At 46.3% G+C, this 230,686-nt stretch carries 212 protein-coding genes, 3 tRNA genes and 6 pseudogenes (2 of these 221 cut by a window edge); 108 read left to right on the top strand and 113 right to left on the bottom strand.

All coding sequences use genetic code 11. The annotated features are described in order from the left end of the window. From AM1_RS23720 to AM1_RS23750, 7 genes are all read left to right on the top strand, one after another. Window positions 1-258, top strand: partial view of a PfkB family carbohydrate kinase gene (locus tag AM1_RS23720; RefSeq protein ID WP_012165457.1) — the 3' end only. 636 nt of this gene lie to the left of the window's left edge; 258 of the gene's 894 nt are visible here — the last part of the coding sequence; its start codon lies beyond the left edge, outside the window; the stop codon is at window positions 256-258. A 64-nt stretch (window positions 259-322) separates the two neighbouring features. Continuing rightward, on the top strand, window positions 323-1,222 hold the full coding sequence (locus AM1_RS23725) for an N-acetylmuramoyl-L-alanine amidase-like domain-containing protein (RefSeq protein WP_238549053.1): 900 nt from the start codon (window positions 323-325) through the stop codon (window positions 1,220-1,222). A 108-nt stretch (window positions 1,223-1,330) separates the two neighbouring features. Continuing rightward, window positions 1,331-1,930, top strand: coding sequence for a superoxide dismutase family protein (locus AM1_RS23730; RefSeq protein ID WP_238549054.1), 600 nt, complete (start codon window positions 1,331-1,333; stop codon window positions 1,928-1,930). 80 nt (window positions 1,931-2,010) lie between these two features. Beyond that, complete coding sequence (locus AM1_RS23735) at window positions 2,011-2,388, top strand: GNAT family N-acetyltransferase (protein WP_012165461.1); 378 nt, start codon at window positions 2,011-2,013, stop codon at window positions 2,386-2,388. A 680-nt stretch (window positions 2,389-3,068) separates the two neighbouring features. Then, a complete protein-coding gene (locus AM1_RS23740) occupies window positions 3,069-3,803 on the top strand; it encodes an HPP family protein (protein WP_083776738.1) in 735 nt (244 codons plus the stop codon). A 44-nt stretch (window positions 3,804-3,847) separates the two neighbouring features. Continuing rightward, window positions 3,848-4,267 carry a hypothetical protein gene (locus AM1_RS23745; RefSeq protein ID WP_238549055.1) on the top strand — a complete coding sequence of 140 codons (420 nt, stop codon included), beginning with the start codon at window positions 3,848-3,850 and terminating at the stop codon, window positions 4,265-4,267. A gap of 317 nt (window positions 4,268-4,584) precedes the next feature. Further along, the gene (locus tag AM1_RS23750) at window positions 4,585-5,508 is read left to right on the top strand and encodes an alpha/beta fold hydrolase (protein WP_012165464.1); all 924 of its coding nucleotides are present in this window, start codon (window positions 4,585-4,587) and stop codon (window positions 5,506-5,508) included. 276 nt (window positions 5,509-5,784) lie between these two features. Here the strand turns inward: AM1_RS23750 and AM1_RS23760 are convergent, their stop codons facing one another. The 5 genes from AM1_RS23760 to AM1_RS37745 form a co-directional block, all read right to left on the bottom strand. Beyond that, entirely contained in the window at window positions 5,785-6,087 is a 303-nt protein-coding gene (locus AM1_RS23760; RefSeq protein WP_012165465.1) for a hypothetical protein, read from the bottom strand. A gap of 103 nt (window positions 6,088-6,190) precedes the next feature. Next, window positions 6,191-7,882, bottom strand: coding sequence for a sodium:solute symporter family protein (locus tag AM1_RS23765; protein WP_012165466.1), 1,692 nt, complete (start codon window positions 7,880-7,882; stop codon window positions 6,191-6,193). Window positions 7,883-7,886: 4 nt separating this feature from the next. After that, complete coding sequence (locus tag AM1_RS23770) at window positions 7,887-8,150, bottom strand: DUF4212 domain-containing protein (RefSeq protein WP_012165467.1); 264 nt, start codon at window positions 8,148-8,150, stop codon at window positions 7,887-7,889. 497 nt (window positions 8,151-8,647) lie between these two features. Next, entirely contained in the window at window positions 8,648-10,663 is a 2,016-nt protein-coding gene (locus AM1_RS23775) for an iron uptake porin (RefSeq protein ID WP_012165468.1), read from the bottom strand. 727 nt (window positions 10,664-11,390) lie between these two features. Next, window positions 11,391-13,076 carry a DUF2808 domain-containing protein gene (locus tag AM1_RS37745; RefSeq protein ID WP_012165469.1) on the bottom strand — a complete coding sequence of 562 codons (1,686 nt, stop codon included), beginning with the start codon at window positions 13,074-13,076 and terminating at the stop codon, window positions 11,391-11,393. Between the two features lie 424 nt (window positions 13,077-13,500). On the opposite strand from AM1_RS37745, the gene AM1_RS23785 reads away from it, so the two are divergent. After that, entirely contained in the window at window positions 13,501-14,952 is a 1,452-nt protein-coding gene (locus tag AM1_RS23785; protein ID WP_012165470.1) for a tetratricopeptide repeat protein, read from the top strand. 186 nt (window positions 14,953-15,138) lie between these two features. Beyond that, window positions 15,139-16,605 carry a TIGR04222 domain-containing membrane protein gene (locus AM1_RS23790; protein ID WP_012165471.1) on the top strand — a complete coding sequence of 489 codons (1,467 nt, stop codon included), beginning with the start codon at window positions 15,139-15,141 and terminating at the stop codon, window positions 16,603-16,605. An 8-nt stretch (window positions 16,606-16,613) separates the two neighbouring features. Here AM1_RS23790 and AM1_RS42295 read toward each other — a convergent pair whose 3' ends face one another. The 3 genes from AM1_RS42295 to AM1_RS23800 all read right to left on the bottom strand — a co-directional run bounded on the left by AM1_RS42295 (window position 16,614) and on the right by AM1_RS23800 (window position 19,275). Next, window positions 16,614-16,772: a hypothetical protein gene (locus AM1_RS42295; RefSeq protein ID WP_012165472.1), complete on the bottom strand. Its 159-nt coding sequence runs from the start codon at window positions 16,770-16,772 to the stop codon at window positions 16,614-16,616. Window positions 16,773-16,831: 59 nt separating this feature from the next. Beyond that, window positions 16,832-18,724, bottom strand: a complete 1,893-nt coding sequence (locus AM1_RS23795; protein ID WP_187152902.1) for a M48 family metallopeptidase — start codon at window positions 18,722-18,724, stop codon at window positions 16,832-16,834. 215 nt (window positions 18,725-18,939) lie between these two features. After that, entirely contained in the window at window positions 18,940-19,275 is a 336-nt protein-coding gene (locus tag AM1_RS23800; protein WP_012165474.1) for a hypothetical protein, read from the bottom strand. 568 nt (window positions 19,276-19,843) lie between these two features. Here AM1_RS23800 and lepA point away from each other — a divergent pair. Then, window positions 19,844-21,655, top strand: a complete 1,812-nt coding sequence (lepA, locus tag AM1_RS23805; RefSeq protein WP_012165475.1) for a translation elongation factor 4 — start codon at window positions 19,844-19,846, stop codon at window positions 21,653-21,655. 215 nt (window positions 21,656-21,870) lie between these two features. On the opposite strand, the gene ruvC is transcribed toward lepA, so the two are convergent. After that, window positions 21,871-22,341 carry a crossover junction endodeoxyribonuclease RuvC gene (ruvC, locus tag AM1_RS23810; protein ID WP_012165476.1) on the bottom strand — a complete coding sequence of 157 codons (471 nt, stop codon included), beginning with the start codon at window positions 22,339-22,341 and terminating at the stop codon, window positions 21,871-21,873. A gap of 219 nt (window positions 22,342-22,560) precedes the next feature. Here ruvC and AM1_RS23815 point away from each other — a divergent pair, with 219 nt between their 5' ends. The 3 genes from AM1_RS23815 (at window position 22,561) to xth (ending at window position 25,756) form a co-directional block, all read left to right on the top strand. After that, window positions 22,561-23,151 (top strand): VOC family protein, encoded by a 591-nt coding sequence (locus AM1_RS23815; protein ID WP_012165477.1) that lies wholly within the window; start codon window positions 22,561-22,563, stop codon window positions 23,149-23,151. A gap of 8 nt (window positions 23,152-23,159) precedes the next feature. Further along, window positions 23,160-23,993 carry a 1,4-dihydroxy-2-naphthoyl-CoA synthase gene (gene menB / locus AM1_RS23820; protein WP_010477705.1) on the top strand — a complete coding sequence of 278 codons (834 nt, stop codon included), beginning with the start codon at window positions 23,160-23,162 and terminating at the stop codon, window positions 23,991-23,993. A 956-nt stretch (window positions 23,994-24,949) separates the two neighbouring features. Next, on the top strand, window positions 24,950-25,756 hold the full coding sequence (xth, locus tag AM1_RS23825) for an exodeoxyribonuclease III (RefSeq protein ID WP_012165479.1): 807 nt from the start codon (window positions 24,950-24,952) through the stop codon (window positions 25,754-25,756). Window positions 25,757-25,765: 9 nt separating this feature from the next. Here the strand turns inward: xth and AM1_RS23830 are convergent, their stop codons facing one another. The 5 genes from AM1_RS23830 to rlmD all read right to left on the bottom strand — a co-directional run bounded on the left by AM1_RS23830 (window position 25,766) and on the right by rlmD (window position 31,854). Further along, on the bottom strand, window positions 25,766-27,157 hold the full coding sequence (locus AM1_RS23830) for a sensor histidine kinase (RefSeq protein WP_012165480.1): 1,392 nt from the start codon (window positions 27,155-27,157) through the stop codon (window positions 25,766-25,768). Window positions 27,158-27,200: 43 nt separating this feature from the next. Beyond that, entirely contained in the window at window positions 27,201-27,959 is a 759-nt protein-coding gene (locus AM1_RS23835; RefSeq protein ID WP_010477699.1) for a response regulator transcription factor, read from the bottom strand. Window positions 27,960-28,076: 117 nt separating this feature from the next. Continuing rightward, on the bottom strand, window positions 28,077-29,099 hold the full coding sequence (locus AM1_RS23840; protein WP_012165482.1) for a DMT family transporter: 1,023 nt from the start codon (window positions 29,097-29,099) through the stop codon (window positions 28,077-28,079). Between the two features lie 131 nt (window positions 29,100-29,230). Beyond that, window positions 29,231-30,421, bottom strand: coding sequence for a sodium/glutamate symporter (gene gltS, locus AM1_RS23845; protein ID WP_012165483.1), 1,191 nt, complete (start codon window positions 30,419-30,421; stop codon window positions 29,231-29,233). Then, the gene (rlmD, locus tag AM1_RS23850) at window positions 30,418-31,854 is read right to left on the bottom strand and encodes a 23S rRNA (uracil(1939)-C(5))-methyltransferase RlmD (RefSeq protein WP_012165484.1); all 1,437 of its coding nucleotides are present in this window, start codon (window positions 31,852-31,854) and stop codon (window positions 30,418-30,420) included. Before rlmD ends, gltS begins: the two co-directional genes overlap by 4 nt. 899 nt (window positions 31,855-32,753) lie before the next feature. Here rlmD and AM1_RS42300 point away from each other — a divergent pair. Continuing rightward, complete coding sequence (locus AM1_RS42300; protein WP_012165485.1) at window positions 32,754-32,918, top strand: hypothetical protein; 165 nt, start codon at window positions 32,754-32,756, stop codon at window positions 32,916-32,918. Window positions 32,919-33,178: 260 nt separating this feature from the next. Here AM1_RS42300 and AM1_RS23855 read toward each other — a convergent pair. Further along, window positions 33,179-34,008, bottom strand: a protein-coding gene (locus AM1_RS23855) for an IS5 family transposase (RefSeq protein ID WP_148215810.1) whose coding sequence is annotated in 2 segments (ribosomal slippage) — window positions 33,179-33,588 and window positions 33,588-34,008 — 831 coding nt in all. Because the reading frame shifts where the segments join, the coding sequence is not laid out codon by codon here. 532 nt (window positions 34,009-34,540) lie between these two features. On the opposite strand from AM1_RS23855, the gene AM1_RS23860 reads away from it, so the two are divergent. Then, a complete protein-coding gene (locus AM1_RS23860; RefSeq protein ID WP_012165487.1) occupies window positions 34,541-34,726 on the top strand; it encodes a hypothetical protein in 186 nt (61 codons plus the stop codon). Between the two features lie 566 nt (window positions 34,727-35,292). Here AM1_RS23860 and AM1_RS37750 read toward each other — a convergent pair. Continuing rightward, window positions 35,293-36,075, bottom strand: coding sequence for a DUF4253 domain-containing protein (locus AM1_RS37750; RefSeq protein ID WP_012165488.1), 783 nt, complete (start codon window positions 36,073-36,075; stop codon window positions 35,293-35,295). A 99-nt stretch (window positions 36,076-36,174) separates the two neighbouring features. Next, window positions 36,175-36,483, bottom strand: coding sequence for a hypothetical protein (locus tag AM1_RS23870; RefSeq protein WP_041660316.1), 309 nt, complete (start codon window positions 36,481-36,483; stop codon window positions 36,175-36,177). 87 nt (window positions 36,484-36,570) lie between these two features. Here AM1_RS23870 and AM1_RS39950 point away from each other — a divergent pair. The 5 genes from AM1_RS39950 to AM1_RS23900 all read left to right on the top strand — a co-directional run bounded on the left by AM1_RS39950 (window position 36,571) and on the right by AM1_RS23900 (window position 43,905). Continuing rightward, a protein-coding gene (locus AM1_RS39950) for an IS630-like element ISAcma32 family transposase (RefSeq protein WP_076611697.1) occupies window positions 36,571-37,669 on the top strand; the annotation gives its coding sequence in 2 pieces (ribosomal slippage) (window positions 36,571-37,074 and window positions 37,076-37,669; 1,098 coding nt in all). A gap of 231 nt (window positions 37,670-37,900) precedes the next feature. Beyond that, on the top strand, window positions 37,901-38,842 hold the full coding sequence (locus AM1_RS23885) for an AAA family ATPase (RefSeq protein ID WP_012165491.1): 942 nt from the start codon (window positions 37,901-37,903) through the stop codon (window positions 38,840-38,842). A 3-nt stretch (window positions 38,843-38,845) separates the two neighbouring features. Further along, window positions 38,846-39,808: an AAA family ATPase gene (locus tag AM1_RS23890; RefSeq protein ID WP_012165492.1), complete on the top strand. Its 963-nt coding sequence runs from the start codon at window positions 38,846-38,848 to the stop codon at window positions 39,806-39,808. Between the two features lie 3 nt (window positions 39,809-39,811). Further along, window positions 39,812-41,143 (top strand): DUF58 domain-containing protein, encoded by a 1,332-nt coding sequence (locus AM1_RS23895; protein ID WP_012165493.1) that lies wholly within the window; start codon window positions 39,812-39,814, stop codon window positions 41,141-41,143. Continuing rightward, complete coding sequence (locus tag AM1_RS23900) at window positions 41,140-43,905, top strand: transglutaminase domain-containing protein (protein ID WP_012165494.1); 2,766 nt, start codon at window positions 41,140-41,142, stop codon at window positions 43,903-43,905. Before AM1_RS23895 ends, AM1_RS23900 begins: the two co-directional genes overlap by 4 nt. A gap of 45 nt (window positions 43,906-43,950) precedes the next feature. Here the strand turns inward: AM1_RS23900 and AM1_RS23905 are convergent, their stop codons facing one another. Next, complete coding sequence (locus AM1_RS23905; protein ID WP_012162310.1) at window positions 43,951-45,369, bottom strand: IS4-like element ISAcma16 family transposase; 1,419 nt, start codon at window positions 45,367-45,369, stop codon at window positions 43,951-43,953. A 220-nt stretch (window positions 45,370-45,589) separates the two neighbouring features. Between AM1_RS23905 and AM1_RS37755 the strand changes: the two genes are divergently transcribed. From AM1_RS37755 to AM1_RS43295, 5 genes and pseudogenes are all read left to right on the top strand, one after another. Beyond that, complete coding sequence (locus AM1_RS37755; protein WP_049783776.1) at window positions 45,590-45,970, top strand: hypothetical protein; 381 nt, start codon at window positions 45,590-45,592, stop codon at window positions 45,968-45,970. A 69-nt stretch (window positions 45,971-46,039) separates the two neighbouring features. Next, window positions 46,040-47,203, top strand: coding sequence for an IS701-like element ISAcma37 family transposase (locus tag AM1_RS23915; protein WP_012165498.1), 1,164 nt, complete (start codon window positions 46,040-46,042; stop codon window positions 47,201-47,203). Between the two features lie 3 nt (window positions 47,204-47,206). Then, a pseudogene (locus AM1_RS23920) lies at window positions 47,207-47,655 on the top strand (IS1 family transposase); the annotation flags it as partial. Between the two features lie 61 nt (window positions 47,656-47,716). Beyond that, entirely contained in the window at window positions 47,717-49,027 is a 1,311-nt protein-coding gene (locus tag AM1_RS23925; protein WP_012160919.1) for an IS701-like element ISAcma8 family transposase, read from the top strand. Window positions 49,028-49,156: 129 nt separating this feature from the next. Continuing rightward, window positions 49,157-49,276 (top strand): annotated as a pseudogene (locus AM1_RS43295) (IS1 family transposase); the annotation flags it as partial. 49 nt (window positions 49,277-49,325) lie between these two features. Here AM1_RS43295 and AM1_RS23930 read toward each other — a convergent pair. The 4 genes from AM1_RS23930 to AM1_RS23950 form a co-directional block, all read right to left on the bottom strand. Next, a protein-coding gene (locus tag AM1_RS23930; RefSeq protein WP_315875420.1) for an IS5 family transposase occupies window positions 49,326-50,155 on the bottom strand; the annotation gives its coding sequence in 2 pieces (ribosomal slippage) (window positions 49,326-49,738 and window positions 49,738-50,155; 831 coding nt in all). A gap of 663 nt (window positions 50,156-50,818) precedes the next feature. Next, window positions 50,819-51,667, bottom strand: coding sequence for a prohibitin family protein (locus AM1_RS23940; protein ID WP_012165502.1), 849 nt, complete (start codon window positions 51,665-51,667; stop codon window positions 50,819-50,821). A gap of 136 nt (window positions 51,668-51,803) precedes the next feature. Continuing rightward, on the bottom strand, window positions 51,804-52,547 hold the full coding sequence (locus AM1_RS23945) for a LemA family protein (RefSeq protein ID WP_041660324.1): 744 nt from the start codon (window positions 52,545-52,547) through the stop codon (window positions 51,804-51,806). A 27-nt stretch (window positions 52,548-52,574) separates the two neighbouring features. Further along, window positions 52,575-53,120 carry a hypothetical protein gene (locus tag AM1_RS23950; RefSeq protein ID WP_148215811.1) on the bottom strand — a complete coding sequence of 182 codons (546 nt, stop codon included), beginning with the start codon at window positions 53,118-53,120 and terminating at the stop codon, window positions 52,575-52,577. Window positions 53,121-53,245: 125 nt separating this feature from the next. Here AM1_RS23950 and AM1_RS23955 point away from each other — a divergent pair, with 125 nt between their 5' ends. Beyond that, a complete protein-coding gene (locus tag AM1_RS23955) occupies window positions 53,246-53,782 on the top strand; it encodes a helix-turn-helix domain-containing protein (RefSeq protein WP_049783712.1) in 537 nt (178 codons plus the stop codon). 109 nt (window positions 53,783-53,891) lie between these two features. Next, a complete protein-coding gene (locus AM1_RS43300; RefSeq protein ID WP_049783824.1) occupies window positions 53,892-54,494 on the top strand; it encodes a transposase in 603 nt (200 codons plus the stop codon). Here the strand turns inward: AM1_RS43300 and AM1_RS23965 are convergent. Both AM1_RS23965 and AM1_RS23970 read right to left on the bottom strand, forming a co-directional pair. Then, window positions 54,469-55,152, bottom strand: a complete 684-nt coding sequence (locus AM1_RS23965; protein WP_012165505.1) for a TPM domain-containing protein — start codon at window positions 55,150-55,152, stop codon at window positions 54,469-54,471. The two genes, AM1_RS43300 and AM1_RS23965, sit on opposite strands and share 26 nt — an antisense overlap. A gap of 335 nt (window positions 55,153-55,487) precedes the next feature. After that, on the bottom strand, window positions 55,488-56,759 hold the full coding sequence (locus tag AM1_RS23970) for a TPM domain-containing protein (protein ID WP_012165506.1): 1,272 nt from the start codon (window positions 56,757-56,759) through the stop codon (window positions 55,488-55,490). Window positions 56,760-57,205: 446 nt separating this feature from the next. Here AM1_RS23970 and AM1_RS42305 point away from each other — a divergent pair, with 446 nt between their 5' ends. Then, complete coding sequence (locus tag AM1_RS42305; RefSeq protein WP_187152903.1) at window positions 57,206-57,376, top strand: hypothetical protein; 171 nt, start codon at window positions 57,206-57,208, stop codon at window positions 57,374-57,376. 99 nt (window positions 57,377-57,475) lie between these two features. On the opposite strand, the gene AM1_RS23975 is transcribed toward AM1_RS42305, so the two are convergent. Together AM1_RS23975 and AM1_RS23980 are read right to left on the bottom strand one after the other, a co-directional pair. After that, the gene (locus tag AM1_RS23975; protein WP_012165509.1) at window positions 57,476-57,937 is read right to left on the bottom strand and encodes a hypothetical protein; all 462 of its coding nucleotides are present in this window, start codon (window positions 57,935-57,937) and stop codon (window positions 57,476-57,478) included. A gap of 154 nt (window positions 57,938-58,091) precedes the next feature. Beyond that, window positions 58,092-58,835 (bottom strand): glycosyltransferase, encoded by a 744-nt coding sequence (locus AM1_RS23980; RefSeq protein WP_148215812.1) that lies wholly within the window; start codon window positions 58,833-58,835, stop codon window positions 58,092-58,094. Between the two features lie 424 nt (window positions 58,836-59,259). On the opposite strand from AM1_RS23980, the gene AM1_RS23985 reads away from it, so the two are divergent. Together AM1_RS23985 and AM1_RS23990 are read left to right on the top strand one after the other, a co-directional pair. Next, window positions 59,260-60,540 (top strand): NB-ARC domain-containing protein, encoded by a 1,281-nt coding sequence (locus AM1_RS23985; protein WP_012165512.1) that lies wholly within the window; start codon window positions 59,260-59,262, stop codon window positions 60,538-60,540. A gap of 7 nt (window positions 60,541-60,547) precedes the next feature. Beyond that, entirely contained in the window at window positions 60,548-61,684 is a 1,137-nt protein-coding gene (locus AM1_RS23990) for a serine/threonine-protein kinase (protein WP_012165513.1), read from the top strand. Here the strand turns inward: AM1_RS23990 and AM1_RS23995 are convergent. After that, entirely contained in the window at window positions 61,679-62,911 is a 1,233-nt protein-coding gene (locus AM1_RS23995; RefSeq protein ID WP_012165514.1) for an extracellular solute-binding protein, read from the bottom strand. The genes AM1_RS23990 and AM1_RS23995 overlap by 6 nt on opposite strands. Before the next feature lie 197 nt (window positions 62,912-63,108). Here AM1_RS23995 and AM1_RS24000 point away from each other — a divergent pair, with 197 nt between their 5' ends. Beyond that, a complete protein-coding gene (locus tag AM1_RS24000; RefSeq protein WP_012165515.1) occupies window positions 63,109-64,275 on the top strand; it encodes a Na/Pi symporter in 1,167 nt (388 codons plus the stop codon). A gap of 36 nt (window positions 64,276-64,311) precedes the next feature. Further along, window positions 64,312-64,584, top strand: coding sequence for a sll1863 family stress response protein (locus tag AM1_RS24005; RefSeq protein WP_010477369.1), 273 nt, complete (start codon window positions 64,312-64,314; stop codon window positions 64,582-64,584). Here AM1_RS24005 and AM1_RS24010 read toward each other — a convergent pair. The 3 genes from AM1_RS24010 to AM1_RS24020 form a co-directional block, all read right to left on the bottom strand. Beyond that, on the bottom strand, window positions 64,581-64,919 hold the full coding sequence (locus AM1_RS24010) for a DUF4258 domain-containing protein (RefSeq protein WP_010477371.1): 339 nt from the start codon (window positions 64,917-64,919) through the stop codon (window positions 64,581-64,583). The two genes, AM1_RS24005 and AM1_RS24010, sit on opposite strands and share 4 nt — an antisense overlap. A 344-nt stretch (window positions 64,920-65,263) precedes the next feature. Continuing rightward, entirely contained in the window at window positions 65,264-68,494 is a 3,231-nt protein-coding gene (locus AM1_RS24015) for a DAHL domain-containing protein (protein ID WP_012165516.1), read from the bottom strand. After that, window positions 68,494-68,772 carry a hypothetical protein gene (locus AM1_RS24020; protein WP_012165517.1) on the bottom strand — a complete coding sequence of 93 codons (279 nt, stop codon included), beginning with the start codon at window positions 68,770-68,772 and terminating at the stop codon, window positions 68,494-68,496. Before AM1_RS24020 ends, AM1_RS24015 begins: the two co-directional genes overlap by 1 nt. An 878-nt stretch (window positions 68,773-69,650) precedes the next feature. On the opposite strand from AM1_RS24020, the gene AM1_RS24025 reads away from it, so the two are divergent. Further along, complete coding sequence (locus tag AM1_RS24025) at window positions 69,651-69,902, top strand: DUF1830 domain-containing protein (protein WP_012165518.1); 252 nt, start codon at window positions 69,651-69,653, stop codon at window positions 69,900-69,902. A 200-nt stretch (window positions 69,903-70,102) separates the two neighbouring features. On the opposite strand, the gene AM1_RS24030 is transcribed toward AM1_RS24025, so the two are convergent. Next, window positions 70,103-70,816 (bottom strand): phycocyanobilin:ferredoxin oxidoreductase, encoded by a 714-nt coding sequence (locus AM1_RS24030; protein WP_041660328.1) that lies wholly within the window; start codon window positions 70,814-70,816, stop codon window positions 70,103-70,105. A gap of 65 nt (window positions 70,817-70,881) precedes the next feature. On the opposite strand from AM1_RS24030, the gene AM1_RS24035 reads away from it, so the two are divergent. Together AM1_RS24035 and AM1_RS24040 are read left to right on the top strand one after the other, a co-directional pair. Then, on the top strand, window positions 70,882-72,069 hold the full coding sequence (locus AM1_RS24035) for a DNA double-strand break repair nuclease NurA (RefSeq protein ID WP_012165520.1): 1,188 nt from the start codon (window positions 70,882-70,884) through the stop codon (window positions 72,067-72,069). 149 nt (window positions 72,070-72,218) lie between these two features. Next, a complete protein-coding gene (locus AM1_RS24040; protein WP_012165521.1) occupies window positions 72,219-73,961 on the top strand; it encodes an N-acetylmuramoyl-L-alanine amidase in 1,743 nt (580 codons plus the stop codon). 61 nt (window positions 73,962-74,022) lie between these two features. Here the strand turns inward: AM1_RS24040 and AM1_RS24045 are convergent, their stop codons facing one another. The 3 genes from AM1_RS24045 to AM1_RS24055 all read right to left on the bottom strand — a co-directional run bounded on the left by AM1_RS24045 (window position 74,023) and on the right by AM1_RS24055 (window position 77,897). Next, complete coding sequence (locus AM1_RS24045) at window positions 74,023-74,415, bottom strand: AbrB family transcriptional regulator (protein ID WP_010479290.1); 393 nt, start codon at window positions 74,413-74,415, stop codon at window positions 74,023-74,025. 770 nt (window positions 74,416-75,185) lie between these two features. Beyond that, window positions 75,186-76,775, bottom strand: coding sequence for a mechanosensitive ion channel family protein (locus AM1_RS24050; protein ID WP_012165522.1), 1,590 nt, complete (start codon window positions 76,773-76,775; stop codon window positions 75,186-75,188). 66 nt (window positions 76,776-76,841) lie between these two features. Next, entirely contained in the window at window positions 76,842-77,897 is a 1,056-nt protein-coding gene (locus AM1_RS24055) for an adenosine deaminase (protein WP_012165523.1), read from the bottom strand. 231 nt (window positions 77,898-78,128) lie between these two features. On the opposite strand from AM1_RS24055, the gene AM1_RS24060 reads away from it, so the two are divergent. Together AM1_RS24060 and AM1_RS24065 are read left to right on the top strand one after the other, a co-directional pair. Beyond that, window positions 78,129-78,596, top strand: a complete 468-nt coding sequence (locus AM1_RS24060; RefSeq protein WP_012165524.1) for a hypothetical protein — start codon at window positions 78,129-78,131, stop codon at window positions 78,594-78,596. Between the two features lie 73 nt (window positions 78,597-78,669). Next, window positions 78,670-78,954, top strand: a complete 285-nt coding sequence (locus AM1_RS24065; RefSeq protein WP_148215813.1) for a hypothetical protein — start codon at window positions 78,670-78,672, stop codon at window positions 78,952-78,954. A 28-nt stretch (window positions 78,955-78,982) separates the two neighbouring features. Here AM1_RS24065 and AM1_RS24070 read toward each other — a convergent pair whose 3' ends face one another. Then, window positions 78,983-79,861, bottom strand: coding sequence for a phosphodiester glycosidase family protein (locus tag AM1_RS24070; protein WP_049783778.1), 879 nt, complete (start codon window positions 79,859-79,861; stop codon window positions 78,983-78,985). A 9-nt stretch (window positions 79,862-79,870) separates the two neighbouring features. Beyond that, complete coding sequence (locus AM1_RS24075; protein WP_012165527.1) at window positions 79,871-81,589, bottom strand: Rieske (2Fe-2S) protein; 1,719 nt, start codon at window positions 81,587-81,589, stop codon at window positions 79,871-79,873. A gap of 155 nt (window positions 81,590-81,744) precedes the next feature. Between AM1_RS24075 and AM1_RS24080 the strand changes: the two genes are divergently transcribed. Next, entirely contained in the window at window positions 81,745-83,331 is a 1,587-nt protein-coding gene (locus AM1_RS24080) for a mucoidy inhibitor MuiA family protein (protein ID WP_012165528.1), read from the top strand. Between the two features lie 21 nt (window positions 83,332-83,352). On the opposite strand, the gene AM1_RS24085 is transcribed toward AM1_RS24080, so the two are convergent. The 8 genes and pseudogenes from AM1_RS24085 to AM1_RS24115 all read right to left on the bottom strand — a co-directional run bounded on the left by AM1_RS24085 (window position 83,353) and on the right by AM1_RS24115 (window position 90,189). Then, window positions 83,353-84,072, bottom strand: coding sequence for a DUF928 domain-containing protein (locus AM1_RS24085; protein ID WP_238549056.1), 720 nt, complete (start codon window positions 84,070-84,072; stop codon window positions 83,353-83,355). Between the two features lie 336 nt (window positions 84,073-84,408). Next, window positions 84,409-85,449 (bottom strand): WD40 repeat domain-containing protein, encoded by a 1,041-nt coding sequence (locus tag AM1_RS24090; protein WP_012165531.1) that lies wholly within the window; start codon window positions 85,447-85,449, stop codon window positions 84,409-84,411. Window positions 85,450-85,505: 56 nt separating this feature from the next. After that, on the bottom strand, window positions 85,506-86,078 hold the full coding sequence (locus tag AM1_RS24095) for a ferric reductase-like transmembrane domain-containing protein (protein WP_012165532.1): 573 nt from the start codon (window positions 86,076-86,078) through the stop codon (window positions 85,506-85,508). A gap of 544 nt (window positions 86,079-86,622) precedes the next feature. Then, window positions 86,623-86,706: pseudogene (locus tag AM1_RS41195) on the bottom strand (IS5/IS1182 family transposase); the annotation flags it as partial. A gap of 235 nt (window positions 86,707-86,941) precedes the next feature. Further along, window positions 86,942-87,343 (bottom strand): type II toxin-antitoxin system PemK/MazF family toxin, encoded by a 402-nt coding sequence (locus AM1_RS24100; RefSeq protein WP_315875421.1) that lies wholly within the window; start codon window positions 87,341-87,343, stop codon window positions 86,942-86,944. Then, a complete protein-coding gene (atpC, locus tag AM1_RS24105) occupies window positions 87,273-87,689 on the bottom strand; it encodes an ATP synthase F1 subunit epsilon (RefSeq protein ID WP_012165534.1) in 417 nt (138 codons plus the stop codon). Before atpC ends, AM1_RS24100 begins: the two co-directional genes overlap by 71 nt. A 9-nt stretch (window positions 87,690-87,698) precedes the next feature. Further along, the gene (gene atpD, locus AM1_RS24110; RefSeq protein WP_012165535.1) at window positions 87,699-89,153 is read right to left on the bottom strand and encodes a F0F1 ATP synthase subunit beta; all 1,455 of its coding nucleotides are present in this window, start codon (window positions 89,151-89,153) and stop codon (window positions 87,699-87,701) included. A gap of 208 nt (window positions 89,154-89,361) precedes the next feature. After that, a complete protein-coding gene (locus tag AM1_RS24115) occupies window positions 89,362-90,189 on the bottom strand; it encodes a TrmB family transcriptional regulator (RefSeq protein ID WP_012165536.1) in 828 nt (275 codons plus the stop codon). A 67-nt stretch (window positions 90,190-90,256) separates the two neighbouring features. Between AM1_RS24115 and AM1_RS24120 the strand changes: the two genes are divergently transcribed. Further along, window positions 90,257-91,216, top strand: a complete 960-nt coding sequence (locus AM1_RS24120; protein ID WP_012165537.1) for a branched-chain amino acid transaminase — start codon at window positions 90,257-90,259, stop codon at window positions 91,214-91,216. A 368-nt stretch (window positions 91,217-91,584) separates the two neighbouring features. Here AM1_RS24120 and AM1_RS24125 read toward each other — a convergent pair whose 3' ends face one another. Then, window positions 91,585-92,196, bottom strand: coding sequence for a pentapeptide repeat-containing protein (locus AM1_RS24125; RefSeq protein WP_238549058.1), 612 nt, complete (start codon window positions 92,194-92,196; stop codon window positions 91,585-91,587). Window positions 92,197-92,518: 322 nt separating this feature from the next. Here AM1_RS24125 and AM1_RS24130 point away from each other — a divergent pair, with 322 nt between their 5' ends. Beyond that, a complete protein-coding gene (locus tag AM1_RS24130) occupies window positions 92,519-93,205 on the top strand; it encodes an HAD family hydrolase (protein ID WP_041660331.1) in 687 nt (228 codons plus the stop codon). Here the strand turns inward: AM1_RS24130 and AM1_RS24135 are convergent. Then, window positions 93,202-94,077: a LysR family transcriptional regulator gene (locus tag AM1_RS24135; protein ID WP_012165542.1), complete on the bottom strand. Its 876-nt coding sequence runs from the start codon at window positions 94,075-94,077 to the stop codon at window positions 93,202-93,204. The genes AM1_RS24130 and AM1_RS24135 overlap by 4 nt on opposite strands. Window positions 94,078-94,196: 119 nt before the next feature. Between AM1_RS24135 and AM1_RS24140 the strand changes: the two genes are divergently transcribed. Both AM1_RS24140 and AM1_RS24145 read left to right on the top strand, forming a co-directional pair. Continuing rightward, window positions 94,197-94,736, top strand: coding sequence for a peroxiredoxin-like family protein (locus AM1_RS24140; RefSeq protein ID WP_012165543.1), 540 nt, complete (start codon window positions 94,197-94,199; stop codon window positions 94,734-94,736). Window positions 94,737-94,790: 54 nt separating this feature from the next. After that, window positions 94,791-95,198, top strand: coding sequence for an MAPEG family protein (locus tag AM1_RS24145; RefSeq protein ID WP_012165544.1), 408 nt, complete (start codon window positions 94,791-94,793; stop codon window positions 95,196-95,198). Window positions 95,199-95,331: 133 nt separating this feature from the next. On the opposite strand, the gene AM1_RS24150 is transcribed toward AM1_RS24145, so the two are convergent. From AM1_RS24150 to AM1_RS24160, 3 genes are all read right to left on the bottom strand, one after another. Beyond that, window positions 95,332-95,544, bottom strand: coding sequence for a hypothetical protein (locus AM1_RS24150; RefSeq protein ID WP_039779398.1), 213 nt, complete (start codon window positions 95,542-95,544; stop codon window positions 95,332-95,334). Between the two features lie 526 nt (window positions 95,545-96,070). Then, on the bottom strand, window positions 96,071-97,123 hold the full coding sequence (locus tag AM1_RS24155; RefSeq protein WP_238549059.1) for a molybdopterin-dependent oxidoreductase: 1,053 nt from the start codon (window positions 97,121-97,123) through the stop codon (window positions 96,071-96,073). A gap of 137 nt (window positions 97,124-97,260) precedes the next feature. Continuing rightward, entirely contained in the window at window positions 97,261-97,701 is a 441-nt protein-coding gene (locus AM1_RS24160; protein WP_012165547.1) for a DUF29 domain-containing protein, read from the bottom strand. Window positions 97,702-98,158: 457 nt separating this feature from the next. On the opposite strand from AM1_RS24160, the gene AM1_RS24165 reads away from it, so the two are divergent. The 4 genes from AM1_RS24165 (at window position 98,159) to AM1_RS24180 (ending at window position 101,090) form a co-directional block, all read left to right on the top strand. Then, entirely contained in the window at window positions 98,159-98,977 is an 819-nt protein-coding gene (locus AM1_RS24165; protein ID WP_012165549.1) for a S1 family peptidase, read from the top strand. 125 nt (window positions 98,978-99,102) lie between these two features. After that, on the top strand, window positions 99,103-99,708 hold the full coding sequence (locus AM1_RS24170) for a metal-dependent hydrolase (protein WP_148215814.1): 606 nt from the start codon (window positions 99,103-99,105) through the stop codon (window positions 99,706-99,708). Window positions 99,709-99,804: 96 nt separating this feature from the next. Next, entirely contained in the window at window positions 99,805-100,317 is a 513-nt protein-coding gene (locus tag AM1_RS24175; RefSeq protein WP_012165551.1) for a macro domain-containing protein, read from the top strand. 188 nt (window positions 100,318-100,505) lie between these two features. Next, window positions 100,506-101,090 carry a glutathione S-transferase family protein gene (locus tag AM1_RS24180; RefSeq protein ID WP_041661035.1) on the top strand — a complete coding sequence of 195 codons (585 nt, stop codon included), beginning with the start codon at window positions 100,506-100,508 and terminating at the stop codon, window positions 101,088-101,090. A gap of 43 nt (window positions 101,091-101,133) precedes the next feature. On the opposite strand, the gene AM1_RS24185 is transcribed toward AM1_RS24180, so the two are convergent. Beyond that, on the bottom strand, window positions 101,134-101,847 hold the full coding sequence (locus tag AM1_RS24185) for an HAD family hydrolase (protein ID WP_012165553.1): 714 nt from the start codon (window positions 101,845-101,847) through the stop codon (window positions 101,134-101,136). Window positions 101,848-101,935: 88 nt separating this feature from the next. On the opposite strand from AM1_RS24185, the gene AM1_RS24190 reads away from it, so the two are divergent. Then, the gene (locus AM1_RS24190; RefSeq protein WP_012165554.1) at window positions 101,936-102,403 is read left to right on the top strand and encodes a DUF4079 domain-containing protein; all 468 of its coding nucleotides are present in this window, start codon (window positions 101,936-101,938) and stop codon (window positions 102,401-102,403) included. A gap of 55 nt (window positions 102,404-102,458) precedes the next feature. After that, window positions 102,459-102,932, top strand: coding sequence for a DoxX family protein (locus AM1_RS24195; protein ID WP_012165555.1), 474 nt, complete (start codon window positions 102,459-102,461; stop codon window positions 102,930-102,932). Between the two features lie 67 nt (window positions 102,933-102,999). On the opposite strand, the gene dnaB is transcribed toward AM1_RS24195, so the two are convergent. Next, window positions 103,000-104,361: a replicative DNA helicase gene (dnaB, locus tag AM1_RS24200; protein ID WP_010473005.1), complete on the bottom strand. Its 1,362-nt coding sequence runs from the start codon at window positions 104,359-104,361 to the stop codon at window positions 103,000-103,002. A gap of 70 nt (window positions 104,362-104,431) precedes the next feature. Then, window positions 104,432-104,890 carry a 50S ribosomal protein L9 gene (gene rplI, locus AM1_RS24205; RefSeq protein ID WP_010473006.1) on the bottom strand — a complete coding sequence of 153 codons (459 nt, stop codon included), beginning with the start codon at window positions 104,888-104,890 and terminating at the stop codon, window positions 104,432-104,434. Window positions 104,891-105,082: 192 nt separating this feature from the next. Between rplI and AM1_RS24210 the strand changes: the two genes are divergently transcribed. The 3 genes from AM1_RS24210 (at window position 105,083) to AM1_RS24220 (ending at window position 106,371) form a co-directional block, all read left to right on the top strand. Next, a tRNA-Tyr gene (locus tag AM1_RS24210) sits at window positions 105,083-105,164 on the top strand. A 13-nt stretch (window positions 105,165-105,177) separates the two neighbouring features. Further along, window positions 105,178-105,249, top strand: a tRNA-Thr gene (locus AM1_RS24215). 384 nt (window positions 105,250-105,633) lie between these two features. Further along, window positions 105,634-106,371 (top strand): DUF7873 family protein, encoded by a 738-nt coding sequence (locus AM1_RS24220; protein ID WP_012165556.1) that lies wholly within the window; start codon window positions 105,634-105,636, stop codon window positions 106,369-106,371. An 859-nt stretch (window positions 106,372-107,230) separates the two neighbouring features. On the opposite strand, the gene AM1_RS24225 is transcribed toward AM1_RS24220, so the two are convergent. Both AM1_RS24225 and AM1_RS24230 read right to left on the bottom strand, forming a co-directional pair. Continuing rightward, on the bottom strand, window positions 107,231-107,683 hold the full coding sequence (locus tag AM1_RS24225) for an FHA domain-containing protein (RefSeq protein ID WP_012165557.1): 453 nt from the start codon (window positions 107,681-107,683) through the stop codon (window positions 107,231-107,233). A 440-nt stretch (window positions 107,684-108,123) separates the two neighbouring features. Continuing rightward, entirely contained in the window at window positions 108,124-108,453 is a 330-nt protein-coding gene (locus AM1_RS24230) for a hypothetical protein (protein ID WP_238549061.1), read from the bottom strand. Window positions 108,454-108,623: 170 nt separating this feature from the next. Between AM1_RS24230 and msrA the strand changes: the two genes are divergently transcribed. Continuing rightward, window positions 108,624-109,235, top strand: a complete 612-nt coding sequence (msrA, locus tag AM1_RS24235) for a peptide-methionine (S)-S-oxide reductase MsrA (RefSeq protein ID WP_012165559.1) — start codon at window positions 108,624-108,626, stop codon at window positions 109,233-109,235. 24 nt (window positions 109,236-109,259) lie between these two features. On the opposite strand, the gene AM1_RS24240 is transcribed toward msrA, so the two are convergent. The 5 genes from AM1_RS24240 to AM1_RS24260 all read right to left on the bottom strand — a co-directional run bounded on the left by AM1_RS24240 (window position 109,260) and on the right by AM1_RS24260 (window position 115,632). Then, the gene (locus AM1_RS24240) at window positions 109,260-109,859 is read right to left on the bottom strand and encodes a hypothetical protein (protein WP_041660362.1); all 600 of its coding nucleotides are present in this window, start codon (window positions 109,857-109,859) and stop codon (window positions 109,260-109,262) included. 88 nt (window positions 109,860-109,947) lie between these two features. Further along, window positions 109,948-111,327 (bottom strand): glycoside hydrolase 100 family protein, encoded by a 1,380-nt coding sequence (locus tag AM1_RS24245; protein ID WP_012165561.1) that lies wholly within the window; start codon window positions 111,325-111,327, stop codon window positions 109,948-109,950. A gap of 111 nt (window positions 111,328-111,438) precedes the next feature. Further along, window positions 111,439-112,665, bottom strand: a complete 1,227-nt coding sequence (locus tag AM1_RS24250) for an FHA domain-containing serine/threonine-protein kinase (protein WP_012165562.1) — start codon at window positions 112,663-112,665, stop codon at window positions 111,439-111,441. A gap of 41 nt (window positions 112,666-112,706) precedes the next feature. Beyond that, the gene (locus tag AM1_RS24255) at window positions 112,707-114,806 is read right to left on the bottom strand and encodes a serine/threonine phosphatase (RefSeq protein ID WP_012165563.1); all 2,100 of its coding nucleotides are present in this window, start codon (window positions 114,804-114,806) and stop codon (window positions 112,707-112,709) included. 229 nt (window positions 114,807-115,035) lie between these two features. After that, complete coding sequence (locus tag AM1_RS24260) at window positions 115,036-115,632, bottom strand: pseudouridine synthase (protein WP_012165564.1); 597 nt, start codon at window positions 115,630-115,632, stop codon at window positions 115,036-115,038. Between the two features lie 242 nt (window positions 115,633-115,874). Between AM1_RS24260 and AM1_RS24265 the strand changes: the two genes are divergently transcribed. From AM1_RS24265 to proC, 6 genes are all read left to right on the top strand, one after another. Beyond that, complete coding sequence (locus AM1_RS24265; protein ID WP_012165565.1) at window positions 115,875-116,849, top strand: energy-coupling factor transporter transmembrane component T family protein; 975 nt, start codon at window positions 115,875-115,877, stop codon at window positions 116,847-116,849. A gap of 22 nt (window positions 116,850-116,871) precedes the next feature. Further along, a complete protein-coding gene (locus AM1_RS24270; protein ID WP_012165566.1) occupies window positions 116,872-118,284 on the top strand; it encodes an anthranilate synthase component I in 1,413 nt (470 codons plus the stop codon). A gap of 379 nt (window positions 118,285-118,663) precedes the next feature. Further along, window positions 118,664-118,933, top strand: a complete 270-nt coding sequence (gene pipX / locus AM1_RS24275) for a transcriptional coactivator PipX (protein ID WP_012165567.1) — start codon at window positions 118,664-118,666, stop codon at window positions 118,931-118,933. Next, a complete protein-coding gene (locus tag AM1_RS24280) occupies window positions 118,933-119,619 on the top strand; it encodes a YggS family pyridoxal phosphate-dependent enzyme (RefSeq protein ID WP_012165568.1) in 687 nt (228 codons plus the stop codon). The genes pipX and AM1_RS24280 overlap by 1 nt, the downstream gene beginning before the upstream one ends. Window positions 119,620-120,117: 498 nt before the next feature. Further along, complete coding sequence (locus AM1_RS24285; protein ID WP_012165569.1) at window positions 120,118-120,714, top strand: cell division protein SepF; 597 nt, start codon at window positions 120,118-120,120, stop codon at window positions 120,712-120,714. Between the two features lie 113 nt (window positions 120,715-120,827). Then, window positions 120,828-121,643 (top strand): pyrroline-5-carboxylate reductase, encoded by an 816-nt coding sequence (proC, locus tag AM1_RS24290; RefSeq protein WP_012165570.1) that lies wholly within the window; start codon window positions 120,828-120,830, stop codon window positions 121,641-121,643. A 3-nt stretch (window positions 121,644-121,646) separates the two neighbouring features. Here the strand turns inward: proC and AM1_RS24295 are convergent, their stop codons facing one another. Next, entirely contained in the window at window positions 121,647-123,122 is a 1,476-nt protein-coding gene (locus tag AM1_RS24295) for a TM0106 family RecB-like putative nuclease (protein ID WP_012165571.1), read from the bottom strand. A gap of 108 nt (window positions 123,123-123,230) precedes the next feature. Here AM1_RS24295 and AM1_RS24300 point away from each other — a divergent pair, with 108 nt between their 5' ends. The 4 genes from AM1_RS24300 to AM1_RS24315 all read left to right on the top strand — a co-directional run bounded on the left by AM1_RS24300 (window position 123,231) and on the right by AM1_RS24315 (window position 126,619). Beyond that, a complete protein-coding gene (locus AM1_RS24300; RefSeq protein WP_012165572.1) occupies window positions 123,231-124,589 on the top strand; it encodes an ABC transporter ATP-binding protein in 1,359 nt (452 codons plus the stop codon). A gap of 260 nt (window positions 124,590-124,849) precedes the next feature. Next, the gene (locus tag AM1_RS24305) at window positions 124,850-125,191 is read left to right on the top strand and encodes a DUF1815 family protein (RefSeq protein WP_010471865.1); all 342 of its coding nucleotides are present in this window, start codon (window positions 124,850-124,852) and stop codon (window positions 125,189-125,191) included. A gap of 207 nt (window positions 125,192-125,398) precedes the next feature. Further along, window positions 125,399-126,292, top strand: a complete 894-nt coding sequence (locus tag AM1_RS24310; RefSeq protein ID WP_010471864.1) for an alpha/beta fold hydrolase — start codon at window positions 125,399-125,401, stop codon at window positions 126,290-126,292. A gap of 51 nt (window positions 126,293-126,343) precedes the next feature. Beyond that, window positions 126,344-126,619: a hypothetical protein gene (locus tag AM1_RS24315; RefSeq protein WP_012165573.1), complete on the top strand. Its 276-nt coding sequence runs from the start codon at window positions 126,344-126,346 to the stop codon at window positions 126,617-126,619. Window positions 126,620-126,736: 117 nt separating this feature from the next. On the opposite strand, the gene aroB is transcribed toward AM1_RS24315, so the two are convergent. Continuing rightward, the gene (gene aroB, locus AM1_RS24320) at window positions 126,737-127,855 is read right to left on the bottom strand and encodes a 3-dehydroquinate synthase (protein ID WP_012165574.1); all 1,119 of its coding nucleotides are present in this window, start codon (window positions 127,853-127,855) and stop codon (window positions 126,737-126,739) included. Between the two features lie 375 nt (window positions 127,856-128,230). Here aroB and AM1_RS24325 point away from each other — a divergent pair, with 375 nt between their 5' ends. Next, window positions 128,231-129,391, top strand: a complete 1,161-nt coding sequence (locus tag AM1_RS24325) for a murein hydrolase activator EnvC family protein (RefSeq protein WP_041660383.1) — start codon at window positions 128,231-128,233, stop codon at window positions 129,389-129,391. A gap of 3 nt (window positions 129,392-129,394) precedes the next feature. On the opposite strand, the gene AM1_RS24330 is transcribed toward AM1_RS24325, so the two are convergent. Next, on the bottom strand, window positions 129,395-130,684 hold the full coding sequence (locus AM1_RS24330) for a hypothetical protein (protein ID WP_012165576.1): 1,290 nt from the start codon (window positions 130,682-130,684) through the stop codon (window positions 129,395-129,397). Between the two features lie 198 nt (window positions 130,685-130,882). On the opposite strand from AM1_RS24330, the gene AM1_RS24335 reads away from it, so the two are divergent. Further along, window positions 130,883-131,140 (top strand): DUF3146 family protein, encoded by a 258-nt coding sequence (locus AM1_RS24335; RefSeq protein ID WP_012165577.1) that lies wholly within the window; start codon window positions 130,883-130,885, stop codon window positions 131,138-131,140. A 143-nt stretch (window positions 131,141-131,283) separates the two neighbouring features. Here AM1_RS24335 and AM1_RS24340 read toward each other — a convergent pair whose 3' ends face one another. Genes AM1_RS24340 through AM1_RS24350 form a run of 3 tightly spaced genes read right to left on the bottom strand, consistent with a single transcriptional unit; the run spans window position 131,284 to window position 136,003 of the window. Next, complete coding sequence (locus tag AM1_RS24340) at window positions 131,284-132,417, bottom strand: CO2 hydration protein (RefSeq protein WP_012165578.1); 1,134 nt, start codon at window positions 132,415-132,417, stop codon at window positions 131,284-131,286. A gap of 49 nt (window positions 132,418-132,466) precedes the next feature. After that, window positions 132,467-134,056 (bottom strand): NADH-quinone oxidoreductase subunit M, encoded by a 1,590-nt coding sequence (locus AM1_RS24345; protein ID WP_012165579.1) that lies wholly within the window; start codon window positions 134,054-134,056, stop codon window positions 132,467-132,469. A gap of 48 nt (window positions 134,057-134,104) precedes the next feature. Continuing rightward, window positions 134,105-136,003 (bottom strand): NAD(P)H-quinone oxidoreductase subunit F, encoded by a 1,899-nt coding sequence (locus AM1_RS24350; RefSeq protein ID WP_063710568.1) that lies wholly within the window; start codon window positions 136,001-136,003, stop codon window positions 134,105-134,107. 734 nt (window positions 136,004-136,737) lie between these two features. Between AM1_RS24350 and AM1_RS24360 the strand changes: the two genes are divergently transcribed. From AM1_RS24360 to AM1_RS24395, 8 genes are all read left to right on the top strand, one after another. Beyond that, window positions 136,738-137,046 carry a carbon dioxide-concentrating mechanism protein CcmK gene (locus AM1_RS24360; protein WP_010469380.1) on the top strand — a complete coding sequence of 103 codons (309 nt, stop codon included), beginning with the start codon at window positions 136,738-136,740 and terminating at the stop codon, window positions 137,044-137,046. 108 nt (window positions 137,047-137,154) lie between these two features. Next, complete coding sequence (locus AM1_RS24365; protein WP_010469378.1) at window positions 137,155-137,502, top strand: carbon dioxide-concentrating mechanism protein CcmK; 348 nt, start codon at window positions 137,155-137,157, stop codon at window positions 137,500-137,502. 12 nt (window positions 137,503-137,514) lie between these two features. Further along, window positions 137,515-137,802 (top strand): EutN/CcmL family microcompartment protein, encoded by a 288-nt coding sequence (locus AM1_RS24370; protein ID WP_010469376.1) that lies wholly within the window; start codon window positions 137,515-137,517, stop codon window positions 137,800-137,802. A 221-nt stretch (window positions 137,803-138,023) separates the two neighbouring features. Further along, window positions 138,024-140,435, top strand: coding sequence for a ribulose bisphosphate carboxylase small subunit (locus tag AM1_RS24375; protein ID WP_012165581.1), 2,412 nt, complete (start codon window positions 138,024-138,026; stop codon window positions 140,433-140,435). 72 nt (window positions 140,436-140,507) lie between these two features. Then, window positions 140,508-141,068: an acyltransferase gene (locus tag AM1_RS24380; RefSeq protein WP_012165582.1), complete on the top strand. Its 561-nt coding sequence runs from the start codon at window positions 140,508-140,510 to the stop codon at window positions 141,066-141,068. A gap of 91 nt (window positions 141,069-141,159) precedes the next feature. Further along, the gene (locus AM1_RS24385) at window positions 141,160-141,912 is read left to right on the top strand and encodes a BMC domain-containing protein (protein ID WP_012165583.1); all 753 of its coding nucleotides are present in this window, start codon (window positions 141,160-141,162) and stop codon (window positions 141,910-141,912) included. 169 nt (window positions 141,913-142,081) lie between these two features. After that, on the top strand, window positions 142,082-143,422 hold the full coding sequence (locus AM1_RS24390) for an adenylosuccinate synthase (RefSeq protein WP_012165584.1): 1,341 nt from the start codon (window positions 142,082-142,084) through the stop codon (window positions 143,420-143,422). A 129-nt stretch (window positions 143,423-143,551) separates the two neighbouring features. Next, entirely contained in the window at window positions 143,552-144,283 is a 732-nt protein-coding gene (locus AM1_RS24395; RefSeq protein WP_012165585.1) for a class I SAM-dependent DNA methyltransferase, read from the top strand. 4 nt (window positions 144,284-144,287) lie between these two features. Here AM1_RS24395 and AM1_RS24400 read toward each other — a convergent pair whose 3' ends face one another. The 4 genes from AM1_RS24400 to AM1_RS24415 all read right to left on the bottom strand — a co-directional run bounded on the left by AM1_RS24400 (window position 144,288) and on the right by AM1_RS24415 (window position 148,906). Then, a complete protein-coding gene (locus AM1_RS24400; protein WP_238549064.1) occupies window positions 144,288-146,000 on the bottom strand; it encodes a tetratricopeptide repeat protein in 1,713 nt (570 codons plus the stop codon). Next, entirely contained in the window at window positions 145,975-147,417 is a 1,443-nt protein-coding gene (locus AM1_RS24405; RefSeq protein WP_238549065.1) for a pentapeptide repeat-containing protein, read from the bottom strand. The genes AM1_RS24400 and AM1_RS24405 overlap by 26 nt, the downstream gene beginning before the upstream one ends. Window positions 147,418-147,526: 109 nt before the next feature. Next, complete coding sequence (locus tag AM1_RS24410; protein ID WP_012165588.1) at window positions 147,527-148,174, bottom strand: GNAT family N-acetyltransferase; 648 nt, start codon at window positions 148,172-148,174, stop codon at window positions 147,527-147,529. A 66-nt stretch (window positions 148,175-148,240) separates the two neighbouring features. Beyond that, entirely contained in the window at window positions 148,241-148,906 is a 666-nt protein-coding gene (locus AM1_RS24415) for a GNAT family N-acetyltransferase (RefSeq protein ID WP_012165589.1), read from the bottom strand. A gap of 254 nt (window positions 148,907-149,160) precedes the next feature. Here AM1_RS24415 and mgsA point away from each other — a divergent pair, with 254 nt between their 5' ends. Then, on the top strand, window positions 149,161-150,468 hold the full coding sequence (mgsA, locus tag AM1_RS24420; protein ID WP_012165590.1) for a methylglyoxal synthase: 1,308 nt from the start codon (window positions 149,161-149,163) through the stop codon (window positions 150,466-150,468). Window positions 150,469-150,489: 21 nt separating this feature from the next. On the opposite strand, the gene AM1_RS41205 is transcribed toward mgsA, so the two are convergent. Beyond that, window positions 150,490-150,828 carry a hypothetical protein gene (locus tag AM1_RS41205; RefSeq protein ID WP_148215817.1) on the bottom strand — a complete coding sequence of 113 codons (339 nt, stop codon included), beginning with the start codon at window positions 150,826-150,828 and terminating at the stop codon, window positions 150,490-150,492. 204 nt (window positions 150,829-151,032) lie between these two features. On the opposite strand from AM1_RS41205, the gene AM1_RS24430 reads away from it, so the two are divergent. Continuing rightward, window positions 151,033-152,439 (top strand): MFS transporter, encoded by a 1,407-nt coding sequence (locus AM1_RS24430; protein ID WP_148215818.1) that lies wholly within the window; start codon window positions 151,033-151,035, stop codon window positions 152,437-152,439. A 152-nt stretch (window positions 152,440-152,591) separates the two neighbouring features. On the opposite strand, the gene AM1_RS24435 is transcribed toward AM1_RS24430, so the two are convergent. From AM1_RS24435 to AM1_RS24450, 4 genes are all read right to left on the bottom strand, one after another. After that, a complete protein-coding gene (locus AM1_RS24435; RefSeq protein ID WP_012165593.1) occupies window positions 152,592-153,302 on the bottom strand; it encodes a hypothetical protein in 711 nt (236 codons plus the stop codon). Between the two features lie 40 nt (window positions 153,303-153,342). Further along, window positions 153,343-153,876: a DUF4333 domain-containing protein gene (locus AM1_RS24440; RefSeq protein WP_041660439.1), complete on the bottom strand. Its 534-nt coding sequence runs from the start codon at window positions 153,874-153,876 to the stop codon at window positions 153,343-153,345. Between the two features lie 644 nt (window positions 153,877-154,520). Beyond that, on the bottom strand, window positions 154,521-154,820 hold the full coding sequence (locus AM1_RS39955; protein ID WP_012165595.1) for a Tudor-knot domain-containing protein: 300 nt from the start codon (window positions 154,818-154,820) through the stop codon (window positions 154,521-154,523). Window positions 154,821-155,224: 404 nt separating this feature from the next. Beyond that, window positions 155,225-155,563 (bottom strand): DUF952 domain-containing protein, encoded by a 339-nt coding sequence (locus AM1_RS24450; protein WP_041661037.1) that lies wholly within the window; start codon window positions 155,561-155,563, stop codon window positions 155,225-155,227. Window positions 155,564-155,828: 265 nt separating this feature from the next. On the opposite strand from AM1_RS24450, the gene AM1_RS42310 reads away from it, so the two are divergent. Beyond that, window positions 155,829-156,389 carry a hypothetical protein gene (locus AM1_RS42310; RefSeq protein ID WP_238549066.1) on the top strand — a complete coding sequence of 187 codons (561 nt, stop codon included), beginning with the start codon at window positions 155,829-155,831 and terminating at the stop codon, window positions 156,387-156,389. Window positions 156,390-156,441: 52 nt separating this feature from the next. On the opposite strand, the gene AM1_RS24460 is transcribed toward AM1_RS42310, so the two are convergent. Next, window positions 156,442-156,915, bottom strand: coding sequence for an NUDIX hydrolase (locus AM1_RS24460; protein ID WP_012165599.1), 474 nt, complete (start codon window positions 156,913-156,915; stop codon window positions 156,442-156,444). 229 nt (window positions 156,916-157,144) lie between these two features. Between AM1_RS24460 and AM1_RS24465 the strand changes: the two genes are divergently transcribed. The 3 genes from AM1_RS24465 to AM1_RS24475 all read left to right on the top strand — a co-directional run bounded on the left by AM1_RS24465 (window position 157,145) and on the right by AM1_RS24475 (window position 159,587). Then, on the top strand, window positions 157,145-158,146 hold the full coding sequence (locus AM1_RS24465) for a glycerophosphodiester phosphodiesterase family protein (RefSeq protein ID WP_012165600.1): 1,002 nt from the start codon (window positions 157,145-157,147) through the stop codon (window positions 158,144-158,146). Window positions 158,147-158,223: 77 nt separating this feature from the next. Beyond that, entirely contained in the window at window positions 158,224-159,036 is an 813-nt protein-coding gene (locus AM1_RS24470) for an ATP-grasp domain-containing protein (RefSeq protein WP_012165601.1), read from the top strand. Window positions 159,037-159,062: 26 nt separating this feature from the next. Then, the gene (locus AM1_RS24475) at window positions 159,063-159,587 is read left to right on the top strand and encodes a GNAT family N-acetyltransferase (RefSeq protein ID WP_012165602.1); all 525 of its coding nucleotides are present in this window, start codon (window positions 159,063-159,065) and stop codon (window positions 159,585-159,587) included. Window positions 159,588-159,697: 110 nt separating this feature from the next. Here the strand turns inward: AM1_RS24475 and infC are convergent, their stop codons facing one another. Together infC and AM1_RS24485 are read right to left on the bottom strand one after the other, a co-directional pair. Further along, window positions 159,698-160,267, bottom strand: coding sequence for a translation initiation factor IF-3 (gene infC / locus AM1_RS24480; RefSeq protein ID WP_315875434.1), 570 nt, complete (start codon window positions 160,265-160,267; stop codon window positions 159,698-159,700). Window positions 160,268-160,472: 205 nt separating this feature from the next. Next, window positions 160,473-161,075 (bottom strand): TetR/AcrR family transcriptional regulator, encoded by a 603-nt coding sequence (locus AM1_RS24485; protein WP_012165604.1) that lies wholly within the window; start codon window positions 161,073-161,075, stop codon window positions 160,473-160,475. 179 nt (window positions 161,076-161,254) lie between these two features. Between AM1_RS24485 and AM1_RS24490 the strand changes: the two genes are divergently transcribed. From AM1_RS24490 to AM1_RS24505, 4 genes are all read left to right on the top strand, one after another. Beyond that, window positions 161,255-161,719: an ester cyclase gene (locus AM1_RS24490; protein ID WP_012165605.1), complete on the top strand. Its 465-nt coding sequence runs from the start codon at window positions 161,255-161,257 to the stop codon at window positions 161,717-161,719. Between the two features lie 98 nt (window positions 161,720-161,817). Continuing rightward, window positions 161,818-162,444 carry a GNAT family N-acetyltransferase gene (locus AM1_RS24495; protein WP_012165606.1) on the top strand — a complete coding sequence of 209 codons (627 nt, stop codon included), beginning with the start codon at window positions 161,818-161,820 and terminating at the stop codon, window positions 162,442-162,444. 620 nt (window positions 162,445-163,064) lie between these two features. After that, window positions 163,065-163,409, top strand: coding sequence for a hypothetical protein (locus AM1_RS41215; protein ID WP_148215821.1), 345 nt, complete (start codon window positions 163,065-163,067; stop codon window positions 163,407-163,409). A gap of 455 nt (window positions 163,410-163,864) precedes the next feature. Then, window positions 163,865-164,776, top strand: a complete 912-nt coding sequence (locus AM1_RS24505) for an MBL fold metallo-hydrolase (protein WP_012165610.1) — start codon at window positions 163,865-163,867, stop codon at window positions 164,774-164,776. Window positions 164,777-164,791: 15 nt separating this feature from the next. On the opposite strand, the gene carB is transcribed toward AM1_RS24505, so the two are convergent. Both carB and AM1_RS24515 read right to left on the bottom strand, forming a co-directional pair. Next, window positions 164,792-168,034 (bottom strand): carbamoyl-phosphate synthase large subunit, encoded by a 3,243-nt coding sequence (gene carB / locus AM1_RS24510; protein WP_012165611.1) that lies wholly within the window; start codon window positions 168,032-168,034, stop codon window positions 164,792-164,794. A gap of 357 nt (window positions 168,035-168,391) precedes the next feature. Continuing rightward, entirely contained in the window at window positions 168,392-169,318 is a 927-nt protein-coding gene (locus AM1_RS24515; protein ID WP_010478703.1) for a branched-chain amino acid ABC transporter permease, read from the bottom strand. A gap of 184 nt (window positions 169,319-169,502) precedes the next feature. On the opposite strand from AM1_RS24515, the gene AM1_RS24520 reads away from it, so the two are divergent. Continuing rightward, a complete protein-coding gene (locus tag AM1_RS24520) occupies window positions 169,503-169,733 on the top strand; it encodes a hypothetical protein (protein ID WP_012165612.1) in 231 nt (76 codons plus the stop codon). Between the two features lie 41 nt (window positions 169,734-169,774). On the opposite strand, the gene tnpA is transcribed toward AM1_RS24520, so the two are convergent. Further along, window positions 169,775-170,203 (bottom strand): IS200/IS605-like element ISAcma39 family transposase, encoded by a 429-nt coding sequence (tnpA, locus tag AM1_RS24525; RefSeq protein WP_012164419.1) that lies wholly within the window; start codon window positions 170,201-170,203, stop codon window positions 169,775-169,777. A gap of 48 nt (window positions 170,204-170,251) precedes the next feature. On the opposite strand from tnpA, the gene AM1_RS24530 reads away from it, so the two are divergent. After that, window positions 170,252-170,899, top strand: a complete 648-nt coding sequence (locus AM1_RS24530) for a hypothetical protein (protein ID WP_041660449.1) — start codon at window positions 170,252-170,254, stop codon at window positions 170,897-170,899. A gap of 173 nt (window positions 170,900-171,072) precedes the next feature. On the opposite strand, the gene AM1_RS24535 is transcribed toward AM1_RS24530, so the two are convergent. Beyond that, the gene (locus AM1_RS24535; RefSeq protein WP_041660451.1) at window positions 171,073-171,591 is read right to left on the bottom strand and encodes a hypothetical protein; all 519 of its coding nucleotides are present in this window, start codon (window positions 171,589-171,591) and stop codon (window positions 171,073-171,075) included. Window positions 171,592-171,824: 233 nt separating this feature from the next. Next, complete coding sequence (larE, locus tag AM1_RS24540) at window positions 171,825-172,649, bottom strand: ATP-dependent sacrificial sulfur transferase LarE (protein ID WP_012165615.1); 825 nt, start codon at window positions 172,647-172,649, stop codon at window positions 171,825-171,827. Between the two features lie 132 nt (window positions 172,650-172,781). Here larE and rpsO point away from each other — a divergent pair, with 132 nt between their 5' ends. From rpsO to AM1_RS24560, 4 genes are read left to right on the top strand one after another with little or no spacing between them, the layout of a single operon-like run. Beyond that, window positions 172,782-173,051, top strand: a complete 270-nt coding sequence (gene rpsO, locus AM1_RS24545) for a 30S ribosomal protein S15 (RefSeq protein ID WP_012165616.1) — start codon at window positions 172,782-172,784, stop codon at window positions 173,049-173,051. Window positions 173,052-173,069: 18 nt separating this feature from the next. Beyond that, window positions 173,070-173,690: a PAM68 family protein gene (locus tag AM1_RS24550; protein ID WP_012165617.1), complete on the top strand. Its 621-nt coding sequence runs from the start codon at window positions 173,070-173,072 to the stop codon at window positions 173,688-173,690. Between the two features lie 10 nt (window positions 173,691-173,700). Then, window positions 173,701-174,762, top strand: a complete 1,062-nt coding sequence (aroF, locus tag AM1_RS24555) for a 3-deoxy-7-phosphoheptulonate synthase (RefSeq protein WP_012165618.1) — start codon at window positions 173,701-173,703, stop codon at window positions 174,760-174,762. A gap of 21 nt (window positions 174,763-174,783) precedes the next feature. Further along, a complete protein-coding gene (locus AM1_RS24560) occupies window positions 174,784-175,383 on the top strand; it encodes a DUF924 family protein (protein ID WP_012165619.1) in 600 nt (199 codons plus the stop codon). Between the two features lie 29 nt (window positions 175,384-175,412). Here the strand turns inward: AM1_RS24560 and AM1_RS24565 are convergent, their stop codons facing one another. Next, the gene (locus AM1_RS24565) at window positions 175,413-176,501 is read right to left on the bottom strand and encodes a class I SAM-dependent methyltransferase (protein WP_012165620.1); all 1,089 of its coding nucleotides are present in this window, start codon (window positions 176,499-176,501) and stop codon (window positions 175,413-175,415) included. Window positions 176,502-176,765: 264 nt separating this feature from the next. Here AM1_RS24565 and AM1_RS24570 point away from each other — a divergent pair, with 264 nt between their 5' ends. Further along, window positions 176,766-178,802, top strand: a complete 2,037-nt coding sequence (locus tag AM1_RS24570; protein WP_012165621.1) for an NAD(P)/FAD-dependent oxidoreductase — start codon at window positions 176,766-176,768, stop codon at window positions 178,800-178,802. Window positions 178,803-178,929: 127 nt separating this feature from the next. Here the strand turns inward: AM1_RS24570 and AM1_RS24575 are convergent, their stop codons facing one another. The 12 genes and pseudogenes from AM1_RS24575 to AM1_RS24625 form a co-directional block, all read right to left on the bottom strand. Then, entirely contained in the window at window positions 178,930-179,127 is a 198-nt protein-coding gene (locus AM1_RS24575) for a hypothetical protein (RefSeq protein WP_012165622.1), read from the bottom strand. Between the two features lie 963 nt (window positions 179,128-180,090). Continuing rightward, window positions 180,091-180,645: a hypothetical protein gene (locus AM1_RS24580; protein WP_012165623.1), complete on the bottom strand. Its 555-nt coding sequence runs from the start codon at window positions 180,643-180,645 to the stop codon at window positions 180,091-180,093. 239 nt (window positions 180,646-180,884) lie between these two features. After that, entirely contained in the window at window positions 180,885-181,802 is a 918-nt protein-coding gene (locus tag AM1_RS24585) for a histone deacetylase family protein (RefSeq protein WP_041660453.1), read from the bottom strand. A gap of 262 nt (window positions 181,803-182,064) precedes the next feature. Then, window positions 182,065-182,699: pseudogene (locus AM1_RS44675) on the bottom strand (DDE-type integrase/transposase/recombinase). A gap of 286 nt (window positions 182,700-182,985) precedes the next feature. Next, complete coding sequence (locus AM1_RS24595; RefSeq protein WP_012165627.1) at window positions 182,986-183,909, bottom strand: hypothetical protein; 924 nt, start codon at window positions 183,907-183,909, stop codon at window positions 182,986-182,988. A 10-nt stretch (window positions 183,910-183,919) separates the two neighbouring features. Beyond that, window positions 183,920-184,306, bottom strand: a complete 387-nt coding sequence (locus AM1_RS41225; protein ID WP_148215822.1) for a hypothetical protein — start codon at window positions 184,304-184,306, stop codon at window positions 183,920-183,922. Between the two features lie 232 nt (window positions 184,307-184,538). Then, entirely contained in the window at window positions 184,539-185,867 is a 1,329-nt protein-coding gene (locus tag AM1_RS24600) for a hypothetical protein (protein ID WP_012165629.1), read from the bottom strand. 109 nt (window positions 185,868-185,976) lie between these two features. Further along, the gene (locus tag AM1_RS24605) at window positions 185,977-189,018 is read right to left on the bottom strand and encodes an nSTAND1 domain-containing NTPase (RefSeq protein WP_012165630.1); all 3,042 of its coding nucleotides are present in this window, start codon (window positions 189,016-189,018) and stop codon (window positions 185,977-185,979) included. 292 nt (window positions 189,019-189,310) lie between these two features. Then, window positions 189,311-189,945: pseudogene (locus tag AM1_RS44680) on the bottom strand (DDE-type integrase/transposase/recombinase). Between the two features lie 255 nt (window positions 189,946-190,200). Beyond that, window positions 190,201-190,638: a peroxiredoxin gene (locus AM1_RS24615; RefSeq protein ID WP_010481058.1), complete on the bottom strand. Its 438-nt coding sequence runs from the start codon at window positions 190,636-190,638 to the stop codon at window positions 190,201-190,203. Between the two features lie 95 nt (window positions 190,639-190,733). Continuing rightward, window positions 190,734-193,076 (bottom strand): HD family phosphohydrolase, encoded by a 2,343-nt coding sequence (locus tag AM1_RS24620; protein WP_238549067.1) that lies wholly within the window; start codon window positions 193,074-193,076, stop codon window positions 190,734-190,736. Between the two features lie 223 nt (window positions 193,077-193,299). After that, a complete protein-coding gene (locus AM1_RS24625) occupies window positions 193,300-194,226 on the bottom strand; it encodes a hypothetical protein (protein WP_012165633.1) in 927 nt (308 codons plus the stop codon). 86 nt (window positions 194,227-194,312) lie between these two features. Between AM1_RS24625 and AM1_RS24630 the strand changes: the two genes are divergently transcribed. After that, window positions 194,313-194,696 (top strand): GFA family protein, encoded by a 384-nt coding sequence (locus AM1_RS24630; RefSeq protein WP_012165634.1) that lies wholly within the window; start codon window positions 194,313-194,315, stop codon window positions 194,694-194,696. A gap of 16 nt (window positions 194,697-194,712) precedes the next feature. Here the strand turns inward: AM1_RS24630 and AM1_RS24635 are convergent, their stop codons facing one another. Continuing rightward, window positions 194,713-195,687 carry a CBS domain-containing protein gene (locus AM1_RS24635; RefSeq protein ID WP_012165635.1) on the bottom strand — a complete coding sequence of 325 codons (975 nt, stop codon included), beginning with the start codon at window positions 195,685-195,687 and terminating at the stop codon, window positions 194,713-194,715. A gap of 56 nt (window positions 195,688-195,743) precedes the next feature. Next, window positions 195,744-196,097 carry a recombinase family protein gene (locus tag AM1_RS24640; RefSeq protein ID WP_012165636.1) on the bottom strand — a complete coding sequence of 118 codons (354 nt, stop codon included), beginning with the start codon at window positions 196,095-196,097 and terminating at the stop codon, window positions 195,744-195,746. 385 nt (window positions 196,098-196,482) lie between these two features. Between AM1_RS24640 and AM1_RS24645 the strand changes: the two genes are divergently transcribed. The 4 genes from AM1_RS24645 (at window position 196,483) to AM1_RS24660 (ending at window position 197,949) form a co-directional block, all read left to right on the top strand. After that, a complete protein-coding gene (locus AM1_RS24645) occupies window positions 196,483-196,782 on the top strand; it encodes a 2Fe-2S iron-sulfur cluster-binding protein (protein ID WP_012165637.1) in 300 nt (99 codons plus the stop codon). A gap of 14 nt (window positions 196,783-196,796) precedes the next feature. Next, window positions 196,797-197,117, top strand: coding sequence for a thioredoxin (gene trxA, locus AM1_RS24650; RefSeq protein ID WP_012165638.1), 321 nt, complete (start codon window positions 196,797-196,799; stop codon window positions 197,115-197,117). A gap of 35 nt (window positions 197,118-197,152) precedes the next feature. After that, window positions 197,153-197,425: a hypothetical protein gene (locus AM1_RS24655; protein ID WP_041660475.1), complete on the top strand. Its 273-nt coding sequence runs from the start codon at window positions 197,153-197,155 to the stop codon at window positions 197,423-197,425. Window positions 197,426-197,493: 68 nt separating this feature from the next. After that, on the top strand, window positions 197,494-197,949 hold the full coding sequence (locus AM1_RS24660; protein WP_012165640.1) for a CBS domain-containing protein: 456 nt from the start codon (window positions 197,494-197,496) through the stop codon (window positions 197,947-197,949). Window positions 197,950-197,966: 17 nt separating this feature from the next. Here the strand turns inward: AM1_RS24660 and AM1_RS24665 are convergent, their stop codons facing one another. Together AM1_RS24665 and AM1_RS24670 are read right to left on the bottom strand one after the other, a co-directional pair. After that, on the bottom strand, window positions 197,967-199,433 hold the full coding sequence (locus tag AM1_RS24665) for a tetratricopeptide repeat-containing S1 family peptidase (protein ID WP_012165641.1): 1,467 nt from the start codon (window positions 199,431-199,433) through the stop codon (window positions 197,967-197,969). Between the two features lie 77 nt (window positions 199,434-199,510). Next, window positions 199,511-201,049 (bottom strand): AAA family ATPase, encoded by a 1,539-nt coding sequence (locus AM1_RS24670; protein ID WP_012165642.1) that lies wholly within the window; start codon window positions 201,047-201,049, stop codon window positions 199,511-199,513. A 177-nt stretch (window positions 201,050-201,226) separates the two neighbouring features. Between AM1_RS24670 and AM1_RS24675 the strand changes: the two genes are divergently transcribed. Then, a complete protein-coding gene (locus AM1_RS24675) occupies window positions 201,227-202,903 on the top strand; it encodes a TolC family protein (protein WP_012165643.1) in 1,677 nt (558 codons plus the stop codon). Window positions 202,904-203,015: 112 nt separating this feature from the next. Further along, on the top strand, window positions 203,016-204,002 hold the full coding sequence (locus tag AM1_RS24680; RefSeq protein WP_012165644.1) for a CHAT domain-containing protein: 987 nt from the start codon (window positions 203,016-203,018) through the stop codon (window positions 204,000-204,002). A gap of 54 nt (window positions 204,003-204,056) precedes the next feature. Here AM1_RS24680 and AM1_RS39965 read toward each other — a convergent pair. Both AM1_RS39965 and AM1_RS24695 read right to left on the bottom strand, forming a co-directional pair. Continuing rightward, window positions 204,057-204,901, bottom strand: a protein-coding gene (locus tag AM1_RS39965) for an IS1-like element ISAcma3 family transposase (RefSeq protein ID WP_076611323.1) whose coding sequence is annotated in 2 segments (ribosomal slippage) — window positions 204,057-204,542 and window positions 204,545-204,901 — 843 coding nt in all. Because the reading frame shifts where the segments join, the coding sequence is not laid out codon by codon here. Window positions 204,902-204,910: 9 nt separating this feature from the next. Then, on the bottom strand, window positions 204,911-206,182 hold the full coding sequence (locus AM1_RS24695) for an ISL3-like element ISAcma10 family transposase (protein ID WP_012165645.1): 1,272 nt from the start codon (window positions 206,180-206,182) through the stop codon (window positions 204,911-204,913). Between the two features lie 106 nt (window positions 206,183-206,288). Here AM1_RS24695 and AM1_RS42910 point away from each other — a divergent pair, with 106 nt between their 5' ends. From AM1_RS42910 to AM1_RS24705, 3 genes are read left to right on the top strand one after another with little or no spacing between them, the layout of a single operon-like run. Next, a complete protein-coding gene (locus AM1_RS42910) occupies window positions 206,289-207,260 on the top strand; it encodes an ATP-binding protein (RefSeq protein WP_012165646.1) in 972 nt (323 codons plus the stop codon). After that, window positions 207,233-208,495, top strand: coding sequence for a tetratricopeptide repeat protein (locus AM1_RS42915; RefSeq protein ID WP_012165647.1), 1,263 nt, complete (start codon window positions 207,233-207,235; stop codon window positions 208,493-208,495). The genes AM1_RS42910 and AM1_RS42915 overlap by 28 nt, the downstream gene beginning before the upstream one ends. Window positions 208,496-208,547: 52 nt before the next feature. Then, window positions 208,548-208,979: a hypothetical protein gene (locus tag AM1_RS24705; protein ID WP_012165648.1), complete on the top strand. Its 432-nt coding sequence runs from the start codon at window positions 208,548-208,550 to the stop codon at window positions 208,977-208,979. Between the two features lie 301 nt (window positions 208,980-209,280). On the opposite strand, the gene AM1_RS24710 is transcribed toward AM1_RS24705, so the two are convergent. From AM1_RS24710 to AM1_RS24725, 4 genes are all read right to left on the bottom strand, one after another. After that, window positions 209,281-209,958, bottom strand: a complete 678-nt coding sequence (locus AM1_RS24710) for a Uma2 family endonuclease (RefSeq protein WP_012165650.1) — start codon at window positions 209,956-209,958, stop codon at window positions 209,281-209,283. Window positions 209,959-210,033: 75 nt separating this feature from the next. After that, window positions 210,034-211,587 (bottom strand): lysine--tRNA ligase, encoded by a 1,554-nt coding sequence (gene lysS, locus AM1_RS24715; protein WP_012165651.1) that lies wholly within the window; start codon window positions 211,585-211,587, stop codon window positions 210,034-210,036. A 194-nt stretch (window positions 211,588-211,781) separates the two neighbouring features. Continuing rightward, window positions 211,782-212,117 (bottom strand): hypothetical protein, encoded by a 336-nt coding sequence (locus tag AM1_RS24720; protein ID WP_041660480.1) that lies wholly within the window; start codon window positions 212,115-212,117, stop codon window positions 211,782-211,784. Window positions 212,118-212,442: 325 nt separating this feature from the next. Next, window positions 212,443-213,837, bottom strand: a complete 1,395-nt coding sequence (locus AM1_RS24725; RefSeq protein WP_012165653.1) for a DUF6745 domain-containing protein — start codon at window positions 213,835-213,837, stop codon at window positions 212,443-212,445. Between the two features lie 409 nt (window positions 213,838-214,246). Here AM1_RS24725 and AM1_RS24730 point away from each other — a divergent pair, with 409 nt between their 5' ends. Further along, a complete protein-coding gene (locus AM1_RS24730; protein ID WP_148215823.1) occupies window positions 214,247-215,344 on the top strand; it encodes a hypothetical protein in 1,098 nt (365 codons plus the stop codon). Here the strand turns inward: AM1_RS24730 and AM1_RS24735 are convergent. From AM1_RS24735 to AM1_RS24765, 7 genes and pseudogenes are all read right to left on the bottom strand, one after another. After that, window positions 215,310-216,638, bottom strand: coding sequence for a tRNA nucleotidyltransferase/poly(A) polymerase family protein (locus tag AM1_RS24735; protein WP_012165655.1), 1,329 nt, complete (start codon window positions 216,636-216,638; stop codon window positions 215,310-215,312). The two genes, AM1_RS24730 and AM1_RS24735, sit on opposite strands and share 35 nt — an antisense overlap. 85 nt (window positions 216,639-216,723) lie before the next feature. Continuing rightward, window positions 216,724-216,804, bottom strand: a tRNA-Leu gene (locus AM1_RS24740). A 145-nt stretch (window positions 216,805-216,949) separates the two neighbouring features. After that, window positions 216,950-217,797 (bottom strand): annotated as a pseudogene (locus AM1_RS24745) (IS1 family transposase). Window positions 217,798-217,854: 57 nt separating this feature from the next. Continuing rightward, window positions 217,855-218,787 (bottom strand): pentapeptide repeat-containing protein, encoded by a 933-nt coding sequence (locus tag AM1_RS24750; protein WP_012165658.1) that lies wholly within the window; start codon window positions 218,785-218,787, stop codon window positions 217,855-217,857. 207 nt (window positions 218,788-218,994) lie between these two features. Beyond that, window positions 218,995-220,131 (bottom strand): tetratricopeptide repeat protein, encoded by a 1,137-nt coding sequence (locus AM1_RS24755; protein ID WP_012165659.1) that lies wholly within the window; start codon window positions 220,129-220,131, stop codon window positions 218,995-218,997. Between the two features lie 314 nt (window positions 220,132-220,445). Then, the gene (locus AM1_RS24760; RefSeq protein WP_012165660.1) at window positions 220,446-221,294 is read right to left on the bottom strand and encodes an AraC family transcriptional regulator; all 849 of its coding nucleotides are present in this window, start codon (window positions 221,292-221,294) and stop codon (window positions 220,446-220,448) included. Between the two features lie 26 nt (window positions 221,295-221,320). Next, on the bottom strand, window positions 221,321-224,947 hold the full coding sequence (locus AM1_RS24765; protein ID WP_012165661.1) for a WD40 domain-containing protein: 3,627 nt from the start codon (window positions 224,945-224,947) through the stop codon (window positions 221,321-221,323). Window positions 224,948-224,957: 10 nt separating this feature from the next. Here AM1_RS24765 and AM1_RS42325 point away from each other — a divergent pair, with 10 nt between their 5' ends. From AM1_RS42325 to AM1_RS24775, 3 genes are all read left to right on the top strand, one after another. Continuing rightward, window positions 224,958-225,113 (top strand): hypothetical protein, encoded by a 156-nt coding sequence (locus AM1_RS42325; RefSeq protein WP_012165662.1) that lies wholly within the window; start codon window positions 224,958-224,960, stop codon window positions 225,111-225,113. 149 nt (window positions 225,114-225,262) lie between these two features. Next, complete coding sequence (locus tag AM1_RS24770; protein WP_012165664.1) at window positions 225,263-226,099, top strand: alpha/beta fold hydrolase; 837 nt, start codon at window positions 225,263-225,265, stop codon at window positions 226,097-226,099. Between the two features lie 121 nt (window positions 226,100-226,220). Then, entirely contained in the window at window positions 226,221-226,994 is a 774-nt protein-coding gene (locus tag AM1_RS24775) for a class I SAM-dependent methyltransferase (protein ID WP_012165665.1), read from the top strand. 29 nt (window positions 226,995-227,023) lie between these two features. On the opposite strand, the gene AM1_RS24780 is transcribed toward AM1_RS24775, so the two are convergent. Continuing rightward, on the bottom strand, window positions 227,024-227,647 hold the full coding sequence (locus tag AM1_RS24780; RefSeq protein WP_012165666.1) for a class I SAM-dependent methyltransferase: 624 nt from the start codon (window positions 227,645-227,647) through the stop codon (window positions 227,024-227,026). A 30-nt stretch (window positions 227,648-227,677) separates the two neighbouring features. Between AM1_RS24780 and AM1_RS42330 the strand changes: the two genes are divergently transcribed. The 5 genes from AM1_RS42330 to AM1_RS24800 all read left to right on the top strand — a co-directional run. After that, on the top strand, window positions 227,678-227,830 hold the full coding sequence (locus AM1_RS42330; RefSeq protein WP_012165667.1) for a hypothetical protein: 153 nt from the start codon (window positions 227,678-227,680) through the stop codon (window positions 227,828-227,830). Between the two features lie 96 nt (window positions 227,831-227,926). Next, entirely contained in the window at window positions 227,927-228,124 is a 198-nt protein-coding gene (gene pgr5 / locus AM1_RS24785) for a cyclic electron transport protein PGR5 (RefSeq protein WP_012165668.1), read from the top strand. 135 nt (window positions 228,125-228,259) lie between these two features. After that, window positions 228,260-228,445: a DUF2949 domain-containing protein gene (locus tag AM1_RS24790; protein ID WP_010472536.1), complete on the top strand. Its 186-nt coding sequence runs from the start codon at window positions 228,260-228,262 to the stop codon at window positions 228,443-228,445. Between the two features lie 415 nt (window positions 228,446-228,860). Next, the gene (locus tag AM1_RS24795) at window positions 228,861-230,276 is read left to right on the top strand and encodes an undecaprenyl-phosphate glucose phosphotransferase (RefSeq protein WP_012165669.1); all 1,416 of its coding nucleotides are present in this window, start codon (window positions 228,861-228,863) and stop codon (window positions 230,274-230,276) included. A 181-nt stretch (window positions 230,277-230,457) separates the two neighbouring features. Then, window positions 230,458-230,686 carry the start of a serine/threonine-protein kinase gene (locus AM1_RS24800; RefSeq protein ID WP_012165670.1) on the top strand. It continues 1,070 nt past the right edge of the window, so only the first 229 of its 1,299 coding nucleotides appear in the window; the start codon lies at window positions 230,458-230,460; the stop codon falls past the right edge of the window.

Consider the following 230,686-nt stretch of genomic DNA (forward strand, 5'->3'; position numbering starts at 1 on the left):
ACCTTACCAGACCCCGCTCATATTGCTATTACCCAGGGCGATCAGCCCATTCTCTACTGGGATGATACCGAAGGAGGGTCCGTACCCCTCCCGCAAATTACCCCCGTTGATACCTTAGGGGCAGGCGATATCTTTCACGGTGCTTTTTGCCACTTTATCTTGGGCAGCGATTTCCCCCAGGCTTTAGCCCAGGCTGCTCATGTCGCATCAACCGCTTGTCAGTTCTTTGGCACTCGGGCTTGGATGCAATCCTATTAAACTGGGCACCCTTTGGGCATAACTCCGGTCTATAGGATTAGACATTCTCCTCCCCCTACAAAGCATGAAGCAGATAACGTTTAGACTTGGGCAACTTCTTTTGATGGGGGTGGTTTCCCTTAGCTTTGATCTGCCGATAGCTTCGGTGCGATCGCAACCTGCATCCCAAACCGCAACCGTCCAGTTTCCCCAAGCCGACAAAAACCAGCTCACTCAGCTTCTCCAGCAAGCTCCTCAACTCCAACAACAGCCTTGGCCGCAACTCCTCCAAACCCTGGCCGCCAAATTCGAAGGAGCCACCTACAAAGGGGGACTACTGGATCAAAGCCCCAAAGAAGAACTAGTCCTCTCCCTCAGCCAGTTCGACTGTGTCCTCTTTGTCGAAACTGTCCTCGCCATTGCCCGCACCCTAACCGTAGAGAACCCGTCTCCCCAAGTCTTTAGCAATGCCGTTCAGACTCAACGCTATCGCCAAGGACAAATGCAAGGCTATTGTAGTCGCCTCCATTATTTCTCTGATTGGATTGCCGATAATCAGCGACGCGGATTAGTCGAAAATATTACCCCCGCCCTGGGGGGCATCCCCCTCAACAAATCCCTCAACTTTATGAGCCAGCATCGCCAGAGCTACCCACAACTCCAGAACCAAGCCAACTGGCAATGCATCCAGGCCGTGGAGACTCGGTTGCAGGCCTTGCCCTTGCACTATATTCCCCAAGCCCAAATCAGAAAGATTGAATCGTCTCTAAAGCCGGGAGATATTATTGCCGTGGCTACAGCAGTTCCAGGTTTAGATGTCACCCATACGGGCCTGGTTTACCAAACGCCTAATCAAACCAAAGGACTGATTCATGCCTCTCCTGGCGGTAGCGTCCGTATTGCCTCGGATTTAGCCACCTACGTTGCCAATGTCGATCAATCCATTGGGATTATTGTGGCTCGCCCTCAAAATCCCCAGCAATAAATGAAATTAGGGTAAATCTCTGAAAACGCTAGTGAGCGTGGGATTAGGTCTGTGATCCGAAAGGTTGTGATTTTTCAGCGGGAGTGAGATTGTAAAAAAGTCCGCTCAATGTTCGCTATGTTACCTAAGAAGTTTATCCCTCTGTTTTGTGCTGCGATCGCACTCGTCTTTTTTGCCAGTTGTTCCACCTCAACCCCCACGAGTACAGCCCCTAGCTCTGCTCCCCAAGACGAGACTGTCGCTGCAGCGGAACCCTTAACCGTCGCCCTCGCGATTCTTGCTCCTACAGAAGGCAATCAGGTCAGTGGATCGGTTAAATTTCGGCAAATAGAGGATAAAGTCACCATAGCTGTGAACCTGAAAGGATTGCAGCCTGACTCAGTCCATGCTTGGCATATCCACGAGTTCGGCGATGCTTCTAGTCTAGATGGCAAAGCCATGGGCGGTCACTACAACCCGGAAGGAAAGCCCCACGGACTCCCCAATAATCCTGAACGTCATGCAGGGGATTTAGGGAACCTCAAGGCCGATAGTCGAGGGGAAGTGATAAGAGAAATTAACGTCAATAACATCACTATCAATGGTCCCAAGAATCCTATCCTAGGACGGGGGATGATTATCCATGCTGAGACGGATGATGGTGGTCAACCCACAGGCAATGCTGGCAGCCGAATTGCCCAAGGTGTGATTGGCCTACCCAAAGCCTAACAGTGTCCCCTGTCTCCATTCAACAAAGCGATCCAACCCATCCATCAGCCCTTCGCCTGATTTAGCAACTGGACGCTTACTTGAACCGGATCTATCCACCGGAAAGTAATTACCTCATGTCTGCAGAAGCCCTCAGGCAGCCCCATATCCAGTTTCTCACCGTGCAGAAAGGCGAAACGGTGGTTGGTTGTGGAGCCTTGGTGAATCATGGCGATTATGGAGAAATCAAACGCTTCTTTATCCAACCTGAATTTCGAGGAATGCAGCTCGGCGTTCAACTGCTTCATGCTCTGGAAACACGAGCTACTGCGCTGCACTTACCCTGCCTCCGCTTAGAAAGCGGAATATTTCAGCCTGAGGCGCTGGGGCTATTTACCAAATTGGGCTATCACCAACGAGAACCTTTCGGCCAGTATCAGGCAAATCCCTACAGTGTGTTTATGGAGAAGTCTTTGTAGCGGTTCCATCTCCCTTCATGATCCCAAAGATTTTCTATCGAAAACCCCAGTAAGGTCCATTTTGGTTGTTTTTGTATCAAACGCTACAGTGGTTAACACCTTTTAACGTAAATACTGTATTACTCGTGACAGTGGACCTAATCTATTAACTTATTGAGAGTTATAGGTGATGGGGCTAGATCGAAACCAATTGATATAATGCCGACCCGCTATCAGCACTAAGGGCATAGAAGGCTATCATTACAGCTCATATTTCTAGATGAGTCGTGGTTTCTGCGCGGGTTAAACACTTATTACGGAGAGGGGGAAGACGAATTTTTTACTTTAAAAAGTTCCTGGCTACTCACTCCCACCGATCCTTTTAGATGAGTGAAGCCTTAATCTTTATTAAATTCTGAACTTGTTCCTTATTTAATAATGAATTGAAATTACAGATTGTCGCGAATTACACATTGAGGAATAAAAAAGTTTAGTGTACGGAATTCATGACAAACTCGATCGTTATAATTAGTCAAAGTGACTGATATAAAGTAATAATCAAAAAGCAGCCTTTGTTAGAATCTACTTTCCTTACTCTAAAGCGAAATAGTTATTTCTTACTACTGATTGAGCATTAAAACAAGGATTAAGTTCAAGGCTCATCATCCTACTAAACAACACTATGAGGGGGAACAAGTCATATGGATCATCAACCGAGCGAAAGTTCCGCCTCAAGCGAGCTCTTGATGTCACCCCAACAGTCTTTTCTAGAATTTTCTCCGTCTAAACAAATGCAAGAAATCCTTCAGCAATATGAACGGATGCTGGAGCAACAACAAAGCCAAATCGAATATTTGAATTTTGAATTGCAATTATTGCAATCTGAAAGACCTTTGCCTTTTAAAGGCAATCAGATTTGGTTGAAATTCAAGAAATTCATATCAAGTATCCACGGTAGTTCAAAGGTTCAACCACGTTTTTCTCTAAGCCAAATTCTGTTTACGTATATCGGGAGTTTCTTGGGAATTGCAGCGTTGGCCTATCTAAGTACGGTATCCGACTACCCTCTGATTGCGGCTCCCTTTGGTGCCGCTGCAGTGCTCGTATTTGCGGTGCCGAATAGCCCCCTAGCTCAACCCCGAAATTTAATTTTTGGCAATTTATTAGGGGCAATTGTCAGTGTGGTGATGGTTTATCTGTTTGGTTCTGAACCCTGGGTAATGGCGTTATCCGTTGCGACAGCCATTAAAGTGATGCAGCTAACCAAAACCCTCCACCCTCCTGGAGGCGCTGTGGCTCTAGTGGGGGTCATGAGTCAAGCAACCTGGAATTTTGTACTCACACCTGTTGTCGCCGGATCAATTGTTTTACTCTTCTGCACGTTTGCGTTTAATAATCTAATGCCAGAACGGTCTTATCCTCGTCACTGGTTATAAAGCCTTTAGTGTTGAACATTATTTAGATCTCGGATAGGTATCGATTGGCACATCAATTAAGAAGAATAAGAAAAAGGGTTCGTGTTGATATTTTAGGGGTAGTGGTTACCAACGCTATTATTATGGCAACCCCTTCCTCCAATATAGAATTTGTTAAAAATATTACTCTGACCTTTGCGAATATCGTCATGTTTATCCTGATTTGGGATGCTTATTTTGACGATAAATTATCGAGAAAAAGCCCCTGGGGAATTATCAAAGATCTATTGACCGTCACAGCAGTCAGCACTATCACTACTTTTATTACCTATCAAATTCTGATCAAAAAGATCACTCCCTTAATTATTACCTGGGGGGATCTAGGATGGATCGTAGGAGGAGGGGTTTCTGGTATTGCCACAACCATTTTGGGAGTAATATGGGCATTATACTGTGACGATCTTTATCGCAATTCTACTGCTTGAAGAGATAAAAAATCTCTAATAAATATATAGAAGAAACAGCCATCTTGCTGATTATTTCCTTTAACCTTGATTGGTTCACAAACAGACTGAATTCAGATTAAACCTCTAGATATTGGGTTCCCCAATGGAGATCAGCATAGTCAAAAGATGAGGATAGGCAGTGCTGAACCTCATCTACTTGCGGTCTCTTCACGCCCAGCATGGCATGAATTCTCTATACTTCTATAATGCAACCCCACATAATTGCCATCCAAACAAGGTGATCTTTTCATCTTGTCCGGCCCTGGGGAAAACCATTATCCTGATTCTCGTCCTGCATGCTTCCATCTTTTTTACCCCCCGGCGTTGCTCACCTGACTGAAGACACCTCCATTGCGCTGGCACAACAGATCCAGCAAGCAGCCATTACCACCCCCCTTCTTCCTGACCCGATCCTGACCACCTATGTGCAGCAAGGAGAAGGAGAGACTCCTCTCGTGCTGCTGAATGGTTTCGATAGCTCCCTCTTAGAGTTTCGACGACTGATTCCCAAACTGGCACCCCACACGGAAGCTTGGGCCTTGGATTTGCTGGGGTTTGGCTTTACGGAGCGACCCGAGGGGGTTGAGTTTAGCCCCACGGACATGAAGACTCACCTCTATAGCTTTTGGCAACAGATGATTCAACGGCCCATGATCATTGCCGGGGCGTCGATGGGCGGGGCAACGGCCCTAGATTTTGCCCTTACCTATCCCGATGCTGTGGAAAAGCTGGTGCTGTTGGATAGTTCCGGCTATGCTCCCTCTCCCAAAGCCACCAAATTCATCATGCCGCCCTTTGATCGCTGGCTGACCAATTTTTTGCGTAGTCCTCGGGTCCGACGTTGGGTCAGTGTGCAAGCCTATTGCGATCGCAGCTTCGTTACCCCCGATGCTGAATGCTGTGCATCTTTACATCTAGAGGATCCAAGTTGGCACCGCGCCTTGGTTGGCTTTACCAAAAGTGGTGGCTACAACTTCCTCTATGACACCATCAAAGACATCCCCCATCCCACCCTGATCCTCTGGGGTAAAGCGGACAAAATTATGGGGGTCAAAGATGCTGACAAGTTTGATCAAACCATTGCCAACAGTCAGCTGATTTGGATTCCAGACTGCGGTCACGTCCCCCATTTAGAACAATCTCAACTTACCGCTGACTATATTTTGGAGTTCTTGGTAACGCCTGCAAATACCCCAATATATGCAGAGAACGGAATTTGAGGGCCCATAGAGCACGAGCAGCTAGCTTGAGATCAGCTGTGATGATTGTCTTTGTTCTAGCCCTTGCTGCTGTCTTCTTTTCTCAAAATAGATGTTGACTGGATTCTGTTTATTCTCAGTTTCCAATTGGGCACTCAATTGATCTAGGACAGCAATTTGCTCATCAAATTGAGCACAAACCTCACGCATTCTGGCAACTGAACGCGCTCTCCTTTCAGGATCAGGAATTCTGGGTTGGTTGTTCATCATAGATTCCAATTTCTCTTGATTTCCTGATTACTGGCCTCTCCTGCATCTGTAATAGCCTGAGCTTGAGATATTGATCGGAGAAGTAAATCTAGAAGTAGCTGCTGGTTGAGATTCAGCAATCTGAAGCGAGAGCCGATAAAGCTTAATGTAATAAGAAGTTGCCCGTTCTCTCACATTTTGAAGTTCATCTAGCTCTGGTATGGTCGCTTCTGTCTCTCCAAATTGGGTAAAGATTACAAATGAAAATTTTGTCGCCTCATTAATAATTTTTAGTAATCGCTGCTGCAAGTTGAAGATGATATTTAGTGTTTCTGCTGATAAATCGGCCATTGGTTCTATTAGGTGAGTTGAAGCCTCAGTCAATCTTCCATGAGAAATAGATCTGTCAAAGTTTAGAACAATGGCAGGGGCTTCACATCAAAGTGCTACATCCTTAATCCAACTGTTCTTCCCCAATATCGGCTAGGGCCAAAGGCGCATCTCCAGGGGTACGTAGGTTTTCCACGAGAGCCTGAATCTCAGGGGGTGGGGGTGGGGTTAACCGAGACACCACCAGGGTAACCACTAGGTTGATAAGCATGCCCAAGGTGCCGATCCCCTCTGCTGAAACCCCAAAGAACCAGGGAGACATACCGTAGAATTTCACACCTAAAATATAAACGGTGGTAAATAACAGGCCTGATACCATGCCTGCGATCGCACCTTCTCGATTGGTTCGTTTATCAAAAATCCCCAGCAAAATCACCGGAAAGAAGCTTGCCGCCGCCAAACCAAAAGCAAAGGCCACCACCTGAGCCACAAATCCTGGTGGATTGATTCCAAAATACCCGGCAATCAAAATGGCAAGCCCGACCATTATTCGGCCCACCATCACCCGCTCTCCTTCAGACGCATCTGGCTTGAGGAGCTTGTAATAAACGTCATGGGCAATGGAGCTAGAAATCACGAGGAGCAAACCGGATGCCGTCGATAGAGCTGCCGCTAAGCCGCCCGCAGCCACCAACGCTACCACCCAAGGTGCAAGCTTGGCCACCTCTGGAGTGGACAGGACAATAATGTCGGGGCTAATTTTGACATCGCTCGTCTCTTCCGTAGGCGTCCATTCAATGGTGCCGTTCCCATTTTTATCTTCTAGGGTCAGCAACTTGGTCGTTTGCCATTTTTGTACCCAATCCAACTGTTGTACCTCTGCAATCGGCTGATTATGCAAGGTCCCAATCAGGTTATAGCGGGCAAAAGATGCGATCGCAGGGGCAGAGGTATATAGCAAAGCAATAAACAGCAAGGCCCAACCTGCAGAGTAACGAGCCGCCCGCACATTTGGCACCGTATAAAACCGGACAATCACATGGGGAAGCCCCGCCGTCCCCACCATCAAAGCAATGGTGATAAACAACACATCCAGCATGGATTTGGAGGCAAACGGTTGGGTATAGGCGTCAAACCCCAAATCTATCTGTACCTGGTTGAGTTTATCCACGACATCCCCAAAGGTGAAAGCCAATTGGGGAATGGGATTGCCTGTGAGTTGCCATGCGATCGCAACGGCGGGAATCAAGTAAGCCACAATCAACACAGTATATTGGGCCACTTGAGTCCAGGTAATCCCCTTCATCCCGCCCAAAATGGCAAAGAAACCAACAATTACCATGCCAATAACCACGCCAATATTGACATCCACCTGCAAAAATCGGCTAAAGACAATGCCGACGCCCCGCATTTGTCCCGCCACATAGGTGAGAGAGACAAAAATAGCTGCTACAACAGCTACGAGCCGAGCCACCGTGGAATAGTATCTATCGCCCACAAAATCAGGCACGGTATACTTACCAAATTTGCGCAAATAGGGAGCCAACAGCAGGGCCAATAACACATAGCCCCCGGTCCATCCCATCAAATAAATCGACCCATCATACCCCAAAGATGAAATAAGTCCCGCCATCCCCATAAAGGAAGCTGCCGACATCCAATCCGCTGCCGTTGCTGCACCATTGGCAATCGCTGGAACCCCCTGATCAGCGACAAAAAAGCCCTTGCTATCTTTCACCCGAGCCCGCCAGCCAATGTAGAGATACACCATAAAGGTGAGAATGACGAACATCGTTGTCCAAACTTCAACAGTCATAGGATCACTTCTGCTTAGGGTTAGCGTTGTACTGACGATCGAGCTTATCCATCTGTTTGGCATAGATAAAGATCAAAGCCACAAACACAAAGATGGAGCCCTGCTGGGCCATCCAAAATCCCAGGGGTAAATTCCCAATGGGAATTTTATTCAGGGGCTGAACCAGCAAAATGCTGAATACAAGAGAGACTAAGCCCCATACCATCAGCAAGGTGCGAATCAGGGCAGTATTTTGCCGCCAGTAGTTGGGCAAGCGGGGAGAGGTCATGGAAGGCACTCACAAAAAATTTACCCGCTAGTCTACTACTAGAGCTGTCCCCTATTGATGTAGCGATGGGGAACGTAACATTACCTATTACATTTTTGACTTCAAAACAGAAGCCCAATTTACTACGCTAATCCTCACAGAACAACGATCAGCTCAGTGCTTAGAAATATCAATTTATCTTAGTTGTTTCGCCTTCTCAACAGGACTCTTCTCCTTTTCAAAGAATGAGCCCAGCTACCATAAGTAACAAAAGTAACGATCCAAAAACAAACTGTAAACCCTATGAGACTCCATCCCACAGGGTTTACAATCAATCTGACAATCGGGAGAGGTTAACGAAAACCTAACCAGTATCTCAGGCAGGTCTTCCCTAAACACAGGTTTGAATCTTTGATATTAAAGGTGTCTTAGCTTCTCAAGAAAGAACCGTAAAGAACGCCCGTTCCATATGTTCTAATTCCAATGAAAGGCTTACTCCTCAAACCCATGGGTCTTTCTTAAAAAGAGAACGTTGCCCGAAGTAGCCCCTGAATGACATCGTTATTGCCACTTAAATTAAAGGGGTTTGAAATAAACATCACAGTTGGTGTCAGAGTAATATTGTCGTTAATCGAAAATCGATAAAACGCTTCAAAGTTAGTTTGAGAAGGTTGACCATCACCAGCAACGACAAAGGGTTGACCTATAGCAACGGCAAGTAAAGAACCCGGTGCGCCAAGATCCCGAATGCCTAAACCACCCATCCAGGTTAGGATGTAGTTACTAATACCAGTATTTCCTATACCAGTACCGAATGCATTATTGGGATCAGGGTTAAATAGATCGCCTCGTTGTCCAGTGACTGTGTTAACTACAATCTGTGGATCAATCGAATAGCCGATCCGACCAAAGATCCCAAATCGGCGGTTAAAAGTTGCCTCAACATTAGCACCAAGGGCATTCTGTCGAACGTTATTCGTCTCTGAATGGGTATATTGCAATCGAACCGCAAAATTATTCTGAGCTTCCTCTCCCCAAGTATCGGCATACTCTAATTCAGCGGAAGCCTGATAAGGATCGCCAAATAATCCACCAGTACACGGAAAAGCAGGATCACATAAAGCGCTACCAGGATTTCGTCCGGCAATCTTTCCATCTCTAGCAATATAGAGAGCCCGGAAACTAACTGGTCCACCGTTAACATTCCAATCAACAGCCGCACCAGCACCACCTGGGACCCAGTTTCCAGCAGAAAATCCCGTAGAGTTGGCAATGATTAAAGGGTTATTGATGAAAAATCCAGAGTTGAAATCCTGGGCAGAATTATTGGCATAACTATTGCTATCGATAAAATCGCTCGGGAACATGTTTGTCCCCACCGTAAGAGTTACATCCTGACCAATGGGTTTAAAGCTATATGCTAATCGACGCAAGACTACACCATTTCTCAGTCCGGCGTAGTCAACAGCCCCTAAGTCAACCAGTGAAACCCCAAGATTATTGCCTGGTGAAGTACCACCCACAACACGTGGAACGGGGAACGGGTTTGGATCCCCTCCTACAAATGGTCCAGGATTGCCCAAGGGACCCCCGATTCCATTAGATACGGGAGAGTTAAGCCCTGCTGCTGAGAAAAAGTCTAACCCCCCATTCCCAAATTCGAACTGAGTTTGGAGCAAATCATCGCCGTAAAAACTGGTGTTAAAGTTAAGCCGAACTCGGGCAATTGCCGATGGCCGAGAGTCACTAATCGTAGTTAGATTCGTGGGTTGTAAAGGGTTCAGGGAATTGGTTGCGACTAGCCCAGGAGCATTCCCATTAGGGATTGCCCTTGGAACAGGAAATGTATTTTGAGCGTTACTAACAAAGTCCCCAAATTGAGCGGCCATAACCACCTCACCCTGTAGTTTGGTGGTTGTTGAAAATTGCTGGGCTTCAACCGTTGCTACCCGTGCTTCCAATCCATCAACACGTCCTCTTAATGTGGCGAGTTCTGCAGCAAACTCATCTTGAAGTGCTTTGAGCGCATCTAAATCTTCCTTAGTGGCAAAACGATTGCTGAGATTATCTAAACACGCATTAACCAAAGCAGCAGCTTCACGGCGGGAAATAGCGCGGCTGGGCCTAAATGTTCCATTCGGATATCCGGCAACACAGCCGTATCGCTCAACTAAGGATTGAATCGCTTGAAAAGCCCAGTCTGTTGGATCTACATCGCTCAGTTGGCCTACAGCAGTAACCTGAGCTTGTGAATTATCTTCCAGATCATGAAGACTACGATCACCTTGGTAAGTCTTGTTTGACCCTGATCCCAGCAGCTCATTAATGGTTAATTCTTCTGCATTAGCAATTTGGATAGGTTGAAAAAATTTCGACTTAGGAAAATTCCCAGACTCAGCAACAATAGGAGAATTCTGTTGACCGCTATTTAGTGATGTTATTGGAGTTGCGTTTACGCTTAATTCTCCTGCCGCAATCGCAAGCCCCAAAAAGAATGTTCTAGCATAAACCTTTTTGTGGATATTTTTCTGCATAATTTTACTTTCTCACACCATTAATTTTTAACTAACTTATTTTGTCAGTATTTTGTATGCTTTGAAGCTAAGCTCCTCGCATGGGGTGAGGAGCTTAGCCTGGAATCACGAATTAATAACAGTTTCGCGATGTTTAAGTTGTGTAAAAGGATGGATTGACTTAGTGCTAGGCTTGGAAATAATTATTTTGAAGATGAACGAGATTCAAGGAGTAATTAGGAGAATAATTAAGGTAAACTTGGATTTATGCTGCTTTTTAGGTAAACAAAAATAGAGCTATTCTGAGAGAAGAATTTATATTTATCAAATATTTTGATATCCCTGATAACCACCAAAACGACATTTGTTGAAAAAACATAAAAGTATTCTTAAGAACTTACTCTATTGCAACCTAATTTAATCTCAGCTAGGATTACGCTCTTCTTTAAAGCATTTTCTTGAAAGAATGCATGGTGCAGCTTACGCAAGAATAAGGTTTTCAGCTTATACCGAACTCAGTTTGATTACACTCATAATGAAGGCTCTGACAGGCTTCGAAATTCACTTGCCTGACATTGAGTGTTAGAAGTTCTATCTTGAGCAGATGTTGTAATTCTGGATGTCATGCTCAGATTTGGCCATTTATTTCACCTGAGAATCGATTCCTTTGGTAGGTGAATCCAACACCTATTAAAGAACTCGGATTCAGCATAGATAGATGTGCCAGGGAGCCATTGGGATCCCTTAATTACTTGGAACTTCTGTAAAAATCGAATCTTCCAATGCCTGCAAACTGCCCTTTAGCAGTTTCTCCTTCTGGGAAAGCAGTTGCCTCAAATTGATAAGTACCAACTGAAGGATTTCTAACGGGTCGAACGGCGATAGTAACTCCTTTCCCAGGTACTACTGGTGAATTAAAAACAACAGTGAGAGTTCTGGTGGGAGGGTCTGTAACGATAAGTCCTAGAGGTAATTTTGTGCCTTTATTTCTTGGTGTTCCTTCAAAAGCATTTACTGCTTTAGCTTTAAATCTTGGATATTCAACGCCCTGCTTAAGAGTTAAGTTAATTTGCTGAAGTGGTAATTTGGCTGATGCTGGAACATCAATTGTGAAGTAATAAGTTGCACCTAATTCTTTGGCATTTTTACTTGTTGATTGCGAGCTAACTAATCTAGGTGCTTGGGCAAACGAAAGTTGTGGACCGCGCGTTTTAGGTGGAATCTGGGGAGCATCCAGTAATTCAGCTAACTTAGTTGTTGGATTCGGTTGAATCTTTGGACTTATGGAAGTGGTGGGGAGCTGAGCTGGCTTAGCTGTAGTTTGCAGAGGAGCAGGTGGTGCTTGTGGTGTGGTGGGGAGTTGAGCTGGCTTAGCTGTAGTTTGCAGAGGAGCAGGTGGTGCTTGTGGTGTGGTGGGGAGTTGAGCTGGCTTAGCTGTAGTTTGCAGAGGAGCAGGTGGTGCTTGTGGTGTGGTGGGGAGTTGAGCTGGCTTAGCTGTATTTTGCAGAGGAGCAGGTGGTGCTTGTGGTGTGGTGGGGAGCTGAGCTGGCTTAGCTGTATTTTGCAGAGGAGCAGGTGGTGCTTGTGGTGTGGTGGGGAGCTGAGCTGGCTTAGCCGTAGTTTGCAGAGGAGCAGGTGGCGTTTGAGAAGCGGTAGAAGGAGATATTTGAGCTGGTTGAGTCGTAACTTTTGGACGTACTGATACCGAATTAGGAGAATTAGGCAATTGAGCAATATTGGTATCTATTCGTTTAGCTGCTCTAGAAAATGTGTTGATCGGAATACCAAGATTAAATCCAGTTTTAATGGGGTATTCTTCATATCCTGACTGGTATACCTCTCTGCCCTCAGCCAACCCGTGGATACCGATGACTTCACCGCTCTCATTAAAAATAGGTCCACCACTCATCCCGGCACGAGTGACATTTGTATAGATTAACCGATAGCCTCTAGCAACGGGTCTAGGGCAAATACCTGAGATTTCTCCACTGGTTATTTGATAAACGTGAGGTAGAGCTTTTCCTGGTGCAGGCCAACCAGCAATGAATACTTTATCCCCTTCTGTGACATTATCGGAATTTCCCATTTTCGCTTGGGAATAACTTTTATCACTTGTGAATGACACAATAGCAAGATCAACATTGGGTAACTTTTTAACAGTGTTGTAATCCAAGCGATATCTTGCACCATCAGGTGTCACTATCTCATATTCATCTTCTGTTTCGATAACGTGCTCAGCAGTCAGAACAAAGTAGATATTTCCTTGTTTACCAATAATGACGCCGGAACCAGGATTTTGCCCATCGATCAGAATTGTGCTTTGTTTAGCTAAACGATAAACATCTGCTTGTTTATTTGCCGCAATTACATAAGGTTGAGTCGCTGCAATCACTATGCCCAAAAGTGTTGTCGGTAGAATGGATAAACACATCATTAAATTAGTTAGTGCTAGAGTTGGGCATTTTTCAAATGCAGTTTATAGTTTACCTTGCATCACTTTAAGATAATTCCCAGCATAGCCAATAGATATTAAAGATATCAATGGATAGTGACGAAAGTACATTATCCAAAATTTAATTATAGAGACTATTTAGTGCTAATCGTGTAAGATTTAATCTTATTTAATTCAAATTCAACAAAACAACAACTACTTCCTTGCCTACGGAAGAAAGCACATGATCAAATAAATATTTTAGTATTTTAAATGCCTTAAATATAGAATTTTCCCATTGTTACTGTTAACACATATCAGTGATCGCTACCGAAGATCCTTTATCCAGTTAAGGTCAACCAGACTCACCTAATAGTAAAGATAAATTAGAAGAATAAAATACAATTGCTTTAGGAGAACAGTAGAAATGAGCTATGTTCCTAGACTACTCTACAGAACACCATCAGCATTTTTACTTGGATTGATTGCATGCAACATCGTTGCTATTGAACCAGCAACAGCTGAACCCCTTTTATCGCAATCAATTCTTTCAGGAGAACAAAATTCAAATGCTAATTACCTTTTTCAGCAAGGTATTAAGCAGTTTGAAGTTCGCCAATACCAAGCTGCCTTAGAATCATGGTTAAAAGCACTAAAAATTTACCAAGCTCTCAAGAGTGATGACGGTGAACTAAAGACTCGGAACAATCTAGGGCTTACCTACTCTAATTTAGGCCAGCACAACAAGGCTATTGAGTTCTATGGACAGTCACTAGCAATTGCACAAAAAATTGGAGACCATAATTCTGAAGCTAATTTACTCAACAATTTGGGTTTAGCTTATTACTCACAAAAGCAATATCTCAAGGCCATTAGCTATCACAAGAAATCATTAATCACTGCCAATCAAGGTAGTATTGAAAATATTAAAGCTGACATATTAAATAACCTGGGCAATGCTTCATATGCAAATCAAGGATATAGAGAAGCTTTTAGGTATTATCTCAAATCTTTAGAACTCCAGAAAAAGACCGGTAATCGTGAGGCTGAAGCAAAAGCCCTTAACAATCTAGGAAATTCAGCATATGCATTGGGTGAGTATCAGAAATCGATAGATTTTTATGAAAAATTTATTGCTATTAGAAATAGTGCGAAGCAAGACACAACCCTATTTTCTAACTTAGGAAATGCTTATACTTCAGTCGGTCAATACTCTAAAGCAATTGAACAGTACCAGCAACTGTTAGCACTCATTGGCAAGACAGATAATGAAGCTAAGGCTAAAGTTTTAAACGACATCGGCAATGTCTTTTTTTCGTTAGGCGAATTCGAAAAATCAACGGCATACTATCAAAAGCTTTTAGAAGTTACACGTAAACTCGGTAACAAAGAAAGTGAAGCAAAGGCTTTCAATAATCTGGGGCTTGCATCATATTCTCTGGAAAAATACCAAAAAGCTTTGGAATACTATCAACAAGCTTTGGCTATCACTCGCCAACTTAGCAATACAAAAAGTGAAGTAAAAACTCTCAATAATCTGGGGCTTGTGTCATATTCTTTAAAAAAATACCCAAAGGCAATTGAATATTACTTACAGTCCTTGACCATTGCTCGTCAAACGGGTGAACAAGCAATCGAGGTAAATTCTTTGCATAATTTAGGCAATGCTACCTATGCATTAGGTCAATATGCAAAAGCACTTGAATACTATCAGCAGTCCTTATCAGTTGCTCGGCAGCTTGGCGATTATAAAGTTGAAGTTTCTTCATTGAACAGCTTGGGTAACACGTATGATTCTCTTGGTCAGTATCAAAAAGCTATTGAATTCTATCGCCAAGCTTCAGAATTAAAACAGACAAAATTAGGAGAAAAACAATAGACACTTGTTTCGATATGCTTATTGTTTGTAGTTCGATTCGGTCATAAACATCAATCTAATACTGTGAACGTAAAACTATCCAATTAAGGTGTTGTGGGAATCTCAGAATCCTTTTTTAGCTGGTATTAAAGTCATTTCTAGAAGTGTGGGTTAGCCTGGGATTGTAAAATTATTCCGGGAGGGGGTATGAATACTGATCAGAAAGCCCTCTATAAAAGGATTAAAGCCTTTTCAGTCGATCACTCTAATAGTGAATTTCCATTTAGTCAGCGCTTGGCCCAGGAAAATGGTTGGTCGATTGACCAAACTCAACAAGCCATCAGCGAGTACAAAAAGTTCACTTTTTTAGCAGTTGTGGCTGATCATCCCGTTGCCCCTTCTGATCCTGTTGATCAAGTCTGGCATCTACACCTGCTTTACACCCACTCTTATTGGGATGAGTTTTGCCCCAACATTTTGCAGCAATCCCTCCATCATGGTCCGACCCAAGGAGGGAGAACAGAACAGGCAAAATTTCAGGATTGGTATGCAAAAACCCTTAGCAGCTATGTAACCTTCTTTGGCGAACCTCCCAGCAACATCTGGCCATCCCCTGAAGAGCGATTTAAAACCCACACTGCCTTCGTCCGAGTCGATACCAATTCTTCATGGATTCTGCCAAAACTCTGGTCGACTCTCAACCTGAGTTGGCTTATTCCTTGTGCGATTGTACTGCTGGGGTTAACGGCTTATACGCCTCTGTCGTCCATAAATACGTGGAATCCTCTTAACTTTAATGGCCCTGAGTTTCTTCGCTTTTACCTTGTGGTCATAGCAGTGGGTATCGCCACTGCACTGAGCCTGCGTTTCCATCTGCAACAACCTGAACCCATTGGCTCTGCTTCACCAAAACTTGATATCTATGAGGCCGCATATCTAGCGGAGGGGAGTTATCGAGCTGTTAATACTGCAATTGTAAATCTTGTGCAGCGGGGGCAAGTACAGCTAGACAAGCAGTCTCGATCTTTAGAGTTACTAGCAAACTCCCATGAAAGCAATCATGCTTTGGAACAGGCGATTCAGCAAGCGATTGCAACGGATAACAACATCGAGCATGTTCAAACATCTGTTCTACCGATCGCCATGGAAATTTCTCAAGATCTTGAAGGCCGGGGCATTCTTTTAAATGAGAGACAATCCAAACAGTTTCGACTCTATCCTGCAAGTGTAATCTTTACAGTTCTGTTACTGGGAGCCGGTAAATGTTTCATTGGGATTGAACGTCATAAACCGATTGGCTACCTTATGCTGTTATGTTTGGCGTTGCTGTATATAGGCTTTATGTTTCTAGCCGAGCGATTCCTTTATCGCAGCCGATTGGGTAACCGTCTTCTCAATGCCTTACGGACACAATACTCACACTTTAGACGGAATACAAAAGCTGAAGAATCATCCCAAAGCTTACCGGAACATGTAATGGCTTTTGCTTTATTTGGTTCGAGCGTATTGGCTGGAAGTTCGTTGGCAGATATAGGCAAAGTCTTAGTACCTAAACCCAGATTTAGCAATTCTATTGGAGGCGGTGGCAACTGTGGGGGAGGGTGTGGTAGTGGATGTGGGGGAGGCTGTGGAGGCGGTTGTGGAGGCGGTTGTGGGGGCTGCGGGGGAGGTTAAGTTTTTAGCTATTCTCCAAACAGCCAGGCAAAAAGACCAAGAACTAGACCCGCCGTTAACAGCTTGGGAATGCTCAGAGCGTGAAAGGCATCAATGGGCCAAAACAGCATCATTTTGGTGATTTGAATGCTAATTGCTAAAAGGACAATAAAAACAACAGCAGGCATACTTCCCCTCGGTTACTGCAGGTTTGCAACTTCAATGTAAGTGAGTTCAAGTCGGTTCTTTATTTTGGCTCTGATGGCTCAGTCGTTGCTGGTTGATTTGTTAAAACCGGATCAGAGGTTGGATCTTCTACAGATGACTTAGGTGTATTCTCCTTAGGGTTAGTTTGTGGTTCTTCGACTGATGGAACCCCTTTTGGTGGGGAAGTAGCAGGGGATTTCGATTCCGTATCAGAGTTGGTATCGTTTTTGGTATCGCTATCGGTTGGAGGGGTATCACTCTCAGATTGATCCGAAGATTCTGCTGATTGTTCCTCCTCCTTGGCTTTTTTTAGTTCGGCTCGCACCAACGCTTGAATCCGCTGATGCTCCTCAATACCTTCATAGGCATAGCGATTATAGCCATTATCCGTAATTAAAGTTTCGAGGTACTGAACCCGCTCCAGACTACCCGGATGAGTCGAGAACCACGGGGCAACAAAGGGTTTATCTTCCTTACTTAAGGTCACCATCAAATTGCGAAGACCATCTGCTGCATAGTTCGCAGATGCTAACAAGCGAGTTCCTAAAACATCTGCCTGTCGTTCCATCTCCCGGCTATAGTCAGCCACTACTACGCTAGTAAATAATCCACCGACATAAGGGATTAATCGAGTCAGTCCACCAGCTTCAGCGCTCTCCGTGGCAATTTGAAATCCATGGGAGAGGACTGCATGGGACAGTTCATGGGCAATTAATCCCGCTAACTCAGCTTCCGAGTTGCTTTTGAGGATGGCGCCGCCATTAATAAAGATTTTCCCTCCTGGTAATGCGAAGGCATTGAGCTTCTCATTGTTGACGACATAAAACTGATAATTGAATTCCCGTCCGGCTATTGGCGTTAGTTTTTGGGCAATTCGATCCACATAGGCTTGAACTTCTGGGTTTTCAATCAGAGGGAGTTGGCGTTTGGCACGATCTGCGATCGCATCTCCCACTGCCGACTCTCCCCTCAACAACAGAATAGAAGTCTGCAAAGCGGACAAACCAGGTATCGGGCTCCCTGTAATCGCAATCCCCAAAGCCCCTGTGATAAAACTACCAATCGTATTATTCGTAATCTGTGTACGCAGACGGGCCCGGAACCGATCCTGATACTCTTCCGATAAGCGTACAAACTCCGAGGCTTCTGTATGATCTGGATTCAATAGCGAAAACTGGCGGGCCGTGATCGAAGCCTCTAGCCATTGTTTAGCCCGAGTTTGCTGTTGCATGAGTCCTTTTTGCAACTCAGGTTGATTGGGATAAAGCGCAGCAGCCCGCGCCATTACCCCTAAAGCCTCATCATCTTTGCCATCCGCAACCAGTTCCTCTGCCAGTCGTAAATGCCCAGGTACAAATTCGGGATACTCCTTCACCAGCAGTCTCAGGGGCACAAAAATTCTTGTTTTTAGCTGGAGTTCCGAACCGGCTTGGGCTTCTCGCCAATACACCCGCCCACCAGGTGGCAATTGGGCTGGATCCTGTATCGGCTCAGCTGGAGGTTCAGCCATTGCACGATCTGAGAATGGGCGTTTCACCTGCTGATAGAGAGCTGTAGCAGCTTCGATTTGACCCGATTGATACAGCCGATCAGCCTCGATCAACACCTTTAGCCTAGCTTCTTCCTCCGGAGACTTTAATGTTTGATCATCTGCCTCACCTTTATCAAACCCCGTATCTATCTGATCAGATGCTTCACCAGGTTCAGCTAAGGATGGTTCGGAGGGAGCATCGGCTGTCTCTTCAGGCTGAGATAGATTACGATTGGCCTGAGCTACAGCTAAAGTCGAGGTTGAACTATCAGGCTGACTCCAGGGTGGAGAAGATAAATGGATATGTTTGGATGGTTGGCGCGAACTGATCTCTGAAGCTTCTGATAAGACAGGCAATAATTTAACCTGCTCAATCGCTACCCCATTCGTAGCTCCACTCACAAGGGAACTAACAACGGTCAGAAACAGACAGGATCTAAAAGCAACGAAGGCCATACTGCCTATAATATTAACGGCAACGAATGCTCTCTTCTAAAGCGCGATCTACACCAGCATTGGGTCAAGACAGTCAACAGAGATAGAGAGATCATCACAACCCCATCCAATGGGCCACTCAGATTTCCTAAGTATATGCTCTTAAATGGATGAAAATTATTTTATACCTGGCTATATCCAAAGTTTAGAGTCAGCTTTCGTAAGGTAGCCATCCACATATCGGGTGGATCGCAATAACGCTCTAGCTGAATAATCTGGTAGTGACTAGCGCTGCCCAAACCAGAGATCTCAATATAGTCTCCAGGCTTGACACCGTCTCTTTGGGTCGTCATGTAATAAAGACTTTGATCCGGCGAGGCCTCTAACACAAACTGATTATTGACATCTCGCCAAAGATATTGGTGCCACTTGCGTCCCGCTGCAAGGCATTGATAAGGATATGAGCGACTTCGATTCGTCAATTTACTCAATTTGACTTGAAGGGCATGAAGGCTCATGTAATATCTCCACTGAAAAATTGCTCAAAGCAAACCATATTTGTATTCTAGAGAACCATCGTGAAAAAGCTGTGAACGGGTATAGCGTTATTTTCTATTGATAAGCAAAAAATATTTCCTCCTAATCTACATACCATAGAATCTACCTACAGATAGGATTTATTTCTGAAGAGAGGTTGAATAATCTGGTAAGTTTTCTTACACAGAAATTGTCTCTAGCCTTTATATACAAAGCACATAAGTACATTAATTGACCATCCAGTTCTAAAAAACAGCTAATATTGATTCTTTACAAATAACGTTAATCAATCAAGCATTGTTAGTCTTGACCAAACAAGATTGCATAACTCTAAAAATTCGATCAGATCCTCTTTCTCTTAAGATTTATTTAATCTAAATGTTACGATTTCATTATTTTTAAGAAAAAATGGGTTTTTGAAGAATGTGGTGAATTGCTTGAAAAATTCCCACGTCCTTAGCCCGCTCCATTCGGTGGACTGGATTAAGAAGGATTACAATTCATTCATAAGATGCCGCGATTATTCTGCTAAGGACTGGCCAAATTTCCATGACTGATGTTCCTGTCTCTCGTATTCGAAATTTTTCCATCATTGCCCACATTGACCACGGGAAGTCGACCCTAGCGGATCGCCTGTTGCAAACCACCGGCACTGTGGCAGATCGAGAGATGAAAGAACAGTTTCTCGACAATATGGAACTAGAGCGAGAGCGAGGAATTACGATTAAGCTCCAAGCGGCTCGTATGGCCTACCAAGCATCTGACAAGGAAGATTACGTCCTTAATTTGATTGATACTCCTGGGCATGTTGATTTCTCCTATGAAGTCTCCCGATCTCTGGCCGCCTGTGAAGGTGCTTTGTTGGTGGTAGATGCGTCTCAAGGGGTAGAAGCACAAACGTTAGCCAATGTTTATCTCGCCATCGAACATGACTTAGAAATCATTCCCGTCCTCAACAAAATTGATTTACCCGGCGCTGAACCGGATCGGGTCAAGCAAGAGATTGAAGAGATTGTTGGCTTGGACTGTAGCGGAGCCATTCTGGCATCTGCCAAAACCGGAATCGGCATTGCAGAAATTCTGGAATCCATCGTCCATTTGGTCCCCCCACCGGAAGATACAACTCAAGAGCCTTTGCGAGCCTTGATTTTTGATAGCTATTACGATCTATATCGAGGAGTCGTGGTTTATTTCCGCGTGATGGATGGCACCGTCAAAAAAGGCGATCGCGTTCGCCTAATGGCATCCGGCAAGGAATACGACGTTGATGAATTAGGGGTACTGTCCCCCACCCAAGTTCAAGTGGACGAATTGCATGCTGGGGAAGTGGGTTACTTTGCTGCTGCGATTAAAGCCGTTGAAGATGCCCGAGTCGGTGACACAATTACCCTAGCCAAAGCCCAAGCAGCTGAACCACTACCTGGCTATGTAGAAGCTAAACCCATGGTATTTTGCGGCATGTTTCCCACCGATGCCGATCAATTCCCAGATTTACGAGATGCTTTAGAACGTCTCAAACTCAATGATGCGGCGTTGAATTATGAACCAGAAACCTCTAGTGCCATGGGATTTGGGTTTCGGTGCGGGTTCTTAGGCCTCCTACATATGGAGATCGTGCAAGAACGCTTGGAGCGAGAATATAACTTGGATTTGATCATTACGGCTCCCTCGGTGGTTTATCGGATCACAACCCTAAAAGGCGAAACCTTGCTGATCGATAACCCTAGTTCCCTCCCAGACCCTCAACATCGCGAAAAAATCGAGGAACCGTTTGTTCAGGTCGATATGATTACCCCTGAAGAATATGTCGGCACTCTGATGGAGCTAGGGCAGAGCCGTCGCGGTACCTTCAAGGATATGAAATATCTCACCCCAGGGCGAACGACCCTGGTGTACGAGTTGCCCTTAGCTGAAGTGGTCACTGACTTCTTTGATCAGATGAAGTCTCGTTCTCGCGGATATGCCAGCATGGAATACCATTTGATTGGCTATCGTGAAAATCCCCTGGTCAAGCTAGATATATTGATTAACGCCGATCCCGTTGACTCCCTAGCGGCGATTGTCCATCGAGATAAGGCTTATTATACAGGGCGCGCTTTGGTGAGTAAGCTACGAGAGTTGATTCCCAGACATCAATTTAAGATTCCGATACAAGCTGCGATTGGAGCTAAGGTGATTGCCAGTGAAAGCATTCCAGCGCTTAGGAAAGACGTATTAGCGAAATGCTATGGTGGCGACGTTTCTCGAAAGCGCAAGCTCCTAGAAAAGCAAAAGGCAGGTAAAAAGCGAATGAAGTCCGTAGGAAGAGTTGATGTTCCTCAAGAAGCCTTTATGGCTGTTCTGAGGATTACGGATGAATAAATTCAATTTCCTCCCAGAACAGGAAAGCCCCTAGCAAATAATTTCTAGGGGCAGCTATGGCTTATCAACCTACTCAGGATGCCCATTTTTAGGTAGCTTTGGCGCTTTACAAACAAAAAAAGTTTGGAGTCAGTATCAATTTTTTTTGATGCTTTGGCTATAATCCAGTTAGTTTGATGGGGGACGTCAGCCCATATTTTGATGCATATTAGCGCTTATCGTTGAAACCATGCGGTCAGGGCAACTGCTAGAGCATCTGCCGCGTCATCTGGCCGAGGCAAGCAATCTAAGCAGAGTTCTCTGGCAACGGCTTCTTGCACAGCAACTTTATCTGCTGCGCCATATCCAGTTAGAGCCAACTTAATCTGGGCCGGCGTGTATTCAATAATGGGAAGCTGATGCTGTGCTAAGACCAGCAAGACAACCCCACGAGCTTGAGCCACCAAAATCGTATTGCCCATACGATAGAAGAAAAGTTTTTCTATCGCCACCACATCAGGCTGATGGGTGTTGAGAACTTGATGTAAGTCCTCATAAATAATCTGCAATCGTTTCCCAATATCTGTTTTGGCTGGTGTTTGAATAATTCCGAAGTCAAGGAGTTCAAGGTTATCAGACTCTGTACAAATCACCCCGAAGCCTAAGGACGCTAATCCCGGATCTAAACCCAAAATCTTTTTTGTCACTATTGATAGAGCAGCCTTTAAGCACAACGTATGACAATAGGCTACAGTCATGAGGGCTTCAGAATAGGTTTACGCCCCACATTGGCCTCGATTCTCTATCCTAGGATTCTTATAATAGTAAGGCGTTATGTCATTAACTGACCTTCAACTTGTATAGGAGCAGTCTGTACTGTTTCAGCTTGATTTTTACCTTCCTTATAGAAACCCATAGAAACCGGAATGACTTTCCCTATCTATCTCAGCCTTATCCCTTTACAGACTCCTTTGATTGCGGGCTTTTTTTTACCCATTGATGGCCTCTTCTCCACCCAAGGGGTAATGGTGATGCTTTTAGCTGCCTATGCTGGGGCCATGTGGATGTTCCTGTCGAGTGCGCCCAAGGTGCATACTCTGATGGTGTCAGATCTAGAATTAGCCCGCCAGTTTTTTGAAGGAGAGCTGCAGTTACGAACGGCAGAAGTCCCCCTTCACTACTACTACAACTATGAGCAAACCTTAGGCCTATCAGGGATAGATCCTCTCTATATGTCTACGGACTTTGGCCGACCAGCTATGCAGCAATTAAGCGGAACGGATGGCTTTTGGTATCAACTCAAAAAAAATGTCCAGTTGCATGTGATTGGTGGTGCAAGTATTGGGGACAAAAATAGACAGCGTCATGTTTGCTTTGACCATGACTGCCTAGAGCAGATTTTGATGAAGGTGCAAACCCGCTATGTGAAATATAAGATTCGGCGTGAAAAACCACTAAACTTCTTAGTTAAGACCTACGAAGGTGCTGTAATAGAATTTGCAGAAGTTTCTAATTAGCGCAAGTCATGTCTTTCTCTTGGCAATCCGTCAAATCCTATCAAGATATCCTGTATCACAAAGCTGACGGCATTGCCAAAATCACCATTAATCGGCCCCATAAACGGAACGCCTTTCGGCCCCAAACAATTTTTGAACTTTATGATGCCTTTATCGACGCTCGAGAAGACCCGAGCCTTGGGGTTATTTTGCTCACTGGGGCCGGTCCCCATACAGATGGTAAATATGCGTTTTGCTCTGGTGGGGATCAAAGTATTCGAGGGGAAGCGGGCTATGTCGGCGATGATGGCGTTCCCCGTCTGAATGTTCTCGATCTTCAACGGTTAATTCGGTCGATCCCTAAAGTCGTAATTGCTCTTGTCGCAGGATATGCCATTGGTGGCGGACATGTCTTGCACTTGATCTGCGATCTATCCATTGCGGCAGACAATGCCATTTTTGGCCAAACAGGCCCCAAAGTGGGCAGCTTTGATGGCGGTTTTGGGGCGAGCTATCTAGCCCGGGTGGTGGGCCAAAAGAAGGCCCGAGAAATATGGTTTCTCTGCCGCCAATACGATGCCCAAGCAGCCTTGTCGATGGGCTTAGTGAATACAGTCGTTCCAGTCGCAGAACTCGAAGCGGAAGGGATTCAGTGGGCTCAAGAGATTTTACAGAAAAGTCCGTTGGCCATCCGCTGTCTTAAAGCTGCTTTTAACGCAGATTGTGATGGGCAGGCCGGTATTCAAGAATTGGCTGGGAATGCCACGTTGTTGTTTTACATGAATGAAGAAAGTGCAGAGGGGAAAAATGCCTTTCTCGAAAAACGCGATCCGAATTTTCGGCAATTTCCTTGGCGGCCTTGATGAGCCATGGGATGATCCTAAGCTGAAGAGCGGCATCCCATGTCAGCATTGGCTAATTACAGTTCAGGGAGCAAGTTTGACTTGCTCCCTGACGTTTAAATGGTTTTTGAATTGATCTGAAGACTCAGACTGGGTTTAAAGGTTTTGATAAATCGCATCAATGGTTATAGATGCCGTCTAAAGTGTTGGGGTTAGAACTCGGCGAGCAGATACAGTCTCTAATTGATAGGGTTCAATGGATTTCTGTTGATGACTAACGGAGAGAACCTCTATGGTAGAAGAAAAACTTGGGATCATTAGAGAACACGCTTTCCACTCCCCACGAACTGGAGCCCCAAGCCGCTGACACTGTCCGCCTCGTCTTCCCTCTGGTGAGTAATGTTGACAATAGCGGCAGGCAAAGGTGGGAGAACTCAAATTTTTCATAGAGTGAGTTGAAAATCAGTAGTTTAATAAACAGAAAAACTTCGTAATATTTGTTAATGCTTTCGAAGCATTTCCTTAGTTTTGCTAAGGATTTCTGTAGTGGGTTATTAGCCTTCTTTATATTAGGTTTCCCAAATTTCGGGTTTGTACCATTGGATGGCCGATAAAACCTTTAATAGCAAGCTGTTAGGTGATCCCCTGCCATTAAAGCTGCATTCATCTTTTCTTTATGTTTGACATAAGCAATCCTATAAAAAACTTTAAAACAGGTCTTCGGGTTCGATGAATGAAAGACCTAGTCTGCATTCCCAGAAAAAATATAAATTACAAACATGGGGCAATGGTTAGGGTACCCTGATGAATCGGTCAGGGAGCCAGCAAGGTCAAAAAACTCACTATTGGCCTAGTCGTATCTTTGTATAGATTCGCAAAACTTATCGTCAATTTGGCTACTAATTCTCATAAGTTTGTGCGAAAACAAGAAAAAAAATTGTTAAGGATTTTGTTTCAGGAATAGAAAAGAAAACGTGATGAAAATTGCTAGCTGGAATGTAAATTCTATCCGAACACGCTTGGAACATGTTTTGGATTGGTTATATACCCAATCGATAGATGTTTTATGTCTGCAGGAAACGAAGGTTATTGATGAAGACTTCCCGAAAGCCTCTTTTGAAGAAGAAGGTTACCAGGTCTATGTTTCAGGGCAAAAAGCTTATAACGGCGTGGCTTTAATCAGTCGGACGACTCTTTCTGAGGTCAGTTCTGGGTTCACCCCCTTACTGGGTCCAGACTTGACCCAGCACTATGACCAACAAAAACGGCTGATCACGGGGATCATTTCACCAGGGGTTCGCATTTTAAATCTTTATGTTCCCAATGGCTCGGAAATAGACAGTGATAAATATGTCTACAAATTAGAGTGGTTGGAGCTATTACATCACTATGTTGAGAAGTTGCTATCTCAAGATCCCCAGCATCTTCTCATCTGTGGTGATTTTAATATTGCTCTAGACGATCGAGATATGCATGATCCGTCCAAGCGGGAGGCCCATATTATGTCTACAGATCGGGAGCGACAGGCTTTGCAAAAGGTTCTGGCGCTTGGATTAGAAGATGTCTTCCGAAAGTTCAACTCTAAGTCCGAGCAGTTTAGCTGGTGGAATTATCGGGCAGGTTCTTTTCAACGGAATAAGGGTTGGCGGATTGACCATCACTATTTAACGCCAACCTTATATGAACAGGCAACGGCTTGCACAATTGACGCAGCCCCTCGTCGGTTACCCAAACCGAGCGATCATGCTCCCGTTGTGGTTGAGATCGATACTCAAAACTTATAGGTAAGAAAACTAAGAAACCTCTGGCGCCATGGAACAACGGGGGCAAGGCAACATAATTTGTAGCCAGGCTCCGCCAGTTTGGGGATGGTTGCGGGCCCGAATGGTGCCACCATGGGCCAGGATGATTTGCTGTGCGATCGCAAGTCCTAAACCACTCCCTCCCAAAGGAGCCACAGCGGAAGGTTGCTCCTGTTCTGATAGGGCGACAGAAGTCGCTTGAATAACATCTGACGTGCCTAGAGGTTGCAAACTCACTGCCTCAGGATTTCCCATCGGCACAGTCCCTCTCACTCTGGAGGGATCAGAACGATAGAAACGCTTAAAAATATGGGGCAGGGACTCTGCCGAAAAACCTGACCCCGTATCAATAATATCGATACATAGGCGTTGCCCCCGTTCACCCTCTTCCGCGGACTGAACGACTTCTACCTGGACAATAATGGGCTGATCCACCGGACTGTACTTAATCGCATTGTCAATCAGATTCAGGAACACCCGATACAGTCGATTCTTGTCGACGTTTAAAGTGCAGTCTTCCACCCCCTGGTAAAACAAAGATAGATTCCGCTGCTGAGCTAAAGGTTCCAAATTCAGCCAAGCCTTATGAATCAGACTGGGGACATTAACGGGTTGCAGTTTCAAAGTTTGGGCTTGATTGAACGTAATTCGACTCAGTTCAAGTAAATCTTTCACCAAGTCGCTGAGGCGGGTGACCTCTTGCAATAAGCGATCAATATGGGAGCGATGTTGCCAACTAATGCGGGGCTCAAGGGTTTCCACCATGAGGCGAATGGACGTAAGGGGGGTCTTCAGTTCATGGGCTACATCTGAAGTCCAGCGATCTCGATCCTCAGCCAAATTTTTGGTTTCAGTTCGATCCTCAATAAACACACCTACATGACCTTCTGGCAAAGGAATACCATAAGCTCTCAGGGGCCACTCTTGAGCCCGCTCAGACAGATGCATAATCCACTCAATTTGATGCTCTTGCTGACCTGAGCGAACCTGACTAATTAATTGATCCAGCTCAATGGAACGCACAACTTCTAGGAGGAGGCGGTTGGGCCAAGCGTCCCAAGAACGACTTTGCAGTTTCAACAGATCGCAAGCTCGTTCGTTAATCCAATACAAATTGTCAGCACCATTGACCTGCAGATATCCAACCGGGGCTCGGCGCAGAATATCTTGCCATCCCAACAGCTCTTGTTCATTGAGCTGGAGTTGATCTTGAAGTTGCAGGGTAACCCGAGATAATCGACTCAAGGGAGACAGGGTCGGCCGATAGGGATCACTGGGCAGGGTACGAATGATTCGTTCCAGTTGGTGATTGAAATGACGAGCAGACCAAGCAAGCAGTCCCAGACCAAGACCTAATCCTGCAAGGAACCATACTAATTGCACAAGACTCTCCGTTATTTAAGCTTGAGATGCCCTCCAACCGCTCTTATCCAAACCGATAGCCAAATCCTCTAATGGTGACTAAGTAATCAGGATTACTGGGGTCAAGTTCTATTTTTTCCCGTAGCCAACGAATATGTACATCGACCGTTTTGCTATCGCCGATATAGTCTGGCCCCCAAATCTTTTCGAGAATCTGCTCCCTTGGCCACACTCGCCGGGGATAGCTCATAAATAATTCTAAAATCCTGAATTCTTTGGGCGATAGATTGACTTCTTCATCTCGCACCATGACCCGACATTCATCAGGATGCAAACTGATCTCACGACAGGTGAGCAGGGTGCCTTGAGGGTCAGTATTATTCAGCCGCTGTCGTCTTAAGAGAGCCCGACAGCGAGCGATCAGTTCCCGCATGCCAAAGGGCTTCGTGAGATAGTCGTCAGCACCCACTTCCAGACCGACAACCCGATCGGCTTCCGTATCCTTGGCACTCAACATCAGTACCGGAACCGTCGAGCCTTCCCGACGAATAAACCGGCACAGATCAATGCCATTAATGCCAGGCAGCATAATATCTAAAATAATCAGGTCTAGGGTGGATGCCTGCTGCGATCGCGACTTAAAAAGCTGAATGACATCCAGGGCTGTTTGGCCATCCGCAGCCGTGATTACCCGATATCCCTCACTTTGTAGTGCGGGAGCAATAGTTTCCCGAATATTTTCTTCATCTTCCACTAACAGAATCTGACCCATTGTGGTCGGAAGTTGCTCAAACGAACGCGCATTCGGGTCAGCAGATAGCATACAGAATTTTACTTAAACGGCCATAGGCCGATTCTAACATTGAATCTTCGGGGAACCGTTGACCTGAAAGGGGTTTAACCGAAGCATAACCTAAATATTATCGATTTACTGGGGGAATTAATGAATCGGCCTTGATTTTGCCGCACCTTTGCTGATCGTTGCCAAATATAGCCCCGTTAAGATGATAAAGAAGGCAACCCAATTCAATACGTTGAGCTGCTCTCCAAACACTTTCCAAGCTAGAAGAGCCGTAATTAAGGGTTCCATCAGCATAAACACAGAGACAAAGCCCGACGTAAATTGCTTGAGGCAGTAAGCTAGCAGGCCTTGCCCTAATCCTTGGCTAATCACGCCTAAGGCAATAACCGCTAGCCAAACCGTTGTAGAAGTTGGAAATAGCTGATTCCCCCCCACCAACACAACCGGAATCGTCAACAGCCCAGTCACCACACAGGAGGACAGCATGATGGTTGTGGTGGTAAACCGCGTCCGCAGTTTTTCAATGACCAAAAAATTGGCAGCGTAGAAAACGGCAGATAACAAAGCCGCCCCATCCCCTACCAGACCACTCGTACCGACCTGGAAATCACCGACGCCAATAATTAACACTCCAGTAATCGCTAAGCTCATCCCCATCAGGAATTGGCGATTAAAGCGATGCCCTAGAAACAGCCACCCTCCCAAGGTTGCAAACAAGGGCGTCATGTTATGGAGGAGATTAGAATTCGCCACACTAGTTTGGGTGAGGGACCAAGCCCAAGACCCAGCCCGACCGTAAATCAGGATGCCCAAACACCCAAACCAGAGTAAATCACGAATTTGAATCGATTGGGATGTCTGATCGGTTTCTGCAGGAGGTTGGCGAAACTGTTGGAAGCCGCTCCACATACCTAACGCCAAAGACGCAATCCAAAAGCGGTTAAAAATGGTCGCGCTGGCCGTTAGCTCTTCTTCACTTAACCGGGTAAATATTGCTGAACACGACAAAATACAGACGGCAGCAAGCAAAGCAGCAAAAGGCAAAATAGATGCAGTCTGCGATGCAGGTTGTTCGTAAAGAGCTTCTAGAACTTGTGGATCAGCAGGCCGCTCTAAGGTTTCAAGAGTCTGCTGAGGCCGCTCTAGGTCTTTGGTAATCATTATTGAGTCAGTGGTGAAGAGTGGGCTGTCGCGAGGTTAATGATCCCCATTATTATGTAATGTTACGAGACCCCTGAACAAAATATATATTGTGTAATTTTTTGATACATTTCTTGCGCAATGCGGTGTTTTTATGGTGACAGCATTAAAAAGAATTGAATAACGACCGCATTGGCAATATCCATGCAGCAAGCTCCCAATAAAGGAATGACCAGCAAGGCTTTGGGAGAAGGTCCATAGCGCTGGGTAATCGTGGTCATATTTGCCATGCCCACGGGCATAGCTCCTAGAACCATTCCCGTAAAACCAGCACAAATCACGCTGGCATCATAATCATGACCTGCAGCCCAAAACACCACAAAATAGGCAAATAGCCCGGCACAAAGGGTTTGGACGCCCAAAATAATCAGCAAGGGACCAGCCGTTTGCATCCATGACAGGATTTGCAAGTTCATCAAACTCATGACCAGGAAAAGCTGCAGGCTAACGTCATTCCAAAAGGACAGGGCTGTATCGTTGATCGAAATATTTCCCCAATCTAGGAGATTGATCAGGAGAATAGCCACCAGCATAATAGGCAAAAATCGGGGCAAAACAATGCCCCAATCCAGCGTGAACAGATGTATTCCCAGTCCCACACTTAGGGATGTCGCAATTAACATTACAATCCCAAACATGCCTTCCAAACTCGTTGGCATCGTTACTGGGCTTTCCGCCACAACATCAGGGGGAGGGGATAGGGACTCCAGCTCAAACCGGCGAATCAAATGCTGACTAATGGGTCCCGCGAAAACCCCTCCCACAATCAGCCCTAAGGTGGCAGCTGCTAAGCTAAATTCCAATGCACCAGTCCACCCTTGGGCCTCAAGCAATGTTCCCCAGGTGATCGCTGTACCATGACCCCCTACAAAGGCAATCGTCCCTCCGAGCAGTCCAAAAATAGGAGGGCAACCGACTAAGCAGGCCACCCCGATCCCGACTGCATTTTGCAGGAATAAAAAGGCAATCATCACCCCAATCACAGCAGCAAGGGTTTTTCCCCCTTCTTTCAGCTGCTTAAAGCGAGCAGCTAGGCCAATCGTGCTAAAGAAGATCAACAGCAGGTTGTCGCGCAAGCTCAGATCAAACCGTAAATGCCAAGGTGTGCATAGGTTGACATAGGCCACCAGGCCACAGCCAATAAGTCCTCCCGAAACGGCAGCAGGAATATTCAGGGTTCTGAGGAGAGGGAGGGTGCGGGTCAGAAGGATGCCAATCCCAAGAATAAAAATGCTGATTAGTAGAAAGGTTAAACAGTCAATGTCAACAACGGTCTCAATCATGAAGCCCGCCGATTGAGGAACGCGACACATTCCACATGGGACGTTTGAGGAAAAAAGTCGACGGGTTGGACTCGTGTCAAGTCATATTGTCCTGATTGACACAGCAAATTCAAATCCCGAGCAAGGGTCGCGGAATGGCAACTGACATAGACGATTTGCGCAGGCTTGAGAGCCAGGAGTTGTTCAATCACACTTTGGTGGCAGCCTTTACGAGGCGGATCTAACAGCACCAGATCCGGAACAAAAGGCAGCTCCCTTAAGCACGCTTTGGCCGTCCCAGCAGCAAACGTTACGTTGCTAATTTGATTAAGGGTGGCATTGGTCTGGGCTTGGTCTACGGCTGCGGCCTGCAATTCAATCCCAATAATCTCTTTAACTCGCTGAGCTAGGGGAAGCGTAAGAGTACCAATCCCGCAGTACAGATCAACAACCTGTTCGCTGCCCATAAGCTGAAGGTGATCGAAAAGGGTATTGAGCAAAACTTCCGCTTGTTCAGTATGCACCTGGAAAAAGGTATCATGACGGAGCTGAAAGGTTAACCCCGCAAAGGTTTCTTGCAAATAGTGGTGACCGGCAATGCAAGTGGAGTCATGGCCAAAGATACGATTGGTTCGATGGGGATTGAAGTTCAGACTAATTCCCACTAGTCGGGGATAGCGCTCCAGCCACTCCTGTACTTGGGCATCTAGATCGACTAATTCAGATAAAGATTGGTTCGGTTTGGCATTAATAATCAACGTCATTAGAATTTCTCCCGTCCGTCGACCGATGCGGATCGAGAGGTGGCGAATCAGACCCCGATGATTTTGTTCGTTATAGATGGGCCAATCTTGCTTTTGAATATCTTCTTTAATTTCCGCTAAAAACGAATTAAAGTGAGGATCTTGAACGGGGCATTGATTGAGATTAATGAGCTTGTGGCTCCCTTTGCGGTAATACCCTGCCTGGACTCGGTTGGTGTTGGGGCTTAACACAATGGGATAGGTTACCTTATTGCGGTACTCAATCGGAGATGGAGCAGCCAGCACTGGCTCGACAACAGGGGACTGGAATTTACCGATTCGCTCTAGGGCTTGAATCACATGATTCTGCTTGGCAACCAACTGATAGGCGTAGTCTACCTGCTGCCACTGACACCCCCCACACTTATCAGCCACAATGCATTGCGGCCGCACTCGGTGAGGTGAGGCCTGCTTTATACTTTGAAGCTGACCGTGGGCATATCTGGGTTTAACCCGAATCAACCGAACAGTGATGTGATCGCCAGGTACGGTGTTGGGGACAAAAACAACCAGATTTTGGTTTCCCCATCGACCCACCCCATCTCCAGTCGGACTGAGATCTGTAATCTCTAGATCCACTAGGCTACCTTGTTGCCAATGGCTTTCTGGTCGTTGTTGTTCCTGGGCATTTTGAAGGTTATCCACTGGCATAAATTGATGCACTAACAATTGGGATAAATAAGACGGCGGCTGTCTTAAGCTGAGGCTCTAAATGGGCCAAGGCTGATTAACACTGCCATAGCTATATAGGCAAAAAAGTGATAGCTCCGTTAATTCAGGCTTTTTATCGTATACGAATATCTGGCTAATTACCTTTTTTCCCCCACTAACATTTATGAATGTCTCCCCAAACAGTGACTTTAAGGGAAATAAGTACCGTTTATTTGCTGAACTTATTCCCTTGACGAACAAATAAGTTACTCTATCTTTTTTAGAGCTGCAATTAAATTTTATTTATGCAAACAATATTAAGATTCGGAGAATAGCGGATCCTTAACCCCTTACTATTTTCTTATTCCCAAATGTGAACCGCTTTGTTGCTTGTGTAAAAAGATAAAGCATTAGATTAGTTCACCCTAGAGTGCAAGTTCAAGGGATGCGTTAATCGATACAACAATTGAGGAAGAAGGTAATGAGCCTGCACTCTAGGGTGAATAAATTTTCTGCACGAATTCTGATGATTGGTGCGGTCATATTACTCACGGCTTGCGGGGGAGGTAACGCTTCACCCCAATCGGTCGTTGAGTAATTTATCAAAGCTGGGGCAGATGGCAAGTTCGATGAACTAAAGCCACTATGTGCAAAAGCAGCCCCTGAAGAGTTATGTAATCCTAATGCAGATGACCGAGAAGAATTTGTCTCAATTAGGACTTACGCACTATACACATGACTTCTGTTGTGTAGTAACGAAAATACGTCGTTCTAGCGATTCGAAAATCACTCGTCTGGAGTTGAAATTGTTGAGTAAGGAACGAGATAGCTCGGCTCAAAGTGCTGAAAAGCATAGCTGCTATATAGGTTTTTCTGTCAATGCGTAACTCCTATCAATTATGAAAACGGTCAAAATTGTTGGCGAACCTAAGGTTGAGGGAAATCAGGCTCTAGTTAAGATCGCTATTTCATCTGGAGGTGAAACGGCCGAAGCGAACCTTCCTCTAGTGAAACAGGGAGATAAATGGCTACTGAGTGGCGAACCTGAAAGAGTGGAGTCGTAAATCAATAGGGTGAACTTGGAATAGCTCAAAGCGACGACTAATCTCTATGGGTTAGGTCAAATGCCTTTAAACGATTCACATCCCATCAAGATGTGTTCAGAAGAGAGCCATTTGCTACGTTTACTTCGCTTTGAAGATGAGATCGCATCTTCAAAATACAAAACCAGGTTATGCGAAGTCTCGGCCCTACACAACTCGACAAATTGATTAGACCTCTTGCAATATTCATTTGACGATGTGGTATTGCTGTTTTCCATCCCTTAAGCTGCCAAAGATAGCTCGTAGTTATAGATAGCTGCAATCAAGTTACACCGCAGCGCGTAGCGACGACGACGATTGCGATAGCGCTCCGACAGAATTCTGAAAATCTTCAGGCTGCGATTAATGTGTTCAATGCCCATTCGTTCCTGACTCAGAGCACGGTTATACTCTCGCTGCAGGGAAGTCAGTTCACCGTGTTGTGGCTTCTTGAGAGGAACATAGCTGTTGGCATGATAGGCTGCAATCCCTTGATATCCGCTATCTTGCAGACTCTCGGTATCTGGATGGATATGGATACCTGAACCCTTGAAGATCTGAAAATCATGCCGACGACCTGGACCAACGTTAAGGCAGATAATCTCTAAAGTGTTGCGGTTAGCGATAATCTGGCATTTGAAGGTATGTCTCTTTTTTTTCCTGAATAATACGCTTTTTGTCTTGTCTGGGGACGTTCAATGGGCGTTTCAGTCACATCCATCACAACGACATCCGGTCGCTCGAACCCTTGTAGCAGAGATTTCTGACCGGGTAAGCGAAAGAGTCCTGAGTTCATCAGAGCGGTCTCGACCTGGTGGACAATACGGCAGACAGTTGATTCAGAGACTTCCCAATCTCCAGCAATGTGGAAATAGGTCCGATATTCTCGCCAATATTGAAGGGCTACCAACAGTTGATCACATCGACACAACTTTGGAGGACGCCCTGCATTGGAGCGACTCAGGTGATAGGTATGCCATGCATGGAGCATGGGTTTAAAGGTTCGCTTGTAGACTCCAGTTCGTCGCTTAAAGTCCTTCGCACTCAGCTGTTGGGCTGTTTCGTAATTCATTGGATATGGCACTGAATAGAAAGAACATCAGGCTCAATACCATATCGCAAATCCAATTATGCAAGAGGTCTATTGAACCTTAGACAATCTATAAAGCCTTATTTTCTATCTACTGATCTAAATCAGGATAGATATATTTTGTCGTCATTTCTTCCTCAAAAAAAGGGTTTAATAGCCTCAGCATCGCCTAAATATTTCCAATGGAAAAATCTGAGTATTCTTTCTTCTTCTCTAATTCTCAAGGTAAGCATACACCTATTTAAATATTTACAGTGCATTCAAATCAGCTATAACAGGCACAAAAAGTGTCTAACTTTAGATATAGATTAAATTACTAAGGCAAAATAATTTGCAGCTTATTCATTAGTGGAACAAAGTGTACTCGAAGCATTCCGTTCGTTAATCTTTTCCTTCACTACCAGTCAGTCAATATTCCAGACTCTAGCTTCTAGAATTTCAGATCATTCGCCCTTTCTGAGTCACTTCTATGAAATAGAATAGACGAAATTGGGAGCCCGTCGATGGGCAATTCTTGACTAAAATTACTATTGTCTATCTTTGTATCTTTTCTTCTCCATTTATTATTTCTCAGTTTGCTCCTCAAACCCAGATCGCTCACTCTCCTACTGAAGACTCTCGTGAAGGATCAGAGCATCGAGCAATCTCCATCTCTGCCCAATCTATCTCCCATCGTGATGGGAAAGACTGTTCAGATTAACAGAAGTTATGAGATTTTTTGAGTTGCGATCGCATCCACAATACTAAGAGTGCGATCTTAAAAGAATTCCTACTCCAACATTAGCCTCATCAGAAATTTAAGACATTATTTTAGGTGAGGTAAACAGCCCAATATTATTTGGTAGTTAGTCCACGGTTTAGTCAGATTTTTCCGTCGTGGTCTCTTCACCCAAAGTTAATCTCACATACCCCAAATTCATCAGTCTTGGACAGATTTTATCGATATCTTATACCTAGGGTTACTTTCAGTTTTATGGGGGTATCCAGCTAAGCTGGACACCCCAAATTGATAGCGTTAAGGCTCTACCCAATGAACCACTCCAACGTTGGGGTTGCCATTGAAGGTGATCGAACAGCCAGCGGAGCAGTCAGCGATTGAGGCATCCCCCTCGACGGTCGGTTGTTTAACCTAGGACTCAAAATCTTTGATATGAGCTAAACGGTATCTTTGGTGAAGACTTACTATTCGCCTTCAATCTTGTTCAGATCATCTTGTTAAAGGAAAAGCTGTTGTGATTACCTAAGATTTATCGCAAAACGTCTCACCTAATCCCACCAGAACCCCACAGCCATATTCCGCTCTAAATAATCAACTAAGTCTTCTATGGTTTGCTCGTCCATTGCTTCTGCATAATCTTCCATAGTGGCCCCTTCCCCTAATGGTGGTCCAACATATCCCTGATCCATCAAGTCAGGACAAAAGTCATAAACGTCCTCTGCAAAGGCTAATCGGTCCTCGGGCAGGGTTTTGAAGGCCAATTCTAGAGTGTCTCCTCCTCCACCCATGATCTCAAAGTCGCAGAGCTTCTCCCAGGCGTGCAGCTTATTGATAATATCGACGTTACTCAGTTCGTAGTTCCCGGCAGCAGTACCGAAAAATTGGACAATTTGGAAATGGTCGTCTAGTTTAACCACCCCAATCAAGGATCTTTCGGCTGAGTTGCCCAATGCTTCTTCAAAGTCTTCTTTGAGGAGTTCTTCTCGCCGTTGGAAATCTAGCGTGATTGGCATATAGCCTTTGGGAAGCTTGGATCGCAGTCTGAGGATTACTGAAATAGCGTCCGGGGTATCCACTTCAAAGAAAACGCCATCAAGCTGCAATTTGATAAAGCGGCTGCTACCTGTTCCCTCTAGTTCAACATTTCGTTGGATTTGTACGGTAGCGGGAAAGTCTTGCTCCAGTTGAGCTGATTCTTCTTCATACCAATATTGAATTAGCTCCAGCTTTTTCAGAAATGTAGGAGATTCTGAATCAATGGTGGAGAAGATGCCTGATTCAAAATCAACTTGGGTAGCAAGTTCCTGTTTCTGTTCAGGAGATAAAGACATTGTTTAATTGAGTAATTTAATCACTACATATACACTAGAAGACTAATTTCAGATATTCCTAGTAATATCTGAATCGCCCATCAGATTGAGTCGTTATAATTACCCTTTATTTCTGATATACCAATCCTCAATTGGCCCATCAAACGCCATTGTTCCTATCTCAATGATTGCTGCTTTTCTATCAAAATAAAAAACTCCATATAAATATTTGGCAGGAATAACTAGACAAGGAAGTGTGCCATCAGGAAGTTTAGCTTTGGGTAACACAAATAACATTCCAATATTAGCTTGGGCGTCTATTCGGAATTCATGTATGGCAATTTTACCTGTCCCGTCAATCGGGAATGTAATCCCATGAGCGATCAACCCGAGTTGAATATCTTTATCAATGTCCGACTTCAATTGCATAAAAACATTAGAGACCAGCAGTGATATAGCATCACCTCAAATTACTCCCTTCCCGCTGTAAAATGGGGAAAAGAGCAAATAGTCACATTGAATCGAACACAAGCCTTTCTGGACAAGCCTTTTGATGCGGATGAGTGGCAGAAATTCTACTACCGCAATCAACAACACTACATTCGACAGCGCTTGACCGCGATCAAATTGCTGAATGAAGGACACAGTCGTACCCAAGTGAGCGAACAAGTGGGGTGTAGCTATGATACGTTAACGCGTTGGATGGACAAATATCTCGATGGTGGACTCCAGGGCTTGGTCCAACCCATTCGACATCAAAAACCTAGTCGGTTGAGCCCAGAGGAACAACAACAACTCAAAGAGATGGTTCTGACGCAACGTCCGACAGACTATGGTATTGACCGCAATATGTGGACAGGTGCAATTTTAGCCGTTGTGATTGAGCAGCGTTTCGAGGTGCAGCTGAAAGATTCGCGTATCTACGAATTGCTATCAGAGTTGGGGTTATCTTACCAACGCGCCCATCGTGACTATGCGAATGCTGACCTGAACGCCCAGAAAGAGTGGGTGGCGGCTGTTAAAAAAACTGCAATCACGACAATCGGATGAGCGCATCTTGTTCTTTGACGAATTTGCGGTGTCTGAGCGTCCTAGGTTGTTCTATGGCTGGGCAGAACGCAACACTCGTCCACAGGTCAAGAGTAATGAGCGGGCTCGCAACAAGCTCAATGGGTTACTGTGCGTCGATGCCCACAGTGGCGAAGAGTATTTCGCTCTGAGCCCACAGGCTAAAACAGAAGATATCTCTGAGTACTTTGCAGACCTATGTCTGGATAGCGTTGAGCTGGGCTACACTCAACTGTGCCTTATTCTCGATAACAATCCGACCCATAAGGGCAAGATGCGCTCCCAACTCGCTATCCATCTAGAGCAGATGGGGCTCACCCAATCGATTCAAGTTGAGTTTTTATATTTGCCGTCCTACTCTCCCAAGTTGAACTTGGTTGAATATGTGATTCACTTACTACGCTTACGATGTCTGCACCATCTCCCTCTTGGAACGACCCTGACACAGATCAAACAACAGCTCCATGAGTTCTTTGCTGCTAACCAGTTTCTATCGGCTGAACAAGTTCAAAACAGCCTGAATTTTATATTTTCACTTGTTCCATAATCTTATGGCGGGAAGGGAGTAAGTCAGCAACTATCCAGTAATCGAAATTACGTTGCGAGTAATATTCGAAACTTCAGTTCTCTACCTCGCATCATAGCTTGCACTCAATGCTAGAAAGTGGCTACAATCAGCCGTCTGAACCAATCAACCCAACTGAATTCGCTGCAGGACACCTGATAGCAGCCGGGTATCCTAAGTAAAAAAGCATTTATGACAGTGTCGTCCTTGCCGATGTCCGGGGTTTCCGGCCAAGAGATCTATCGCCGCTTAGCCAAAAATATCCAAACCGTAGTCAAAGGACAGAAACCTGCCATCCGCAAATTATTGGCAGCCTTTTTTAGTGGCGGCCATGTGTTGCTAGAGGACTATCCTGGTACAGGTAAAACCACCCTCGCTAAAGCCCTCGCCCTATCCGTAGATATTGAATTTAAGCGCATTCAATTTACTCCAGATCTACTGCCTTCAGATATTTTAGGCGTATCGATTCTCAATCCCAAAGACCAAACCTTTGAATTCCATCAAGGTCCGATTTTTGCCAATCTGATTCTGGCCGATGAGATTAATCGGGCTTCTCCTCGCACCCAGTCGGCACTGCTAGAAGCCATGGCCGAGTCCCAGGTCAGCATTGATGGTCAGCAGATGAAACTGCACGATCCCTTCTTTGTGATTGCCACCCAAAACCCCATTGACTCCCAAGGTACCTACCCCTTACCCGAAGCCCAGATGGATCGGTTCTCCATCCAATTTGGGTTAGGGTATATCTCCGCCGAAGAAGAAGTGGAAATTCTTTCCAATCAAATGCAGGCTCACCCGATTGACCAGTTGCAGCCCTGCCTGTCTCTCGAAGATGTGTTTACCCTCAAGCAAGCGGTTAAGCGGATTACCGTTAGTGAAGATCTCAAGCAATACGTGGTTAATATCGTCAATGCCACCCGGCAAGCAGAGGAAGTCCAGTTGGGGGCCAGTCCCCGTGGATCGATTGCCTTAATGAAGATTGGCCAAGCCTTGGCCCTATTTGATGGTACCCCAGTCCTTCGCCCCAAGCATATTCAAGAGGCAGCTGTTTCCGTCTTGGCCCACCGTCTAGTGATGGATCCGCAAGCGAAATTTGCGGGTAAAACGGCAAAACAGGTGGTGATGGAGATCATGAGGCGGCTTCCCGTTCCGGCTTAACTCATGGTGGTATTAGATACTCAAACCGATTGCTCTGAAGGGCAAACCATTTATCGTCACTTAGCAGATAATATCCAGCAGGTGATTAAGGGGCAAGATGCGGCCATTCGCAAATTACTGGCGGCCTTTTTTAGTGGTGGTCATGTATTGCTGGAAGACTATCCGGGCACGGGTAAAACCACCCTTGCTAAGACTCTAGCCTATTCCGTTGATATTGCTTTTAAACGGATTCAGTTTACCCCTGACTTATTGCCTTCAGATATTTTGGGGGTTTCCATTCTCAACCCTCAAGATCAGACCTTCCAATTTCACGAAGGCCCCATTTTTGCCAATCTGATTCTGGCGGATGAAATTAACCGGGCCTCTCCCCGCACCCAATCGGCCCTTCTAGAAGCGATGGCTGAGTCACAAGTTACCACTGATGGTCACCAGCGCAAGCTGCGCGATCCTTTTTTTGTGATTGCCACCCAAAATCCGGTGGACTTCCAGGGCACCTACCCTCTTCCAGAAGCCCAAATGGATCGGTTTGCCTTGCAGTTCAGCTTAGGGTTTGTGTCTCCGGCTGATGAAATTAAAATCCTCACCCAGCAACTGGAAGAACATCCTATCCAGCGGGTGCAACCCTGCATTTCCCTAGAAGAGATTTTTACCCTGAAGCAAGCAGTAAAGCAGGTGCGGGTGAGTCGAGAACTCAAGCGCTATATCGTCGATATCGTCGCCGCCACTCGACAGTTGCCAGAGGTCCAACTGGGGGCCAGCCCTCGCGGATCCCTCACCTTAATGAAAGTGGCCCAAGCTTTAGCCCTATTCGATGGATATGAGTATGTCAACCCAGATCATATTCAAGAAATCGCCGGGGATGTCTTGGCCCATCGACTCGTGATGTCCCCTCAAGCCTGCTTTGCTGAGCAAACGGCGCAGGACTGTATTGACCGTATTCTGACCAGTATTCCGGTGCCTGCCTAAGTTATGGATCGCTTTACTTATCGCTGTCTCCGATTGATTTATGTCACCCGCAAATGGCTGGTGCAGCAGTTTACCCCTGCGGGTTTAGGGGTACTAGTGGGCGGTATTGGCAGTGCACTTGTCAGTCTCGGATCTACCCGCAGCATGTGCCATGTTCTGTTCTTCTTTGCCTTGGCTTTGCTAATTTTGGCGACCATTGGCAGTCGGTTGATTCAGTTTCGGTTTAAGGCCTCCCGCCTGCTGCCCCGATTTGGCACCGTTGGCGAACCGCTGCCCTACCAGGTGGTAATTCAGAATCTCTCTCCCCAGCCTCAGAAAGGATTAAAGCTGGTCGAAACCTTTGCCACCCCCTTCCCCAGCTTCCGGGAGTTTATTCAGATTAAGCGTCGCTATCCCGTTGGCAACCAGTGGCGACCCCATTGGCGACGCTATCTAGCCGATCAGCAGTGGGCCACAGCCCACCTCCAGGATCTACCCACCCTCTCCACCAAAGGAAAAACCAAAGCCACAGTAGAGATCCTCCCCTTACGGCGGGGTAGCTTGCATCTCCAAACCATCACCCTCGCTTGTCCCGACCCCCTGGGCTTAATTTATAAACGCCATACTTACGATGTCGGCCAATCGATTTGTATTTTGCCTCAGCGCTATCAGCTCTCGCCCCTCAACCTCTGCCAAGCCAGTCGCTACCAGGCCAGTGAAACCTTACGTACTACTACTGCTGGAGAAGCCCTAGAATTTCGCTCCCTACGGGACTATCGAGCTGGAGACCCAACCAACAAGATTCACTGGAAAAGCTGGGCCAAAGTTGGCCGCCCCATCGTCAAAGAGCAGCAGGACGAGACTGCCATCCACCATGCCCTGATTCTGGATACCTTTCAGATTGAACCTCACAGCACCACCTTTGAAGAAGCCATTGCGGTTGCCGTTTCTTTTTTGATGCAAGAACAGCCTGAAGCGTCTTTACTAGACGTGATCTATGCTGGACCAGATCCTCGATTGGTTACGGTGGGCAAGGGGCTGCGCCAACGGGCCCAAATCATTGAAACGGTTGCCACCCTTAATCCCAACTCCCACCGGGAACTGGATTGTCTCAATCCGATGATTCAATCTCGCTTATCTCGATTGAGCGGCTGCTTTTGCATACTGCTGGGCTTTGATGACACTCGCTATGCCTTTCTGAAAATGCTCAGTCAGTTTGGTATTCCAATCAAAGCCCTTTGCCTATCTGACCTCAGTTTGCAGATGGACCCCCAGTTTCAGGAATATTTTGGCCCCCAGTGTCAGCTACACTCCGGGGCAATTTCCAATCTGCAACAGGAGTTATTGGCCCTATGAAGCAATCCACTCCTACCCTCTGCAGCCTATCCCTCTGCTTTTGGGGCTATCAAACCGGGGCATGGATAATCGCGATTCCCCTGGCCCTTGCCCTGGAAGCGAGGGAAATGATCAAACAGCGATGGTCTCTCTCCCTGGAGCAACTGAAGCAACTTCATATTGCTGCCCTTTTCGTATGGCTGTTGGCGGTCTTCTTTCTACCCCCTGTATCTCCCGAGGTCATCCCCTACGCGGCCCGATATCATCTGATCAAATGTTTGCCCGTTGGCTTATTCCCTTTTGTCCTAGCCCAGACTTATTGTCGAAATTTCGTCTCGGTCTATCGCCAGTATCTAGGAGATTTAGCCCGGTCTTGGAAAACCGTTAATTGGTATTACCCCTACTTTGGCATTTGTCTCCTCGCCGCTAGCGCCACCGGGGGGAACCTGTTCGTCTTTCTGGCTATCAGCGCCCTACTGATTGCCCTTTTCTTGGGCACAGTCCGTTGGCCCGTTAACCGCAAACTGGCTCTGCGTTTTTCTCAGTCTACTTTATACGGCCTGATTGTCTTAGCACTGGTCCTGAGCCTGGTTGGTACTCATCAGTTCTATTGGCTACAGGCAAATGTTCGGCTCCCCGGCCCCGCCGTTTTTGGTGAGTTTTTCCAGAAAATGGCTCGAATCTGGCCCGATGATCCAGGGCGGGGCTACCCGGAAGATCTGGAACGGTTACTGGAGGATATGGAGCTAGAGGCCAACACGGACACCGTGGTTAGCTCTAGAACGCCAAACGGCAATCAAAATTCCAATACGCCTGGCTCATCCAGCACGTCCAACGGAAACTTGTCTGCCACAACCTCAGGAACGCCCAGCAACTCCGGTAACGATAGTCGCAACCCATCAACCTCAGATGGTGCAACTGAGGAAAATACTGGAGAAGCGAATGAAGATTCGTCCTCCACGTCTGAACAAGAGCCTGATTCAGATGTCAGTCAGTCCAACGAAGACACTAGTCCCTCCGACAGCTCCGATTCCAGTCCTGAACAAAACACTGGACCGTCTCTACCTTCAACTATTCCAACGCCCCCTTCAAATCGTGGACAAGGTAACAGAACTCCAGGACGGACTCAGGCTTCTCAGCCCGGCCGGGATGGCGGACAATCTCTCCCCAGTTTGGTGCAGCGATCGGGTGGTATTGTTGATCCAGAAAAGGCCCAGACTCAAATTGGTAATATTGGCTCTTTGCAACGTTCCAATGCCATTCTGTTTCGGGTTGCGCCAAATGCCAATCGTCCCAAACCTCAATTCCCGCTTTATATACGAGAAGCCACCTATAACCAATACCAATCAGGCTCCTGGAATGCTGTTAACTCTAAATTTTCGGTTAGACGCCCACAGTCCCGACAGAGCTGGCGATTGGGAGAGAAAACGGAACAAACAACCTCAGTCCGTATTTCATCAGACTTACCGCGAAAAGACGGAATCCTCAAACTGCCCCTAGGAAGTTCTGAAGTTAACCAGCTTCAGGTTAGAACCCTAGAAGAAAACCAGTACGGCACGGTTGCCATCCAGGGAAAACCAGGCCCCCTTACCTATACGGTGCAGTATGACCCTAAACAATCTGCAGACAGTCCACCCACCGCCTTTGATAAAGCCGTTCCGGCGACTGAAAAACGGATGCTCAAAAAGATTACCAATTCCTTGGATCTAAACGGTAAATCTGATGCAGAAAAGGTTGAAGCTATTTCCACCTTCTTTAAGAAGCAGGGATTTAAATATTCCCTCGATTTGCCAACCCCCAAGAAAAACAAAACGCCGATCGCGGCTTTCTTGTTAGACCATCGGACCGGCCACTGTGAATACTATGCATCGGCTACCTCGCTTTTACTGAGGGCGGCAGGTGTCCCCACCCGTTATGCGGTGGGCTATACCGCCCATGAATACAGCCCCACAGAACAACAGTATATTGTCCGATTAAAAGATGCCCATGCCTGGGTCTTAGCCTATGTAGACAACACTTGGGTCAAAGTCGAAACCACGCCAGGCGGCGGGATGACCGCTGAAGGCAACACCTCGACGGCTCAGAGTGAAAATGCCCAAGGGGATAACACCCAAACCCAAGACGGATCTTCACAGCAAGATGGCGTTCCAACGCAAGATGGTTCTCGGGATGGCAATTCTGGCACCTTCTCCGAAGATGGCAACGCAAACCAGGATGGCATCTCATCTGAAGACGGCTCATTCACTGGGGAGAAAAACCAGCCACCCTCGAAGTCGTTTTTCGAAAAATTATCCGAAGCCTGGTCTGAGTTGATGACCCTGCTCTCTGAAAATTCGGAGACTTTGGCTTGGGCCAGTTCCATGATTATTTTGGGATTGGTGATCGTCTTCGGATCAATTTATTTAATCTGGCGGATGATCCGCAAAAAGCTGTCTAAACGGTCCCAGAGACGGAGACGACCGAGTTCAGAACGCATCAGTAAACCAACTTCGGATGGCCTGGATTCTGAGTTTTACCAAATTGAGAAACGCTTAAGCGATTGGGGTCTTGCACGCCTTCCATCGGAAACCGTTCGCAAATGGTTGGGACGATTGGAGCAGGAACTGCCTGACGCCTATATGAGTGAGTTACATCAAATCATTGATTTGCACTATCGCTACCGTTTTGACCCCCAAGGTCTGACTGAGGAAGAAAGAGAAAAGTTAAAATTAATGATTCAATCCTGGCTCAGTGAATTTAAACAACTGACGGTACAAGGATCTCACTCAGCCATAAAGCAATGAGGTATTGACTATCCCTTGGAATCAATGGCACTGACTTAAGCTCAATCAAACAGCTAGCTTAGCTTTGAGAGCAGAGCGAGGTTGTCGCATTCGCGGGAAAGATTTGGGTCTGCGTTTGACGACTCTCGGTTCGTGCCGATTCGGTCGAGAGGGTAATAGATCGGCTGCCATGGTCTCAAGTAGATGAGTAAACAACCGCTTTCTGGTCGCACGGTTGGCTGTCGCCAACAAAGCAAGCATCTGATTGAAGTGTTGTCGTGCTCCTTGCACAGACAGTTGAGTTCTAGCATTATCTGCTAGCGGTGCCGCAAGTTCCATGAGACTTCTGAGTAGGTTATAGCCCAACAAATGTACCCAAATGTCCTTGCGCACCATATCCGGAGTTTTGGCACTGAGCATCTCCATTTTTAAGGTGGTTTTGAGATGGCGCAGATTGACTTCCGCCACTGGCCAACGCCAGCCATACAAGCGAGTCAGTTGCCCAGCGCTGTAGCGTTGAGCATCCAGCAGCGTCGTCACCACAATAATGTGCTGGTCGCGAAAGCCCTTAAGGGATAAGCGCAAACACACCTCTCTAACGACCAATGTTTGAGGAATCAGGGCAAAATCTTGCTCACTCATGTGCTCAGGCCGTTGGGCTGGCTTATGCCATGTCACCTGATGATCACCAATGCCATGCTTGTTGCCTTTGCGGAAATCAGTCTTGCGAGCATGATGTTTACGCAACACTCCATCAGCCCTGTGTTGTTGAATGATGGCTAGATCAACATAGCTGCCATAAGCTTGGTCCGCCATGACCACATCACCGACCTCAAGGTCTTGATAGAGCAAACGACTCATGACAATTTCACTGGTGTCCCAGGAGGCAATACAAGCTGACGCCACTGCACCGGTAACCAAACAGAAGAACACTACCAAGCGAGCGATGGGAAAACCACAGCCTGCTGTTTGATTGCCATGTTGTGGATATGATGCTTGGTTGGCCGCACTATCAGCCATCAACACGGTGGTTCCGTCGTAGACCTTGACGGGCCGACCACACCAGAGGTGCTCTGGGGAGAGGGGTTGCGCTAAGCACTCAGCGCTTTCGGGAATTAAACGTTGCAACAGTGACTCTGGAAAGCGACTTCTGGCTTTGCTGTAGGCTCCGGTATCAGATGAGGGCGGTTGGATGCCAGCCGCTGTGAGCCAAGTCGTGATGCATTTGACTGTGTTACGAAGGCTTTTATCGGCTGATAGCACTTGGTAAAGCATGGCCCACAGCGTAACGATGGGGCTATATATCCGGTTGCGATAGGAGAATGCTTCTTCTTTCAGGAGTTCCTCTAACCTTGAGGCTGGAAGGATATCTGTCCACGGTAAACCCAGGCTTTGGGAAAATTGCTGCTTGAGAATTTCGGCTGACTCAGACATAGTGAAAGGCAGAAGTTTATGGCGTGCAAGTCTTGATCCTATATCTATCAAGACTTGTAGCTTTTTCCTGACTTCTTAAGTCAGTGCCATTGATCCCTTGGAATATCTTTCTCCTTGACAACACACTTTAAAACTAGTGAGTTCAATGGATACGATCACCGTTCGGCAGTCAGACAAGCTATACGTTCACTGGCCCGAGGGAGGCGAACTTCAACAAATTGAGATTCTGATTAACAGTGTCCCGCTGATTGAGCTAGTCTGAGAAGTTGAATTGCCTTATGCAGAGGAAGAATTCGATCAACGAATTGCTGAGGGTGAAAGCATCGGCGATCTTGGTCCACGAGGAGTACTGGCTGGTGATTATCACTACTTACCCCCATCCATCGCATTACCCCCTTCACAAAATTTCTTTGGTGAACCTTACAATCACGGTTTCGTGACAAAACCTGATGATCCAGTCAACCAAAAGTCTTTAATTTTGTCATGCACCTGTGGTGTCATCGAATGCTGGTTTCTCATGGCTAACATCACCTTAGATTCCCAGTCAGTGATATGGAGCAATTTTCAGCAATTTCATCGTTATTGGATTTATGATTTAGGGCCATTTACATTTGATCGGGATCAATATACGGCTGCGTTCTATGCTGCATAGGCGCTATCTATTCCCCTTCATTCATTAACTGAGATGTTGCACCAAGGGTCCTACCTATGAGAAAAGGGCGTGCAGTTATATCCAGAAGTAAGCATGCCAAAACACATCCTTGCCCACGCCCAAGGGTTAGTCTACACCTTGCTCCATCTGATGCCGAGCCCCTATCAGCAAGAGACCTTACAAGCCTTATTGGAGTTGTTTTTAGAAGCAACTGGTCAATCTTTACCTGCTCATAGCAAAGTTAAATCTGCCAGTGCCATCAGTCGATTTCTCAATCAGTATCAATGGCCCACCCGTCAAGTGATTCGTACGGTGCGTCAAGCAGCCATTGAGCGACTATTGAAGATCAGGATGCCAGGACGTCAGCCATACTTACAAGTGATTTTAGACCTAACCACCCTAGAGAAAACAGGTAAGTTCAAAGCTATGCCAGGTTTGATTCGGGTGTATCACGGCAAACGAGGTCTGCATCTGGTGGTGATGTATCTAGTCGTGGGGAAATGGCGCTTGCCTTGGAACTTTAGGGTCTATCGAGGGAAAGACACGCCTTCTCCAGCTCAATTGGGACTACAGTTGCTTCGGCGATTACCACAATCCTTGACAAAGCGATTTCAGATATTGGTGCTAGCCGACACAGCCTTTGGCAGCATTGAATTTTTAGAAGGAACCAAACAACTGGGATATCCCACCATTGTGGGGGTTCGTAAAGACCGAAAACAACAAGCGGGTGGACCCATTTCTCAACTCTCTCATCGAGGACAGCAGACGCACTTGGTCGGTTTGAGATTTCCGGTTGGGGTGTCTTGGTTTTGGCTCAAGCGAGAGAATGGCAAGCGGGAACTCCGGTATGTGCTTTCCACGAAGCCTTGGAAGGGCAGCACGATTACTAGATGGGGGAAACGACGATGGCAAATTGAGGGATGGTTCAAAACGGCCAAGCATCGGTTTAGCTTAGATCGATTCGCCCAAGGGACATTGACAGGAGCGTATCGCTGGTTGGTATTGTCGATGATTGCCTATTTGCTGGCTCATTGGGCCTATCTCACCACTGCCATGTCAGGGTTATCGGAATGGGGGCAAGCTGCTCGACTAGCGATGGAGTTATGGTTCCCCCATCTACTGGTGATGACGTTGATTGCGGATGTCGAACAACTCAGATCTCGAACAACTCAGATCTCGCATGCAGCAACTGGGTCTGGACCTCCATTTATCTTGGTGCAAGATATGAGTTGAATGAACCACAAAAATTCAATGATTCACAATCAAGGCATTCAGGCCGTTTCGACTGACGTCATCAATGTAGATAAGTTGTGGTCCTCTGTTAAAAAAAGCAAAAGCACTGTGAACCGGAAGAATTGAGCGTAGGCGAATGCTGGATAGCATTGAGTCTCGCCAAAGACAGTAGCTTGGTGCTCAGTGGTCGCATTGGCAAACATACCGACGAACTCGCTCAAGACTTGATTGAGAATACTGAAGGCAAAACCACCTGTCACCATTGGCAAACCGATGGCTGGGAAGGGTCTTCACGACAACCACCCGATGAGGTGATCCATCATGTGAGTAAAGTCTTGACCCAACGGTTAAAGCGGACCAATGGAATACTACGTCAACAGACTGGGCGCTGGCATCAACGGCAGAACAAATTTGGTAAAGTCTGGCAACAACATGCAGTGACCTTAACCCTCTTTTATCACTTTAGACAGATAAAAAATAGACTATTCTCAGTTTCTATTTTTCTAATGAGTGATGTCAGCTTCAAGAAGTCCAGAACCAACCATTGGCTTTGTTGATGAGTACTGCCAACTATTTGCAGAGTTATTTCCCCAAGTCCGCAGTTATGAAGCCTTCAAGCATCTCCATCTGGGGATGATTAGTGATATCAAACGTAAATCATTGCCCGCCATTGCAAGAGCAGTGGGCTTGGAGAACCATCAAAGCCTGCATCATTTTCTGAGTGAATCACCTTGGGTAGCGTCACATTTGTCTGACAAGAGATTGGACATCATCTTGAAAATACTGGATGGGCGCAGGTTAATTCTATTGATCGATGAGACGGGCGATTGCAAAAAAGGCAAGAGTACCGACTATGTGAAACGGCAGTATATCGGCAATGTGGGCAAGAAAGAGAATGGCATCGTCGCAGTCACTGCCTACGGGCTGTTTCAAGGGATGATTTTGCCTTTGTCCTTTGAAGTGTACAAACCCCGAGAACGTCTTAAAGAGGAGGATGAGTATCTCAGCAAACCCCAAATTGCTGCTGGAATGATCCGACAGTTGCAAGGGATGGGCTTTTGCTTTGAGCTCGTCCTGGCTGACAGCTTGTATGGGGAAGCTCAAACAAACTTTGTGAATGTCTTAGAGGAGTTAAAGCTGCCCTATATCCTAGCGATTCGTAGCAATCATGCGGTGTGGTTACCCGCAGAACAAGCAGTCTTTGCCGAACCGTGGCAGTCATTTGAACGAACCTTCAGCAATGGCACCACTGAAACTCGTTACAGGCAAGAGATCATTTATGGCCAGCGACACCACCAGAAGCGCTATTGGCTATTAACCACGGACCCCCAAACGCTACCAGAGAACTCAACCTCTTATGTCATGGCAGCGGCACCCGAGATCAAGCTGGATGAAATTGGGGATTGCTATGGCTTCAGAACTTGGATTGAGTATGGTCTCAAACAGTCTAAAGATACCTTGGGTTGGGCTGATTTTCGCATGACGCACTACGAACAAATTGAAAAGTGGTGGGAGATAGTGATGAGCGCTTTCTTGATGGTGAGTTTGTTCGCTGATGTCTTCAATGACTCTTGTCCAGTGGCACATCAACACTTTGCGCAGCATCCTTGGTGGGATAACCAAAACGGGTGGAAGAATCTGCTCAATAATGTGCGCTTGATCATTCAACCGTTAATCAGTTGGAATCTTCTAAAGCGCTGGTTAGAAGTCTTTCCCAGCCGTGCTTTGAAAAAGGGGTTTGAGCAACTCACATCAAAGATGGAGGCATTTTGCTGTCCACTGGTGAGGAAATTGCTCAAGCATCCTGATTTTCTCTCTGTCTAAAGTGATAAAAGAGGGTTAAGACTGGTGCTGATACCAATTACCCAGCTAGTTGACCTGTATAGCTCGCCGAAAGCATTGAAAATAAGCCAATCATTGGAGTCAAACAGTTCATCTCCACATGAAATTGGTATGACCTATTTCAACTTGATCTGGTGCCGCTCTCGATCCAAGAATACGGCTGCACAACATGCTGAACTGATGGATAATCCTTGGAAATGGCAAGATTTAGCTACCTATCCCACACTATAGACCTCTTGCAATATTCATTTGACGATGTGGTATTGCTGTTTGCCATCCCTCAAGTTGTCAAAGATAGCTCGTAGTTATAGATAGCTGCAATCAAGTTACACCGCAGCGCGTAGCGACGACGACGATTGCGATAGCGCTCCGACAGAATTCTGAAAATCTTCAGGCTGCGATTAATGTGTTCAATGCCCATTCGTTCCTGACTCAGAGCACGGTTATACTCTCGCTGCAGGGAAGTCAGTTCACCGTGTTGTGGCTTCTTGAGAGGAACATAGCTGTTGGCATGATAGGCTGCAATCCCTTGATATCCGCTATCTTGCAGACTCTCGGTATCTGGATGGATATGGATACCTGAAACCTTGGAGATCTGAAAATCATGCCGACGACCTGGACCAACGTTAAGGCAGATAATCTCTAAAGTGTTGCGGTTAGCGATAATCTGGCATTTGAAGGTATGTCTCTTTTTTTTCCTGAATAATACGCTTTTTGTCTTGTCTGGGGACGTTCAATGGGCGTTTCAGTCACATCCATCACAACGACATCCGGTCGCTCGAACCCTTGTAGCAGAGATTTCTGACCGGGTAAGCGAAAGAGTCCTGAGTTCATCAGAGCGGTCTCGACCTGGTGGACAATACGGCAGACAGTTGATTCAGAGACTTCCCAATCTCCAGCAATGTGGAAATAGGTCCGATATTCTCGCCAATATTGAAGGGCTACCAACAGTTGATCACATCGACACAACTTTGGAGGACGCCCTGCATTAGAGCGACTCAGGTGATAGGTATGCCATGCATGGAGCATGGGTTTAAAGGTTCGCTTGTAGACTCCAGTTCGTCGCTTAAAGTCCTTCGCACTCAGCTGTTGGGCTGTTTCGTAATTCATTGGATATGGCACTGAATAGAAAGAATATCAGGCTCAATACCATATCGCACATTCAATTATGCAAGAGGTCTTATGTTGATGCACAATCGATTTATTATCGGGCCTGCCTCTGATAGGTAACCAGAAAAAGAGTAAAGAAAACTAAAACAAAAATGCTATTGAAAAGTATATGACCATCTAAAACACTTCGTTCTCTCCAATAATTCCATATCTCATAGGAATTGCGGGCGGGAATCGAAAAGAGAATTATTTGGCAATACGCTCCATCAATCCATGCCAGTATAGATATTCCGTAAAACATTGCTCTGAGCCAAATGGGGCACAAAGTATTTACCGATTCCCAAGGGTTCTGATTATGCCTGTACATTGAGATTAAATGGCAGGCAAAAGCGCAAAATGGGAACAGGAAGAATAATAAAACTGTACGATTCCAGTTAATAAACTCTTCTGCCTGTGAAATATTCTCCGACAGTGGCGTGATTATTTTGAGATAAATTTGTATGTGATGCCATAAGAAAAATAATGTCATAGAAGACAAAAATAACCCTGTAAATCTGATTATCTTTATCGTTCTTCTATCTGTAAGCATTGACTTGAAATAGAGATTTTATTGAGTAAAATTGCAGCAGTATTTTGAAAAGACTGCTGCAATTTTTATATCTACTATTGCTGGGAATCAACATCCCCTAAATTAAAGAGGAATGGAACGCTGTTGTTGCCTTTGCCATCCATCACCAGCACCTTGGGCATTTGGGCACCCCCTTCACGCCAGGCTGCGATCGCTTCTTTTTGCAGTACTAGCTTGCCCCCTTGGCTCTTCAAGGTCTCAGCCAAAAGTCGTTGGGCTTCGGCTTTACCTTTGGCGCGGTTGATTTCTGCTTGAGCCTGGGCTTCAGCTTTTTTGGCGTCAAAAATAGCTTGCTTGGCCTGCTGTTCGGCGATTTGCTTAGCTTCAACAGCCTCATTAAATTTAGGACTAAAGCTGAGGTTTTCGATGGCACTGCCTTCGAAGTTGATGCCAAAGCTAGAGAGGCGTTTGGTCATCCCTTCGTCAAAGGCCTTACGGAGCTGCTCACGCTTGGTAATGGCTTCTTCAGCCGTATATTGAGCACTCGACGCTTTAAAGGCTTCTTGAGTTAAGGATCTAACTTTAGCTGTGACTTGAGGCATAGTGCCGATGCGGGTTCGAGTGGTGGTAAGTGGGCCAGGATCAACCGTGTAGAAAACGGTTAGCTCAGCGGTGAGGTCTTGTAAATCCTTGGTTGCGGCGGCAGCAGGGAACTGCTCCTCCTGAATGTTGGCATCATAGACATCAATTCCACAAAGCAAAGGACACTTAAAGTTCAAACCACTTTGGGCCATTGACCCTTTCTGCACTTTGCCTAAAAACTTATAAACACCAATTTGAGTCGGACCCAGAATTTGAAAGGTACTGGCACCCATTAGAGCTATAAACAGTCCTAGGCCAGTTTTCCAATTCAACCAACCAAGATTGTTTCTGACATTATTCATTTGTTTGTCTCCAATGAACCATCAAGGTTCAAAAGTTGTATTAATTCTGCCGACGCATACGAAGTAGCGTCTCTATGGGTTGATAAGCCAGGAAAAGCATCCTTAATCATTTGGGCTTATTCGTACTGGCCCAGCGTTAATCTGCTTGTAGAAAAGGCTTTGATTCAAAACCTGAAAGCTCGGCGATGACTGCATTGGGAAATCCCTGCAGTTGCTGTTGGAAGCTTTGTACAGCCTGGTTATATCGCATTCGTTCTACGGCCAACCGATTTTCTGTGCCAGTGATTTCATACTGGAGGTTGATATAAAGCTGGCTGGATTTTAGAGCTGAATGGGTCAGGGCATAGGTTTGAAACTGATCAATGGCCTGATCTATTTTTTCTACTGCATCCTGCTGCTGCTCAAGGCTGTCCGCTTCTAAGTAGGCTTGTTGTGCCTCGATGAGCGTTGTTATCAGGGTGCTTTCATGGGTGGTGTAGGCTTGAGTAACCTTGACCAACTGTGGAATTAGATCTGCCCGTCGCTGACGTTGATTCTCGACTTGCGCCCAAGCAGCTTCCACCTGAATTTTGTGATTGGCAATCGCATTATATGTCGCGATAAGCCATCCTATACTCCCCATTATAGCAATAGAGCTTATAAGCAGCCACTTTCTCATCCATTGTCTTATATTCTGTTTTTTTATTAGTTTTTTGGCGTTTTGAGCTTGAATTTCGGCAATGGCTTGAGGAATATACTCGGCTGGAATGCCAGCTTCTGCAGCGGCCATTTCCAGCTCTGTTCTGGAGTAATGTTCTAGGTCCGCAGAGGCGTATTGAGAGGCTAGCTCAAAAATTGCAGGAGCATCACTGGCTGGAATCATTTGCTTTTTTTGATTCATAGTCTCTACTTCTCGAAACATCTCGATTTACCAACTGCCTCCGGCACCACCGCCACCACTGCCGCCTCCAAATCCTCCACCGCCAAAAGATTCCCCCCCGCTATCGGCAATAGTGTCAGGGGATGGGTCTGACTTGGGGCTCTGAATGGTTTCGTCATATTCCTGGACATAGTCACAACAAGCACATTGCTCAACGATATGAACGGTTCCTGATTGATCTGGCGTGGCTTTTTCCAGTACTTCTGAACGGCATTGGACGGTTAATTCTTGGCAATTTGGGCAGGTTCGAAACGATTCAGGTCTCCATCGGTAGACTCGAATATGGATTCTCTCCGACCCGTCTTTGGGGCAAGAGTTTGGGCATTGCCAACCTGCAAATTTCAAGCTTCCTATTGTCTGAGCCACTTTTTCCGCTGGCGTTAGATGAGCAGAGAGTTGTTCTGGTGGCATTGGGCGTAAGTACTTCTGACACTCAGCACAAACAACTACTTTTCCAGAGTTAGAGCTATAAGCCTCACTCGCTACCCGTGAGCGCTGTCCGGGTTGAAGGACGACCCTTTTCGGTTTGCTCAACGTCCACATGCCTCCCCCCAACAGACCTAGTCCTAGATTTTGAAGATAATCCGGCAGTTATACAAGATTGGTCATCAATCGGATAGTGTCAGAGAAACCCTCTTCACAAGATATGATTTCTGCCAATGCCAACTCCCAAAGCTTCTCCAATCGAACTATCGCAGCAACAACACCATTGTTTGACCCAAATCGTGCGACAAACCACCAATCCTTATCGCTTGGTACGTCGAGCAAGCATCATCCTATCAGCCGCCTCAGGCGAAAGTAACACCCAGATTAGCCGTCAATGGCAACTCGACCGCAACCAAGTTCGCTATTGGCGTCAGCGCTGGCTTGATAATCAAGAGCGTCTTGCCCTTTGTGAGCAGGTAGACGACAGCGAAACAGAATTGCACCAGCAAGTGTTGGAGGCTTTAACAGATGCCCCGCGTCCAGGTGTCCCACCCACCTTTACCCCAGAGCAGGTGATCCAAATTGTGGCTATTGCCTGTGAATCTCCCCAGGACTCAGCCCGACCTGTGAGTCAATGGACACCTGAAGAGATTGCTGATGAAGCGATTAAACGCGGCATCGTCCCTCACCTGTCGGCCAGCAGTGTGAGACGTTTTTTGGGGAGAGGCTCAGCTGCAGCCCCATCGGAGTCGCTATTGGCTCAATGCTAACCCTGAGGACCCAGAGGTGTTCGAGGCGAAAGTGCGTCAGATTTGTCAACTGTATGACTCAGCAGCTGAATTGGCAGCTCAACAGATTCACCTTGTCAGTACGGATGAAATGACGGGCATTCAAGCGCTTGAACGACTATACCTAGACCAAGCCATGAAACCAGGGCAACCACGTCGCTTGGAATTTGAATATAAACGGCACGGTACCCTCAGTTTGATTGCCAACTGGCACGTGGCTCTGGGAAAGGTGATTGCGCCTTCTATCGGACCCACTCGAAAAGAGTTTGACTTTGCCAATCATATTGCCAATACCGTTGAAACAGCACCGGACGATGGATGGATTTTTCTACTCGACCAACTCAATACCCATCGCTCTGCTTCCTTGGTGCGATGGGTTGCTGCTTGTTGCGGTATGGATTCAGAGTTAGGTGTTAAAGGTCAATCCGGTATTCTCAAATCGATGGAGACTCGCACAGCTTTCTTGAGCGACCCCAGCCATCGGATCCGATTTGTTTATATCCCCAAACATACCTCCTGGCTCAATCAGATTGAATGCTGGTTTAGTATTTTGGTGCGTCGATTGATTCGTCGAGGCAATTTCACCTCCAAGGATGATTTGCAACAGCGCATCCTCGAATTTATTGAGTATTTCAATCACACGATGGCCAAACCTTTCCAATGGCAATTTAAGGGATTCCAACCTCGACTATAGCTGATGAACTATTTACAGATCTCTGCACTAGAACGAATACGAATGGCATCCAAGTCCAATAGTTGGTATCAAGGGGGACAAAGGAGACCGACTCAAGCTTGGCAACGATAGCCTGAGTCCCGCTAATGGTTCCCTGATCATAGGAATGGGGATTGGGGCTTTTTACCAGCCCCTGCTGACGAAAATCGTCCTCTATCTCTCTGAAGGCAGGCAGAATCTGTTGATCAATAATCTGTTGAATGGTTTCATCGGGTAAATGGGTTTGGATACCTTGCCCGGTCTCAATTTCAACACGATGATCGTTGACAGATATCAACAGTAGCAAGCCATTCTCCAATCCTTTTTTGCCAATTCCCCAATGATTGAACAAACGGGCTGCAAAGGTTTTGGGGGAGTCTGATGGCAAGGTATCCAGAACAGTAACAACTGCAATTTCACTGCCATTTTTGGTTTCCAACCCAGAAATGATCTGATTGAGTTGGCTTTCCGCTGCAGGAGATAGGATCTCGGCAGTATCGCTGACCCATCCTTGATTGAGCTGGCGGGGGTTAGGAACTTGTTGATAAGGGACTGCCCAAGCTGCAAGGGGCCCGCTAACAAACACTAGGACCACTGCAACACACCACAACTTTCCAAGGATGAGTTTTGTTGCTTTCATAGGGAATACTCCTACACTGAAGACGACAAACTTCACACTTCCTAGTTTCTGAGCGGCAAGTTCGATTGTTGTGAGGTGAGGTAAGAGTCTTGCAGAATCAACTTTCTCTAGTTTTTGTTGACAGTATATGCAGCGTGGCGTTAGGTTTCCTAATTCCTTGCTGTATTCTGGTCGAGGAACTCGAGATCGCTGACCTGGCTCAGGTCTTACGCCTTTTTTCCGATTGATAAAAGTACTCAATATACCCATCAGTCCAACACCGCTTCCAATCGACTTCATCCAAGAAAATTGAAATTATTTTGGGAATTGTAGGTAGGCAACGGTTGATCCACTTTCTACCAACTGCCACCTGCACCACCGCCCCCACTATCGCCCGCACCAAAACTACCGCCGCCGCCGCCAGAGTCTCCGCCGAAGCCCCCGCCAAAACCGCCACCATAATTTTCCCCCCAAAGGTTATCCGAACCACTTCTATGCTTTGAAGCGCTAGCAAGTTTTAGGGGAGGGCTTTTTTCTTCGTATTCTTTGACATAGCCACAACATTCACAGGTATCTGTGACATAGTTTTTCCCAGGCTGATCATCTGTCGCTGATTCCAGAACCTCAAAGGAACGTGAGACTGTAAACTCTTTGCATTCAGGACATTCGCGGAATGAAATGGGATTCCAAATATAGGCCCGAACATGGATATTCTTGGAGGCATCTTCTGGGGAAGATGTTGGGCATTGCCAACCGATAAATTTGACGCTGCCCAGCTTTTGAGCTACTTTTTCTGTCTCGGTTAGATGGACCGACAGATCTTTTGAGGCTATTTTGTGGAGTGCTTGTTTGCAATGGGCACAGCGTGGCACTCGCCCATCCAAATCGTAGCTGTACTTCTCTCGAGATACCCGTGAACGCTTCCCTGGACGCAGGACGGCACCTTTTTTCTTCAAACTATACATGAGGAAGCCCAAGACACCCCAAACTCCGCCAACACTCAAGATCCCCCACAACCAAGAGAAATCAGGCTCAGTATCGTAGATTGTCCTAACTGGCTGACGGTTGATTGGACTAGACTCGGGGAGAGATGTGTCGGCGCTGAGGTGTTGGATCAGAAGCTGTGTACCGGTGGTCGCTCCCTGGTCAAAGTTGCCAGTTTTGAATTTGGGCAGAATGTGATCATCAATAATTTGTCCGACTTTGGCATCGGGCAAAATGGCTTCAACTCCATAGCCTGTTTCAATCTCGACTCGGCGATCTCCTTTGGAAATCAGGAACAAAACACCACTATCCTGCCCTTCTTTGCCAATTCCCCAATGGTTAAACAAGCTAGTCGCAAAGACTTTGGGTGTAGCGGATGGGGATGTATCTGGCACAGTGACCACGGCAATTTCACTGCCGTTTTCAGCTTCCAGTTGGGTGATGAGTTGGTTGAGTTGGGTTTCAGTTTCTGGACTGAGGACATTGGCCATGTCCGTTACCCAGCCTCGAGTTTGTTGGCGAGGATTGGGGACTTGTTTGTAGGGGACGGCCCAGACAGTGAGGGGAAGAGTTGTGATACCAGCAAGGCATATTGCAGTCCCAAGGCTAATACTTGTATGAATGCTGAGATATGACGCTTTCATTCTGGATGCTCCTGAACTGGATAAAGAGTTAAAGATCTCCCCCAAAAAGACTAAAAGTGGTTTACCTATTTACCTCTGTCGCCTCTACTGAAATCATTTGAGTCGCTATAGTTACTGGAATTGCTGCGAAGGCTATCTGAATCCTTACTGCTATGACTATGGTTATTTCTGCTGTTAAGACTCATCTTCACCCGTCTGATGATGCCGAGGGCAAAACCGAAGAAGAAGAGTGAGGGAAGCCATGCCCAAGGAGGCTTTGTGGCAGAGCGGGGGGTACGATTTGTTGAAGTTGAATATGGGGTGGTGTCAGCTCTAAGGTGAGACTCTAGAGTAGGCTGTGAGACTGTTGTGAGAAAAACGACTGCAGAGGGAGTGGAGAGTGCTGACGAGGGAGCTTTGCTGATTGCAAACTGATGGGGTGTTGCTGATGGGACAACCTTGGGAGTATGCCAACTAGGTTTGGGTATACCTTCAATGGTGGTGGTGGAATTGATGACAATGCCCGTGCTGGTTATCGCGATTCCAGTCCCAAAGCCGATGGCCTGGCAAGTTCTAAACCGTATTGTTCTCATGTGAGATTCTCGTTAAATCAATCAGGAACAAGTTCCCTGGAGTAGTGAAAACGTGGTTTTTGAACTAGGAAAAAGCGTGGGCAGGAAACGGCTCAATCCCCTTCTGCTCCCTAATGGGAACATTGAGCTGACAGGGAGGACGACTTACCAATCTCCACCACCGCCGCCACCGTCACTGCTTCCACCACCGAAATCGCTACTATCGCTATAGTTCCCATAATCGCTAGGGTTGCTAGAATCGCTGCTTCTGTCGTGGCTCTCAAAATCGAACCAGTTGTTGCTACTCCCTTGGTTGCCACTGGACAGATTAGTTAGAAATCGCCAAAGAACAAAGCCACTAAAGCCTAGAATGCCGATCAGCCAAATCCAGTCAGAAGAAGGTTGACTGGACGAGCGGGGTTGGCGACGCTCCGAGTTTGATGCCACCGCAATCGATTGGCCGAAGGGGAAATTGGAAAAGGGAGGCGTTTTCTGGGAAACATTTCTTTGAGATAATCCCGTAGCCAAAATTGCCGATGTCGGGATGAGTGCTGAATCATAAACAATACCGATAGGTGGTGTATTGTCCCCTTTTCTTTCTAGAACTGGATCCAACTGAAGAGGCATTGAAACTCCCTGGTGGACTGACGCTGAAGTATATAAAGGCACAGCTGCAATCACAACACCAATTCCAATCCCCATAACTTTTTAGGAGATATACTGGATAGATTTCATCCGGAAATCCTCTGGTAACAAAATCAATAACTGAGCTAACGGAGCCCTAAGATTGGTGACGTTGGAATGTGTGCAGATTATTTTGGCTAGACAGGACCAGACCTATGGCCTGCTCGTATTGGCTAACCATAAGTGTGGGGTGAAATAAGGTTTCTACATGGTGACGGCAGTCGGCCCGATTGAGCTGGAGGGCCGCTGAGATTTTCTTTACAAACTCATTAATTGTGGAGCAGATAAATCCAGACTTACCATCTGCGATTACTTCGGGAATTACCCCGCAGTTCATGCCAATAACGGGGGTGCCGCAGGCCATCGATTCCAGCATCACTAGGCCAAAAGGTTTATCCCAAATGATGGGAAAAACGGTGACGGCTGCCTTGGCAAGCAGATCTGCTTTTTGGGCATGGTTGACGTCTCCCAGATACTGAATGCGTTGACCATCAATGTGAGGTTTGATCTGATGATCGAAAAACTCTTGCTCAGATGGGTGAATTTTTCCTGCCATTTTTAGAGGTAACCCAGCATGTAGGGCAATTGCGATCGCAAACTGTGGACCGGTCTCTGGTGCCATCCGCCCGATAAAGGCAATGTAAGGCGGAGTCTGGCATTCAGCCGCAAAGGGATATCGTGATAAGTCAAGGGTGTTGTGAATCGTATCACTGTAATTGAGGTGGAGCATCGTTTGTTTCTGGGCCTCGCTAATGTTGATCACAGGAAGTTGAGGACAGGGTGCAAAAAGTGAGGGGTTACTGACCTGATGTCCTTGCTGGACTAGGCCGTCTGTCAGCACGTGGATGACACGTTCAAGACCGCCATGCCTGGGCAATATGGAGGGGGCTTGTTTTGAAGTGAGGGTGCATAAATCGCTCCTCTTGATGCGATAGAGAAGGGACTGAAAGGTGGGTGTATAAGGTTATGGAACGCTGTTTCAATCCCGTCCTCACATAAGATATCTCTTTTATGTGAGATTTGCCAATGATTTTTCTCACATGAGGTTACTCTAGTTGATCATGAATAGAGTCTTTGTCTGTCCAAGGGTAGAGATAGATAGCTTGATAAATTTGAGTTTAGGAGCATAGACTTACTCCATCTCCTTTAAAGACCTAAACATAAAGGAGGTAAAGGGATGCTCACATAATTGAGATTTGCCTCATATAAAAGTTGTGAATTAGAGATAGAATGAGGAAGATCATTATTTATGTGAGTTTATTGGAGTGATTCCTCCAGAGTTCTTGAGTGACTTAGCCACTCAACAGGGTGTATCCAAATCTGAATTAGCGGCTCTCAAACTTGGACTAGCCGGGTATTCCACCGCTGATATTGGCGAACAGCTTGGAATTAGTGGGGATGCAGCCCGCAAACGCCTCAGTGAGGTCTATCAGAAATTTGGGATTGCTGGCCGAGGTCCCGTTAAACTCACAAAGCTGCAGCAACTCCTGGTGACGCGTTACCAAGAAGCCCTTGAAAAGGGAACGGCTGTAAAAGCTGCCGAGCTAGAGCAGGTAGATTGGGGCAATGCCCCCGATGTATCCGTGTTTTATGGGCGTACTGCAGAGTTAGAACAACTAGAGCGATGGATTATCCAAGATCGGTATCGCTTACTGGCGCTTTATGGGATTTCTGGGATTGGCAAAACCACCCTTTCGGTTAAGTTAACTCAACGACTGCAACCTCACTTTGAGAAAATTTTTTGGCGGTCGCTGTACTATGCGCCACTCCTGCAAGATTTACTGATTGAGCTGACGACCTTTCTCCACGGTTCACCATTAGACCCTGCTCTGGCGACGGTATCTGAGCAAATGGATTGGGTGATGGATTACCTCCAACATCATCGGTGTCTGCTCGTCTTAAATGGCTTAGAATCCTTTAGCCGTAAGGGAGACTTGGCGGGGAGTTACCAACCGAATTACGAAAACTACAGTCAATGGATTCATCTAGTGGGAACGGTGCCCCATCAAAGCTGTGTGGTGACGACGAGCCAGGAGAAACTCGGTGAGGTCGCCTATCTAGAGGGCCAAACCTTACCAGTCGGTTCTTTTAAGTTGCGGGGGTTGGAATTGGAGCAAGCGAAAGCGATTCTCCAAAACAAGGGACTGACGGGAGAAGATAAATGGCAATATCTAGTGGATGGGTATCGGGGCAATCCGATGATGCTGAAGCTGGTCGCCGAAACCATCAAGGAAGTCTTTGGTGGCAATGTCGGTGACTTCTTAGATACCAGCTTGTTTACCAGAGATATTCACAATTTTATCGAGCGAATTTTTGACCGGGTTTCAGATTTAGAACGACAAATTTTATATATCCTCGCGGAGCAAAATGACGGGTTAAGTTTTAAGCAACTGCAAACCCAACTCTCCAGTATCAATGCTCAAGACCTAATGAGTGCCCTTTCCTCCCTTCGTCAGCGGTCTCTGATTGAACATGTGGATCAGGGGTTTATCCTGCCGCCAGTGATCAAAGAGGTCACCCAACAAATTATGGTGTCTGAAGCCTAATCGATAGATGGTGTATTGTCCCAATCCTAAGTGTAAACAGCGGCAAAATCCTGCAACGGCGGAGATCTGTCAAAGTTGCGAAACACCATTAATTCTTAACCAGAACTATCGTCTGATTCGGCCCTTAGTGAACCTTGAGCGATCGGGCAACACTGAAGTGTTTGAAATTGAGGATCTGCGCTCATCGGATTCAGCGCCGAAAGTGCTGAAGCTTCTCAAGTACAATGGCGGCGATCTAGAGCGGTTGTTTAAACAAGAGGCAATCTATTTACAGAGCCTGGACCATCCTGCAATTCCCAAAATTGATCCTCAAGACCGTGCAGGCGATGGCTATTTTTCAGTTGTGGAGCCAGCCACTCGTCGAGAAATCCATTATTTCGTGATGGAAAAGGTCGAAGGGAAGAATCTACGAGACTGGCTACAGGAGCAAGCGCCGATTGATAGTGCCACTCTTCTGAAGTGGCTTCGGGAATTACTGACTATTTTGGACTATCTGCATGCCCAAAATATTTGGCATCGAGATATTAAACCTTCCAATATCATGTTGCGACCGGACGGACAGTTGGTTCTGATTGACTTTGGCGCAGTCAAACAAGTTCGGCCTCACCCAGAAGAGGCTGGAGATATTCCCCCTCGACCGGATATAACGGTTACTGATACCTGTGTGTTTGCGGCGGGATATACCCCCCCAGAACAAATGGATGGGAGAACGGTTCAGCAGTCTGATTTTTTCGCTTTGGGGCGTAGCTGTGTGCATTTACTCACCCAAATTCCGCCCTACAATCTGCGGGTCGATGATGGTGGTCAATTAGTCTGGCGAGAGAAAGTCCCTGATGTTTCGGTGGTGCTTGCTGATTGGATTGATCAACTGATGTCTCCGTTGGTTCGAGACCGTCCTCAAACTGCAGCTGAGGTCTTGAAACACATTCAACCAGACAACCTTGTTTCCCCTCCCCAGGCCCAAAATTTATCTGAAGGAGAGATTTCACAAAGTTCTTTCCCTTGGGGCTCCTTGCTGAACCTTATTCTGTTCTCCATCCTGCTCATTAGTGGCCTGTTGTGGTGGCAAGCCCATGAGAATAGTCAACCAGCTGAGGAGACAAATCAACAGGTGCAGCATCATCTTCCATCCCTGAGACTATGAAGGGGGATTCAGTAGCTGGTCGGTTTCTGATGTTGCTTTTTCCATGATTTCTTCGACAGCCTGATCAGAGGTGTCAGGATTAAGAGCTTGACTAAGAGCCGTTTGTAAGATTTCTGAGGCTTGATCATATTCTGGAATGCGAGGTCGATAAATGACCTTGGTGATCGCCTCCTGGACCTCAGGGGATCCTTGTTTGAGCACGGCTTTATGACTGGGAATAAATTGAGTGGCTTGGGTAAATTGGCGCTGGGATTTCTCACTGGTGAAAAATCGAATGGCTCGCCAGGCTTGATCAGAATGCTGTGTTTTTTTGGCAATCCCTAACCCCCAACTGCCATTGCAAGGGCCACCTGAATGCCCCTGGACCTGTAGTTGCATCGGCACTGATTTAACCATCTTGTCTTTAGCCAGAAACAACTTTGCCCTGGGCCAATGTCGCAGAAACATGCTTTTCCCGGTCCTAAATTGAGCGAGGGATTCTGCTTCGCTATAGGTAAGAACGCTGGTGGGAGACACTTTGCTGGTTAAGGTGTTGCGTAGAAACTGAACGGCCTGAATAGCCTCGGGTTGATCAAGCCCAACCTGGCGCGTTTCTTCATCAATCCAATAACCCCCATGTCCTGCCAGTATTTCGACAAAGGTGGCAATTTTGCCTTCGTACTGATCGCCTTGCCAGAGAAAGCCCCATTCCACTAGCTGCTTTTGTTTGAGGGTTTGGGAGATTTTCATTAAGTCCGTAAAGGTCTGGGGCGGTTTCTGGTAGCCAGCCTGGGCGAGTAAATCAGAGCGGTAATAGAGCATGCCCATATCGGAACGCAAGGGGATGCGATAGGACTTGCCGAAATATTCTCCATCCTTGACGGCTTGGGGAGTGAATTGAGATCGCATCTCTGTATCAAACCGCCCCGACAGATCTTGAAGACAGCCTCGAACCGCAAATTCAGGCACCCAAATCACATCGATATACACCAAGTCGGGAGACCCTTGGGGCAAACAGGAGCCTTCCTTGAGCTGCTTGGATAAAAAGCCACCTAAGTTCTTCGTGGTGATCAGACTAATTTTGGTTTTGGGATGTTTGGCCTCAAATTTTTGGATTAAGGGTTTCCACGCTTGCGCTTCATCCTCTGGTACAAGCAGGGTCAGGACAACTGGCGGCCAGGTGAAATAGAGCAGCCCGAGTGCCAGCACTTGTACTGCTGCAATTCCCAACCAAAAACGCTTTGCCATTAACCGTACTGCTCAGTGATGGAAACCAGGTGAAAAGATAGGATTTCAGCCTATAGTCAGGATCTCATGATTTAGACTCACTCCTGGTCTGGTTGACGCTGTGGACTTAGGGCAAGGTTAACCGAGGAATTATCTACTGTTTACCTTCTAAATTTAGGCTTTGGATGCATGTGCAAATTTGAGGAGTGTAACCATCAATGAGTACCCTGGCAGACCAAAGACCAGAGGTTGATCAACCGAGCCAAAAGGGAAATCCAATTTGGCAATGGATAGGGGTTGTCTTATTGGTTTATTTATTAATTGCCGCTGTCGGTATGATCGGATCTGGCTTTAAGTCAGCCACGGGGGACCAAGCGGAAGAACTGTTTGCCTTTGCCACAAACCCCTTTATGGGTTTGATTGTGGGAACCGTGGCAACCGCTCTGATTCAGTCTTCAAGTACCGTGACCTCAATTATTGTCGGCTTAGTAGCTGGAGGATTACCTGTTGCTACGGCAGTACCGATGGTCATGGGAGCGAATATTGGCACCACGATTACCAATACGCTAGTGAGCTTAGGCCATGTGGGCAACAAAGATGAATTTAAACGAGCCTTTGCGGCTGCTACGGTACATGACTTTTTTAATCTCCTGAGTGTCGTTATTTTTCTGCCTGTAGAAATCTTTTTTCACCCTCTAGAAAGAATGGGGCTATTCTTTGCCAATCTAATGGTGGGGAGCAGCTCGGTCAGTATGAAGGATATGAATGTGGTGAAAGCTGCCACGAAGCCAGTTGTAGAAGTTGCTAAAAGTGGGACTAAGATCCTGCCTGCCCCTTTTGACGGTGTTGCCCTGATTATTGTGGGGATTGTGCTGATTTTCTTGACCATTGGTTTCGTGGGCAAGCTACTCAAAGTACTGATGGTGGGTCGAGCTAAGGATATCTTGCATGTGGCCATTGGCCGGGGACCGATTGCTGGGATTGCGGCGGGCACCCTGATTACAATTCTGGTCCAGTCTTCTTCCACGACGACGAGCTTAATGGTGCCTCTGGCTGGATCCGGGGTGTTTGGCCTGTCGCAGATATATCCCTTCACCTTGGGTGCGAATATTGGCACCTGCATTACCGCCTTATTAGCCGCCACTTCCGTTTCGGGGGCTGAAGCAGTACCAGCCTTGGAAATTGCCATGGTGCATATGCTCTACAACTTCTTAGGCGTGGTTGTCATCTATGGCATTCCCTTCCTCTGCCGCTTACCCATTCAAGGAGCCGAGACCCTTGCCGTTGTGGCCAGTGAGAAAAAGTCCATTGCGTTTGCCTATATCGTCGGCGTGTTTTTTGTCGTCCCGGCGGTTTGTTTAGGCGTCACCTCAGTGGTTGGCTAGGACTACCCACAGCCTGTTGTTAGGAGAAGTAAAAAAATGAGTGACAAATTGGCCTATATCCAACGAATTGAGACCCAAATCAGTGATGTCAAAGCGACTTTAGCGCAGTTGAAATCGGATCGCGATCGCATCTTAGAACAGGCCCAACATGAAGAGATTGAACAGTTAGAGCAACATCTCGCCGATGCCCAGCTAAAGCTCACTGATATTGCCAATGCGGCAGATGAAGCTTGGCAAGAAATTACCCAGGCCATCGATGAAGCGATTAAGGGCTTGCAAACCAGAGTACAAAATCTGCTGAATCGCTAGCGTAAGTTCCAGGCCCAGTAAACACTGGTCACCTTTAATCCGCGAGCAGTTTCTAGGGCTATGACCCGCAAACCTCTAAGCTTGTCGACAAACCTTTGGTAGGGGGTGTTTCTCAGGGTTTTATCTAAGATCGTGTAGGTTTTTGCGTGGCTGTGATATTCCTGCTTGCCGTATAGGAGCGCCAGTTCGATCATATCGGTGGAAATGGCCCGCTGCTGCATGCGCCGCTTTGTATGGCTAGGGTCGCTAACGGAACCGGATAGGAAAAACTCAGGTAATGTTTCGAGGCGAGAATCGTCTGTTAACAGTTGATGCAGTTCATGGGCGAGCTTCATAACGTTGACCTAAGTGCAGCTAAATGTAGCTTAAATCTAGGCCCATGAGAGAAAAACGATTAAATTACGGAACTATTGGGACTGCCGTTCTATCCACTTACGCAATAGTACTGATTTAAGAAGGTACACAAAATACTGGGGGAACAGCGAAGTAATTGAGCCTGGATTCATTCCTATGGTGCCATAGCTAACCTTTGCTAGGTTAAGCCTGTTCATAGAACTCTATGATTATTAAATGGGTTGTCACCTCAGTTTATGAGCAAATTCGGCAGCACCTTAACGCTGCCGCCAGATAGGGAATAGGATCTGAAACAAAGCCTATGGTCCCTAAGCTGAGCTAGCTTCTAACTCAGCACCGGTGATTGCGACAGTAAATAACGTTCTAAAGCTGCTTTCAGTTCTTCACTCCGAATGGGTTTACTCACATAATCTTGCATGCCAGCCTCAAGGCATTTCTCTCGATCCCCCTGCATGGCATTAGCGGTCAAAGCAATGATGTAGGGCCGAGCTTCAGGGGACCAAGTTTCTTGAATGGCTCGGGATGCTGTCAGGCCATCCATTTCAGGCATTTGCAAATCCATTAGCACTACATCATAGGGTTGGCGATGGAGAGCTTCTAAAACTTCCTTGCCGTTGTTGGCCACATCTGCCTCATATCCCAACTGTTTCAGAATAAGCAATGCAACTTTTTGGTTCACCACTACATCTTCCGCTAACAAAAGGTGCAACGTTTTTGAGTTAGTACTGGGTTGAGGGCAATCAAACTCAGAATTTTGCGTATTTTCGGATTGCCTGGTTACTGCTCGGACCAATATGGCACTTAGCTGTGCTTCTTGAATGGGTTTATTTAAGATGGCATAAAAAAGACTTTTATCCATCGGAGTTGAAATAGCCTCAACGCCCAAAGAACTGAGCATGACCAGAGGCAAGTCTTTGTATTTTTGTAAGCCATGGATCCTCCTGGCTAAGGTTAAGCCATCCATCTCTGGCATTTGCATATCGACCACGGCTAAATCAAAGCTAGATCTTCCTCGCAGGAGTTCAAGGGCTGCCGGTCCACTGGGGGCTGCTTGGGAATACATTCCCCAAATATTTGCAAATTTGGTTAGAATTTTTCGATTCGTCAGATTGTCGTCAACGATCAGGAGTCGTTGGCCTTTCAACGGTGCCAAATCATGAATCGGGGCACAATCGAAAGTGTCAGCTATTGGAGCTGCAATCGTAAAAGTGAAGGTGGAACCTATTCCAATTTCACTATCCACCCAGATCTTTCCACCCATCAATTCACACAGCCGCTTACTAATAGCTAAGCCCAACCCCGTACCGCCATATTTGCGGGTCGTGGAGGAATCGACTTGGCTAAAGGATTGAAACAATCGATTCAAGCGATCTTCGGGAATACCAATCCCTGTATCTTTCACCGCAAATTGGAATAATCGTCGAGGAGACTGGCCCTCGCTACCAGACCCCTCCCTATCCTGTATCTCTGCGGTTACTTCTTTGACATAGACGATGACTTCACCATTGTCCGTAAACTTCACCCCATTCGTAAGTAAATTAACGAGTACCTGGCGTAGACGGGTGACGTCTCCTACGATGCCGCAGGGTAAATCTGGATCAGCAAGATAAGCAATTTCTAAGCCTTTTTTGAAGGCTCTTGGGGCGACTAATTTCAGGGCTTCTTCAATGCAGGATTTGAGGTTAAACGGTTGTTCTTCAACTTCGAGTTTTCCAGCTTCGATTTTAGAGAAATCTAGAATATCGTTGATCAGGCAGAGAAGTGCATCCCCACTACTGCGGATGGTATCAACAAAATCCTGTTGTTGAGCATCGAGGGATGTATGGGTCAGTAACCCAGTCATTCCGATCACCGCATTCATTGGAGTTCTCAGTTCATGACTCATATTGGCGAGGAATTCGCTTTTCACCTGACTGGCTGCATCGGCGCGGTCTTTAGCTGTTTGTAATTCTGCATTGACGTTACGCAGTTTTGCATCAGCCTGTTGGCGTGCCGTTACGTCCTGATAAACCCCAAGGATGCCCATAATAGTTCCATCCGCCTGATGAAGGGGAACTTTAATCGTTTCCAGCCAAGTATCCGGGTTATGGCGCTTTAATAATGCAGTTTCAATCTCTCCAGTCGTGAGAATTCGCTGTTCGCTGGCCTGGAATGCTGCTAATTCTGGTGGAGCCCATGGGAGATCAGCATCCGTTTTACCAACGACTTGTTCAGGTTGGCTTAAGCCAACATAGGTTGCAAATTGCAGGTTGCAATCCAGATAAATGCCCTCACGATCCTTCCAGAATAGAAGTTGTGGAATCGTATCAATCACACGTCTTAATAACTGCTGAGAAGTTTTTAGATCTTCATTCATCTGCACGAGATGGGCTTCAGCTAGTTTGCGAGGAGTAATATCCTGTAAAAATAGGGACAGCCCATCCACACTGGGAAAAATGCGGACTTCCAACCAAATCTGGCTATTGGCGTAAAAGACTTCAAAGGACTGGCTGATCTGGTCTTGTAGGGCAGTGTGATAGTTTTCCTGATGATCAAGTCCTAGCTCCTGGGGGTACGTTTGCCAGAAGTTTTGGTGGATGCCATCTTGTAGGCCTTGGCCAAAGAGTTCAGCAGCCTTCTCATTGATATAGACGACCTGCCACTCTGGATTTAGGGTAATAAACGCATCCGTGATGCTGCTCAAAATGCCTGATATGCGTTGTTGGGATTGCTGCTGCTCTTGGATAAGCGCCCATTGGCGTCGAATGACGAGATAGGCAGTGCCTCCCAAAATGATCAGTAGACAGCCAAAACTAATCAATCTAAAGATATTCGCTGTCTGACTAGCGCTCTGGTGCTGTTTTGTATAGAGAGCTTCTAGTTGGTTGATGGCTTCTGAAGTGGGTTGTTGAAGGATTGTTTGGGTTAGCTGATCAACCTTCGGTTTGTACTCCAGAATAATTCGGGTATGGGCAATGGCTAATAACAGCCCCTCTTTATTAGCTTCAGCATGGCTCATTGCTTCTAGCTGGGTCATTTGCTGGTTGATTTGTGGCACCAGCGCTTCGTTGGCAGACAGACTATACAGCAGTACGTTATCCAACATGTCTTGGAGTCTTGCTGTACTATTTTTCGTTAACCCCTGAGACCGATCGCCTTGACGGACTTCTCTAACGAGTTCAGGTAAGTAGTTTAAGGAATTTTTGACCACCGCATTGGAAGATTTAAACGATTCAACCCATTCTTCTTTCTGCTGAAAAAGTTTATTGTTAGCTTTCAACTGTTGATTGAGGGTTGACGGGTTACCAATAGAGCCAGGAACCTGCTCTAATTGTTTTTGTATGGCCCCTTGCTCAGAAATAGCCTGCACAAGTGGATCATAGGAAGTGAGCAAGGCATAACGGGACTTGAGAACACCTTGATTTAATGCAGCGTCTTTAACTAACTGTTGAGTAATTAAGGCATGATAACGCTGATGAACTTCGGGATCGACGGATACGCTTTTGTAAACTGATCCAGTGAAAAGCAAGAGAAGGGTAGATACCCCCAAGTATTTGAAAAACTTTCTCTGTTTCATCAGCTAGACTCTTTCCACTTAGGGCAGGTTAGAAAAGAATGAATATTGCAATCGCTGTTGATCGAATTGGTTTGATCACCCAGTGGAGCATTGCTCAAGGTTGTAATGGTTTGGCTTAAGATAGCCCGCTTATAGAAATGGGGAACGGTTGATTGGATGATTGGAGAACACCATTGCTGAACAATTTTCTTAAATTGAGTCACATCCCATAGCGTTCGAATCAAGGGAGAAAATAAGACAATTCCAAATAAATGGACGCTTTTTGTGATTTTTTCCATCTAATATCCCCCTATCTTCAAAAATAAACTAATAGCTAGAGGATCCTTTTTAGCTCTCTCAGATTAAATTTCAGCCAATCTTTATAGATTTGAATGCTTAACTATTAGTTTGCCCAAACGTCTATTCCCACTAGCAAATAATTGGAACTAATATCTAATAAACAAACTAAAAAAATACATCTAAAATCACTGATACAGAGGCAAATCTTGCCAATTTTATAGTTATGGGGTCAATATAAATATTTTGTATAAGCTATTAAATCAGTCTTGAGTGATTATCTTTTCAGTACAAGATTTTGCAAGTTTATTTTTGGCACATTGCTATTCCTTTGGCTTCTGCTGCACCGAAATAGGCCAATTCAAAGCATGCCTAGCTGAGATCTTTCATTATTGATATGACAAAGTGGATGCAACTATCAAAATGGGTTAGTGGATGGGGCGCCAGCAACAGGATGTCACGGAAATTGGATAGATTATCAACTGTCTTTAGCTGAGAATTAACTTAAGAAGCGTAAACAATAGATCGATCACGATTCATCTGGTGGGATCAATGGATCATTAGGCGGGCACATAAAAAAATGAACGTCGATTTCTCAAAATGATCTACAGAGTAAAGCACCTGACTTTCTCCAGAAATCTAATGGTGGTATGAATAAATGAAATATAAAAACATCATAAATTTTTTTGTTAAGAAAATATAGATAAGTTAATGTAATAGTCATAATAAGCACGACAAATTCCTGTTTGGGAAAAGTGTATCGACGGAAAGGTTATCCTTTCTGATAAAAATCGCTGGCCAGCTTATAAATTCCTGTTTCAATTCTTTCATTTAGCCAGCTCTTAAGATCCTGGATCCAAGAGCTGGTTAGTCATTTTCTATGATTAAAACGCTTGAGTCTCAGCCAACACAATTAACGTTCTGTAGCTACTGCAATCCGTCACCTAGGGTTCAAGTCGTGCGGATCACTAATATCAAGAATTGGTATTTTGAGCGGGTGGTCTTTCCCCAACAGACTTTAGTATTCGATGCGCCACGGACGGCCCATCTTGAGATCCATAGCAGCGAAATTGCTACAGCCATTCAAGTAGACTGTATTCCCTGTCGGCGGTTGGCTGTCAAAACCGTCTAGAGTGCCTGGGCAAAATTTATGAGCTGTAATGAAGTGCTTTCAGGCTAATTTTGCTGTCAATTTTTTTGGAGAAAGATAGCCAGTTGAGCCTGTAAAAAAAGCGGACTATGTTTACTTCCAGTAACCACAGGATCCAGAGAATCTATTGTCAATCGCGAAAAATCAGTATAGGCAGAAAAAAGGCAAAAAATAGGATCAGATCAAGGGCAATCAAATAGGACAGTTGTCATATAACGGTCCGCCCATTCATCACCAAATGCCTTCTCCAATATTCGTCGAGTTTTGTCATTCTGTTGTTGTTGCTGGCAGTACCGTTGTTGTCCAGCCATAACTTGTTCAATCTCTGATTCGGACACAGGCTGAGTTGTTATGGCTTGCTGGCAATGCCATTCCAAATAGGCCGAGACTCGATCTAAAAATTGAGTTTCTTCTTGGGATGTTTGGGGTCGGATAAACAGGCAGAACTCAGAAAAGATCGTTCCCCACTCGGGAATCTGCCGTGGCTCGGAAAACTTCAAATCGGGTAAATTCTGGAGATGCTCATGGTATGACGGGGGTAGCTTTCCGTTAGCGATAGGGGACAGATCGGCAATGGCAGCACTAATGCCACTTCGTCCACCGACCAAATCGGTACCAAACATGGGTAAGGCGTACTGCGGTTCAGGAAACATGACGCAGTGCAAGATATCTAAGCCTGTTCCTACTTGAGCCAGCTCCAAATGAAGTTTGCGAAACGGTGGAGCCTGGTAACAAATATTTTCTATGACGAGGAACTCGCCTTCGAGACGTCCTTCAACATGCCCGAATTCTGAGGGAAGGGGATAGTCTGATAACTCTAGATAGTGGGTCCAAATTGCTTCAATCCGATTGGCCCATTCTCGAATGAGTGGATGCTGCTGCTGACGTAAAGACATAGATACAAAATTCACTACCAGTTGGTAGTAGAGTAAAAAAAACGGGCTGAAAATAAGGGTTTATCATGCCACTCAAGCCGTCTGAAATCCTACAAGCTTTAGACCAAAAACAGACTGAGTTCCAAGATTTTCACCAAACAACCCTCAAAGTATTAGAGAAATATCGTAAGGCATTAAGTAAGGTTGCCCAACAGCCTGATGCTGAAATCACGAAAGCATTAATCGATCACCATAATCCAGGGGGGCGTCCATTAGAGGCTTTAGGGGATAGCCCAAACTGGATTATTCCTTCTAAGCTGAAGTGGTCGAGTCGAGAGCAAAGCCTGGAATGGGTGCGGGAACGATTGATGGGGATTACGACCTTTGCTGTGGATGGCTCTCAAGTCTATCCCAGCAAAGATATATCCATTCCGATTGGCATGGTGCAAGTGGGCTGGTTTGAGAATCCCCATTTACCCTTGGGTAGCTATGACAAGGATGTGCGCTTAGAGGTTTTGTCTCCTGAAGATCTAAAGCCACAAGATCGGAGTACTCCGATGGATCGGCTGGTTAACATGCATCGATTTCGCATGGAAATCCAGCGTATGATCGAATTTATGGAGAGCCATACCAATCGTTCAGATTGCTTGGTGTTTCTGGACGGCTCTCTAGTGGCCACGTTTGCAGAAAAATTTGATGCTGAATGTCGAAGATTCTACGTTCAGCAATTAGTGGAACTGTTGCAAGCCAGCGAAAAGTTTCGAGTGCCTTTAGTGGCTTACATTGATACGTCTCGGGCGCGGGATTTAGTTCAACTACTCCATTGCTTAAAGAGATTACCAGAAGCGCCATCTCTTAATGATGCGGCCTTTTTGGGGGTGAATATGGACTGGGGTGATCGCACGCCGATATTTAAATGCGATCGCAAAGGTGAAAACAGCCATCAAGGTATTCTCCAAGACTATGGAGACCAAGCAGACTCCATCGCCTTTACCTACCTAAAAACCCATGAAGGTCCGCCTGCGCGCATTGAAATGCCCATCTGGATTTATGAGGCCGGATTACATTCCACGGTTTTAGATTTTGTCCGAGGGGAAGTGATCATCGGGGGGGGATATCCCTACGTGATTGAAACAGCCGATCGCGTGGCTGTTCTCCAAGCGGAGGATCGCCAAATCTTCTTTCGCCTCCTACAAGAGTGGGCCGAGAAAGAAGAGATTAACCTACGGTTCTCTCGGAAAATGATCAGTAAAGTTCTGCGCCGAGGGAACTAGCTGCTCTCTTCCATCACTGTCCGCAAAAAGCGACTTTCAACGATAACATTCTGCCCATTTGGGCAATTATAATCACCACCCCATAGTTCTGAATATTGACAGGGACACGGGATTACGGTTGATTAAAGTGGATGTGAAGGGTAGAGTCCATGAAGCGCATTTTGGGATTAGCAATTCTTGCTGGGAGTTTGAGTTTGGTCTATCCCCATGCTGCTGTTGCCGGAGATGCCTTAGGGGTGGTCTACCCTGCCAATGGACATAAAACCACTGCGGCTCAGATCTTTCTGATTGGCACGGCTCCTGCTCCAGGAGAGGTGACGGTGAATGGCAAGGTGATTGACCGCAGCCCTACCGGAAACTTTGCCCCCAGTTTTCCCCTAGAGATTGGCGAAAATACCTTTACACTTCAGTACGGTGACCAAACGCTCACCCTCAACATCACTCGCACATCAACTTCACCCCAACCCACGGCAGGTTTATCCGAAGACTCTCTAGAACCCAAAACTGATATTGCTAAACTCCCCAATGAGCCTGTTTGTTTTACCACGATTGCAAAACCGAACGCTCAGCTCTCGGTTAAAATCGGGCAACAAACCGTTCCCTTGCAACCGCAAGGGCAATCCGTCAACTTACCCCCCAACTCATCCGCTTTAACCCAGCAGAATCAACCCCAAACCACGGATCAACCGGGAGTGTATCAGGGATGTACTGCCTTCTCTCAACCCGGTGTCTTGGGTAAGCCCGTGTTTCAGCTGACAAAAGATGGGCAAACCCTCCAGCGAACAGGAGCGAGTACCATTGAAATTCTCTCGCCCCAAGACTTCTCTGTGATCGAAGTAACGAGTGATCAGGGAGTGGCGCGCACAGGACCGAGTACGAACTACTCTCGGTTAACGCCTTTACCCAAAGGAACGCAAGCTCGCATCACTGGACGGGAAGGGGAGTGGTTGCGATTAGACTATGGCGCTTGGATCAAAGCAAAAGAAACCCGTCCCCTATCCCAGAATATTCTGCCCCATTCTATTATTCGTAGTCTTCGCAGTCGCCAAGCTCCGGGCTGGACTGAAGTGGTTTTTCCGCTGCAAAATCCCGTGCCAATTAGCGTCAACCAGGGGGATCAAACCTTTACCTTGACTCTGCATAACACCACAGCTCAAACCGATGTCATTTTTATGAATGACGACCCGGTCATTCGACGACTAGATTGGCAACAGCCGGGGCCAGGTCAGGTGGAATATAAATTCAACCTCAAGCCCAAACAACAGTGGGGTTATAAGCTGCGCTACGAAGGCACCAGCTTGATACTCTCCCTGCGGCATCCCCCTAAAGGCAAAGGACTCTCCAATGTGAAAGTGCTGCTAGATCCAGGACATGGCAGCGAAAATGATCTAGGTGCTCGGGGACCCACGGGTTTACCCGAAAAAGAAGTCACCATTGTCGTCAGTAAACTGCTCCAGGAAGAATTGAAGAAGCGGGGAACAACCGTTGTGATGACCCGCGAAGGGGACGATGACCTCTATCCCAAGGATCGGGTGGATGTTATCAACCAAACGGAACCGACCATTGCCATTAGCGTTCACTACAATGCATTACCCGATAGTGGTGATGCAGTGAACACGGCAGGAATTGGAGCCTTTTGGTACCATGCCCAAAGCCATGATTTAGCAGTCTTTTTACATCATTACCTAGTCGATGATCTGAAGCGGCCTGACTACGGTATTTTTTGGGATAATTTGGCGTTAACTCGACCAACGGTGGCACCGACTGTGTTGATGGAGTTGGGATTTATGATTAATCCGACGGAGTTCGAGTGGATTACAGATCCGAAGGCTCAGAAGCAGTTGGCGGTTAGTATGGCGGATGCGATCGCAGCCTGGTTCTCAAAACAATAAAGCTAATCCCTGGAGCTACTCTTCAGCTCACCCAATCTGAAGAGTGCAACGAATTCCCTAACTAGCTATCCGTTTCAACTTTAGTGAGGTGGATATGCTTGCGCCCCAAAGTCACCTCGAACATGTCACCCGGTGACAGTTCCATTTGTTTGGTGTAGGCCGCGCCAACTAGCAAATTGCCATTGGTTTGGACAGACACCATATAGCTGGGTTGACGTCCTGACGTGCCAGTTCCATTACTGGTTGGCTGAGCATCAAGGTCTACTCCTTCAGCATCGAGGACAGCATTCATAAAAGCCATCACATTCAGACGCTCTGACCCATCTGGATCAAAGGAGAAGTAGCCACAAGCTTTGGCTTTCGCTTCTCGGCTTAAATCACCGAGTTCTTTGATTTTTGCCAATAGTTTTTCTCCGGTCAATGGCTTAACCGTTTTCTTCTTTAGTTTAGGCATAAGTCTCTAATGCAGTAATAAACACAACAGAAAGGAATCAGGGTATCGCTTATTTTTGGGTAAGCTTTTTTACTATAACAAAAGAAAAAATGAATAGGTTCAACAATAACAATTGATTCATTTTTTTACCCTGATGATAGGATTTGGTCTTAGGTAAGGTATCCAAGGCTACCTAGAAAAAGATATCCAGTAAAGTATATATCAAGTTACCAAGAATTGAAGGTTAGGATGAAGGCAGTAAGGATAGATAGTCAGATCACCCATTTCAATGGGCAACTGATTTTTGTTTGGACCAACCCTGATTGTGTTCATAGTCAAAATCTGAATTCCCCCATAATAATGACTAAATTGGACTCGAGACACCATACATATAGATGAGCTAAAAACAAGTCTGGGTGAGTGTTGACTCAACTCAACTCAACTATAAAGGCGTTAGTTATAGACTAAAAAAAGTGGGATATTTCAATACCCAAAATGTACAAGTTCATAGTCTAGTAGAAGTTTTCTGATAGTCAATGCTTTTGTTCTAAGTCTCTTAAGATTGCCTACAACAACCCCTTGTTCAAGTACTTGAGATTAAAAAAATATAAATGTCTGCTGACCCATCCGTATAAACTCGATAGGTTGATTGACTGATACCCATTTCTATCTATATCCGTCAGTTTATTTCCAGTAATAGTTTGGGAGTCAGCCTCCTAAGATTGGATGCCATCGTTCTGCGATATTCATGCTTAAAAGGGGGCCAACAATTCTAGTCTGTACAGATGGCTTCAAGGATGAGATCGATATAGCCATAACTGCTGCTGAGGGACGGGGATGGAAATATTGGCTTCGTCGAAGGCTAACTTTAACCGACGACGCAATTCTCTAGACACGGCCCATTGTTGGAGCGGCTGTGTTTTGATCCAGACCTTGACGACAGGCCCCCGATGATCAAAATCATCCACACCCATCAGTTGCGGTGGTTCTATAATCTGTTTTTGCCAATCCGGTTCATCTGCCATAGTCTGGGCCGTGGACTGAATCAGATCTAGCATTTGGTCAATATCAGTATGGTAGGGAATGGGAATATTGAGATCGACCCGTGACCATTCGCTGGAGAGGTTGGCCACGATGCGAATTTCACTATTGGGGATGGTGATTAACTGACCTTCAGCATTGCGAATTTGGGTCATGCGCAAGTTTAAAGTTTCAACTACGCCGGTGTACTGATCGACTGTGATTACATCGCCTACCCCAAACTGATCTTCCACAATCACTAGGAACCCATTGAGGGCATCTTTGATAACGCTTTGGGAGGCAAGAGAAAGGGCGACCCCCACCAAACCGACACCCGCTAGTAAGGGACCGACATCCACTTTAAGCAGGATTAAGGCCACAATGATGCCTAAGCTAATCCAAATCGGAACGGCAATTCCTTTGATTACATTGGCAATGGTGGAAATTCTCAGCAGCATCCGCCGCGATGCCATGGGGGAGAGAAAGGGAGTGACGGTTAAGGCTAAGGCAAAGCGGTTGACTAAGGCCCAACTCAATCGGATCAACAGATAGGTAACTAATCCGACCCCGGTTAAGGTGAGGGGTATGGGTAGGCTCTTGAGCAACCAAATATTGATAGGACGGGTGTAGGGAAATCGGTCCAAGCAGATGAGCAGGCAGATTACCCCTATTGCGATCTGCAGAATACTGAGAACTTGCCGGAGTACCCCGAGGAATCCTACCCAAAATTGGACCGGCGGCAGCTGCAGCGATCCATCTGTTTTAGGGGCGGCGACTGCTTTAGCAGGGCGTCTTAACCGACGTTGCCAAAAATGGACGAGGCGATTTAAAAGAACGGCACAGCCAATCACGGCGGCCGTAAGAATCCCCTGCTGTCGCAAGAACTGGGGCTGGCGCTCGGTCCTTGCGCGGCGCAGGGCCACTTCTAAAATAGATTTAATTTGATCATCTAGGGTGGTGACGTCCAGCCCTCGCAGTTCTGCATCCAGGGAGGTGATGGTCATTAAATGCTGCTCATCAACATAAATGACGGGTAAGTTATTGCTGATCCGAATGTCTACCTTGGGGTCGACTGAATCTGAGCGGAGATACTTACGTTTGCTGGTCTCCAGACTGTCCTGGACCGCTTGAATACGCTCAGCTAGATTGCCTTTAGTGGCCGCGATTTTGAAGAGACGGCGACCATCCAACCAAATCCAATCCGAAACCAGAGGGTTTGACAGGTTCGGAATAATTAGCGGCTGCTGGGTTGAGGGGTTGGCAACGGGACTGGGGGCTTGAGCCCAGACCGGGATATGCAAAAGAATCGTTAGCGTAACGCTAACTAAAGCAAGAAATAGTCGACGGCGGATGGCAGGCATTCACGGTTTGGATGGTGTCTCAATGTTCTACACTGGCTGCCAATGCCACCTTCTCTAGGATTGGTACTAGGTGGCAACCGTTGCCCGAGTTGGCTTGAGTGCAGCAGGAGCCCAGTTTAGAACATCATTCAGAATAGCAGCTGGACCTTGATTGAGGGGCCAAGCAAAGGCGTGGCGGAAGGCATTTTCTTGGCAAGCTCTCAGTTGATCGAAGCTAATCACGTCTTGAGTGAGGAGAGTTTCGTACTCAAAGGGTAAGCGAACATTGTGAAGACCAGCGTTGTCGGTGCAAATGGCCACATCGACTCCAGCATCAAAACAACGATCAAACACCACTTGCAATTGCTGAATACTTTGTAAGGTTCCGGTTTTGAGATAGGTGGTGGGGCAAATTTCTAAGCATTGCCGACGTTGGGCAACGGCAGGGAGAAGTTCTGGATGCTGTAAGGGGATTTGGATACCATGACCAATCCGCATCAGGTAGGGCAGGAGTTCTGGATGGGCACCGCCTTCCGTTTCATAGAGATGGCAGGTGGTTTTAAGGTTTAGAGAGCGGGCATAGGCATAGAGATCGACAAATTCATCCATGCGATCGCAATACAAATCATCCCCACCGGCTAAATCAATCCCGCAGACATACTCTGGCATTTGGGCGGCAATTTCGACAATGGCTCGGTTGACCTCGTAGGGCAAGCGCGCATGCATACAGAGAATTTGGCTGGTCACGATGGGATATTCTTTGACCTGGCTCGCCTGACCAACAATTTCAACAATCTCCGCCGTTTGATCAATCCGTTCCGTTTGGCTGAGCTGGTCTGAGGTGCGCAGATAAGGGGTATACCGCATCTCCATATAGGCCAGATTCTCGAACACGTAAGCGCCGCGAATCAGGCGATAGATAAAGTAAGGCAGGGTTTCGCGGGTTTGAACGCTTTCTACTAGGGTATGCAGTTCTAGGTACTCGGCCAAGGATTCCCGAGGGCGGCAATAGAATTCTTCAAACTGAGGGTAGTCCGCAAAAGGTTTTGCCAAATCGGGGCGGTTGCGTTTGAAATATCGCCACAAAATCCGTGGCACTACCGATCCACCTAAATGTCGATGCAACTCAGCGTATAAAGACACAATGACCCCTTGCTATGCCAGCCGGAAACTTCTCTTCAATATAAGAAATATTTTTAGAGTTGTGTGGTTAAGAATTCATCCCAAATTGGACATATCCAGTAACGCAAAATTCATTCTATTTTTCCGTATCTTGCATAACGAATTTCGCCCATCCCTACAAGAAGGTGGAGACCGCTCAATGGTGGCTACCGTTGCTTCAGTCTCAGCTCAATTGTCAGGAGAGAATTCATTATGAACAGAATCATGATCGGTGGAGTAACTATTGTTACGACGGCTTTGGCCCTTTCTGCCTTGACCACCCCCGCCCAAGCCAAAACCAAAGGGTTCAATGTCAAAGCCAATGGGTATTGGGCCAAAGGGCATTGCTATTTCGGCAGCATTAATGCTAAATGCGTGGTCAAAAATCGTAAGGGAAAACGGAATCCCAAACGACGTAAAGCGACGACCGAAATCATCTCTTTCTATGTGTTTAATCAAGGCCATTCTGCGCCTATCAAAACTCGCTGTACCAACAGCAAGCACTGCACCCAGAAATTCGACTCACTGGGTTATCTCAAAAAACCGATTGGTATGTGGTCTTGTATTCGCGCGAAGAATCTCAATAACAACGGATATCGGACGTTTTGGGTGGGCCTGAGTAAGTTCAATCAGCCCCTAGGCAGGAGAACTCAGGCCATGGCCAATGCTTGCCAGTCCTAGATCTGGGCCATCGGAATTGAACAGCTAGCCTCTTGGGGGGACTGAAATTGAAGCCTTTCTAAAGGACGATTCGTTGAATGTTGATTCATGCCAATTAAATGGTTTAATGATCTCTGGAACCTTTGATGTGTGGACTCCGATGGCTCTGTTAACCGTAGATAAAATCGAACAGCTTCGTAATCAACTGGAAGCCTGTACGAATCACCAAACTGCGTCAGCATTGAAAGTTGCGATCGCAAGACTGGAATCCCAACTCCAACCTCCAACCCCCACGGAGCCTGAAACTCAGCTAACGGACGAAATTCTCCAACCCCTGATCGCTCAAGGCAGTATCAAGGTGTATCATCCAAGCCGTTAGTGCTCCGTCCTACCGATTGATTTCAGCTTTATTTAGGTGCATTCTCCAGCACCATCAAAACCGACTTTACAGGGCGAAGCAGTGGTTCTCCCTGTAAGCTTCTACCCGTAATCACCTGGTCTTGATACACCAGGGAAGACGAGCTGCCCCCATCCAGATTTAAGGCAGACGCTGCGCCCTGCTGTTCCATAAAATCCGCTAGCTCTGGTAAAGAGAGTCCGGGCTTTGTAGCAGACTGTTGTTCCACCAGCACCCATATCACCTCCCCCTTGTCTGTAATCCCGACCGCACTTCTAGCATTGGGCTGACGACTGCCAATGGCATCTCGAATTACCTGGCCATCAACTGAGTCGGTGAACCCTTCTGCTTGTGAGGTCAGTTGGGGAAGAAGCTGAGGTCCCGCACCCAAGGCGTAGTTAAGGGTGCAGTCTGGCGGAATAGGCTGGTTGTATGAGGTAATGGCATAGGTAGTCTTAGCGCCACATTGATATTGCCGAAACTCCGAGCGATTGAGGATCTTCGGTAGATAGACTTTCAGATCTGGATTATCCACCAATCTTGAATTCTGAGTCGGGTCAGCCAGGATTTGGCCCCCTCGCCGAATATAGGAGGTGGTTAGCTGATTGGCAGGGTCAAAATATCCCCCATTGATTACGGCAACTGGCTTGGGAGTGCCCTGGGCAAAGTCAGCCACGGTTTGGAGTCCGTCCACGACATCAAGACGAACGGTATAGCGGGGATGGTTTGGGATCCGCAGAACATGTACGGTTGCCTGCGATAGTTCCTGCTTTTGATATTGCATAGTGGGGGGTGGTTGCTGCGGCTGTGGCGACAGTTGAGACGGAGCAGTACAAAATCCCAAGCCCATGACCAAAGACATACTGATAGACCATCTAATCAATCTCATATCTATTTCCTACTCAAAGACCTGATCCCCTTGCTGGAGGCGGTGGGCAATCCGATAAGTTTGGCCTTGGGCTCTGGCCGTGGGGGCATGGGCCGCTAAGTAACGGGAGGCGGCTACTAACCAATAGGGACGGGTAGGGCTGTCTGACCATTGTTCATACTGGCGAACCGCGGCCTCTATTTCCTGGATGGTGTGAAAATTGCGATCTTCTCGGAGCAGGAGTTTCCCCAGCTCAGCCAGTAGATGGGGTGCTTCTCCTCCGTTAAATTGAAACTGAGCCACCACCTCACCCACTGCCTTGACCTGCTGTTGGCGATCGAGCAAGTCCGGAAGTCCAGCCAAAGAGGGGGCCTGGGATTCAGGCCGAGGCAAAGGCACCGGAGGAATATTCAAAAACCGATTGAGATAAATCCGCATCGCAGCATCAAACACGCCTCGCAAGAGGGTAACAGAAGGGACTCGCCGCAATCCCTGACACACGGCATTGGCAAAGGTAAAGGTGTGATGGGCAATATCCCAATCCCGAAAATCATTATTGATGCTGAATTGTGCTACCCGCCTAGCAGCGGCATAGGTGACCACCTGGGCCAATTCCACGTCGCTACATCCGTTCTGAATCGCTCGGAGCAACTCGTCAATAATCAGGGCTGGATCATCGCCCAAGAGGATCGGGATTAAAGCCCCTTGATCCACTGGCGTCTTCTGGGATGCTTGATAGATGTGTGGCAACGTCGCAAAAGCTTGCTCCAACAGAGCCACCAAATCAACGGGACTCCGCCAAGCACTAGATTCTTCCATCCGTTCAGCATCGGTATATCCCCTCACCAAGCTGGGCAAAATAGTCTCAGCCTGAGGCCAACCCACCACATCCAAGGCCTCAAGGGCTTTATTGGTAAAGTCCAGGGTATGACCGCCATCCAGAAACCGGTGATCGGTGGCAGCAGCAAACAGCATCTCGGCAACCTGCGCTGGAGGCGCATCACTACGGATAGCGGAAACGAGACAGCGTTCGGCTCCCTGCTGATCTCGAACCTCGACAAATTCTCGAAACCAGCCCTTAAGGGTGTCTAAATCAGCGGTGGATCGCGGGAGAGGCTGAATATCAAAGCGGGGCGGCGAACCCGCGCAATCACGGGCGACGGCGCTTAAGCCGTGATAGAGGGCTAAAGGTCGATCGTCTTGATCGAGGTGGGGTAAGAGATTGGCCATACAGGTCAAGATGGTTAAACCTGCGCCCCATCCGGCCCGGCGATAGCGGCTGCCAAAGGCTAACCCAATTTCAATCAGTTCCGACGGATCGACTCCCAAGGCCAGTAATGCCAATACCGATTTAGCAATCACTAAGGAGATGCTCTGCTCCAAGCCATCCGTAAGGCGCTGTCGATAATAGGCTTTTCGATCTTGAGGTGTGGACAGATCCACCCAAATCTGGCCCTCCCGAATCTCCACGGGAAACGACTGGACATCATCTGCCCACAGATCAAAGGTGCCTCCACTGGCTAAGTCAAAGCGGGCATGGTGCCAGTGACAAATCAGAATGCCATCCTGGGCAGTGCCTTTATGGAGGGGGAAGCCCATATGGGGACAGCGGTTATCGATGGCAAAAATTTGATCCGTTTGCCGAAAGAGGGCAATAGCTTTACCGTCCACATAGACGACATGGCAGCCCGATTCCGAGAGATCGGCCAGATCAGCCACGTAACTGAATGTGCGATCGCAAGTCTCCATGCCTACCTCACCTCTGGGGAACCTTATTGCTGGGGGTATCTTCAGGATAATGCTCTAACGTTAATGGGATTTAGGATAACTCACTTAGTGCTAGGGTGTGGAACGGTCCTCGAATTGAAAATCTCTCTGCTCCGACTTGTCTCCTACTAAAGCCCATGCAAACCACGATTGACACTCAGATTACAGCGGTAACCGTCTATAGCCGTCAGGCCCAAATCACCCGCCAAGGCACAGTTGAGCTGACAGGCAGTGAGCAAGAGCTAATCATTCCTGATTTACCCATGACCTTACAAACCGATTCGGTGCGGGTCTCTGGTTCTAGTACCCAGGCGGTGCAGTTGCTGGGGGTAAGGACAGAGTCCGTGGCAACCCTTGAATCAACTGAGCCAGAAGTGGCCCGAATCGAAGCTCAAATTAAAAAGCTGCAGCGCCAGCAACGACGCTACCAGGATCAACTAGCGGCAGTGAAGCTCAAGTTACAGGCCGTAGAAGCGCTCAGTGCCCAAGCAATTCCAACCCTATCGAAGCAAATTGTCAAACAGCAAACCCTGAATGAGACTCACGCCCTATTCGAGTTTTGGGGTGAGCAATATGAAACCTATAGCGATGCAGTGACCCGTATTGAAGGCCAACAGGAAAATCTTCAGCAGCAGATTCAATTACTGGAAGACCAACTCCTAAAACTACAAACCCGTCGTCCCCATGAGCGCTATCATCTCGTTGTCAAAATTGCTGCCGCAGCAGGTAGCCTGGATTTAGAGATCATCTACCGCGTCAATCAGGCTCAGTGGCGTCCCCTGTATGATTTGCAGTTCAATACCGAAACGGGTGTTCTGGGCCTGTCCTATCTAGCAGAAGTGGAGCAGACAACAGGAGAGAGCTGGGAGGCTGTCGACTTAACCTTATCCACTGCCAAACCTGGACTCGGTTCTTTACCCCCCAAGCTAGAACCTTGGTATATCAACTTACCCCAGCAGGTAGAAATGCTAAAACGGCGAAAGTCTACTGCACCGATGGCTGCAGCGTTAGAAGTTGGAGCCGACCTAAAAGCAGCTTCACCTGCTCCTCCCAGCCCAGCCTCAAAGAAAAAGGCCCAGGTGACAACGGCAGACATCTCCAAATCTGGGACGGTGGTCTCCTTTAGTATTGGGGGCAATAGTGATATCCCGAGTGATGGCAATCCCCATACCGTCACTTTGTCCAATCAGGACTATCCGGTGGACTGCCAGCATATTGCCATGCCGAGCCGGGTTAGTTTTGCCTATCTCCAGGCCACCGTGAAAAACCCAACGGACGGCGTTACCCTCCTGCCGGGGAAAGCGAATATTTTTCGCGATCGCATGTTCGTGGGCACTGCCCAACTAGACCATACAGCCCCAGGGCAGGAATTCAAGACCGATCTCGGTATTGACGAGGGATTGGGAATTGAGAGAGAACTCACGGAACGCCAGGTCGATAAAAAACTGATCGGAGGCCAGCGCCGGATTACCTTTGCCTACCGTTTAATCGTGACCAACTTTCTGGAACAAGCGGCCCAGCTCCAGCTCACGGAACAACTGCCCGTGAGTCGAGACGAACGCCTCAAAGTCCGACTAACCCAGAGCCAACCCCGAATTGAATGTGGCGAACTGGGTCAGTTAGATTGGACGCTAGCACTCGCTCCTCAGCAACGCCAGGTAATTGAGTATCACTTTACCGTTGAATATCCGCCGACAGAAACAGTTCAGGGCTTGGATATTTAGTAATTTTGTTGCAGCTTAACCTTACTGAATAGCCAGTTGGTTTAACTGAACAAACTCCGATTCCATCAGCGCTTTCCATGCCAGTTTCACGCCAGGACTGTTGGGATTAGCCTGTTTTTGAAGCGCTAATTCATTAACAGCGTCGTACCAATAGCCAGCCTCAGCATAGACATCTGCCTTATTATCCGGTTGAGCCGCTAGCTGATTGGATAGCTGGGGGTTAGGTGGGTTATAAGTAATCCATCCAGTGGCAGAGAGTCCCCGTCGGTCGTTGCCGGAACAGAGCAGCCGCACCATCCAACGGTAGCTCTTGCCTGCCTCTAAAGATTGAGTGGTTCCTTGCTTGGGCAAAGAGACACTCGCCAATCCGCCCTCACCAGAAATTTGGGCTGTCGAAGCATAGACCAAATCGGTAGGATTATCTTGTGCATCTACCTTGAACAGGGAGAAATTAACATATTGGTAGGTATTGCTGGGAATAAACCAATAGAAGGTTGGGGTTGCAGATGCCGTCAAACCTACATTGTTTTTGGGAACCAACGTCGTTAAAGTTGGGTTGCCGCTGGCTTTACAACCCCCGCCTCGGGTGGCCAGTCCCCGTCGATTTCCAGGCTTGCCAACGGTGCCCCCTGGATTAAACCCGGCGTAGCTCGGTAACGCTTGTAAGCAAATTCCAGCAATGGATGCGATCGCAACACTTTTGGCTAACAAGGGCATACTTCGGGACAATATCTTAGACATACCGTCGATTGAGACCTCTATAGGACAAGACAAAATTTGAGTGGAAACTCTGGGGAAGGAATTGTAGCCTATCTCAGTCACAATGCTCAAGACAAAGCTATATCTCCAGATTATGGGCACATTAGGGCTTGTGATTGACCTCTTGACTCCAGGAGTATTAAACGCATCCAAGTCATTCAGCCAACTCGCTGCCTTATTTACTGTTCCCTAAAATTTAAACCGCTCTATCATTTTATCTGACTGGGTTTTGAGGCTCTGTGTTCCAGCTCACTGGCCTAATTAGGCCAGTGAGGACAGCATGCCTGTTCACTAGATCTGTGGACATTTGAGCCCAGGTCAATGGAAAGCCGTTGTTGAAACAATCGGCCAAACTCTTACGGTGGCATCACTCCCTGAACTCACTAAGGTTTGGCTATCAGGACTAAATTGGATGGATTGCACTGACTTGGTATGTCCAACCAAATTCTTGAGGGGCTGACCGGATACGGGATGCCAAACTTTAATGGTGCGATCGTAGCTCCCACTGGCTAATTTACGACCATCTGGACTGAAGGCAACGGATAAGACAGGTGCATCATGCCCCTGTAGGGTATGCAGGAGTTTTCCTTGGGAAAGGTGCCATACTTTCATGCTCTGGTCTTCACTGCCGCTTGCCAGTAAAGCACCATCGGGACTAAAGGAGACCGAATGCACCGCTCCCTGATGCCCCTCTAGAGCAACACTCGGGGAAAGACTATCCCGTTGCCAGAACCTGACGACACCATCCCGACTTCCTCCAGCTAAAACCTGACCATCGGGGCTAAAGGCGAGAGATAAGACGACCGTAGAGGCTTTCTGAACTTGTGACTGACTACCCGATTTCAGATCCCAGAGCCTGATGGTTTTATCGGCAGCACTGGCAGCCAAGGATTTGCCGTCTGGACTGAGAGCAATCGCGGTAACATCATCTGCGGCATCTTCGAGAGTATGTAGGTGTTTACCCGTTTGTAAGTCCCATAAACTAATACGGTTATCCCAGCTACCGCTGACGAGTGTTTGACCATCAACACTGATCGTTAAGGATGAGATGGCATCTTCATGGGCTTGCAGGGTTTGACGCAAGTTGCCAGTACGCAAATTCCATAGCTCAACTTTGCCGTCATAGCGTCCACTGGCCAAGGTTTCACCATCTGGACTGAGTGCGATCGCATAGATCCATACACTCTGATTTTTCAATGTTTGAAGCGTCTTGTGAATGGTTGACATGGATTCAGACGGCACAGCTGGATAAGCAACCGTTCGACCCAGTTGTTCATGGGCTTTGAGCCCATATAAAGTGGCTGCAATAGAGAGCAAAAGAAACATAACCCAGTTACGTTTTTGAGTAGATTTAGCCATCTTTCCTTTCCTAGTGAGTACTTGAGGGTGATTGAGCGATGGTGAAGAACCATCAGCTAGTCTTTTTTGGAGGCTGTTGCCTCTGGAGCTTTCGATTGAGACGATTGCGCTTTCGATTTATCAAGGACATAGTTTTCGCGAATAACTCGAATCACAAATAAAGTCGTAATTATTCCAGTTATAAATAAAGAAGGAGGAGTAACCCAAGTCCAATGCCCCCACATTTTGTCGATCACATGCCATAGCAACAAGAACATTGCCAAATAAGTTAGCTTGTGAAGTTTTTTCCAGCTTTTTTTAAGCTTTTTTACACTCCAATCATTAGAGGTAATCGCTAATAGAGCAAATATGAGAAAAGTAAAAATACCTTGACAGTAAATCCAGTAAGTTTGGAGATCTAGAAAGTCAAGTTCTCTCTTAGATACCATCCAGTAGCCATGGATAACAGACAATAAAAAGGCAATAATTCCGAGCAGTCGACGCTGAATTAGTAATTTTTTAGGAATACCTGTTGTTTTCGTAGATGGGAATACAACCCTTAAGATGGTGGGTAATAGAGTGACGACATACAGCAGAGCAGCACTAAACCCAGCCCAGTTAGCAAGAGGAGGATAATCAAGCCTAAACATAGAACTCATTGCGTGAAGAGGTCAGTAAAATTGATGCTTTTCACCTTCTAGTTACATGATTGAAGGTTATAAAAGGGGATAAATCGATTTAAAACCAAAAAAAAGGAAAGTAATCAACAAAGATAAAATCAATATCATTTGCCTGATTGATTGTTTGGATTTCGATGAAAATAATTTTAAGACAATTAAATAAGGCTATTAAGAATGAATTTAAATCAGTTCCTAAAATGTATCGGCCATACTATAAGATTGAATTGATTAGTCTTCTTATCTATCTGAATTGAATAAGTAAAATACGCAAATTCTTTAAAACTTCTTGTGATGATTTTTTTGGTAGATCATTTATCTGTATTTCTCTACCAAAGATTACCGTCTTAATAAAAATTTTATGTTTTTCTGTAATTTAGTCAGTTGATGTTTGAGAATTTGAGGCTTCCATAAAAAACTTGGTTAATAGGTTATTATCGTCAAACAATAACCTCAAAGAGAGATGTATCAGTCCTGATCTAGGATAATGCGTGAAAAGTGACCAGCGTCTCAGAGTTCAGGCCACCCGCCTGACCATGAGTCGAATCATACAGATATAAATCATCACTTCTGTCGAATCGGTTTATCGCTCGTAATCTTTTATAGGTGTGCTACTACCAGAGAGTCATACCGACTCGTGAGTAGGAGGATGGCGATTATCTTAGTCCCAAGCGGTTCGATGCTTATAGAAATGAGTGAGGCCACTGTCTATGCTGTGATGACTCGCGTAATGCTAAGGCGATTGACTGCCTAGAGATTCATTGTATAAATGACCTCCTAGCCCCAGCGCCCCACTAGCTGATAAATCAACTCTCTTAAAGCCAGGAGATCAGCCATTAGGAAACCAAAGTCTCTAATTTTGCCAGAACCTCGTCAATAACATTATCGGGGGATCGTTCAACAAAAATAGCACCCCGAGAGATGCAATCGATTGATTTAATTTGATCCACAAGCACAACCCCCCGAATTTTCATTTGAGGGGTTAATTCAACTTCAAAAGGCCAACCCTTCTGGCGACTCATGATTGGGCAAACCAAGATTATGTCACTGTTTGAACTGCACTTCACCTTGTTATAGACGAAAGCTGACCATCGTTGGTTAAATTCCATAAAAAAAGAACTGAGCCCTGCTAGTGCAAGGCTCAGAACAGTCAACAACCAATGAAACTTAGATATTGACGACTTCGCCAGAGGCTTGAAGTCGAGCACGGGCGCGTTTGAAGTCACGCTGGGCTTCATAACGCTCTTGCTTATCTTCGCTTTGTTCTGATTGATCCAATCGAGCTTGGGCGGCAGATAGAGTGGAACGGGCTTCTTCCCGATCAATGGTGTCACCGCGCTCAGCGCCGTTCACCAAGATAACCACTTCATCGTTTTCAACTTCAACAAAGCCACCCATCAGGGCGATGGAAACCCAGTCTTTACCCGGTCGAACCCGCATTACGCCGACATCAAGCGCCGAGAGTAAAGGTGCGTGACCGGATAAAATACCGAGCTGGCCAGTGGTGCTGGGCAGAATGACTTCTTCAGCCGCAGAGTCCCAAACCGTTTTGTCGGCAGCAATGACTCGTACTGTTAGTGACATAATGCCTCCTTACTTGCCTTCGGCTTTCATTTTTTCAGCTTTGGCAATGGCTTCATCAATATCACCCACCAGATAGAACGCTTGCTCTGGTAAATCATCTAGCTCACCACCGAGAATCTTTTGGAAACCAGCGATGGTCTTTTCTAGAGAGACATACTTACCGGGGGAACCAGTGAAGACCTCAGCCACGAAGAAGGGCTGAGACAGGAAACGCTCGATCTTACGGGCACGGGCCACCACTAAGCGATCATCTTCAGACAATTCATCCAAACCGAGAATGGCGATGATGTCTTGTAGTTCCTTATAGCGCTGCAGAGTAGACTGCACTGCTCGAGCGGTTTCATAGTGCTCGTCAGAGACGATGCCGGGCTGCAACATCGTAGAGGCAGAATCCAAGGGATCCACAGCGGGGTAAATCCCTTTAGACGCCAAACCACGAGACAACACAGTGGTTCCGTCTAAGTGAGCAAAGGTAGTGGCCGGAGCGGGGTCAGTCAAGTCATCCGCAGGTACGTACACCGCCTGAATAGAAGTAATAGAACCTTCGGTAGTGGAGGTAATCCGCTCTTGCAGGTCACCCACGTCCGTACCTAGGGTCGGCTGATATCCCACCGCAGAAGGCATCCGTCCGAGCAGCGCCGATACTTCCGAACCGGCTTGCACAAAGCGGAAAATGTTATCGATAAACAACAGCACGTCTTGCTTGTTGACATCACGGAAATACTCAGCCATGGTCAACGCAGACAGACCCACGCGCATTCTAGCTCCGGGGGGCTCGTTCATCTGACCGTAACACAAGGCAATTTTGGAATCGTTAAGGTTGTCCTTGTTGATAACCCCAGACTCCATCATTTCGTTGTAGAGGTCGTTCCCTTCACGGGTTCGCTCACCCACACCACCAAACACAGACACACCACCGTGGTTGGTAGCAATGTTGTTGATCAATTCCATCATGATCACGGTTTTGCCCACACCAGCACCACCGAAGAGGCCAATCTTGCCGCCTCGACGATAGGGAGTGAGAAGGTCAATCACCTTGATGCCCGTTTCAAACACAGAAGGCTTGGTTTCCAAGTCTGTGAGTTTAGGCGCGGGACGGTGAATGGGGAAAGTTTCGTCGGTACCGACATCTCCTTGGTTGTCTACGGGCTCGCCTAAGACGTTAAAGATACGACCCAGGGTGGCTTTACCGACTGGAATGCTAATGGGAGCACCGGTATCTTCGACTTCCATGCCCCGAACTAAACCATCGGTGGAGCTCATGGATACGGCGCGAACTTGGTTATCGCCCAAGAGCTGCTGAACTTCGCAAGTCACGGAAACGTCGTCTCCGGCAGCATTTTTGCCCTTGGCTTTTAATGCATTATAAATTTTGGGCAGCTTCCCACTGGGGAATTCAACGTCCAAAACAGGACCAATAATTTGAGAAATGTAACCAGTATTCTTATTCGTGGTGGTGACCATGCTCACGCCTACTCTAGTTGTGATGACTGTTATAACTGCTTTTACGCGCAGCTCAGACGTATGATTTCGCCATTTCTAAACCTATCATTTAAGGGACTCAACGTAAACTTTCTTTTCGGAATCCTAAATTTATCGTTGAGTATTTATCCTCATCTTCTTTCTGGGTCTGATTTAAAGGTCAATATATACCCCACCAAACCGGATAGAGCTACCCCCTTTCAGTCCGGATGGGCTCCGGTGTCCCTTGATTCCATAAAGTCTCAAAAGCAATGTTGAGCATTTCACCGAGTCCTGGATGGGTGACATTTAAAGCCGTGAAGCTGGGCGTTCCCGATAGAGGGTCTTGTAAAGATAGCAATGTAATCCGCTGGTCGAACAGCTGCATTTTGAAGGGAACCTTTTCCACGAAGCGGACATGCTGTCCCCAGGCTTGGCACTGGCGAATAAAGTCTTGGCTACTAGGATCTTGCCAGATGTTGTGTTCATAGATGGTGCGGTAGCAAATACCACGCTGTAGGGGATCTTTGACAAGCTTGAGGCCGTCTTCATGGCTCAGTAAAGATGGATAGGTAAAGAATACGCTGATCGACGATTGGGCTGATTGGGAGAGTTTGGCTCCACAATCCGCGATTCGATGGGGTTCGGACAAAACATCAATGTAGGCTAACGGATCTTGGGTGTTGTGGCCTTTGGTATAGAGCGGGGCAAGGGCGGCAACAGCACGGTGAGTCTGCTGCTCTTGGCGCTGAAGTTTAGCAGAGAATTGCTTCTGTTTTTCTTGCAGCAAGGTGGGAAGGGCTTGGGACGGCTCCACGGCTTGGAAGATCCGCTGTCGACCGGAATGGCGTTCGAGACAGAGACCGCGATCGCACAATGATGCCAAGACATCATAAATCCGCTGCCGAGGAACTTGAGCACGGGTCGCAATCTGCGCAGGGGTAAAATCCTGCCGATCCATCAGGGCCAGATAGACTGCGGCCTGATAGCGAGTTAACCCCAAATCTACAAGGTTTTCCAAGTACTGGGCATCGCTCATTAGATGACACCACTAAAGAGTGGTGCTATTTTAAAGTTCATCCTGAACCTTTTGCAAGTGCTGTATCATGACACTCCTTACTCCACTAGATTCACTAACCACGGCTTCTGCTCCAGCATTTCTGCCCATTGCCTTTTTTGAAGGGGAGTTCTGCCCTTTCCCTGAAGCTCAACTTTCAATTGCGACGCACGCGCTTCACTATGGCACTTCAGTTTTGGGTGGGATTCGTGGACTACCTTCTCCTAGTGACTCCAACCAGGTTTTGGTGTTTCGCCTAGCGGATCACTGTCGGCGATTGAGCCAGAGTGCTAAATATCTGAATACCGATATTGCCCCCATGGAGCTGGAAGCAACATTGATTGAATTTGTTCGGCGAAACCAGCCCCAGACTTCCTTCTATATCCGACCGTTGATCTACACTTCCAGCTTGGGCATTGCTCCTCGGCTGCATGATGTCAGCAAAGATCTATTGATCTATGGCCTGGAGATGGGGGGTTACCTGCACCAAGGGGGTGTGCGTTGCCGTATCAGTTCTTGGCTACGACAAGAGGATCGTAGTCAGCCCTTGCGGGGCAAGTCGAGTGCCGGATATATTGCATCGGCCTTAGCTAAAACCGAGGCGGTTGCATCTGGGTTTGATGAAGCAATTTTGATGAACGCTCGGGGTAAGGTTAGCGAGGCATCAGCCATGAATCTGTTTTTAGTTAGAAATGGCCAGCTGATTACGCCCAGTGTTGATCAAGACATTTTAGAAGGCATTACCCGTGCCAGCATTATCACGCTGGCAAAGGATTCAGGGATTCCTGTTATCGAGCGTCCTGTTGATAAGTCTGAGCTTTTTATCGCCGATGAAGTCTTTCTTTGTGGCACAGCAGCGCAAATTTCACCAGTGTTAGAAATTGAAACCTACAAGCTCCCAGCACAACGTCCTGTTTCAGACCAGTTAGGTAAATTGATACGAAACGTGATGATAGGAGCAGAGCAACGCTACTCCAACTGGCTCAGCGTTGTACATCTCAATTCTTAGTCAGATTACTCAGATACAGCGAAGATTCATCCGCCATAGGTTTATTCTGCTTAAATCTAGATCTCGAAGCTTTGAAGGGCAAGCATCCAAACAGACTGTGTAAGAGCTTTCTAAGTCTTGAATAATCTCAGAAATACATTCTGGTCTGGGATGAGCATCCATGTTGATTGAAGCGATAAATCCTCTACTCCTCTTGGCCACAAAGAATTTTCTGATATTTCAATACAACCTACCACCTCGTACCTATGACTCAGCAGCGGGTCAGCTCAGAATCCTCATGGAATAGTGAAAGTCAAACGGGGTAGCCAAACCAATAGGAATGGTCCCCCGTTAATATGTTCTTTTCGAATAGGTGTCGAGAATCGATATCAGCTAATCAGGAAACCTGTAATGGCAGCATTTTCCATCGCAGAATTGTTGAGATCAATATCCATTAGGTGGACGCCATCGATCTGGGTCTTGCTGAGATTAATCTCATCCAAGTCAGTACGCAACATGCGAGTCCCGTCGAAATGAGTGCCTTGAAGCTTGGCATTCCGGAGAATAGCATTGCGAAGGTCTCCATGACTGAAGTTAGCTCGCATCAAGTTGGCACTGTCTAAAATGGTGCCTCTTAAATTAGCCCCTCCTAGATTGGCACAGTAGAGCATGGCATTGCTGAGGTTCGCGCCACTTAGGTTCGCGCCACTCAAATTTGCACCAAACAGGTTAGCACCTCTCAAATTTGCACCCCTCAGATCTGCCCGATATAGGCACGTTGCTCGCAAGTCTGCCCGAAACAGTTTGGCTTTGCGAAAATCTGCACTAGCGAAATTTGCACCTCGAAGCAGTGCATTACTGAGATTGGCTTTAAACAAGTTAATCGGGACAGTCGGATTTTTAATCCGCCAATCATTCCAAGTCTCCGATCCCCTTAACAGAATACTTAATAGGTTATTAGTCCCCGAGATGGGACTAACCTCTTTATTATTTGTCATCATCAGCAAACCCTTGGAAATATTTGGTATCGAGATAAATACCTCTTTCAATATACCCTGCACTTTTAAAATCTTTCACCAGGGATAAAGGCTAGAATCCATACTGGGCAAAGGTATACATACTTTCAGAAGTAAAATAATGAATTAAGTTGAGGGTTAATGGATAAAGTAACCTTTCTAGAATAGATAAAGTCTGTCCCAGAAATATGACATCTTCTGGACGAAAGCAGCCATAAAATGGGCTGTCAACATGTTTCTGAAAATATTGAACAAAGGTAACGATATGCTAATAAATTCAACCTAATTCCCAGATAAGCTTCAGACCATGAAACTGGTAATGTTCGATATTGATGGCACCCTGACGGCCTCCAATGACCTCGATGATCTGGCCTTTGTTCGAACGGTTCACGACATTTTTGGAATAAAGGATATCTCTGAAGATTGGACCACCTATACCCATGTCACGGATGCCTGTATTCTCCGAGAAATCTGTGAGCAACAGTTAGGGCGTTCACCTAATTCTGAGGAAATCGCGCTCTTTCAAAAACAATTGCTGCAGCGACTTGCCCAAGGTGCCGTTCGGGAGGGAGGTGTTTTCCCCATTGCTGGAGCTGATGCCCTATTGGAGCAGCTGCAAGCGTCCCCAGACTATCAATTCTGCTATGCAGGCGGCGCTTGGACTGCATCGGTTCAGTTTAAGCTGCAGTCCGCGGAGTTACCGTTTGCAGACATTCCCCATGCCTTTGCAGACGATCACGATTCACGAGAAGGCATCTGTCAAATTGCCCTAGACCGTGCTCAAACGACTTACCAACAGATTTTCACCCATGTGATCTATGTGGGGGATGGCATTTGGGATGTACGGGCCTCTAAAAATTTAGGATATCCCTTTATTGGTATTGCTACAGGAGAAGATGCCCAACGGCTTAAAGCCGAAGGGGCACCAGTGGTACTCCCCCACTATGAAGATCTGCAGGCATTTTGGGATGCGTTGGTTGCGATCGCACCTTAGTCTCCCCCCGCCATCGACTCCCAATTATGGCTCGTAGCAAATCGACAAAACTGCTCCACCATCTCGGAACACTGAAGCCGCCACTTAATCCCAACCCGACGCTGAAAGTCAATATCGACCACCGGCAGATAAACAATATCCGTCAGTCCCCGCCAAAAGGGCATCACACTCAACCCCAGTCCAGCTTTGACCAAGGAAATCACCCATTCCTCATGGCTGGCTCGATACACGACTTGGGGACAGATTTTTTTCGCCTCTAGCAGTTGACACTCTTGCTTAAAGAATTCACAGTTCACCCGATCAATATAGGGTTGACCATCTAGTTCAGCCAACCGCACGGAAGTTCGCTGCGCCAAGGGATGACGGGCAGGAACGGCGAGCAGTAAAGGTTGAGCAAACAAAAGGGTTGAGGTTTGAGCATCATCCTGTGGTCCCAACACCGTAATCGCCACATCAATTTCACCCTGGGTAAGTTTGTCTTGTAACGCATCGGCAGGATGGTCATACAGTTCCAGGGTCACGTGGGAATAGTGTTGCTGAAAACTATGGACCAAATCGGCCAGCTCACTCACCCGCAAGGTGCTTAGCACCCCTACCTTCAGCGTCGGTCGATCATTAAAGCCTTTAAGTTCGTGGAGAGCCGCTTGGTACTGAGCCATAATCACCGTGGCCCGCTCCTTAAAGGCCTGTCCCGCTGCGGTTAGAACCGTCCGCCGTCCACCCCGCTCGAACAAAGCCACCCCTAGCTCCTGCTCTAGCTTTTTAATTCCTGCTGATAGAGACGGCTGAGAAAGATAAAGTCGCTCTGCCGCCCGCGAAAAGGTACCCGTTTCAGCAATGGTCAGAAAATATCGAACTTGGTAGAGATCCATATATAGTCAATATCTATAGTTTCAATAATAAAAATAGTCTTGCTCTATAGATTAGCCTACTCCAGGATAGAAAGTGTGAATCGTAACTGCGATCGCACCCTCTACCCAGGACTATTCCTATGATGACTTTCGCTCAATCCACTTCACCCAAATTACTGATGGGCCATACAGCCCCACTCTTAGTGGTTCAGACCTTAGATCACGGGCTGTGGCGGTTGGCCGATCAAACCCCTGAGCACTATACGATGGTGGTTTTCTATCGCGGGCTCCATTGCCCAGTCTGTGAGCAATACCTGACGGAACTCGACCAAAAGTTGTCAGCCTTTGCCCAACTTGGCGTCCAGGTGATTGCCTTGAGTGGTGATGGCATAGATAAAACCCAGCAACTTAAAACTCAAGCCAACCTCCAACAGCTATCCCTCGGTTATGGCTTAACTCCCGAGCAGATGCGGGACTGGGGCCTATACCTGAGTCAAGGCCATTTTGAACAAGAACCCGCGCTGTTTAGCGAACCCGCCGTATTCCTGATTCAGCCAGATGGTCGGTTGTACTTCGCCAATATTGGCACCCATCCCTTCTCCCGTATCGATTTTGATTCTCTGTTGGCTGGCTTAGCCTACGTCATTCCCAATAACTATCCTTTACGAGGTACAGCGTAAAGCAATCTGTCCCTTCTCTATCTGCAAACGTTCAATCATCTTAAGGAGCGCATTATGAACTCTGCCCTTTTCTATCTGGCTGCCAGTGGCATGCTCTGTGTTCTTTTGTGGGTCCCCTACATTCTCAATCGCGCTTTTGTCTGGGGGATTCCGGCCTTTGCCAGTAACTATCCCACCCGAAAATTCCCCGCGGAATCCCCCGATATTCCAGTCTGGGCCCAACGAGCCCAACGCACTCATCTGAATATGGTGGAGACCCTACCTGCATTTGCCGCCGTTGTGATTGCAGCCCATTTAACCGAGGCCAATCCTGGTGTGATTACAGCTTGGGCTGCCACGTTCTTCTGGGCACGAGTGATGCATGCCAGCATATATATCCTAGGGGTTCCTTACTTACGAACGCCCACCTACTTAGTTTCTTGGGCGGCTGTGCTGATGATTGGGGCTCAGGTCGTTTTCTAGCCGTCAGTAGATTCGCACCAGAATGTGTAGCCCCGAGGGATTGAGGGCTACACATTTAAGACAGCACACCAATCATGCTGGCAAGTTTTCAGTCCAGCATGAAAGTGAATCAAATTAATTTAAGACATCAGATCTACTGACCGACATCCTGCCAGAGAGTCCCTTCATGGGGGACAACGCCTTCGTGAACGACTGCATTAGCATTTGCAGTATTTTCCTGAAGCGAAGAGCGCGTTAAGGTGTAACCCACAACAAAGGCAGAAAAGCCAACAGCCAGAATCGAGAAAGCAGCAAGGGAAGCGCCAAGAATCCGGTCAGACGAGGAAGACTGGGTATGCGAATACATCTCTTTAAAGCCCAAGATTGAATATTTCAATCTTTATCTTCTCAGCTTATTCCGTATAAATCGATACCCTTTATAAAAGTTTTACTCTTCTGGGACTTGGCTAATTTGAAAAGGCTGAATGAACTGATCTGTCAAGGACAAAGGCAAATCGGTATTATGTGATACAAAACCATGCCCAATTCCGGCAAAAAATCCGATCAAAGTTGCATAAATTAAAGGTGATCTGCTGTTCATACGGGATGTCGAGAAGTGGAAGAAACAAATAGAAAGCCTATAAAGGCCAGCCATCACCACTGCTAAATCTTGGGCTTTTGAAATGCATTGGATAGAAGCTCAAACTCACTGATCACAGCAGGTTTGTTCGTTATGTTACTTAAATTAGCAATTCTTAGTAGAGTAATTCTGTAACGGTTCTTACGGTTTGATAGTTTCAATGGCAATACTATGCGAAAAATGCAATTTAATAATTCAAAAATTGCATTTTCTAGAAATTGAAATTATTTTCAAGTTAATTATTCTGATCCATTTAAGAATCTAGATTGACTGAAATTTTTAAGATTCCAGCACTACCATCTTTGCCATTTTTATCCTGAATTTTTTGCGTTTCTGTTCGCGACCTCGCCTGGGCCAGCAGCTTGTACGTCCCTGGTTGAGTTGGCTTCCAGAGATATCGCCAGAGGGTCCATTCATGGGGAGAGCTGGGCTGGTTGATTTCAGCTTCCGTCCAAGTCTGCCCATTATCCGTACTAATTCTGACCCATTCCATGGGCTGGGCCTGGTCAATCGCCACCCCCGCAACAGTCACTCCTCTCTGCCATCCTTCTTCTCCTGTGCGAGGTAGATCGACATGGTAGTTTTTATTCCAGACTTTCTCCTCTTGGACCTGCTGAGTGATGGCATGGGTGGCAATCTTGGCAGTATTCGACCAGCCCTGACGTTCCCAATATCCTTTTTTGGGGGTGGCAATCGCCTCAATTTCCGTTAGCCATTTGGGTTGCTTTTGGCCATACCGCCCCGGAATGATAATCCGCACAGGAAAACCATGGGCTTTCGTTAGGGGTTCCCCATTCATCCGATGCACGAGCTGCACATCTGGTCTCATCAAATCGATAACGGGCAAAGTCGTCTCGTAGGAGTCAGCCGCATGAAGTAAAAATTCAACAGCCTTGTCCTGTACTCCCACTTGTTTAAGAAAGGGCGATAATGGCGTCCCTGTCCACAGGGCATTGCCGATTTGCTTTCCTCCAGTACGATTGCCAATGCACTCCATCGTTAAATAAAACTCCGTTTGGGGAGCCGCTAGAATATCGTCAAATTTTAGGGGCAGCGGTTGCTCCACCAGACCTGTCAACTGCAGTTGCCATGTGTTGAGATCGACATCTGGGGGTGACGCATAGGATTGCACATAAAACTCACCGACTGGGGTTATTCGATGATCCGGTAAGGGCCGCTCAAATTGTCGTAAATCAGCAGAGAACAAAAGGTGCAAGTGCTGATGGTTTACACATCCTGGTAGGAATGTTGCACATATCCCACCAGATGCTTGCAAAAGTCGCTTTAATGCCTGACGACGTTTCATAAACTGTTGCCCCCTTCAATCTCTGCTGTTTCTAAGCAATTGCCTGGCTCTAGCTTAAAGGAACAATCTAAGGACAACCTGAGAGAGTATAGATGGCACACCAAGGAATCAGGCTAGGGCTGGCAAAGGAAAAGGAATTATTGCGCCAATTCTATCGATTCCTCAAAGATTTGGACTTCATCAAAAGGACAGGATTGAGGGAGTTCCTGGAGATTAAGAGGTGTGTCCTGCTCGACCACAATTAGAGCTAAGGGATAAGCCCATTCAATTGCCTCAGGCAAATAAGGTTTCAAGCTAGGATTTTCCTTGACTAGCCGAACAATTCGATACCGTTGCTCTCGAATCGTACCTGTCCAAGATCGAGAACGGGCCTCTGGCTGGTCATACCACTTCAGCAGATGACCCAACAGAACGCCCAATCGATTGCGAAGTTCTTGCCGTTCCTGCCGACCCAACGATTCAATTTCCTCAACTAGATTTTGAATATCTACTTGCTCCCACTGCTGCGCCTTAATCAGCTCGATTTGACGTTGCGTCCAAGCGTAAAAATCTTGCTCATAAAGGGTAGTGGTTTGCATGGGAGCTTTCGCACTGATTTCATCCTTATTCTGGCATGTTCAGATTTAGTCCGTTGCTGCGATCGCACATTCCACTACAGGATAAGATGACAAACGATCAGTAGCTTGACAGGGTTCATTAATCCCTAAGCTCAAACGATTACAACCTATACATTCAAGCCCTATTCAATAGATCTTATTGGAGAGGACGCACCGCCAGGCGTTACCACGTCGGTTAGCCCCTTCGACAAAATACGTTGGTACCTCTCGCTCAGCATCGATCAGAAGCTCTGTTGCATGCAAGACTTGTCTGTGGAGTAAGTCTTTTTGGGCAATTTATTAACAGATCATCTGCAAGTCGGCGTTCTAAATCGTTATTCACTGCTCTACCACCGTGGGCAACGCAACCAACAAGTGATTCAGGTTGAGGTGCTGCTTGCTAATCAATATGAGCTGTTCTTTTATCGAGAAGATATCAATGACAAGGTTCCGTTTTTCAGCTTTTGTACTCGTCATCCTCAGTGCCTCTTTAGGGGGCTGTTCATTTTTGAACCAAACATCAGCTGGGAATAATAGTCGTGCAAACCTGGAATCATTTTGTGAGGAAGCAATCAACAACAGCGAAAGTACCAATCGTCCCCAACCTGAAGCACCGACTATTCTGGGGACAAGTCCTGAACAAGCTTGGGTCCGTCCAAGCTTCAAGGGTCCTGATGGGCGATTTGGTGCGGGAACGGCTTTCGTTGTGAGTCAAGATAATGCCGTTTTCTTACTAACGGCACACCATCTGTTTGGTCCGGCTGGAGGGTTAGACCGCGAATATAGATGGTCAGAAATGCCAAATCTCGTCTCTGGTGCGTCAGGAGAGAACCCTCTCGGCAAGGTTTCAGTCATCACAGGGAAAGCACTTCCAGTTAAGGGGGCTCGCGGTATGCAGGGAACTCAATTAAATGCGGACCTTGCTATCTTTCCAGTTCAATCGGAAAGCCAAGTGCACGCTATGCCCCTTGCCCAAACCCTCCCTCAAGTTGGTGATGATGTATGGCTAGTGGGTGAAGTCATCGGTAGCTCTGAATATCGGCACAAAGCTGTCGTGAATGAAGTTTCGAAGGAAGGCATATATTACCGTTTTGATAACAAGATTGAACTCCGGGCAACGAGTGGTGCCCCCATCGTGGATGCGAAGGGACAGGTAGTCGCGATGAATCTTGGCGGCGGAGAATATCAGGGGGCCATTATGGGGATTGGCAACCCAGCACCTGTTATGAACTGCCATTTACAGGCCGCTTGGCATTGATAGATTGAACTATTGCCTAGGCAGAAACTGCCCTAAATTGAAGCTTGGCGGATACTTCACAACTGTGGGGATCTGCTACAGGGACACTTCACTGCATGCTCTCGGTAAATAAACGGTTTAAAGCAATGTCTTCATTGATAGGACATAGTCTAGCGGGGTTAACGGTGGGGGTTACCCATAAGCAATTCTACTTCCTAACAACCTCCTGGACAAAGCTGCTGTGGATAATCTGGTTAGTGGTCGTTGCGATCGCACCTGACTTTGATTACATCGTCCCTTTCCTACATCCCAGTGCCCATGAAGGCTTGCGGATTACTCATTCCCTTTGTTATGCCCTGTTGTTACCCTCTCTCACCGTTATTGGTTTGAGGGTATTGGGATGCGATCGCAAATCTCTCCTCAAGGCTACGACACAATTGGCATTGGCAAGTGCATCCCATATGGGCTTAGACCTTTTGGTTGGCGTCACTAGTCTGCCCATCCTGTGGCCTTTCAGTAACCATGTATTCAAGCTCCCTTTCGGTCTACTTCCGAGTGCGGGTAAGCCCAGTCTGTCCAACTATTACTTCTACTACAACTTGGGCATTGAAATGGGCATTCTGATTCCCTTAAGTTGCAGTTTACTCATCAGCCAATATAAAAGACTTTCTCTGTGGAGATGGGGCATCATTGGTTTACTGCTGACCGTATCCACCTATTTCATGCATTTGGCCTATGGGTTAAGTCGCTAGCTGCCTTCTATAGGTATTGGCAGTTTCACTCCCCCAATCAGCCGATTCAATGCAAAGTCCCGATTTGGATCAAAAATTTTCTGTCCCCTTTCTCTCATGGAACTCCATCTTGTTGATCAGAATCCAGCTGTAGTCACAGCTTGGCAAACCGCTTTTGCCAATGTTGAGGGGGTATTTATTCACCCAGGAGATATCCTCTCGACCGCGGAGGATACGATTGTTTCCCCAGCCAATAGTTACGGATATATGGATGGCGGAATTGATCATTTATATATCAAGTTCTTCGGATTAAAAATACAGACAACACTGCAAAAGGCTATCGATAAAAGATCAGAAGGATATTTACCCGTTGGTTGTGCTGAAATCATCCAAACAGCTCATCCTCGCATACCGTATATGATTGCTGCACCCACCATGGTGACGCCAGAAGCAATCCCCTCTAAAAATTGTTTTTATGCAATGATGGCCATCTTGAATTTGGTTTCACAATATCCACAGATTTCGAAACTCTTCTGTCCAGGGCTGGGAACAGGCATCGGCTGTGTTGAACCTCATCTTGCCGCCCAGGAGATGGCCATGGCTTACCGAAAGTGGCTACATCATTCTTAAGCTTGATAACCTTTAGTTCGATCGATAACGCGGCAAGGGATAAGATAATTGAGTGCTTCTTAAGCATTAAGAATATGACACAACTATTGCCTGTCAAAAAGATAATTTTCCTGACTCTTGGCCTTATCAGCATAAGTCAATCTACCGGACAAAATCTCGCACCAGCAATAGCACAAAACGCTTCATTAATCCCTTCGGAGTTTACCCAAAAACAGTCTGATTTATTGCTTTATGGGGGGCCTCGAACCAGATCTCCATTAGTGCAATGGTATCTCGAAGAACTAGCCGTCTCCTATCAGTATATTTCTTTAGATATCCGGGGGCAGGAACAGCGGCAGCCTGAATTTTTAGCCATCAATCCTATGGGAAAAGTTCCAGCAATGGTAGATGGAACTTTTAAATTATGGGAGTCCGGTGCCATTCTCCTGTATTTAACTGACAAATACGGAAAAGAGCCTCAATCTATCGAAGAAAGAGCCCTCTTAAACCAGTGGGTGATCTTCGCCAATGCCACCTTAGGACCCGGGCTATTTCGCGAAGATCGACGAGAACGGGAAATGCCAAGATTACTGGCACCTTTAAATGACATCTTTAAACAACAGCCCTTTATCCTTGGCTCTGAACTCAGTGTCGCAGATGTAGCGGTAGGTTCATACTTGTACTATGCCAAACTCGGGCTATCTCTAGATTTTAGCGACTATCCAGCAGTCGAGACCTATCTCAATCGCCTCTCAAAGCGACCGGCATTTATCAAGACCATGGGACAGCGATAAAGTCGCACCAATCGACACTGGCCATGACTCCCTCAGTGGTGGCTCATCCGTTTACGAGTGATTGGAGAGTTGGATCCGTAAAGTCTTGGATACAGTATTCGGCTCCTGCCTGTGTCAATTCCGCTTCTGAGTGGGTGGTGAGGACGCCCCAGCATCGCATTCCCGCATTTCGCGCCGCTTGCGTACCTGCGATCGCATCTTCAAATACCAAGCATTGATCCGGTGAAACCCCCAATCGTTCTGCCACCAACAGATAACACTGTGGATCGGGTTTGCCCCGATCCACATCCGTTTCAATCACCTGGGCTGCAAAGAAGTCCCCAAGCTGGTCTTGATTCATCAACAAATCCACATTTTCACGGCAGGCAGAGGTGCCCAAGCCTAGTTTCAGTCCGATGGCCTGAGCCTGTTGCAAAAAGGGAATCAACCCAGGCATCCACTGAATCTCATCCTGAATCAAAGAACGATAAACGGCTTCCTTCTCAGCCCCCCAACGCTGGATATCAGCAGCGGCCACGGGATGTCCTAGTAATTCCGGCAATAGATCTTCATTCCGTTTGCCTCCCATTTGCTCTAAACGGTCTCGGCTAGCCACGGCGAGTTCTGGAATCGTCGCACTATACTGCACCCAAGCATCCAGATGATAGGGCATCGTATCGCAAAGAACTCCATCCATATCGAAGATCAGAGCTTGTAGGGGTAATGCAAAATTTGCAACGGCTTGATTTTGAGGAGAGACAGACGCTTGTTCATTCATCGAGCAAAGGATCCAAAACTGAACACACCGTAGAAAACATGCTAACTTTTATAAAGTTTATTTAAGCATTCTGCCTGCCCTTTGCCCTATGACTTTGTCAAAACTCTTGTACTGGATCTATACCTTCATTCATCCAGTCCTGATGTGGACACTGTTTGGTATCTGTATCTATGCCATGACCTTAGGGCTGAAGGTTCGCACCACCCGCACCACCCCTGACAAAGATCTGCGCAAATCTCTGATTAAACAGCGCTTCAATATCAAGCATCATCAAATTGGGGCAATCCTGTTATCAATTATGGTCCTCGGCTCCATTGGCGGTATGGGGGTCACCTATATCAACAACGGCAAACTGTTTGTAGGAGCGCACCTATTGGCAGGGCTAGGGATGACAGGACTTGTAGCCATCTTGGCAAGTCTCACGCCTCTGATGCAGCGAGGCAGTCAAACCGCCCGTGATGTCCATTTATGGCTAAGTGTATTGATTTTGGGCCTCTTTGGTTGGGAAGCCATTACCGGTATGCAGATTGTGCAACGGATTATCGAACAGGGCTAGAAACCCTCACCGCAACGTAATATTGTTAACATAAGTTCACCTATCCACCATAGATATGACCTCTACAGCAAGTTCTAATCGTTGGCTCACTCTTTTATTTCAGTCCACCTCGGACACAACCGTTTGGTTCCAAGTAGCCTTGACGATCTTGCGAGTCATCGTCAGCTTTTTCATGATTCACAACGGCGTTGATAAGTTAGCCGATGTGGATGGATTTGCCACCAACGTGGTTGCCAATGGAATGGGCCTACCTTTCCCCGTATTCCTCACCTATTGCTCCGCCTATGCTGAAATCATCGGTTCTATTCTGCTGATTTTTGGTCTGCTCAGTCGGCCTGCAGCCTTATCGTTGTTCTTCACCATGGTGATGGCAATTTACTTCCATATCAAAGTCGATGGCCTCCAAATTGGGTCCTTTGAAACTGCCACCCTCTATGCCTGTTCCTTTCTCTTTTTCCTGGTCAATGGCGGTGGTCAATATTCTCTCGATGCTTTGATTAGCAATCAGCTAGGCGGCTCTAAAGAGTAGTCCCAACTCTACCCAGTAAAGATTCAACAAGCCCTCAGTTATCGACTACTGGGGGCTTTTTACTGCATTAACCCATACCTTCGGGTTTAGCCAAATTGAAGAAGCGGGTCAGTTTCGGCTCAAACAACAGTTTGACTGTCCCTACCGGGCCATTCCGGTGCTTGGCAATATTCAGTTCGCAGATACCTCGCTCAGGGCTATCAGGATCATAGTAGTCATCCCGATAGAGCAGCATAATCAAATCCGCATCCTGCTCAATAGAACCTGATTCCCGCAGATCCGACATTAACGGTCGCTTATTAGTCCGAGACTCCACACCCCGGCTCAACTGAGAGAGAGCAACCACGGGCACATTCAGTTCCCGAGCCAGTCCTTTCAGTGCCCGAGTAATCTTAGAAATTTCTTGCACCCGGCCATCCGAGGCATCACCTCCACCCATCAGCTGGAGATAATCTAAAAGAATCATACCTAAGCCTTCAGGATGTTCTGACTGCAGCCGCCGAGCATTCGATCTCAACTCGGTAATGCTGGGGTTAGGCGCATCATCAATATAAATTGAAAGCTGAGAGAGTTTACCTATGGCTCGGCTTAGGGGTTCCCACTGGGTCTGATTGATGCGTCCAGCCCGCAGGTAGTTACTATCAATCCCCGCTTCTCCAGCCAACATCCGCTGGACGAGCTGCTCTTTGGACATCTCCAAGCTAAAGATGGCAACCCCCAGGTTATGGATTTCACAAATTTGCCGAGCAATTTGTAGGGCTAACGCCGTTTTACCCATGGCAGGACGACCCGCCACAATAATTAAGTCCGACCGCTGGAAGCCTTGGGTCATGGCATCCAGGTCGTAGAAATTACAGGATAAACCGGGTAAAACCTGCCCTAAAGATCGCTGTTCTAAATCAGCGAAGGTACTCGCCAAAATATCTTCTGTGGCGACTAGGCCTTGCCGCACCCGATCTTGCGTGACGTTAAAAATTTGCTGTTCTGCTTCGTCCAAGACCGTTTCTAAGGTCTTGGAGGTGTCGTAGGCCAATTGCATGACCTCCGTCGCCCCTTTGATCAGCTGTCGCCGCAGAAACTTGTCTTTAATCAGGGCGGCATATTGATCGATATTGATAGCGCTGACCGTACGGTCCACTAGCTGGGCTAGCTTACCTTGCCCACCGACTTTATCTAGGAGTTCATGATCCTGTAGCCAAGCAGTGACACACATCAAGTCAGTGGGACTGCCTTGCCCATGCAGATTCAGTGCGGCGCGGTAAATTTCTTGATGAGCGCTGAGATAAAAGGTCTCAGGCCGAAGCAAATCTGCAACTCGGCCAATTGCTTCTGGGTCCAGCAGAATACCCCCCAGAATGGATTCCTCGGCTTCAACATTCTGAGGGGGTAAGCGATCGCTAGCGGGTTGGAAATCTAGCTCGTAAACCATAGGTATGCCAACAGGTAAATCCCTTTAGTTAGAAGATAATCTTACTCGGGAGGTGCCAGCACCCTAGCATTTATTCAGGAACAACTTCCACTTTGACGGTAGCAATGACTTCTGGGTGGAGCTTAATATCCACGGAGTAGGTTCCCAGCTTGCGGATATCAGGGATATCAATGCCCCGTTTGTCGATTTCGAAACCGCTGATATTGGCGATAAGTTCGGCAACATCAGGAGAGGTTACCCGACCGAACAGCATATCTTCTTCGCCGGCCTTTTGTTCAATGCGGAAGGTGCCAATGGTTTGAAGGGCGACCTTTTGTTTTGCGGCCTCGTCCTTAATGCCTTCTAGACGCTTGAGTTCTTCGGCTTTGCGATGCTCAATCTGCTTGAGCACGCCAGGAGTAGCTCGGTAAGCGATTCCTTTCGGAATTAAATAGTTGCGGGCATATCCAGGCGCAACTTCAACTAGGTCTCCTGAATAACCCAGTTTTCTAACATCTTCATTCAAAACGAGCTGAACGCGTTTTCCCATGGCCCTAAGTGCGTCGATACATAAATTTCAGTGAAAGCACTTGATCATACCTAACTTAGAGGTGCTTTGGCAATGTCAATTTTCGAGTGCCTAAGAACCGCTGATAGGTAGGGGTCGATAACAGGTGATTTTAAAAATGGTTGCGTAGGTGCAATGTAGATGTGCTAGAATCCAAAGCTGTTGACAAAGTAGGGGTCGGTGCCCGAGTGGTTAATGGGGGCGGACTGTAAATCCGCTGGCTACGCCTACGCTGGTTCAAATCCAGCCCGGCCCATTGTCTTCGATTTGCCCATGTGGCTCAGTGGTAGAGCACACCCTTGGTAAGGGTGAGGTCACCGGTTCAATCCCGGTCATGGGCTTTAACTAGAAAATCGGCAGCATTTCTCTAGAACGTTTCAATCTCATGCGTTGAGGTGAGAATCATCACAATGCAGGACGCTGCTCTTATGAGAGATAATTTCCATCTCTTTAATTTTCTGACATCTATTGATAACAAAGCTAGCATGGCGATATTTAGAATCGTCTTGTTACCGAGTACACCCCACACCCTAATGACATAAATCCTTAGCAGAGAATACTCAAAGGCTGGTGAAGTCTACAACCTGGCTTGTATGAAGGTGATTAAGGCGGGCAGGTTAGCTCTGGCTACCAATGGCATCTCCTCAGTCATAAACAGTTCTGTCAATCTTTTCATACAGACCTAATCAATACATTTTTAATTTTGGCAATCGAGAGGTGATTTTATGAAGCTTAATCAGCTTATTGCTGTCATGCAGTCCGTGAAAAAAAGAGCTGCAGACGAAAAGACAAAGATATACAAACAGATTCAAAAACCTGAGCTATTTCAAGGTTTGTCGCGGACCTACTCACCGAAGGATGAAGAAGGCCACGTCTATCCCCCCGAGTCTCAAAAGGTCACATATAAGGCGGGAGATGCGCTAGAAGCCTTTTCAAGGGCCTGCCAAGATTTATTTGACAGTGCTTTGACCCAAGATGAAGCCAATACCTCAGCAAGGGCCAACATCACCTTGGATGACGGTACAGTAATTGCGTCAGATGTCCCAGTCACATACTTGATGTTCTTAGACAAGCAGTTGACTGATATCAGGACATTTATCAGCCATATCCCGATCTTGCCCATTGATGAAGACTGGGAATATGACTCTAACCGAGGGTTTTATGTCACTCGCCCTCGCGAAACCACTAAGACCAAGAAGGTACAAGAGTTTGTGATCGCTGCCGAGGCAACCGAACATCACCCAGCCCAGGTCAAAGAGGTCACCAACGATGTAGTTGAAGGAACTTGGTCTTTGGTTAAGTTCTCTGGTGCTTTGCCACAGTCAGAACTAGATGAAATGCGACTTCGACTGGATGCACTTCAAAAAGCTGTTATCAAAGCTAGAGAGGAAGCCAATAGCATCGAAATAACTCGAAGAACTATATCGAATAACATTTTTGACTATTTATTTGGGCAGCGTTAGATTGAACAAGAGCATAGATTTAGATTCAGTATCAAAAAAAGTGATTGGATGGTTCAAATCCTCCCTCTCGCATCCTTAAGCGAGAGTATGCTAATGGGTAAAGCAGCTTTTGATACATTAAGGCTAAAAAATTAAACTCAGTTTATTGCTCTAGTCTTAATCTAAAATCCACTCTTGTGAATCAACCAAAGCTCAACAACACATGGGATATACGAGTTCAACTCTCGTCCCGCTCCCCAAATCTTGAGCGGGTAGTTTAATGGCAAAACACCCTTGTATTAAGCTGATTGAGCTTTAATCAGACATAAACTAGTCACAAGTTAATGGCTCTAATGCATTGAACCCCGGCAGGCGGTATTTGCCGGGGTTTGTCTTTAGCCATACTCACATTCAGCGGTGGCATGATGACATGCCATCCCAATCTGGGTTAAGAGCATCTTCGAAACGCGTCCATGAATGCATAATCAAGGGTTAACGATAGTTTCGAACTTAGGTACAAGAAACTCCAAAGTATGCCCCCAATTTCAGTGGCAGCAGCCTAATCAGAACCCGGAAATTCTTAGGAATTGATTACATCGCAAGATACTTATTTTTTACTAAAATTTCTCTTTAAAATATCGACAACCAAACTTTTCAGTTTACACAGCTAAACATAAATAGCGCCACTCTGTACTGCTATTGTCAGTCAAAATTAGTTGATATAGATATTTTCACGAAGTGATAAATTAGCAAAAAAAGCTAGCCACACTTAGAACTAAGCAAACGAGTATTTATTTAGCTACACTCAAAGACAATTGCCATAAAATAGATAATTTTATCTAACTCTGGAAATCCAAGCTAGAGTATTTCTATCTGCTGATTACAACATAATCGTCGTCGCTTCATTCTCATCTAATAGAGATGAGCAACCATATTGAGTAATCTGCGAAAAATCAGCCAAGGAATCCTCTTTAGTTATGATCTGACTAGATGAATAAAAAACCGCCTTGATCACCCCTCCAAACAAAATTCGATCGCCATTCACTAGAGTATGTCTTTGAACACGGCTGCCATTGACAAAGACACCATTAAAGCTCGATTTGCCATCAACCACACCATCAATCAGTTCATATTGATAAGTTCCTTGGCTTAAATCAGATATCTTCTCCACAGTGGCATGGATACGGGAAATCATATCATTGGCTACAACAATATCACTGGATGAATCTCGACCAATGGTGTACTTCCAGTTCATTAATGTGACTATTTTTTTAGGCTTTGTGTTAATAACAAGATAATGATGCTGCTTGAAGTGATGTGTTTGTTGATACATACTATTTCTGTATATGCATATCAAATACCTAAGATCTTTCTTGAGATACTTAATATAATTGTTGTTCTATTACAATAATTTCTAGAGATATTGAACGTGATTTATATCACATTTCCCCGCAAAAACTCTTAAGCCACCAAATATAGTCAGACCTCGCTTAAAAATAATTAATTTTATATTCGTTGTTAGAACTTAAAAAATTACTTAGACTAAAATCGTCAATTCAATATCTATAGAAATTCACCCAATTCTGGCCAAATCATAGTCAGAATTGAGCATGGTAACACTTAAGATAAACTGGCTTAAAAAATAACCCTGCGTAGCTGCATTAACCTTGGCAGTTCATAAAGGAATCAATTTAACCCACAAATGCCAATCAAGAGACATGTCTGTCAATTATGGGCAGATTATCGTTGGGATTCTGACACCATACGTAAAATTTAGCTTTGGTCACTGGCTGTTGGAGGATCAGGCACTTCAGGAGGCGGTACCTTTTGCAGATAAGGTTCAATGGGCACCACAGTTGTCATTTTGTTGAGAATGGCCTCGATTTCGCTCAGGTACTCACATTGAAAGCGATCTTGAGTAGATAAGACTCGCCGTAAAGCATCCACCACAATTTTCTCGCAGGCTTCAGCAGACAATCCCATTTCACTCTGATGCCCAACTATAAAGTGATGTAAGAAATATGCGTATCCTCCCGTCATTAATCCCTGTAGCAGCGTATTTTCTTGCCTAAGGGCTTCTAGTTCTTGTTCAAGATTTTCCATAGTACTTGGTGAGGGAAGGAGACAATTGACATCATGGTCCAATCCAAATTCTTTCATGAAAGCTGCTATGGATACCAGTATCAGTCGGTGATTGAGGATCTCAGGCCAAAATTGTGTTGCTTGTGTCAGTTCTGATTACGATAGATAAGGCATGACGAATGGAATAAAAGATGATCAAACGTTGGTTTGCGATCGCACTATTGTCTCTAATCACTTGGCTAGGCCCCGTCAGTATGGCGGCTCAGGCCCAAGACCTCGCCAAGGCCACCTTTGCGGGCGGTTGTTTCTGGTGTATGGAGAAGCCCTTTGATGTGATTGATGGTGTCGTTTCCACCACATCAGGATATACTGGCGGCAAAAAATTGAATCCTACCTATAAAGAGGTATCGTCCGGAAAAACCGGTCATGCGGAATCCGTACAGGTGGAATATGACCCTAGTAAAGTCAGCTATGAAACCCTACTAGAGGCATTTTGGACCAATGTTGATCCATTGGATGCTGGGGGACAATTTTGCGATCGCGGTGACCAATACCGCACCAATGTCTTCTACCATTCAGACGAGCAAAAAGCCCTCGCCGAAAAATCTAAAGCTGAAATAGATAACTCTGGTAAATTTGCCACGCCCATCGTCACGGAAATTGTCGCCGCTGAGACCTTTTATCCTGCAGAAGACTATCACCAAAACTATTACCAAACCAACTCTAATTGGTATCGCTTTTACCGGTACAGCTGTGGCCGAGATCAGCGACTCGCTAAACTCTGGGGAGAAGAAAATAGCTAATCCAAATTCCCCTATCGAAGCAAGCTAGACATCTGCAGTCAGTCCAAGAAATTCAGAGAATCGTGCATAGGTTGTATCGATACTCCTATCGATCTCACTCCGTCTTTCCACAAAGGTGAAGGAAGCTGTTTCACTCGACTTCTGGATAAAATTCACTTGAATATGCGAGTAAGTATTTTTACCAATCGGAAACCAACCAGATTTTTCTACCTGAATCACTTCACACCTAGCAATATCCTGTAAGTTGCCTTCTACTTTTTGGCGACGGAGGTAGCTGTTCTGTTCAATGACATATTGATCTTGAGCTTTATCAAAATGGCATCGCAGAACCTTTCCCTGCAGAAGCCAAAGCCAGAATCCTAACACCGCCATCAGACATCGAACCGGGATAAACGCCTGATGATTGAAAAAGTCATATCCACTGGAATCAGCCCAGAACAAATTGGAGAAGAAAGGCAACAGCGAGAGCATTAGAATCCACAGTCCAATCCCACGCCCGGGGAAAGAAACATCTGCATCCAGAATCAGGACTTGATCGTCTTTTTCAGTGACCCATAAGCCCACACGGGTGCTCACTTGACGCATAAATGCCGCTTGGATATTACCCATTTGGTCTGAGAACATGAATAACTTTAATTTTTATCCTCGCCATTCCAAGGATGCCCGATCGTCAGAACAGGACAGACATGAGACAAAATCGAGTTTAGCTCTATCAGACTTCTGAGCTATCCTCTTCGTCAAAAATAAGCGGAGCAATCTGCTCTGGATTGTCTTGGAGCAACGTCGCCAACAGAAAACTAGCAATGGTCCAGGTTTGATATTTCCGCGAAGATTTACCAACCAAACGTCCATTCTTACCGTCATAATATTCAGGCCATTCGTCTTCTTCAAAGCGGTAGGACGCAGTCATCCAAGCCTGTTCACCTAATTTTTGGCGTTTGGTTTTAATGGCAGCCGCCATCAACATCCACAGCAAAACGGGCCAGCTGCCACCATTGTGATAGGACCAGGGGGTATTTTTAGGATCCGAACCCGTCGTAATCCGCCACTCTAACCCTTCTACCGCCGGAAAACAGATTTTCATGGGCATCCGCCCGACTAAATCGTCCCACTGTAGCTCAATTAAATCCATAATTTGTTGACTCTGAGTCGAATCAGCCAGAGAAGTGATGATCGCCATTAAATTTCCCAAGGCAAAGAAGCGAAAATCCATTCGACTAGGGCCAAGGTTTCCAGCCAAATACCCTGCCCAGTCTGGCATCCATTCCGTTAGCCAGTAGGGGATGGAATCAGGATAAATATTGAACTTATTCATCACTGACTCCCCAAATTGATCTCCCTTATAGCGGTGAATTTCATTGAGTTTGTCTAGATCCAGCCAATAGTAGTGGCGCACCCGAAACCTCAGCGCCTTCAAGCGTTCATCAATTTTTCGAATCCAGGCCGCTCCTTCTGAAGTGGGTGTCAACAACTCCCTTGCCGATCGCAATGCCCCGTAAAACAACGCTTGGATTTCCAACGGATGGCCATCAATCCCCATGCGGCGATCAATCATACAGGCCGCATCAGGCACCAACAAAGTGGGGGACATCTCAAACTGCGGACTGAGACAAAGCTTGAGAATCAGGTGCAACCCTTCCTGAAAATCAGATCCCTCCGCTAAAGCAGTATCTCCAGACGCTTTCCCATACGCCCGCAGGACAATAATCCACCACAAACACGAATCAATCGGTGTTACTCGACCAATCGCATGGTCGCCAAAGTCAGCCGTGAGATATTGACGATCTGCGTCCGATTGCACCTTAAAGCTGGCAGGCATCAGTCCCAGAGGAACCTCAAAGCCATCCACACGCCGAACCTGCTTTTGTAACCCTAAGGTCTCCACCAAAAAGTTTTTAACAATATCATGTCGTTTCTGCAGCAAAAAGACGAAGGCGGAAGGGACAAAATCCCGCACAAAGCACTGATCGTAATTCAGGGCATCCGCTTCTGGATCCTGAGCAGCAATCGTGCCCACGGGGCGTTCCTGATAGTAGATAATGGCAGACTCATGCAGCTTTTCTGCCAATTGGAGAATCGGTAATTCAGACATCATGCCCCTCTGTTCTTGATGGGAACATGGTTCCAAAGCGAATGCTCCCGTTGGATAGTACTCAGGATACCCATCGAGCCGGAAGGATTATAATAGTCGAGTAAAGAGCAGCTAAAGACAGTTTTTCAGCGCTTGCTGCAGTTCTTTGGCACTTTGGAACCGATGATCCGGATGGGGATGGGTTACTTTTTCAATAATGGCTTTAATCTGAGTGGGAATGCTGAGGATATTGGCCAATTCAATCCGATAGCCATGGCCCAGATTTTTGTAGAACTGCAATGGACTTTGCCCAGTAATCAAAAACAAAAGCGTCGCACCAATGCCATAGAGATCCGATTGAATGGTAGGACGGCCTAAGCCCTGTTCTGGAGCACTGTAACCCTCAACGGCAATCCGGGTTCCAGGGACGAGGCTTGCTTCTTTAACCGCACCAAAATCAATAATGAAAACTTGGCTATCTCGATTCCGAACCAAAATATTACCGGGTTTCAAATCTCGATGAATAATCGGTGGGTCATGATGATGAATATAGTCCAAAATGTCACAGGCCTGAATCATCCATTGCAGCACTTGATGTGGTGGCAATGGGCCACGTTGGTTCACCCACCGATCTAAATCTTGGCCATGAATCAGCTCCATCACCAGGTATTGCTTTTCATTCTCGGTAAAAAAATCGTACAAGCGGGGAATACCAGCATGCTGCAAGGATCTCAACATCCGCGCTTCCCGTTTGAATAATTCCTGTGCTTTAGGAATTTTTTCCATATCGGCATTCATTTCCTTGAGCACCTGAAGCTGTGGTTTTCTACTCTTATCATCCAGGTGCCGCACCAAGAATGTAGTTCCCATGCCCCCCATACCAATGACCTTCAACACTTCGTAAGGACCAATTGTCTGGAGAACATTCAGAGATTGACCACAATGTACGCAAAAAAGGTTGCCAGGTAAATTCCCAAAATGGGAGCAGGAAGAACTCTGAGAGCGAGTGGTTGCGGATTGACGTTTGGCTTCAATCTCGTGGGGAAGTTGCTGCTGAAATCTCAAAATCGGGCCTGTCAATCCTAGCTGAATAATCGTGTCATTTTTAATTTCTGTCTGGTTCGTCAGCTTCCCGTTTACGAACGTTCCATTACTGCCCAGACTCTTGATTTGCCAGGTAAAGGAGGACTCTATGTGTTTGATCAGGTGCAGTTCAAGGTGATAACGAGACACCAGTATGTCTCTGAGAACAATGTGATTATCGGAAGAACGGCCAATATTAATTTGCTTAGACGTGGTGAAGAGCCATTGTCTGATAGGAGCCTTATTAGTGGGATCAAGAAGGGTTAATGTAACCACATTGCAAAATTAATCAGTCAAGGATTATGAGTAGGGTCCCGTTAATAGGTCTGGGAAGATCGCTGAGGTTGGACTCTCATCAGGATGGCAATGACCGTTATATTGTCGTGACCATTATGTTCGTTAGCCAGCATTACTAGCTCATTGACCCCTTGTTGCAAGGTAACTTGAGAGTTAAGCATGGGCAATAAGTATTGGTCACAGTGGACTTCCAGTAGGTGATTATCGGTTAATCCATCGGAACAAATCAACAATAAAGTATCTTCGGATGCTGTTAAGAGCTGGATATCTGGCTCTAATGCCTCATTCTCTCTAGGTCCTAAGGCTTGAGTGAGTTGATAGGCATCTGGCCGGGCATAGGCCACTGCAGGATCGGTGCCTCGTTGAATCTCTCGTTGCCCCACCTCATGGTCCACGGTGATTTGCTCTAATCCGGATTGATGGGTCAAGCGATATAAACGACTATCACCGACATGAGCAATTTGAATATGCGTATCTTGCACCAGCGCCATCACTAAGGTGGTGCCCATCCGATTATTCCCCGCCTTCTCCTCATTCAGCTGAAAAAGAGCATGGTTCGCTGCATAAATGGCGTCCTTCACAATCGCAGTATCAGGGAATTCAGTCTGCCAATGGGCTTGAAAATATTGCGTTAGGGTCTCCGTGGCCAAAGAACTCGCAATCTCTCCCCCCGCATGTCCACCCATACCATCACAGAGGATATAGAGGCCTTGACCAGACACATGATTCTGATGGGGATTACAAATTTGTTGCAGTCGCTGATCAATCGCAAAATAATCTTCATTATGATGTCGATCTCGACCATCATCGGTTTGGCCTGCCGCCGCCAAATGAACCAACTGATTGGGTAGGATCAGGGTTGGCGCAGCACCAGTTTCAGCCCCTGAAGACTGGTGAGCCTGGGTGTGAGTTATAGAGGGCTGGAGGCTAGGCAGGCGCTGACTTAATTCATTTAAGTATTCCAGCAGCTCTGCTTGGGTAACATTTTCAGCCGATTGCAAATTATCCAACAAGGGCTGAAATTGCTCTAAAAGAGAAGCTCCTAATCCTTGCAATAAATCTAACCAGACATATCTTAAATCGTCCCAGGTCGGGGATTGGATGGAGGTACTCCCCTTTTCGGACTTGCCGGGCCAGAACTGACCGGGTTCAAATAGGAGTTGCTGAAGGCACAGGATTTGTCCCTGATCGACTTTCAAATTTTCTTTGTTGAGAACACTAGGCAAGCATTGCCAGGGTGCACAAACGACTGCAAAGTTCAGGGTTTGCTCTAACCAGTACAGAATTTGAGTGGGACTCGCCTGCCCCTCGGCAATGACTTCCTTTAATGAGGGTAAGTCAGCGCGGTTCTCTAATAAGATGACCGCCTGTTGTTCTGACTGCCAAGCATCATGAACATGAGGAAGTAGGAGAGGAAACTGTTGCCTCAAGGCTAAGTAAGGCTCTAGAACGATTGGGAAAGGTAAAGGCTGCGCTTCCAAAAAACCCTTAATCGTTTCTGGTTGCCCCATGTCAGCGGGATTGATGGTTCCCTCTAGTTGGTTCAGCATGATCGCAAGAGGAGAAACCTGCAGTGGCTGCGTATCTAGAATCGTGAGTTCGAGATTGCCATTCTCTGCCAGTTTCGGGTCTTGAGGCACCATTGATGCCAATAGCTGATATCGAGGGTTCTGATCCAAAAAACTCTGGATAGCAGGAGACAGAGATGGAATCTTTGAGTCACTCGACTGCTGTAACACTGCTGTCGAGGAACCAGAGGAACTGAGTTCCACAGTATCTATTTCTCCATCAGACTGATCACCCACTAAGCGTTCAATTGAGTCTAATAGCTCTTCTGTTGAAGGCTCCTCATCCAAAAGGGCAACAGATTCTCCCATAGGAATCGTCTCGACTGCAGACAGCTCTGCCATGGTGGGGGATGGGTCGAGGTTAGGCAGTGGGGTAATTAGCGTCCACCAGATTGTGCCGGTTAAATGATCACATTGGGGACAGTGAGTCACCTCAAAATCTACTAAATGTCCACAATTTGCACAGTGTTTTTGAGTCAGGGAAGTGCCACATTGTTGACAGAAACGATGATCGTCAATGTTGTGATAATTACACTGGGGACATTTAATCATCCGTAAAAAATTAGTTTGCCTAGAATGGCGGACAGTAACTATGGCAATGGTAACTAGTAATTAGAGGCTTGCACTCCGCTAAATTACGGAAGTTATTGTTACATTTGCTGTGACAAAATATAGCCTGTTATTGAGTGATCCCACTATACAACTCACAATTATCTTCAACTGTAGATTGAAATTTGAAATGTTTTTGAGTGTGCCGACGAATCGGGTTTGGTCTCTTGGGCTAGAGACGAGATACATGGGTCAGGAATTGGAGTTGTTCGATTTCTGCGGGGGATAGGTGGCGCCATTGGCCTGGCTGAAGATCCTGGAGTTGCAAATGTGCGATCGCAACCCGTACCAAACGTAAGGTCGGGAACCCCACAGCAGCCGTCATCCGACGAACCTGTCGGTTTCGGCCCTCATAGAGCGTCATTGTCATCCATGCCGTGGGGATATGCTTGCGAAAACGGACTGGTGGAGTCCGAGGGGGTAATAGGGGTGGCTCAGATAACAGTGAGGCTTGAGTCGGCCGCGTTCGATAGTTTCGGATCGTGACCCCCTGCTTAAGCTTTTGTAACGCAATCTGATCGGGAATGTTCTCCACCTGAACCCAATAAGTCCGGGGATGTCCAAATTTAGGATTACATAACTGATGCTGAAGACCACCATGATTGGACAGCAAGAGTAACCCTTCACTATCCCTATCCAATCGCCCAACCGGATAAATATCTGGGATCGGAATAAACTCTTTTAACGTTGGATGCGACGTTTCTTGTCGATCCGTAAACTGGCTAAGGACCCCGTAGGGCTTATAGAACAAGATATGTTGCCAAGCCATTGCTGTCCGTTAGATTTCAATTTCACTGAATACATCTGACATTCCCTATAGGTATAGAACATCAGCGCTCGTTTCCAAACACCTCAAGTTATGGCATGAGCCCAGACCATTTCTAGGCTCCTTCAGTAAAGCTTAGTGACAGGTATAGTCTTGAGACCACCATTTATATCGTGCAAATACATCTCCTCACCCTAGAAATCACTTAGGATAGGCTGGTGATTAACGCGTCTCAAAGGCCATAGATGGATCTGCTTCGCTCTCTTCCCCTGGGGCTCTACCTGGAACAACCCCGAACTTGGTTACATCGGCTTGATCCTAGAGTAAAACTAGCTTGGCTGATGATGTTTCTGCTCACCCCATTGCTGGCAGATTTACCCTGGCGGTTTGGCTTAGTCTTGGGACTGATTCTCCTAACCATTTCAGCAACCATTCCATTACGGGTCTGGCGCAAGCAAATTGGCTGGTTATTGTTGTTATGCCTATTAGTTTGCAGTATTACCACCCTAATGCCTGATGGCTTAGCAGTGTCCTATCAACCCAGACTCCCGGAGCAAGAACTCACATTTACACAAGCCCCCACTACTCCCCAAGAAGACTCCCAACCCTGGTATCAACCCCTGATCTTCTGGCAGGGTTCAGAAGACAATCTTTCTACCCCCCTCCCTCAGCCCACAACCTATCAATATGTCCTCTTTCATCGTGGCCCCGTCAGAATCACTCGTCGTTCCTTAGAATTGGGGTTACGGTTGGGGACTTGGCTATTCACCTTAATCTATGGAACAACTCTATATCTCTTGACAACGGCCCCGGAAGAAATAACCGTTGCCATTGAAGTTCTATTGCAGCCCTTAAAGCGGTGGCGTATTCCTATCACTGAAGTCACCCTAACCTTAACCTTAGCGCTTCGCTTTATGCCCCTAGTCCTTGAAGAAATTCAAAATTTGATTCGAGCCATTCGTACTCGCGCTATTAATTGGAAAAAACTAGGCGTTCGGGGGGCCTTCCAACTCTGGCTGATGTTAGCGGATCGCCTCATTGAAAATTTGTTTTTACGAGCAGAGCAAGTGGCTAGTGCCATGACCGTACGGGGGTTTACCAGCCCAAACAACCACCAAGTCAGATGGCATCAACTCCGAATTCGGCTAATGGATCAGTTGGCGTTAGTTTTAGTCGTCTTGGTTTGTGGCTTACGGATCTGGGTCGGAACGCTTCCCTAAATCAATACCGTTAATATCCGACATGGACGAATTAAAGCCTTGGTATTGGCGATCGCAGCCACTACTCGAACGTAGCGGTACAGATATTTTTGCAGCCTTATTTGGAGGGCAAGGGATCGCAACCCTGCTCGAAAGCCCTTATCCCCATCCCCTCGGTCAATACTCCATTTGCGCAGGCGGCCCTCGAAGTGAGGCTGGCGATTTACGCTTATGGACACCAGAATTAGGGCGAATCTTACCGTTCTTGGAACACCAGCTACAACTTAAAAAGCCTTTAGCCCCAGATGGAATCCCTGATGACTTGCCCTTTCAAGGTGGGTGGTTAGGGTGGCTGGGGTATGACCTCGCTTGGGAAATCGAACGTTTACCCCACCTTAAACCTGATCCCCTGCCATTCCCTGTAGCCTTTTGGTACGAACCTGAAAACTTTGCGATTTTGGATCATCAACAGCAAATCCTCTGGCTTGCAGCCAGCGATCCCCACCATTTAGATCACCTAGAACACCAGCTAGTATCCTACACTCCACATCCAATCATTCCATCATTTAAGGCAATAGACTTTCAGTTTCTGACAAATCAAGTTGAGTATGAAGCGATGGTACGACAGGCCTTAGCCCATATTCAGGCTGGAGACATTTTCCAGGCCAATCTCTCCACTCGTTTTTCGGTCAAGGCCGACGCCGATCCCTGGCAGCTCTACCAGCAACTGCAAACGATCAATCCCTCTCCCTTTGCCAGCTATTGGCAAACTCCATGGGGATCGGTCGTCAGTTGTTCACCAGAACGGCTTGTTCGACTTAAAGGAACACAAGCCGAGACTCGTCCAATTGCTGGGACTCGCGCCCGGGGAATCACCCTCGAAGAGGATCAACAATTAGCTCATGCCTTAAAGGAGAACTTAAAAGAAAGAGCTGAGCATACCATGCTAGTGGATCTTGAACGTAATGACCTCGGTCGAGTCTGTAACTGGGGATCAGTTGCCGTAAATGAATTCCTAGCCCTTGAATACTACAGTCATGTCATTCATCTAGTTAGCAATATTGTTGGTACCCTGCGACCCAATCGTTCTGCGGTTGAGTTGATTCGATCAGTCTTCCCAGGAGGTACCATTACTGGCTGCCCTAAGGTCCGGTGTATGGAAATTATTGAAACGCTAGAACCTTATCGACGGAGTTTATTCTATGGATCCTGTGGGTATTTAGACTATCGGGGGCAGCTAGATCTGAACATTTTAATCCGAACCTTACTGATTACTCCCATACATCCTCCTAGCAGTGACCCCAAAAGTTCCATCCAGTCTTCTATGATTTGGGGACAAGTGGGGGCTGGGATTGTAGCCGATAGTGATCCTGAGCAAGAATGGTTTGAATCTTTACAAAAAGCTAAAGCTCAAGTGGAAGCCATTCAAGCCGTAAGTTCAGTCAATCTAGTTTGATTATTTAGAAGTAATTTCTTAAAAATGTGTTGGGTAAGGAGTTTAGTTTAAGACTGAGTAAATCTACTCAAAAAGCAGTCGACATTTCGCAAAGGACGTCCAGTATAATAGACGACAATTTCAAATTTTCTAGACTTGGCGAAATTTACGAAGAAAGCACAATCATCTTTGGAAAGTTAGTGATCTTTTTTTACTTTGACAAAATAACTTCATCTATTCCAAGTCACTCCATTATCAAGACCTGAAAACTGACATTGCTTAAAACTGCCCTATCCTTTAGAAACAAAGCTATTTAGACAGGACCCACAGCATTGTTCTAGGGAGTAGTTATCGTTCTATAAAATCACTCCTACTGCTTTGGCCTCTCCCTTACACGCGAATGATCACTGAAACGTATCTTAATCATCCAACTTTTGGTCTACTCTACAGTCTTTGCGTGATTGATGCTAAGAGTGCGTTGTACACCACACTTTATGCCCAACGGTTATTTTTTTTAGTCTCCACATCTGCAGAGCAGTTAGAGTTTTCTCCCATTACTCGACAAGAGGCCAAAGTCGCCGTAGAAAGTCGTCTCAGACTCCTTAGGCGATCGGGTACTCGCCAAGACTACGACCAACTTCAGCTTGTTCACCAACAAACTTTTCAATAATGCCTTCTCCGCAGCCATTGACCCTCAAGGATCGAGTCATCTCTATTCAACGATCCTTGCCGGGATCCGTTCGCCTGATTGCTGTATCTAAATATATGCCGGCTGCATTGATCCGAGAGGCCTATGATGCAGGTTTACGCGACTTTGGCGAAAGCCGGGTACAGGAAGCGATTCAGAAACAAGCAGAGCTACAAGATCTCTCAGAACTCACTTGGCATCTCATTGGTCACCTTCAAAGCAATAAAGCCAAACTGGCGGTTCGTCACTTCGACTGGATTCACTCGGTAGATAGCTTAGCTTTAGCCCAACGCCTCAATCGGCTGGTTGAATCAGAGCAGCATTCACCTCAGTTATGTCTTCAAGTCAAACCTCTCCCAGATCCTGACAAATTTGGTTGGACGTTTGCTGGTCTTAAAGCCGATCTACCTGCGTTAAAAGCCTGTGCCCATCTTCACTGGCGGGGATTAATGACGATATTACCGATGGGGTTATCGAGCCATGAAATCTTAAATGCTTTTCATGAAACTCAACAGTTAGCTCAAGACATTACCCAGCAGTTCCCAGAGGATTTCACCTTACATGAGCTGTCCATGGGGATGTCTAATGATTATCAGTTGGCCGTTCAGGCTGGTGCCACAATGGTTCGAGTAGGCCGGCGTCTTTTCGGGGATCGGCCTCTGCCCTAGGCCATACTTCTATGTGGTGAGACTGATGACTAAATTCTGAACACTACAAACAAGAGGGTCTTCACAAGTTTTTCCGGGGCGAATCACTATTCTATTCAAAGAGACCGTATCCATCTGAATGACAATGCGAATAGGAAGCCTCTGTAAAAGATGACAATTTCATAGGTTATGTAAAGGAAATGATTTCTTAATTTAAACTTTAGTTTCAACACTCGAATTGCTGATTTGCAATTAGATCATTGATGTATAATTCAATCTAAATTTTCCATACCATGGGATTTGTCGCAAAGAGCTGATTTTTTCTAAAGATCAATCTTGGTAATTAAGGCGACAGTGGTATTGACAAATCAAACAAATCCAAGTTTGATGAGAAGATCTAAATTTAATAAAGATCTTTACGAATAAAATTCCTTGATGACCTTAGATCGAACTATTGCTCGGTCTTCTTGAAATCAGGTTCTTCATACCCTCAAAACCTTCATAGATGGAGCCCAACTCGTGAGCAGTTTATTTGGCAGATTAAAGGATTTCGTCGGCATCCCAGAGTCGGATGACGATTATGATTACGTTGATGAATATGACGAAATTCAAAACGATGGGTATTCGGATCATTCTTATTCAGCAGAGTACTCCGAAGAGCCCGTTGAAGTGGGTGAAACGTTGAACAGTCAATCTGAGAAAGAACAGGGGTCTCAAGTGAATTCTAATACTAGCAATGTTGTAGGTATGCCCGGTGCCAGCCGCTTATGGGGATCTACCACTGAGGTTTTAGTGATGGAGCCACGAGCATTCGAAGAAATGCCTCAAGTCATCCAAGCTTTACGTGAACGTAAGTCTGTGGTTCTCAATCTAACGATGATGGAACCTATTCAGGCTCAGCGAGCCGTGGATTTTGTGGCAGGTGCAACTTATACCATTGACGGCCACCAAGAGCGTGTTGGAGATAGCATCTTCCTATTCACCCCTAATTGTGTTCAGGTCAGCACCCATCTGGGTGTCGTTCATGAAGCACCTACTACACCTCATTTTTCACGTCCAACAACCACTGCATCTTGGAAAAATGATATGCAGATGAACCAGGCTATTGCCCAGTAAATAGCCAGAGATGGCCACTTTGGGTTTTTCGAAAAACTAAATACAGCAAGGAATCTCGACTAAGCTTTGGTAGACTGGTGCATTGTTTCTGCCATCAGTTTAGGGGTGTTTTAGTGAGTCAGTTTCGCGATCAGCTTGGCATCATTGGCGGTGGTGTTATGGCTGAAGCCATTTTGTCACGGCTGCTTTCCCAAAAAATCTGTTCACCAAAGCAGATTCAAGTAAGTGATATCTCCAAAGAGCGATTAGAGGTTCTAATCGGTCGCTATCAGATTCAGGGATCTACCCTTAATGATGCGGTTGCCTCCAACGCTCGGGTCTTGCTGTTGGCCATCAAACCCCAAATATTTGCAAAGGTCGCTGTTCCCCTCGCATCATCCATACCCGCTGGATGTTTAATCCTTTCTATTTTGGCGGGGGTAACTTTAGGGACGTTAGAAGCAGCTTTTCCAGGATCCCCTGTGATTCGAGTTATGCCAAACACACCGGCTACAGTTGGGGCTGGAATAGCTGCGATCGCAGCGGGTAACCATGCACATCAGACTCACCTAGATCTCGCTCATCAGCTCTTTGGCGCCGTTGGGCAAACGGTTACCGTACCTGAATCATTGATGGATGCAGTCACCGGGTTGTCGGGATCAGGGCCAGCTTATGTCGCCTTGGTGCTGGAAGCCCTCACGGATGGCGGCGTTTCTGTCGGTTTGCCTCGCCCCATTGCCGCTCAATTAGCCTTACAAACCCTTTTGGGTACGGCCAAATTAGTGGATGAAACGGGACTGCACCCAGCCCAACTCAAGGATCAGGTTACGAGTCCAGGTGGTACAACGATCGCTGGAGTTGCGGCTTTAGAGCAAGCGGGACTTCGATCAGCCCTGGTCAAAGCTGTTCAGGCCGCTTACCATCGTTCCTGTGAACTTGGTCAAGGCTAAAACCTACCATGGGGACTGTAAGGCTGGCGTTGTTAACTCGAAAGCCAAAAAATCTGCTAGCCAATTTTTGATTTGATAGGTGGCTTGGCAATCATCCTCGTTGTACTCAACAATCGTATCGAGGAAATCGCGATCGCCCGTAGACAACCATTCACTATACCAATAGATGGACTGGGCTCCATTCGCTTCGCTATTGCGCCATTGAAACCCTAACCATCGTGCGATCAATTTCAAGGTATAGCTTTCTACGGGCAGCACAACCGTGTGGGTCACATGAGCATGTAAATCAATAAATCGCTCCAGCAAAGGCTGAATTATTGTATCGGGGCTACCATACAAGGCTGCTAAGCGTTCAACGGTTTGAACTTCGTAGGCGCAAAAATGGTAAATCGGCGCTTGGGGATAGGCCAGCACTAAATCTAAGAACTGCTGCCATGCTTGCTCTTCCTGGTGAGGTTGATCGGCTAAGAGGGGATAAAAGGTCTCAGTTTGGTTTTCTCGATCTACGACCAATACCCCATGCAGATAGGCCAAATTGAGACTGGGTTCAGCTTCGATATCAAAATAGAGTTCGATGGGAGCAGGGGAAATTTGGGCAGCGATTGCGCTGACCTCACTGGCAGCAAACACTACAGGAGCCTGGTTGGCAAACGCCTGGGCCTGACAAATCAGTTTATTGGCAACCTCTCGACCAAATCCTGTTACCTCAGCTAATTGGATGGGATTCGCGAATGCTAAATCTTTTACGCTCGCTAAATTGTGAGCTTGGAGGATGGGATATCGACTGGGGGTAACCCCTGGCAATAAGGATAAATGTTGTTCTTGTTGAGCAATTTGGTAGCAGTGGGATAGCCACCCACACAAGCTGCATCGATTACTAACAATAAAAACTTCGGGTTCTTGTTGCGTCTGGATTGTCTCGATGAGTTCAAGGAGTAATTGATCAAGCTTGGGCTGGTTAATCGTCAAATTAACTGAATAAAGCCCTCGTTCCCGCAAGTACAGATAGGACTCCTCTGGCCAAACCCCTTGTATGTTCGCCAACAGGTGAGCATGAAAGGTTGCCAAGATTTGATATTCCAACTTGGGACGCTTACTCAAGCGAATATCTGTTGGGACATACCGCCAATCTCCAAAGTCTGAGGTTCCCTCGATTTTAGTGAGGAGATCGGGAATACTTTGCAAGGCAACGCCATTGCCTTGTTCTATCCAGAGGACGCCCCGCCGAATATAGGGAGTGCCAGCCTGCATCAGGGCTAAGGTTGCTTGGGCCCCGGCTTTCCAGTCATATCTGGGATAGTCCGGTTGAACCCAGGAGTGGCGAGCGAAAAAGGTCTGTTGATGCTCAAGGCGATCTTGCCGAAGTTTGTTGAGAAAATCACTGGGCGCAGATTTTTGAGTTTTGTCTTCATAGACATCCAGATACGCTTGTCGATGACAACGCTGGTAACTCAATAATAATTGGGCGGTCAGCAGCATGCAGACACAATAATGGATTTCCCTGAAGGAATCTTAACAAATACTTCTGGTTGACCGGTAAATTCCCTTGACTGATATCGAGCAGCACAATAGGCTGAGAGCGATGTAATGGATACCGATGTTGTCGTGGCTCAGGTTATCTTTGAGGATGTCTACAAAAGTTTCCCGGCTCGTAAAGGTGATCGCACAGCCAATCCCACGTCCGTTGACCCCAGTTTAAGTTCAACAACCTCCACTCAGCCTAAATCTAAGGACGATACCAAAAGCGATACCGTTACCATATTGCGCCACATCAATTTTTCCGTTGAAGATGGGGAGTTTATGGTGCTGGTGGGTCCCTCAGGATGTGGGAAAAGCACGCTCTTACGCCTGATTGCAGGATTAGAGGACTTAACCGGGGGCAGTATCAGGATTGGCGATCGCAAAATCAATCACCTCCCCCCAAAAGCACGAGACATCGCCATGGTGTTTCAAAGTTACGCCCTTTATCCCCACATGAGCGTCTATAACAATTTGGCCTTTGGTCTGCGTCGTACCCAATCTCAGCGAGACCCTAAACGGCATTCTATTTCTGCATCCCTGCGAAGAAAACTGGAATCTGGCTTAGTATCCGCGACCCGAATATTACCCAAGCCCTTCAGATATCGCTCCAAGCGAGAAAAATTAATTGAACAGACCGTCCATCAAGTTGCCGAAATCTTACAAATTGAGACTTTACTGGACCGCCTGCCCAAGCAACTTTCCGGGGGGCAAAAGCAACGAGTGGCCTTGGGACGAGCCATGGCTCGTGATCCCCAAGTTTTTTTGATGGATGAACCCCTATCTAACCTAGACGCCAAGCTACGGACTCAAACTCGGGCTCAGATCGTCAAACTCCAGCGACAACTCGGAACAACAACAGTCTATGTTACCCATGACCAAACGGAAGCCATGACCATGGGGGATCGAATTGCCGTTATGAATGCTGGCCAAATTCAGCAAATTGCTAGCCCTTTAGAACTCTATAACCAGCCGATTAACCGATTTGTAGCCCAGTTCATTGGTTCTCCCCCCATGAACTTTATCTCCGTCCAGGTTCGATCGTCTCGAAGCTTACAACATCCACAATTCACCCTCACCCTACCAGAAGTGTGGGAAATGGTCCTCCAGAATTATCAAGGCCAAACCCTAACCTTAGGGATCCGCCCAGAACATCTGGATCTAGCATCTCCCAATTCCAGCAATATTCCCACCCAAGTCGAACTGGTTGAAGCTTTAGGCCATGAAACCTATCTGTCTTTACAGTTGACCCAGAACAGTCAAATGGCCCATGCACCTGCCCCATTAATTGCCCGCATCAATCCTTATCAGCAAGTCAGCCTTGGCGAGCAGCTATGGTTCTCGGTTCAACTAGACAAGATTCACTTGTTTGATCAACAGACTGAAGCGGCAATCCGCCCCAGTCATTTACCAGCCCCAACCCATTAGCTTTTTATCGTTTTCCATCTGTACTTTCTTTTACTCTGTGTTGTCGAATACGGAACTTGAGGCGGGGCTCAATTAAGTTACCTCCCAGCATCTTCGGGTTATGCCTTACTTTTGGGCGATGAGAAGCAAGGCGTTTGCTCGATAGGGCAACTAACGCACTTGGGAACAATAGTAAGGAGAAGTTTAGTCGAGGGGGAAACAGCGCATGTCAATAACCATTAACCAAGCTAGAATGTGTACTCACTCAGAAGGGTAATCCTGTGTTTGTCCGGTTAGCCAATCAACACCGTGAATTTGTTCGAGACTTAGTCATGAACCTCCAGGCCCTAGCGATTGTGCTAGAGCGTCGAGGATACGTGGCGTCTTGCTATACCTGCGGTGGCCAAATGAACAGTGCCTCCTTCATGGTGAGTTTAGGAGAAAATCATCTGATTCGGTTTTTAGTGTCCGACTATGGAATCACCTGGACCGAAATGCGAGATGACCGTGAACTCATGAAGTTGGAAGGGGCTGAAGCCATTAGCCAATTGCAAGAATTAGCCAACTTAATCAAGTATGAGCAACCCGCCCAGAGCCCATCATCTGTGCTGGCCGAGTCATAATCCTTAATTTATTTACCTCATTTGTCAAATTTGTCCCCATCTTGGACTTGTTCAGTCGATGATTTAGTCCAAATTCGTTGGTGAAATGTTACGCTGTATACCTAGTTAGCAGGGGGTAAATTGTGTAGCCATCTTGATCCTTCAAGACTGGCTCAATGGCAAACTGTCATGTTTCAATTACCACCCATTGAGGTTGCACTGTAACGTATGACCACTGCGAGTTCCGGCTGGCAACACCAGTTTATTCAAACCAATAAGATTCGGCTCCACTATGTCACCCAAGGTGAAGGCGATTTAGTTATTCTTCTCCATGGATTTCCTGAGTTTTGGTACTCTTGGCGGTATCAGCTTCCAGTTCTAGCCCGTCATTTCAAGGTTGTGGTCCCTGATCTACGGGGGTACAACGATTCAGACAAACCGTCGAGCGGCTATGATATCGACACCCTCAGCGAGGATATTGTTGGTTTAATCCAGAACTTAGGCTATCGCTGTGCTCATATCGTTGGTCATGACACAGGCGGAATGATTGCCTGGAACTTGGCTCAAAAATTTCCCCAATATTTACAGAACTTAGTTCTCTTAAATGCGCCTCATCCCCAACGATTGTTTCGAGAGTTTTCTAGCAATCTTGATCAGCTTCGCCGCAGCTGGTATCTGTTGGCTTTCCAGATCCCGGGGCTACCGGAATGGCTCATTCAATCCAATCTGCGCCAATTTCTCCAGGACTGGTTCCAGAAACAAGCCATTCGCAAAGCGGCCTTCTCTTCTGAAACTTTAGGGATTTATCAGGCTGCCCTAGAAAAACGTGGAGTCCTGTCTGCCGCGATTAACTATTATCGGCAGTTGCTGTCTCCCCAAGACTGGTTGTCCAATTCGGATCGCAAACTGTTGCCCATCCAAGTCCCTACTTTGGTGTTGTGGGGAGAAGATGACACAGTTTTAAGCCCCAACTTAGCACTGGGTTTTGAGCGGTTTGTACAGGCTCCATTTCGCCTCAAGTTTGTTCCTGAATGCGGCCATTGGATTCAGCAGGAAGTTCCCAAAATTGTGAATCGAGAGCTACTAGATTTTCTGCGTCAGAGTAAGCCTGCTTTTAGCTAGGTTAAAAATCTTTCAGCTAATTGCCTGGAACCAAGGAGCTATTTCAAAACAATGGATCGGCAAGAAGCCTTACTTGCGTTGACCCAAGCAGGTCTTAAAGCAAATTACGAACGTTCGAACGGCGATTTTCTAGGTGGGGAAAGTATCCAGGGTAATGGAGAGATACCCATTTACACTAATAGCTTTATGATCTGGAAAAACTCTGAATCTTGGGTTGCTGCGCTTCCTGGTTTAGGAAACACGGATATTGAAATTGAATGCTCTACCCTGAAAGAAGCGGTTGAAGCTACATGCAATTTTTATGCTAAAGAACAAACAGATAATTAACTTAATCACTATTACATCGTCAAAACTCCACCCATAAGCGTTATCCAGGGCTGTTTACTCTATTTTCTTCCTAGCTAACTAGAGTTGCTGTCATTGTTGAGCTCTCTCTTATCTAAACTATTGCCCTATCATTCCTTTTAGGGCACTTACGATCACCTGTCCTGGCACCTGATCCGTGATGTCAATCTTACCGAGCTGAGTGGGCAAGATAAACCGGACTTTGCCGTCTTTGACTTTTTTATCCGTCAGCAGCACATCTGCCACAGCTTCAATGGCAAAGTCAGCCGGGAGTTCAGTGGGTAATCCGGTTTTCTGAATCAGTTGGTGCTGACGTTGCGCGTCTTCAACAGACCACCAATCTAGTTGGACGGCGATATCGGCAGCAGCTACCATGCCTAAAGCAACGGCCTCGCCATGATTAAACAAACGGTACCCCGTTAGACTTTCAATCGCATGGCCAATGGTATGACCGTAGTTAAGGATAGCCCTAAGCCCAGCTTCTTTTTCGTCCTGAGTGACGACATCTGCTTTGGCTTGAGCGGAGCGGGTGAGAATTTCTGTGAGGATATGCGGGGGCATGTAACGGTATTGGTTGGTGCGATCGCAACCCTCCAACACCTCAAACAGCTCTAGATCCCAAATCACACCATATTTAATCACCTCAGCCATTCCCGCCCTAAATTCTCGGCTGGCCAAGGTTTTTAAGGTATCGGGATCGATCAAAACCAACCGAGGCTGATAAAATGCCCCAATCAAGTTTTTCCCCTTCGGATGATTGACACCAGTTTTACCGCCAATGGAGGCATCAACCATGGCCAACAAACTTGTGGGAACTTGGACAAAGTTAATGCCACGCAACCAGGTCGCGGCTGCAAACCCCGTCATATCACCAATCACACCTCCCCCAAGGGCGACAAGGGTGGACGAGCGCTCTAGTTTCAGGTCCAGGGCATAATCGTAAATCTTTTGAATAGAGCGGGGGGTTTTGTAGCGTTCCCCTGCTGGCAAGAGAAAATGCTCAACCTGGAAGCCCGCCTGGGCTAAAGAATCTTGGACAATCTCCCCGTAGTGTTTCCAAATCTGGGGGTTAGAAACGACTAGGACTTTCTGTCCTAGCTTTACTGACTGCAGGGATCGATCCTGGAGCCAGGAGCCTAATTGGGTGAGGCCACCGGATGCGATCGCAATTTGATACGGCTGTTGTGGTAAAGGGACGGGGATAAATGTCTGCTGCATGCCACTCCTGGAACTCCCTTGCCAGTGTGCCTTACAGGAACCCCTTCTGTCACTAGCAACTTTTTGGGGTGAGTTTTATTCCCCATTTAATCGATTGATAATTTGACAGGTCAACCGACGGTGCAACTAAGTATGAGATTGTTGAAGAGAATCCCAATCCATTAAATACTTGTCAGAGAGTAGGGTACCTTAACCAAGAAAGGCATTGCCAAGGGGCAATATCTTGAGCTGATGCCACCGATTACCCATATTGCAGTCGACGTCTGAGAGATCTTGCTAAAACTCCTTCTCCTAAAACTAATGCCTCGGCGATCTTCTCTCCACGCTAGCTCCAGAACGAGAAATCTCTCAACAGCAAGAGATTTGACCAGAATAGTGGGCGTAATCGTTGGTCTATGCCTAGCTGTATTTCTCTTCACCCTTAGCGAGTACCCAAGCTTCGCTCAAAATTCGTCGGATCTGAATGATCTACAGGAACGTCGGATACAAGTTGAGGAACAGCGTTCCAAAGTCACCAAACAACGACAGCAAATTGAGAATCTTGAGGGGGCAGCAAAAAAACGATTAGGCGGGCTAGAGCGCAATATTCAGTTTACGGAAGGCCAAATCAAAGAGAACGAAGCCAAACTCAAGCAGGCCAACGACAAGCTGCAGAAGATAGAAGCAGACTTGACCAAAGCTGAGACGGCCTATAAAAAGAAGCAGGGCAATACCGTTGCTCGACTCCGAGTCTTACAACGACAACGAGATTCCAGTACCTGGGTGGCTCTCTTACAGAGTAAATCCATAGAAGAACTGCTAGATCGCCGGTATCAACTGCAACTCGTTTATAAATCCGATCGCACGTCCCTACTGGCCCTCAAAGATGAGAAAGAAAAGATTAACGACAAAAAGCTGTTAGCAGAGATCCAGAAAAACCAAATTTCCCTGTTATCAGAACAACTCCTCTATCAAAAAGCCAATTTCAAAGCTCAAGCCTCTGTTCAAAGTCAATTGGTCACCCGGTTAAAAAGCGATCGACGCGCTTTACAGGCAGCAGAACAGCAACTCTCCCGAGATGTTAACAATATTTCTCAGGTGATTGCCCAGCGCATCGCTGAACAACAAGTGGCTTTCCGCTCCAATGCACCTGGCTTTCAGCAAATTTTAGGGACGGGACAAATGGTCCGACCCGTGGTTGGTCCCATTACGAGTAATTTTGGCTATCGCTCCCATCCCATTTTTGGAACGGGACGATTTCATGCGGGGACTGATTTTGGCGCACCCACAGGCGCACCCATTTTTGCATCAGATAGCGGCACTGTGATTGTAGCGGAATGGTATGGCGGCTATGGAAATGCTGTCATTATCGACCATGGCAATGGGTTAACGACCCTCTATGGACACTGTAGTGAACTCTATGTCACCGTCGGCCAGGGCGTCCAACGGGGGCAAACCATTGCTGCAGTGGGTTCAACAGGTTTGTCTACTGGCCCTCACCTCCATTTTGAAGTTCGAGTACAAGGCGAACCCACGGAGCCGTTGGCCTACTTGTAAGCGCTATTCTGTAGAATTCAACCGCTGCTGCCATTCAGCATCAATGGCGTCTGCACGCTCATATTCCTGTTCTAGTAGGTCTTTTTCAGTGGTGTAGGCCAGATTCTCTGACGAAACCACTGACTGAGCCGCAAAAGTCTGGGCATAGCCAATTTTTTGTTGCAACGCTGCATCCGGTCGGGACAGGGTCACGGCACTAGTCTGGCGTTGCTGATTGCGCGCATTGATTTTGCTATTTCGTCCTTGAATCCAAAAGTAGCGGATCAGAGGAATTCCCAAGAAGCCGATACCGTAGGCCACTAAGACCCCAAAAATAGAATAGACGAACCCCACTAATCCACCGAGCTGAATCGCAATGGTGCCATCCCGTAGCAAAGACCATAGCACTGCGGCTCCAACTAAATTTAAACCTCCTAGACCAATGGCTAACAGGATTTGACCTGAACCAGCTTGGCTAAATTTCCAAGGATATTCTTGGAGGTAGGTGGAACTCGCTCGCTGTTGACGGGCCTTCGCCGTCGTTTGCAGGGTTGGAAAATGATAGATGATTTCTCCCTGGGGACTGACTTCGGGACGACCATCGAAATGCGTCAATACCGGAATCACATAGTCTTCGTTCTCGCGCTGATGATCAGACACCTCCAAATAGGGCGTGAGCTGTTCTCCTGTCACCGCCCCTCCATTGGTACGAATGATTGTCCCAATTTCCCGCCAGCGGCGATCCTCTAAATTGGCATTGGGATTACCATCCCCAAACAGGAACGAAAAGATAGCTTCTAGGAAGTTCATCTGATCCGGGTCTTTCGGTTGACGACGAACATGCTGTCGGTGATAGCGAGGATTGGGATTAAAGAACCAGAACAAGTCCGGGGTAATCCAGAATCGGGGGATAAAACTACCGGAACGACGATTATCGGAACGATCGTCTTGGCTGCTCATGGCAATTAAGATGATTGCGATCGCAACAAAGATCAGTACGATCGACAACACCAGAAAGATCCCGAAAGAGATGCGAATCAGGTAGAAAATAGCAGGCCAAATCTTGTCCCAAAGGGCCTGAAAACGCAGACGCCAGTATTTATTACGAAGAACTGAACGGAAATTTTTGGGGAACAGATAGGCAATATCTCCAGCTTCAGAGACTTGAAGGTTGCCAGAAACTTCGGAAGCAAGAGCAAGCAACCCTCGCTCTGTTTGATCAATATCTAGACCCGCCTGAGTCGCAACGTCGCCAACGGTCACTCTGTAGTTGAGTTGCTCAACGGCAGTCATTATCTTGGAATTCAGGGGCATGACCTACCTCATAAAGGAGCTGCCAAATGATGCAGCACGGATGGTTTACTTCTCGACACCCTTCTTTCAGTATAAGAAACCCCTTCTAGCCAAAAGGTACGGTTTGAGGTTCGGCTTCCCTGTATCGCAGTAGACAGTCATACCAGACTTATTGATAATAGTCTTGAACTTTAACCCCAGACCCAACAGACCTAGCTCGTGTGTGCCCTTCCCCGAACCACTGCCCATGTCCGCATTACCCACCAGTCCTGGCAACAGGGACAAATTGAAGGCGAAGTTGCTGCCAGCAATTATATCTGGCAGTTTCAATGGTGCTTCCGGCAAGGGGAGTTAAAGGTTACCCCTTCCCTAGGCCGAGCTCTAATTAAAGAACCATTGGGGCGATTCCTTGAGCAGCAGGACTATCGGTTAGAACCCGGTGGTGATTATTCCTTTACGCTCCGCTGCAAAATCTAGGCATAATCTCAAACAAATGAGCTATTCCTCATACCAAAGAGAAGCATGGTCGCATTTTCAGCCAACCTCAAAACCTCGATATTCTCCTAATCCATCTTTACAGGCTGATAGTTACCTCAGCCTGTAAGGGAACAAGAAGTCGATTAGGCATTAGCCTGTCGAATCCGAGATTTTGTAAATCGATTCATCCAGCCCTCTAAATATTTGCGATTGGCTTTTTGTTCTTCCAAATCATCAGTGGTCAACGGATGGGGCGCTAGCCCCTGAAGTGCAGCCGTAGTCACGCAAAACATTGATTTTTGGAATGTCTCGCAAATTTGAATTCTCAAATCTTCTTCCTTCCGCAGACTTTTTTGATAAACCTCCGTTAAGTAGTCAGGCAGATAGTGACGCATATCTTGCATTAACAATGTCGGCGGAATCCCTGAACAGCCAATGGGCAGCGGATCCGCATAGAGCGCTCCATAGGCAAAGTCACCTTGGAACATAGGAATTTGGTATGCCTGGGCATTGTAAGAAACCGTTCCCAGGAATGGCGTTCCCCTAAAAAAAACTGCCTCAACATATGGAACAGCCGTATCCATCAAGAAGGTTAAGTTAGCAGACTTGGGAAGAATGTCATAATCTGTACCGCCGATATTGACGGTATAGGTAATGGGCCGACTTGCATCTGCGACTAGCCCTTGCAAAATATGGTCCACCACTTCCGGGATGGTTTTGATTTCACCAGCATCATATCGATCAGAGAGATCGATAAAGATATCACTCATCACCCGCCAAAACTGTCCCAAGCCGCTGTAATAAGCCGACTGTCGGATTTGCTCAGGCAGAAAGTCAGGGAAAACCTTATCTAAGCCCAACATCAACGGATTGAGTTTGAACTTAGCTTTAATGACTGGCTTAATCGCCTCTAAAAACTCTGGAGAATCCAAATAAGTATCTAACCCGCCCCCTCCATGCCAGAACATGCTTTTCATGCAATATTCAGCATATTCATAGTTAATCCGGTCATGCCAGAGAAATTTCAAAACCTTGCTCGGATTGATCTCACCATTAAAGTACTTAAATAGGGGGAAAAGAACTAAAAATTGGTGATCGGCAATATAGATTAGGTTATTGGAATAGGCGTCCAAAATAATGCCATAGCTTTTGAGAATACCCACCACTTCCAGGACATGTTCCGGGGAATCTCTCAACAGCGCTTCTCCCGCTTCTAAGCGATGAATGAACTCTGCCAATTGGTGTTTAGAGGGTTCTATTTGAGGCGTGCTTACCATAGCTGATGAGGGGTATAAGGAGGAACAAGTTGCAGAAACTAATTCAAAGCTACTCAGTAATTTCTATCTGTGGGCTAGAGGCCACGATAGAGCTAGAGGCATTTGCCATCGATTGATCGGGGATATTGGTGATCATAATTTGAGGCGGTCTAGGATTGTACGGAATCAAAGCAGCGATCTGAGTTTCGCTCCAACGCACAATAAAGTTGGGTTGAATCCCTAGCAGAAAGATGAGTGCCACTAAAATTGCAGCCGGAAGCCGATCAGACCATGTAACGGTAGGAATACGGTCTAACTCATCTGGTAAACGGCCAAAAAAGACCCGATTAATCATTAATAGGAAGTAAACTGCCGTCAATCCAGTCGCTATCATGCAAACTAGCGTTTGCACAGGGAAAATGGGGTAGCTTCCTCTAAAAGTGAGAAATTCAGAGATAAAACCAACCATGCCGGGAATTCCAGCACTTGCCATGACGCCTAGGATCATCATGCTACCAATCAGGGGTAAGCCTCGCTCAGGATTGAGTAAGCCCCTGAGGAAAAACATATCTCGGCTGCCTGTCTTTTTATAAACGACCCCAACGAGCAAGAACAGTAAAGCAGAAATCAAACCGTGACTGACCATCTGACAGACAGCGGCAATCATACTCAGTTCGGTGGAAGCTGCTGCTGCCAGCAAGATAAAGGCCATGTGGGCAATGGAAGCATAGGCCACCACCTTTTTCATATCCTGTTGTGAGATGGCGCAAGAGGTCCCATAAAGAGCACTCACCGCAGCCCAGATGGCCAACCAGGGGCCTAAATATACCCAGGCATCAGGCAAAAGACCCACACCATAACGAAGTAGGCCGTAAGTACCTAACTTCAGCAGCACGCCAGCCAAAAGGACGGAAACAGGCGTTGAAGCTTCTACGTGGGCGTCAGGCAACCAAGTATGTAACGGGAAGAAAGGAATCTTGATGCCAAATCCCAGCAGAATCCCCACCATCAAGATCAGCTGAAGTTTTAAGGTCAAGCCACTCGGGGTATCTGAGGCCCCCACAATAATGGCTCTTAACGGTTCATAGGCAAAGCTAGAGGCACCTGACAACCAGACGATTCCTAGGAATGTGGCAAGCAGAACAATGCCAGAGAAGGCTGTGTAGAGCAGAAATTTAGTGGCGGCGTAGGATCGGCGAGCTCCCCCCCAAATGGCAATTAAGAAGTAAAGAGGAATAATTTCTAACTCATAGAACAAGAAAAAGAGAAGAACATCTTGCGCTAGGAATGCTCCTGCCACACTGGAGTTCAGGAGAAGCATCAGGGCGTAATAGAATCTGGGCCGTTCGACCTCTGGGTCGGTACTCCAAATAGCGATAAAGGTCAGGAGACTATTGAGACCAAGCAAGGGCAGAGATAACCCATCCACCGCTAGGTGATAGTTCAGACCAATGGCTTTAATCCAGGGAATAAATTCCCCAAATTGCATGGTCACTTGCTTGGGATTGAACAGAATCGCAATATAGACTGTCCAAACAAATACAAGACCTGCCACCACTAAGGCTACAGATCGAGCATATTTATTGGCATCAATGCTTTTGGGCAAAAGTGCTAATAACAGAACTCCAAATAGGGGGAACCATACGAGGACACTGAGCATTGGGTTAAGACAAACTCCTAACTAAAGCGAAGAAATTAGATGGTGGGGCTATTGACTAAGGAGTTCAGACCAATACCCAACAATGGCAGACCAATCATCCCTGAGCAGTAGCCATAAAATGGCACTGATGCCGATCATGATCGTGAGCAAATAGGATTGAGATTGGCCAGAGACCCCGTATTTGAGACCTTGTCCACTCAACAAGGTAGCTTTACCTACGAAATTAACGATTCCATCAACAACATATTTATCTAGATAAGTTGTGAATTCAGAGGAAAGGCGAACAATGGCAACTACAGTGAATTCATACACCCGCTCGATGTAAAAGTCGTAGGCCAACAGATCCTGAAAAAAGCGTAGATAAAACGTGGTCGGTCGAGAGAGAGAACGTCTCAGTTCAAACACAGAGCCTATCACAACACCGAGCACACCTGATGCCACCATAATGGGGAGGCCGTAAGGGATGGAATATTCACTAAAGACTACAGCAGATGGAAGAGGATGGAGCCACAGGGACCATTTCAATGGCATCAGTGGGAAAGCCAACACAGCCACAGTCATAGTCACCATCGGGAGTGCCATCAGCCAGGGCACTTCAGGTACCCGTCGAGTCTTAGGTTGGCGTTGCCCCAGAAAGATTAACCGAAAAATCCGAGTGAGACTGATGGCGCTGGTGGTATTCACAAAGACCAACAGAACAAACAGCCAAACGGGCATATTCCACCCGCCCGTCAGCCATTGCTGCATCATTCGGAAAAAGCCCATCGGCAGAATCACCACTAAACTGGCAGCGCCCACGACAAAGGCAGTAGTGGTAGCAGGCAGTCGCGACCACAGCCCTCCCATTTCCGTCATGTCCTGACTATTCGTGCCCAAAATGACGGAACTGATGCTGAAGAAGAGAAGCGCTTTTGCAATCGCATGGGTGAGCAGCAATGATAGAGCAATGTTTACTTGCCCCAAGCCCACGGCAATAAATACCAAACCCAAATAGGCACTGGTGGAATGGGACAATGCTCGCTTGATATCCACCTGAGCGATGGATATCAAGGAAGCGCCAACCGCTGTGACGCCACCAATAATCAGTAAGGTATCGGAAGCAATCAAAGACAGGCTAAAAATAGGCTGCAGCTTAATCAGAAAGTAAGCGCCGATGGAGACAACTGCAGTGTTCCGCATGACCCCTGCAGGATTCGGCCCTTCCATGGCTTCATCCAGCCAGAGGTTTAAAGGGAATTGAGCACAATTCCCTGTAGGGCCTGCAATTAAGGCCAATCCCAGCAAAGCATCCGTTAGGGGAGGTAAAGCAGTGGCTTCACTCCAGGCCCTCAGGTCTGAAAAGGTTAGTCCAGCACCATAGCTGGTCAAAGCAACTAACCCCATTAAGAGGATAATGTCACCGACTCGCTTGGTCAGAAAAGCATCCCGAGCTGCCGTGACCACCAGCGGCTGAGCATACCAAAAGCCCACCAACAGGTAGCTAGAAAACGTCAACATTTCCAACAAAGCATAGCTAAGAATCAGCGAGTCGCTAATGGCGATACCTGCAAGGGCTCCTTCGAAAAAGCCCATCAATCCAAAAAAACGAGCGACAGACCAGTCCTTGTCCATATAGCCAATCGCAAAGACTTGGGTGAGTAAGCTCAGAAAAGTGACCAGTTCTAGGGCACCAATACTGACAGGGGAAATTTCAATCGCAAAGGTTAAATTTAAGTCCGCAACTTGCAGCCATTCATAGACCAGTTGTTGAGGGGGTTGGCCTAGAACTTGCTTGAAAACAATCGTGCCATGCAAGCAACTTAACAACGTCATCAAAATGTTGAAATAAGCGACTGGGCGGGGCCCACTTCGCCGGATTAATCCCAAGGACCAGGGGAGCGAGAAAAGAGCTCCTAGTAATCCAAAAAAGGGAACCCACCAGATATGTTCAAGAAGAAATTGCGACAGCACGACTTAGTCAATTAGGGTTTGCAATGGTTGTTGATAGACTGACAACTAACTTAAAACTGTAAATCTTTATCTGCTCAATACAGTCAGAAATTTCAGATAAAAATTATTCTCGAAACTCATAACTTTTTTTTCTGAAGTGGAAGTAGAAAAATAAGCAGAAAAAACTCTTTATAACAATTGTTTCTAATTTATGACTATTATTGATTTATTTTTCATATATGATTCATCGTATCAAAATATGGTAAATGTCAATAAATATATTTTATTCAATAGTCTAAATAGATATAAATAAATAAATATCTTCCCTTTTTAGCAATAAACGGGCCGCTTTTTCGGAAAAGAACCCTCCTCATTTGTACCTTTTTCACATCGCAGTAATAGTGCAGTCTATGTCCTCTCGATTTAGCTGTTATGGGCTTTTTCAGGGTTGCTGGCCATCCATTGATTTTCTTCAATACCCTACAGACAGATATCTTAAACTTCAGTATTTCGAATGAAATGTCGCGGCGCATTCATAGCTAAAGTTCAATTCACTATCAGTTTTATTTATTGATTCAATTTGAATAAATAATCCACGTTTATATTGACAAAGCTGATCCCGGGTCTATATGCTGAGTTCTGCAAGCTTGAAAGTGCTTCCAAATAAAGCTGTTTACTGGCTTTCATGTAAGAATTTTTGGGTAGCAAAATTACCTACTAATATTTAGTGTTCAATAACAGGAGATGTGGCAATGCCAATTGCGGTTGGGATGATTGAGACGAAAGGTTTTCCTGCTGTGGTAGAAGCTGCAGATGCGATGGTGAAGGCAGCTCGTGTAACGCTGGTGGGCTACGAGAAGATTGGTAGCGGCCGCGTCACAGTGATTGTAAGAGGAGATGTTTCTGAGGTTCAGGCTTCGGTTGCCGCCGGAACAGAATCAGTCCGAAGAGTAAATGGGGGAGAGGTTCTTTCAACTCACATCATTGCTCGTCCTCATGAGAACCTTGAGTATGTACTACCGATGAGTTACACGGAAGAAGTAGAGCAATTCCGAACGTAACTGCGACCAATCATTAGGTGTGAATATTTACCCAGATTGAGTTCATAGAAGTCTTGCCTTTTTTGGGCAAGACATCATTCGTAAAGCGAGAGAATGGAGTTATAAACTATGTCGATAGCAGTTGGGATGGTGGAAACCCTCGGCTTCCCAGCAGTGGTCGAAGCTGCTGATGCCATGGTCAAAGCGGCTCGTGTCACCTTAGTCGGTTACGAGAAGATTGGGAGTGGTCGGGTTACGGTTATTGTTCGGGGCGACGTTTCAGAAGTTCAGGCGTCGGTTGCCGCTGGAACTGAGTCTGTCAAACGTGTGAATGGTGGACAGGTTTTGTCTACTCACATCATCGCTCGTCCTCATGAAAACCTGGAGTATGTGTTGCCCATGCGCTACACCGAGGAAGTTGAGCAATTCCGCGAGAGTGTTAGTGGGCCCCGTGCACTACCTATTCGTAAATCCTAGTCACAGATCTGAGTGAGAATCGCAAAAGTTCTAGGTACCGTAGTTAGTACCCAAAAAGCTCACAGCCTCCAGGGCACCAAGTTCTTGTTGGTACAGCGAGTCGATCATGAAGGTCAATTACTTCCTGAATATGATGTAGCTGCTGACTGTGTAGGCGCAGGGGTTGATGAGTGGGTATTAATTACTCAAGGTAGTGCAGCCAGGCAAATGCCTGAATATGAACGACGGCCATTAGATGCCCTAGTTATTGCCATCATTGATACTGTCTCAGTCTCAGGGGGACGTATTTACAGTAAGTGATTCAGTCATCAATTCCGATGTTTGGATATTTTTCCCAACCTTCTAGGAGGTGTGATTGCTTGAAACCTTACGTAAGATTATCGGCATCCTAGCTGACTCCTTAGGCTATTTGGACCATTAAGTTCCTGAGGTAATGAGCTTGATTCCTAAACCTAATTAGCCTTCACTTCTTTTGTCACTACTCACTCGCGATCGCGTTTTGTGTAGGGGAGTTCGTCATTATGGTAATCCATAGCCCATCAACATCAGCATCTATGCAGGCAGGGAATCTACCCGATCCAAGGGTAAGTTCTTCTGCCTATGTTCACTCATTTGCAAAAGTAATGGGTGATGTTCACGTGGGCGCAAATGCACTGATTGCGCCTGGAAGTACGATTCAGGCCGATCAAGGACTTCCCTTTCACATCGGCGACAACGTTAATATCCAAGATGGAGCAGTCATCCACGCCATTGAACCAGGGCAAGTTCGCGGTAAGGATGGCCAGAATTATGCCGTTTGGATTGGCAATAACAGTTGCGTCACCCATATGGCCCTTATACATGGGCCTGCCTTTATCGGTGACAACTGTTTTATTGGCTTTCGCTCGACAGTCTTTAACGCCAAGGTGGGTGATAACTGCGTGATTATGATGCACGCGTTAATTCAGGGAGTAGAAATTCCACCTGGCAAGTATGTGCCTTCTGGTGCCGTAATTACGAAACAAGAGCAGGCCAATCTTCTACCTGATGTATTGGAAAGCGATCGCAAATTCACTCAGCAAATCATTCATGTAAATGAGGCCCTAAAAAGTGAAATTTCTGGGGCTAGCACTAAAACCTCTATTCGACCGGCCCGAGCCAACATCGGCCATTCTCAATCACACCGTTTTACTACTGATACCAAGCCAATGAACCATACCACCCTAGATGCTGCAATTGTGAGTCAAGTTCGGTCACTCCTGGCACAAGGATATCGAATTGGCAGTGAACATGCCGACAAACGCCGCTTCCAAACCAGCTCTTGGCAAAGCTGTCCATCCATTACTAGTACCAATGAATCGCAAGTATTGGCTGGGATAGAATCTTGCATGTCGGAGCATCAAGGGGAATATGTCCGGTTAATTGGGATTGATACCCAAGCCAGACAGCGGGTGCTGGAAACCATTATTCAACGTCCAGATGGTCCGGTGAAATCGGCCTCTATCAGTTCTGTGACGAAGACGATTAAAAATTACACCACTAGCCATATCAGCAGCAGCGGCAACATTGATGCAGAAACCATTGCCCATGTGCGCTCCCTCCTAGGTCAAGGCTACCGGATTGGCACCGAACATGCCGATGCTCGTCGTTTTCAAACGAGCTCTTGGCAAAGCTGCTCCCCCATTGCCTCGCAGCAGGAATCCCAAGTGGTTGCAGCATTGGAAGCTTGTATCGTTGAGCATCAAGGGGAATATGTCCGCATGCTGGGCATTGATACCCAAGCCAAGCAAAGGGTGTTTGAAGCAATTATTCAACGTCCTAGCGACAAGCCTAAAGCAGCCCCTAAAGCTTCTCGGCCTGCTTCTACTTCATCCTCAAGCAGCAGTTATGCCAGTCCGAGTTATGCCAGCAGCAGTCCTAATAGTGGGACTAGCACAGGTTTAGGGGCGGATGCCATTGCCCAAGTCCGCTCTCTTCTGGCCCAAGGTTATCGAGTCGGTTATGAGTATGCAGACAAGCGCCGCTTCCAAACCAGTTCCTGGCAAAGCTGCACACCCATCAATTCCCAGCAAGAATCTCAAGTCATTGCCGCTTTAGAAAGCTGTATTGCAGAACATCCCGGCAACTATGTTCGCCTTATCGGGATTGACCCGAAAGCCAAACGCCGAGTCCTAGAAGTCATCATTCAGCGTCCAGATAGCAATAGTAAAGCCAGTCCATCAGCCCCTAAAGCGAGACCGGCAAGCTCCAGCTCTAGCTATTCCAGCAAAGTCGAAAGTAATAGTTCAAGCTACCGTCCTGCCCCTTCGGCTGGCCTAGATGGAACGGTTGTGAATCAGATTCGCTCTCTCTTAGCCCAAGGCTATCGAATTGGCACTGAATATGCAGACAAACGTCGCTTCCAAACCAGTTCCTGGCAAAGCTGCACCCCCATTGCTTCACAGCAAGAATCTCAGGTGATTGCTGGCGTCGAAGCCTGTATGGCCGAACATCCCAATGACTATGTTCGTCTGATTGGCATCGACAAGCGGGCCAAGAGACGGATGTCTGAAACGATTATTCAACGTCCTGGTGGATCAACTGCGACTTCATCATCAGTGAAGACGTCAAGTTCTCGCTCTTATCAAGCGCCGGCGGCTAAAAGCTCTCGAGGACGTGGATTTAGCCCCCGCAATGGTGGTAGCTTAGATGCTGATACCGTAGCGCAAGTGCGATCACTTCTAGCCCAAGGCTACCGAATTAGCACAGAATATGCGGATAAACGTCGGTTCCAAACCAGTTCTTGGCAAAGCTGTCCTCCCATTAAAACCCAGCAAGAATCCCAGGTGATTGCTGCATTAGAATCCTGCATGGCCGACCACCAAAAAGAATATGTCCGCTTAATTGGTATTGATACCAATGCCAAGCGACGCGTCTTAGAATCCGTGATTCAAAAGCCCGTGGCAGCGCACTAGATGCCATGTCACAAAGGTCTTAGTCTGAACGATCTTGTCACTCTTAGCCTAAGAGCCTAAGGTTCATTGCTGATGCAACTTTCCCCCCCGCAACCGGTTAGCACCTCGCAATTTTGTGTGATTGGGGATGTTACGATCCATCCCCACGCCAAAATCGCTCCTGGTGTGATCTTGCAGGCTGCCCCCCAAAGCAAAATTGTGATTGGCGCCAGCGCTTGTATCGGCATCGGAGCTGTTATTCAAGCATTTGACGGAACAATTACCGTTGAGAGTAATGCTGTCCTGGGGGCGGGAGTTTTGGTTCTGGGCAAGGCAACCATTGGTGTAAATGCCTGTATTGGCGATTGCACCACCATCATCAATACCGATATTGTGACCCAACAGGTTATTCCGGAGGGTTCACTTATGGGGGATGCCAGCCGATCGACCATTGACGAGTCTCCAAACAGGTCACCGTTCGATGATTCACTGCCATCCACTCCGGTCAATACAGCTTGGCCCAGTAGTCCTCCACCGATCCCGAATCCTACCCCTGCGAGTCCTCCACAAAGGCAATCCCATGTGATTGGACGAGCCTATGTAACCCAAATGCTGCAGGTTTTATTTGCTCGTAATTCCTCTCCATACCCCTGATGCGAATGGGCTATTGCGGTTATTGTTAAACTGAACGAGACTAACTAGAGGTTTTGGGTTCAACGTCTCCGCCTAGGTATTGATCATCGATATGATTCCTGCATCCAAATTAAAACGGAAACGCAGACCCGATAGCGCCTTGGGTTTGTTGTCTACTCCCAGTTTTCCAGCGATTGTAGGAACTGCAGATGCAATGCTCAAGGCTGCGGAAGTAACCTTGGTGGGCTATGAAAAAATCGGTAGTGGGCTGTGCACAGTGATTGTGCGTGGCAATATTGCGGACGTACGGCTGGCGGTAGAAGAAGGTAGTCGCTTAGCCGAAAAACTTGGGCAAACCGTCTCTAAACTGGTGATTGCCCGCCCCATGCCCAATTTGGAAGCCGTCTTTCCCATCGGTAGTCATCTGGTCGAAATCGCCCAGCAACAACGGGGCTATTCTCGCTTGAGCAACCAATCCATAGGGCTGCTGGAAACCCGAGGCTTCCCCGCCATGGTGGGGGCAGCTGATGCCATGCTCAAATCGGCCAATGTCCAACTCTCGGCCTATGAAACCATTGGCGCAGGACTATGTACCGCCATGGTCCGGGGGTCCGTTGCCAATGTTGCGGTCGCCATTGAAGCAGGCATGTTTGAGGCAGAACGGATCGGCGAGCTTAATTCAGTCATGGTGATTCCTCGGGTGATGGATGATTTGGAAGCCATGCTTCCCGTGGCCAGCTGCTGGATCGAAAAACCCCTACCCCTCCTCTTCTCTAATAAGGTAAAAGAGAAGGAAAAAGAATTGGTTCCTCTAGAGAACCTAGAACAACTCTCCCGGTCGATTGAGCAAGAGCCCGAGACTTGAACTTAGGTCTGAAGCATGAATATTCGTAGGTTTTGGGCAATATAAATCTGTAACTTCAGGCAAGATTATCCCTCAGGAGTCGGGAGAGATTCTGACAGTGAGATTGACAGAAGTCTCCCCCACTACCGATAATTGTTGTTTGTTAAATCGTTGTTTTTTAAATAATCCCTTGGCTAACGTAGTTGTAATTGGTGCTCAGTGGGGCGATGAAGGAAAGGGCAAAATAACCGATTTGCTGAGTCGTTCAGCAGATGTGGTAGTTCGGTATCAAGGCGGAGTGAACGCTGGCCATACCGTCGTCGTTAATGACCAGACCTTTAAGTTACATTTGATTCCTTCCGGCATTCTCTACCCCAACACCGATTGCATCATCGGCTCTGGAACCGTTATTGACCCGAAAGTTCTGATCGAAGAGCTGGATATGTTAGATAAGCTGGGGGTCAGCACCAGCCATCTGTTTATCTCCGAGTCGGCTCATGTGACGATGCCCTATCATCGGATGATAGATCAGGCCTCTGAAGAGCGCCGAGGTGACCATAAGATCGGCACCACGGGCAGAGGGATTGGTCCCACCTATGCTGATAAGTCCGAGCGAACCGGCATCCGTATCCTGGATCTGATGGATCCTGAGGGCATGAAGAAGCAGCTACGGTGGACCGTTAACTATAAAAACGTCATTCTCGAAAAACTCTATAATCTGCCTCATTTAGATCCAGAAGAGGTGATTGCTGAGTATCAAGTCTATGCGGATCGTCTGCGCCCCTTCGTTGCCGACTGTTCCTTAAAAATCTACGATGCCTATCAGCAGCACCGGAATATCCTGTTTGAAGGTGCCCAGGGCACGTTACTCGATTTGGATCATGGCACCTATCCCTATGTAACTTCTTCCAATCCAGTAGCCGGAGGCGCTTGTGTGGGAACAGGGGTTGGCCCCACGATGATTGATCGAGTCATCGGCGTCGCCAAAGCCTATACCACTCGAGTGGGTGAGGGGCCCTTCCCTACCGAACTCCATGATGAGATGGGAGTTGCCCTCTGTGAGCGAGGTGCTGAATTTGGAACAACCACTGGACGGCGGCGGCGCTGCGGCTGGTTTGATGCTGTGATTGGTCGCTATGCCGTTCGCATTAACGGTCTGGACTGTCTAGCGGTAACCAAGCTCGACATCTTAGACGAGGTGGATGAAATTAAAGTTTGCGTGGCCTATGAAATTGATGGCCACGAGTCGAAGGACTTTCCCACTAATGCTCGCCAGTTTTCTCGCTGCAACCCCGTGTATAAAACCCTACCGGGCTGGAAACAATCCACGATTCATTGCCGCACTTTGGAAGACTTACCCCCCAAAGCCCTAGACTACCTGAAGTTTTTAGCTAGCATTGTTGAAGTCCCGATTGCGATTGTGTCATTAGGGGCTGAGCGGGACGAGACCATTATCGTTGAAGATCCCATTCATGGACCGAAGCGAGCCTTGCTCTATTCCAATGGGGAATCCCAAGCCATGTCTGCTTAGGCCGTTTTCCAAAACTAACCTAAGTCATATCGCTTTATTCCCTCTAGACTTTGTAGCTTGCGATCGCAACCCTGATTCTTCCAAACTCTGATTTGGCGTCTAAAGAGTTAGATACCTGAGGTGAATTGCATGGGAGATTGGTATAAAGCTGACCTGGCCTATATTCACGATATTGGCTATGGCGATTTTGCGGACCAAGCGGCGGTCGGCATCTTGACCTGCTTTCAAAGTCATCAGATTGAATCCGGTTTAGTGATTGATTTAGGCTGTGGGAGCGGAATCTGGGCAGATCACCTAATCCAGGCGGGGTATCAAGTTTTAGGGATTGATATTTCTGAGGCCATGATTGGCCTGGCCCGAAGTCGGGTCCCTGACGCAGAATTTCGGGTGGAGTCCTTATTTACGGCCAGTCTTCCAACTTGTCAGGTGGTGACGGTCCTGGGAGAAGGTCTGAATTATTTGTTCGATGCAGAGCACAATGCGTGTCGATTAGGTCCGATCTTCCAGCGAGTCTTTGATGCCCTAGAACCTGGAGGGCTGTTTATCTTTGATCTCGTTGAACCGGGTCAGGTTGAAGCGGGACAAACGAGTCAAGGCTTTCGAGAAGGCGAGGACTGGATTGTCTTAGTGGAAAAACAGGAAGACTTGGAATCAATGATTCTGACCCGGCGGATTATCACGTTTCGCCAAGACGGCACCCTGTATCGACGGGATGAAGAAATCCACCGACAGCAGCTCTATAATGCCAATGAGATAGCGGCACAACTGAAACAGATCGGCTTTCAGGTTCAGATTTCTAATACCTATGGTGAATACGAACTTGCGATCGCACGCAAAGCGATCACAGCCCGCAAACCCTAACCCCCTACTGGGAAGGCTCAATTTGCTTCTTAACCCGCTCTTGATTCAGCAAAGCTAGGGAATGGTTGGGATTCAGACTAAGGGCTTGTTCTAAGCTGGCAAGGGCTTCAGGAAAATTTCCTAAAGCCTTGAGGGCAATCCCTTTCCCGGTCCAATAATCAGCATTTTTTTCGTTAAAGGCAAGGGCTTTATTATAGGCCGTCACCGCCCGACTATAGGAGCGTAACCCCATCAGAGCCAGGGCTTTGTTATACCAAGCGCGATCGGATTTAGCATCCAGAGCCACCGCCTGATCTGCAGCCGATAAGGCCTGACCATAATCTTCCAGCCGCCAATAAGCTGCACTTTGATTAATCCAGATCTCCACTAGCGTCGGCTGCTTCCCCGCATTGGCATCTCCTTTTAATGCCTGGTCGTAAGCCGCAACAGCTTCCTCTAACTTGCCCAGAGTCGTCAGAATCCGGCCCTGGTTAAACCAAGCTAAAGAAGATTGCGGATCGACGTCTACCCCTTGGGCAGCAGCATCCAGGGCTTCATCAAATCGGCCTAGACGCCAGAGAGACAAGGCCCTTGCACTCCAAGAATGGGCATCTTTTGGCGTTAAGGCTAACGCTCGATCAATGGAGGTCAGCGCTTCTTCAAACCGACCCAGACCAATCAGGGCTGTTCCCCGTTGGCTCCAGGCAAACTCTAAACCTGCTTCTCCCCAGTCTCCGTCCCCTTCTTGGAACGCTTTTTCGCAACTGGCTAAGGCCATCTCAAACTGGCGAAGCTGGTTGGCATTGGCACATTGCTGAATCAGAGCCGCTGAAGAGGTCGGGGCCAGGGTAACAGCAAACCCGTGGGAAGCTTGAGCCTGTTGATGTTCTCCCAATTGATCCAGCAAAATCCCTTGCTGAGACCATAGTTGGGAATCCTTAGGCGCAAAGGCAAGCGCCTTGTCATAACCTTTGAGGGCCTGGTTGTAATCCCCTAATTGTCGGTGTAGTTGAGCAAGTTGGGACCAGCCTATTGCGGGAGAACTGCCTCCCCAATCACTGTCGCCTCGGAGGGCGCGATCGCAGGATTGAAACGCCAAGGAATATTGCTTGAGTGCGGCCAAGACCTGACAGCGATCGGCCCAAGCCCGGCCATCTCGGCTATGAATATGGGTGGCCCAGTCATAAGCAGCCAGGGCTTCCTCTAACCGCTCCAGCTTAAACAGAGCTGCACTCCGGTAATACCAGGCTTGATCTGGTAGCGATTGCCCTCGTTGATCCGCCACTTGGAGGGCCAACTCACAATCCTTAAGCGCGGGCTCATAGTTTTTCAATTTAAAAAGGCTGATACAACGCTTTGCCAAAATCTGGGGCTCATCCGGCTTCAGCTTGAGCACCTGGTTAAAAGCGGCAACGGCATCTGAATGTTTGGCTAGGGCAAATACAATTGTGCTGCGATCTATCCATGTCTGCGGATCGTTGGTATTTAAGGCAATCGCCTGGTCACAGGCTTTCAGAGCGTCTTCATATTGCTTCTGCTGAGTCAGGCTCTGACATAATCCTGCCCAATGATCATAGTCCTGCAGTCCTTCCTGAGCTTTGAGCGGTAGGGGGAGCAGGGCGAAGGCCAACCCCCACAGCAACGGTCCCACAGACCATCTATACCGTCGCAATCGGCAATTCCGATTTCTAGTAACTACTGAGACTCTTTCCCTAAGGACAGGAGTGGGTTGTTCCATCAGGCATTATGGCTCCACACAGATAGGCATCATCAAGGTTTGTGCCCTCAATATTGGCATTCTCCAAATTGGCTTCTGCTAAGTTGGCATTCTTTAAGGTCGCAGCCTTCAAACTAGCTCCTGTCAGATCGGCCCGAAACAGATTGGCTTCCGTCAAATTCGCCCCATCCAAAATACTTTGGGCAAGGTTCGCTTGGGGAAGCTGCGCCCGGAAAAAGTCCACTTGGTTCAAATCCGCTTGGGCTAAATCAGCGGTTTTGAGGTCTAGCTCCCTGCCCCCCTGGTTGACTAGCTCCCACACCTGCCGCCATTTATCCGCCAGAACCGTTTTGATATTGATTTTACTTTTGTGCAGCTTGGCTAGGTTGAGATCGGCACCTTCTAAATTGGCATAGCGTAGATCGGCACCTTCTAAATTGCTATTGGTCAAATTGGCTCGACGAAAGTCCGTATAGCGGAGGCGGGCATTACTAAAATTGGTGGCTCGCAGGTTACTATCCTGCAAATTGACAATAAACAAGTACGCCTGGGACAGATCCGCTTCTTCCAGCTCTGCTCCAACCAAATTAATGCCCACCCAGTGCACACCACTCAGATTTTTGCCCTGTGCTGTAGGGTCTTCCGTCGCAGAAGGTTCTGGAGCAAGTGATTCCGAGGCCTCTTCGGACACAGGGCTTTCAATTTGCTTCTGATTGACAATGGCCCAAGCATTCCGCCATTTCGGATCGATAACAGTAGTGTCATCTAGTTTGGCCTCCCTCAGATCAGCATTCACTAAGTTAGCACCTGTTAAATCCGCCCCAATCAGATTGGCCCCTTTTAGAGACGCGCCTTCTAAGTTGGCGTTAATCAACTGGGTTCCCACTAGGGATGCATTCTGTAATCGAGCCTGGGATAAATTGGCGGTGGTCAAATTAGCCTGATTCAACTGAGCTTTACCTAAGTTGGCCCTCGCTAAATTGGCTTCGGTTAAATTGGCTTGGCTCAAGTTGGCATCGCGGAGTTGAGCATTCTCTAAATTGCTAAGGGTGAGCTGGGCTTGAGATAAGTTAGCTCGGAATAAGATGGCTGCCCCCAGTTGGCTTTTTTCTAAATTGCTGAGGGTAAGTTGGGCACTGGAAAGGTTTGCCTCCCGCAAATCAGCTTGTTTGAGATCCGCCCGAAGGAGATCTGCCCCATCCAACTTTGCGCCTCGCAGATTCGCTTCTTTAAGATTGGCCCCTTTGAGGTTGGCATTCCGAAGATCCGCTCCCCCTAATTTGGCTTTATCCAGCTGACAGTCGGCACATTCACGCGTTTCTTTCAGTTGGTCAACATGATCGCCTTTGGCTGCTTGCACAGGTTGACTCAATAGGGTGAGCGCAACCACTCCATAAACCAATCCAGATGTGACTTTGAGAGTCTGGCTTATCCGCAAAATCCGAACCTCAGATTTTAGGAAAGATCAACTACAGATCATGGCATGTTCACTGGCCGCAAAGGATTAGACAAAGGTCTAGCATCATCAAGAGAAAGACTATATTGGATTAATCATGCGCTAAGAGAATCATGGGTGATCTTTCTGAAACAGAGTGTTCACCCATACGCAGCTTTTGTTTATCTCTTCGCGATAATTTGCGAAAGCCAAGCCCCTGATAGAATTTAGCAACTGAACGATTCGTTAATACGTAAATTGGTGTTGGGTAGTTTTGAAGTAAAGACTGAACTAATGCTGTCCCTAATCCCATTCTTCTCCGCGTATTGTGAATATATAAACTGCCTAAAATTGAATGGCTGCCATGGCTCTTAATAAGGGCACGGCCTACAAAACGTCCCTGCTCTTCGATTACCCAACAATTCTTGGGCAGGTGCTCAGGCTTAGCTAGCGATCTAATCCCCAATGCAATAAATAGACCTAAAAAAGCTAGATAGGCTATAACTATCCAAAGCACATTTATCGGTATTCCTAAGGCACCTAATGCCTGCAAATACATGCCTATAACGACAGCAGAGAATAAATATAGAATTGTACCTGTCCGAAGTTTATAAAATACCAGCATCATTCTCATTGAGACCCAAGATGGCAGTTGATCAGGGCTTTTAGGCATCATCATTAATCTGAGGCGGTCTATATCAGTGGTTTTTATGGGGCGAATGACACAACCAAATGGCAGATTTGATGAGTGATTTGCCATTAATAGCTCTTATACATTCCAATCAAACAATCTACTTTAAAAGAGAATATCCAAATCAAACATCAATTAGTGGGCCATGCAGTAGGTAGGAATCAGAAATCTTTGGGCTTTTGGAGGTAATTTTTGAAAGCGAACTCTCCGAGACCCAATGCGTCTATAGAATTTTGAAGTCCCTAAAGCAGGTGATAAGTAGATAGGCTTCTTCCCTATCTGAATCAGTTTTTTGACGATTGCAGTACCAAGACCTTTGCCTCTCCACTTTGAGCATATGCGTAAACTTCTGATAACTGAGAAAGTTTCATAGTTTTGAAAATAAGCTGAGCCCAAGAAACGATCTTCCTGTTCGATCACCCAATAACGCCAAGGATAGTCCTTAATCCAACCTCTCCCCCCTTGTGCCATGACTATTGCTGTTCCCATAAAAGCAATCAAGAAGCAAGATATTAGATAGATTATTATTGAAACGTTGTCGACATGTATAGTTGCGCCTAGCAATCCTATATGTAAACCGTAAAAAAATACTGCCATACATAATACAAGGACTTGCAAAAATAAAAATATTACGATCCCACTTCTTATTTCAAACAGGGTTATCAAAAAATTTATGGAAACCCAAGAAGGCATAGAAGAAGGACTTTTTGGCATCATTAAAAGTTTGAGGTAATCCTCATCCGTTTTTTGGCAACGCCGAATGACATACCCAGAAGGTAGTTCAGATTGGGACTGGGACATTAATTTACTACTGCACTTTATAGACTTAGTATTGGCCTCAAATATCATCACGCTAAAGTAACTTCTTGATTCTCAACAAGTCTTTTCTTCACCAATAAAATTTTGACGATCTGACTACTTATCCCACAGGTAACAAGCATCCTCAAGCCCCAAGGTGTAAGCACAAGTTGTATTAGTGCTTGTTCGCAGATGCCAAGCACATAGAACAACGTATGATCGATACAAGACAAAGGTTTTAAGCACGAGGCAATTGCATGGCAGCCACGATCGCATTGATCGCTCACGATCGCAAAAAAGATCAAATCGTTGAATTTGCCAAGCAATACCAACCCGTTCTCTGCCGATATCGCATTATTGCCACCGGCACGACCGGACAGCGGATTAAAGACGCCACCAGCCTAGAGGTCGAGAGAATGCTATCGGGACCTATGGGAGGGGATGCCCAAATTTCCACCCAGGTGGCGGAAGGCAAAGTCACCGCTGTTATTTTCCTCGTCGATCCGCTCTATGCCCAACCCCATGAGCCCGACATTCAAGCCCTTCAAAGGATTTGCGCCGTTTATGATATCCCTCTCGCCATCAATGTCGCCACTGCGTCGGCCATCTTAGAGCAACTCCGCCGTACACGAGTCGCCCACCTCATCTTCAATCCCGTGTCTGGACAAGGCAATGCCGACCATGATTTGACCTTGATCGAAGAACTCCTCAGTCCAGCCATGGAACTGGTCGTGCATTTGACTACTCCAGACACCCATCCCAGTGAGTTGGTAGAAGATGCCATGTCAGCCCAAGCCGATCTGATTCTGGCTTCCGGGGGCGATGGCACGATTTCTGCAGTGGCAGGGGCATTGATCGGTAGCGATATTCCTTTGGGGATTATTCCCCGAGGGACTGCCAACGCCTTTGCCGCTGCCCTCAATATTTCGCAGGGATTTATGCCGATTCGAAGTGCCTGCAACATTATTGTCCAAGGCAAGACTTGGGTGGTCGATGTAGCGAAATGCAACGATCGGCCGATGATTCTGTTAGCGGGGATCGGTCTAGAAGCAGAAGTGATTGAGCGAGCGGACCGAGAAGCCAAAAATCGCTGGGGTGCTTTTGCCTACATTATGGAAGGTATTAAACAGTTCAATCAGCAGGAGCTTTTTGAAACAGAGATTGAAGTGGAAGGCGTAATCAAAACTTTTAATGCTGGTGCTGTCACGATTGCCAACGCCGCACCCCCGACTTCAGTAATGGCTCAAGGGGCAGGGATCGTCGATGCCAGTGATGGACTGTTAGATATCACCATTGGTGCACCAAAAAATGATTTGGAAGCCGTCGGGGCGATGGTGAACTTAGTGGGGGCTGCCTTGATGCGCCACCCCACCAATCGGGAAGACATTATCAATCTACAAACCCGTCGAGTCAAAGTGAAAACCCACCCACCCCAAAAGGTTGTCGTGGATGGGGAAATGGTGGGAACTACCCCCATCGAAGTGGAATGCATTCCTCGGGGGTTGGTTGTGTTTGCACCTGAGTCAGCAGATTTACATCAGGAAGCCCCTGAAACTGAGGCTTAATTGAATTGAAAGGCATACAGGCTAACGGAAAAACCCTTTATCGCCATGATGAAACTTATGCTCGTGGTGGTCATGATGCTTGTCGTGGTGCTTTTTCTTCAATACTTTGAACTTCTTGAAGCCAAAACTAGGAGAGCGATGGAAGCGGCGAAAACGACGACGGCCATGATGCCGACGGAAGCGACGACGACCGTGAAATCCGTGGCGACGGTGGCCGAATTTTCTAAATTTTACGGAGACCACTTCTGGCTCTTGTTGATCGGTGAATAAACCAATCTCAGCAGCTGTCGCTTCGCTGATACCAACCGTGAGAACGGATAAGCTGAGTAATGCAGTGGAGAGTATACGTTTCGGAGTCATCTTTCGTGCCTCGCTTTTCATTAATTTCAATCTAAAGCGGGAATCTGAGAAGAAGCTGATGAGTCTCTGAGGTAAGGTGATCAGATTGCTGAAGATTATCAACCATTATGAGAACGCTTCCTTTTGCCAGCATTCACCCTCTCGGGGGCGACTAATTCGTTAAGCTGAAGACTCTTTTATTCCCACTGTCTCCTTAGGTTTTGCATGAGATTGCGACATAAATTGTCTAAGCAACGGACTGATCAACATCCGCCACAGATTCATCCGCTGCTTCGCCCCCACTGGCCCTTTGACCCAAGTAAGCTGCCTTTTTTTTATGGCTGGGCGATTTTAGCAGCCTGCACTATCGGAATCATCATGAGTATTCCGGGTCAAACCATGGGAGTGAGCGTCTTTACAGACTATTTGATTGAGGCGACAGGGGTATCGCGGCTGCAGCTCAGTAATGCCTATCTGATTGGCACGGTGACCAGCGGACTGCTGTTGCCCTTTGGAGGTGTATTTCTCGATCGGTTTGGAACGCGCCTGTCGGTGGTGTTGGCTTCAGTATGGTTGGGACTGACATTGGGATATATGAGTGTGTGCGATCGCATCGCCGTATCCCTTAGTCAAAACTTCAACTTACCTACCTCCAGCTATGTGGCCTTCGGCTTGTTAGTACTGGGTTTCACCAGCCTGAGATTCAGCGGTCAAGGCATGCTCACCATGTCCAGTCGCAACACATTGGGAAAATGGTTTGATAAACGACGGGGACTGGCCTCTGGCATTGCCGGGGTATTTATCTCTTTTGGGTTCGCCGCTACCCCCACTATCGTCAACGCTTGGATTGAAGCGACTACTTGGCGATGGGCCTGGGTGAGTATGGGGCTAATCGTAAGCATAGGCATGGGCAGCTTAGGCTGGATCTTCTATCGCGATAACCCTGAAGAATGTGGCTTACAGATGGACGGCAAAATTTCATCTGCAGGCTCAAATCAATCTCCAACCGATCCAGACACTCGCACTGATTTCACTCGGGGTGAGGCCCTTCGTACGCCAGCTTTTTGGGCCGTCACCTTAGCACTGTCTTGCCAGGCATTAGCGATCACAGGGATTACCTTTCATATCGTTGATCTGGGGGCAGAAGTTGGATTAACCAAGGCTGAAGCAGTAGCCCTATTTATACCGATGGCATTGGTATCGACCATGATGGGGTCTTTGATGGGGTTTGCCGCCGATCGAATTCGGCTGCAATTTCTGTTTATGGGCATGATGACGGCCCTGGGTGTTGGAATTGCCAGTATGGCTAATTTAGATATTGTGGCTTTACGCGGCCTAGCAATTGCGGGATTGGGCAGTAGTGGGGGGTGCTTTGGCACCTTATCGGCTGTGGCCTTGCCTCGTTTCTTTGGCCGAACTCATTTGGGTGCCATTTCAGGGGTACAGATGATGAGTATCGTCTTTGCCAGTGCGATTGGTCCTTCTTGGATGGCACTCTTCAAGGACGTTGCGGGATCCTACAAAATGGGCCTCTATTGCTTCTGTATTCTTCCACCCATTATTCTGCTGCTGAATTGGATAGCCCCAAATCCACAATTGCAAACTCATCTGCCATCCTCCAATTCGAGGTAAATTTTCTATTTCCTCTTAATACAAGATGAGATAGAGTCAAAAACAACGAAGATAAAGCATTCCATATGGAATCAATATCTACCCTAAAAAGAGCACCCCAAAAGACATCCAGGTGTTTTGTCCAACACTAAATCCATCATCCCTTCCATAAACTAAGAATCACTCATTATCGCGATAGTATTCCAATACTTTAGACCTTCAACAATCCAAGATCCCTGTGTTTTATTACAACATAAAGTGAATATTTTCCGAGTTGCAAATAGGCCTAGGACAGGCTTAAGAATCTCTAGTCGATAGTCTGGTTCACCTTGGGTATCATCCATCGTCAAAAAAGACTGGTTTTCTCCCTTAACCTTAAATCTCTTGTGAGGTTTATAGCGGTGTTCACGATATCGGAAAAGCGCATATTTGGTAGTGAGTACAAGAGAATCAGGATGCAAATCAATCTGTAGCACTTGGCTGTTCACATTTAGTAATAAGCAACCTAATCCAAAGGGGAACAAACACCCTATCAAACTCCACTGATAGCCATCTGGCATTCTCGTCAGAATATTAACAACTAAAAACAGGCTTAAGCCGACACAAGCATATCCCATCAAATTGGCCAAATAGTCTCCCAGTGGAGTGCGTTGACGTAATAATAAGCAACTAATATTCTCACCATCTTTGATAATCAGTTTACGATCCTCTTCATGAAAGACCCCCAATTCTTCGCTTGGTTTTCTCCACCGCCAAGGATCAGTATTATCAGAAGAGTACTCAGTATATTTAACCTTTTTATAGGTCGCACGGTAGGAGAAATAATTACTTATCCCAGCTATGATGGCTCCAACAGTCCCTAAGATATAAATGATATCTAGCATATTTCATTTTTAGATACTATTTTTAGTTATAGTCATGAGCTTATGTTTGCCATTTCACACTAGATAAATCCTGCAATCTCACTCCACCATGATTATCAGTAACAACCAGTTGAACGATACCTTTTTGGTTTTCAGAATTTAAAACAGTACATTTAATAAGATCACCTTGATAGGCAATGATATCTGTTGAACCGCAATCAGGTTTAACAGATATCGACTCTGAAGAATTAAACTCTTCTTTAATTATTTGCTCCAGCTTAATAGACGATAGCAAACCAGTTTTAACTTCCCAACTAACCTGATCTGCATCAGCATCTACAACAGCAGAAATTTTTATTTTCTTACCATCAACAGTCTCAAGATCACAAGAGAAACCGTTATCATCCTTATACTCAACATCTTCTGGACAAGCAACGAATTTCACTTCTATCCCTGTATCTGCTAAGAAGTATGATGCAATATCTGCTTCCACTACATCTGCATCCACGGTTGAGTTACAAGCTGACAAAAGGCTCAATACACTCAGAAACAAAAATGTTTTTAGAGTTGAATTCTTTCGTGTTTTATAGAACATTATTCATATATCCAAATATATTATCTGATATCAATTGAACAAAAATGCATCTGATTGTTGAAGCAATGACTTTACTTCCTCAATAGGCAATCAGGTATTAGTCGATCAAGAGGCTACATAAGACTGAGATCTTTTATCTGAATAGATTTATAAAAACTCACAAAAAAATCTTAAATGCTTATAAGAAAAAGTTTATGAAGTTATTATTTTTGTACAGTTATCAGTGCCATCAATCATCCATTAGTTAGTTTTGACTTTATACATTAGAATGAGTATTTTTACCGAACCCCTATCAGAGATCACTAAGAGGCTGTTTGAAAAGGTCAGTCAGTAGTCTACAACCCTTGATATCTCGCTAGTAGACAGAGCATGAAATACATATTTTTCGTGGTAGACAGGTCTTTTTAAACAGTCTCTGAACCAAGTAGAAATATATTGGTCAATATTTTTTAATTGCTTGAAAAATCTTGTGCTAAATAGACAAGATATTGAAGTTTAAAACTACTGACAAAAATATATATTTTCCTCTAGATACAAAGGAAGAATTCACATCACATCTTTGCCCTTATCCTTCTTTAAGGAAGAATAAGAAAACAATTATTGCAACTTTCCTCATTCTCCTTTGCGAGAATGAGGAAAGTTGTCTATCGACTCAATCGAGCTGGCTCTACCCATTCATCCCAAGAACTATCATAACCATCATAGGTGATGTAATAGACACCACCATCGAATGCTAATATTCTTCCGGGATACCACTTTCCTCTCCACAGAATATAGACTGATTCTCCTACCTGGTAAGCTGCACTATAAAGAACAGGTGTTGCTAATTCTAGCTCAGGATTTGCCTCAACTTGAGTTTCACTCGCACTTACGCTAGGAGAAAATACGCCCAAGGATGCAGTTATTAATAGTAAAAATAATGTGATTCTCTTTTTCACTTGCATAAAAATTTGTCGATCAACTCTATATATAGTGTTCCCCATATACATTTGACTTCAGACAAATAGTATTCAAATAGAAAGAGATTCTATTTTTTTAATTCACTCCTTTAAAATCGAATTTATCATTCAGCAAAAATACAATCCGAGGAATCACCCGAAATTAGATAGTGTAGTTACAGTTTCTTCCTAGAATTGCAATATGAAGAAGTACAAAAATAATATTTTACTAGAGAATAATATAAAGATAATAATGTTTTTTGAAGTTCAACCATAGCTCAGAAGGCAAATATAGGTAAATGTCCCCTACCCAGATCTTCATTTGACCTCAAAAAATAAGACTATCGCTATTGAGATTGTGATTGGCCTACTGAAGTTAGCTAGTCGTTTACTTAAAAGACCGCCTTGATTCAGCTCCTTAGTTCAAGGGGTAAGGTGAATACCCCAGCTTCGGGCATAAAAGGGAAAACTGTAATGATTGCTTTGAGCGGAATCATCCCATAAATATGTGGATACTGCTCTTCTCCACCTTCACAATTTTCATATCGCACCTCCACATCCAGGCATTGAGGATTGATTTCTATTAAGACTAAATCTTGCCGATTCTGAAACAGACGGTGAGCAACTTCTAGAACTTGATGCTGATCAGAGCAGTGAATAAAGCCTTCATTCGCGAGAGATGAAGCTTTATACACCCCTGCTGCTTGGGCAGCCTGCCAATCGATTGCTTGAGCAATGTGAAAAATCATGGTTTTGAGCCTAGCATCAGTTCTGATGGGGAAGATCATACCCACTTTAAGGATAGATTTGTTCTCCCACAAAGTTAATCCTGATCTATTTCTGATCAAATCTCTCAGTATTCCTACCCTGAAGCCCCTGATTCACTCTGTTCAAAAGATCTGATTAGTCTTTGGGAAAATGATAGATTTTCTGCAATCAAACCGGATTGACCCAGTTCAGACAACAGTCCATGATAGAAATGGCATTTGGTTTCTTGGAGCGGAGATATCTTTGATGAGTAAAAACCCATTTAAAGAACAATTTGACAAATGGTGGAGCTTAGTCACAGCTAAAGAGACTTGGGACCAATTCAAGCAGTTCTTCCTTCTTCTATGGGAGATCGGCAAAGAGACCTTTTTAATGATTGGCTACGTCCTTTTCTTAGTTGTAGCTGCAATAGGCTGGCTTGGAGATCGTGTAGACGATATATCCGACAGTGTGAAATCTTTTCAAAACAAAGCTAGCGAGACCGAAGACGGCAATCTTGTAGCTGAAGCTGGGAAATCCTTGTTGCTAGCGACAAAGAAAGGGGCAGATAAAACCCTAGAGACAGCCAGAACCACCCTAGATATAAAAGTACCGGAAAAAAAAACTAAAGAGCCAGTAGCAGCCAAACCTGCAAGTAAGCCTGCCGCTGCACCGGCCCCAGCACCGGCTCCCAAAGCAGAAACCCCTGCTCCAGCGCCAGCCTCTACCCCGGCTCCAGCCCCCGCTAGCGAACCCAGTGCAGCTGAAGCTAGCAAGCCTGAAAGTTCAGGAGAAGAGGAAACTGTGCGAGTCGACGATCCTCAATAGTTTTAGTTTTTAATTTCTTTTACATATACAAATAAAAGTAATCCCCTATTGGTTAATCAATAGGGGATTTTTTGGGAATCCCATCCTGATGGCTCTGAAAAACCATAAAATCCAACAAAATCTTCTGGTGGGGATAGGCTAAAGGAAATATACCTTGGGCTTTTTGAGAATACCGCTTGCTCTCTTGAATTTGTTGAGGAGAGAAGAACCCCCAATCCCACCCTTCCATGAGTTCCAAGTCCGAGAGGGAAACCGTAAGCGGAGCATAGTAAACATGACGAACAACACCTGGATCGGGGTACAGATCAAATAGCTTGATATTAGAAGTCTGATAACCCAGTTCTTCTATCAACTCTCGATGAATGGCATCGTCAGGATGTTCACCCGGATCGCAATGCCCACCAAAAAATCCCCAATGTCCTGGATAGGCAATCCCTGGGATATCATCTCGAAGCTGCATTAAGTACTGATCTTGTTGATACAGGATTGCGATCGCAACGTCATGGGCATTGTCTTCAGAAGTCATGGGCATCTCCTGCATAATTCCTGAAATCCTAGCTTAAAGCGGCAAACAACACAGGCATTAGGCCATACAAAGCCCTAAATCTTTACCCCCTAATCTCTGAGCGAAATCCGGAACCAATCATTAGCGCCATTCGACGGTTATTTTAGGTATCCCATCCATTTCTCAATTCCCTGGATTGCAACCCCCTGAGCAAACTGGATTGCAGCCCATCTCTTATCGGGAAAGATGTATGCAACACCCCGCTAACTCTCGCCAACATCGCAAGTTTTGGCACAGACTCCGTAAAATCTTCTTCTTTATCCTGGCTAGCGTCACCAGCTTTATATTGGTTCTCGCGCTCTATCTATTTTGGCCCCGGCCTCTTCCGCCCTACGCTGAATCCTTTACCCTGATTGCTCATCGAGGGGTAAGTCAAACCTTTCCTCTGGGCAATTTGGAGAATGATACCTGCACAGCAAAAATCATTTATCCCCCCACACATCCCTATCTTGAAAATACGATCTCTTCGATTCAGGCGGCTTTTGACTATGGCGCAGACATGGTCGAAATTGATGTCCACCCCACCACCGACAATCAGTTAGCCGTGTTTCATGACTGGACCATCGACTGCCGCACCAATGGCCAAGGCATTACCCATGAACAAAATATAGCCACCCTCAAACAGCTTGATATTGGCTATGGTTACACTGCTGATGACGGCCAAACTTTCCCGTTTCGCGGCCAAGGGATTGGCTTAATGCCCACCTTTGATGAAGTGATGGCGGCATTTCCCAATCGCCAATTTTTAGTGGATCAAAAAGATACCTTTGAGAAAACCGTAAAGCTTTTAGCTGAGTCCCTACAGAAATATTCACCGCAACAGCGTCGCAATATTCATCTATTTTCAACGGATGCCAGATATGAGATCGCAAAAGCAACTGTCCCAGAACTGCAGAAGTTATTCCCCACCCGCAGGGAAGCCAAAGCCTGCGCCCCTCAATATCTATCCATGGTGTTTTCAGGTGAAATCTCCAAAGCCTGTAGACAATGTGCCTTGGGAATCCCGAGCAAAGTGCTGCCCTATGTCCCAGGTTGGCCGGGGTTATTTTTAACCAAAGCTCAAGAGGCAAACTTGAAGGTTTACGTCATTGAGGTTGATACACCTGAAGCGTTTGCCCAACTCAAAGGGCTGCCCTTAGATGGAATCATCACCAACCGCATTGAAGTTATCGGCCCTATGCTAAAGCAGTGAATAAAATTGACTATTTCACTGTCCTCCCCAGCTTAAATGGGGTAACTCTAGTAATCCCCCGTCAGCATTAGGCTGCCATGATTTGTCTTCTGCGGCTTGAAGATCAACTCACCATCATGACCCACAAAACGAATGTGGAGGTCTACGACTTTGACTTCGAGCTATTTTTTCAGTGCGGTCATCCCTACCATTGGGAAGGCCAACATCTATGCGTACTGCGTACAGGCGCAATTTCGGATTATCAAAACAGGTATGACGAATATCTGTCGAAGGGGTTACGCTTAATCAACTCAGCTGAGCAGCATGTTTTAGCGAGTGAACTTCCTGCCTGGTATTCCTATGTTCAAGAGTTCACACCCAGAAGTGTCTGCTTTGAGACCTTCCCATCCCTAGAAGAAATCAGCGATATCTTTTCATTTCCCATCTTTATCAAAGGAGCCCGACAAACTAGCCAGCACAATCCTGAGCTTTCAATCATCCCCACCCCAGCGGACTATGCAGATATTTCGCAGCGCTACCAAAATGATCCGATTCTCCACTGGCAAAAAATCGTTTTGCGAGAATTTATAGAACTTGCTCCTGCACCAGGAAGCGTTCCTGGGAAAATCCAACCCTCTTTGGAATTTCGCTCATTTTGGTGGAACGGTCACTGCGTTGGCTGGGGACAATATTGGTATCAACTCCCGCCATATTCCACCGAAGGAATTGATAAGGGACTGTCCATAGCCCAAGAAGCCGCCTCACGCCTAAAGATTCCTTTTTTGGTGATCGATATTGCAAAAACGATAGACGGGCAATGGATCATCATCGAATGCAATGATGCTCAAGAATCTGGCTACTCCAGTATTTCGCCCCAAGTGCTTTGGAGAAATATTCTTGACCTAGTTTAAGCGTAAATCCATAGGCTAATTCACATATGTCCCTCGAATCTCAGCAACTTATCTATGAACGGGTCACCCGAAATCATGCGAAAGAATTAGAGCCTATTTTGTGCGATCCAAAAGTCTATGAACATATGGATGATGGTATTGGACCAACGAGTGATGAGTTGCTAAAAGCCTTTACACTAAGAGAGCAGGGGCCTTCTGCTCATCGGCACAATGAAACCTGGGTTGACTATATTGTTCGTGACAAAGCTTCCCAAATCGCCATTGGCAGAGTAGAAGCTACAGTAATTGAACATCGTGCTGAAGTCGCCTATATTCTGGGGACTGCATACTGGAGGCAAGGCTATGGCAGTGAAGCATTAGTCTGGCTGCAAGATTTCGTGCAGGAACAATATAGCGTAAGGGAATTTTGGGCAACCGTTACCCCTGGGAACGAAGCTTCTAAACACCTGCTGCTAAAGCAAAGCTATGTTGAAATCTCTAATAAACCTTTACCCAAGGTGACCAGCTACGACGATGGTGACTGGGTATTCTTCCGAAGGGCCTTTTGGTAGCGATGCCTAGCTACTACCTGCAGCGGGCGGAGCATTGCACTTCACAAATCGAACTCTGCCCGCTGAACTCTATTTATTATCCTGTTATACCCTCACCCAAAGAATCAGCTTTATGAAGACGGTATAAGCTGGACAATCAACGCTCGTCGATCAAAAATTTGAACCTCACCCACCTTACTTAAATCATCGATCACTCTCTGCAGTAAATCGGTGGCGCGATCGCGATGTTGATGCTCTCGGCCTCGCAAACGGACTTGGAACTTAACACTGTCCCCTTTCTCTAACCATTGCAAGGCCCTGCTAATGCGAACCCCATAATCAGCCTCACCTACATTGGGGCGGAGTTTGACTTCTTTGAGGGAAGGTTTGGAAGAAGACTGTTTCTGCTTTTTTTTCTGCTCGTATCGATACTTACCAAAATCCATGATCTTGGCAACGGGTGCATCCTCTCGCTCGGAGACGATGACTAAGTCCAGTTTGGCTTGCTGAGCAAGGGCAAGGGCTTCTTGCGTATCAACAACGCCTTGTTTGGTTCCGGTTTGATCGATCAGTAGGACTTTTCTTGCACGGATTTTGCCGTTGATGTTGGGTTTTTTCAGAATAATGTTGACCTCAAATTGAAAACTATCAGTATTATATGTACTGAAATCATAACTGCTCTTACCCTCATTTGGTTCTATCTACAGGATGACTTAGGGTTAGTCATACCGTTGCTTTGTTTGATTTACCTAGGCCAGCAGGCATTAAAGTGGACCCCACTGATTGGGCAATTTTGATGAATTATTTAGTCAGTTGCAGAGCATCCTAATTTCGGGGTCGCCACGCCCTGTTCACATAGATAACCGTTATATGACCAGAGCTACGGGGTTAGGTACTCTGTGAGTTTTATCCATTGATGTTGGACGTTAAGATAGCGTGTTGCATTCGGATCTCAGCTGATCGATGGGCTTGATTGGTTGGCACCCCAATCGTCAATTCACCCACCAAGGAGTAGTAAGCCAAACGAGCACGAACCAGTGCTTCGGCTTCTGAAAACCCAATTTTCAGAAATAACGCTTTGGTGTAGTTGAGCCTTTTTTGATCAACTTGGGCAATGAGTTCAGCCACTTTCTGATCAGTCTTTGCCCAAGCACGAATCGCATTCTCAATTCTGCCATCGGCCAAACCGGGCATAAATTCGTTATCTGCGTAGGCGAGTTCCAATAGGTACAGTAACGTCGTTTTCGGATCCGCGTCGATTTGGTCGACTTGCTTAATAATGCCGTTGGTATCAAGCTCGACCCATTCAGCCAAGATGGCATCCAATAAATCATTTCGATTTTTAAAGTGCCAATAGAAGCTGCCTTTGGTCATGTTCATCCGCTTTGCCAACGGTTCAATTCGGACAGCTTCCACCCCCCCTTCTGCCAGAACCATCAACCCTGCATTAATCCAGTCTTGCCGCCCAAGCTTCGCGTCGGGGCTTTTCTTTTTTTTATTTTTTTCCATACGCCACCGTATTGACAACTTCGAAATCATAGCTTAAGTTAATCACATACGGCAGCGTATGGAGCGTTTTATGCATACGACGTGGCAAAGGCGAGCGATCCAGTTTCTAGGCTGGATAAGCCCGTTCGTCTTTGGTTTGGTTATTTTTTTTGTTAATGCTTAGTTTGGAGACTCCATCAATGGCTCAACCAGTAAATTCATCAACCATCAATCAGAGCTTAAGCCAAGTAAATAAGGACATTGCCCTTCGATTAGCGAAAGAAGGCTGGGGAACACAACCCAATTGGCAACACGTTTGGGATGAGTTGATGGCTCCCGATATCGTTTATCACTTTAATAGTTCGCCGGATAAAATTGTTGGTTTAGAAGCGAATAAACAGTTCAACAAAGACCTATTTATTGGATTTCCTAAAATCAAACAAACTATCGAAAATATTGTGGCCGAAGATGACGTGGTCATTTATCGATCAACCTTAGAGGGCAAGCAGTCTGGCCCTTTTTTAGGCATGCCTGCAACCCATAAAACAGTAAAGATAAATGATTTTACAATGCTCAAAATCAAAGATGGCAGGATCACTGAGTGGTGGTACGAAACCAACTTGCTATCTGCGATGCAGCAATTGGGACTAATGCCTGCTGCTTAGTCATTGCTGCAATGAATAGACCGACAACATGCTTGGGCGATGTATTTAGGAAATTCATTGCCCAATAAACTTTCCCTTCATCTTCAGGTCAGTAAATCATGAATTCCTTGGATGTGCTCCAGTTACAACCGTCACAGATTGTGGATGCTAGTGAAATTGCAGCAAAGGCATTTGAATCTGATCCAGTGTTTAGGTATCTAACATCAGACGATCCACACCTGCGATTTCAGGCTTTAACTTGGTTAACGAATCGAGTAATGACTTATTGCTCCCAGTATGAACAGATCTATACAACTTCAGACTTGCAAGGGGTTGCTGCCTGGTTACCTCCTGGTGAATTCTCTAGTAAACTGCTCCAGCAATTAAAGATGGTGTTGCAACTTCAGTTGTATCGATTGCCAGTAAAAGTGGGTTGGAATCGATTGGGGCGATGGCTCACTGTTCTATACCAAACTAAAATCGCTCATCAACAGGATATGGGGAATTGCCCCTGTTGGTATTTAGGGATGATGGTGGTACATCCAGCCAAACAGGGACAAGGGATAGGTAGTCAGCTACTGCAACCAATTTTGCAAAGGGCGAGTGATGAGGGCTTCCCCTGTTATGTCGTCACTTTTACAGAGCAGGCAGTGCGTTTCTACCAGAAAAATGGATTTGAAATCGCTCGCACACAAAAGTTTTCACCTAGTACACCGTCATTTTGGACACTCAAACGTCATCCGTAATCAATAATCTGGGGCCTCAATAAAAACATTACTTTTTGATATTGCAAAACAATCCTATTACAGCCAATAAACCCAACCCCCTACATCAGAATTACAAGATTCACGACAATTGATGTCCAGAAATATTATGTGGCTATTTTTCAGCGATACAACAGGTCAATCACCCCAATAAAAATAAGAAGTGATGTTCTGCTGAATGACTGAAACCCTGCATAGACTGGATCGGCAGCGAATATAGCAGAGACGTGTGAGCAATTTGGGTATTCTAAGTTACTCCTCAGAGATTTATTTAACTGGCGTTTGACACAGTAGAGATGAGCCTATTTCTCAGATACATTTTGGCTTTTATTATCGTTGTAGGCATTGCCATCAATTTCACTGTCTATTTCTCAGTCAAAATGCTTTGCCAGCCAGAACTCCTTTTTGAGCAAGTCCCGAGCATCAGTGATAGAAAATTCAAGAAAGCTTTCCATAAACTTAATGAATTGGGTGAGTCCCTTTATTTTTCTCACGAAGCCTTTTTTCTATTTCATGGCATAATTTTTGGACCACCCCTACTCTGCGCGTCATGGATCAATCCCCAGGAAAAAACAAGGATGTTGGTCTATTTGGGGAGTGGGATGAGGAATGTTGATTTTGTCACAAAATATAGTGACATTAGTAGTCTGACCACAGCCTCAACCAGCGATGCATTGCTACTCCCATATCCACCGTCCTATCATGTTCAAGCCTTTACGGGGATTGGCGTACATGCTCAATACTATCGACATCAAGAAGCAAGACAATTAATTGAGAAGACGTTAACGGTTAATCCCATTCATCAAAACCAGGATGTGGTGATTGAAGCATCGGTAGCCTTAAGGAAGCAGGCCCATCATATTATGGGTTTGCCCTATTGGTATTTAAGGGGTATCTACTGGTTTATTCGCAAGAATAATATAGTCAATCGGAAAATTATTGTGTAAGTTCTGCCAACAACACTCCAAGCCTCCAAACCTTAACGTAAAATCGAAAAAATCACAGCATTTCATCCATCGTTTCTGATTGCAGCGATCGCAACGCTGCCGTCATCGCCGCCCCCGCCATTGTCGTAATTAAAGGAATCTTATAGGCTAGAGCCGACCATCGAATCAAGCGACCATCAGCATGGGTATTGGTATATGGCTTAGAATATCCAAAAAACCTGAGATTAGCGGATTCGCGCCCATTGGATTAAGCAGACAACTGAACATATCGTCAGCAGAAAACGCACCTCAGGATCTCCACCTACAAGTGAACAGGGGCAAACATGAGAGGAAAACGCTGGTATAGGGCTCTAACAAATCATCTTTCTCACAGGCTTCGGCACTGGCAGTTACTGGTATTAGCCGCAGGTTTAACCTTTAGCATGGTGCTGTTGGGGTCCAGTGCAATTGCACAAATGGATCTTCCTCAAACTAAAGCTGAAACAGGACCAACCAATGCTGCCGTCTATCACTTTAAAGTGGGTGACTTTAAGGCCATGGTGGTGAGTGACGGTACCCTATCCTTTCCACCAAACTTCTTTGTACCCAAAGCCGACCCCAAGGCAGTGACAGCGGTACTGAAGGAACATTTTCTCGGAACCAAAGATGTTTTAGCCCATATCAATGCCCTGTACCTTGAAACCGATGAACACAAAGTGCTATTTGATACAGGCGCAGGGGCTGCCTTTGGTCCTACCGCTGGTCATCTACTGAAAAATCTTGAAGCAGCAGGTATTACAGCCCCAGAAATTGACACGGTCATTTTGACCCATGCTCACCCAGACCATATCGGCGGCATTGTAGACGATAAGGGCCAGCTGCGCTTACCCAATGCCCAGTTCTATATCTCCCAAGCAGAGTCTGACTTTTGGCTGGCGGACACTGTGGAGCTGCCCAAATCCCTATTCGACGAGGAAACAAAGGCTAGGACGATTAAGGGGGCAAAGGAGAGACTAAGCGCTATTCAAGATCGGACGACCCTATTTGCCATGGGCAGTGAGGTCATTCCCCATATTCAAGCGATTGATTCTAGTGGTCATACCCCCGGACAAGCTTCCTTCCTCATTACGTCTGGCGAAGAAAGTCTACTCACCACCGGAGATGTTTTCTTTAGCGACCCCCTTAACTTGGAAAACCCAGACTGGGAAGTGGCCTTTGATGGTGACCCTGAACAGGGGGTAATCGCCCGTCGTCAGTTATTGGAAACAGTTACAGCCCAACGCCGTCTGCTGCTGGTACCCCATATGCCCTTTCCAGGGCTGGGCCATGTCAGAACGCAAGGGGATGCCTATGGTTGGGAACCGATTGTCTGGCGGTTTGTCGTTTAGCTGATCCATTCAAAATCACTGCATTTGCAGATGATAGTCCTGAATGGCTTTTACATCCATGGTTTCTGATTGAAGCGATCGCAAGGCTGCTGCGGTCGCTTTTGCCCCTGCAATCGTGGTAATCAGGGGAATCTTATAGGCCAAAGCCGACCGTCGAATCAAGCGACCATCGGCATGGGCATCACTACCGGACGGGGTATTGAGAATCAGCTGTACCTGACGATTTTTAATTAAATCTAGAACATTGGGGCGACCTTCGTGCAGTTTAAGCACCGGGGCCACCTCAAACCCTTCAGCCTCCAGTACCTTTTGGGTGCCAGCGGTAGCCACTAGCTTGAACCCTAGTTCGATTAAATCCCTAGCAATGGGAATCACCGCTTGCTTATCTCGATCCGTCATGGAGACAAACACCGACCCTGACTGGGGTAAATCCTGATGGGCTGAGAACTGAGACTTGGCAAAGGCTTTGCCAAAATCCGTATCAATCCCCATTGCCTCACCTGTGGAGCGCATTTCAGGACCGAGGATAGTGTCGGTGCCAGGGAATTTAGCGAAGGGTAATACCGCTTCTTTTACAGAAATATGCTGAGGAATTCGCTCCTCTTTAATCCCTAGATCAGCAAGGGTTTGCCCCGACATTAACCGCGCCGCCACCTGGGCCAAGGGTAAGCCAATGGCCTTAGAAACAAAGGGTACCGTGCGGGAGGCTCTGGGGTTGGCTTCTAAGATATATACTTGCTCTCCCTGGACCGCAAACTGGAGGTTCATTAACCCAATCACATTCAGCTGCTGAGCCAGTTGCTTACTCCATTCTCGGATAGTTGCTAGGGTTTCTTCCCCTAGAGACAAAGTAGGTATAGCACAAGCTGAATCCCCCGAATGGACGCCTGCCTGCTCGATATGCTCCATAATGCCGCCGATGACGACTTCGCCAGTACGGTCTGCGATCGCATCCACATCCACCTCAATGGCATCTTCCAAAAACTTGTCGATCAGGATGGGATGATCGGGTTCCACCTGCACTGCAAAGGTCATATAGCGTTCAAGCTCTTCATCGGAATAGACAATCTCCATCGCCCGTCCCCCCAGAACATAGCTAGGCCGCACCACCACGGGATATTGAATCCGCTGAGCTACTTCCGTTGCTTCCTGATTACTGCGGGCAATTCCATTCGGTGGCTGAGTGATGTTGAGGGTATGGAGAATCTGCTCAAATCGCTCCCGGTCCTCAGCAATATCAATGGAGTCTGGTGACGTGCCCCAGATCTTGGGACCATCGGGCTTCCCTTGCAGGTAGGTTTGCAACGGCACCGCCAACTTCAAAGGGGTCTGTCCGCCAAACTGAATAATAATCCCTTCTGGATTTTCCGCTTCCAGAATATTGAGAACATCCTCTTTCGTCAGTGGTTCAAAATACAGGCGATCGCTAGTGTCATAGTCCGTGGAGACCGTTTCCGGGTTGGAATTGACCATAATCGTCTCGAAATCGTCCGCCTGCAGAGCATAAGAGGCATGGCAACAGCAGTAGTCAAACTCAATACCCTGACCAATTCTGTTCGGCCCTGACCCCAAAATCATCACCTTGCGGCGATCGGAGGGTAACACCTCCGATTCCTGCTCATAGGTGGAATAGTAATAGGGCGTTAAAGCCTCAAACTCCGCCGCACAGGTATCCACGGTTTTATAAGCCGGAACTACCCCCAACTGCTTGCGATAGTTGCGAACTTCATCTTCATTGGATTGGGTAGCAAAGGCAATCTGCGGATCACTAAAGCCCTGCTGCTTAATCTGCCACATCAGATCAGCAGTCAGATCATATAGGTTGGTTTGCTTAAGATACTCTTCCGTCGTTAACAGATCCTGAAAATGCCAGAGGAACCAGGGGTCAATCCCAGTAATGTCGTAAATTTCTTCGACGCTCAGTCCTGCCTGCAAGGCATGGCGAACGGTATAGATGCGCTCAGGATTGGGATTCCGTAAACTCGCCCGAATCTGCTCTAGACTCGGCAGGTTCTCAGCCTGGTCACAGCCCCAGCCAAATCGCCCTGTCTCCAAAGACCGCAACGCCTTTTGAAAGGATTCTTGGAAGGTGCGACCAATGGCCATCGCCTCGCCCACCGACTTCATCTGTGTGGTTAAGGCCGGTTCAGACCCAGGAAACTTCTCAAAGGCAAATCGGGGAATCTTGGTGACCACATAGTCAATACTGGGTTCAAAGCTGGCTGGGGTTTTGCGGGTAATATCATTGGGAATCTCGCTGAGGGCGTAGCCCACCGCCAATTTGGCTGCAAACTTTGCGATCGGGAATCCAGTGGCTTTGGACGCCAGGGCCGAGGATCGAGACACTCGGGGATTCATCTCAATTACGATCACTTCGCCATCGATGGGATTGACCGCAAACTGAATATTCGATCCCCCCGTTTCCACTCCAATTTCGCGGATAATCTTGATCGAAGCATCTCGTAGGCGCTGGTATTCCTTGTCCGTCAGGGTCTGGGCCGGAGCAACAGTAATCGAGTCTCCCGTATGCACCCCCATGGGATCAATGTTCTCGATGGAGCAAATAATCACCACATTGTCGGCCAGGTCCCGCATGACCTCCAATTCATACTCTTTCCAGCCAATCAAGGATTTCTCAATCAAAATCTGAGAAACGGGGCTGGCATCCAGACCGCTCTGGGCAATGGCTTCAAATTCTTCTTGGTTGTAGGCAATACCCCCGCCTGTGCCTCCCAAAGTGAAGGCAGGACGGACAATTAAAGGATAAGTACCAATCTCCTGGGCAATTTGTTGGGATTCCGCCATGGTCTCGGCCAAGCCTGACGGGCAAACACCTAAGCCAATCCGCTCCATGGCTTCTTTAAACAGCTTGCGGTCTTCCGCCATTTCAATGGCCGGAAGCTTGGCTCCAATCAGTTCGACATTGTATTGGTCTAAGACCCCTGTCTTTGCTAGGGTCACCGCCAAGTTTAAAGCCGTTTGGCCTCCCATGGTTGGAAGTAAGGCATCAGGCCGCTCTTTGGCGATAACCTTTTCCACCAATTCGGGGGTCAGGGGTTCAATATAGATCCGCTCCGCTGTTTCTGGATCCGTCATAATCGTGGCGGGATTAGAGTTAATCAGTACCACTTCATAGCCTTCGTCCCGCAGAGCTTTGCAGGCTTGGGTCCCAGAATAGTCAAATTCGCAGGCTTGCCCAATCACAATTGGCCCAGAACCAATCAGCAGGATTTTGTGCAGATCTTCACGGCGAGACATAAGCTAAGGGCTTCTCAGAAATAGGCAGGTTGGGAACTTGAGGATGAGTAAGGATAAATCTTGCTCAGGTGTAGTCAGGGACCTCAATTTCCACTTCTAAGGATTGTGACATCCTCTGGTTTTAACCGCTAGTCAATCTTGATGATTCGGTATCTAGAATGGATTTCAACAGGTCCCTGTATCAACATTTGTAATCCGTCTAACTAGCACCAAGGTAGAAACCCTGTTTAGGATACTGCCTACATGGGGATTGGAGATGTAAAACTCTTTCTGAAAAGAGGTGAGCCATCTCAATTCACGATGGGATGATGAATGATGATAACTCGGGCTACTTCTAGTGAATCTCGGGAGAAAGTTTCAAATTGTGCCTCTAAATAATCCTTGAGGGCGGACGAGGAGGACTAACACCATAGCTAAGAGCGCGATCGCAAGTTTGTATTCCGTGGGCAGCCAGTAGGTGCTAACTTCTTGGGCGATACCGATGACCATTGCACCTGCGATCGCACCGTAAGGATTGCCAATACCACCCAGGACCACCGAAGCAAACATGGGCAAAATCAAAAACCAACCCATATTCGGTCGCACCGCCGTAATCAGGCCATACATGCCCCCACTTAAGGCAGTTAAGCCTCCAGCCAACACCCAGGTCCACAACACCACCCGGTTAACATCAATCCCTGAGACGCTGGCAAGATCAATATCATCCGCCACAGCTCGCATTGCTTTACCAATTTTGGTGTATTGCAACAGGCAGTGCAGACCGACTACCGCCAAAATCGCCAGACCAATCACAATCAAACGATAGTAGGGGATTTTGACCACGCCCAAGATTTCAGCTGCCTTGGCAACCGGCAAGTCATAGCTTTTATTGCCGCCGCCCCAGATAAAAATAATGCCGTTGCGAATAAATAGGGCAAGGCCAATCGAAATAATGATTAAGGTGGTGGATGTGGCTCTGCGATCGCGCATCTTCGCCCAGATCAAAAACTCGCAAATCAAGAATCCGCCAATCGTGACGATCGTAGCCAGAATAATCGAGATCCAAACATTGGCTTGGGCAAACAAACTATCTAACCAATCCACCCCAAACACCACATGGTTTAGGACCTGGGTATTAAACAGAAAGGTCAGAAATGCCCCCGTAGTCATAAAGTCCCCGTGGGCAAAATTCGGCAAACGGAGAATGCCATAGGTGAGGGTGAGGCCGACAGCCGCGAGGGCAATAATGCTGCCCACGGCAATTCCATTAATAAAAAGCTGCGCCAGATCTAGAACTAGATCCATTCCTACTGTTCCTGTTATGGGTCAATGCTTAGGCGGTGCAGCGTCTACTCACTTTTCATTCGCGCTAAGCATGAAAATCATACAACTTCAGGTCCCAGAACGCATGGGGATCGGGTTTTCCCAATATCAATCGCTAGATGTTTAGGATCTTGCTTAATGATGTTCTTTGCAGTCCTAGCCGCTAATGTCCTCAACGCCTGAAGATAGCCCTATCTCCCAAAAACTAGGCTGCTATAAATACTCAATAGATAGCTGCATTCTCATCAAGGCCAATGTTGAAGCAGTGACTTCTGTGATCAGGGAGTATTTTGAGCTTGAAATGCTTTCCCACTGTACGTTGTCAGATTACATTGATGCTGAAAAAGGGGCTTGGAATGCAGTAGAGCGTCAGCGACAAGTCAGATACCTCCGGTAAAACCGGAGGCTTGAATTAGAACCCCTTAAAGGGGATTTGGGCTACGCCCGAAACAAGTTCAATTGCTCAAGCTTTTGCTCCTCTTGTTCCTGATGTCTGATATATCGACGAATCACTTCCTCATCTCTGCCGACTGTTGAGACAAAATACCCTCTAGACCAAAACTTATGGCCTGTCGCATTCCGGCTATTGCCTAACTCTCGAGCGATATAAATGGCACTCTTACCTTTTACATAGCCCACCACATTGGACACAGAGTATTTCGGCGGAATACTCAACAACATATGAACATGATCTAGCATTAAATGGCCTTCTTCTATGGCACTCTCTTTATGTCGTGCCAGTTCATGAAATATATCACCTAAATTCTGCCTAATTCGTCCATATATTCTTCTCTTTCGATATTTCGGCACAAATACTACATGATATTTGCATTCCCACACACTATGGGATAACTTGCGATATGTCATTCTGTCTCCTTTGAAGACTTCAAAGGAGACCTTTCTACCGCGGTATAGGTGGAACCTGACGAGTCCTGCGCTCAAAGCGCAGGCTTATACAGGATAGTTAGACAATCTAGCCAAAGCGAACCATTTCCCTCAATACAAAGGGCAATACCAGTATGGCGTTTTAAAGGGCATCAATGGACTATTTTATGGCTATCTGGAGCGGAAGAGGCTCTTGCTTTTGCTCTATCGTTATTGTTACAAACCACAGTCATCACTTTCTATGACAGTGATAATGCTAATTACAAAGCGTTCAAAGTATTTGGAAACGAGTGCCTGCTTGAGCACTATTTGTATGGAGCTGAGTGTGGAGAAATCCCTCCCAACTATTGGGACATCATTTTCGAAGACTACGATGCAGATACTTTTTGGTACCGCGTTCACCACTTCAAAAGTGTGATTAGATCTGTAGATGAAACTGAATTAAGACAGGCCGCTATTTCAAGAAAATGGGATTGGGACGATCGGGGCTTTTTAGATACTTGCCTCAGATATTTTGAGGCTTACATTCCCTTGCTGGAAGAAACGCCACATCATTACCGCAGCGAAGACAGAACAACCTTTCATCAATGGGATAACAATATTGCGCGGCTCGATCTCATCCTTATGCCCTCTAACTGGAAATATCTAGATTGGACAATCCCCAAACAGGTCCTATGAGAACAGTTCCAACCATTGGTTCTGTGGGATTTTGGTAAGTCCGATTTTGTTGAAGGTTGTCAACAAACTGGCAGATTACAAAAGATAATGCTGGAAACCTATCATTTTGACTCCACTCAGAGTAGCAGTTCAAACAGATCGGTTTGCTACACCCCCATCAGCAATACCATGGCTTATGAACATCGATAGCGAGCAAAAGCGTTATCGTCACTGATCGCAGATAGAGTATTTCGATCCTCCGAAAGCTGAAATTCTCTTTCACTCAGCCATGTTTCGCCTTCGCCAGATAACTCAACCTTCACTTTCAAGGTTGTCTTCCCGTCACTTACAACCTCTTTAATAGGCCCCTGACTTTCATAAAACTGAATCTGATTTGGCCCTATCTCAAGCCTAGTCTCGCTAGCCTGGGAATTACATTGCTCTAAATCAGCCTGCCATACCCCTTGAAAAGCTTGAGGAACGTCCTCATACTGCTTTACTTGAGCCAAAGTTGTATTGGCCGATGTTTCAGACTGTTCTGGTTCTAAAGCATTACCAGGGCTGGGGGATTCAGAACTGAGGGATTCAGAGTTTGTTGATGATGTATCAGGGGTTTGACTTGTGGAGCATCCTCCAATAGCAACCATTAGGGAAGTTATACAGACAACCGTAACTACACCAAAGTATCGGGAGAAGCGTTTTGAATTCAGCATGGATCAAAGATATTATTTCCCCACCATAACAATATTGAGATGAGCGATTGCAGCGGTTATGGCCATGATGATCAAAGACCGTGTCTAGGCCGTGATGGCATCCCAATCAACAAGACAGGGGGCACACACTCCAATCACTTAGGTATAAGAAATAAATTTTAGGTGCAATAAGTTAGGTGTAAAACACTGAAAATCAGGGATATTTACACCTGTTTTTTGCGAATTGAAACAGATCAAGACATGGACGATGCGAAGGGCAGTTCCTGATTGAGTTTGCCACTAACAAAGCCTTCTAAATCGAGAGTGACGTAAGTAAAGCCATAGCCCTTGAAGGCTTCTACAAGTTCAGCCAGATCGGTGTTTTGGATAAAAGTTGGAATCTCCGCAGCCGGGAGTTCGATGCGAGCGGTATCGGCTTGAGATCGCACCCTTAGCGTCGACCATCCCAAATGACGAAGATAGCGCTCTGCCTGTCCCACCCGTCGCAATTTCTCAACCGTGATTTCTTCACCATAAGGAAAACGAGAACTCAAACAAGGCTGAGCCGGTTTATCCCACCAGGGTAACCCCAACAACTTTGAGATTTCTCGCACTTCAAGCTTCGTGATCCCCACTTCTGCCAGGGGTGATCTCGTGCCGCGCTCCTTCGCCGCCCGAATGCCTGGGCGATAATCCTGGAGATCATCTGCATTCACCCCATCCACAACATAAGCATAGCCCCATTCTGAAGCTAGGGGCTTTAAGGCATCGTAAAGTTCACTTTTGCAGAAATAGCAGCGATTCACCGGATTCGTCGTGTAATTGGGATTATCCATTTCATGGGTGGCAACCACTTCATGGGAAATACCAATATCAGCCGCTTGTACTTGAGCATCTTCAAAATCTTCTGGCAGCAGGGAGGGTGAATTAGCAGTAATCGCTAAAGCTTTATACCCCAGCACATCAAATGCCACTTTTGCCACTAAAGTGCTATCAATGCCTCCTGAATAAGCAATCAGCGCACGTTCCATTTGGGCAAAGAGGGTTTGCAGTTGTTGCAGCTTATCCTGAACCGTCATCAGCCCTTAGTTATGACTCCTATTCCTACAGTCTAATGGTCCTCAGGGAAAAAGGTTGACTCATAAAAGATGGGTGGGATAACCAAGAGTGATTATGATAGAATTAGCGTTTTGAGAAATCACGGATCGCGTATGGCTTTGTTGCAAGAAAAGAAACACGAAATTATTAATGCCTATCAAGTCCACGAGACCGATACAGGCTCAGCAGACGTCCAGGTTGCCATGCTAACTGAGCGGATCAGCAAGCTTAGTGAACATCTCAAGACCAACAAAAAAGACCATTCTTCCCGTCGGGGCCTTTTGAAAATGATTGGTCAGCGTAAGCGCCTGTTGACCTATATCATGAAAAAAGATCAAGCCCATTACCGTGAGCTAATTAAACGCTTGGGTATTCGGGGTTAACGGTACTTTTTTTATCCCATGGCTCCTAAAACTGAAGGTAATAACACGAATAACAAGGCTGGCTTCGGTTTAGACTTAGCCGATGCCTCGGCTACTGATAACAAGAAGAAAGCCAAATCTGCTCCTAAGCTATCTGCTAAAGCTTCTAAATCAAAGAAAAAGCAGAAAAAAGCTAAGGGGAAGAAGCGAGACGCTCCCTCTTCAGTTATTCCTAAAGTTGTGAGCAACCGGATGCTTAGGCGTGTTGGGATCTTTTCCGGAATTCCCACACTATTGGCTTTTCTGACTATCCCAGCTAGCTACTTCATTACTGAGCAAGGATGGGTAGAGTTTCCCAGTACCGTAGTGCTATTCATAAGCGTTACCTGTCTTGGACTCGGTCTCGTAGGTGTCAGTTATGGGATCATTTCTGCCTCCTGGGATGAAGAGCTAAAGGGATCGGCCCTTGGGATTAGCGAATTCAAACTGAACTTAGGCCGGATTCAAGAGCGTCGCCGCATTCAAAAGGAAGAGCGAAAACGCCTCAAAGAAGAAAAAGCGAAAGAAGAGGCTAAGGCAGAGAAGGCATCGGCTAAAGCAGAATCGACTTCACCTAAAACTACAGCCGAAACCTCTGAAGAGGAGTCAGCTAGCTCGTAAGGAGTCCTCCATGATCATCGTCTTCAAAAGCGGTGCACCTGACGCAGAAATTCAGTCCCTCGATCAAGAAATGCGGGATTGGGGGCTGACGCCAGAGAAAATTGTGGGGCAACATAAGGTTGTGATTGGCCTTGTCGGTGAGACGGCTGAACTTGATCCCGATCAGATTAAGGATCTAAACCCTTGGATTGAATCCGTCCTGCGGGTCGAGAAACCCTATAAGCGGGTTAGCCGAGAATATCGCCATGGTGAAGCTAGTCGCGTAGAGGTACCGACGCCTAAAGGGTCTGTGTTCTTTGGTGAGCCAGATCCGATTGTGCTGGTTGCTGGTCCCTGCTCTGTTGAGAACGAAGAAATGATTGTGGAGACGGCCCAGCGGGTTGCTGCGGCAGGGGCGTCTTTTTTGCGAGGGGGTGCCTATAAACCTCGAACCTCCCCCTATGCCTTTCAAGGTCATGGTGAGAGTGCGCTCGGTTTACTAGCTGCAGCCCGCGAGGCATCTGGATTGGGGATCATTACTGAAGTCATGGACACAGCCGATGTGGAGAAAGTGGCCGAGGTTGCTGATGTGCTCCAAATTGGGGCTCGCAATATGCAGAACTTCCCTCTCCTTAAAGCTGCTGGTGCCCAACCCAAGCCCGTATTACTAAAGCGAGGGTTATCCGCCACCATTGATGAATGGTTGATGGCTGCAGAATATATCTTGGCAGCCGGGAATTCCAATGTGATTCTATGTGAGCGAGGTATCCGCACGTTTGATCGACAGCATCTACGGAATACATTGGATCTCGCAGCAGTCGCCGTATTGCGAACCCTAACCCATCTCCCCATTATGGTTGATCCCAGTCATGGCACGGGTTGGGCAAGGTTTGTCCCGGCCTTGGCTAAAGCTGCGATCGCAGTTGGTACTGACTCCCTGATGATTGAAGTCCATCCCAACCCCGCTAAAGCGCTCTCAGACGGTCCTCAATCTTTGACCCCCGATCAATTTGATGCATTGACTCAAGAGTTAGGGGTGATTGGGCAGGCGGTCGGTCGCTGGCCTCAAGCCCTTGCTGCAGCAACGGCCTAAGACTATTTTTAGGGTAAAAAAATGGAATCTCCTGAAACCATCTGCGAATTTTGGTTTGGGACTGACCAGGATGACTTAGACGTCATCCGGCAACGCTCAAAGCTCTGGTGGTCAAAGAATCCTGACGTTGATACGGAAATCAAAGCCCGCTTCTCTAGCTATCTTGCCAAGGCTACTAATGGTGAACTAGAGGGATGGAAGCAGACGCCTCTCGGTACATTGGCCTTGATTTTGTTGACGGATCAATTCTCCCGCAATATGTATCGGGACACAGCTGAGGCTTTTGCTTATGATGAGATCGCACGAAAGCTGTGTAAGCAAGGTCTAAAAGATCGGACCGATCAATCCTTACGTCCCATACAGCGAGTGTTTTTCTATATGCCTTTAGAACATTCCGAATCTTTAGCAGACCAAGAACACTGCATTCAACTCTTCCAACGCCTAGCTGCAGAATCGAAACCCCACTTAAAAGATGGGTTTGAGCAATATATCGACTTTGCAGTTCGGCATCGAAATATCATTGACCAATTTGGCCGCTTTCCCCACCGCAATGCTCTTCTCAACCGAGTCTCCACCCCAGCCGAAATAGAATTCCTAAAAACGCCTGGGTCATCCTTTTAGGAAGTGGACGATTCAGACTATCAATCCCTCTATACAGGTTTATGAGCAAACAAATACTTACTCATAAAATGTACGTCTGTCTCAACATCCACAAAGCCCGCATCTTGAAGACGTTTGACAAGATTATCGGTACTGTAATGACGGTAATAAGGTTCATGCATCATCACAGGGAAATTATTAATCGCCATTTTCAGTTCTGGGGAATCGTCTAGCTGAATAGAATCACAAATAACAAACGTCCCTCCTGGTCGAAGAACTCGGAAACATTCGTCAATCACATTCTGGCGCGCTGGAGCGGGAAGCTCATGGAAAAGAAAAACGCTACTGATGCCATGAAAATAGTTATCTACATAGGGTAATGACTCAGCATTAGCCTGCAACAACTGCGGTAGAACGCCTCGATCTTGAGAAATGAGCCGATTCGCTTTTTGAAGATAAGTGGGTGACAAATCTACACCGTATAATGAGGCATCTGGGAAAGTACCCCGCAATTGCTTTAATGTCCGCCCAGCTCCACAGGGAACATCCAGAATACGAATCTGGTTGGCAGGAATTGAAGAGAAGGCAGCTAATCCACGTTTCAAGGGGGCGAGAATTCTGCGACGCATAGCATCTGCAGTCCCACCAAATAGAAGTTCAACTTGCAAATCATAAATTTCAGCAGATGTTTCACTCAGATAACCATCTGTTTGGTGGTGAAAATTCTGGATGTAGTATCGGGGATACCCTTCCACATCAATCTCAGGTGCAAATTCTTGAACTTTTTTTTGGTCAACCCGCTGCCAAATTTGAGGAGCATCTAACCAAACTTGAGGATATAAACGGAAAAACTCATCCCAGGGTTGATCAAAGAGAAGACTAACTGGGTAGACCCCCTCTTGTGCATCCTGCCAGTCTCTTTCTAGCAAGTCAGTTTGACGGTTGCGGACATACTCTAAAGTCTCATCATCTAGGGAATCAACCTTACCCAACCTGGGGTAGAAAGTACTTTTTAGATTTGAAAGTACTTGACGATGAACAACACCAAAAACATTCTTACCTTGTTGAATTGCCTCATAGGCAAGTTTGGCAGCAGGTTCAGCTATGGGGAGATCAAAAAGATTGGGTAAGGCTTGCATGAAACTTCATAAATCTTTATATTCCTATTTATCATAATTCATTTTGCAAAAGCGAAATAACAAAGTATGTCAAGGGTCAAAATTAGCTTATGGTGTGGTTAGCTGTGCTATTTTATGAGCCTAGCGTCGTTATTTCGTGGTCAAAACAGTTCAACTGTGAGCAAGAACGGCCGTTCGATGTCCGTGTTTCCAAGCATTAATCCGCAGCACAGTTGCACATAAGGTTTATCGCCAATAAACCGTTTCTTTCCGATACACCAGGGTATGCAAGAACTTTCCTATTTAGAAATCCCCACACCGAATACTGACGCTGTTAGACATTGGTTGCAATCTTCATATACTTCCCCATCAGGCCAAAAGGTGTCGACGCCTTCCGGTTGTCGTTTACAGTTCCCCGGACAGTCGAGCGAACTGGCTGTCGTTATCTGGTCACTGCAGCGGACCACCTATCTAAAGGTGTTTCGCTGGGGTTCTGCTCCCGTCCCCCAGGAAAAGAAACTCGTCAAAGGGTTAGAGCAAGCCTTAAGAAGCGACTTTCCCTATTACTACCCCAAGCCCCCCATCATTGACTTTGAGCAAGAATCAATCTTCTCAGCCCTGGTCAAGGATTATCCGCGCACCGTGCAATATTTTCAACGGTTTCCGAATGGTGAATATGATCTCACTCGGGCCTACTGGTGGGAGCAGCGCTGGCGCGAAGGAGTCCGCCACCCCAAACAACCCCGGCAAGTCGTATTTTCCAACCCGGAAACCAATACGCCAGAGTACGATTTAGTTTATTTGGGCGGTGCCCTTGGGGTTATTCACGCTGCAGTCATGGCTCGCTTGGGATATCGGGTTCTTCTGATCGAGCGATTACCTTTTGGGCGGATGAATCGAGAGTGGAATATCTCTCGCAACGAGTTCGCTAATCTGATTGATTTGGGACTCTTCACCCCCGCAGAGTTTGAAAGTCTGATTGCCTCTGAATATGTGGATGGCTACCACAAATTCTTTGATGCTAACAATCCCGCCCAGTGCAAAGCCCCCGTCCTAAAAACGCCGACGGTTCTCAATATTGCCATCGACTCGGAACGGTTGCTGCGGTTATGTGGTGAAAAGCTCAGACAATCTGGAGGAGAAATTTGGGATCAAACCGAATTTCAGCGAGTGGATATTGGTGAAACAGCAGCTCGGGTCCAGGCCGTCCATTTACCCAGTGGTAAAGAGACAACTGTGGCCGGGCGCTTGCTAGTAGACGCGATGGGAACAGCCTCTCCGATCGCTTGGCAACTGAATGGTGGACGTTCGTTTGATAGCGTCTGTCCTACTGTAGGGGCAGTTATTTCTGGCTTAGATCGAGAAGTTTGGGACGCCCGATACGGAGATGTTCTCAATAGTCACGGAGATATATCCCGGGGGCGACAGTTAATTTGGGAACTATTCCCCGGTAAAGGGGATGAGCTAACCTTCTATCTGTTCCATTACCATCAGGTCCATCCCGACAATCCCGGCTCTTTGCTGGAGATGTATGAGGACTTTTTTACAATCCTGCCAGAATATCGCCGCTGCAATTTAGATGATCTGAATTGGATCAAGCCCACCTTTGGCTATATTCCAGGTCACTTTAGTTTGGACAGTTCAGATCGCACTATCGCATTTGATCGGCTGATTGCGATCGGAGATTCAGCCTCTCTGCAATCTCCATTAATTTTCACAGGGTTTGGCTCCTTAGTGCGTAACCTTCCCCGGTTAACGGACTTATTAGATACTGCTCTCAAATATGATTTATTACAATCAAAACACCTCAACCAAATTCGAGCCTACCAAAGCAATGTAGCCGTCACCTGGTTATTCTCACGAGGGATGATGGTGCCCACGGGGCAACATCTGCCCCCTGAGCGTGTGAATTCCATGCTTAATACCTTCTTTGGCATCCTGGAGGAAGAAGATTCGGACGTAACCGAGGCATTTATTAAAGATCGATTTGGCTGGCTTCCTCTCAACCGGATGGCTCTCAAAGCAGCTTTGATAAACCCTGCTCTACTCCTGTGGATATGGGTCATGGTGGGTTCCAAAGACTTAATTCGTTGGCTGAGCAGTTATTGGAGTTTTACCATCGATGCCTTTGGCAATACATTGCTTCGATCCTGGTTCCCCCGGATGGTTCGTTGGCTCCAACCTTTACTTGAAGGGCGTTTCCCTCAGCTTTGGTTCAGCTTACTAGCTCGTAGTTATGCAGTGACCTATTCATTAGGGCAAGCTCGTGTAGAACAGGTACTCCAGCCACAGCCTAAATCTGAACCTGCCATCATAAAGTAGACACTAACCTAACTTTTCTCAGATATTATTCAACGGCTAAGGAATGACTGAATGGCAGATTTTTCTAGTTGATAAAATCCAAACTAGTAGAGTATTTCTAAACTGGAATGCCCTATTCACCAGCATCTTAGTTTCTTTTCTCAACAGGTAACGATGCCAGCCATAGGGTTGCAGAAATGGCAAAGAACATCACCATTAGATCAATAGTCTTACACATTTCAGGGGGCCAAAACCCTTTGAACATTGCAATTAGTAAAGCAAACTTAAAACCGATATACTCTAAAACGACAATAGCGAATCCAACAATGGGAAGATGGGCTTTCATGTAAGTCATTCCAATAAAGATTCTGAATACGGTCATACTGAATTACAACGGTCGAGAACCATAAAGGTCGACCAATTTGTACAAGAATGGCACCAGAACTATTAAGCTGATGTATCAATTGCTGCAATTCAGATGTCATTAATAATCTGACCTATTTTCTAAATAGCAACTAGTTGAAAGTCAATAATGCTGTTCTATTTCTTTGAAACAGCATTATTGTGTCATTTGATACTTAATAGGGTGGCAGAGAAAAGTCTGCCACCATTCATATTCTCTTGAAATTCAGTTACCCGTATTGTGCCCTTCGTTTTTGAAATTGTGACCTTTATAAATTAACTTTTGAGAATAGTAATGACATCTAAATAATCAACAGTTTTCAGCATTCCCACAACTCAAGCGAGACATGAGATTCAGGTATTTTTAATTTTCCTCACGACAGACAAGATTACTCTCTTTAATTCTTAACAGAGAAGGATTACTTATTAAACAAACTCTCAAATACTTGCCAAATATAAGGTTAAGAGATTATTAGCCTTGATCAAGACTAATATCACCAGCACTCCCCAAATACAGCTTAAAAAAACTAAGAACCAAATATATTAGGGCATTCAAAGATTTTACTCTTAGGCACTACTCTATATTGAGCCAGAGAGTTTTTTATTGAATCTCAATAATTCTGTCTTTCATAGATCAGCATTACTCATAATTCAGACAGAATAGGAACTAGAGCATCGTAAGTCAGCGCTATTCTTTACTAGATATCAATTTCAGTAAATATATTCACCTTTATTTAGTTCTTAGAGTATAGAAGCCTAGCCACAAAATAGTGAATACCCTAAATGCATACTTGAACTCAGATGAATACAATCAATAATTCATAGCAAACCCAATACCAAAGTAATTCCTGGCATAGATTTCTTATTATTTCACTATCAGCTTAAAGCAATCGAGATGATCAACCCATCATCTTAAGTCCTTGGAAATAACGATGGTCTTGATGCGATCGCTATCTTGTACTGGATCTCCATACTTCTTATCAATTTCAAAGGAAATACCCTTTTTAGGATAGGACCACTGCCAAGTGTTTGTGGGTGAACGCTTAGGGTTGCCGTAAGCTTCTTTGATCTGCTTGCGAGTATCCCCTAATCCAATCCCCTGTTCCGTCTTACCTTTGTAGGGGCACTTGTCTTTGATGCAATTCACACGAATCTCTTTTAAGGGCAACGCTCCTTCGCGTTTCAATTGATTAACCCGTTGTTCAAACATAAATTGAAGCCCTTGAGATTTATAGTTAAGAGTGATAATTTCCAGGCGGCCAGATGTGCATACTCCATCTTCACATTTGTGTTCAGTCAACCCTCGCACTTTCCGTTTGTAGTTCCGTCCCAACTGAGCAGTAATTTCTCTCAGTGACGTTGACCGAAGGTTAATATCGCCAAAACCGACTCCGGGTTTTAGGGTTGCATTGAGATACTTATTCTGAGTTTGAATCTGGGTAATTTCCTTACACGAGCTCATGAGGGGGATGCAAAGCAACGTAGCAAGGGATAGTAAAGATCTAGAATACGGCATCATACGGGCTGAAAACGCAGCTTAATTCATCAGGGTTAGGATGCCCATTTTTTTACTTGGATAGAGAATGGGAAGCAGCACAGAAAGTTCAGATCAACAGCCCTGCTATTGCGCGCTACAAGAAACCAGATTCAATCTAAGCCCATCTACCCTATTTTGATTCATTAAGAATAAAAGCAATACAGTCATTTCAAACAGACTTCAAGGGTGAAAAATACAGACTGAGCTAAAGCAGATAAATCATATCCACCCTCTAAACCAAATAGTATTTTGGAGGTCAGTTGGCGGCAGTACTGAGTGAAAACACCATAATCTTGGGGCGCTAAATGGATACCCGCTAACGGATCAGCAGCATTGGCATCGTATCCGGCACTGACCAACAGTAAATCAGGATTGAAGTCCTGAAAGAAGGGCATGATCTTATCTTTAAATTGCGGCTCATAATCTGCCAACGTGCTGCCTGCCCGCATCGGCAAATTCAGGACATTGCCATGCAAACCTGTTTCACCCGCCGTTCCTGTACCGGGGTAGCAAGGGGATTGATGCAGAGAGCAGTAGGCAATCTGAGCATGGGACTCCACAATCGCTTGGGTGCCATTGCCATGGTGAACATCCCAATCGAGAATGGCGACTCGCTCAATACCAGGTTGGGTGAGGGCGTAGTAGGCTGCGATCGCAGCATTGGAAAACAGGCAAAACCCCATGCCTGTCTCTTGTACCGCATGGTGCCCCGGGGGTCTGGCCAACACAAAGGCGGGGGATTGTCGGGATAGCACCAGATCAACACCATCCATCCAAGCATTCACAGCCAGTAAAGCCACTTCATAACTTTGAGGAGACACCACCGTATCCGGATCGAGATAGCCGCCCCCCGATTTAGCCAAAGATTGAACTTGCTGGATATAGTCAGCAGTATGAACGCGGTTAATCCATTCCAAAGGATCACGTTGCGTGATGGGAGTGGGCAATAACCACTGTAATTGATCGGCCCAGGAAGCTTGTTCTAGTGCGGTTTTAATTGCCGTTAACCGTTCCGGTTTTTCGGGATGGTAGGGACCTGTTAAATGTTCAAGAAAGCGATCCGAATAAACAATGGGTAGCATGTGGCTCATCCTTTGGTTATAAAGTGGGACCGAGTTTAGTGGTTTAAGAATACTGGCACTCAAGACCTCATTCAACTCCTGCACTTTAGAGATTAAGATTTTTTCAGATCATTGGTTTGAGCAGGGAATTAGTGACTTGGGCCAATCCATGCACGTATCTACAACGGGGATTCTGCTACTGCGCATGGTGAATCTGTCAGCTTTGAGTGGCCAAATTGACCAAAATTGCCATATTGCCCATTAAATTTCGCCTTTCCTGTTGTTAAGCAGCCTGGAATATTTCTTCAAGTTCACTAACACCTCTGATAAACTTATTCCTTTTATCAAGTAGAGACACGCATTCTGCCATTCGAGTACGAGATCTCAAAAAGTTACACACTTCATCCACCGCTTTGCAAAACTGATGAACTGCTTTAATCCAAGGGTAGGGTGATAGCGCTTTTTGACTGGACTGTGACTTTGCTCAATGGGATTCTCAGTGCAGGGGCGAACCTCATGCTCTACATTCTCACCCAATTCTTCTTCAATAGCAGGAGGTTAGGACGCCAAGCCATCTGTCGCGACCTTATTGGGTGGATTCTCGTGCAGGTTAGTTCGAATTTGTTCTGCAAAATGAGGCAGAAATCTTTCTTTCCAATCCCGCACGGTTTCATGGGCAAATTCAAAACCTCGAATCCAGAAGTACTCGGCCACATCCCGATAGCTATGTTTTTAGCGTACTCGGACTAGGAGAACCTGAAATACTATATTTGTAGGGACCTCAATAAAATTGAAGGGAGTGCCTATACGTTTGTTGTAACTCCTGCAACACACTTTGCATCGAAACCAAACATATCCAAGGGCAGTCTTACTCTGAAGAAATGAGACTCGGGTTGAGCGGCAATGAGGACAATCCATTAAATACAGATAGAGTATGACTCAGGGACAGTACTCAGCCTGTCAGGATGGAAGTGGTTCCTCAATTCTGGGCAATCAACCCTGACAGTTTCTTTAGCTTGATACGTCCCTTTCCTTGGCGATATTTCCTGGTTTTTTCGATCTACTGAGTTTGATTAGACCTCTTGCATAATTCAGCTAACGGCATGGTAGTGGACTAAAAGTTCAAGTCAGATCGCGGCATAAATTGATTGCGTAATACACCGTGAAATGAATATTGCAAGAGGTCTATTAAATCATATTTAGATTAATCCAAACCTTCTGGCATCATATTTGATAAAATTGGTAATGTTCCTCTCCAAAAAAATTCAGATAGCTTTAAACCAGATTCGTGTTCATTACTAAGATTAGTTGGTAAAGACCATCCAAGAGAATCATATAGACTTCTTCGGTATAAATCAAAAGTTGATTCGCAAAGACATCCAAATATCGATGCATTTTTTAGAATGCTTTGGTAACAAATAAATACTGAAATTATACTTAATGGAAATGCCCACCAAAGCCAAATCCCCCAAAAACTAAAAATGCAGCTCCAAAAAAATAACCGAGTTGAAATATATAAATCAGATCTTGCAGATTGTAGTTCAAATTTCACTTTTTCAGGTAATAATAACCAAAGGCGTGGCCAACAAACATTTGCATCTAAACCAAACCTACTTAATGTCTGACTCTCATGTGATCTTAGTATGTTACCTAACTTTGTAGGCATCAACATCATAGGATCTGTTGGGTATTGTCTTAAATTTTGGTCTAAGCGAATATAAAGTTCATGCTCATCTCTTGTCAAATTACTAAGTTCTTTCTTAACAGCTAATTGCTGCCAGTGATGTTCTGCATGACTAATCAATTTTCTTTTTCGAGCAATTAAAATCTTTTTAAGAGATTGCATGTAAATAGGCCAGTATCCCTCTAGTAATCTTAAAAGAGATAAATCGAAACTTTTGACTAAGAATGCAGAAAGTGTAATTAAAATGAAAGCAAAAATTAAAAAAATTATTTTACTAATTTCTGAATATTGATTTAGAAATAATTCAAGGGATGTTATCCCATATTTATTAATATAAGCTAATAGTCCACCAAACCAAAAAATAAAAGATGGTGCTAGAAATGAAGAAAATTGGGGGTCAGATAATTTAGATCCGATATTGTCAATAAAATTTGTAGATATCATTTAAATAGTACTAATTAACTGGTATTAATTCTCCATGCGTAGGGCATCTAGGTACTTTCTGTGAGCTATTTCTTTGGTACCAGATAAAATCGCCATATGGACAAATAAATTTCTTTGAGTCAATAAGTCCAATAGAATCAGGTAAATGATCGTATCCTTTAGATACTGCGTTTAGACTTAAAAATTCAGCTACCCATTCTTTTGTTTCTTGAAAACTAACTAATAGATCTAAAAGTTGATCGTGCTGAGGTTCTCCAGAATTTATATTTTCTACTAATTGAGCTATTTTTTTATCAATTAAATAAGTGTCTTGAGAAAATAAATTTGGAAGATGCCCTCTTATGGTACATGCACATTCAAGAATAAGTTTTGGCTCAAAATTTTTATTATAAGACATAGGAATATTATAACGATTTAAGGATAATAAATTTAATTAGATAGCTCCAGATGATTGTAGTTAAAAAAATTAAAGTATTTTGATGGGTTTGATATGTAAATTTGATATCAAAATTAATGAAGATTTTAAAAGTGATTAAAATTCAAAAATCAAGAAATATTTTGAAATTAAAATTTGAAATTAATCAAAGTAAGTTAGTTATTTATATAATCAATAGTGTTTTACTATGATATTACTGTAATATATCGTCTGTATTAGGTTGCTGCTGATTACTATCTTCAGTTGTAGTGTTATTACCTTCACTTGTTTGACTGCCATCAATAACACCTCGTATTATATTATTAATAAATAGCTCAATAAAGGTTCTAGGAATATTTATTCTAGAAGGAGGTTTAATCTCAGGTGTTTGAAAATATCTTAAGTCATTTCTTGTTTCACTAGGCCAGTTTTCCGAATCAAAAAAGCTTGAAATTTCTGGCGACTGAGAAATTTGAAGAGTATTTATTTTGTCAATTGTTTCTTGCGGATATGTATATTTATTCCCTGATTCAACTAAAATTCCTTCGCTATTTTTATAAGAGCGAATCAGTACACTTCCCAATAAAACATCAACTGACAGTGAACCCCCATTATCATTAGAATGAAAGATAGTAGCCTTTTCAGTGGCAGGATAAACAATTATACTATTAGGCTTTATGACATTTAATGAACAAACAGTTGAATTATCAGATTTAGCTTGTTGAGCTAAATCTGATATGAGTCTAAGGCCTATTTGCAAACCATTTCCTTTTGCTTTATATAATCGGTTGTTAGCGCAAGCAATAACAACAAGTAATTCTTCTTCCCTTGCAAACCAATCCCCAATACCAACTGCTTTACAATTTTGTTTTGGACCAGTTTTAAAGCATTCTTGAAAGGCTTCATTACAGGGATTCTCAAAATCTCCAAAACGGAACCACCAACCACGACCTTTTGCAGCAACAGAGCAGTATCTATAAATAGGGTTTTGATTTAAGGAAGACTGAGCTTTTAAAAAATAGCTTATTGTTTTGTTTGCAACAAAAATTTCTTGAGAAAAAACTTCCTTAGTCAAATTTCTAACATTTGTACCAAAGCTATGTGTAAATCCTGGATTAGAACATTGTCTTTGTTTTACATCTGCTGGAAGCCACCCAATAACATATCTTCCATTTTCTGCATGGCACGGGAAAAAATACTGTGTGGACTTAAGAGAAGGTCCAGCTTTCATGCCTAATGTTTGATCCTTCTGACCATCAAATACGTAGCTTATGAATGCTTCTGCCCTTGAATTACCTATCATCCATAAATACTGTCTCAAGTTTAATAGTCTAGCGCCGATTTGAAGAGGATTACGGCGCCTAAATTTGTAATCACCTAAAAACATTAAATCTGTTGATGATGGTTCAGGTTTAAAACGAGATATTTCAGCAGCATCTGCAATAGTACTAGCCTCTGCAACATCTTCAGCTACAAAGAAAAAAAGTGTTAGAAGAATACTAAATGTTAGTGAAGCAAAATTTTTTGTGTATTGAATAATCATGATTTTTTTAGGAAGAAGTTTAATGAGATAGAAGTTAATAATGCCCTATCTAAAATAAGAAGCTCATAATATCAGTCAATAAAATAAGTTATTTTATTGACTGATAATCTTAAAGCTCTTTAAGACAGAGGTTAATACGATCTTTTATCAAATAGTCAGAATTAGGATCTCCAAAAATTTGGCTTCCAAGTGTTTTTCTATTTAAAGCATTACATTGTTTAGAGACTGAACTATCTGGATCATCTTCGAGCCATACACAACCTTCTTCATTCCATAATTTCTCTATTTCTTTAATTAATCTACATGGTATTAATGAAATTTCAAGTGTATTTTCTAATCGTCCATTATTATTTAGATCAGCACCTATACCAATATTTTTATATAGAATAATATATGTTTTTTTAAGTGCCCCTTCTGTATATTGATTTTCTTCATCAGAGAATTCTGCATTTATTTTAACTTCACCATATTTTTTGTTTTTTAAATCTTTTTTGATTGCTTTAATCCGATTTTGTATAACTAATTTGGCTAACTTGTTATCGGAATATTTTGCTAGTGATACGAGTTGACGCTTTTCATTGTTATCTATTTTAAGTGAATTCGGTAGTTGATTCTGTTTGTAATCAAGTAGTTTCCATATTTCACTGTCATTTTGGATTTTATCAAGTAAAGTTGTAACCGTAGAGATACGAACTCTTCGATAATATGCCATTGCAATATTCAATTTACCATCTTCTTCATGTTGATTGGCTTGCTCAATTGTAGTTGTGAGCACTTCCAGTTGCACTGGAGTTTCATTACCTAATACCCAAGAATGAATAATACTTAATTTGAGTTGATAAGAATTCCATAATGCAAAACTAATAATAAAAATTAATGAAGCTAATGAAACACCAATTGCAATGATTTTATTGCGGTAGACTTTTTTTTCTTGTTGAATTTCTCGCAGTTTACGTTCAACTGCTTCCTTCTTTATTTGATTTTGTTTCTGTTGACTTAACTTTATATACTCTTTCCCTACTTTTGAAATGATCTCTAAGTCATTATATTTTTCTATGAAATTTTCTGCTTCAATTAATTTATTTCCTTGAAGTAGCCAAGATATATCTTTTTTTCTTCCTCCACTTTTCCATTCCATTGCAGAATATTCAATTTTTCTTGCAATCTTAATAGCATCTCTATGATCATTTATCCATATTTGAAGCCTAAACCAATATCGTATAAGTGCTTCATGAACAATATTAAGAACAACATTATCTTTTGTTTTATATGAGTCTTTTTCTAGAATAGTATCCGATACTATAAGTCTTTCCGATACCAGTGTTTGGATAACACTATCAACCAACTTCTCTGATTTTTGATAAATTACAAGTTCGTGTTTATAAATGCTTCTTCTTGTATCACTAGTGCCCTCTCCTAGTTGTGTAAGTGCTAAAAAAATTAGTTTAGCTATCTTTTTTTCTTCTGTTGAGAATGATTCATAAACTTCTTCAGCTCTATTTTCTAAAGCTTTCTTTACACCACCTAAATATACATAATTTTCTAATGTGATACGATTAGATTTCCTATGCTTCCATAGTAACTCCAGCGTATACTCTAGTAATGGTAAGCTGCCTGATTCAAGACCAAAATTGTTTATGTAGTCTGAATTTTTATCTATAAATGGCCTAGTATTTAAATCAGATGTTATCTGAACAACAAGACCTTCATCAATCCTAAGGCCAGCTTTTTCAGCTGGTTTACCTATTGCTTCCTCTAACTCTTTCATTGTTAATGGCTTGACAGAAACTAAATTATTTTGAATTCCGTCAATTAAACCACTGTAATTTTGCTCTGTACACTTCCCAAGAAAATCTGCTCTCATAACAATAATTATTAAAAGCTTATCTTTAATATATTCGAGAGCACTAAATAAGCATGAAAAGTATTTTTTTCTTTCCTGTTCGGATTCACATAATGTAAAAACCTCTTCAAATTGATCAATGATTAATACAGTCTTAACCGTATTAGAAATACTAATAATCCTTGAAAGACCCTCACTATTATTTGAAAATAAATTTTCAGCTTTACTTAGTTGGAAAGCGCGATCAATATCCGATATTCGTTTATCCACAAATGGAAGTGCTAAACTTTTAAGTGGATGATAGCCTGGTGTAAAAATATGAATTTTCCAATTCTCTGAACCTGAAATTTTTGTTCCTTTCTGCAATTGATAAGCTAATCCAGCTCGAACAACCGATGATTTTCCGCATCCAGATGGACCAATTATGGCTAAAAAATTTATATCTTTTTTCTTGATCTTACTTAAAAGCTCATCAGTAAGCTTTTCTCTACCATAAAAATATTCAGCATCACTAATTTTAAAGTGTTGTAGTCCTTTGTAAGGACATTTACCTATAGGATTAACTTCAGCAATATTAATTTCACTACCAGTCAATATTATTTCATGATTAGGATTTAACCACATCGGTTGTTGAGGTGTTTCTTTCAATTCACGATTGATATATTCAATTAGTGAATCGTTAGTAACCACCTTTCTAATACTATTTCTGTAGTTTAGTCCATTAATTATTGCATTTGTCAAAACACTATGACTTCTGTCAATTTCCTCAGAAATCTCGAATTCTCTTGATGAAGCAAGTAGAAATAGTGAGCTTCTTTTTTCTCTAACTCCTGGCTCTATATCAATAAAGTTTAATAAGCCTCCGCTATAACAGCAATCTAACCATACTATTGGTTGCTTGATTGGACTTTCGTGTAATAATCTTTGCAATGTTTGTAGAGAATATCCCCAAAAACCCTTTGAGGGATTAACATCACTAGATGCTATATATGCTTCATTAATCCCCCAATTTTTTCGTAGACCATGACCAGAATAATATAATAATGCTGTATCTGGTATGTTTTTACCTTCTGGTTTAAATAGTTGACTAATGGCTTTATCTAATTGTTCTAAATTTATCTTTTTTTGAGATGCTATCTTCCTTTTATTTGCAATGAATGGATCTATGAATTCAGGAAGACGTTTAATTCGAAAATTTCCATCATTTTGCAATACTTGCGCTATTCCTTCAGCATCTTTTGCAGGAGCATAAAGTGGTGATAAATATTCATATGTATTTATACCTATAATCAATGCATCTCTAGACATGTTTTATCATTCAAGTTTAGTAAAAAGAATATTCATTCAAAAAAATTAAGTCAATGTTAACAACTCATGGTAATTAGCCTTGTATCAATAACTTGTATCAATAAATAGATGTTTGAATGCTTCCTGTTATATATATCAATGTACATCTCAGATTTTACGCAAAAAATCTAAATTCATGAGAGTTTGCTTAATACAAATCGAAGGAAACTAAATTTTGAAGAAATTGTCAGGGATGGTTAGCCAAATTGACAAGAATTGCCATATTGCCCGTTAAATTTTGCCTTTCCTGTTGTTAAGCAGTCTGAAATATTTCTTCAAGTTCACTAACACCTCTGATGAACTTATTTCTTTTATCAAGTAGAGACACGCATTCTGCCATTCGAGTACGAGATCTCAAAAAGTTACACACTTCATCCACCGCTTTGCAAAACTGATGAACTGCTTTAATCCAAGGGTAGGGTGATAGCGCTTTTTGACTGGACTGTGACTTTGCTCAATGAGATTCTCAGTGCAGGGGCGAACCTCATGCTCTGCATTCTTACCCAATTCTTCTTCAATAGCAGGAGGTTAGGACGCCAAGCCATCTGTCGCGACCTTATTGGGTGGATTCTCGTGCAGGTTAGTTCGAATTTGTTCTGTAAAATGAGGCAGAAATCTTTCTTTCCAATCCCGCACGGTTTCATGGGCAAATTCAAAACCTCGAATCCAGAAGTACTCGGCCACATCCCGATAGCTATGTTTTTAGCGTACTCGGACTAGGAGAACCTGAAATACTATATTTGTAGGGACCTCAATAAAATTGAAGGGAGTGCCTATACGTTTGTTGTAACTCCTGCAACACACTTTGCATCGAAACCGAACATATCCAAGGGCAGTCTTACTCTGAAGAAATGAGACTCGGGTTGAGCGGCAATGAGGACAATCCATTAAATACAGATAGAGTATGACTCAGGGACAGCACTCAGCCTGTCGGGATGGAAGTGGTTCCTCCATTCTGGGAAAACAGCCCTGACAGTTTCCTCCCAGCTGCTTAACCCGAACTCAGGTTAGCTAGATAGAACGTGGACTCTTCCAACAATTCCCTCCGTGCTAGGACCCTTCTCAAAGTAAGAATTTCAAACACAAAAGCGCCAAGAGTAACAAGGCTCTCTTAGCGCTTTTTTTGATGCCAGACAGTCTTTTCTACAAACCTAAGTCAGCCAAAATATCAGTGGCATGGGTATCCGTATTAACGGAAGTATAGACTTTATCGATTTGGCCTTGGCCGTTAATCACATAGGTGACACGCTGAGCATACCCACCACCATCAACGTCGTAGGCCTTCATTAGACTATGGTCCACGTCAGCGAGTAGGGGAAACGGCAGATTGAACTTACTGGTGAAGTCTTGGTGAGATCCTTCATCATCACCACTTACCCCAAAGACCACAATATCTTTGCCTTGGTAAGCAGTGTAGTTATCACGAAAGCTACAGGCTTCTTTGGTGCAGCCCGGCGTATCGTCTTTGGGATAGAAATATAGGACAACCGTCTTCCCAGCATAATCGGCAAGGGAAACCGTGTTGCCATTGGTGTCTTTAGTCGTAAACGCAGGAGCAGCAGTACCAGCGGTTAAAGCCATAGGGTTTCCTCACAAAAACAGGATAAAAATCTGGATGGTTCACTCATCCCTGGCTAAAAACCAGAGATACCCAAAGTAGTGTTACATATTTTTTCTTACTTGGGGGGGATGGTTGCAGTGGGGTAAGGAATACGTTTGTGGTGAAACTGCATCCATACTTCCACAAACACCTCTGCTAATACATTTAACTCATCTCGGGTGAGCTGAGAATCCACGAGCTGGTTATCCTGCCAGCGGGCTTTGAAAATTTTGTTGATGGTTTTTAGGGCTAAGTCTGGGGTCGCATCTTTGAGGGATCGCAACGCCGCTTCGCAGGAATCCGCCAGCATTACAATCCCTGTTTCTCGGGATTGAGGAACGGGTCCAGGATAGCGAAAATCAGACTCTTGAACCGGATCTAGCTCAGGATTGGCAGACGCCTGCTGTTGAGCCTGATGGTGGAAAAATGCGATTACCATCGTGCCCTGATGCTCAGGGATAAAAGCCTGTACAGCGGCAGGCAAACGACATTTACGGGCCATCACCAGCCCTTCGGACACATGCTTCTTGATAATCTCGGCACTCTGCCAAGGGTCGTTGAGCAGATCGTGTTTATTGGTGGTGTCCCGCTGGTTCTCAATAAAAAATTGGGGGTCATGCATTTTGCCAATGTCATGGTAAAGGGTTCCCGTCCTCACCAATTCGACATTACAGTCTAATGCACTCGCCCCTGCTTCCGCCAAAGTGGCCACAAACATCGTGTGTTGAAAGGTTCCAGGGGCTTCTCGGGACAACCGTTTGAGCAAAGGTCGATTGGGATTCGCCAATTCCGCCAGTCGAATGGGGGTCACCAGGTCAAACACATGTTCGATATAGGGGCTGATACCCAAGGCCACAATGGTCCACCCTAACCCCACTAACCCTTGAATCAGAGACAAACCCAAAATGCTATAGACCGGGGCTCCTGCCAAAGTCATGAGGATAAACAAAGCCACCCCTTGGGTAATGGCGACAATTACCCCTAACAGGGCAATCTCTTCCCGAGAACGTCGTTGGCGCGCTACAAGGCTGGCGACCAAACTCCCCGCAGCAATCGCTCCTAGCTCGATAAACCCACTACTCAGCCCCAAGGAAATCAAGCTCGAAAGAATAACGACGACTGTTGCCCCCAGCACCGGCCCATAAAAACTACCCACCAGTAGGCCAACCGCAGGCAAACTGGTATATCGCAGAGCGGTCGTCCAAATCAGCAGGGATGCACTAGCCGACAGCATTAACACCAACACATAATCCCGCCGATCAAATTCAAGGCGACAGCGTCGTTGGACGACTAGAAATACAGCAATCCCCCCACTGACGGCCGCCATCGTCCCAAATAAGCCCAGCAAGTTGATGCCCCGTCGACTCAGACCAAAATGTTCGAGTAAGGCAAAGTCAGCTTGGGAAATTCGCTCACCGGATTTAACAATGACCTCATCTTTATCAATAGGAATCAGAATGGGAGGAATCTGCTCCGCAATAATTTCTCGCTGACGTAAGGTACCGGTGGGGTCAATACTCAGGTTGGGTTTGAGGACGTTGGGCAATAACTTGATGCCCAGGGCTTGAACTTTGGCAGGATAGTCCTGGAGTTGGACCTTAATGGTACTTCGCATCACGGTCCCAGGTAATCCTGGAGGAATCCCTTGGGTAAGAATCCGTTTTAACGCCGTCCGTAGCCTTTTCTGGGCCATTGCCCACTCGGGTTCTGTAAATTCTAAAAGGGTCCGGCTGGAGAATCCTTGTAGACGGGGAGGAACCTTACCTAAAGCAGCCTGATAGTCTTGCTGGGCCTGGGTGATACTCCGCATCAAGGCAGACCATTTAACCCCATCTTTTTCTTTGGCTCGATAGGTCCGCAGGGCTTTAATTGCCGCCTGGGCATTCTTGGTTTTTAGCCACGCCGTTGAGGGAGGGGTCGTGGCATTGACCTGCTTCAGGAGGGTCTGAAAGTCTCCGGTATTCTGTTGCCGTAGAAAATGCTGCACCCTAGGGGATAAAGTCTTAATCGATGTATAGGGAAACTCGCCAGCGGACCCTCGGAATTTTTGGATATCTGCCAAGTAAGAATCCAAATCCGCTTGAATAGCAGCCGTTTGAGATGGATTAACCATATACACGCTCACCGCATTCCGAAAGGCGGCTTCACGAGCTGCAGCCGTGGCAATGGGATCGGCGGCTTGGGCAGACTCTGGGGCCTTAATCGTTTCTGGGGCAACGGTACCAATCGTGAGTTGCGGCTCATTATAGAATCGATGGCCGATCACGCTGGTTAGAGCAGCGACAGATACCACAAACAATAGAGGCGATTGCTGCTTGAGAGACCGACGAGCAGAACGGTTTGAAGGAATACGTGACGCGGCAGAGGAAGATAACCAACGGCTCAGACGTACCTGCTGAGAACGGAATAATTTCTTCATTGGATGGTTAGGCGACTAAGGCATATAGGCCATTCAATTGGGAAATATCCTGAAGGCAGAAGTCAGTAGTGCTGGCATAACGGTGTTCCTTGATTTGTCCACAACTGTTGTTCAAGTCCTTCAATTATAGTCAAATCACTCATTGATACTACTGCCCATGGTTTTTGTACCCCTAAACTGGAGCTGAGGTCGGCTTTTACATCTGGGAGTGAAAGCGGCAGGACTACCCACGAGGCCGCAGGACGCCTGGTGCAGAAATGGCTGTTTGCTCCAGGGGGAGGGCAATGATGTCATCGCTCAAATACCCTGACCAAGCCGCCAAAAGCTGATCCGCTTGGGCGAGGATAGAGGTACGAGCCCCTGATGGGGTAGAGAATGCTCCTTGCCAAGCCCATGGAATGGCATGAACACCGTTAAATACGCCAGACAAAGCGCCAGTAATCAAGGCCACAAGCCGAGGGAACTGGGGTAAGGTCAGAGGCCGGGTCACCGTCAAGGCAAAGGTATCCGCTGTACTCGACCAGCAGTAACAGGCCATGGCTAAGGCAGTTGCCAATGGTGAAGTCTCAGGAGATCGTTTCGCATTGACTTCGCTCCACACCCTAGAAAGACTAGATCGGGTCTGAAGGAGGGTCTGCACTTGTTGTAGCTGAGTATGCAAGGTCGTTCCAGAGAGGAAATCCTGGACCAGCAGTTGAGAAACCAGGGTTTGAGGGTTGGCCTGTTCCTGGCAGAGGAGTGCGATCGCAACCTCAATACCCAGCATTTCTACTTGCAGATCAGGACTGGCTTCTCTCAGTCGATGGTCACAAATATAGTTTTGAAGACGAGGTAAATTCTCATGGTAAAACAGAGCTGCTGGTAGCATCTGGGCAATTAAAACAGCTAATTGAATTTCGTCCTCAGGAGTGGGAATAGCTATGGTAGGAACTTGAGACTCGTTTGCCCCTTGACTTGAATAGGCAATTACCTCGGATTGGCCTAAGGCAAGCGCTTCACACCATTTCCCTGACTCTCTGGGCAACGAAACGTTTTGCCCTGAAGCCAAGGTACTGTTTCCGTGTGAGTCGTCCTGCCCATACCCATGGGCATCTAAGACGGCTACTCCCAAAAACAATCCTCGGAAACGGTCAATCAGTAACTGCTGCATGCACATCGGGGCAACTAAACGCTGCCATTGCTTAATCTTTGCTCAGCATAAGATAGATCTATTGCCAGTAGATTGGGGAAGGTTCCATGAAATATTTAGGCAGTTGCCATTGTGGCGCGATTCAGTTTGAAGTTGAAGCTCCCAAAGATCTCCAGGTCGATGCATGCAACTGCTCTATCTGCTCAAAAGCAGGATTCTTGCATCTGATCGTGCCTCAATCCAAATTTAAGTTACTGAAAGGACAAGACACCCTAACGACCTATCAATTTAATACAGGCGTTGCGCAGCATACCTTCTGTCGAGTTTGCGGCATCAAGCCGTTTTACATTCCTCGCTCCAACCCCGATGGCTACGATATCAACGTTCGCTGTCTGGATACTCAACCTGACTCCATAGAAGTGGTGCCCTTTGATGGTGTCAATTGGGAGCAAAATGCCCATAAAGTGGCCCATAAATCCCAGGAGAATTAACCTATTCCAGGATTGACTAGCTCACTTCAGCATCTCGATGACGCCAATAGGATGCTTTTTCCGCTTCTAGCTGCTCAATCGTTTGTTGCAGGGTTTCAATAATTCCGTACATCTCCAGGGGGTCAAATACCTTTAACAAACTAGTTTGCGTGACAATGCCCAAATCTTGTCCCCAATTCCAGGACACCACTAAGCGTCGGACTCGTCTGCGCTGCATTTGCTGATGGGCAGACCATAGGGAATCCCCAGGATTCAGCAAAAATAGCGGAGAACTCATCACCTCTGACGCCATAATTCTGCCAATATCAAACTGCATTGCCTGAAATTGGACAATATCTCGCTCGGTGACGATACCAATGGGCTTAAGGCCATCATCCGGTGCAGGTTCTACAATCACAACGCAACTCACCCGATGTTCAGCCATCAACTGGGCCAGGCTGAGCACTGAACAATGGGGAGGAGCATGAATAACGGAGGTGGACATCACCTCAGACACCCGGCGCAGCTTTAACAGATTGGCAGGTCGCAACACCCGGCGCAAACTACTAGGTTCGGTGATGCCCACGAGCTTGTTTTGGTCATCTAAAATCGGCAAATGGCGAATTCGATACCGCCGAAACAGAAACATGACCGCAAAAATATCCTTAAAATCAGCCAAGGGCAGAGTCTTGACGGGATGGGCCATGACATCGGCAGCAGTGATGCGATCGCAATCCATGCCAGCGGCCGCAAAGCGGACAATATCTCGCTCCGTCAAGATGCCCAAAATCTCCTGGTCCTGCATAATCAGAGCACAGGTGGGTCGAGTGGTTTCCGTTTCCACATCCCCAGAGTCTTGGGAAGATGCCCCCAGTTCACAACAACTAAAGGGGGTTTGGCTCATCCGGGCAATCACATCTACTAACGCCGTTTCAGGTGCCAAAATTAAGGGCTGATAATTAATGGCTTCCTCCAAATTAGGAGTACCCACCATCGGATCATTTTGCTGCATCAGTACACACACCCAACTGGACAAATCCAGATCACGAGAGGAGTCATCGGATCAAATCAGCCTGGTTTAAGGGGCTTGGCTCCTCCTGAAATCCGAGCCGTTTTGCCATACAACCGATCTAACACTCGCTTAACAGAAATACGCTTCCACGAACGCCCTCGCTTGGTCTGATAGCCATTTTGATTGAGCCAATCAGCGATCTGCTGTAGGGATTTACCAGATTTGTGATGACGACGAATCAGATCAATAATCTCCGTTTCCCGGGGATTATCCACCAACTCCCCGTTATGGGAAAGCTGGCCAAACGGAGGAGAACCATATCCTGCATACCCGCCCTGAGCCGCCTTCGCTTGGCGACCTTCATTGAGCCGACGGCTCACCTCATTGACATTCCATTTCTCAGCAGACATAGCGGATTCGTTGAACTCAGAGGAATGTTACAAGAAAATACATTTAAATCATATATGAAAATGAATACACGCCCTGAAGGTGTATATTAAGGGAATGTTACACCTCTTTCGCCATAAAACTTATTGGTTAACAGTTTTAGTTCAAAAAGGTCTTAAAACTTTTTGGCAAAACACTAAAGCAAAAAACCAAAGTACCTGGTGACATCTTAATTCAAGTTGAGTAACATCACTCCTCCTTTCGCCGTATAGACGCAGTTAGAGCTTTCTTCGATCAACCTCTTAGTTAAGCCTTATGGGCCAGCTGAAATTTCTATCACAGCTCATAAGGCGCTCCCCTCTTGATCGTTGTCCACCTTACCTATCAAACTTACAAGGATTTCATTTAATGGCCACCTATAACGTCAGACTGATCAATGAAGCGGAAGGCATCGACGCAACGATAGCGGTCGAAGATGATCAGTATATTTTTGACGCAGCAGAAGAGAATGATCTGGATTTACCTGTATCTTGCCGATCAGGGGCTTGTTCCAGTTGTGCCGGCAAGGCCATCTCGGGAGAAGTAGACCAATCCGATCAATCCTTCTTAGATGATGACCAAATGGCGGCTGGATTCGTGCTGACCTGCGTTGCCTACCCTGCATCAGACTGCACGATTCAAACCCACCAAGAAGATGCTCTACTTTAGGTTTTGAAAAGATTATGAGTACCGTAGCTTACATACAAGACAACGAGTTTGAACAGTTGCTTAAGGATGAGTCCATCCTTGTGATCGACTTTACAGCCACCTGGTGTGGTCCCTGCAAACAAGTGAGTCCCATGATGGACAAATTGGCCACTGATTATGATGGTCGAGCCAAAGTCACCAAAGTTGACGTTGACAAGAATAAAGGTATTGCCAAGCAATTTGGCATTCGCAGCATTCCAGCAGTCTTAGTCTTTAAATCGGGCGAACTCGTCGAAACTCTGGTGGGCATGAGTCCCTATGAGAAATTTACCAGCGCTGTGGATAAACACCTTTAAACCGTCGATCCATTCCTTTCGACCAGGATATACCCATGAGTCAAATTGGCACGAATACCACCCAAACCATTTGCTGCCCTCAATGCGGCTCCCCTGCAAGGCGGCTGTATTTTACGAGCTCATATCCGACTCATCTCAAATGTCCTGGTGGCCTAGTTAACCAGGTTGAGTGTCCGAGTTGTGATTATTTAATGGTGTCCTGCGCTGTTGATGGTCAAGTCGTCGAGGCCTATGCAGAAGGGATATCCACCTATCATCACTCCACTCAACCTGGCTCTCCAGACAAGCCTCCCTTACCCATGGCCTAGGGGTTAACGCTAGTTCAGTCAGCCTTTCTAAAACCTAATTCAATCACCATTCCTCAGGAGTCAATGCCATGATGCGCGCAGAAGAAATCATGACCCGAGACGTTGTTGCCATTAGTGGCTCAGCAACCGTCGCCGATGCCGTCAGCAAGATGAAAGAGAAAGGTCTTCGGGCTTTAATTGTTGAGCCTCGGTATGCAGGTGATCCCTATGGGATGGTGACCCAAACCGACATCGTCTACAAGGTGGCAGCCTTTGGGTATGACCCCAAAAAGATGAAGGTCTACGAAGTCATGACCAAGCCTTGTATTGTCGTTAATCCTGATTTAGGGGTCGAATACGTCGCTCGTTTATTTGCCAATACAGGCATTCGCCGTGCCCCAGTCGTTAAAGATCATCTCCTCGGGGTTATTTCCATTAGCGATATTCTCAAAAAGAGTGATTTTGTCGAGAAACCCAAAAGCAATTTTGAACAATATTGCGAAGAGTTCCCCAATGCTCCTGAAGCCCGAATCTACGAAGACTAGGGCAATACTCACAAGGCTTATCGCCGAGACAGCTTGAGGATCATGGCACGGATAATGTCGTTCAACTGATTATCCCCCTCCCGTTGAGCCTTAAACCCAGCAGTTTGTAATTGGCGGAGGCCCGTTTGCTGATCGCCTTTCAAGCTGCTGAGGAGCCCCTTATGAATATCAGTGATGGCTGAGTTAAATGGAAGTTGGAGCTGTCTGATTTTCTCCAGCTCGGCAATCGTTTTGGCATAGGCAGCCGAATTGCTACCGTTGGATTTATCCTGCAAAACCCGAACAACACCTTTCATCACCTTCGCTTCCGCTAATCGGGGATTGAATGCGATCGCACGGTCCAATGCAAACATTGCCCCCTGGTATCGCCACAGCTGCAGTTCTGATAAGGCCTGCCGATAGAGGATCGTGGCATCCAAAGGGCTGAGAACTAGAGCCTGCCGATAATCACTGAGAGACCCCGATGTATCTCTAGAATTCGCTTTCACCACTCCCCGCTGTACATAGGCTTGGGTATAGTCTGGATTAAGCTTGATCGCCTGAGTCAGATCCTCAATTGCCTTGAATGAATCTCGTTGCCGATAGTGACCCAGACTGCGGCCATAGTAAGCTTCCACATATTCAGGATCTAGCTCTATAGCCTCAGAAAAATCAGCAATCGCCCCTGCATAATCCTTACGCTTGAGTTTATCCCCCCCTTGCAAATAAAAATCTGCTGCAGTGGGTTCCTGCACATCTGGCAGAGGATCAAGCGTTCCTAGGTTGAGGGATGTGAGGGTTAAGGGTAATGAATTAAGAAAAGTATTGATAGGAATCCCTAGATTAAATCCAGTTTTGATATAGATATCAGGATTGGTTGCTTCATCTTGAGGTTGAATCGTTTCAGTATCAGCTCTACCATGAATGGCCACCAATCGACCCTGTTCATCCAAGACAGGACCACCACTCATACCGGGCAACGTACTGTTGGAATAAACCAGTGAGTAGCCATCTGCCAGGGGTTTCGTGGCATTAGCCGTCACTTTCCCTTCTGTAAAGTTGTAAATCGACTCCGTCAAGGCCAGGGTTTGGGCTGGAAAACCTGCCACATAAATGGGAGTCCCTTCTGGGGCATCATTCACATTACCCATCTTGGCGACTGCATAGGTTTGGGAACTTGAAAATTGAACAACCGCCAGATCCACCCCTTTAAATTTCTGGATACTGGAAGATGTAATCTGATGAGTTTGCTGATCAGGAGTTTGAATATCGTAGGTATTAGGCAGATCAACCACATGGGCCGCCGTGGCAACGGTGTAGGTGTTGCCCTCCTTTTTGACAATCACCCCGGATCCTAAACCGCCTGGACTGCTAATTCGAACCGTGACATTTTTGGCAAGTTTACTGACTTCCGCTGAACTCAATGCCTGAGCTTGGGGCTGGCACCAAACCAACGCGGCTGTTGTACCAAACAGGATTGTGGAGAAGTGAAGGGCTTTATGCATAAATCAAATTGACGAAAACAATAGACAAAAAGGTTCGAGCGCCACCTAAAAAGGAAGGCCACACCAATGTTTAAGGGTTATCTAGCACTCATAAATCGATCTTGAGCAAGGTTGCGAAGCTGCTTCAAATGTTCCTGTCGTGAAACCGATAACGGAATCATGCCTTGAATCTCTTGAACCAGTAACTCCGTATCCAAAGGTTTCTCTACATAGAGCGCGCGATAAAGCGCTGCCACGACCGCCTGCTCGATTTCAGCACCACTATAGCCTTCCGATGCCTGCAATAGAGTAGGCATATCAAAATGGCTGGGATCTTGCTTACGCAGCATCAAATGAATACGGAAAATCGCCCCTCGTTCTTGCAAATCCGGTAAATCCACATAGAAAATCTCATCAAAACGGCCTTTTCGCAGCAGTTCTGGAGGAATTTGGGAAATATCATTGGCAGTGGCCACCACAAATACCTCTTGGGACTTTTCCTGCATCCAGGTTAGGAAGAACCCAAACATTCGCCGACTCAGGCCCCCATCTGAATCAGACCCTGTAGCCCCCAAGCTTTTCTCAATTTCATCAATCCAGAGAACGGCAGGAGCCATAGATTCTGCTAAGGAGATGGCTTTGCGAAAGTTCTTCTCAGATTCCCCCACAAATTTATCGTAGAGACGACCTGCATCTAACTTCAGTAATGGCATTTTCCATTCTCTAGCGATCGCTTTAGCTGCAAGAGATTTGCCGCATCCTTGAATCCCTACAATCAAAATTCCCTTCGGTGGAGTTAGGTTCAAAGCTTTAGCGGCGGGACTAAATCCGACCTTGGCTCGTCCCAGCCAATTCTTGAGATTCGCAAACCCACCCCATTCCACACGATTCCCCTCGACCGGAAGGTAATCCAGCACCCCACCCGCTCGGATCAGTTGGGCCTTGCGATGGAGAATACGCTCCACATCGTCTGTGGTCAATTTGCCATCATCCAAAGCCGCATAGGCCAGCACTTGTCGGGCTTGTTTCAAGGTCATACCCGTCATGGCTTGAACAAGGGCCTGCATATCCTGATCTTCTAATTCCACGATGGTGCGGTGTTTATGTCTCATAGTCCGCACCACTTCTTTCACTGTCCGAGACAGCTCATCGCGATCGGGCAGCTTCAGGTCGTAGACCACAGCATCATGCTCAATTTCCCTAGGTAGCTCAATATTGTCTCCGGTCAACACAAAGGCAGACCGTTTTTGAGAAAAGAGCTGAGCCGCTTCCCGAAAGTGGCGGGCTGTTTCTGGATCTTCAAAATGTTTGCCGAAATCCTTGAGCCAGAACAATGCCTTAATAGACATATCCTGGACATGTTTAAGGACCGCTAAGGGTTCGGCAGTATTACCAATAGCAGCAGGTTTGAGGGTGCCAGGTGGCGCATATTCATTTACCCAAGGCGCATTAAAGGTGCCAGGAGACCGAATCAGGCCCTGAGCAATGCTCCATTCAAACATCGGAATAGACATTTCCTCCGTCGCTTTCTTAAGAAGGGTTTGAACCCGCTCTTCCTCTAAAGTTTCAATTACTATGACGGGGTGATAGGACAGGATTAAGGTCTGAATGTCTCGTACACTTACGGATAAGGGCATAGCCAGAGCGCCAACCAGGAAAGGATATTATTCTCAAGATTCCCGAATACAAGGATTTTGCTAAAGGCAAGCCTATGTAGCCTCCTTACTAATGCAAGATTTTTAGCCTATTAGACCACCAGCCAGAATCTAGATTTGGTAGAGTACTAGACGGAGACAGCAGGTCTGGGAGCCATTATGCAACATCTATCGTGGATAAAATGGGGCAAAACAAGTTGCCTCACCGCAGCACTGATGATGAGTGGAGCATTGATTGTGCCAGCTCAGGCTCAAGGAGATAATCCTGGTGCAAGTGAACTCCTGCCGACGGAAATTGATGAGCAACCCCTGCGTCTACCCACGAAAGATCCCAAAATACTGAATCCTGATCCGAAAATACTGGACGTACCGACTGCATCGCAAGATGTCACTATTGATCCGGACCTCGATCAAGCGATTACATTGGAGCAAGCTTTAGAGCTGGCTAAGCGCAATAATCGAGATTTACAGGTTGTGGAATTGCAGGTCCGCCAGTCAAAAGCAGCATTAGCAGAAGCCAAAGCCGCAGAACTCCCAACCATCAGTGCCCAAGCGAGCCTCAACCGCACAGATTCTGCAACATCACGGATCATCAACGAGCAGCAAGTAGAAGCCCAAGTCGAAGGTATTGAAGATCAAATTCAGCAGCTACAAGCCCAATTACCTGGGGCAAATGCAGCTCAAACAGCGATTTTAAATCAGACGATTCAAGGATTGCAGACTCAAATTCAAACCATTCGGGATCAGCCCCCTCTTTTTCCTTCAGTCAGCAATCTGTTCAACACTAGCGTTCAGCTAAACTACGATGTCTTCACTTCTGGACAACGCTCAGCTAGCATTCGCGCTGCTGAGTCTGCCCTTAAGGCCGCTGAAAAATCCCTAGAAACCCAGTTACAGCAGCTGCGCCTAGACGTTTCAAATGACTATTACGATATGCAGCAGGCCGATGAGTTGGTCCAGATTGCCAAGGCAGCGGTGAAAAATGCTGAAGAAACGTTGGATAATACTCGGGCCTTGGAACAGGCAGGTTTAGGCACTCGATTTGATGTTCTACGTTCAGAAGTCCAGCTGGCAAACCAGCAGCAACAGCTCTCTCAAGCCCAAAGCCAACAGCTCACTGCTCGACGCCAATTGGCTCAGCGCTTAAGCCTCAATCCCAAAGCAACTTTATCGGCTGCTGATCCGGTCAAAATTGCCGGGTTATGGCCCATGTCCTTGACAAATACGATTGCCAAGGCCCAACAGAATCGGTCCGAACTTGGTGAGATATTAGACCAAAGACAAATTGCCCAGCAGAATGAGCGATTGGTTAAAGGAAGTTTTGGCCCCCAGGTTAGTGTAGCTGCCAGTGGGAATTTTGCGGTTGATTTGGACGACTTGACTGATGCCTTTGGCTATTCCCTGGGTGGACAGGTTACCAAGTTATTGTTTGATGGAGGCGCGACCAAAGCCAACGCCCGACAGCAAGCCCTAGGGGCAAAAATTGCTGAGACTCAATTTGCCAATTTTAAAAATCTGGTTCGGTTCCAGGTCGAGCAGAACTACTTTACCTTACAGTCCAGCTTTAAAAATATTGCGACCAATGAATGTGCGGTGATCCAAGCAGAGCAAAGTTTAGAGCTAGCTCGATTGCGCTCCAAAGCAGGGATTGGGACTCAACTTGAAGTCAGTAACGCTGAAACAGAACTCACGCGAACCCGCAGTAATCGCTTGCAGGCAATCATTGACTACAATCGCGCCTTAATTGCCCTGGAGCGTTTTGTCGGCCATCGACAACAGCAGGCCAGAGTCGGTGAAGTTCCTTCCCCTGGGGAAAAACTTTGCAATCAGGCTTAACGGGAAAGCTTAAATTTCTTCCTCATTGCTGCGTAATCTCACAATATTCATCTGATAACTAGACAAATGCGGGGTAGGTGCCGCATTGGATCTGCATGAATGAGGGTTGGGGATGGCTCATAATCGATTGCTGGTGTCTTTGAATGGAGACAGGCTACAGTTATCGTGGCAACGGGGACAGGAATATCCTCGGCAGGCCCCCGAAGTAGATTTTAACCATCCGTTTGAGCCCAAGGTACTTGCAGATTTACGCTGGTATCTAGAGGAATATTTGAGCTTTCCCTACGGATTAAACCCAGACAAAGCGATAGCCATTGAACAAAAGTTCCAGGGCTGGGGACAAACTTTATTTGAGCTAATTTTCCAAAGCACTGATGAAGGCCGAGAATTTTTTCAAGAGGCAACACGGTCAGGCTTAGATACTTGCGAACTGGGGATCTCTTCGGACAATCCTCAAGTGTTGAACTTGCCTTGGGAATTGTTATATTCCCCCAAAGATTTATTTCTAGCCCCCAAGCTGTCCGGGATGTACCGAACCCTAAGCCATCAACGGGTGCGGGCGGAAACGCCTGAATTGCCAAGGGATCAGCTCAATATCTTACTTGTGATTGCTCGTCCCTATGAACAGGATATCGGGTTCCAAACGATTGCCCGTCCCATGTTGGAAGCGTTACGCCCGTTGCAGAAGTTTGTGAATCTGAAGGTGTTACGTCCCCCTAGTTTTACCGAGTTTGAAAGAGAGCTAAACACTCATCGACAGGGGTTTTATCACATCGTCCATTTTGATAGGCATGGCTCCTTTAATCCCAATGCTGGGCGGCAATTTAATCTGATGGATGCTTCTGGCCAAGGGGAGTTGGTGTTTGAAACCTTAAAGGGCGAAGCAGAGGTGGTCAGTGCAGACCGCATTGCCCAAAGTTTGACAGACTGCCGAGTCCCTGTGTTTGTTCTCAACGCTTGTAAGTCGGCCCAAGAGGGAGAAGAAGAGTTTTCTTCGGTGGCAACCCGGTTTATTTTCGCTGGGGCCAAGGGGGTCGTGGCTATGGCCTATAGCATCCATGCCGAAGCGGCTAAACATTTTAGGCTCTCCGGGAATTAGCGTGGTAGCCGCTAGATATAGTGTTTAGGTCACAGCGAATGTCTGGATTGTGCATCAACAAAGTGTGGGATAGGAAGCTAAGTCTTGCCATCTCCAAGGACGCTCCGTCAATCCAGCTCGTTGGGCAGCCGTGTTCTTGAATCGAGAGTGGCACCAAATCCAGTTGAAATAGCTCAGCACCAATCTTAAAGTCATCGCACTCTGTTGCCAGACTTTGCCAAATTTATTCTGTCGTCGATGCCAACGCCCGGTCTGCTGACGCACGATGCCATTGGTCCGCTCTAAGCGTTGGGTCAGGGCTTTACTCACTTCATGGACGACCTCATCGGGTAATTGTCGTGCGTACCCTTCCCAACCATCCGTTTGCCAATGATGACAGGCGGTTTTGCCCTCAGTATTTTCAATCAATTCTTGAGCTAGCTCGTCGGTATGTTTGCCAATACGGCCACTGAGCACGAGACCACTCTCTTTCGCAAGACTCAATGCTATCCAGCAGTCGCCTACCCTCAACTCCTTCGGCTCACAGTGCTTTTGCTTTTTTTGACAAAGGACCACAACTCATCTGCATTAATGACGTCGGTCGCAACGGCCTGAACTTCCCCATTGTGAATCATTTGGGATTTATGACTCGCTGAACGAACCACACTCACACAAGTGTTATACGCTACACCCGTGATGCGAGAGAGTCCTCGTAGACTACTCCCTTCAACATGAGCTTGAAGGATGGTCTGGATCGTTTCAGGAGAGATCTGACGGCGATAACACAGGGTGTCAAAGGTCTCACTAAAGGTCTGTTGACAGTGGGGGCAACGGTAACGTTGACTGCCTTTGCTGGTCTTGCCATGTTTGTGGGTTTTAGGATGACCACATAGAGGACATTGCATGAGGAAATAAAACAACTCGACTCCCTATCGGTTTAACAAACCCACACTTCTTTGATGCACGACCAATGTCTGATACCCATTGAGGTCAAGAGAAATCCTTTGGAAGAGTCTTTCAATATCGAAAATACCGTAGCATCGTCTTTTTAAGACTTTGACTCGGTTATTAAATCCTTCCACAAAACCACTGGTCCACCCCTCCAGGAAATAGTTGGTCATCTCGTCCATCCAATTATTGATAGTGGTCAGAAAACAATCGAATTCCTTGATGTCACTCTTGAGTACTTGTTTACACCAAGCACGGATGGCACATTTAGCTCCGTGCTTGGTGTACCTGCCCTCAAATATCTGCGTGAGTTTCTCTCGGAGGTTGTACGCCTGTTTCAGTTGTGGAGAATAAGCAAACAATCGCTCAAGGAGTTGTTGCTCTGACTCTTTCAGATTCTCTGGTCGTTTTCTAAAAGGCCACATCGCGCCTTTGATGCTGTCATACTCTTGCTTAGAGAGCTCTCGTCGTAGACGTTTGACCTCACGTTTACGAACCGTATCAGCACAATTACGATAGGCTTTGGTCACATGAAAGCGGTCAATGACAATTTTGGCTTGCGGCAATTGTTCTCGGACTGCACTGACAAATCCTTGGTACATGTCCGTACAGACGCGCTCAATGGTTTGGCGTAAATCAATGGGAATCGATTGAAGGAAATTTGCCACTGTCTGCTGTTTACGGTCGGCTAGAACTGCCAATATATCCACCCCATCCGTCGTAGGAATCGTGATCAAAACCACAAAATCACGATGGCCTCGTTTGAGAGAAATCTCATCCATCCCCATAACTTTGAGGTCTGCATATTCGCTCCAGTCAACTTGAGCGGCAATCCAACGATCAATGATTCCACTGACGATATCCTCACTAACGCCTAGTTTTCTGGCAACATCTGAGACCGTTGAATTGATCAAGATTCGCAGAAGCCAACGCTCATATGCTTTTGTATTGGGACTGCGAGGTTCGTGCCATTCTAAATGTTGAGTTGTTGTGGGATGGTCATCGCAATACTTGCATCGATAACGCTTGGGCCGAATTTCTAAGTAAACGGGGACTTCAAATAATGGCAGGTGACGAATCCGAAAAGGCTGATCATGACAATGGAGGTCAGTAATCTCACGTCCGCATTGATGACAGGTTGTTCCTTGAAGCGTACTCTCAATCTTGATGAGCCAATCCCCTCTCTCAGTCTTCGATAGCTCTAGAACTCGAATATCAGGAAGGTTGAGCGGGATGCGAATTGAGTTATCCATTACGCCATTGCTCTGAAGTACTACCTCAGATCATTCCATAGGGATGAAAAAGGAAACACACTAAATGTAGGACTGCTACACGCTAATTCCCAGAGAGCCACATTTTATGGCCCGATTTTATGGTGAGTTAGTTGGAGGAGCCAACCTATCAACTGCCGTTGCAGCCGCTCGCATTTCTGTTTTAAACCAACCCAAACGGCTAAGCCCACGTGGGCAACGAACCCTAAAAGATTGGTTAGTACCTGTGCTTTACCAACAGGAAGCCTATACACCCTTTACACCCCAAACCCCTACCCCTAGCTTTGCTGCCTTGATGGCCGCAGCGGAACAGGAGGAGGAACAGGTCGAAGCCCAGGTAACAAATTTACCCGAAGCGGGTACCTATGGATTTGTGGGGCGCAGTGCCGAAATTCTGGTACTAGAACGAGCCTTTCGGCAAAACAATGTGGTGCTACTCAAAGGCATGGGTGGAGTCGGCAAAACTCAGTTGGCGTTAGGGTTTGGCCGCTGGCTAGCCGAAACCCAAGGCCGTGATGGTGGTATTTTCTTTACGTCCTTTGAACAGGGAGCAACGTTAAGCAATGTGGTCAATGAAATTGGGCGTCAGTTGGGAGGGGAACGCTTTGTCTCATTGATGGCAGACCAACAAGAACAAATCGTTCTGGAGTATCTAAACACTAACCCCTGTTTATTGATTTGGGATAATTTTGAGCCCGTCGCCGGATTTCCCGCCGGGAATCAGCCCCTGTTGACAGAGCCAGAGCGGCAGCGACTCCAGCAGTGGCTAAAGGCAATGCGAGGAGGAAAGTCTTGGGTGTTAATGACCAGTCGGCGGGATGAGCCTTGGCTGGATTGTGGCTATCGCTTAGTGCCTTTGGCTGGATTATCAAGGCCAAATCGCCGCTATCCGGGGTTATCGGACTCGGAAGCGTTGGCTACTCAGATTTTGCAAACGGTCAATGTAGAACTCAAAAACCTACCCCCAGAATACTTAGAGCTATTGAAACTACTGGGGGGCATCCGCTGTCTTTGCGAGTGGTGTTGCCTCATTTGCAACGCCAAACCCCAACAGCTTTGATCGAAGCACTGCGGCAAGGACTAAACACCTTTGTCGGAGCTGAAGAGGAAGGTCGAGAAAAGTCCCTAACGGTGTCATTAGACTACTCCTTTGAAGCGTTATCAGAACGGACCCGCCAACATCTCCCTTTCTTGGCCCTGTTTTCGGAACGCGTCTTTGCAGATTGGCTGTATTTTTTTTCCCGTGACCCTGAGAGTGAATGGGGGCAGGTCTATCGAGAAGTATTTGGAGAAAATTTGCAGCAGGCAGATTGGATGGCTATTTTGCAGGAAGCCGCCGCAGCCAGCATCGTGGAGCCCTTAGGGGCTACGATTTTTCAGATTCATCCAGCATTGCCTTGGTACTTACGGCAGCGTCTGAGTCAACAAGCTGTCAAGGCTGGTGTAGATGCAGCAGATGGAGGGATTGCAAACCTAGAAAAAAAGTTGCTCAGTTTTTATGGCAGTTTAGCTACTCACTATGAACAACAGTTGATCAGCAATGCTGAAGAAGCAAGCTTCGTCCTACGAGTAGAGGAACCTAACTTGTTGCAGCAGTTACGATTAGCTGAGCAACAGGAGGATTGGGGCAATGCACAATACCTGTTACAGGCATTAGGAGAACTGTATAAGAGGATTGGGCGAAAGCCTGAGTTAAGAGCTTTATGTGAGCAAGGATTATTTCAAGTAGGCATTCGTTTATCAGAAGTACGTGATAAAGGTAGCGATGCATCGGAGTTCTGGATGTATTTGCAAGGACGAAAAGCAAACGACGCTTTGGAAGCTGCAGATATTGATGGGGCACGTGAAATTCTTGAAGAACTCTTGGCTGAGTTGGAATTACTCCGTGATCCTAAGTTTGGTAGCAAAATAGCTGTTGCTCAACACCAATTAGGCAGGGTTGCCGAGAAACAACGCCGATTTGACGACGCGATCGCACTCTACCAAAAAGCTCTCAAAATCTTTGAAGATGCCGGGGACCTATACAGCGCGGCCCGTGATTATTACCTATTAGGTAGGGTTGCTGAAGCCCAAGAAAATTACTCTGAGGCCCTGCAATATTATATTTTGACTCTTGCAATTGCTTTAGAACACAACCAAGATTTGATCCCATTGAGTCTTCAAGCTCTAGGGCAAATGTTGAAGCAATTTGGTACAGATAATTTTAAGTCTCGATGGAGAAAAATTACCCAAGCAGAATGCCCAGATGAATACTTCTCAGCCATTCAGACTGCAAGTCAACAAAGCGAGAATTAATCAGGCTTTCAATGTAACTTGATTCCCCCGAATCTCTAAATTCAAAATACCTATGGACAATCAACTAACCACAACCGAACTCCAAGAAACTAGCCAGCTTCTTCAAAATTACGGACCTGCTCAAGAAGCCCTCAACACCCTCAAACAACATCAGGGCAATCTCGATGCGAGTTTTAACGAATTATGGACCTCTGCCGTCGGTACCCCCGAAACCTTTGCCCGCGAAGGACAATCCCTCTGGCAAGCCACCCTTAGCGTCCTCCGCGATGAACTCTGCGGTGATGAAAGCTTTCGGTCCAAAATTTTGGACTACAACAAAAATCCAGGTAGTGCTTCCCTGTTAACGGGGGCCGTTATCACCTTAATCGAGCTAACCACTCTCCCCCTTAACCCAGCCATGGCAACAATTGTTGTCCTTTATATTCTTAAAGTGGGCCTTAACATTTTTTGCAAATACACAGAACCCAGTTCTAGTGAGACATAATTGATGGCTCACTCTACCTATTCGCCAGCTACTCCAATACCTGAAAGCATTGAAAGCGTTTGCACTCGCCCCCTCAATCCCCCATTCTGGGGGACTTTGAGCCTATATCTAGGCTGAGTATAGAAATTGAAATCCCTAGGGCTGCTGAGGTTTAACTCTATTGCAGGACTTGTGCGGGTTGATCAGGCAAGTCCCCCACTGGTGGGGGATTTAGGGGGCCATCAGTGGCATTAAGGCTGTGGGAGATAGAGGACAGAGCCGTATTCAACCATAATTTCCGGTGTTATTGAGTTCATTATCCCTAATTTAGAACTTGCCCCACAAAGTCCTGATGCTCAACGGTACCTAATCCTTGCTGCAACACCGCCAATACTTGTGCCATATCGCCAGCCAGCAAAGCTGTCCCATCCAGCCATAGCCCTGGAAATACCTGACTATGAAAGACGCCCTGCTTGTCTGTCCCTAGCGAGACATACTCATCTTCATTTAACACAAACCAATCAAGCTGCGCTTCCAGCGTCCGCCACACAATATATTCCTGAACACCATTGCGTCGATACGCCCGCTTCTTATCATGCAAATCAATAGCAACACTGCTTGCTGCAATCTCAATCACTAGCTCCGGTGCCCCTTCAATATAGTCATCCTCCCCAATCCGGGCCTGTTGCCCCGGTACAAACAAAACAACATCGGGCTGCGGCTCATTATCAGGATCTAGACGAACGGTTGGTTCCACCCCCATCACTGTTCCTGGCGTTAAAGCTTTGTAGGTTCCTAACCAAGCAATGACATCACCATGAGGTTCACCATGACTTTTAATTCTGAGAGGGGATGACATGTTGTAAACAACACCTTCAATAAGCTCTGCTTTTCGCAATTGCGGCATGGCCTGATAGCGACGCTCAAACTCAGATCGAGATAGGCGGTCGCCATTCTCTAAAGGCGGAATAACCAGTCGTTGTTGAGGCGTTGACACCATCTTTTGGGGGTTGGGGAGAAAAGCTTGCTGTCTTCAGTTTAGCCTGGACAAAGACTTGGCAATTACCCTCGACGATTATCCTTCATCTTCAGATTTCTCAGGTTTTAAGAGGGGGAAAGCAATCACATCGCGAATACTGGCCGCATCACTCAGCAGCATTGCTAAGCGATCTATACCAATGCCTAATCCGCCTGTGGGAGGCATGCCATATTCCAAGGCAGTGATGAAGTCCTCATCCACACCGTGCGCTTCCAAGTCGCCTGCTTCCTTACGGGCAGCTTGAGCCTCTAAGCGCTGACGCTGATCCACTGGATCCGTCAATTCTGAGAAACTATTGGCGGTCTCTCGACCCACGATAAACAGTTCGAATCGTTCAACCAGTCCAGACTGCGACCGGTGGGGTTTCGCTAAGGGGGAAATCTCAACTGGATAGTCAAGAATAAAGGTGGGTTGAATTAGAGTCGCCTCTACCTTTTGCTCAAAGGCTTCGTTCAAAACATGCCCCACACTCTCACAATCGTCTACCCCTGTGATGCCTGCCTTCGTTGCCGCTTTTTGGGCTGCTTCTACCGTCTCAAAAGTGGTGAAATCTAGCCCCGTTTTCTCTTGCACTGCATCATGCATAGTCACTCGTCGCCACGGAGAGGTGAGATCGATGGTTTCGCCTTGGTAAGGCACTTTCAAACTGCCCACAGAACGTTCTGCTGCAGTACAGATCAACGCTTCCGTTAAATCCATCATGTCGTTGTAGTCGGCATAGGCTTGGTAAACTTCGATGGTCGTGAACTCTGGGTTGTGGCGGGTGGAAATCCCTTCGTTACGAAATACTCGTCCCAGTTCAAAGACTTTTTCAAAACCGCCAACAATTAGGCGCTTCAAATGCAGTTCCGTTGCGATCCGCAGATACAGATCCATCTCCATTGTGTTGTGGTAAGTGATGAACGGACGGGCCTCTGCACCTCCTGCTTCGGAGTTCAAGACGGGGGTTTCAATTTCAATAAATCCCTGCTCGTCTAAATAGCGGCGAATACTGGCGGTGATCTGAGCCCGTCGTCGAAACGTCTCCCGTACAGATGGATTGACAATCAGATCTACATAGCGTTGGCGATATCGCTTGGCAATATCAGTCAAGCCATGCCATTTGTCAGGTAGGGGCAATAAGGACTTGGTGAGCACAGTGTAGGTCTGTACATAGACAGAGAGTTCACCTTTATCGGTACGCTTAATAGTGCCTTGAACCCCGATGAAGTCCCCCACGTCAGTGAGCTGTTTGAGGTGGTTAAAGGCTTGCTCATCTTGCTCCCCCATCTGCTCTTGAATCCGCTTTTTTTCCAAGTAGAGCTGGATGGTTCCTGTTTCGTCCTGGAGGTTGAAGAAGGCCAGTTTACCGAAAACGCGGCGAGCGAGGATACGACCTGCGATCGCAACCTCAAAATCCTCCTCTTCACCATTCGCCAGATCCACAAATTTCTCTTGTAGAGCCTGGGCAGTATGGGTAGACTGCCACCGATAGGCATAGGGGGTTAAGCCTGCTTGTTTGAGCTGCTCAACCTTTTGCAAACGAGTAGCTCTCACTTCTTCTAAAGTGGAGCCCTGGTTGGGTGACTCAGACGCCCGATCAGCAGCCATAGATAATCCTTAAATGAAAAACTTCAAACCAAGTTCTAGATCAAATCACAACTCATTCCACAGGAATGATTGCAATACCAGAGTTTCGATTATAGAGGAAGGATGACCTGCAACTTGACCAAATCAGGGGTAGACATTTGCCTCATAAGACTGCTGTCCCACGCTCAAATCATGGGGATGCTGGCTTCTAAATTTCAGATAAAGCTGGCAATGTAATTGCGGATGTCTTCATCAGAACTCAGCTTCATCTGGTCTGAGTGATCAAAGAAGTCAATCTGAACAGTTGAGCCATCCGGACGCCGAACCGTGAATCCGAAGTCCTCCAGAATGACGTCACGATGCTGCCATTGGTCAACAATGGTTAATTCAGGGGTATCTCGAATAATCCGCTGAACCTGATGAAATTTACCGTAATACCCAAACTCAACCCATGGAGCAGTAATCGGCGCAAATACGTATAGCCATATACCAAAGATAGAGAGTAGGGTAAACCCACACATCAATCTGAGTAAAGTTCGTACCGTTTTCATGGCCAAAAACTAAATTTTTTCCCCACATACTATTTAAGATAGCTTTTCTTGAATTAGAAACTTGTTAATTTAAGCGATTCAGCACATACTGCCATTGCTATCACAACACAAGCAGAGGCAAACATCAAAACATAGAGTTTCAGCGAACTTACGTCACCATTCTTAGACTCGTCAGCAGATTAATAAAAAGCGATTCAAAAGGCTTAGAAGCCACAACACTGACAGTTCCACTTCAAAGTCTTAGTATTAGTAACAGATTGCTAGACTTCTTCAGTAAGATTTGCCAGTATCTACCTTAACGTCGCTGACAAACTTTTATTTACCGTTAATTCTCATTATCAGGAATTGGAAAGTCTTCTGCAAAATAGTTCTCATTCGCATAGTTAATTGCTGATCGGACCGTATCTTGATGCCAAGGTACAAAGACAGCCAAAATATCCCCTGTCTCAGCCTTAACCCGCTTTAAAACATGAGTGTCACTAACCCCTACACCTTTTAACTTGAGGAGGGCATACTCTTGCAAAGTATCCACCTCGATTAGAGGGAGTTCTTGACAAACCCGAATTGCCCCAAGGGATTGAACTAACATCTCTTGCAATGCCCGATTCCGTTCCTCAAAAACCCACTGGGCTTGCCATTCTTGAGGATGAACAGTGCCATATTTTTCAGGTATAGGAGTTCCGTGATACGCATAGGCAGCAAAACCATCCGCAAACTGCACAGCAGGCTCTCCCTCACCGTGCAATTGATAATCATCATCGATCAGAATATGAGTGGGGCGATCACAAATGATACACAGATTATCAACTGCAAAAACCCAACCGCAATATTTAGCTAACCCTTGTAAAGCAGCCCATTTCTTAGCATCATAGGGATAATTGAGTTCTGAAATAGCAAAATCTAGCCAACTACATTGATATGCAAATTCAGAAATAACTACAACTGCATTCTCTACTAAATACTTCTGCTCAGAAAAGGATAGCGGCATAGCCAGGGTTTCCCGAAAACGAGGGGACTCCATACCGTTAATTTTTGCAATTAATGTCCCCTGCAGATATTTCTTCATCCATCCCTGAAAGAAATATTCTTTGCCTGGAAGCCAACCCAATTGCATGTCAAGAGCAAATGCTGTATCACTAAATGATCTCTGCCAATCTTCTTGAGATTTATCCTGGATCCTTTTTGAAAATTCTGGATCTCCTCGACGAGCTTGATGTTTGCCTAGCAAATCAATCATCGGCGTAGCACTCAGGAAAACTTGCTCAACCATGTCTTGAGTACTTAGATCTTTAGGAAGGCAGCGTTCAATATGTTTTTCAACCGCTTGGGTGGGTTTATTTGAAACTTCCTTCAATAAATCATAAATGGGTTTCGTACCTGAATTCTGCTGTTTATTGCTTTGCTTGATCGTCCCCCATGCTGCTTCTGCAAAAAACTGAATGAAATTATTCTGGATATCTTCTTTCGTTCGACTACGGGGATTTTGTGGAATATCTACTTGCGAGACTTGGGCTTGCAGATGATCTAACGCCGCCCGCGGGCTGGAGCAAAAAACAACATCTGGTTCGGGTTTGCCCATAACGGCATAAACACCTTTAATTGCAGCCGCTGCTCGGACTTTTTCAATCGGTTGTGTGATTACACTAATTCGCTTCCATTTCTCCTGATATTCAGGGGTTTTTGCTTCTTGTTCAGGGGTCAAAAAACGAATCTCAGGCATTTTGTCACTACTTTAAAACCTTCTGTTCATATTTATTATTCCCAAGATTTAATCCGAACAGCTAGAGACAGATCATAAAAAAATTGAGCGCTTAAATTATCAGCTTCACAATATTATCAATGGCAATATTGGATTTTGGCTCACATTAATAGCAATACCTCCCCGTCTGATAAAGGATCGCGATGCACTAAATCTTTCCCTACATACTCCATACCCAGTGAGGCAACACTGAAGATCGGGTGATGTGGGTAAACGTAGCGATTCGAGACCTAACCTTTTCCTGTTTTGATATGGAGCGATTTCTCAAAAACCTCATCTGTAACTTATGAAGATTTGCTACTGAATCCAGGCCGTAGAGGGACCCGTTTTAGTAGCCTGGGAAGGTTGGATGTTCAGTAGAGTGCAAGTGATGACAAGGATATGGCGGTGGTTTGGGTGGATGATAGTCGTAGTAATGCTGATGCCAGCGGCTTGGGCCAATCTAGGACCACCGTCCTATGGCGGACAAGTCACCGCTGAACCGATTGGTATTGAAGATATCGAAATCACCCGTGAGACCCTTACCCTTGACCTCCGGCCTATTGCCCAAAAAGACTTAGCTCAAGTGGAAGCAGTTTATCATCTCCAGAATGAAGGGGACGAGAAGCAGCTGGACCTACTGTTTGCCTTAGGAACATTAGGCACTGAAAACTTTCAGGTCTGGCTAAACGATCAAGTCATCACCAGCCAACCAGCCCCGAATGCTCCATTACCTCCAAATTGGGCGGTGCCAGAGTACACGCCAGGGCTGGATAACCAACCCTTGGATTACCTCCGCCATTCTCCGCCGGTCACCCCCATGGCCCTAACTGTCACGATTCCACCGAGGAAACAGGATCTCAAGGTTCGGTATGCTGCTCAAACCGCTACTCATCTCTTGGGCAAACCCACGATTTATCACCAGTTTGCTTACGTCCTTGCCCCTGCAAAAGCTTGGTCAGCCTTTGGTGGATTAGACGTCACTATTTATCTACCTCCCAAGTGGCAAGTTGCCACAACCCCCGAGTTCACGAGAAAAGGGGATGTGTTGACAGGTCAGTTTACGGAGCTGCCGGGTGATGAGATCGCACTCACAATGCAGGCCCCCATAGGATGGGCCTATTATCCCGTCAAATACGGTTCTCAAGGATTACTGGGCCTAGCTTGGTTGGCAGGCTTGGTTTTCGGCTGGCGTTTGGGTCGCAAAAAAGGAAAGCAACTGGCCACCCAAAAACCGACTCGCCTACAAGCATGGTCCTGGTCTTTAGGGTTTGGCGTAGCTTGGGGAATGGCACTCTTAGGCATCGGTTGGTTAGCCATTTACAGCCCCAATTGGATGCTCCCGGCAGGCCAAGTGAGCCGATACGGCTATGGTCAAGGCTTCGCCATCATCGGTGTGATGGGGTTAAGCCTATTCTCTGTTGTGCTGGGCAGTATCGTTGTCTGGGTTGCGACTAACCGTTCTCGGCCGTTGAAGGCGTCGAACTGACTAGGGTTTGGGCCAATGCCAACGCCTCTTCTGAGGTGGTGATACTGCCTTCCGCTTGGGCTAGAGTCAATTGTGAAAGCAGGTGACCCACTTCTGGCCCAGGGGATAAGTGAAGGGACTTCATTAAGGCTGAACCTGATAAGAGGGGTTGAGGATGAGCTAAAGCGCTGAGCGGGTTGAGATATTCTGCAATCCAAGGCTTTAGCGCTGGTAGACAAGACGGCGTCTCAGCCCCCCGTAGAGATTGCTGCATCAGCTCCACCGCTAATGTCACCATCACAACAGCAGGGAACGTCGTATCCGCGTCTTGAAAGAGATAAAACTGATCCACACGGCGGCAGTGTTCCTGCTGCAAGAGCTGTTTTAAGCGAGGCCAACCGTTCAACACCCGCGTAATCACATGGATTTCGCCCCGACTGAACTTCATCTGTTTTAGAGTTATTTCTGCCTGAGTTGGATTGTCAGACAGGAGGGAGACCCACTTAGTGGTGGACAGGAGGGTGCGCTGGGCGGCCTCTTTTCCTTGGGCTCGCTCATTCAGTTCCTGATGAAAAGCGGTTGCTAAGTCCGGGACCTCTTTCTGGAGCAGACTAGCCGCTTGATCGATGGCGGGTAAAAAAGCAAGGCTCGTTGATGATGCATGGGGAAACGATGTGCTTAATAGGCCATCCTGCCAAAGTTGATGAACCCAAGGTGTGGCCTTGGAATCGCTCAACAGATAGCTCAGCTCCACTTTGATCCGCTCTGCGGCAATGCCCTTTAACTGAGGGGTGAGTTGACGAATATTGGCTTGGGTCTGGGGCTCAATGGTAAACCCCAATTGGGCGGCTTGCCGATAGGCCCGCAACAGTCGCAAGGGATCTTCTTCTAGGTTTTTGGCGGCGATCATGCGTAGCACACCTGCGTCGAGATCTTGCTGCCCCATCAACGGATCAACCACTGTATCGGAAAAGGGATGATATGCGATCGCATTTATCGTATAGTCTCGTCGCTGCAGGTCCTCTTCTAAGGAATCCCCCACCTGCAAGGCGAAATCTGCCGTTGCGTCTGGGAAAACCACCCGCGCTATATCTCGTTCGGCATCCAGAAGCACAAACCCGGCATTACAACTTTCGGAAACCCTACGAGCTGTTTCCACTGCAGCTTTAGGCAAGACAAAATCCAGATCTAAATAAGCCGTATGGCGATTTAGTAAGGCATCCCGCACGCATCCCCCCACTAAGCAGGCAGATTGGGGTAAATCGCTAGCTGGGAAGGGCCAAGTTTGGGGAGCAAGGACAGATTGGATAGACATGCAAAATCAAGAAAAAAGCCTGCAAAAGCCCTACCACAGCTAAATGCTCAGGCAAGTCACTGGCAAACAGACAATCAAGTTGGAATGGGCAGGGAGAGACTCGAACTCTCATGACCGAAGTCGCCACATTTTGAGTGTGGTGCGTCTACCATTTCGCCACCCGCCCTGGGCCTTGAAGGCAAAGTTCCACCATTATACAAGAACCCATCGGCAATGCAATGGTTTTATTCAATTTATCCCAAACCCCTTAGATGTTGGTATCTCAAGCCCATAAAGCTTTAGCTAATAGAATCTGACTAAACGATTGTGCGTCAATAGAGTGTGTGATAGGTGACTAAGTCTTGCCATTCCCATGGATGCTCCGTCAGTCCAGCACGTTGGGCAGCCGTATTCTTAAATCGAGAGTGGCGCCAGATCCAGTTGAAATAAGCCATTACCAGTCTTAACGTCACTGCACTCTGTTGCCAGACTTTGCCAAATTTGTTCTGTCGTCGATGCCAACGCCCGGTCTGTTGACGTAGTATGCCATTGGTCCGCTCTAACCGCTGCGTCAGAGCTTTACTCACGTGATGGATCACCTCATCGGCTAATTGTCGTGAATACCCTTCCCAGCCATCGGTTTGCCAATGGTGACAGGCGGTTTTGCCTTCGGTATTCTCAATTAATTCTTGAGCGAGTTCGTCGGTATGTTTGCCAATACGGCCAGTGAGCACCAAGCCACTGTCTTTGGCTAGGCTTAATGCTATCCAGCAATCGCCTAAGCTCAATTCTTCCGGTTCACAGTGCTTTTGCTTTTTTTTAACAGAGGACCACAACTCATCCGCATTAATGATGTTGGTCGCAACGGCCTGAACTTCTTGGTTGTGAGTCATTTGGGCTTTATGGCTCGCTGAACGAATCACACTCAGGTGTTGTAAGCTACACCTGTGATGCGGGGTAGACCTCTGAAGCTGCTGCCTTCAGCATGAGATTGAAGGATGACCTGAATGGTTTGAGGAGAAATCTGACGACGATAATAGAGGGTATCAAAGGTATCACTGAAGGTTTGATGGCAGTGGGGGCAACGTTACCGTTGGCTGCCTTTGCTAGTTTTACCGTGTTTGTAGATCTTTGGATGACCACATAAAGGACATTGCATCAGAGGATAGGAAAACTCAATATGTTTAACAAACCCACACTTCATTGATGCACGACCAAAATTTGGGTTTTGTCCTCTTTAATCCCTCTTCCCTTCTTGGTGCTCTTTCACGAATTCTTGTGCTTCTTCTAGGGTGAGAAAAATTTCTGGGATTTTATAGAACAAGACCGCAGCAAGCTTGTTACAGTCCCTATTTGGGTCAATATTGATGTGTGGAGGAAGTGGCGTGTTACAAATCAATGATGAATTTTGTCCCACCAGTTGAGATTGGGTAAGATTTACTGTTTTTCGGAGATCTGTCGAAAACAGAATAGCAAAGTTGAGTTTGGTGTTACTGAAGTTAGCCTTACTGAGGTCAGCCCTAGTGAGATTGGCGTTGCTCAGGTCAGCGTTGCTCAGGTTGGTGCTGGTGAGATTGGCGCTTATGAGGTTGGTGCTCATGAAGTTGGCGTTGCTAAGGTCTGCTCTGGTGAAATTTGCAAAGGTGAGGTTTGTCCTAAGGAGGCTAGCTTTGCTGAGATTAGCATTACTAAGGTTGACAGCTCTAAGATTGGCATCACCAATACTGGCATTGCTGAGGTTGGACTCAGTGAGGTTAGAGAAACCTAAGTCGGCCTTCGTAAGATTGGTATGCTTGAGGTCAGCACCATTGAGATTGGCGACGGAGAGGTCAGTTTTCCAAAGTTTGGCATGTATGAGATTTGCTCTGCTGAGATTAGCCTCACGAAGGTTGGCAGATCTAAGATCTGCGCTGCTGAGGTCAGCTCTACTGAGATCGACTCTGTTGAGATTGGCGTAGCCTAGATAGGCTCTTTGGAGATTGGCACTGTTGAGATTGCAACCAAAACAAGCACCTGTTGTTGCCAGGTGTTTTAAGGCGTCCTCTTGACTCAAGTCACTGAGGTCTTCAATGGTCTTTCTGAGGTTTATGGTCTGACTGTGAACCCTAGGGATATATCCCACTAATCCAATAAGGCTTGTCAAGATCGCAGTACTCAGTATTTGTTTCATCTCAACATTTTCCCTAGATTATTTATTGAGAGGGCCATATTCAGGTTGTTTCGAAAAACATGATTCTGATTACAAACCGCTTCTGAAATCCGTTCAAAACGGGGCACCTGAACTATTTTGCGCCTATATTTCTTCTGGTTAGTATGACTATGACTGTTTGGATTTGCGGGTAAGTGCAGCAGACCGGATCTTGGGGCAAGCTTTTGCTCAACATAAGCTTGATTTCTCGACGCGAGCTTGGGGAAAAGCAGTCTGCATTTGAAGAGTGACTTGAGCTTCTAAGTCTTGGAAACCTTCATACCTTAAGGCTAAGCCTAAGTTGTAATACATAGCAGCTGTAAGGTTGGGCAAATTTTGTTGAAACAGACTCAGCACTTGATCAAGGCGATGCTGATGGTCTAGCAACGTCACTAAGCGATCATAGGCCGTTTCTCGTACAACATGACAACGTCGATCGCTAGGGCTATGGTCAGGAAAGGCTTGAATAGCTCTAAAGTAGACTTGAACAGCCTCATCAGGCCGTTTTGTTCGCTCCAGGAAGCTTCCTAATGCCAAATAAACGTAGGGCTCGGTTTGTTTTTGCTGTAGCAATTGGTCAAAAATTTGGTGCGCTTCTTCTAAGCGTCCAGCCGATTCCAGATTACGAGTGAGTACCTGCCAATAGTTCCAAATCAAATCTGGATTGCGCCGAATTCTGTTCTGGTAAGCTGAGATCACCTCTGCAGGTGCTCCATATAAAGCCAATAAATCGAGATATTCCGATTGGGCGGGTTGGTAATCTGGATAACGCTTCACAAGCTCCTGATAAAGCTTAATCGATAAGTTGAATCGCTGGTTGCGAATGTGATTCGATACGTAATCCCAATGCAAGGACTTAGCAGCCCTAGGCAGTTCTATGAGTTGATTGGGGGAAAGCGGATAGCCTAGCTGCTGCTCTAGCAATGAGATCGATTGGAGCGCCTGCCCCTGAGCTGCTAGACCTGTCATTAGATCCTTATAACCCTCTGTTGAATTGGGAACAGCCGTAATTTCTCGCAATCCATCTTTAACGTTGGTTTGAGCTTCCTGTAACTGATTCTGCACATGTTCTAGGAGATGGTTAGCACTAGCAACATGGTGAGAGTTAACATTATCCAGGGATACAAGCTGTTGCAACACTTTAATCGCCTCTGTGAGCTGTCCTTGTTCAGAAAGGTTCACCCCCAGATTCAGCCAAATATATTGATGCATATAGTTGTTCATGGAACTGGGTTGTGGCTGACCGAGCAGTTGACGGTAGATCTTTTCTGCACTGCGATAGTCATGGGATGCTTCGTATTGACCAGCTTGGTCTAGCAACTTCACCCAATCTGATGGTTTTCGTGGTTTTGCTGGGTTTGATGCAGGAAGTTGTGACTGAGTTTGTCCCGGCAAGCTGCATAAGTTCAGTAATAGTGCAGAGACTACTATACAGCTTAGCCAGCGTCTCAAAAACAACATCCAATCATCTCCAGTAAACAAGCCAGCGCTACAACTTTTTCAAGTGTTTGGATGCACAGGAATTTTCTTACTATTAATACGGTAGTTCCTTTGCATCTCTACGTGAATGAATTTATATTCTGTGTCTTCTGATTGCTTTTCTTGCGAAGGCTACCAAGAAGTTGATCAAGCAGAACCCTTCAAAGGTTTGCTCTATAGGTTCTAGGGCTTATTCCTGTCCATTGTCGAAATAGACGAGAAAATTGACTAGGATTGGAAATCCCGACTTGATGGGCAACTTCTGAGATGGCTAAGTGTCGATGACGTAGGAGTCTTTGGGCCGTTTGAATACGACATTGGGTGACATATCGATAGGGAGAAATCCCCATTGTCTGCTTGAACTGTTCCGCAAAGTAGTTGGGACTCATATGTACCACCCTCGCCAGATCCGCTAAGCGAATTGGGTCTTGGAGATGGTCGTGAATATATGCGATCGCATCCTGAAACTCTCCCTTGGAATATTGCCATTGCAGATCAGGTGAACAGGACGCATAACGCCGCAACAAATGTCGTCCCAAGGTATGGCTTAAGCTCTCCACATACAAAAAATCAGGTTGGGTAGAGCCAGTCAGTTCAGTATTCAAGGCCAAGGCAATTTGAAACAGCAGTGGATCGAGGACTTGTAGCTGTAAATCTAGGGCGTATTGCTGAACCCCCGTCACATCATTCGCCAACTCCCTTAGCCACTGGGGACGAATCAACAAGCGAAAATAGTCTAAATGGCCGTCCCATTGACTTTGGGTGATCTGCTGTGCAGGTAACAGCCAAATTTCTCCCGGTCGGGCCACCTGGCGCTGCTGCTGACGATTAACGGTAATTCGCGTTTGGCCGGGATGGGATTGGACAATACAGAGGGCATGGTCGGTATTGACACATTCCGGTAATTGGGTTCGGGGTTGCTGGCAATGTTCAAAGACAAACCCTAGACCAGGGCTGGTAAAAATAGGTGCATTAAGGGTGTGTTGAAGTGTATCAGATGAAGAAGACATGGCATCGCTAACGTCGTGGAGCAGGATCAAGACTGACTAATTGCGCCGAGGAATGCGAGCATTTCTTGTTGGGGAGCCGTCAAGTTTTGGCAGTTGGATAGGTTTAAGCCTTCGCAAAGGCGATCGGCCCGCCACGTCTCCCGACAAGTTCCAGTTTGCACATCCCAAAACCTGAGTTCCAATTCGCTGCTCCCTGTTACTAAAGTTTGACCATCGGGGCTAAACTCAACAGCCGTGGACCAGCTGGGATGTCCAGATAGCTTAGCCAGGCATTGACCCGTTTCCACTGACCATAATCGGGCCGTCTCATCTTTGCTACAGCTGGCTACGGTTTGGCCATCGGGACTAAAGGCGACCCCCATCACCCAGTCCGTATGGTCTGTGAGGACATGGAGACATTCCCCAGAGTCCACATCCCAGATGCGGAGGGTCTGATCGGCTCCACCTGTGGCCATGCGATTGCCCAAGGGACTCCAGGCCACATACCAAGCCCAAAATGGGTGCCCAACTAAGGTTTGGGATAAGGTAGCAGACGGCACATCATAAATCTGCACATGGGCGTCAAAGGAACCAATGGCGATCTGTTGACTGTCCGGGCCCCAGCTTAAGCCACTGACAAAATGTCCGGGGATGGCCTGAACCATCTGCCCCTTGGCAACGTCCCAAAGTCGCCAGGTGCCATCCCAACTGCCACTGGCTAACCACTGACCATCGGGGCTAAAGGCGAGGGAGGCGATGGTGGCTCCATGTCCGGGCAAGACCTGTAGGACTTCTTTGGTGGCGACATCCCAGATCCGAATTTGCTGATCATTACCCGCACTCGCCAGTAGATGTCCCTGGGGATGGAAGGCGAGTCCATAGACCCAGCCCTGATGTTGCCAATAGGTTTGATAGGTGCCAGTTGCCACTTGCCAAAAGCGAATCGCCCCATCTGTACTCCCACTTACTATCGTCTGGCCATCTGGGCTATGGCGAATGCTCAAGGTGCTATTAACTTGTGCTCGCCAGGATTGCAGGGCTTGTCCTGTGGTTAAGTCATATAGCCGAATCATGGGTTCATCGCCCCCGCTGGCTAACAGGTTGCCCTGGGGATGGCAGGTCACACTATTGATACAACTATGGTGTCCGAGTAGGCGGCGCTGGCAAATGCCCGTTTCTAGATCGGTGATACAGATGGTGCTGTCGAGTCCCGCACTCGCGACAACAGAGCGATTCGGCAGAAACGATGCGGAAAAGATGGCCTGGGTATGGGGAGTGAGGACCTGAACACATTGGCCAGAACTGACTTTCCAAATACGGAGGGTGCGATCGCATCCCCCACTCACCAGCCACTGACCATCGTCACTAAAGGCCACCGTCCGCAGCCAATCCGTATGGCCTTTCAGGGTGCGCAGACAGCGACCCGTTTCCAGGTCCCACACTTTGACCGTGGCATCATGACTGGCACTCGCTAAGGTATGGCCATCGGGACTAAGGGCAATTTCCCAGATTCCTTGCTCGTGACCCGGGGTGGTTTGGAGACAGTCTCCCGTTTGCAAATCCCAAATACGCCAAGTTCGATCTTCCCCAGCGCTGATTAGCCGCTGGCCATCGGGATGCATCACTACCGAACGGACGCAGTCGGTATGGCCTGTGAAGATGCTAAGGCATTGTCCTGTGTCCACCTGCCATAGCCGAATCGTCTGATCCTCGCTGGCGCTGGCCAGAATGGAGCCATCGACACTAAAGGCCACGGACCACACATTATTCTGATGACTTTTAAAGATGCCGATAGCTTGGCTGCCTTGCTTCGGATTCTGCACATCCCACAGCATAATCACGTTGGCAAAATGGCCTGTTGCCAATCGTTTGCCCTTCGGATCAAAGGCGGTGGCGGCAACATGGGGAAAGGCGGTGGCAAAGACCGTATCCTTAAGGTCGGCTCCGGCCATATTTACCTTCATTAGGGCCGTGTCCCGGAGATCGGCTTGCCAGAGGGCGAGGTGTGACAGATCAATGCCCGTTAAGTCCACCTGCAGCTGCACCATTAGATTCAGGCAATTTCCAGCGGCATAATCTTTTAAATGGGCCAGTTCTTTTAATTGGTTCCGCAACTGGGCTTCGATGGCTGCTGTAGAGTGCAGCTCCGATAAGAGCATGTCGATCACAGGTTGCAGGATTACCTGGCGCTGGCTGTGGCGGATACTATCTTTAGCTTGGGCTTTCAGCAGGGCATGACTCTGTAAGCGGGAAGGCTCTGTCCCCTGCGGCTGCAAAAGACTCTGGCCAATGTCTTCAATGAGTCGCTGGGTCACATATTCCATCAATACGGGCTGCAGGGTGAATTGAGGCAACTCTGTGCCAGACTTAATCACCACGCATAAGGATCGCCGCCGTAGGGCCTCCATGGCTTCCAATAATTTGGGCATGGCCACAGGAAACACCAGGTCATGGCGTAGATCTGCCAAGGTCAAGGGGGCGCGATTAATGGCTAGCCAATACATGACGTCCTGTTCGAGAGGAGACAGGCGCTGAAACTGCTGATCGAGTAGGATGCGTAGGCCGTTAAAGACGGTGATGCCTTCCGCTAAAAAAGCTTGAACATCTCCGGCAAAAATATCCTGAATGGCCGTGGCGACAATCTTGAGACCCAAAGGGTGACCTTCATAAAACTGGATCAGCTTTTGAAAGGCATCTGTGTCCCCCGTTAGCCCTTTTTGGGTCAGTAAGGGCAAGGCTTTTTCCGGTTCCAGCCCGGCCATGGCTAAGGCTCGGACAGTGGGGCCTTCTAGTTCAGCGAGGGTGGTGGGCTTCTCGCGGCTGGTGATTACCAGGCAGCTTTGGTGAGGGGTTTCCCCAAGCGATCGCAACAACGTTTCGTAGCCTTGATAGGTCGGTTTATGCTGGCCTGCTTGGGGGTGAGCATTGTCAGCGCCACTTTCTAACAGGGTCTCCCAGTTATCCAACACCAATAAACAGCGATGCTGTCGCAGGTAGGCCATTAATTGCGAGAGCAGGGTTTGGGGTGGGCTAATACGGGTCAGCTCTGGATCGAGGGATTGCAAAATATCCACCAGCAAGTCTTCGGTTTTGGGGCCATGGCGCACCGAGCGCCAAACGACCGCTTCAAACTCAGGGTGCAGATGTTTAACCAGCTTTACTGACAGGGAAGTTTTGCCGATGCCGCCGATGCCGAGCAGGGCCACAAGCTGACAGCGTTCAGTGCTCAGCCATTGACTGAGGGTGGCGAGTTCTTGAATGCGGCCATAGAAGTTAGAAATATCGACCGCTTCTCCTAAATCCAGGCGGTGATCAGTGGATACTGAATTTGCCAGGGCTTTGTCTGGACTAGGCTTTGCTTCAGGGCGGCGAAAATCTTCGTCTTGTAGGGGTAACTCAAAGGCAGTAAAGAATAACGACAGGGTGCGTTTATCCAGCCCCACTTCTCCGTCGAGGACTTTGGCCACGGTTTTGGCGTCGAGCTGGGTGCGGTCGCTGAGGTCTTGCAGGGTATAGCGACTATCTTGATTATTCTGGGCTTCGCTATCCTGGATGGCGGCTCGTAACCGCTCTAAGCCAATGCTGGTTAGAACAACGCCTCGTCTTCGCCTTTGCGGTGATTGCGGCATTTGCGATCGCACAACAATTCCCTTCAAACACCAGGGTATACCCATTCACTGAGTCGTGGCTTCCACTATTTCCAAGTCATCCCATAAGCAGCTCTACTACCTGAACCTATGGATTCAGCGGCTGAACCATGGTGTGGAAGAGGGGCGAATGCTGGTCAATCTGCTGGACTACATTCGTGAGCAAATTAGAGAAAGGACCCACAAGAATTGAATGCTCCTAAAAAGTCCACCAAATGGAAGGGGAAAGGTGATTTAATCAAGCAGCATCTGCAATGTCAAAGTCCATTTTCCCTAGCTGTGCCCCCTGGGCAATCGTCAGAAATAGTCTCGCATCACTAAATAGTCGAATTACGGTAGGTAATGGTTGACCTGAAAAAATCTCATATCTCATTCGAACTCAGTGTTGAAGGAAAACCTAAAAGCAAGGTCAGTGCAGCTTATATTGATATCGGGAATGGCTCAGCCATTTTATTCCTTCACGGTTTTTTCTCAGATGCAATGGTCTGGGAAGGCATCATCACAAACCTCAAAGATAAATACCGCTGTATCAGTCTAGATCTGTTGGGTTTTGGTCATTCTTCTCGATTAGACATTGAATATAAAGTTGATTCACAGGTCGCTTTTGCTAAGAAATTTATGGAAACGCTGGGGATTGAGCGTTTCTTTGTTGTTGGCCATTCTTTAGGGAGTTGGACCGCATCCCGTTTAGAACTTGCTGCCTCTGAGTCAGTATTAGGTCTTGTTCTGTTAGCTCCTGCAGGCGTTGGAGAGTATCTGGAACCGTATCGTATACTCATCCCTTTCTCTTGGAAAACACCAGTTGTTGATTGGTTAATTAACTTAGTCTCCCCTGCGTTGAAATTGACAGGGGCTGGAAATCTAGTACAGGAGATCAAGTTTATTAGAGAGAGGTTTTTGCATGATCCTGTCTTTCAGGCCTGGATACAAAGAGCATTTCGCCTAGAAATCAGTGATGAACTGATCCATGAGGTTGCAAAAAATATCCATTCTCCAACGTTCATTATTTGCGGCGAGTCAGACGAAACGATTCCAGTTGAATTTGGAGAGCACCTTGAAGCAAATATTTCGAACGCAAAATTGCATGTTATTCCAGGTGCAGATCATCAACTCCCCACAAAATGTTGTCAGGTATTATCTGACTTAACTTTAGATTTTGTTAGCGGTGTTGCAGTATGAATAGAGGTTGATGGATTTATGCATTGTTTTATCTCATCTGATGAGCTAGCTGTTTATCCGAGTTAGTCAACGGTTTAAGGCCTGAAGTGTTGGACAGCTTCAGGATATTGTGGAGGCAGAAATGGATTACCTCAGTGTTAACCGGGAATCTTGGAATCGGCGGGCGGAGGTGCATTTTGTCTCTCAGTTTTATGACGTTGATGGGTTCTTGGCTGGCAAGTCATCCCTGACAGAAATTGAGCTAGCCGAACTCCCCAACGTATCTGGACAGCGTCTATTACACCTGCAGTGTCACTTTGGGTTAGATACACTCTCCTTGGCCAGAATGGGGGCCTTCTGCACAGGAGTCGATCTCTCTCCAGTTGCCATCGATAAAGCATTGGAACTTAAGCGAAAAGCTAATCTGGATGCAACCTTTATCTGCTCGGATATTTATCACTTTGATCGAGGAGCAGAACCTCTCTATGACATTCTATTTACGTCTTATGGGGTGGTTTGCTGGCTTCCTGACCTGAGCCAATGGGCTGCAGTTATTTCAGCTAACTTGGCCCTGGGAGGCACTTTTTATATGGCGGAATTTCATCCTGTTTACGATCTCATCGCGGGCTACTCCTACTTTGCACAATCTGATCCAGATATTGAAGAAGAAGGCACCTACACAGAAAATAGCGGCAACTTAAAATCAACACTTATCACTTGGGCACACCCCCTCAGCTCAGTAATCAATGCTCTCATCAATACCGGAATTGAAATTCGTTGCATCAATGAGTATCCTTTTAGCCCCTATCCATGTTTCGAGGGGGTTGAAGAGCGTGAACCCGGTAGATTTTATCTGCCTCATTTAGGACAAAACGTGCCCCTGGTTTACACAATCCAGGGAAGGAAAGCTGCATAAACTCCTGAGGACTGGATTATTTCTAGGATTTAGGAGGGCTTTTTGGCCACAATAAATACAGCTTTGCCTTTGTTGGGTTGCCATTGGTGGTCAATCTTAAAACGAGCATTCGTCAAACTGGTTGCAAGTTCATCTACCGTAAAGACCTTCACCAATGGAAAAAAACCAAAAAATTTGCCGATGGGGGCAATCCATTTAAACCAGGCCATCTGATCTCCTAAGCAGACTGTACTGGTAACGAAAATGCCACCGGGTTTGAGCATGTCAAACACCTTAGCAATGACGGCTTCCTTATCTTCCAATAAATGCAGAATACTGAGACCTAAGACAGCATCAAGGCTCTGATGGGGGATATCCAACTCATCAATGGTGAATTGTTCAAAGGTGAGGTTTGGGATATTCTGAGCAGCGGCTCTAGTCTGAGCGATGTCAATCATATTGGCAGAGAAATCAATGGCTCGAATATGTTTGACATAAGGGGCATGCACGATTGCAGTTGATCCAGTGCCACAACCAATCTCCAAGACTTCCATGTCTGGCTGAAAGTATTCTTGGGTCACTTGTAACTTTTTCTCGTAGGCGGCTACATCGGCAATGGGTTGTTTCAAATATCGATCAGCAATTTTGTCCCAAAACTTCGTAGACTGGCCCATACCCGTTCTCCTTTGATTTATGGAAGATCGTTGCAACCGACAGCGATTCGCTGCTGTGTCTATTCTAAATCCCCCCAACTTCTGACAGACGGCATCGATTTCAGTGACGATGAGTTTGGTATTGCAGAAGATGACCGTTCAGAATCCATCATTCATTTCCCTAGTTTGATCCGGATCACCTAGGTTCCTTAAGTTCCAGATTAGGCTTCCGATCTTCCCTGGAGGAACCGCCTTAGAATCGCGATAGTGCAGGTATGAAATCCATGGAAGGAATCGATCATGTTTGCACCACTTGTTGTCAGATTAGACCATGTCCTTGGCCATCAGCGCTTTATCAGAATACGGGGAAAAGCCATTGCGACTCATACCCAAATCATCAATCAGTTTTGCGATTCAGTTGGACTAGAGCGGCCTTGTCGCCAACACCTGATCAAAGTTGCCCATCACAACGGCAAAAAGCTAGGGTTACTGGCCTAGCCCTTGTGATGCCCATCACCCAGTCAATCTATGGATATCACCACCTGCTTGGCATCGGATCACGGCTATCTCCCTTTATCTAAATCAGCATAGATAGCATCCAGTTCAATCCTCTTTCAAACCCGATATTCTGTCATGAATCGGCAAACGCGACTTATCCAATACCTGCAAGATGAACTAGCCCTCCCCCAGGATGCGCTCTCCTTGGCCACTCGGTTTCAAGATCGCACGGCTACCCAAATTCCGATCATCCTGTGGCAGTATGGCCTCGTTAACATCGATCAATTGGGCCAGATTTACGATTGGTTAGCTTCTGTCTAAAAAGCGTTACTCTTTTGTCACTTTTTAGACGTGTCTTAACGGCTCTCTAAACCTTATTTTTAACCTAAATCATTCTTCAGTTTTTCATCCCATTCTTCTCACACCAACCCTCAATAGTCAGTATTATTACGGTCGTGATAATACTGATTTTTTTATTTATTCCCTCAACAATCCCTTTTCGAAGTTCTCCATAAAATCACTCCGTAAATTCACGATTGTTCTCTCCAGCAAAGACTTGAGACAATAAGCACATATCTGAATCACTCCCCAGTTGTTCCTTCTGTGTTCCCCCTCTCATTACCTTGCGATCAACCGTTCGACTTCGATATTTGTCGTTTTATCCTCTAAAAAAATTTAATATTGATAACCGGCACAATTATTCCCGCAATTTATCTGCTCGCATACGCTTTTGACCATGGATGCCGAAAATTTGATCCGGTTCAGCCCGCTGAATGTTTTGCCGCGCAATCAACGCCTACTAAGTGGGCTGGTGTGTGGATTAGATTTATTCGTCATCCTCGGTCTTCTCTGGATGACGACTTTTTCGTTTGGCCCAGTCAGTTCCGATGAGCTAATGGCCCTGAGTGCGCTTCTGATGTTGATCGTGCCCACTATCTTTCAGAGCGTTGGACGCTATACCTTTCAGCCTGCCAATCCTCCTAAGCTAGACTACTCAAAGATTTGGCTGGGATGGGGAGTTGTCATAGCCGCCTTGCTGTTCCTGGAATATATGAGTCACACCGCTTATCTTTCCAGCCTAGAGACTCGCCTTTGGTTGTTCCTAACCCCTTTGGGACTGTCTCTCCTTAATCCCATCATCCGTGGTCCTTTACAGCAGCGTGTATCAGGAGACTACAACCGTACCGCCATCATCGCGGGCACGGGAGAGATGGGCCAGCAAGTGGCCGATCAGCTTTGCCAAAGCACGAAGTCCGGTATCAAGTTCTGTGGCTACTTTGCTGATAAAGGTACTAAACTCGAAGCCGAAAGCTGCCGACCGCTGATTGGCTACCTGGACGAACTGCCTGATTTTGTCCGACGCTCTCGTATTGATGTGGTTTACATCACCCTGCCCCTAAGTGAAGAAGCAGCCATCTCCGACCTGATTTTAGCGTTGCAAGATACAACGGCCTGTGTGTATTTTGTCCCCAATTTGATGATGCTGAATTTGATGCAGGCTCGGATTCACGACCTCAATGGACTGCCCATGATCGCAGTGATGGAAGTGCCATTCTCTAAGGTTCAGGCCTGGATCAAGCGCTGTATTGATTTTGCGATCGCTGCCCTTATTTCCATCGCCATTTCCCCCCTGATGATCCTGATTGCGATCGCAGTCAAGCTGTCTTCTCCTGGTCCAGTCCTCTTCAAACAGCAGCGCTATGGTCTCAATGGCGGCAATATCGTCGTCTATAAATTTCGCTCCATGCGGGTGATGGAAGACGGAGCAAAAGTCACCCAAGCCACCCAAGGCGATCCACGTATTACTAAAGTTGGGGCTTTTCTGCGTCGCACCTCCTTAGACGAACTGCCCCAATTTATTAACGTCTTGCAGGGTCGCATGAGTCTAGTAGGTCCCCGTCCCCATGCCGTTGCTCACAATGAGCACTACCGCAAACTGATTCAGGGTTATATGCTTCGCCATAAGGTCAAGCCTGGGATAACGGGTTGGGCTCAGGTCAACGGCTATCGAGGCGAAACCGAAACCTTAGATAAAATGGAAAAGCGGGTGGAATACGATATCCACTATTTGAACCATTGGTCCCTGTGGCTCGATATTAAAATTATTTTGCGCACCGCCCTCGTCTTTTTCAACCACCAAAATGCTTACTAGCTCTGTTAAGTTTTTCTGAAAATCGTTCCGGCATACAAACACCTGCGTTAAGCTTGCTCCCGAAAATGCCCTCGACTTAAATGGCTTCATCGTCAAGCAATATTTGAGCTAGAGTGTATCGGGCGAGTGACCGTTAACTGCCCAGACCGGTTTCGTAAGCACCCATCCAATAGGCAGAGTGATGAGCACGTTAGCCAATCGCTACAAAATTATCAAGAACCTCGGCGCAGGCGGATTTAGTCAAGTCTACTTGGCGAAGGATTTACAGCGGGATGATCACCGTCGATGTGTGATTAAAAAGCTGCAGCCCAAATCCGATGATCCCTTCACGGTGAGAACCTCCAGGCGCCTTTTTAAAACGGAGGTTAATGTCCTCCAAAAGCTGGGCAATCATGACCGCATTCCCCAAC

It is taken from the genome of Acaryochloris marina MBIC11017 (genome assembly GCF_000018105.1).
Classification (GTDB): Bacteria; Cyanobacteriota; Cyanobacteriia; order Thermosynechococcales; family Thermosynechococcaceae; genus Acaryochloris; species Acaryochloris marina.

What these genes read in the sequence shown, in the direction of transcription:
- AM1_RS23725 (WP_238549053.1), top strand. Translation starts at nt 323, where the DNA reads ATGAAGCAGATAACGTTTAGACTTGGGCAACTTCTTTTGATGGGGGTG.
- AM1_RS23730 (WP_238549054.1), top strand. Translation starts at nt 1,331, where the DNA reads ATGTTCGCTATGTTACCTAAGAAGTTTATCCCTCTGTTTTGTGCTGCG.
- AM1_RS23740 (WP_083776738.1), top strand. Translation starts at nt 3,069, where the DNA reads ATGGATCATCAACCGAGCGAAAGTTCCGCCTCAAGCGAGCTCTTGATG.
- AM1_RS23750 (WP_012165464.1), top strand. Translation starts at nt 4,585, where the DNA reads ATGCTTCCATCTTTTTTACCCCCCGGCGTTGCTCACCTGACTGAAGAC.
- AM1_RS23760 (WP_012165465.1), bottom strand. Translation starts at nt 6,087, where the DNA reads ATGGCCGATTTATCAGCAGAAACACTAAATATCATCTTCAACTTGCAG.
- AM1_RS23765 (WP_012165466.1), bottom strand. Translation starts at nt 7,882, where the DNA reads ATGACTGTTGAAGTTTGGACAACGATGTTCGTCATTCTCACCTTTATG.
- AM1_RS23770 (WP_012165467.1), bottom strand. Translation starts at nt 8,150, where the DNA reads ATGACCTCTCCCCGCTTGCCCAACTACTGGCGGCAAAATACTGCCCTG.
- AM1_RS23775 (WP_012165468.1), bottom strand. Translation starts at nt 10,663, where the DNA reads ATGCAGAAAAATATCCACAAAAAGGTTTATGCTAGAACATTCTTTTTG.
- AM1_RS37745 (WP_012165469.1), bottom strand. Translation starts at nt 13,076, where the DNA reads ATGATGTGTTTATCCATTCTACCGACAACACTTTTGGGCATAGTGATT.
- AM1_RS23785 (WP_012165470.1), top strand. Translation starts at nt 13,501, where the DNA reads ATGAGCTATGTTCCTAGACTACTCTACAGAACACCATCAGCATTTTTA.
- AM1_RS23790 (WP_012165471.1), top strand. Translation starts at nt 15,139, where the DNA reads ATGAATACTGATCAGAAAGCCCTCTATAAAAGGATTAAAGCCTTTTCA.
- AM1_RS42295 (WP_012165472.1), bottom strand. Translation starts at nt 16,772, where the DNA reads ATGCCTGCTGTTGTTTTTATTGTCCTTTTAGCAATTAGCATTCAAATC.
- AM1_RS23800 (WP_012165474.1), bottom strand. Translation starts at nt 19,275, where the DNA reads ATGAGCCTTCATGCCCTTCAAGTCAAATTGAGTAAATTGACGAATCGA.
- lepA (WP_012165475.1), top strand. Translation starts at nt 19,844, where the DNA reads ATGACTGATGTTCCTGTCTCTCGTATTCGAAATTTTTCCATCATTGCC.
- AM1_RS23815 (WP_012165477.1), top strand. Translation starts at nt 22,561, where the DNA reads ATGACTTTCCCTATCTATCTCAGCCTTATCCCTTTACAGACTCCTTTG.
- menB (WP_010477705.1), top strand. Translation starts at nt 23,160, where the DNA reads ATGTCTTTCTCTTGGCAATCCGTCAAATCCTATCAAGATATCCTGTAT.
- xth (WP_012165479.1), top strand. Translation starts at nt 24,950, where the DNA reads ATGAAAATTGCTAGCTGGAATGTAAATTCTATCCGAACACGCTTGGAA.
- AM1_RS23835 (WP_010477699.1), bottom strand. Translation starts at nt 27,959, where the DNA reads ATGCTATCTGCTGACCCGAATGCGCGTTCGTTTGAGCAACTTCCGACC.
- AM1_RS23840 (WP_012165482.1), bottom strand. Translation starts at nt 29,099, where the DNA reads ATGATTACCAAAGACCTAGAGCGGCCTCAGCAGACTCTTGAAACCTTA.
- gltS (WP_012165483.1), bottom strand. Translation starts at nt 30,421, where the DNA reads ATGATTGAGACCGTTGTTGACATTGACTGTTTAACCTTTCTACTAATC.
- rlmD (WP_012165484.1), bottom strand. Translation starts at nt 31,854, where the DNA reads ATGCCAGTGGATAACCTTCAAAATGCCCAGGAACAACAACGACCAGAA.
- AM1_RS42300 (WP_012165485.1), top strand. Translation starts at nt 32,754, where the DNA reads ATGAAAACGGTCAAAATTGTTGGCGAACCTAAGGTTGAGGGAAATCAG.
- AM1_RS37750 (WP_012165488.1), bottom strand. Translation starts at nt 36,075, where the DNA reads ATGTCTTTATCTCCTGAACAGAAACAGGAACTTGCTACCCAAGTTGAT.
- AM1_RS23870 (WP_041660316.1), bottom strand. Translation starts at nt 36,483, where the DNA reads ATGCAATTGAAGTCGGACATTGATAAAGATATTCAACTCGGGTTGATC.
- AM1_RS23885 (WP_012165491.1), top strand. Translation starts at nt 37,901, where the DNA reads ATGTCCGGGGTTTCCGGCCAAGAGATCTATCGCCGCTTAGCCAAAAAT.
- AM1_RS23890 (WP_012165492.1), top strand. Translation starts at nt 38,846, where the DNA reads ATGGTGGTATTAGATACTCAAACCGATTGCTCTGAAGGGCAAACCATT.
- AM1_RS23895 (WP_012165493.1), top strand. Translation starts at nt 39,812, where the DNA reads ATGGATCGCTTTACTTATCGCTGTCTCCGATTGATTTATGTCACCCGC.
- AM1_RS23900 (WP_012165494.1), top strand. Translation starts at nt 41,140, where the DNA reads ATGAAGCAATCCACTCCTACCCTCTGCAGCCTATCCCTCTGCTTTTGG.
- AM1_RS23925 (WP_012160919.1), top strand. Translation starts at nt 47,717, where the DNA reads ATGTCAGCTTCAAGAAGTCCAGAACCAACCATTGGCTTTGTTGATGAG.
- AM1_RS23940 (WP_012165502.1), bottom strand. Translation starts at nt 51,667, where the DNA reads ATGAATAATGTCAGAAACAATCTTGGTTGGTTGAATTGGAAAACTGGC.
- AM1_RS23945 (WP_041660324.1), bottom strand. Translation starts at nt 52,547, where the DNA reads ATGAATCAAAAAAAGCAAATGATTCCAGCCAGTGATGCTCCTGCAATT.
- AM1_RS23955 (WP_049783712.1), top strand. Translation starts at nt 53,246, where the DNA reads ATGCCAACTCCCAAAGCTTCTCCAATCGAACTATCGCAGCAACAACAC.
- AM1_RS43300 (WP_049783824.1), top strand. Translation starts at nt 53,892, where the DNA reads ATGACGGGCATTCAAGCGCTTGAACGACTATACCTAGACCAAGCCATG.
- AM1_RS23965 (WP_012165505.1), bottom strand. Translation starts at nt 55,152, where the DNA reads ATGAAAGCAACAAAACTCATCCTTGGAAAGTTGTGGTGTGTTGCAGTG.
- AM1_RS23970 (WP_012165506.1), bottom strand. Translation starts at nt 56,759, where the DNA reads ATGAAAGCGTCATATCTCAGCATTCATACAAGTATTAGCCTTGGGACT.
- AM1_RS42305 (WP_187152903.1), top strand. Translation starts at nt 57,206, where the DNA reads ATGCCAACTAGGTTTGGGTATACCTTCAATGGTGGTGGTGGAATTGAT.
- AM1_RS23975 (WP_012165509.1), bottom strand. Translation starts at nt 57,937, where the DNA reads ATGCCTCTTCAGTTGGATCCAGTTCTAGAAAGAAAAGGGGACAATACA.
- AM1_RS23990 (WP_012165513.1), top strand. Translation starts at nt 60,548, where the DNA reads ATGGTGTATTGTCCCAATCCTAAGTGTAAACAGCGGCAAAATCCTGCA.
- AM1_RS23995 (WP_012165514.1), bottom strand. Translation starts at nt 62,911, where the DNA reads ATGGCAAAGCGTTTTTGGTTGGGAATTGCAGCAGTACAAGTGCTGGCA.
- AM1_RS24000 (WP_012165515.1), top strand. Translation starts at nt 63,109, where the DNA reads ATGAGTACCCTGGCAGACCAAAGACCAGAGGTTGATCAACCGAGCCAA.
- AM1_RS24005 (WP_010477369.1), top strand. Translation starts at nt 64,312, where the DNA reads ATGAGTGACAAATTGGCCTATATCCAACGAATTGAGACCCAAATCAGT.
- AM1_RS24010 (WP_010477371.1), bottom strand. Translation starts at nt 64,919, where the DNA reads ATGAAGCTCGCCCATGAACTGCATCAACTGTTAACAGACGATTCTCGC.
- AM1_RS24015 (WP_012165516.1), bottom strand. Translation starts at nt 68,494, where the DNA reads ATGAAACAGAGAAAGTTTTTCAAATACTTGGGGGTATCTACCCTTCTC.
- AM1_RS24020 (WP_012165517.1), bottom strand. Translation starts at nt 68,772, where the DNA reads ATGGAAAAAATCACAAAAAGCGTCCATTTATTTGGAATTGTCTTATTT.
- AM1_RS24025 (WP_012165518.1), top strand. Translation starts at nt 69,651, where the DNA reads ATGATTAAAACGCTTGAGTCTCAGCCAACACAATTAACGTTCTGTAGC.
- AM1_RS24030 (WP_041660328.1), bottom strand. Translation starts at nt 70,816, where the DNA reads ATGTCTTTACGTCAGCAGCAGCATCCACTCATTCGAGAATGGGCCAAT.
- AM1_RS24035 (WP_012165520.1), top strand. Translation starts at nt 70,882, where the DNA reads ATGCCACTCAAGCCGTCTGAAATCCTACAAGCTTTAGACCAAAAACAG.
- AM1_RS24040 (WP_012165521.1), top strand. Translation starts at nt 72,219, where the DNA reads ATGAAGCGCATTTTGGGATTAGCAATTCTTGCTGGGAGTTTGAGTTTG.
- AM1_RS24045 (WP_010479290.1), bottom strand. Translation starts at nt 74,415, where the DNA reads ATGCCTAAACTAAAGAAGAAAACGGTTAAGCCATTGACCGGAGAAAAA.
- AM1_RS24050 (WP_012165522.1), bottom strand. Translation starts at nt 76,775, where the DNA reads ATGCCTGCCATCCGCCGTCGACTATTTCTTGCTTTAGTTAGCGTTACG.
- AM1_RS24060 (WP_012165524.1), top strand. Translation starts at nt 78,129, where the DNA reads ATGAACAGAATCATGATCGGTGGAGTAACTATTGTTACGACGGCTTTG.
- AM1_RS24070 (WP_049783778.1), bottom strand. Translation starts at nt 79,861, where the DNA reads ATGAGATTGATTAGATGGTCTATCAGTATGTCTTTGGTCATGGGCTTG.
- AM1_RS24075 (WP_012165527.1), bottom strand. Translation starts at nt 81,589, where the DNA reads ATGGAGACTTGCGATCGCACATTCAGTTACGTGGCTGATCTGGCCGAT.
- AM1_RS24080 (WP_012165528.1), top strand. Translation starts at nt 81,745, where the DNA reads ATGCAAACCACGATTGACACTCAGATTACAGCGGTAACCGTCTATAGC.
- AM1_RS24085 (WP_238549056.1), bottom strand. Translation starts at nt 84,072, where the DNA reads ATGTCTAAGATATTGTCCCGAAGTATGCCCTTGTTAGCCAAAAGTGTT.
- AM1_RS24090 (WP_012165531.1), bottom strand. Translation starts at nt 85,449, where the DNA reads ATGGCTAAATCTACTCAAAAACGTAACTGGGTTATGTTTCTTTTGCTC.
- AM1_RS24095 (WP_012165532.1), bottom strand. Translation starts at nt 86,078, where the DNA reads ATGTTTAGGCTTGATTATCCTCCTCTTGCTAACTGGGCTGGGTTTAGT.
- AM1_RS24100 (WP_315875421.1), bottom strand. Translation starts at nt 87,343, where the DNA reads ATGAAGCCCAGCGTGACTTCAAACGCGCCCGTGCTCGACTTCAAGCCT.
- atpC (WP_012165534.1), bottom strand. Translation starts at nt 87,689, where the DNA reads ATGTCACTAACAGTACGAGTCATTGCTGCCGACAAAACGGTTTGGGAC.
- atpD (WP_012165535.1), bottom strand. Translation starts at nt 89,153, where the DNA reads ATGGTCACCACCACGAATAAGAATACTGGTTACATTTCTCAAATTATT.
- AM1_RS24115 (WP_012165536.1), bottom strand. Translation starts at nt 90,189, where the DNA reads ATGAGCGATGCCCAGTACTTGGAAAACCTTGTAGATTTGGGGTTAACT.
- AM1_RS24120 (WP_012165537.1), top strand. Translation starts at nt 90,257, where the DNA reads ATGACACTCCTTACTCCACTAGATTCACTAACCACGGCTTCTGCTCCA.
- AM1_RS24125 (WP_238549058.1), bottom strand. Translation starts at nt 92,196, where the DNA reads ATGATGACAAATAATAAAGAGGTTAGTCCCATCTCGGGGACTAATAAC.
- AM1_RS24130 (WP_041660331.1), top strand. Translation starts at nt 92,519, where the DNA reads ATGAAACTGGTAATGTTCGATATTGATGGCACCCTGACGGCCTCCAAT.
- AM1_RS24135 (WP_012165542.1), bottom strand. Translation starts at nt 94,077, where the DNA reads ATGGATCTCTACCAAGTTCGATATTTTCTGACCATTGCTGAAACGGGT.
- AM1_RS24140 (WP_012165543.1), top strand. Translation starts at nt 94,197, where the DNA reads ATGATGACTTTCGCTCAATCCACTTCACCCAAATTACTGATGGGCCAT.
- AM1_RS24145 (WP_012165544.1), top strand. Translation starts at nt 94,791, where the DNA reads ATGAACTCTGCCCTTTTCTATCTGGCTGCCAGTGGCATGCTCTGTGTT.
- AM1_RS24150 (WP_039779398.1), bottom strand. Translation starts at nt 95,544, where the DNA reads ATGTATTCGCATACCCAGTCTTCCTCGTCTGACCGGATTCTTGGCGCT.
- AM1_RS24155 (WP_238549059.1), bottom strand. Translation starts at nt 97,123, where the DNA reads ATGAAACGTCGTCAGGCATTAAAGCGACTTTTGCAAGCATCTGGTGGG.
- AM1_RS24160 (WP_012165547.1), bottom strand. Translation starts at nt 97,701, where the DNA reads ATGCAAACCACTACCCTTTATGAGCAAGATTTTTACGCTTGGACGCAA.
- AM1_RS24165 (WP_012165549.1), top strand. Translation starts at nt 98,159, where the DNA reads ATGACAAGGTTCCGTTTTTCAGCTTTTGTACTCGTCATCCTCAGTGCC.
- AM1_RS24170 (WP_148215814.1), top strand. Translation starts at nt 99,103, where the DNA reads ATGTCTTCATTGATAGGACATAGTCTAGCGGGGTTAACGGTGGGGGTT.
- AM1_RS24175 (WP_012165551.1), top strand. Translation starts at nt 99,805, where the DNA reads ATGGAACTCCATCTTGTTGATCAGAATCCAGCTGTAGTCACAGCTTGG.
- AM1_RS24185 (WP_012165553.1), bottom strand. Translation starts at nt 101,847, where the DNA reads ATGAATGAACAAGCGTCTGTCTCTCCTCAAAATCAAGCCGTTGCAAAT.
- AM1_RS24190 (WP_012165554.1), top strand. Translation starts at nt 101,936, where the DNA reads ATGACTTTGTCAAAACTCTTGTACTGGATCTATACCTTCATTCATCCA.
- AM1_RS24195 (WP_012165555.1), top strand. Translation starts at nt 102,459, where the DNA reads ATGACCTCTACAGCAAGTTCTAATCGTTGGCTCACTCTTTTATTTCAG.
- dnaB (WP_010473005.1), bottom strand. Translation starts at nt 104,361, where the DNA reads ATGGTTTACGAGCTAGATTTCCAACCCGCTAGCGATCGCTTACCCCCT.
- rplI (WP_010473006.1), bottom strand. Translation starts at nt 104,890, where the DNA reads ATGGGAAAACGCGTTCAGCTCGTTTTGAATGAAGATGTTAGAAAACTG.
- AM1_RS24220 (WP_012165556.1), top strand. Translation starts at nt 105,634, where the DNA reads ATGAAGCTTAATCAGCTTATTGCTGTCATGCAGTCCGTGAAAAAAAGA.
- AM1_RS24225 (WP_012165557.1), bottom strand. Translation starts at nt 107,683, where the DNA reads ATGTATCAACAAACACATCACTTCAAGCAGCATCATTATCTTGTTATT.
- AM1_RS24230 (WP_238549061.1), bottom strand. Translation starts at nt 108,453, where the DNA reads ATGGAAAATCTTGAACAAGAACTAGAAGCCCTTAGGCAAGAAAATACG.
- msrA (WP_012165559.1), top strand. Translation starts at nt 108,624, where the DNA reads ATGATCAAACGTTGGTTTGCGATCGCACTATTGTCTCTAATCACTTGG.
- AM1_RS24240 (WP_041660362.1), bottom strand. Translation starts at nt 109,859, where the DNA reads ATGTTCTCAGACCAAATGGGTAATATCCAAGCGGCATTTATGCGTCAA.
- AM1_RS24245 (WP_012165561.1), bottom strand. Translation starts at nt 111,327, where the DNA reads ATGTCTGAATTACCGATTCTCCAATTGGCAGAAAAGCTGCATGAGTCT.
- AM1_RS24255 (WP_012165563.1), bottom strand. Translation starts at nt 114,806, where the DNA reads ATGATTAAATGTCCCCAGTGTAATTATCACAACATTGACGATCATCGT.
- AM1_RS24260 (WP_012165564.1), bottom strand. Translation starts at nt 115,632, where the DNA reads ATGGCTTGGCAACATATCTTGTTCTATAAGCCCTACGGGGTCCTTAGC.
- AM1_RS24265 (WP_012165565.1), top strand. Translation starts at nt 115,875, where the DNA reads ATGGATCTGCTTCGCTCTCTTCCCCTGGGGCTCTACCTGGAACAACCC.
- AM1_RS24270 (WP_012165566.1), top strand. Translation starts at nt 116,872, where the DNA reads ATGGACGAATTAAAGCCTTGGTATTGGCGATCGCAGCCACTACTCGAA.
- pipX (WP_012165567.1), top strand. Translation starts at nt 118,664, where the DNA reads ATGATCACTGAAACGTATCTTAATCATCCAACTTTTGGTCTACTCTAC.
- AM1_RS24280 (WP_012165568.1), top strand. Translation starts at nt 118,933, where the DNA reads ATGCCTTCTCCGCAGCCATTGACCCTCAAGGATCGAGTCATCTCTATT.
- AM1_RS24295 (WP_012165571.1), bottom strand. Translation starts at nt 123,122, where the DNA reads ATGCTGCTGACCGCCCAATTATTATTGAGTTACCAGCGTTGTCATCGA.
- AM1_RS24300 (WP_012165572.1), top strand. Translation starts at nt 123,231, where the DNA reads ATGGATACCGATGTTGTCGTGGCTCAGGTTATCTTTGAGGATGTCTAC.
- AM1_RS24310 (WP_010471864.1), top strand. Translation starts at nt 125,399, where the DNA reads ATGACCACTGCGAGTTCCGGCTGGCAACACCAGTTTATTCAAACCAAT.
- AM1_RS24315 (WP_012165573.1), top strand. Translation starts at nt 126,344, where the DNA reads ATGGATCGGCAAGAAGCCTTACTTGCGTTGACCCAAGCAGGTCTTAAA.
- aroB (WP_012165574.1), bottom strand. Translation starts at nt 127,855, where the DNA reads ATGCAGCAGACATTTATCCCCGTCCCTTTACCACAACAGCCGTATCAA.
- AM1_RS24330 (WP_012165576.1), bottom strand. Translation starts at nt 130,684, where the DNA reads ATGCCCCTGAATTCCAAGATAATGACTGCCGTTGAGCAACTCAACTAC.
- AM1_RS24340 (WP_012165578.1), bottom strand. Translation starts at nt 132,417, where the DNA reads ATGGTAAGCACGCCTCAAATAGAACCCTCTAAACACCAATTGGCAGAG.
- AM1_RS24345 (WP_012165579.1), bottom strand. Translation starts at nt 134,056, where the DNA reads ATGCTCAGTGTCCTCGTATGGTTCCCCCTATTTGGAGTTCTGTTATTA.
- AM1_RS24360 (WP_010469380.1), top strand. Translation starts at nt 136,738, where the DNA reads ATGCCAATTGCGGTTGGGATGATTGAGACGAAAGGTTTTCCTGCTGTG.
- AM1_RS24365 (WP_010469378.1), top strand. Translation starts at nt 137,155, where the DNA reads ATGTCGATAGCAGTTGGGATGGTGGAAACCCTCGGCTTCCCAGCAGTG.
- AM1_RS24375 (WP_012165581.1), top strand. Translation starts at nt 138,024, where the DNA reads ATGGTAATCCATAGCCCATCAACATCAGCATCTATGCAGGCAGGGAAT.
- AM1_RS24380 (WP_012165582.1), top strand. Translation starts at nt 140,508, where the DNA reads ATGCAACTTTCCCCCCCGCAACCGGTTAGCACCTCGCAATTTTGTGTG.
- AM1_RS24385 (WP_012165583.1), top strand. Translation starts at nt 141,160, where the DNA reads ATGATTCCTGCATCCAAATTAAAACGGAAACGCAGACCCGATAGCGCC.
- AM1_RS24395 (WP_012165585.1), top strand. Translation starts at nt 143,552, where the DNA reads ATGGGAGATTGGTATAAAGCTGACCTGGCCTATATTCACGATATTGGC.
- AM1_RS24400 (WP_238549064.1), bottom strand. Translation starts at nt 146,000, where the DNA reads ATGGAACAACCCACTCCTGTCCTTAGGGAAAGAGTCTCAGTAGTTACT.
- AM1_RS24410 (WP_012165588.1), bottom strand. Translation starts at nt 148,174, where the DNA reads ATGGCAAATCACTCATCAAATCTGCCATTTGGTTGTGTCATTCGCCCC.
- AM1_RS24415 (WP_012165589.1), bottom strand. Translation starts at nt 148,906, where the DNA reads ATGTCCCAGTCCCAATCTGAACTACCTTCTGGGTATGTCATTCGGCGT.
- mgsA (WP_012165590.1), top strand. Translation starts at nt 149,161, where the DNA reads ATGGCAGCCACGATCGCATTGATCGCTCACGATCGCAAAAAAGATCAA.
- AM1_RS41205 (WP_148215817.1), bottom strand. Translation starts at nt 150,828, where the DNA reads ATGACTCCGAAACGTATACTCTCCACTGCATTACTCAGCTTATCCGTT.
- AM1_RS24430 (WP_148215818.1), top strand. Translation starts at nt 151,033, where the DNA reads ATGAGATTGCGACATAAATTGTCTAAGCAACGGACTGATCAACATCCG.
- AM1_RS24435 (WP_012165593.1), bottom strand. Translation starts at nt 153,302, where the DNA reads ATGCTAGATATCATTTATATCTTAGGGACTGTTGGAGCCATCATAGCT.
- AM1_RS24440 (WP_041660439.1), bottom strand. Translation starts at nt 153,876, where the DNA reads ATGTTCTATAAAACACGAAAGAATTCAACTCTAAAAACATTTTTGTTT.
- AM1_RS39955 (WP_012165595.1), bottom strand. Translation starts at nt 154,820, where the DNA reads ATGCAAGTGAAAAAGAGAATCACATTATTTTTACTATTAATAACTGCA.
- AM1_RS24450 (WP_041661037.1), bottom strand. Translation starts at nt 155,563, where the DNA reads ATGATTTTTCACATTGCTCAAGCAATCGATTGGCAGGCTGCCCAAGCA.
- AM1_RS42310 (WP_238549066.1), top strand. Translation starts at nt 155,829, where the DNA reads ATGAGTAAAAACCCATTTAAAGAACAATTTGACAAATGGTGGAGCTTA.
- AM1_RS24460 (WP_012165599.1), bottom strand. Translation starts at nt 156,915, where the DNA reads ATGACTTCTGAAGACAATGCCCATGACGTTGCGATCGCAATCCTGTAT.
- AM1_RS24465 (WP_012165600.1), top strand. Translation starts at nt 157,145, where the DNA reads ATGCAACACCCCGCTAACTCTCGCCAACATCGCAAGTTTTGGCACAGA.
- AM1_RS24470 (WP_012165601.1), top strand. Translation starts at nt 158,224, where the DNA reads ATGATTTGTCTTCTGCGGCTTGAAGATCAACTCACCATCATGACCCAC.
- AM1_RS24475 (WP_012165602.1), top strand. Translation starts at nt 159,063, where the DNA reads ATGTCCCTCGAATCTCAGCAACTTATCTATGAACGGGTCACCCGAAAT.
- AM1_RS24485 (WP_012165604.1), bottom strand. Translation starts at nt 161,075, where the DNA reads ATGGAAAAAAATAAAAAAAAGAAAAGCCCCGACGCGAAGCTTGGGCGG.
- AM1_RS24490 (WP_012165605.1), top strand. Translation starts at nt 161,255, where the DNA reads ATGGCTCAACCAGTAAATTCATCAACCATCAATCAGAGCTTAAGCCAA.
- AM1_RS24495 (WP_012165606.1), top strand. Translation starts at nt 161,818, where the DNA reads ATGAATTCCTTGGATGTGCTCCAGTTACAACCGTCACAGATTGTGGAT.
- AM1_RS41215 (WP_148215821.1), top strand. Translation starts at nt 163,065, where the DNA reads ATGAGGAATGTTGATTTTGTCACAAAATATAGTGACATTAGTAGTCTG.
- AM1_RS24505 (WP_012165610.1), top strand. Translation starts at nt 163,865, where the DNA reads ATGGATCTTCCTCAAACTAAAGCTGAAACAGGACCAACCAATGCTGCC.
- carB (WP_012165611.1), bottom strand. Translation starts at nt 168,034, where the DNA reads ATGTCTCGCCGTGAAGATCTGCACAAAATCCTGCTGATTGGTTCTGGG.
- AM1_RS24515 (WP_010478703.1), bottom strand. Translation starts at nt 169,318, where the DNA reads ATGGATCTAGTTCTAGATCTGGCGCAGCTTTTTATTAATGGAATTGCC.
- AM1_RS24520 (WP_012165612.1), top strand. Translation starts at nt 169,503, where the DNA reads ATGTCCTCAACGCCTGAAGATAGCCCTATCTCCCAAAAACTAGGCTGC.
- tnpA (WP_012164419.1), bottom strand. Translation starts at nt 170,203, where the DNA reads ATGACATATCGCAAGTTATCCCATAGTGTGTGGGAATGCAAATATCAT.
- AM1_RS24535 (WP_041660451.1), bottom strand. Translation starts at nt 171,591, where the DNA reads ATGCTGAATTCAAAACGCTTCTCCCGATACTTTGGTGTAGTTACGGTT.
- larE (WP_012165615.1), bottom strand. Translation starts at nt 172,649, where the DNA reads ATGACGGTTCAGGATAAGCTGCAACAACTGCAAACCCTCTTTGCCCAA.
- rpsO (WP_012165616.1), top strand. Translation starts at nt 172,782, where the DNA reads ATGGCTTTGTTGCAAGAAAAGAAACACGAAATTATTAATGCCTATCAA.
- AM1_RS24550 (WP_012165617.1), top strand. Translation starts at nt 173,070, where the DNA reads ATGGCTCCTAAAACTGAAGGTAATAACACGAATAACAAGGCTGGCTTC.
- aroF (WP_012165618.1), top strand. Translation starts at nt 173,701, where the DNA reads ATGATCATCGTCTTCAAAAGCGGTGCACCTGACGCAGAAATTCAGTCC.
- AM1_RS24560 (WP_012165619.1), top strand. Translation starts at nt 174,784, where the DNA reads ATGGAATCTCCTGAAACCATCTGCGAATTTTGGTTTGGGACTGACCAG.
- AM1_RS24565 (WP_012165620.1), bottom strand. Translation starts at nt 176,501, where the DNA reads ATGCAAGCCTTACCCAATCTTTTTGATCTCCCCATAGCTGAACCTGCT.
- AM1_RS24570 (WP_012165621.1), top strand. Translation starts at nt 176,766, where the DNA reads ATGCAAGAACTTTCCTATTTAGAAATCCCCACACCGAATACTGACGCT.
- AM1_RS24575 (WP_012165622.1), bottom strand. Translation starts at nt 179,127, where the DNA reads ATGAAAGCCCATCTTCCCATTGTTGGATTCGCTATTGTCGTTTTAGAG.
- AM1_RS24580 (WP_012165623.1), bottom strand. Translation starts at nt 180,645, where the DNA reads ATGAGCTCGTGTAAGGAAATTACCCAGATTCAAACTCAGAATAAGTAT.
- AM1_RS24585 (WP_041660453.1), bottom strand. Translation starts at nt 181,802, where the DNA reads ATGCTACCCATTGTTTATTCGGATCGCTTTCTTGAACATTTAACAGGT.
- AM1_RS24595 (WP_012165627.1), bottom strand. Translation starts at nt 183,909, where the DNA reads ATGATATCTACAAATTTTATTGACAATATCGGATCTAAATTATCTGAC.
- AM1_RS41225 (WP_148215822.1), bottom strand. Translation starts at nt 184,306, where the DNA reads ATGTCTTATAATAAAAATTTTGAGCCAAAACTTATTCTTGAATGTGCA.
- AM1_RS24600 (WP_012165629.1), bottom strand. Translation starts at nt 185,867, where the DNA reads ATGATTATTCAATACACAAAAAATTTTGCTTCACTAACATTTAGTATT.
- AM1_RS24605 (WP_012165630.1), bottom strand. Translation starts at nt 189,018, where the DNA reads ATGTCTAGAGATGCATTGATTATAGGTATAAATACATATGAATATTTA.
- AM1_RS24615 (WP_010481058.1), bottom strand. Translation starts at nt 190,638, where the DNA reads ATGGCTTTAACCGCTGGTACTGCTGCTCCTGCGTTTACGACTAAAGAC.
- AM1_RS24620 (WP_238549067.1), bottom strand. Translation starts at nt 193,076, where the DNA reads ATGAAGAAATTATTCCGTTCTCAGCAGGTACGTCTGAGCCGTTGGTTA.
- AM1_RS24625 (WP_012165633.1), bottom strand. Translation starts at nt 194,226, where the DNA reads ATGCAGCAGTTACTGATTGACCGTTTCCGAGGATTGTTTTTGGGAGTA.
- AM1_RS24630 (WP_012165634.1), top strand. Translation starts at nt 194,313, where the DNA reads ATGAAATATTTAGGCAGTTGCCATTGTGGCGCGATTCAGTTTGAAGTT.
- AM1_RS24635 (WP_012165635.1), bottom strand. Translation starts at nt 195,687, where the DNA reads ATGCAGCAAAATGATCCGATGGTGGGTACTCCTAATTTGGAGGAAGCC.
- AM1_RS24640 (WP_012165636.1), bottom strand. Translation starts at nt 196,097, where the DNA reads ATGTCTGCTGAGAAATGGAATGTCAATGAGGTGAGCCGTCGGCTCAAT.
- AM1_RS24645 (WP_012165637.1), top strand. Translation starts at nt 196,483, where the DNA reads ATGGCCACCTATAACGTCAGACTGATCAATGAAGCGGAAGGCATCGAC.
- trxA (WP_012165638.1), top strand. Translation starts at nt 196,797, where the DNA reads ATGAGTACCGTAGCTTACATACAAGACAACGAGTTTGAACAGTTGCTT.
- AM1_RS24655 (WP_041660475.1), top strand. Translation starts at nt 197,153, where the DNA reads ATGAGTCAAATTGGCACGAATACCACCCAAACCATTTGCTGCCCTCAA.
- AM1_RS24660 (WP_012165640.1), top strand. Translation starts at nt 197,494, where the DNA reads ATGATGCGCGCAGAAGAAATCATGACCCGAGACGTTGTTGCCATTAGT.
- AM1_RS24665 (WP_012165641.1), bottom strand. Translation starts at nt 199,433, where the DNA reads ATGCATAAAGCCCTTCACTTCTCCACAATCCTGTTTGGTACAACAGCC.
- AM1_RS24670 (WP_012165642.1), bottom strand. Translation starts at nt 201,049, where the DNA reads ATGCCCTTATCCGTAAGTGTACGAGACATTCAGACCTTAATCCTGTCC.
- AM1_RS24675 (WP_012165643.1), top strand. Translation starts at nt 201,227, where the DNA reads ATGCAACATCTATCGTGGATAAAATGGGGCAAAACAAGTTGCCTCACC.
- AM1_RS24680 (WP_012165644.1), top strand. Translation starts at nt 203,016, where the DNA reads ATGGCTCATAATCGATTGCTGGTGTCTTTGAATGGAGACAGGCTACAG.
- AM1_RS24695 (WP_012165645.1), bottom strand. Translation starts at nt 206,182, where the DNA reads ATGGATAACTCAATTCGCATCCCGCTCAACCTTCCTGATATTCGAGTT.
- AM1_RS42910 (WP_012165646.1), top strand. Translation starts at nt 206,289, where the DNA reads ATGGCCCGATTTTATGGTGAGTTAGTTGGAGGAGCCAACCTATCAACT.
- AM1_RS24705 (WP_012165648.1), top strand. Translation starts at nt 208,548, where the DNA reads ATGGACAATCAACTAACCACAACCGAACTCCAAGAAACTAGCCAGCTT.
- AM1_RS24710 (WP_012165650.1), bottom strand. Translation starts at nt 209,958, where the DNA reads ATGGTGTCAACGCCTCAACAACGACTGGTTATTCCGCCTTTAGAGAAT.
- lysS (WP_012165651.1), bottom strand. Translation starts at nt 211,587, where the DNA reads ATGGCTGCTGATCGGGCGTCTGAGTCACCCAACCAGGGCTCCACTTTA.
- AM1_RS24720 (WP_041660480.1), bottom strand. Translation starts at nt 212,117, where the DNA reads ATGAAAACGGTACGAACTTTACTCAGATTGATGTGTGGGTTTACCCTA.
- AM1_RS24725 (WP_012165653.1), bottom strand. Translation starts at nt 213,837, where the DNA reads ATGCCTGAGATTCGTTTTTTGACCCCTGAACAAGAAGCAAAAACCCCT.
- AM1_RS24730 (WP_148215823.1), top strand. Translation starts at nt 214,247, where the DNA reads ATGACAAGGATATGGCGGTGGTTTGGGTGGATGATAGTCGTAGTAATG.
- AM1_RS24735 (WP_012165655.1), bottom strand. Translation starts at nt 216,638, where the DNA reads ATGTCTATCCAATCTGTCCTTGCTCCCCAAACTTGGCCCTTCCCAGCT.
- AM1_RS24750 (WP_012165658.1), bottom strand. Translation starts at nt 218,787, where the DNA reads ATGAAACAAATACTGAGTACTGCGATCTTGACAAGCCTTATTGGATTA.
- AM1_RS24760 (WP_012165660.1), bottom strand. Translation starts at nt 221,294, where the DNA reads ATGTCTTCTTCATCTGATACACTTCAACACACCCTTAATGCACCTATT.
- AM1_RS24765 (WP_012165661.1), bottom strand. Translation starts at nt 224,947, where the DNA reads ATGGGTATACCCTGGTGTTTGAAGGGAATTGTTGTGCGATCGCAAATG.
- AM1_RS24770 (WP_012165664.1), top strand. Translation starts at nt 225,263, where the DNA reads ATGGTTGACCTGAAAAAATCTCATATCTCATTCGAACTCAGTGTTGAA.
- AM1_RS24775 (WP_012165665.1), top strand. Translation starts at nt 226,221, where the DNA reads ATGGATTACCTCAGTGTTAACCGGGAATCTTGGAATCGGCGGGCGGAG.
- AM1_RS24780 (WP_012165666.1), bottom strand. Translation starts at nt 227,647, where the DNA reads ATGGGCCAGTCTACGAAGTTTTGGGACAAAATTGCTGATCGATATTTG.
- pgr5 (WP_012165668.1), top strand. Translation starts at nt 227,927, where the DNA reads ATGTTTGCACCACTTGTTGTCAGATTAGACCATGTCCTTGGCCATCAG.
- AM1_RS24790 (WP_010472536.1), top strand. Translation starts at nt 228,260, where the DNA reads ATGAATCGGCAAACGCGACTTATCCAATACCTGCAAGATGAACTAGCC.
- AM1_RS24795 (WP_012165669.1), top strand. Translation starts at nt 228,861, where the DNA reads ATGGATGCCGAAAATTTGATCCGGTTCAGCCCGCTGAATGTTTTGCCG.